This window comes from Streptomyces sp. Edi4, assembly GCF_040253615.1.
GTDB lineage: Bacteria > Actinomycetota > Actinomycetes > Streptomycetales > Streptomycetaceae > Streptomyces.
This window is the reverse complement of record NZ_JBEJGY010000004.1, coordinates 6,342,918-6,573,603: the sequence shown is the minus strand read 5'-3', so window position 1 is coordinate 6,573,603 and position 230,686 is coordinate 6,342,918. Positions and strand designations below refer to the sequence as shown.

181 protein-coding genes, 3 rRNA genes and 5 pseudogenes (2 of these 189 only partly in view) are annotated in these 230,686 nt (G+C 71.4%); 85 read left to right on the top strand and 104 right to left on the bottom strand.

Annotation, left to right across the window (positions count from 1 at the left end; all coding sequences use genetic code 11):
- The 4 genes from ABR738_RS31545 to ABR738_RS31530 all read left to right on the top strand — a co-directional run.
- On the top strand, positions 1-1,049 hold the 3' portion of the coding sequence (locus ABR738_RS31545; protein ID WP_350233336.1) for a phosphatase PAP2 family protein. 247 nt of this gene lie to the left of the window's left edge; 1,049 of the gene's 1,296 nt are visible here — the last part of the coding sequence; its start codon lies beyond the left edge, outside the window; it ends in the stop codon at positions 1,047-1,049.
- A 508-nt stretch (positions 1,050-1,557) separates the two neighbouring features.
- Positions 1,558-2,169: a hypothetical protein gene (locus ABR738_RS31540; RefSeq protein WP_350234822.1), complete on the top strand. Its 612-nt coding sequence runs from the start codon at positions 1,558-1,560 to the stop codon at positions 2,167-2,169.
- Positions 2,170-2,250: 81 nt separating this feature from the next.
- Positions 2,251-4,356, top strand: a complete 2,106-nt coding sequence (locus tag ABR738_RS31535; RefSeq protein WP_350233335.1) for a flotillin family protein — start codon at positions 2,251-2,253, stop codon at positions 4,354-4,356.
- Between the two features lie 75 nt (positions 4,357-4,431).
- Positions 4,432-9,333 carry a DNA repair ATPase gene (locus ABR738_RS31530; protein WP_350233334.1) on the top strand — a complete coding sequence of 1,634 codons (4,902 nt, stop codon included), beginning with the start codon at positions 4,432-4,434 and terminating at the stop codon, positions 9,331-9,333.
- A 3-nt stretch (positions 9,334-9,336) separates the two neighbouring features.
- Here ABR738_RS31530 and lgt read toward each other — a convergent pair whose 3' ends face one another.
- The 3 genes from lgt to ABR738_RS31515 all read right to left on the bottom strand — a co-directional run bounded on the left by lgt (position 9,337) and on the right by ABR738_RS31515 (position 12,573).
- Positions 9,337-10,215, bottom strand: a complete 879-nt coding sequence (gene lgt / locus ABR738_RS31525) for a prolipoprotein diacylglyceryl transferase (protein ID WP_350233333.1) — start codon at positions 10,213-10,215, stop codon at positions 9,337-9,339.
- A 258-nt stretch (positions 10,216-10,473) separates the two neighbouring features.
- A complete protein-coding gene (locus ABR738_RS31520; RefSeq protein WP_350233332.1) occupies positions 10,474-11,985 on the bottom strand; it encodes a DEAD/DEAH box helicase in 1,512 nt (503 codons plus the stop codon).
- Positions 11,986-12,369: 384 nt separating this feature from the next.
- The gene (locus ABR738_RS31515; RefSeq protein WP_100580096.1) at positions 12,370-12,573 is read right to left on the bottom strand and encodes a cold-shock protein; all 204 of its coding nucleotides are present in this window, start codon (positions 12,571-12,573) and stop codon (positions 12,370-12,372) included.
- A gap of 335 nt (positions 12,574-12,908) precedes the next feature.
- Here ABR738_RS31515 and ABR738_RS31510 point away from each other — a divergent pair, with 335 nt between their 5' ends.
- From ABR738_RS31510 to ABR738_RS31495, 4 genes are all read left to right on the top strand, one after another.
- Entirely contained in the window at positions 12,909-14,072 is a 1,164-nt protein-coding gene (locus tag ABR738_RS31510) for a sensor histidine kinase (RefSeq protein WP_350233331.1), read from the top strand.
- Positions 14,069-14,725, top strand: a complete 657-nt coding sequence (locus ABR738_RS31505; RefSeq protein WP_350233330.1) for a response regulator — start codon at positions 14,069-14,071, stop codon at positions 14,723-14,725. The genes ABR738_RS31510 and ABR738_RS31505 overlap by 4 nt, the downstream gene beginning before the upstream one ends.
- A 112-nt stretch (positions 14,726-14,837) precedes the next feature.
- On the top strand, positions 14,838-15,485 hold the full coding sequence (locus ABR738_RS31500; RefSeq protein ID WP_350233329.1) for a GOLPH3/VPS74 family protein: 648 nt from the start codon (positions 14,838-14,840) through the stop codon (positions 15,483-15,485).
- On the top strand, positions 15,478-17,025 hold the full coding sequence (locus ABR738_RS31495) for a carboxylesterase/lipase family protein (protein WP_350233328.1): 1,548 nt from the start codon (positions 15,478-15,480) through the stop codon (positions 17,023-17,025). The genes ABR738_RS31500 and ABR738_RS31495 overlap by 8 nt, the downstream gene beginning before the upstream one ends.
- A 13-nt stretch (positions 17,026-17,038) precedes the next feature.
- On the opposite strand, the gene ABR738_RS31490 is transcribed toward ABR738_RS31495, so the two are convergent.
- The 3 genes from ABR738_RS31490 to ABR738_RS31480 all read right to left on the bottom strand — a co-directional run bounded on the left by ABR738_RS31490 (position 17,039) and on the right by ABR738_RS31480 (position 21,132).
- Entirely contained in the window at positions 17,039-17,920 is an 882-nt protein-coding gene (locus tag ABR738_RS31490; RefSeq protein ID WP_350233327.1) for a polysaccharide deacetylase family protein, read from the bottom strand.
- Between the two features lie 417 nt (positions 17,921-18,337).
- Positions 18,338-19,570: a GNAT family N-acetyltransferase gene (locus ABR738_RS31485; protein ID WP_350233326.1), complete on the bottom strand. Its 1,233-nt coding sequence runs from the start codon at positions 19,568-19,570 to the stop codon at positions 18,338-18,340.
- A gap of 269 nt (positions 19,571-19,839) precedes the next feature.
- Positions 19,840-21,132: an MFS transporter gene (locus tag ABR738_RS31480; protein WP_350233325.1), complete on the bottom strand. Its 1,293-nt coding sequence runs from the start codon at positions 21,130-21,132 to the stop codon at positions 19,840-19,842.
- A 21-nt stretch (positions 21,133-21,153) separates the two neighbouring features.
- On the opposite strand from ABR738_RS31480, the gene ABR738_RS31475 reads away from it, so the two are divergent.
- Positions 21,154-22,137, top strand: a complete 984-nt coding sequence (locus tag ABR738_RS31475) for an ArsR/SmtB family transcription factor (protein ID WP_350233324.1) — start codon at positions 21,154-21,156, stop codon at positions 22,135-22,137.
- A gap of 33 nt (positions 22,138-22,170) precedes the next feature.
- Here ABR738_RS31475 and ABR738_RS31470 read toward each other — a convergent pair whose 3' ends face one another.
- The 5 genes from ABR738_RS31470 to ABR738_RS31450 form a co-directional block, all read right to left on the bottom strand.
- A complete protein-coding gene (locus ABR738_RS31470; protein WP_350233323.1) occupies positions 22,171-23,322 on the bottom strand; it encodes an XdhC family protein in 1,152 nt (383 codons plus the stop codon).
- Between the two features lie 47 nt (positions 23,323-23,369).
- Positions 23,370-24,833: an NCS2 family permease gene (locus ABR738_RS31465; protein WP_350233322.1), complete on the bottom strand. Its 1,464-nt coding sequence runs from the start codon at positions 24,831-24,833 to the stop codon at positions 23,370-23,372.
- A 325-nt stretch (positions 24,834-25,158) separates the two neighbouring features.
- Positions 25,159-27,549 (bottom strand): xanthine dehydrogenase family protein molybdopterin-binding subunit, encoded by a 2,391-nt coding sequence (locus ABR738_RS31460; protein ID WP_350233321.1) that lies wholly within the window; start codon positions 27,547-27,549, stop codon positions 25,159-25,161.
- Positions 27,550-27,551: 2 nt separating this feature from the next.
- Positions 27,552-28,145, bottom strand: a complete 594-nt coding sequence (locus ABR738_RS31455) for a (2Fe-2S)-binding protein (RefSeq protein WP_350233320.1) — start codon at positions 28,143-28,145, stop codon at positions 27,552-27,554.
- Positions 28,146-28,147: 2 nt separating this feature from the next.
- Positions 28,148-29,041 (bottom strand): FAD binding domain-containing protein, encoded by an 894-nt coding sequence (locus ABR738_RS31450; RefSeq protein WP_350233319.1) that lies wholly within the window; start codon positions 29,039-29,041, stop codon positions 28,148-28,150.
- 260 nt (positions 29,042-29,301) lie between these two features.
- On the opposite strand from ABR738_RS31450, the gene ABR738_RS31445 reads away from it, so the two are divergent.
- A complete protein-coding gene (locus ABR738_RS31445; RefSeq protein ID WP_350233318.1) occupies positions 29,302-30,972 on the top strand; it encodes a PucR family transcriptional regulator in 1,671 nt (556 codons plus the stop codon).
- A 142-nt stretch (positions 30,973-31,114) separates the two neighbouring features.
- Positions 31,115-31,888, top strand: coding sequence for a hypothetical protein (locus ABR738_RS31440; protein ID WP_350234821.1), 774 nt, complete (start codon positions 31,115-31,117; stop codon positions 31,886-31,888).
- Positions 31,889-31,964: 76 nt separating this feature from the next.
- Here ABR738_RS31440 and ABR738_RS31435 read toward each other — a convergent pair whose 3' ends face one another.
- Positions 31,965-32,726, bottom strand: a complete 762-nt coding sequence (locus ABR738_RS31435) for a GntR family transcriptional regulator (protein ID WP_350234820.1) — start codon at positions 32,724-32,726, stop codon at positions 31,965-31,967.
- 123 nt (positions 32,727-32,849) lie between these two features.
- Here ABR738_RS31435 and ABR738_RS31430 point away from each other — a divergent pair, with 123 nt between their 5' ends.
- Together ABR738_RS31430 and ABR738_RS31425 are read left to right on the top strand one after the other, a co-directional pair.
- A complete protein-coding gene (locus tag ABR738_RS31430) occupies positions 32,850-33,698 on the top strand; it encodes a (2Fe-2S)-binding protein (protein ID WP_350233317.1) in 849 nt (282 codons plus the stop codon).
- A gap of 193 nt (positions 33,699-33,891) precedes the next feature.
- Complete coding sequence (locus tag ABR738_RS31425) at positions 33,892-34,950, top strand: DUF2637 domain-containing protein (protein ID WP_350233316.1); 1,059 nt, start codon at positions 33,892-33,894, stop codon at positions 34,948-34,950.
- Positions 34,951-35,064: 114 nt separating this feature from the next.
- Here the strand turns inward: ABR738_RS31425 and ABR738_RS31420 are convergent, their stop codons facing one another.
- From ABR738_RS31420 to ABR738_RS31405, 4 genes are all read right to left on the bottom strand, one after another.
- On the bottom strand, positions 35,065-35,412 hold the full coding sequence (locus tag ABR738_RS31420) for an ATP-binding protein (RefSeq protein ID WP_502964173.1): 348 nt from the start codon (positions 35,410-35,412) through the stop codon (positions 35,065-35,067).
- A gap of 1,053 nt (positions 35,413-36,465) precedes the next feature.
- Positions 36,466-38,412 carry a serine/threonine protein kinase gene (locus ABR738_RS31415; protein WP_350233314.1) on the bottom strand — a complete coding sequence of 649 codons (1,947 nt, stop codon included), beginning with the start codon at positions 38,410-38,412 and terminating at the stop codon, positions 36,466-36,468.
- A 131-nt stretch (positions 38,413-38,543) separates the two neighbouring features.
- Complete coding sequence (locus tag ABR738_RS31410) at positions 38,544-40,286, bottom strand: pyruvate dehydrogenase (protein WP_350233313.1); 1,743 nt, start codon at positions 40,284-40,286, stop codon at positions 38,544-38,546.
- A gap of 27 nt (positions 40,287-40,313) precedes the next feature.
- Complete coding sequence (locus ABR738_RS31405; RefSeq protein WP_350233312.1) at positions 40,314-41,768, bottom strand: protein phosphatase 2C domain-containing protein; 1,455 nt, start codon at positions 41,766-41,768, stop codon at positions 40,314-40,316.
- Positions 41,769-42,026: 258 nt separating this feature from the next.
- On the opposite strand from ABR738_RS31405, the gene ABR738_RS31400 reads away from it, so the two are divergent.
- Together ABR738_RS31400 and ABR738_RS31395 are read left to right on the top strand one after the other, a co-directional pair.
- The gene (locus ABR738_RS31400; protein ID WP_350233311.1) at positions 42,027-43,007 is read left to right on the top strand and encodes a helix-turn-helix domain-containing protein; all 981 of its coding nucleotides are present in this window, start codon (positions 42,027-42,029) and stop codon (positions 43,005-43,007) included.
- Between the two features lie 87 nt (positions 43,008-43,094).
- A complete protein-coding gene (locus ABR738_RS31395) occupies positions 43,095-43,577 on the top strand; it encodes a DUF456 domain-containing protein (protein ID WP_350233310.1) in 483 nt (160 codons plus the stop codon).
- Between the two features lie 83 nt (positions 43,578-43,660).
- On the opposite strand, the gene asnB is transcribed toward ABR738_RS31395, so the two are convergent.
- The 5 genes from asnB to ABR738_RS31370 form a co-directional block, all read right to left on the bottom strand.
- Positions 43,661-45,502: an asparagine synthase (glutamine-hydrolyzing) gene (gene asnB / locus ABR738_RS31390; RefSeq protein ID WP_350233309.1), complete on the bottom strand. Its 1,842-nt coding sequence runs from the start codon at positions 45,500-45,502 to the stop codon at positions 43,661-43,663.
- A gap of 186 nt (positions 45,503-45,688) precedes the next feature.
- Entirely contained in the window at positions 45,689-46,789 is a 1,101-nt protein-coding gene (locus ABR738_RS31385) for a calcium:cation antiporter (protein WP_350233308.1), read from the bottom strand.
- Between the two features lie 41 nt (positions 46,790-46,830).
- Complete coding sequence (locus tag ABR738_RS31380) at positions 46,831-48,207, bottom strand: bifunctional transcriptional activator/DNA repair enzyme AdaA (RefSeq protein WP_350234819.1); 1,377 nt, start codon at positions 48,205-48,207, stop codon at positions 46,831-46,833.
- 465 nt (positions 48,208-48,672) lie between these two features.
- Positions 48,673-49,815 (bottom strand): ribosome small subunit-dependent GTPase A, encoded by a 1,143-nt coding sequence (rsgA, locus tag ABR738_RS31375; protein WP_350233307.1) that lies wholly within the window; start codon positions 49,813-49,815, stop codon positions 48,673-48,675.
- 316 nt (positions 49,816-50,131) lie between these two features.
- Positions 50,132-51,304 carry a YihY/virulence factor BrkB family protein gene (locus ABR738_RS31370; RefSeq protein WP_350233306.1) on the bottom strand — a complete coding sequence of 391 codons (1,173 nt, stop codon included), beginning with the start codon at positions 51,302-51,304 and terminating at the stop codon, positions 50,132-50,134.
- Positions 51,305-51,321: 17 nt separating this feature from the next.
- Between ABR738_RS31370 and ABR738_RS31365 the strand changes: the two genes are divergently transcribed.
- The 13 genes from ABR738_RS31365 to ABR738_RS31305 all read left to right on the top strand — a co-directional run bounded on the left by ABR738_RS31365 (position 51,322) and on the right by ABR738_RS31305 (position 63,308).
- A complete protein-coding gene (locus ABR738_RS31365; RefSeq protein WP_350233305.1) occupies positions 51,322-52,968 on the top strand; it encodes an acyl-CoA dehydrogenase family protein in 1,647 nt (548 codons plus the stop codon).
- 83 nt (positions 52,969-53,051) lie between these two features.
- Positions 53,052-53,615: a GNAT family N-acetyltransferase gene (locus ABR738_RS31360; RefSeq protein ID WP_350233304.1), complete on the top strand. Its 564-nt coding sequence runs from the start codon at positions 53,052-53,054 to the stop codon at positions 53,613-53,615.
- 153 nt (positions 53,616-53,768) lie between these two features.
- Complete coding sequence (locus ABR738_RS31355) at positions 53,769-53,852, top strand: putative leader peptide (RefSeq protein ID WP_310591794.1); 84 nt, start codon at positions 53,769-53,771, stop codon at positions 53,850-53,852.
- Positions 53,853-53,966: 114 nt separating this feature from the next.
- A complete protein-coding gene (locus ABR738_RS31350; protein WP_350233303.1) occupies positions 53,967-55,664 on the top strand; it encodes a nitrite/sulfite reductase in 1,698 nt (565 codons plus the stop codon).
- Positions 55,661-55,840, top strand: a complete 180-nt coding sequence (locus tag ABR738_RS31345) for a hypothetical protein (protein WP_350233302.1) — start codon at positions 55,661-55,663, stop codon at positions 55,838-55,840. Before ABR738_RS31350 ends, ABR738_RS31345 begins: the two co-directional genes overlap by 4 nt.
- The gene (locus ABR738_RS31340) at positions 55,837-56,550 is read left to right on the top strand and encodes a phosphoadenylyl-sulfate reductase (RefSeq protein WP_350233301.1); all 714 of its coding nucleotides are present in this window, start codon (positions 55,837-55,839) and stop codon (positions 56,548-56,550) included. The genes ABR738_RS31345 and ABR738_RS31340 overlap by 4 nt, the downstream gene beginning before the upstream one ends.
- 41 nt (positions 56,551-56,591) lie before the next feature.
- Positions 56,592-57,137, top strand: a complete 546-nt coding sequence (gene cysC / locus ABR738_RS31335) for an adenylyl-sulfate kinase (protein WP_350233300.1) — start codon at positions 56,592-56,594, stop codon at positions 57,135-57,137.
- The gene (gene cysD / locus ABR738_RS31330; protein WP_350233299.1) at positions 57,134-58,069 is read left to right on the top strand and encodes a sulfate adenylyltransferase subunit CysD; all 936 of its coding nucleotides are present in this window, start codon (positions 57,134-57,136) and stop codon (positions 58,067-58,069) included. The genes cysC and cysD overlap by 4 nt, the downstream gene beginning before the upstream one ends.
- 1 nt (position 58,070) lies before the next feature.
- Complete coding sequence (locus tag ABR738_RS31325; protein WP_350233298.1) at positions 58,071-59,438, top strand: sulfate adenylyltransferase subunit 1; 1,368 nt, start codon at positions 58,071-58,073, stop codon at positions 59,436-59,438.
- A 239-nt stretch (positions 59,439-59,677) separates the two neighbouring features.
- Complete coding sequence (locus ABR738_RS31320) at positions 59,678-60,787, top strand: aliphatic sulfonate ABC transporter substrate-binding protein (RefSeq protein ID WP_350233297.1); 1,110 nt, start codon at positions 59,678-59,680, stop codon at positions 60,785-60,787.
- A 45-nt stretch (positions 60,788-60,832) separates the two neighbouring features.
- Positions 60,833-61,651 (top strand): ABC transporter ATP-binding protein, encoded by an 819-nt coding sequence (locus ABR738_RS31315; RefSeq protein ID WP_350233296.1) that lies wholly within the window; start codon positions 60,833-60,835, stop codon positions 61,649-61,651.
- Positions 61,638-62,528, top strand: coding sequence for an ABC transporter permease (locus tag ABR738_RS31310; RefSeq protein ID WP_350233295.1), 891 nt, complete (start codon positions 61,638-61,640; stop codon positions 62,526-62,528). The genes ABR738_RS31315 and ABR738_RS31310 overlap by 14 nt, the downstream gene beginning before the upstream one ends.
- A 6-nt stretch (positions 62,529-62,534) precedes the next feature.
- A complete protein-coding gene (locus ABR738_RS31305) occupies positions 62,535-63,308 on the top strand; it encodes a sirohydrochlorin chelatase (protein ID WP_350233294.1) in 774 nt (257 codons plus the stop codon).
- Here the strand turns inward: ABR738_RS31305 and ABR738_RS31300 are convergent.
- Complete coding sequence (locus tag ABR738_RS31300) at positions 63,271-63,903, bottom strand: mycothiol-dependent nitroreductase Rv2466c family protein (RefSeq protein ID WP_350233293.1); 633 nt, start codon at positions 63,901-63,903, stop codon at positions 63,271-63,273. The genes ABR738_RS31305 and ABR738_RS31300 overlap by 38 nt on opposite strands.
- Before the next feature lie 183 nt (positions 63,904-64,086).
- Between ABR738_RS31300 and ABR738_RS31295 the strand changes: the two genes are divergently transcribed.
- The gene (locus ABR738_RS31295) at positions 64,087-64,938 is read left to right on the top strand and encodes an aldo/keto reductase (RefSeq protein WP_350233292.1); all 852 of its coding nucleotides are present in this window, start codon (positions 64,087-64,089) and stop codon (positions 64,936-64,938) included.
- Between the two features lie 25 nt (positions 64,939-64,963).
- Here the strand turns inward: ABR738_RS31295 and ABR738_RS31290 are convergent, their stop codons facing one another.
- A complete protein-coding gene (locus ABR738_RS31290; RefSeq protein ID WP_350233291.1) occupies positions 64,964-65,521 on the bottom strand; it encodes a DUF1697 domain-containing protein in 558 nt (185 codons plus the stop codon).
- Between the two features lie 78 nt (positions 65,522-65,599).
- Positions 65,600-66,805, bottom strand: coding sequence for a S8 family peptidase (locus ABR738_RS31285; RefSeq protein WP_350233290.1), 1,206 nt, complete (start codon positions 66,803-66,805; stop codon positions 65,600-65,602).
- Positions 66,806-67,293: 488 nt separating this feature from the next.
- Here ABR738_RS31285 and ABR738_RS31280 point away from each other — a divergent pair, with 488 nt between their 5' ends.
- Positions 67,294-68,202 carry a phosphotransferase enzyme family protein gene (locus tag ABR738_RS31280; RefSeq protein WP_350233289.1) on the top strand — a complete coding sequence of 303 codons (909 nt, stop codon included), beginning with the start codon at positions 67,294-67,296 and terminating at the stop codon, positions 68,200-68,202.
- 146 nt (positions 68,203-68,348) lie between these two features.
- Here the strand turns inward: ABR738_RS31280 and ABR738_RS31275 are convergent, their stop codons facing one another.
- Both ABR738_RS31275 and ABR738_RS31270 read right to left on the bottom strand, forming a co-directional pair.
- Positions 68,349-69,077, bottom strand: coding sequence for an exonuclease domain-containing protein (locus tag ABR738_RS31275; RefSeq protein WP_350233288.1), 729 nt, complete (start codon positions 69,075-69,077; stop codon positions 68,349-68,351).
- A gap of 235 nt (positions 69,078-69,312) precedes the next feature.
- Positions 69,313-70,548: a DUF5919 domain-containing protein gene (locus ABR738_RS31270; protein ID WP_350233287.1), complete on the bottom strand. Its 1,236-nt coding sequence runs from the start codon at positions 70,546-70,548 to the stop codon at positions 69,313-69,315.
- A gap of 344 nt (positions 70,549-70,892) precedes the next feature.
- Here ABR738_RS31270 and glgX point away from each other — a divergent pair, with 344 nt between their 5' ends.
- Positions 70,893-73,022 (top strand): glycogen debranching protein GlgX, encoded by a 2,130-nt coding sequence (glgX, locus tag ABR738_RS31265; protein ID WP_350233286.1) that lies wholly within the window; start codon positions 70,893-70,895, stop codon positions 73,020-73,022.
- 97 nt (positions 73,023-73,119) lie between these two features.
- Positions 73,120-74,343, top strand: a complete 1,224-nt coding sequence (locus tag ABR738_RS31260; RefSeq protein ID WP_350228404.1) for an IS4 family transposase — start codon at positions 73,120-73,122, stop codon at positions 74,341-74,343.
- Positions 74,344-74,516: 173 nt separating this feature from the next.
- Here ABR738_RS31260 and ABR738_RS31255 read toward each other — a convergent pair whose 3' ends face one another.
- On the bottom strand, positions 74,517-75,785 hold the full coding sequence (locus ABR738_RS31255; protein ID WP_350233285.1) for an MFS transporter: 1,269 nt from the start codon (positions 75,783-75,785) through the stop codon (positions 74,517-74,519).
- 81 nt (positions 75,786-75,866) lie between these two features.
- Between ABR738_RS31255 and treY the strand changes: the two genes are divergently transcribed.
- Positions 75,867-78,194: a malto-oligosyltrehalose synthase gene (gene treY / locus ABR738_RS31250; RefSeq protein WP_350233284.1), complete on the top strand. Its 2,328-nt coding sequence runs from the start codon at positions 75,867-75,869 to the stop codon at positions 78,192-78,194.
- A 31-nt stretch (positions 78,195-78,225) separates the two neighbouring features.
- Here treY and ABR738_RS31245 read toward each other — a convergent pair whose 3' ends face one another.
- On the bottom strand, positions 78,226-79,158 hold the full coding sequence (locus tag ABR738_RS31245) for a LysR family transcriptional regulator (RefSeq protein WP_350234818.1): 933 nt from the start codon (positions 79,156-79,158) through the stop codon (positions 78,226-78,228).
- 223 nt (positions 79,159-79,381) lie between these two features.
- On the opposite strand from ABR738_RS31245, the gene lpdA reads away from it, so the two are divergent.
- Complete coding sequence (gene lpdA / locus ABR738_RS31240; RefSeq protein WP_350233283.1) at positions 79,382-80,791, top strand: dihydrolipoyl dehydrogenase; 1,410 nt, start codon at positions 79,382-79,384, stop codon at positions 80,789-80,791.
- 19 nt (positions 80,792-80,810) lie between these two features.
- On the opposite strand, the gene ABR738_RS31235 is transcribed toward lpdA, so the two are convergent.
- A complete protein-coding gene (locus ABR738_RS31235) occupies positions 80,811-81,365 on the bottom strand; it encodes a DUF1707 and FHA domain-containing protein (protein WP_350233282.1) in 555 nt (184 codons plus the stop codon).
- 254 nt (positions 81,366-81,619) lie between these two features.
- Here ABR738_RS31235 and ABR738_RS31230 point away from each other — a divergent pair.
- Positions 81,620-82,572: pseudogene (locus ABR738_RS31230) on the top strand (GNAT family N-acetyltransferase).
- A 73-nt stretch (positions 82,573-82,645) separates the two neighbouring features.
- Positions 82,646-84,388: a malto-oligosyltrehalose trehalohydrolase gene (gene treZ / locus ABR738_RS31225; RefSeq protein ID WP_502964172.1), complete on the top strand. Its 1,743-nt coding sequence runs from the start codon at positions 82,646-82,648 to the stop codon at positions 84,386-84,388.
- 58 nt (positions 84,389-84,446) lie between these two features.
- Here the strand turns inward: treZ and ABR738_RS31220 are convergent, their stop codons facing one another.
- The 3 genes from ABR738_RS31220 to ABR738_RS31210 form a co-directional block, all read right to left on the bottom strand.
- Positions 84,447-85,577 carry a M24 family metallopeptidase gene (locus ABR738_RS31220; protein ID WP_350233281.1) on the bottom strand — a complete coding sequence of 377 codons (1,131 nt, stop codon included), beginning with the start codon at positions 85,575-85,577 and terminating at the stop codon, positions 84,447-84,449.
- Positions 85,578-85,693: 116 nt separating this feature from the next.
- On the bottom strand, positions 85,694-86,647 hold the full coding sequence (locus ABR738_RS31215; protein ID WP_350233280.1) for a DUF1444 domain-containing protein: 954 nt from the start codon (positions 86,645-86,647) through the stop codon (positions 85,694-85,696).
- Positions 86,648-86,697: 50 nt separating this feature from the next.
- Positions 86,698-87,330 carry a nucleoside/nucleotide kinase family protein gene (locus tag ABR738_RS31210; protein WP_350233279.1) on the bottom strand — a complete coding sequence of 211 codons (633 nt, stop codon included), beginning with the start codon at positions 87,328-87,330 and terminating at the stop codon, positions 86,698-86,700.
- Positions 87,331-87,380: 50 nt separating this feature from the next.
- On the opposite strand from ABR738_RS31210, the gene ABR738_RS31205 reads away from it, so the two are divergent.
- The gene (locus tag ABR738_RS31205; RefSeq protein WP_350233278.1) at positions 87,381-87,773 is read left to right on the top strand and encodes a VOC family protein; all 393 of its coding nucleotides are present in this window, start codon (positions 87,381-87,383) and stop codon (positions 87,771-87,773) included.
- 126 nt (positions 87,774-87,899) lie between these two features.
- Here the strand turns inward: ABR738_RS31205 and rrf are convergent.
- From rrf to ABR738_RS31190, 3 genes are all read right to left on the bottom strand, one after another.
- Positions 87,900-88,016, bottom strand: a 5S ribosomal RNA gene (gene rrf, locus ABR738_RS31200).
- Between the two features lie 90 nt (positions 88,017-88,106).
- Positions 88,107-91,230 (bottom strand): 23S ribosomal RNA (locus tag ABR738_RS31195).
- A 274-nt stretch (positions 91,231-91,504) separates the two neighbouring features.
- Positions 91,505-93,030: ribosomal RNA gene (locus tag ABR738_RS31190) — 16S ribosomal RNA — on the bottom strand.
- The 16S, 23S and 5S rRNA genes sit together here, the layout of an rRNA operon.
- A gap of 606 nt (positions 93,031-93,636) precedes the next feature.
- Here ABR738_RS31190 and ABR738_RS31185 point away from each other — a divergent pair.
- The 9 genes from ABR738_RS31185 (at position 93,637) to ABR738_RS31145 (ending at position 103,861) form a co-directional block, all read left to right on the top strand.
- Positions 93,637-94,371 (top strand): 4'-phosphopantetheinyl transferase family protein, encoded by a 735-nt coding sequence (locus ABR738_RS31185; RefSeq protein ID WP_350233277.1) that lies wholly within the window; start codon positions 93,637-93,639, stop codon positions 94,369-94,371.
- A gap of 274 nt (positions 94,372-94,645) precedes the next feature.
- Positions 94,646-95,044: a hypothetical protein gene (locus ABR738_RS31180; RefSeq protein ID WP_350233276.1), complete on the top strand. Its 399-nt coding sequence runs from the start codon at positions 94,646-94,648 to the stop codon at positions 95,042-95,044.
- A gap of 592 nt (positions 95,045-95,636) precedes the next feature.
- Positions 95,637-97,856, top strand: a complete 2,220-nt coding sequence (locus tag ABR738_RS31175; RefSeq protein ID WP_350233275.1) for a hypothetical protein — start codon at positions 95,637-95,639, stop codon at positions 97,854-97,856.
- 35 nt (positions 97,857-97,891) lie between these two features.
- Positions 97,892-99,223, top strand: a complete 1,332-nt coding sequence (locus tag ABR738_RS31170; RefSeq protein WP_350233274.1) for a hypothetical protein — start codon at positions 97,892-97,894, stop codon at positions 99,221-99,223.
- Complete coding sequence (locus tag ABR738_RS31165; protein WP_350233273.1) at positions 99,223-100,470, top strand: serine/threonine protein phosphatase; 1,248 nt, start codon at positions 99,223-99,225, stop codon at positions 100,468-100,470. Before ABR738_RS31170 ends, ABR738_RS31165 begins: the two co-directional genes overlap by 1 nt.
- Positions 100,467-101,615 carry a protein kinase domain-containing protein gene (locus ABR738_RS31160; RefSeq protein ID WP_350233272.1) on the top strand — a complete coding sequence of 383 codons (1,149 nt, stop codon included), beginning with the start codon at positions 100,467-100,469 and terminating at the stop codon, positions 101,613-101,615. The genes ABR738_RS31165 and ABR738_RS31160 overlap by 4 nt, the downstream gene beginning before the upstream one ends.
- A gap of 57 nt (positions 101,616-101,672) precedes the next feature.
- On the top strand, positions 101,673-102,383 hold the full coding sequence (locus ABR738_RS31155) for a vWA domain-containing protein (RefSeq protein WP_350233271.1): 711 nt from the start codon (positions 101,673-101,675) through the stop codon (positions 102,381-102,383).
- The gene (locus ABR738_RS31150; RefSeq protein WP_350233270.1) at positions 102,380-102,805 is read left to right on the top strand and encodes a hypothetical protein; all 426 of its coding nucleotides are present in this window, start codon (positions 102,380-102,382) and stop codon (positions 102,803-102,805) included. Before ABR738_RS31155 ends, ABR738_RS31150 begins: the two co-directional genes overlap by 4 nt.
- Before the next feature lie 102 nt (positions 102,806-102,907).
- Positions 102,908-103,861: a zinc finger Ran-binding domain-containing protein gene (locus ABR738_RS31145; RefSeq protein WP_350233269.1), complete on the top strand. Its 954-nt coding sequence runs from the start codon at positions 102,908-102,910 to the stop codon at positions 103,859-103,861.
- A gap of 55 nt (positions 103,862-103,916) precedes the next feature.
- Here the strand turns inward: ABR738_RS31145 and msrB are convergent, their stop codons facing one another.
- The 4 genes from msrB to ABR738_RS31125 all read right to left on the bottom strand — a co-directional run bounded on the left by msrB (position 103,917) and on the right by ABR738_RS31125 (position 107,278).
- Positions 103,917-104,324: a peptide-methionine (R)-S-oxide reductase MsrB gene (gene msrB, locus ABR738_RS31140; protein ID WP_350233268.1), complete on the bottom strand. Its 408-nt coding sequence runs from the start codon at positions 104,322-104,324 to the stop codon at positions 103,917-103,919.
- A 19-nt stretch (positions 104,325-104,343) separates the two neighbouring features.
- On the bottom strand, positions 104,344-105,738 hold the full coding sequence (gene murC, locus ABR738_RS31135; RefSeq protein ID WP_350233267.1) for a UDP-N-acetylmuramate--L-alanine ligase: 1,395 nt from the start codon (positions 105,736-105,738) through the stop codon (positions 104,344-104,346).
- Positions 105,739-105,873: 135 nt separating this feature from the next.
- Positions 105,874-106,341, bottom strand: a complete 468-nt coding sequence (locus ABR738_RS31130; protein ID WP_350234816.1) for an indole-3-glycerol phosphate synthase — start codon at positions 106,339-106,341, stop codon at positions 105,874-105,876.
- A gap of 154 nt (positions 106,342-106,495) precedes the next feature.
- On the bottom strand, positions 106,496-107,278 hold the full coding sequence (locus tag ABR738_RS31125; protein ID WP_350233266.1) for a pyrimidine reductase family protein: 783 nt from the start codon (positions 107,276-107,278) through the stop codon (positions 106,496-106,498).
- Here ABR738_RS31125 and zapE point away from each other — a divergent pair.
- Positions 107,277-108,383 carry a cell division protein ZapE gene (gene zapE / locus ABR738_RS31120; RefSeq protein ID WP_350233265.1) on the top strand — a complete coding sequence of 369 codons (1,107 nt, stop codon included), beginning with the start codon at positions 107,277-107,279 and terminating at the stop codon, positions 108,381-108,383. The two genes, ABR738_RS31125 and zapE, sit on opposite strands and share 2 nt — an antisense overlap.
- 66 nt (positions 108,384-108,449) lie before the next feature.
- Positions 108,450-108,875, top strand: coding sequence for an OsmC family protein (locus ABR738_RS31115; RefSeq protein ID WP_350233264.1), 426 nt, complete (start codon positions 108,450-108,452; stop codon positions 108,873-108,875).
- A gap of 66 nt (positions 108,876-108,941) precedes the next feature.
- Here ABR738_RS31115 and ABR738_RS31110 read toward each other — a convergent pair whose 3' ends face one another.
- Entirely contained in the window at positions 108,942-109,727 is a 786-nt protein-coding gene (locus ABR738_RS31110) for a hypothetical protein (RefSeq protein WP_350233263.1), read from the bottom strand.
- A 319-nt stretch (positions 109,728-110,046) separates the two neighbouring features.
- Between ABR738_RS31110 and ABR738_RS31105 the strand changes: the two genes are divergently transcribed.
- On the top strand, positions 110,047-110,901 hold the full coding sequence (locus ABR738_RS31105; protein WP_350233262.1) for a polysaccharide deacetylase family protein: 855 nt from the start codon (positions 110,047-110,049) through the stop codon (positions 110,899-110,901).
- Positions 110,902-110,925: 24 nt separating this feature from the next.
- On the opposite strand, the gene ABR738_RS31100 is transcribed toward ABR738_RS31105, so the two are convergent.
- The 3 genes from ABR738_RS31100 to ABR738_RS31090 are packed head-to-tail and all read right to left on the bottom strand — an operon-like array spanning position 110,926 to position 113,110.
- Positions 110,926-111,594 carry an ABC transporter gene (locus ABR738_RS31100; protein WP_350234815.1) on the bottom strand — a complete coding sequence of 223 codons (669 nt, stop codon included), beginning with the start codon at positions 111,592-111,594 and terminating at the stop codon, positions 110,926-110,928.
- Between the two features lie 5 nt (positions 111,595-111,599).
- On the bottom strand, positions 111,600-112,436 hold the full coding sequence (locus ABR738_RS31095; RefSeq protein ID WP_502964256.1) for an ATP-binding cassette domain-containing protein: 837 nt from the start codon (positions 112,434-112,436) through the stop codon (positions 111,600-111,602).
- Positions 112,433-113,110, bottom strand: coding sequence for an AIM24 family protein (locus ABR738_RS31090; RefSeq protein ID WP_350233260.1), 678 nt, complete (start codon positions 113,108-113,110; stop codon positions 112,433-112,435). Before ABR738_RS31090 ends, ABR738_RS31095 begins: the two co-directional genes overlap by 4 nt.
- Before the next feature lie 70 nt (positions 113,111-113,180).
- Here ABR738_RS31090 and ABR738_RS31085 point away from each other — a divergent pair, with 70 nt between their 5' ends.
- Positions 113,181-113,930, top strand: coding sequence for an aminoacyl-tRNA hydrolase (locus ABR738_RS31085; protein WP_350233259.1), 750 nt, complete (start codon positions 113,181-113,183; stop codon positions 113,928-113,930).
- Positions 113,931-114,495: 565 nt separating this feature from the next.
- Here the strand turns inward: ABR738_RS31085 and ABR738_RS31080 are convergent.
- Complete coding sequence (locus ABR738_RS31080) at positions 114,496-114,780, bottom strand: hypothetical protein (protein WP_350233258.1); 285 nt, start codon at positions 114,778-114,780, stop codon at positions 114,496-114,498.
- A gap of 146 nt (positions 114,781-114,926) precedes the next feature.
- On the opposite strand from ABR738_RS31080, the gene ABR738_RS31075 reads away from it, so the two are divergent.
- Positions 114,927-115,178, top strand: coding sequence for a hypothetical protein (locus ABR738_RS31075; protein ID WP_350233257.1), 252 nt, complete (start codon positions 114,927-114,929; stop codon positions 115,176-115,178).
- Between the two features lie 3 nt (positions 115,179-115,181).
- Positions 115,182-116,360 (top strand): MFS transporter, encoded by a 1,179-nt coding sequence (locus ABR738_RS31070; protein WP_350233256.1) that lies wholly within the window; start codon positions 115,182-115,184, stop codon positions 116,358-116,360.
- 502 nt (positions 116,361-116,862) lie between these two features.
- Here the strand turns inward: ABR738_RS31070 and ABR738_RS31065 are convergent.
- Positions 116,863-117,561, bottom strand: coding sequence for a TetR/AcrR family transcriptional regulator (locus ABR738_RS31065; protein WP_350233255.1), 699 nt, complete (start codon positions 117,559-117,561; stop codon positions 116,863-116,865).
- 706 nt (positions 117,562-118,267) lie between these two features.
- Between ABR738_RS31065 and ABR738_RS31060 the strand changes: the two are divergent.
- The 4 genes and pseudogenes from ABR738_RS31060 to ABR738_RS31045 all read left to right on the top strand — a co-directional run.
- Positions 118,268-118,861, top strand: a pseudogene (locus ABR738_RS31060) (DUF4142 domain-containing protein); the annotation flags it as partial.
- A gap of 95 nt (positions 118,862-118,956) precedes the next feature.
- Positions 118,957-120,321, top strand: a complete 1,365-nt coding sequence (locus tag ABR738_RS31055; protein ID WP_350233254.1) for an MbnB/TglH/ChrH family RiPP precursor modification enzyme — start codon at positions 118,957-118,959, stop codon at positions 120,319-120,321.
- Between the two features lie 133 nt (positions 120,322-120,454).
- A complete protein-coding gene (locus ABR738_RS31050; protein ID WP_350233253.1) occupies positions 120,455-121,213 on the top strand; it encodes a TIGR04222 domain-containing membrane protein in 759 nt (252 codons plus the stop codon).
- Between the two features lie 106 nt (positions 121,214-121,319).
- Positions 121,320-122,918 carry an alpha/beta hydrolase gene (locus ABR738_RS31045; RefSeq protein WP_350233252.1) on the top strand — a complete coding sequence of 533 codons (1,599 nt, stop codon included), beginning with the start codon at positions 121,320-121,322 and terminating at the stop codon, positions 122,916-122,918.
- A 65-nt stretch (positions 122,919-122,983) separates the two neighbouring features.
- Here the strand turns inward: ABR738_RS31045 and hemQ are convergent, their stop codons facing one another.
- Together hemQ and hemG are read right to left on the bottom strand one after the other, a co-directional pair.
- Positions 122,984-123,700: a hydrogen peroxide-dependent heme synthase gene (gene hemQ, locus ABR738_RS31040; RefSeq protein ID WP_350233251.1), complete on the bottom strand. Its 717-nt coding sequence runs from the start codon at positions 123,698-123,700 to the stop codon at positions 122,984-122,986.
- Between the two features lie 4 nt (positions 123,701-123,704).
- Positions 123,705-125,135 carry a protoporphyrinogen oxidase gene (gene hemG, locus ABR738_RS31035; RefSeq protein ID WP_350233250.1) on the bottom strand — a complete coding sequence of 477 codons (1,431 nt, stop codon included), beginning with the start codon at positions 125,133-125,135 and terminating at the stop codon, positions 123,705-123,707.
- Between the two features lie 206 nt (positions 125,136-125,341).
- Here hemG and ABR738_RS31030 point away from each other — a divergent pair, with 206 nt between their 5' ends.
- Complete coding sequence (locus tag ABR738_RS31030; RefSeq protein ID WP_350233249.1) at positions 125,342-126,721, top strand: FAD-dependent oxidoreductase; 1,380 nt, start codon at positions 125,342-125,344, stop codon at positions 126,719-126,721.
- Between the two features lie 3 nt (positions 126,722-126,724).
- Here ABR738_RS31030 and hemE read toward each other — a convergent pair whose 3' ends face one another.
- A complete protein-coding gene (gene hemE, locus ABR738_RS31025) occupies positions 126,725-127,792 on the bottom strand; it encodes a uroporphyrinogen decarboxylase (RefSeq protein ID WP_350233248.1) in 1,068 nt (355 codons plus the stop codon).
- 91 nt (positions 127,793-127,883) lie between these two features.
- Between hemE and ABR738_RS31020 the strand changes: the two genes are divergently transcribed.
- The 5 genes from ABR738_RS31020 (at position 127,884) to ABR738_RS31000 (ending at position 135,141) form a co-directional block, all read left to right on the top strand.
- On the top strand, positions 127,884-128,537 hold the full coding sequence (locus ABR738_RS31020) for a DUF3000 domain-containing protein (protein ID WP_350233247.1): 654 nt from the start codon (positions 127,884-127,886) through the stop codon (positions 128,535-128,537).
- Positions 128,538-128,952: 415 nt separating this feature from the next.
- Positions 128,953-129,615 (top strand): helix-turn-helix transcriptional regulator, encoded by a 663-nt coding sequence (locus ABR738_RS31015; protein WP_114039865.1) that lies wholly within the window; start codon positions 128,953-128,955, stop codon positions 129,613-129,615.
- A gap of 99 nt (positions 129,616-129,714) precedes the next feature.
- Complete coding sequence (locus ABR738_RS31010; RefSeq protein ID WP_350233246.1) at positions 129,715-130,998, top strand: HRDC domain-containing protein; 1,284 nt, start codon at positions 129,715-129,717, stop codon at positions 130,996-130,998.
- Between the two features lie 787 nt (positions 130,999-131,785).
- Positions 131,786-133,012 carry a thiolase family protein gene (locus tag ABR738_RS31005; RefSeq protein ID WP_350233245.1) on the top strand — a complete coding sequence of 409 codons (1,227 nt, stop codon included), beginning with the start codon at positions 131,786-131,788 and terminating at the stop codon, positions 133,010-133,012.
- Entirely contained in the window at positions 133,009-135,141 is a 2,133-nt protein-coding gene (locus ABR738_RS31000) for a 3-hydroxyacyl-CoA dehydrogenase NAD-binding domain-containing protein (protein ID WP_350233244.1), read from the top strand. The genes ABR738_RS31005 and ABR738_RS31000 overlap by 4 nt, the downstream gene beginning before the upstream one ends.
- Positions 135,142-135,293: 152 nt before the next feature.
- Here the strand turns inward: ABR738_RS31000 and ABR738_RS30995 are convergent, their stop codons facing one another.
- The 11 genes from ABR738_RS30995 to ngcE all read right to left on the bottom strand — a co-directional run bounded on the left by ABR738_RS30995 (position 135,294) and on the right by ngcE (position 150,407).
- The gene (locus ABR738_RS30995) at positions 135,294-136,448 is read right to left on the bottom strand and encodes a PLL family lectin (RefSeq protein WP_350233243.1); all 1,155 of its coding nucleotides are present in this window, start codon (positions 136,446-136,448) and stop codon (positions 135,294-135,296) included.
- 293 nt (positions 136,449-136,741) lie between these two features.
- Entirely contained in the window at positions 136,742-138,238 is a 1,497-nt protein-coding gene (locus ABR738_RS30990; protein ID WP_350233242.1) for a glycosyltransferase family 39 protein, read from the bottom strand.
- A gap of 71 nt (positions 138,239-138,309) precedes the next feature.
- Complete coding sequence (locus ABR738_RS30985; RefSeq protein ID WP_350233241.1) at positions 138,310-139,803, bottom strand: amino acid permease; 1,494 nt, start codon at positions 139,801-139,803, stop codon at positions 138,310-138,312.
- Between the two features lie 147 nt (positions 139,804-139,950).
- Positions 139,951-141,876, bottom strand: coding sequence for a 1-deoxy-D-xylulose-5-phosphate synthase (dxs, locus tag ABR738_RS30980; protein WP_350233240.1), 1,926 nt, complete (start codon positions 141,874-141,876; stop codon positions 139,951-139,953).
- Between the two features lie 178 nt (positions 141,877-142,054).
- The gene (locus ABR738_RS30975; protein ID WP_350233239.1) at positions 142,055-143,359 is read right to left on the bottom strand and encodes a sugar ABC transporter permease; all 1,305 of its coding nucleotides are present in this window, start codon (positions 143,357-143,359) and stop codon (positions 142,055-142,057) included.
- Positions 143,356-144,144, bottom strand: a complete 789-nt coding sequence (locus ABR738_RS30970; protein ID WP_350233238.1) for an ATP-binding cassette domain-containing protein — start codon at positions 144,142-144,144, stop codon at positions 143,356-143,358. The genes ABR738_RS30975 and ABR738_RS30970 overlap by 4 nt, the downstream gene beginning before the upstream one ends.
- 251 nt (positions 144,145-144,395) lie before the next feature.
- On the bottom strand, positions 144,396-145,499 hold the full coding sequence (locus ABR738_RS30965) for an ABC transporter substrate-binding protein (RefSeq protein ID WP_350234814.1): 1,104 nt from the start codon (positions 145,497-145,499) through the stop codon (positions 144,396-144,398).
- 133 nt (positions 145,500-145,632) lie between these two features.
- Positions 145,633-146,832: an ROK family transcriptional regulator gene (locus ABR738_RS30960; protein WP_350233237.1), complete on the bottom strand. Its 1,200-nt coding sequence runs from the start codon at positions 146,830-146,832 to the stop codon at positions 145,633-145,635.
- Between the two features lie 249 nt (positions 146,833-147,081).
- Positions 147,082-147,993: a carbohydrate ABC transporter permease gene (locus ABR738_RS30955; RefSeq protein WP_350233236.1), complete on the bottom strand. Its 912-nt coding sequence runs from the start codon at positions 147,991-147,993 to the stop codon at positions 147,082-147,084.
- Between the two features lie 10 nt (positions 147,994-148,003).
- A complete protein-coding gene (locus ABR738_RS30950) occupies positions 148,004-148,930 on the bottom strand; it encodes a carbohydrate ABC transporter permease (RefSeq protein ID WP_350233235.1) in 927 nt (308 codons plus the stop codon).
- Between the two features lie 52 nt (positions 148,931-148,982).
- The gene (gene ngcE / locus ABR738_RS30945) at positions 148,983-150,407 is read right to left on the bottom strand and encodes an N-acetylglucosamine/diacetylchitobiose ABC transporter substrate-binding protein (RefSeq protein ID WP_350233234.1); all 1,425 of its coding nucleotides are present in this window, start codon (positions 150,405-150,407) and stop codon (positions 148,983-148,985) included.
- A gap of 483 nt (positions 150,408-150,890) precedes the next feature.
- Between ngcE and ABR738_RS30940 the strand changes: the two genes are divergently transcribed.
- Entirely contained in the window at positions 150,891-154,715 is a 3,825-nt protein-coding gene (locus ABR738_RS30940) for a GH92 family glycosyl hydrolase (protein ID WP_350233233.1), read from the top strand.
- A 151-nt stretch (positions 154,716-154,866) separates the two neighbouring features.
- Entirely contained in the window at positions 154,867-155,829 is a 963-nt protein-coding gene (locus tag ABR738_RS30935; RefSeq protein ID WP_350233232.1) for an FG-GAP repeat domain-containing protein, read from the top strand.
- A gap of 140 nt (positions 155,830-155,969) precedes the next feature.
- Here the strand turns inward: ABR738_RS30935 and ABR738_RS30930 are convergent, their stop codons facing one another.
- Positions 155,970-156,623: a TetR/AcrR family transcriptional regulator gene (locus ABR738_RS30930; protein ID WP_350233231.1), complete on the bottom strand. Its 654-nt coding sequence runs from the start codon at positions 156,621-156,623 to the stop codon at positions 155,970-155,972.
- Positions 156,624-156,753: 130 nt separating this feature from the next.
- Here ABR738_RS30930 and ABR738_RS30925 point away from each other — a divergent pair, with 130 nt between their 5' ends.
- From ABR738_RS30925 to ABR738_RS30915, 3 genes are all read left to right on the top strand, one after another.
- A complete protein-coding gene (locus tag ABR738_RS30925; protein WP_350233230.1) occupies positions 156,754-157,725 on the top strand; it encodes an alpha/beta hydrolase in 972 nt (323 codons plus the stop codon).
- A gap of 10 nt (positions 157,726-157,735) precedes the next feature.
- Positions 157,736-158,725: an aldo/keto reductase gene (locus ABR738_RS30920; RefSeq protein WP_350233229.1), complete on the top strand. Its 990-nt coding sequence runs from the start codon at positions 157,736-157,738 to the stop codon at positions 158,723-158,725.
- Between the two features lie 65 nt (positions 158,726-158,790).
- Positions 158,791-159,012: a hypothetical protein gene (locus ABR738_RS30915; RefSeq protein ID WP_350233228.1), complete on the top strand. Its 222-nt coding sequence runs from the start codon at positions 158,791-158,793 to the stop codon at positions 159,010-159,012.
- 206 nt (positions 159,013-159,218) lie between these two features.
- On the opposite strand, the gene ABR738_RS30910 is transcribed toward ABR738_RS30915, so the two are convergent.
- The gene (locus tag ABR738_RS30910; RefSeq protein WP_350233227.1) at positions 159,219-159,557 is read right to left on the bottom strand and encodes a helix-turn-helix domain-containing protein; all 339 of its coding nucleotides are present in this window, start codon (positions 159,555-159,557) and stop codon (positions 159,219-159,221) included.
- A 910-nt stretch (positions 159,558-160,467) separates the two neighbouring features.
- Complete coding sequence (acnA, locus tag ABR738_RS30905) at positions 160,468-163,197, bottom strand: aconitate hydratase AcnA (protein ID WP_350233226.1); 2,730 nt, start codon at positions 163,195-163,197, stop codon at positions 160,468-160,470.
- 439 nt (positions 163,198-163,636) lie between these two features.
- Between acnA and ABR738_RS30900 the strand changes: the two genes are divergently transcribed.
- The 3 genes from ABR738_RS30900 to ABR738_RS30890 all read left to right on the top strand — a co-directional run bounded on the left by ABR738_RS30900 (position 163,637) and on the right by ABR738_RS30890 (position 167,257).
- Complete coding sequence (locus ABR738_RS30900; RefSeq protein ID WP_350233225.1) at positions 163,637-164,287, top strand: hypothetical protein; 651 nt, start codon at positions 163,637-163,639, stop codon at positions 164,285-164,287.
- Positions 164,288-164,973: 686 nt separating this feature from the next.
- Positions 164,974-165,510 (top strand): HAD family hydrolase, encoded by a 537-nt coding sequence (locus ABR738_RS30895; RefSeq protein WP_350234813.1) that lies wholly within the window; start codon positions 164,974-164,976, stop codon positions 165,508-165,510.
- A gap of 220 nt (positions 165,511-165,730) precedes the next feature.
- The gene (locus ABR738_RS30890) at positions 165,731-167,257 is read left to right on the top strand and encodes a helix-turn-helix domain-containing protein (protein WP_350233224.1); all 1,527 of its coding nucleotides are present in this window, start codon (positions 165,731-165,733) and stop codon (positions 167,255-167,257) included.
- Between the two features lie 336 nt (positions 167,258-167,593).
- Here ABR738_RS30890 and ABR738_RS30885 read toward each other — a convergent pair whose 3' ends face one another.
- On the bottom strand, positions 167,594-168,772 hold the full coding sequence (locus ABR738_RS30885; RefSeq protein ID WP_502964171.1) for a serine hydrolase domain-containing protein: 1,179 nt from the start codon (positions 168,770-168,772) through the stop codon (positions 167,594-167,596).
- A gap of 1,136 nt (positions 168,773-169,908) precedes the next feature.
- Between ABR738_RS30885 and ABR738_RS30880 the strand changes: the two genes are divergently transcribed.
- Together ABR738_RS30880 and ABR738_RS30875 are read left to right on the top strand one after the other, a co-directional pair.
- A complete protein-coding gene (locus tag ABR738_RS30880) occupies positions 169,909-170,976 on the top strand; it encodes a lytic polysaccharide monooxygenase auxiliary activity family 9 protein (protein ID WP_350233223.1) in 1,068 nt (355 codons plus the stop codon).
- Positions 170,977-171,216: 240 nt separating this feature from the next.
- Positions 171,217-171,528, top strand: coding sequence for a hypothetical protein (locus ABR738_RS30875; protein WP_350233222.1), 312 nt, complete (start codon positions 171,217-171,219; stop codon positions 171,526-171,528).
- Positions 171,529-171,668: 140 nt separating this feature from the next.
- On the opposite strand, the gene ABR738_RS30870 is transcribed toward ABR738_RS30875, so the two are convergent.
- A complete protein-coding gene (locus tag ABR738_RS30870; protein WP_350233221.1) occupies positions 171,669-172,058 on the bottom strand; it encodes a hypothetical protein in 390 nt (129 codons plus the stop codon).
- A 412-nt stretch (positions 172,059-172,470) separates the two neighbouring features.
- A complete protein-coding gene (locus ABR738_RS30865; protein WP_350233220.1) occupies positions 172,471-173,610 on the bottom strand; it encodes a PucR family transcriptional regulator in 1,140 nt (379 codons plus the stop codon).
- An 86-nt stretch (positions 173,611-173,696) separates the two neighbouring features.
- Between ABR738_RS30865 and ABR738_RS30860 the strand changes: the two genes are divergently transcribed.
- Both ABR738_RS30860 and ABR738_RS30855 read left to right on the top strand, forming a co-directional pair.
- Positions 173,697-174,755, top strand: coding sequence for a ferredoxin reductase (locus ABR738_RS30860; RefSeq protein WP_350233219.1), 1,059 nt, complete (start codon positions 173,697-173,699; stop codon positions 174,753-174,755).
- A gap of 7 nt (positions 174,756-174,762) precedes the next feature.
- Positions 174,763-175,917: a fatty acid desaturase family protein gene (locus tag ABR738_RS30855; RefSeq protein WP_350233218.1), complete on the top strand. Its 1,155-nt coding sequence runs from the start codon at positions 174,763-174,765 to the stop codon at positions 175,915-175,917.
- Between the two features lie 604 nt (positions 175,918-176,521).
- Here ABR738_RS30855 and ABR738_RS30850 read toward each other — a convergent pair.
- Positions 176,522-177,082 carry a phenolic acid decarboxylase gene (locus tag ABR738_RS30850; RefSeq protein ID WP_350233217.1) on the bottom strand — a complete coding sequence of 187 codons (561 nt, stop codon included), beginning with the start codon at positions 177,080-177,082 and terminating at the stop codon, positions 176,522-176,524.
- Between the two features lie 88 nt (positions 177,083-177,170).
- Here ABR738_RS30850 and ABR738_RS30845 point away from each other — a divergent pair, with 88 nt between their 5' ends.
- Positions 177,171-177,605: a MarR family winged helix-turn-helix transcriptional regulator gene (locus ABR738_RS30845; RefSeq protein ID WP_350233216.1), complete on the top strand. Its 435-nt coding sequence runs from the start codon at positions 177,171-177,173 to the stop codon at positions 177,603-177,605.
- Between the two features lie 268 nt (positions 177,606-177,873).
- Here the strand turns inward: ABR738_RS30845 and ABR738_RS30840 are convergent, their stop codons facing one another.
- From ABR738_RS30840 to ABR738_RS30820, 5 genes and pseudogenes are all read right to left on the bottom strand, one after another.
- Complete coding sequence (locus ABR738_RS30840) at positions 177,874-179,088, bottom strand: PP2C family protein-serine/threonine phosphatase (protein ID WP_350234811.1); 1,215 nt, start codon at positions 179,086-179,088, stop codon at positions 177,874-177,876.
- Between the two features lie 324 nt (positions 179,089-179,412).
- Positions 179,413-179,739: pseudogene (locus ABR738_RS30835) on the bottom strand (CBS domain-containing protein); the annotation flags it as partial.
- A gap of 45 nt (positions 179,740-179,784) precedes the next feature.
- The gene (locus ABR738_RS30830; protein WP_350233215.1) at positions 179,785-181,317 is read right to left on the bottom strand and encodes a DEAD/DEAH box helicase; all 1,533 of its coding nucleotides are present in this window, start codon (positions 181,315-181,317) and stop codon (positions 179,785-179,787) included.
- Positions 181,318-181,653: 336 nt separating this feature from the next.
- Positions 181,654-181,857, bottom strand: coding sequence for a cold-shock protein (locus ABR738_RS30825; protein WP_350233214.1), 204 nt, complete (start codon positions 181,855-181,857; stop codon positions 181,654-181,656).
- A gap of 487 nt (positions 181,858-182,344) precedes the next feature.
- A pseudogene (locus ABR738_RS30820) lies at positions 182,345-182,771 on the bottom strand (transposase); the annotation flags it as partial.
- Between the two features lie 129 nt (positions 182,772-182,900).
- Between ABR738_RS30820 and ABR738_RS30815 the strand changes: the two are divergent.
- The gene (locus ABR738_RS30815; RefSeq protein ID WP_350233213.1) at positions 182,901-183,887 is read left to right on the top strand and encodes an L-threonylcarbamoyladenylate synthase; all 987 of its coding nucleotides are present in this window, start codon (positions 182,901-182,903) and stop codon (positions 183,885-183,887) included.
- A 34-nt stretch (positions 183,888-183,921) separates the two neighbouring features.
- On the opposite strand, the gene ABR738_RS30810 is transcribed toward ABR738_RS30815, so the two are convergent.
- Genes ABR738_RS30810 through ABR738_RS30800 form a run of 3 tightly spaced genes read right to left on the bottom strand, consistent with a single transcriptional unit; the run spans position 183,922 to position 186,608 of the window.
- Positions 183,922-184,953, bottom strand: coding sequence for an NAD(P)/FAD-dependent oxidoreductase (locus tag ABR738_RS30810; protein ID WP_350233212.1), 1,032 nt, complete (start codon positions 184,951-184,953; stop codon positions 183,922-183,924).
- Positions 184,950-185,465 carry an isoprenylcysteine carboxyl methyltransferase family protein gene (locus ABR738_RS30805; protein WP_350233211.1) on the bottom strand — a complete coding sequence of 172 codons (516 nt, stop codon included), beginning with the start codon at positions 185,463-185,465 and terminating at the stop codon, positions 184,950-184,952. Before ABR738_RS30805 ends, ABR738_RS30810 begins: the two co-directional genes overlap by 4 nt.
- A 9-nt stretch (positions 185,466-185,474) precedes the next feature.
- The gene (locus ABR738_RS30800; RefSeq protein WP_350233210.1) at positions 185,475-186,608 is read right to left on the bottom strand and encodes a type III polyketide synthase; all 1,134 of its coding nucleotides are present in this window, start codon (positions 186,606-186,608) and stop codon (positions 185,475-185,477) included.
- Between the two features lie 46 nt (positions 186,609-186,654).
- Between ABR738_RS30800 and ABR738_RS30795 the strand changes: the two genes are divergently transcribed.
- A complete protein-coding gene (locus tag ABR738_RS30795) occupies positions 186,655-187,515 on the top strand; it encodes a UbiA family prenyltransferase (protein ID WP_350233209.1) in 861 nt (286 codons plus the stop codon).
- Positions 187,516-187,588: 73 nt separating this feature from the next.
- Here the strand turns inward: ABR738_RS30795 and ABR738_RS30790 are convergent, their stop codons facing one another.
- The 4 genes from ABR738_RS30790 to ABR738_RS30775 form a co-directional block, all read right to left on the bottom strand.
- Positions 187,589-187,870: a hypothetical protein gene (locus ABR738_RS30790; protein ID WP_350233208.1), complete on the bottom strand. Its 282-nt coding sequence runs from the start codon at positions 187,868-187,870 to the stop codon at positions 187,589-187,591.
- A gap of 70 nt (positions 187,871-187,940) precedes the next feature.
- Positions 187,941-189,680 carry an aa3-type cytochrome oxidase subunit I gene (ctaD, locus tag ABR738_RS30785; protein WP_350233207.1) on the bottom strand — a complete coding sequence of 580 codons (1,740 nt, stop codon included), beginning with the start codon at positions 189,678-189,680 and terminating at the stop codon, positions 187,941-187,943.
- A gap of 262 nt (positions 189,681-189,942) precedes the next feature.
- On the bottom strand, positions 189,943-190,413 hold the full coding sequence (locus ABR738_RS30780; RefSeq protein WP_350233206.1) for a DUF1360 domain-containing protein: 471 nt from the start codon (positions 190,411-190,413) through the stop codon (positions 189,943-189,945).
- A gap of 533 nt (positions 190,414-190,946) precedes the next feature.
- On the bottom strand, positions 190,947-191,537 hold the full coding sequence (locus tag ABR738_RS30775; protein WP_350233205.1) for a universal stress protein: 591 nt from the start codon (positions 191,535-191,537) through the stop codon (positions 190,947-190,949).
- 227 nt (positions 191,538-191,764) lie between these two features.
- Between ABR738_RS30775 and ABR738_RS30770 the strand changes: the two genes are divergently transcribed.
- The gene (locus ABR738_RS30770; protein WP_350233204.1) at positions 191,765-192,142 is read left to right on the top strand and encodes a hypothetical protein; all 378 of its coding nucleotides are present in this window, start codon (positions 191,765-191,767) and stop codon (positions 192,140-192,142) included.
- A gap of 9 nt (positions 192,143-192,151) precedes the next feature.
- Complete coding sequence (gene lysA / locus ABR738_RS30765) at positions 192,152-193,486, top strand: diaminopimelate decarboxylase (RefSeq protein ID WP_350233203.1); 1,335 nt, start codon at positions 192,152-192,154, stop codon at positions 193,484-193,486.
- An 81-nt stretch (positions 193,487-193,567) separates the two neighbouring features.
- Here lysA and ABR738_RS30760 read toward each other — a convergent pair whose 3' ends face one another.
- A complete protein-coding gene (locus ABR738_RS30760; RefSeq protein WP_350233202.1) occupies positions 193,568-195,499 on the bottom strand; it encodes an APC family permease in 1,932 nt (643 codons plus the stop codon).
- 492 nt (positions 195,500-195,991) lie between these two features.
- Here ABR738_RS30760 and kdpF point away from each other — a divergent pair, with 492 nt between their 5' ends.
- The 4 genes from kdpF to ABR738_RS30740 are packed head-to-tail and all read left to right on the top strand — an operon-like array spanning position 195,992 to position 200,543.
- The gene (kdpF, locus tag ABR738_RS30755; protein ID WP_350233201.1) at positions 195,992-196,081 is read left to right on the top strand and encodes a K(+)-transporting ATPase subunit F; all 90 of its coding nucleotides are present in this window, start codon (positions 195,992-195,994) and stop codon (positions 196,079-196,081) included.
- A gap of 8 nt (positions 196,082-196,089) precedes the next feature.
- A complete protein-coding gene (gene kdpA, locus ABR738_RS30750) occupies positions 196,090-197,760 on the top strand; it encodes a potassium-transporting ATPase subunit KdpA (protein WP_350233200.1) in 1,671 nt (556 codons plus the stop codon).
- Positions 197,757-199,859 (top strand): potassium-transporting ATPase subunit KdpB, encoded by a 2,103-nt coding sequence (gene kdpB, locus ABR738_RS30745; RefSeq protein ID WP_350233199.1) that lies wholly within the window; start codon positions 197,757-197,759, stop codon positions 199,857-199,859. Before kdpA ends, kdpB begins: the two co-directional genes overlap by 4 nt.
- A gap of 6 nt (positions 199,860-199,865) precedes the next feature.
- A complete protein-coding gene (locus ABR738_RS30740) occupies positions 199,866-200,543 on the top strand; it encodes a potassium-transporting ATPase subunit C (protein WP_350233198.1) in 678 nt (225 codons plus the stop codon).
- An 81-nt stretch (positions 200,544-200,624) separates the two neighbouring features.
- On the opposite strand, the gene ABR738_RS30735 is transcribed toward ABR738_RS30740, so the two are convergent.
- The 17 genes and pseudogenes from ABR738_RS30735 to ABR738_RS30655 form a co-directional block, all read right to left on the bottom strand.
- Positions 200,625-200,951, bottom strand: a complete 327-nt coding sequence (locus tag ABR738_RS30735; RefSeq protein ID WP_350233197.1) for a hypothetical protein — start codon at positions 200,949-200,951, stop codon at positions 200,625-200,627.
- A 101-nt stretch (positions 200,952-201,052) separates the two neighbouring features.
- Positions 201,053-201,679, bottom strand: a complete 627-nt coding sequence (locus ABR738_RS30730) for an HhH-GDP family DNA glycosylase (RefSeq protein ID WP_350234810.1) — start codon at positions 201,677-201,679, stop codon at positions 201,053-201,055.
- A 273-nt stretch (positions 201,680-201,952) separates the two neighbouring features.
- Positions 201,953-202,693, bottom strand: coding sequence for an aggregation-promoting factor C-terminal-like domain-containing protein (locus ABR738_RS30725; protein ID WP_350233196.1), 741 nt, complete (start codon positions 202,691-202,693; stop codon positions 201,953-201,955).
- A gap of 212 nt (positions 202,694-202,905) precedes the next feature.
- Positions 202,906-204,186, bottom strand: coding sequence for an MFS transporter (locus tag ABR738_RS30720; protein WP_350233195.1), 1,281 nt, complete (start codon positions 204,184-204,186; stop codon positions 202,906-202,908).
- Positions 204,183-204,746: an NADPH-dependent FMN reductase gene (locus ABR738_RS30715; protein WP_350233194.1), complete on the bottom strand. Its 564-nt coding sequence runs from the start codon at positions 204,744-204,746 to the stop codon at positions 204,183-204,185. Before ABR738_RS30715 ends, ABR738_RS30720 begins: the two co-directional genes overlap by 4 nt.
- Positions 204,747-204,756: 10 nt before the next feature.
- The gene (locus ABR738_RS30710; RefSeq protein ID WP_350233193.1) at positions 204,757-206,052 is read right to left on the bottom strand and encodes an ATP-grasp domain-containing protein; all 1,296 of its coding nucleotides are present in this window, start codon (positions 206,050-206,052) and stop codon (positions 204,757-204,759) included.
- On the bottom strand, positions 206,043-206,612 hold the full coding sequence (epsC, locus tag ABR738_RS30705; protein ID WP_350233192.1) for a serine O-acetyltransferase EpsC: 570 nt from the start codon (positions 206,610-206,612) through the stop codon (positions 206,043-206,045). The genes ABR738_RS30710 and epsC overlap by 10 nt, the downstream gene beginning before the upstream one ends.
- Position 206,613: 1 nt before the next feature.
- Positions 206,614-207,273, bottom strand: coding sequence for a class I SAM-dependent methyltransferase (locus tag ABR738_RS30700; RefSeq protein WP_350233191.1), 660 nt, complete (start codon positions 207,271-207,273; stop codon positions 206,614-206,616).
- Positions 207,255-208,268 carry a PLP-dependent cysteine synthase family protein gene (locus ABR738_RS30695; protein WP_350233190.1) on the bottom strand — a complete coding sequence of 338 codons (1,014 nt, stop codon included), beginning with the start codon at positions 208,266-208,268 and terminating at the stop codon, positions 207,255-207,257. The genes ABR738_RS30700 and ABR738_RS30695 overlap by 19 nt, the downstream gene beginning before the upstream one ends.
- Positions 208,265-209,236, bottom strand: a complete 972-nt coding sequence (locus ABR738_RS30690) for a formylglycine-generating enzyme family protein (RefSeq protein ID WP_350233189.1) — start codon at positions 209,234-209,236, stop codon at positions 208,265-208,267. The genes ABR738_RS30695 and ABR738_RS30690 overlap by 4 nt, the downstream gene beginning before the upstream one ends.
- Positions 209,233-210,936 (bottom strand): WD40 repeat domain-containing protein, encoded by a 1,704-nt coding sequence (locus ABR738_RS30685; RefSeq protein ID WP_350233188.1) that lies wholly within the window; start codon positions 210,934-210,936, stop codon positions 209,233-209,235. The genes ABR738_RS30690 and ABR738_RS30685 overlap by 4 nt, the downstream gene beginning before the upstream one ends.
- Before the next feature lies 1 nt (position 210,937).
- Positions 210,938-211,588 carry a GTP cyclohydrolase II gene (locus tag ABR738_RS30680; protein ID WP_350233187.1) on the bottom strand — a complete coding sequence of 217 codons (651 nt, stop codon included), beginning with the start codon at positions 211,586-211,588 and terminating at the stop codon, positions 210,938-210,940.
- A gap of 600 nt (positions 211,589-212,188) precedes the next feature.
- Positions 212,189-212,368 (bottom strand): annotated as a pseudogene (locus ABR738_RS30675) (NF041680 family putative transposase); the annotation flags it as partial.
- 139 nt (positions 212,369-212,507) lie between these two features.
- The gene (locus tag ABR738_RS30670; protein ID WP_350233186.1) at positions 212,508-213,509 is read right to left on the bottom strand and encodes a proline racemase family protein; all 1,002 of its coding nucleotides are present in this window, start codon (positions 213,507-213,509) and stop codon (positions 212,508-212,510) included.
- Positions 213,510-213,528: 19 nt separating this feature from the next.
- Complete coding sequence (locus ABR738_RS30665; RefSeq protein ID WP_350233185.1) at positions 213,529-214,437, bottom strand: dihydrodipicolinate synthase family protein; 909 nt, start codon at positions 214,435-214,437, stop codon at positions 213,529-213,531.
- A 112-nt stretch (positions 214,438-214,549) separates the two neighbouring features.
- Complete coding sequence (locus tag ABR738_RS30660) at positions 214,550-214,948, bottom strand: RidA family protein (protein WP_350233184.1); 399 nt, start codon at positions 214,946-214,948, stop codon at positions 214,550-214,552.
- Positions 214,945-216,054, bottom strand: coding sequence for an acyl-CoA dehydrogenase family protein (locus tag ABR738_RS30655; protein ID WP_350233183.1), 1,110 nt, complete (start codon positions 216,052-216,054; stop codon positions 214,945-214,947). Before ABR738_RS30655 ends, ABR738_RS30660 begins: the two co-directional genes overlap by 4 nt.
- A gap of 166 nt (positions 216,055-216,220) precedes the next feature.
- On the opposite strand from ABR738_RS30655, the gene ABR738_RS30650 reads away from it, so the two are divergent.
- Complete coding sequence (locus tag ABR738_RS30650; RefSeq protein ID WP_350233182.1) at positions 216,221-217,837, top strand: AMP-binding protein; 1,617 nt, start codon at positions 216,221-216,223, stop codon at positions 217,835-217,837.
- A gap of 4 nt (positions 217,838-217,841) precedes the next feature.
- Positions 217,842-218,684, top strand: a complete 843-nt coding sequence (locus ABR738_RS30645) for a PaaX family transcriptional regulator (protein WP_350233181.1) — start codon at positions 217,842-217,844, stop codon at positions 218,682-218,684.
- Between the two features lie 9 nt (positions 218,685-218,693).
- Here ABR738_RS30645 and ABR738_RS30640 read toward each other — a convergent pair whose 3' ends face one another.
- From ABR738_RS30640 to ABR738_RS30605, 8 genes are all read right to left on the bottom strand, one after another.
- Complete coding sequence (locus ABR738_RS30640; RefSeq protein ID WP_350233180.1) at positions 218,694-219,533, bottom strand: ATP-grasp domain-containing protein; 840 nt, start codon at positions 219,531-219,533, stop codon at positions 218,694-218,696.
- A 31-nt stretch (positions 219,534-219,564) separates the two neighbouring features.
- Positions 219,565-221,880, bottom strand: coding sequence for a bifunctional salicylyl-CoA 5-hydroxylase/oxidoreductase (locus ABR738_RS30635; protein WP_350233179.1), 2,316 nt, complete (start codon positions 221,878-221,880; stop codon positions 219,565-219,567).
- Positions 221,865-222,692: an enoyl-CoA hydratase family protein gene (locus ABR738_RS30630; RefSeq protein WP_350233178.1), complete on the bottom strand. Its 828-nt coding sequence runs from the start codon at positions 222,690-222,692 to the stop codon at positions 221,865-221,867. Before ABR738_RS30630 ends, ABR738_RS30635 begins: the two co-directional genes overlap by 16 nt.
- Positions 222,693-222,923: 231 nt before the next feature.
- Positions 222,924-224,366 (bottom strand): amino acid permease, encoded by a 1,443-nt coding sequence (locus ABR738_RS30625; protein WP_350233177.1) that lies wholly within the window; start codon positions 224,364-224,366, stop codon positions 222,924-222,926.
- Positions 224,367-224,510: 144 nt separating this feature from the next.
- Complete coding sequence (argF, locus tag ABR738_RS30620) at positions 224,511-225,545, bottom strand: ornithine carbamoyltransferase (RefSeq protein WP_350233176.1); 1,035 nt, start codon at positions 225,543-225,545, stop codon at positions 224,511-224,513.
- 80 nt (positions 225,546-225,625) lie between these two features.
- A complete protein-coding gene (locus ABR738_RS30615) occupies positions 225,626-226,858 on the bottom strand; it encodes an arginine deiminase (protein ID WP_350233175.1) in 1,233 nt (410 codons plus the stop codon).
- Positions 226,859-226,951: 93 nt separating this feature from the next.
- A complete protein-coding gene (locus ABR738_RS30610; protein WP_350233174.1) occupies positions 226,952-229,519 on the bottom strand; it encodes a polynucleotide kinase-phosphatase in 2,568 nt (855 codons plus the stop codon).
- Positions 229,516-230,686: the 3' portion of a 3' terminal RNA ribose 2'-O-methyltransferase Hen1 gene (locus tag ABR738_RS30605; protein WP_350233173.1), read on the bottom strand. 362 nt of this gene lie beyond the right edge of the window; only the last 1,171 of its 1,533 coding nucleotides appear in the window; its start codon lies beyond the right edge, outside the window; the stop codon is at positions 229,516-229,518. Before ABR738_RS30605 ends, ABR738_RS30610 begins: the two co-directional genes overlap by 4 nt.

Here is a 230,686-nt window from a genome sequence, read left to right as displayed (position 1 = left end):
TCGACGTCAAGGTGCCCGAGGGGCAGTTCTTCGGCAACGGCGCGCTGTGGGCGATGGTGGGCTGCGCGGTCTTCGCGATGGCGCGGCGCAGCGGGCAGGAGCGGGCGCTGCTGCTCAAAGGCGTAGGTCTCGGGCTGCTCCTGGTGACGGGCCGCAAGACCGGTGACACCTGGCTGCTCATCACCTCCAAGACCCGCCCCACCGTGCTCGACCCCTATGTGGCGACCGCCGATCACGCCCTGGGCAATCCGTCGTGGATCGCGGGCCGACTGCTCAAGGCGGCGGGCCCCATGAGCGGCCATGTGCTGCACGTGGTCTACGCCCAGCTCGCGGTGGCCGCGGTCGTCGTCGCGCTGTATCAGCTGCGCAATGTGGCCGCCGAACGCCGCTTCCCACGCCACCACCTGGTGCGCACCTTCCTGGTGATCGGCCTCCTCGGGCCCGCCGTCTACATGATCTTCCCCGTGGTGGGCCCGATCTTCGCGTACGGGCCCGGCACCTCCGGAACCGGCGGCGTCGAGTGGGCGGTGGCCAACCTGTGGCCGCACACACCGCCACCCGTCGGTGTCCCGCACCCGGTTCCGTACGACGGGATCACCCCGCGCAACTGCATGCCGAGCCTGCACACGGCGTGGGCCACCGCGATCTTCATCCACTCCCGCAGAGGCCCGCGCCTGCTGCGGTACGCCGGGGCGTTCTGGCTGGTCGCCACGCTCAGCGCGACCCTGGCCTTCGGCTACCACTACGGCGTCGATCTCGTGGCCGGTGTGGTGTTCGCGCTCACCGTCGAGACGGCGCTGCGGGCCTTCGACCGGGGCTGGGACCGCCCGGGAATGCGGATGGTCGCCTACGGCACGGCGGTCTTCGCCGCGCTCCTCACCTCCTACCGCTATCTGCCGGTGACGATGGCGGAGCATCCGTGGGTGTGCGGCCCGCTGGTCGTGCTGGCGCTCCTGTCGGTCGTCCTCGGCTATCTGCGCACCACCGCCGCGTGGGAGCCGAAGGACGTACCGGCGCCACGGCGGGAGCCGCAGCCCGAGCTGGTGTAGCGGGTCGGAGCCGACGGGCACGCGGGCCCCGTGCCCGCGTGTGCGCCGCGCCCCCGCTCAGTTACCCCTCGCACGGTTGGCCCCCACACAGTTGGTGCGCCCGCGCGTTCAGGACGCGGCACGGCCCCGGTTCGACGCGGGTGAGCACGCGCCCCTGGCACCGGTTTCGGCCAGTGTCCGGGCGCGGCCGTCGAGATGGTGCCCGGGCAGGTCCTGCCCCGCCACCGGTTCTGCCGCACATTGACGTGCCGCCCGCGCTTTTTGACGCACTTCGTGCGCTTTCTTGACGCGGGGCGCCCCCGGCCCGTGGCGGCCGGGACGGTATCCGGCAGCGTCGAGCCGTAAAGGCTGCCGGGATCCGGCAGTGCGCGCCGGCGCGGCCCTGGCCAAGATGTGCGCGGGGGAACACGGGGGAACGACTCCGGTGCCGAACGCGCGGTACGCGCCCGGCGCCGGAGCACCCCGGTGGCCCGCCATCACCGTGGCCGGGTACGAAGGGGGCGCCGCGATGGGGGAGTTCTGGGGCGCCGCGTTCGGGTTTCCCGCCGCGCTGTTCAGCGCCGCGCTGGTCGTGATCGTGGTGTTCTGGCTGCTCGTGCTGGTCGGCGCCGCCGAGCACAGCGCGTTCGACGGGGACGTGCGCGGGGGCGCGTTCGGCGCGGGCGGGGTCCCGGTGACGGTCTCGGTGTCGCTCCTGACCGCGATCGCCTGGTTCACCAGTCTCGCCGGCTGCGTGCTCGTACGCCGCTCGGGGGCGTCCGGTTCGCTGCGGGCCGCGCTGGGCGGCGGGGTGCTGGCGGCGGCGCTGGTGACGGGCTGGGTCGCCGCCCGCCTCCTGGTCCGCTGTCTGCGCCGTCTCCTGCCCGACCACCCACCGCCGTCCCGGCTCGACTTCATCGGTCTGACCTGCACGATCCGTACCGGTTCCGTGTCCGCCGTGTTCGGTCAGGCGGAGGTCGCGGCGCCCGACGGGTCGACCGCCCTGGTACAGGTCCGCCAGAGCGGCACCGATCCCCTGCGCCTGGGCAGCACGGGCCTGTTGTACGCGTTCGACGACGACGGCGAGTTCTTCTGGGTCGCTCCCTACGATCACGCGCTCGACCCGCGCACCCGCGCCTGACGCGTTCGCCAGGGCCGCCGCCGGGCCCGCCGGACCCGGACACCGTCTCGCTTTCACTCCACCCTGTCCCAAGGACGTCTCATGGATGCCATTTCCCTGGGCATCGGCGTACTCGTCGCCGTTGTCCTGCTCATCGCGGTCACCTTGCTCCTGGTGGTCGGCAAGCTGTTCCGGAAGGTGGAGCAGGGCCGGGCGCTGATCATCTCCAAGACCAAGAAGGTCGATGTCACCTTCACCGGCGCCGTGGTCCTCCCGGTGCTGCACAAGGCCGAGTACATGGACATCTCGGTGAAGACCATCGAGATCCGCCGCACCGGGCGCGAGGGCCTGATCTGCCAGGACAACATCCGCGCCGACATCCACATCTCGTTCTTCGTCCGGGTCAACAAGACCGTCGAGGACGTCATCAAGGTCGCGCAGTCGATCGGCACCCAGCGGGCCAGCGACCGGGTCGCCATCCAGGACTTCTTCGCCGCGAAGTTCTCCGAGGCGCTGAAGACCGTCGGCAAGCAGCTCGACTTCGTGGACCTGTACACCCAGCGCGAGGAGTTCCGCGACCGGATCATCCGCGTCATCGGCACCGACCTGAACGGCTACCACCTCGACGACGCCGCGATCGACCACCTGGAGCAGACCCCGATGTCGCAGCTGGACGCGGCGAACATCCTCGACGCCCAGGGCATCCGCAAGATCACCGAGCTGACGACCGTCGAGCACGTACGCACCAATGAGTTCCAGCGCACCGAGGAGAAGGAGATCACCCGGCAGAACGTGGACGCCCGCGAGACGATCCTGGAGCTCCAGCGCCGCCAGGCGGAGGCCGAGATCAAGCAGCACCGGGAGGTCGAGACGCTGCGCGCGCGGGAGGAGGCCGCCACGTCCAAGGTGCAGGAGGAGGAACGCCTGGGCGCGCAGACCGCGTTCCTGCGGACCGAGGAGCTGCTTGGGGTGCAGCGCGAGAACCAGGCGCGGGAGATCGCGGTCGCGCAGAAGAACCGCGAGCGGGTCATTGCGGTGGAGAACGAGCGCATCGAGAAGGACCGGATGCTCGAAGTCATCGGCCGGGAGCGGGAGACGGCGCTGTCCGCGATCGCGAAGGACAAGGAGGTCGAGGCCGAGCGGCGCGAGGTGGCCGATGTGGTGCGCGAGCGGATCGCGGTGGACCGTACGGTCGCCGAGCAGGAGGAGTCGATCAAGAAGCTCCGCATGGTGGAGGAGGCCGAGCGGACCCGGCAGGCCGTGATCATCGGCGCCGAGGCCGAGGCGCAGGAGAAGCTGGTCAAGGACATCAAGGCGGCGGAGGCCGCCGAGGCCGCGGCCAAGCACCGCGCGGCCGAACAACTGACTCTGGCCGAGGCCCGGTTGAAGTCCGCCGACCTCGACGCGCGGGCCAAGCTCCGGCTCGCCGAGGGCTTGCAGGCGGAGGCGGCCGCCGAGGGGCTCGCGCAGGTCCAGGTCCGCGACAAGGAGGCCGAGGTCACCGAGAAGGCCGGCCGCGCCGAGGCGGAGGCGACCGGGGCGCGTCTGAAGGCGGAGGCGGAGGGCGCGCGTCTGAAGGCGCTCGCGCTCGCCGAGGGCACCCAGGCGCAGGCCGCGGCGGACGCCGCGATGATCGGCGAGAAACTGAAGGCCGAGGCCGAGGGCCTGACCAAGAAGGCGGCGGCGATGGCCGCCCTCGACGACGCCTCGCGCGGACACGAGGAGTACCGGCTGCGCCTCGCGGCCGAGAAGGAGATCCGGCTGGCCGGACTCGACGCGCAGCGCCAGGTCGCCGAGGCACAGGCCTCGGTCCTCGCGACGGGTCTGGAGAACGCCGACATCAACATCGTGGGCGGCGAGTCCGTCTTCTTCGACCGGCTCATCTCCTCGATCGCCCTCGGCCAGAGCGTCGACGGCTTCGTGCGGCACTCCGAGACGGCGCGGACGCTCGCGGAGCCCTGGCTCGACGGGAGCGCCAGCTTCCCCGAGGACCTGACCCGCGTCCTGAGCTCGGTGTCGAGCGGTGACGTACAGAACCTGACGGTGTCGGCGCTGCTGATGAAGCTGATGAACTCCGGGGACGCCCAGGCCGGTCAGCTCAGCCGCCTCCTCAACAAAGCTGACGCAGCAGGGCAGTTGGGGGTCGAGGACACACCCGTCCCGGCGCCGGCCGCCGCCGGCGCCGTCAACGGGTCGGCCACGGCCTGACGCACGGTCCGGGGCCCGCCGCGCGCCGCGACGAGCCCCGGATCCCCTCCGTACGCACCCGCAGGGAGCCCCACCATGAACAGCACGTCCCCCTCGTCCGCCCTGGACGCGGGCACCTATGAGGTGCTGCGGGACCGCCTGGCCGCGCAGGCCGCCGAGCTGGCCCGCAGGGCCGAAGCGCTCAATGAGCGCCGCACCGAGGAGTTCGGCTCCGCCGAGCTGGCTCTCGCCGGCACCGAGCGGCTGCGCACCGAGGACAGCGCCGTGGCCCGCGACGTGGTGGCGGTCGGCGGCCGCCTGCTGTTCGGCCGCTCCGTCGTCGCGGGCCTGAAGGAGGAGACGGCGGTCGGTGACGTCTTCACGCTGTACGACCACCACCTCCAGCCGCTTCCCGACGACGCGGTCCCCGGCCTGCTCGACGATCCCGCGTTCGTCCGCGCGTTCACCGCGCTGCACCGCTACTACCGCGAGGCCCGGCTCCTGCGGCTGCGCCTGGTCGAGGGCAGGCTGCTTGCCGTCTTCAGGACGGGTGAGAGCGGTGAGGACGTCCGCGTCCTGCGCTGGGCCCTGGACGGTGACGGCGCCGCCTTCCTCGACGACCGGGGCGAGCGCGATCACGTCTTCCCGCCCGCCCAGGACGTCGAGTGGACCGCCACCACCCGCGAGGACCACGTCCTTGGCCGCCACCCCCACGTCTCCATCGGCGGAGAGGTGTTCGTCTCGACAGTCGGCGGGACCCTCACGGTCAAGACCGAGGACGACACCGAGACGGGCGCGGGCATCCACACCGAGTCGGTCGCGGAGCCCCTTCAGTCCCTCGCCGACGCGGACGTCGAGTACGCCCGCGCGGGGCAGCTGATCCTGCTGCGGGTACGCCCCTACAAGGAGGAAGCGCCGCGCCATCTCGTCTTCAACCGTGCCACCAGGACCGTGGTGCGCCTGGACGGCATCGGGCAGGCGTGCCGACTGCTCCCCGACGACCAGGGCATCGTCTTCCCCGGCGGCTACTGCCTGGCGGACGGCACTGCCAAGACCTTCGAGACCGCCACCGACGGCCTGGAGTTCGAGCGGACGCTGCGCTCGCCCGGCGGTCAGGACGTGCTGTACGTCTTCCACGCCCGCGCCGATGGCCGCAGCCTGCTCCTGCCCTACGACGTCATCGCCAAGTCCATCACCGCACCGCTGTCCTGCCACGGTTACGCGCTCTTCGAGGACGGCACCCTTTGGGTGCTGCGTGCGGACGGCGCGCGGGGCGACGCCGAACCGGCCCGCGTCCACCCCCTCCAGCGCTGGCGCTCCCCCTACGTCAGCGACACCTACGCCGCCGCCCGGCCCGCCGGCTCAGGGCCGCTGGCCCGCTTCGGCGACGCGGATCTCGTGCGCGGCATCTCCGACTGCCTCTCGCTGGCGCGCGCGGTCACCGCGACCGGCGCCCCCACGACCGGTGTCTACGAGGCGCTGCTCGCCTCCTGTGTACGCGCCGCCGACACCCACCACTGGCTCGGCGATCCCGACGTGGGCGACCTGCTGGGCCCGTTGAGCGAGGTCAGGGCCACCGCCGAGCAGGTGCTCGCCGAGTTCGAGACCGTCCAGACGCTCACCCGGCGGGCCCGCGACGCGGTGGACGTGGCCGCCGAGGCGATCGCCTCCCTCGTACGCCGGGTCCGCGGCGAGGTGCCGCGCGACGCGGCCGACTGGCTGGACCGGCTCACCGAACTGCGCACCGCACAGGGCCACTTGATCACCTTGAAGGAGTTGCGGTACGCCGACACCGCACGCGTGGACGAGCTCGCCAAGGAGGTCACGGCCGACATCGCCGCCTTCGCCCAGCGCGCGGTCGCCTTCCTTGCGCGCGAGGACGCCTTCGCCGGCTACCACGAGGACATCGAGCGGATCACGGCGCGGGCCGAGACGGTCGCCACGGTCGCCGACGCGGCCCCCGTGGCCGCCCGGCTCGACGAACAGACCGAGGGGCTGCGGACGGTCACCGAGGTGGTGGCTTCGCTCGACACGGGCGACGCGACCGTCCGCACCTCGATCCTGGAGCGGATCGCGGACGTCCTGGGCGGCGTCAACCGGGCCCGTGCCATCCTCGACGCGCGCCGCCGTGAGCTGAGCGAGCACGAGAGCGCCGCCGAATTCGCGGCGGAAATGGGCCTGTTGGGGCAGTCCGTCACCGGCGCGCTGGCGGCCGCCACCACCCCGGGGGCCTGCGAGGAACAACTCGCGGGAATTCTGCTGCGGTTGGAGAACCTGGAGTCGCGGTTCGCGGAATCCGACGCCGCCCTGACCGCGCTCGGCGCCCGACGCGCCGAGGTGTACGAGGCGTTCTCGGCTCGCGAACAGACACTGCGCGACGCCCTGGCCGGCCGCGCGGAACGCCTGGCGCACTCGGCCACCCGGGTCCTGGACACGATCGCCCGCCGTCTGACGGCGCTCGCCGACCTGGACGCGGTCAACACCTGTTTCGCGTCCGACCCCATGGTCGCGAAGGTGCGCCGGGTCGCGGAGGAACTGCGCGAACTGGGCGAGCCGGTGCGGGCGGAGGAACTTCAGGGGCGCCTCAAGGCGGTCCGCGAGGAGGCCGGGCGCGCCCTTCGCGACCGTACCGAGCTGTACAGCGACGGCGGCAGGACCGTGCGCCTCGGGCGGCACGCGTTCGCGGTCAACTCCCAGCCCCTCGAACTCACCCTGGTCCCCGACGGCGAAGGGCTGGCCTTCGCGCTGACCGGCACGGACTACCGCTCCCCCGTCGAGGACCCGGCGTTCTTGGCCACCCGGCCCTACTGGGAGCAGACGCTGCCCTCGGAGAACGCCGACGTCTACCGCGCCGAGTATCTGGCGGTGCGCCTGTTCACCGAGCACGGCGCCGCCGCCCTGGCCGGCGCGGACCTGCTCCAACTGGCGCGGCGGGCGGCCGAGACGGCGTACGACGAGGGGTATGAGCGGGGCGTCCACGACCACGACGCCGCTCTCCTTCTCGAAGCTCTGCTGCGGTTGCACGACGGCGCGGGGCTGCTGCGCCACACCCCGTCGGCGCGCGCCGAGGCCCAGCTGTTCTGGGCTCATCGCACGACCGGGCCCGAGCGGGAGACGTGGACGCGGCGCGCGGTGTCGCTGGCCCGCGCACGCGCGGCGTTCGGCCCATCCCCTGCCATCGCCGACTTCCTGGCCGAACTGGCCGGCGCCCTGGGCGGGTCCGCTCCGGCCGCCGCCTACCTCTTCGAGGAGCTGGCCTGCTCGCCCGAGGGGTTCGTCACCCGCAGTACCACCCGCGACCTGCTGGACAAGTTCCGTCGCGCGGCGGGGACTTCGGCCTACGAGGAGGACTTGGCCGCTCTCGACTCCCTTGCCGACCGGCGCCAGCTCGTCGAGGCGTGGCTGTCCTCCTACGCCTCGGCGGCGGGCGAGAGCGCCGACGCCGGGGACCTCGCCGAGGCGGTCGCCGTCGAACTCTGCCCGGACCTCGCGCGCCATGACTGCGACGCGCCGCTCTCCGTCACCGTCGAGGGCCTGCTCGGCACGCACCCGCGCATCGGCGCGAACCGCACCCTCACCGTCCGTATCGACGAACTCCTCGCCAGGACAGCGGAGTTCACCGACCGCACCGCCGTGGGTTTCCGCGACTACCAACGCCGGCGCACGGCGCTCGTCGCGGCCGAACGTGAGCGGCTGCGCCTGGAGGAGTACCGGCCGCGGGTCATGTCCTCCTTCGTCCGCAACCGTCTGCTCGACGAGGTCTTCCTGCCGCTCATCGGGGACAGCCTGGCCAGGCAGCTCGGCGCGAGCGGCGCCACCAGACGCACCGACAACAACGGGCTGCTTCTGCTCATCTCCCCGCCGGGCTACGGCAAGACGACCCTGATGGAGTACGTCGCGAGCCGGCTCGGTCTGGTCCTGGTCAAGGTCGACGGACCGGCTCTCGGCCACGCGGTCACCTCGCTCGACCCGGCCGAGGCGCCCAACGCCACCGCCCGCCGGGAGGTCGAGAAGATCAACTTCGCGCTGGAGACGGGCAACAACACCCTGCTCCACCTCGACGACATCCAGCACACCTCACCGGAGCTGCTACAGAAGTTCATCTCGCTGTGCGACGCCACGCGCCGCGCGGAAGGCGTGTGGGACGGGCGGACCCGCAGCCACGACTTGCGCGGCAAGCGCTTCGCCGTCTGCATGGCGGGCAACCCCTACACCGAGTCCGGGCAGCGCTTCCGCATCCCCGACATGCTGGCCAATCGGGCCGATGTGTGGAACCTGGGCGACGTGCTCACCGGCAAGGAGAGCGTGTTCGCGCTGAGCTTCGTGGAGAACGCGTTGACCTCCAACCCGGTGCTCGCCCCGCTCGCGGGGCGTGAGCGCGCCGATCTCGACCTGCTCCTGCGCCTCGCCGATGGCGACCCGGCGGCCCGCGCCGACCGGCTCAACCACCCTTACCCACCCGCCGAGTTGGAGCGGATCGTCGCCGTGCTGCGGCATCTGCTCACGGCCCGGGCCACCGTCCTCGCCGTCAACGCCGCCTACATCGCCTCGGCCGCCCAAAGCGACAGCAGCCGCACCGAGCCGCCCTTCCGGCTCCAGGGCTCGTACCGCGACATGAACAAGATCGTCGCACGGATCGACCCGGTCATGAACGACGCCGAGCTCGCCGCCGTCATCGACGACCACTACGCGGGCGAGGCCCAGACGCTCACCACCGGCGCCGAGTCCAACCTGCTCAAGCTGGCCGCGCTGCGGGGCGGCCACACCGCCGAACAGTCCGCCCGCTGGGCGGAGATCACCTCCGCGTACGTACGCACCCAGGCGCTCGGCGGCCCCGAGGACGATCCGCTCACCCGGGCCGTGGCGGCGCTCGGGCTGCTCGCTGAGCGCGTCGCGGCCGTCGAATCCGCCATCACCAGGGCGGGCGATCCCCGTTTCCCACTGGTCACCCCGGGCGTACGGCACGCGGGGCGCCCGAGGACAACGCCCGGGCCCTGACGGTTACGGGGCCGGCGCCTTCTCGTCCTTGTTCAGCTCGCCTGGATCGTCCGGCGTCACGGTCGCGGCGCCGTCGGCCGGCGCGGGACGGCGGGAGAGGATCAGGAAGGCGGCGGCGCCGAGGAACAGGGCAAGGGATACCCAGTCGTTGAGACGCAGGCCCAGGAAGTGGTTGGCGTGGTCGACGCGCAGCGCCTCGATCCAGGCCCGCCCCGCGGTGTAGGCGAGGACGTAGCACGCGAAGAGGCGCCCGCGCCGCATGGCGTACCGCCGGTCGAGCCACAGGAGCAGCGCCACGACGCCCAGGTCCCATACGCACTCGTACAGGAAGGTCGGGTGGTAGAAGGCGACGGTGGGTGTGTCGTCGGGCCGGTGGGCCGGGTCGATCAGCAGCTTCCACGGCAGGGAGGTGGGGGTGCCGAACAGTTCCTGGTTGAAGTAATTGCCCCAGCGCCCCATCGCCTGGGCCAGGACGAGGCCGGGCGCGGCCGCGTCGGCGAAGTCGGCCAGGGTGATGCCCCGGCGGCGGCAGCCCAGCCAGGCTCCCAGCGCGCCGAGCGCCACGGCCCCGGGAATGCCGAGGCCGCCGTCCCAGATGTACAGCGCCCTGATGGGCTGGCGGCCCGCCGTGAAGTACAGCTCCGGGTCGGTGATCACGTGGTAGAGCCGGCCGCCGAGAAGTCCGAACGGCACCGCCCACACCGCGATGTCGGAGATGGCAGAAATGTCGGCGGGGGTGCCTCCACGCGCCGCCCACCGTCGCCGGGTGAGCCACACGCCCGCGAAGACACCGGCGATGATGCACAGCGCGTACGCCCTGATCGGTATCGGCCCCAGGTGCCACACCCCCTGGGAAGGGCTCGGCAGATACGCCAGAACCATGAACGCGCCCCCTTGGAATCCCCGACGGCCCGGGCGGCCCCGGGTGGACTCGCACCGACAGTACCTGGGGGTCCGCCGTCCCCGACGTGTGGCCGTCCGGCCGCTTCGGGGCGCCGGACATCGCGATGGCCGGCGCCCGGAATGTCCTCGGCCGGGGCCGTCGCGTGCGGTGTCACGACGCGGGCCCTCACCTCCGCGCGCGATGCGCGGGGGCAAGGGCCCGTGGTGGCCGACTGCCGTGCGGCAGGGGTGAGTTGGTCAGGCGGCGCGGCGGACGCGGGCCGCCTTGCGGGCCTCGGCCAGCTCGCGGGACTCGCCGGTGCGGCGCGAGGTGGCGGGGCGGCCGGACTGGCCACGGGCGGTGCCACGGCCACGGAAGGGGGCCTGGCCGCGCTTGGGCTGGTCCGCGGGGGGCGCCACGGGGCCGACGGGGATGCCTGAGGGTGCCTGGGCGCCGGTGATGCGGCTCAGCTCGGCCTCGCCGGAGCGGACCTGGGTGATGGTCGGGGTGATCCCGGCGGTCATCATCAGGCGGGTCATGTCGCGGCGCTGGTTGGGCAGGACCAGGGTGACGACGCTGCCGGACTCGCCGGCGCGTGCGGTGCGGCCGCCCCGGTGCAGATAGTCCTTGTGGTCGGTCGGCGGGTCGACGTTGACGACGAGGTCGAGGTTGTCGACGTGGATGCCGCGCGCGGCGACGTTGGTGGCGACCAGGACCGAGACTGCGCCGGTCTTGAACTGGGCCAGGGTGCGGGTGCGCTGCGGCTGGGACTTGCCACCGTGCAGGGCCGCTGCCCGCACCCCGCTCTGGAGCAGGTGCTTGGTGAGCTGGTCCACGGCGTGCTTGGTGTCGAGGAACATGATCACCCGGCCGTCGCGGGCCGCGATCTCGGTGGTCGTGGCGTACTTGTCGGCGCTCTGCACGTGCAGCACGTGGTGCTCCATCGTGGTGACCGCGCCGGCGGAGGGGTCGACGGAGTGGACGACCGGGTCGTGCAGGTAGCGCCGGACCAGCAGGTCCACGTTGCGGTCGAGGGTCGCCGAGAACAGCATCCGCTGACCCTCGGGGCGCACCTGGTCGAGGAGTTCGGTGACCTGCGGCATGAAGCCCATGTCGGCCATCTGGTCGGCCTCGTCGAGCACGGTGATGGCGACCTCGTCCAGACGGCAGTCACGGCGTTCGATGAGGTCCTTGAGGCGGCCGGGGGTGGCCACCACGACCTCGGCGCCGGAGCGCAGCGCGCCGGCCTGCCGCCCGATCGACATGCCGCCGACGACGGTGGCCATGCGCAGCCTCAGCGCCTTGGCGTACGGGGTGAGGGCGTCGGTGACCTGCTGGGCCAGCTCACGCGTGGGGACCAGGACCAGGGCGAGCGGCTTCTTGGAGTCGGCGCGGCGGCCCGCGGTGCGCGCCAGGAGGGCGAGGCCGAAGGCGAGGGTCTTGCCGGAGCCGGTGCGGCCACGGCCCAGGACGTCACGGCCGGCCAGCGAGTTGGGCAGCGTGGCCGCCTGGATCGGGAACGGCTCGTTCATGCCCAGGCTGCTCAGCAGCTCGAGGACCGGGGCCGGCAGGGCGAGGTCACCGAAGTGCTCGACGGCCGGCAGCGGCGGGGTGACGGTGACAGGGAGGGCGAACTCGCCCTGCGGGGCCGAGGGCCTGCGGGCGCCGCCGGAGCGGCCGGCGCCCTGGGGGCGGAAGCGGGCCCCCCGGTCGGCGCCGCCCCTGCGGGCGGCGGTGGAGCGGTCGTTCGTGCGAGCTGAACGGTTCAAGGAGAACCTTCCTCGATATGGCACGTATCGAGGGATATCCGGCGCGATCGGGGCGCCGGAACATCGCAAGAACGAGCCGGAAACAGAAGTCGAATTCCGATCCGGCCGTACAGAGGGCGCGGGAATTCCTCGCCCGTTGTCGGAGTGCCGGGCATCCGCCGCGCGGTGGCGGTCGGTCCGGATCAGGACAGCGGGCCGGTCCCCGCCGGGCCGTGGCCGTGGCGGTGGGTCCGCTGGGTGACGGGACGCCCGGGACGGTTCCCGGCGTCCCGAGGGCCGCGAGAGTGCCGTCACGGTGTGACGGCGGGCCCGATGGAACAGCAACGGGCTGGGGCCCGCACCCCAAGGTGCGGGCCCCAGCCGCGTGCGAAAAACGCCTCAGCGTCAGGCAGGCGTGATGTTCTCGGCCTGCGGGCCCTTCTGGCCCTGCGTGACGTCGAAGTTCACCTTCTGGCCTTCCTGAAGCTCACGGAAGCCCTGGGCGGCGATGTTGGAGTAGTGGGCGAACACGTCCGGGCCGCCACCCTCCTGCTCGATGAAGCCGAAGCCCTTTTCCGCGTTGAACCACTTCACGGTGCCAGTAGCCATGTCATATCTCCTTCGGGGCAATGCCCGGGGGCCCGCACTGTGCTGACCCCGCCCGTTACTGAGATGATTGCCCCGTCCGGAAAACGCACCGGAAATACAAAAGCGCCCGACGGCATAAAACCATCGAGGCACTTGAAGTCTTTGGGAACCACAACTGCAACTGGGATCAACAGTAGCACGGATCCGAGATGCCGGCGCGGCAAATAGTACATTTCTGGGCGTGGCGCGGGACAGCGCTGGGCATGCGCGCCGTACTCCCCGTGAATTCCCGGGGTCCGGACAAGAAATATTTTGCCTTCGACTGCCTCCCGGGCCCGGGTTGATAGCGTCGCGGCGTGGGTCTCGAACGCGCTGCGAGCAGCAGGAACACCCCTCCACCGGCCCGGACGGTCCGGGCGCTGCGGCTGGGTTCGGCGGCGCTGGTCCTCGCCGTGGCGCTGCCCACCTGTCTGGCGGCCGGCACCGGGCCGGGGGCCATCGTCGCGCTCCTGCTCGCCCTCGCCCAGGCCGCCCTGCTGTGGTGGGTGGCGGCCCGGCCCGGCGCCGTACTGGCCGCGAGCGCGCCGCTGGGGGCCGCGATGTGGCTGCTCCTGCCCGCGCTGAGCGTGACCGGCGCGTTCATCGGGGCACAGATCGCGCTGTGCGCGCTCTCGGCGCTGCGGCCGGCGCGTCTGTCGCGGTGGGGGCTTCTCGGCCTGCTCGCGCTCGCGCCGCTCGCCTACGCGGGCGCGGGCACGGTGGCGCTCGTGACCCATGTCCTGGCCGTGACGCTGGCGTGGACGGCGGGACAGTGGCGCCGGGCCCACCAGGACCGGCTGGCCGCCGAGACGCGGCGCGCGGTGGCCGAGGAGCGGGCCAGGATCGCCCGCGAGGTACACGACGTGGTGGCGCACACCGTCTCGGTGATGGTCATCCAGGCGAGCGCGGCGCAGGACGTGTTCGCCACCCACCCCGAGCAGGCCAGGAACGCGCTGCGCGCCATCGACAGCGCGGGCCGCTCGGCGCTCGGGGAGCTACGGGTCCTGCTGCGCGCGGAGGCGGGCGACGGCGGTGCCGTCGACGGGGGCGGCGGCGCGGACGGCGGCGGTGACGGGCGGCGGCCGCCGCGTGGGCTCGGGGACCTGGCCGAGCTGGCCGAGAACGCGCGGGCCGCCGGGCTCGGCGTGGAGGTGTCCGAGGAGGGCGCGTCCCTGACGCCGCCGACCGCCGTGGACCTCGCGGCGTACCGGATCGTGCAGGAGGCCCTGACCAACACCATGCGGCACTCGGGGGCGAGCCGGGTGCGGGTGGCGGTGCGCCGGGACCAGGACGCGGTACGCATCGAGGTGAGCGACAACGGCCGTGCGGGGAGCGGGAGTTGGCGCTCGGGCGGCTCGGGGCGCGGGCTCGCGGGGATGCGTGAGCGGGCCGCTCTGCTCGGCGGCACCCTGGAGGCGGGACCGGGGCCCGAGGGAGGTTTCGAGGTGCGTGCCGTGCTGCCGATAAGGTACGCGTCGTGACGATCCGGGTGGTGGTGGCCGACGACCAGGCGCTGGTGCGCGGCGGGTTCCGCCTGATCATCGACGCCCGGGACGATCTGGAGGTGGTCGGCGAGGCGGTTGACGGGCAGCACGCGGTGCGCCTGGTCGGCGAGTTGAGGCCGGACGTCGTCCTGATGGACGTGCGGATGCCGGTGATGGACGGCATCGAGGCGACGCGCGCGATCGTCGCGTCCGGCAGCGCGACCCGGGTCCTGGTGGTCACCACCTTCGACCTCGACGAACACGTACTGACCGCGCTGCGGGCCGGGGCCAGCGGGTTCCTGCTCAAGGACATCAGGCCCGCCGAGCTCGCCGAGGCCGTGCGCGTCGTGGCGCGCGGGGACGCGCTGCTTGCGCCCACCGTGACCCGGCGCATGCTCGACCGCTTCGCCCACACCACCGCGCCGGCGGCCCCGGCCGCGCTCGACGGTCTCTCCCCGCGCGAGCGGGAAGTGCTCACCCTCGTCGGGCAGGCGCTGTCCAACTCCGAGATCGCGCGCCTGCTCCATCTGTCGGAGGCGACGGTCAAGACCCACGTGTCGGCGGTGCTGCGCAAGCTGGCGCTGCGCGACCGGGTCCAGGCGGTGGTCGCGGCCTACGATCTCGGTCTGGTCGAGCCGCGCCGGGGCTGAGCCGCCGCCTCATCCCGCAGTCTGAGCCGGCCGCGTACTCATCCCGTGGGCCCGGCGCGGACCGGGCCCACGGGTGGATCTCCTCCGGGCCCGCGCCGCCTAGCGTCGAGGCATGACGTCTCTCCCGCTCTCCCTGTACGGCCGGATGTATCTCGCGGCCTACGACACCGACGCCGGCGCCGTGTACGACCGCACCCGGACCGGTTTCCTGCTGCGCGTGGCGGTCCTGACGGAACTGGCCCGCACGGGCCGCGTCGCCGACGCGGCGGGCGAGGTGACCGTCCCCGGTCCCGGCGCGACGGGCGATCCTGTCCTCGATCACGTGCTGGGCGCCCTTCGGCGGCGCCGCCGCACCTGGAAGGCGTGGGTGCGCGCCGACCGCGAGGAGACGCTGGGCGCGGTGGAGGACCGGCTCGCGGAGCTCGGCGCGCTCACCGTCCGTGAGCGGGCCGCTTTCGCGCGCACCGCACGGCGCGAGGTGGGCGTGCGGGACGCGGCTGGGGTGCGCGCGTTCCAGGACGGCCTCAGGGCTCGGCTGCGGGACGGCGCAGCGGTCGGGTCCGACGAGGCGGTGCTCCTCGCGCTCGCTGTCGCGGGCAGGGTGCGCCACCTCGTGCCGCGCGCGGACGCCCGGGCCCACAAGGACCGCGTCGAGGCGCTGACCGGCACGTTCGACGCCGTCGCTCCCTCGCTCGGCGCCGCCGTGCGGGGCCTTGGGACCACGCTGGTCGCCGCCCAGGGCGGCATGGGCGGTGGCTGACGTGCGCGCCGTCACGGCGGCGCTCGCGGGCGCTCTCGCCCTGCTGCTGTCCGCGCCGGTCCCGGCGACACCTGCGGCAGCGGCTCCCGTGGCGCACACCCGCGCGGGAGCCCTGCGCGGCTCGGCGCACGAGGGCTACCGGGTCTTCGAGGGCGTCCCGTACGCCGCCGCGCCCGTCGGCGCGCTGCGCTGGGCCGCGCCCCGGCCGCCCGCCGCGTGGCCGGGGATCCGCGACGCGCGCCGGCCCGCGTCCGCCTGTCCCCAGCCGGCCGGCGAGGTGCCCGGCGGCAGCACGGACGAGGACTGTCTGTATCTGAACGTCACCACTCCCTCGAACGCCGCGCCCGGCCGCCCGAAGCCCGTGATCGTGTGGCTGCACGGCGGCGGTTTCACCAGCGGCGCCGGCAGCTCCTACGACGCGCACCGCCTGGCGGTCGGCGGCGACGTGGTCGTCGTGAGCGTCAACTACCGCCTGGGCGCGCTCGGTTTCCTCGCGCGCGCGAAACTGCCCGGCTCCGGCACCTTCGGCCTCGCCGACCAGCAGGCGGCGCTGCGGTACGTGCGGGACGACATCGGGGCGTTCGGCGGCGATCCGACCCGGGTGACGCTGGCCGGTGAGTCCGCCGGAGGGTACGGCGTCTGCGCGCAGCTGTCCTCCCCCTCGGCGACGGGTCTGTTCCGGCGGGCGATCATCGAGAGCGGCCCCTGCGCGGGCGGCCCCGCGCGCCCCTTCGCCCCGTTCGCGCTGGCCCCTTCGGCGGCGGAGGCGTCCGGGTCGGAGCTGACGGCCGCGGTGGGCTGCGGGAAGGCGGCCGATGTGCTCGGCTGCCTGCGGCGCGTTCCGGTGCCCAAGCTGCTCGCGGCGCAGGGCGCCGACCAGGAGCCCGAGTACGGCACCGCTCTGCTGCCGCGCGACCCGGCGGACGCGGTCGCCTTTGGGCGGGCGGCGCGGGTGGACGTCCTGATCGGCGCCAACCACGACGAGGGCACGGCCTGGGCGGCCGGGATCATGGCGGCCGGTGTCTCGGTGACGCCGGCGACCTGGCCGGATGTCGTACGGGACTTCGGGCCCGACCCGGCGCGCGCGCCCGAGGTGGTGCGCGCCTATCCGCTGCGCGGCGCGGAGGGCGGCCCGGTGTTCGGCGCGCTCATCGGTGACGCCGACTACGCCTGTCCCACGCTGCGCACCGGGGCTCTCCTTGCCGCCCATCAGCGGGTCTGGCGCTACGAGTTCGCCGACCCCGACGCGCCCCGGCCCACCCCCGCTCCCCCGCCGTTCCCGCTGGGGGCCACCCACACCACGGAGCTGCCGTATCTGTTCGATCTGGGCGGCAGGCCACGGGAGATGGCGGAGCGTCAGCACCGGCTCGCCGCGACCATGATCGGGTACTGGACGCGGTTCGCCCGCTCCGGCGACCCCAACGGGGACGGCGCGCCGCACTGGTCGCGCTCGGCCGTGCAGAGCCTGGCTCCCGGCCGTACGGGGCCGGTGCGGCCGGAGCCCGGACACCACTGCGCGCTGTGGGCGACGATGCCCTGAGGGGCCGGCCGGCTCAGACGGCGGGGAAGCTGAACGTGTAGCCCTGCTGCGCCAGCCAGGGCAGGACGTCCTTGAGGGCGTCCACCGTCTGGGCGCGGGCGCCGCCGCCGTCGTGGAAGAGCACGATCGGACCGTTCTTGAGCTCCTGCTTGACCGTGTTGACGATGGTCGCGGTGCCGGGCTGCTTCCAGTCCTTGGTGTCGACGTTCCAGCCGAGCGGACGCATCCCGTGGCTCGCGGCGATGTGGCGGTTGTCCGGCGTGAAGGCGCCGCCCGGCGCGCGGAAGTACCGCACCTTGGCACCGCCGGCGGCCTCCTCGATCATCTTCTGGGCGTCAAGGACCTCGGAGCTCTGGTAGGCGAGGGGCTTCTTGTTCATGGCCTCGTCGTGGCTGACTGTGTGGTCGCACAGCCGGTGGCCGGCCGCGACGATCTGCTTGACGAGGGCGGGGTTGGCCTTGGCCTGCGGGCCGATCATGCAGAACGTGGCCTTCACGTCGTACTGCTTGAGCACCGCGAGGATCTTGGGCGTCCAGACCGGGCTCGGCCCGTCGTCGATGGTGATCGAGACGGACTTGCCTCCGCTCTCGGTGGCGTGGTCGATCGTCTCCGATATGCCGTCGGCGCCGGGCGGCGCGGCGGGGCCGGTCGCGTCACCCGAACCGTCCGAGCCGTCCGGGGCGCTGTCGCTGCCGCCGGGTCCCGAGGGCGCCGGGCGGGCGGCGGGCTTGTCGTCCGAGGCGTGGGTGGCCGAGGCGTGCGCGAGGACGGGGCCGGGGCCGCTGGCGGATGTGTCGCTGCCGAGGAACACCGCGGCGGCCACGCCGCCCGTCGTGACCAGGGCCGCCGCTGCGGCCATCACGATGCGGCGTGTGTGGGCGGTCAGTCGCGCCATGGATTCCCCATCCCCTCGGTACGTGCCGGTACGGCAGCGGAGCTTCACCAGTCGGCCACGATCGCACGATCGCGCCCGAATCCCGAAATGTGTATTCTCCGACCGGGCAGGGACGGAAAATACCCCATTCTCCGCAACCACCTGGGCGACCGGAGAGGTTGACGCGTCCTCAGTGACCCGAGGGGCGTGGTGCGCGCGCCGCGCGCCGGGACCTTGGTCCCCAACGCGCAGGCAAAGACCCCGCCAAAGGCGCTTCCGGTTCCCTCGGCGAGCAGGCGGTTCGCGGCGGGACCTCCGCCTTGGCCCTCGCGCGGCAGGACACGAGAGGCATGTCACGCCGGGCGGCGGGGCCCCGGGCGGGCCGGGCCCGTCACGCGCCGGATGCCGGCGTGCGGCGGCCTCGGGACGGGCCGGCGGTCAGAACTCGTCGACGGTGTGCGGCAGTTCACCCGTACGCAGCGCCGCGTCCAGGGCCTCGGCCGCGCCCGGGGTGTACTCGGCGACCAGGCCCGCCATCACCAGACGGCGGACCTCGGTGCCGCCGAGGTAACAGGCGGCCAGGTCGCGTACGTCGAAGGCGAGGTCAGGCGCGGCCGGGGTCGGCTCGTAGGCGCAGCCGTGCGGGGAGGCGGCCAGGCGGAAGCGGCCGGAGTTGGCCGGGATCCGGTCGTCGCGCACGTCGATCGTGAGGAAGACCTCGGCGGCCCAGGACCGCGCGGTGAGCGCGGCCCGGACATCCACCAGGCGGATCCACAGCGCCGGAAACTGGGCGACGGCCCTGACCTGGTCCCGGTCGGTGGCGAACAGGAGCAGCGGGTCGTCGGGCGCGAGACCCCAGGCGCGGACGGTGCCGGTGAGGTCGATGCCGGCCAGATAGTTCCACAGCGCGGCCTCGCCCGCCGGGGTGTCGGCCACCAGCTCGGCGACCTGGACGGTGCCGGGCTTGGCGGGGTCGTCCTCGCGCCGGGTGCGGTAGACGGCGTACCCGGCCAGTGGTTCGCCGGTGGCGCCCAGGCCGACGACGCGCGGCGGGCCGAGCTCGTCGTCGTCCTCGTCGGTCTCGGGCAGCCACTCGCCGCGCCAGCGCTCGGTGTCCCGCGCGACGCGCCCGGCGCGGCGGGCGCGGGTCGCCTCGTAGCAGGGACCGAGTTCGGCGGGCGCGTCCTCGGGGTCGATCAGGCGCAGGGCGCGTGGGTCGGGGTCGACGCGCAGGGCGAGGGGGCGGGTCGAGTCGATCTCGACGGAGGTGCCGTAGGTGCCCGCGCCGAAGCCGAAGCGGCCGTAGATCGCGGCCTCGGTCGCCCACAGGGCGGCGATGGGGCGGCCGTGTTCCGCGCAGCGCCGGAACACCTCGGCGATCATCCCGGAGAGCACGCCGCGCCGGCGGTGGGTGGGCGCGACGGACACGAACGTGAGCCCCGGGCACGGGAGTTCACCGCCCGGCACGGACAGGGTGAATCGGTGCGCGACGAGAAACCCCACGAGCGCGTCGCCGTCGTAGGCGCCGACGCGGTCGCAGCGCAGCACCATCGCGCGGTGGTAGGCGCGCTTGGCCGGCTCGGCGGGACGGTCGTGATAGACGAGCCACCAGAGCTCCAGGGCACGTTCGACGTCGGACTCGGGCACGTCGCGGAACTCCAGCTCACTCATGCCGCGACCCTAACCCGCACATAACGGGGCGTCACTCCCATACCGGCCGGGTTGGGGTGGGGCGGGACGAGGCGGGACGAGGTGAGGTGGGACGGCCTCCGCGTGGTGGGTGGGGTGCGGGGGCCCGGGCGGCTCGGGGGGGGCGCTGGTAGGTGGCGGGCCGCCGGGAAGCGCGGCCGCTCGAAAGTGCGGGCCGCTCGAAGGTCGCCAGGTCGCCGCGGGCGGGGTGGGCCGCCGCACGGGGCGCGCCGCGGGCCCGGCCCCGCGGCTCAGCGGGCCATCTTCCGCGTCACAGCCGGGCGCGGCGCCCGGGGCTTCCGGGTCGCCACCGGCACCGTGACCGTGCCCGCCGTCAGGAACAGGGCGCCCAGCGCCAGCCAGCCCGCGCGGCCGCCGTGCGTGACCAGAACCGCGACGAGCAGCGGCCCGCCCGCACGGGCCAGGTCGGAGGCGAGGCCCCAGGCACCCAGGTACTCGCCCTGACGCTCCACCGCGGCGAGCCCGTACGAGATGCCCCAGCCGGAGGCCGACGCCAGCAGTTCACCCGCCGTGAGCAGAGCCACGCCGACGGCGAGCACCGCGACGCCCCACGCCCCAGGGAGCCCGGCCGTCGTCGCCGTCACGGCGCAGGCGGCGAGCAGCACCACCCCCGCGCGCCGGCCGGCCACCGCGGCCCCGGGCACGGTGTCGCTGCCGCGCGCCGCCCGCACCTGAAGCAGGATCGCGAGCGCGGTGTTGAGAAGCATGAGCGCGGCGATCGACCAGCGGGGCGCCTCGGTGCGCTGCGAAATCCACAGCGGCAGACCGATGGTGACGACTTCGGCGTTGACGTAGAGGAGCCCGGAGAGCGCGGCCAGCAGCAGGAAACGCCCGTCGCGCAGGGCGCCGCGCCGCTTGGGTCCCGCTACGGTCGCGGCTGCCCCGGTCCTGTTCCCCTCGGGCATGCGCAGCACGATCCCCGCGACGAGCACGTAGGAGAGGCAGTCGCCGATGACCAGCGCCGCGTATCCGGCACGGGAGTCGAGGGCGAGCGCCGCGCCCGCACCGAGGCTGCCGAGCGAGAAGCCGATATTGAGCATGACCCTGCTGTACGCGCTGGCCGCGACCAGCGCCGTGGGATCGGCCAGCTGGGCGAGGTAGGCGTTCTTCACCGGTCTGGAAGCGCTCTCGGCCAGGGAGATCAGGCACACCACCGCGAGGAAGCCGGCGAAGGAGCCGACCGCGAGATATCCGGCGAAGGCCACCGCGCGGACGAGGATCGTCGCCAGGTATATCCGGCGGTGGCCGAGCCGGTCGCCGAGCCGGCCGGCCGGCCGGGACGGACATGGCGGGGCCGAGCAGCGCGGCCACCGTGAGCCCGAGTCCGACCTGGGCCGCGCCGAGCCCGACGACCCGGGTGAAGTAGATGATGGCGCCGGTGTGGAAGAGGCCGTTGCCGATCCAGTCGATGAGGGTAGTGACGGCGTAGGCGCGCAGCGGACCGCGAGACGGCAGCAGTGCTGCCGCCCGCGTGGGGGTGGAGGACATGGCCTCCACCCAACTGCGTTGTAGGGGCGGGGCACAGAGATTTAGGCTCTGCCTCAATGCTCAGCTACATCCTCGGCGTCGACGATCTCGCCGACATGCGTTTCGCCTGCTCACCGCTGCTGGAGACCGCGACAAGCCTGTGGGCGCTGCGCCGGCCGGACAAGTACGCGCTGCACCTTCCGTGGATCCGGCGTACCCGTGAGGCGCTGGCGCGCGAAGGCGCCCCGGACACGGGACTGCTCGGCGAACTCACCGTCGACGGCAGCGGCTGGATCCCCGACTTCATCACGCCGCGCCCCGACTCGCCGCTGCCGGACGTCGCGGACGAGCTGCGCCGCCTGCGCGCCACCGCGCCGGACAAGGCGCTCGCCGATGTACGGGCCGCGTACGCGAACCGTCCGCTGCCGCCCCGGCTGTCCCAACTGGCAACCGATCCAAGGAAGTTGACGGCGGCCGTCGCGGATGCGGTGGAGGCGTACTGGGAGCTGGCGATCGCGCCGCACTGGTCGCGGATGCGAGCGGTCCTGGAGGCGGACATGGTGCACCGGGCGCAACTGCTCGCCCGGGACGGCGCGGCGGCCCTGCTCACCTCGCTCGACCCGTCGGCCACGTGGGACAACGGGCGGCTGACCCTGTTCGTGCACCGGGACCTGCACATGGCGACGGGCGTCGACGGGCGCGGGTTCTGGCTCGTACCGACGCTGTTCGCGCAGCACACGATCAGCCCGGTCGGCGCGGACGAGCGGCCCACGATCGCCTACCCGGCGCGAGGGGTGGCCACGTTGTGGGAGACCCGGCCGCCCCGGCCGGCGGGCGCGCTGGCCGCGCTGGTGGGCGGCCCGAAATCCGCGCTGCTGACCGCGCTCCGGGGCCCCGCGTCGACGACGGGGCTCGCGCGGCGCCTGGGGGTCACGGCGAGCGCGGTCTCCCACCATCTCGCGGTCCTGCACCGCACGGGCCTCGTCAGTCGCGCGCGGGCGGGGCGGGTGGTGCTGTATGCCCGTACGGAACTGGGCGACGAACTGACCCGCGACGGCTGACCCCGTCACCCCGGGGTGCGTGCGGGCCCCGGTTCAGGCGACCGATCCGATGTGGCGGTCCGGGGTGTTCGAGGCGTCGTGGTGGATCGGGGTGTGGGCGCCGGTCAGTGCGGCTCCGGTGCCGCCGCGCCGGTTCGCGACGATCTCCGCGGCGATGGAGAGGGCCGTCTCCTCGGGCGTACGGGCGCCGAGGTCGAGGCCGATCGGGGAGCGCAGCCGGTTGAGTTCGAGCTCGGTGACGCCCACCTCGCGCAGCCTCTTGTTGCGGTCCAGGTGGGTGCGGCGCGAGCCCATCGCGCCGACGTAGGCGACCGGCATCCTCAGAGCGCTCTCAAGCAGCGGGATGTCGAACTTGGCGTCGTGCGTGAGGACGCACAGCACGGTGCGCGCGTCGGTGTCCGTGCGCTGGAGGTATTCGTGCGGCCACTCCACGACGATCTCGTCCGCCTCGGGGAAGCGGGCCTTCGTCGCGAAGACGGGCCGGGCGTCGCAGACGGTGACGTGGTAGTTGAGGAATTTGCCCACCCTGACCAGGGCGGCGGCGAAGTCGATGGCGCCGAAGACGATCATCCGGGGGGCCGGGACGCTCGATTCGACCAAGACGGTGAGCGGCTGTCCGCACAGGCGGCCGTCCGCGCCGAGCGAGAGCGTGGCGGTGCGGCCGGCGTCCAGGAGGGCGGCGGCCTCGTCGGCGACGGCGCGGTCCAGTTCGGGGTGTCCGCCGAGCGCGCCCTCGCAGCGTCCGTCCGGGCGGACGAGCAGGGCGCGGCCCATGAGCTCGGCGGGCCCGTCGGTGACGCGAGCGACGGCGGCGGACTCGCCCCGCGCGGCGGCGGCGAGCGCGGCCGCGAACACCGGGCGCCCTGGCGCGTCCGTGCGGACCGGGGTGATGAGGATGTCGATGACGCCGCCGCAGGTCAGGCCGACCGCGAAGGCGTCCTCGTCGCTGTATCCGAAGCGTTCGAGCACGGTCTCGCCGTCTTCGAGCGCCTGTTGGCAGAGTTCGTAGACGGCGCCCTCCACACATCCGCCGGAGACCGAGCCGATCGCCGTGCCCTCGCTGTCGACGGCGAGGGCCGCGCCCGGCTGCCGGGGCGCGCTGCCGCCGACGGCCACCACGGTGGCCACGGCGAACTCGCGTCCCTGCTCGACCCACCGGTTGAGCTCTTCGGCGATGTCCAGCATGTTCGGTCTCCTTAAGCGACGTATGGAGGGCGTCAGCTGCGCGGGGGCTACTTGACGCCGAGCCAGTTCTCGATGGGATGGAGGGCGAAGTAGATGGTGAAGACGGCCGTCAGGGCCCACATGAACCCGCCGATCTCCCGCCACTTGCCCTGCGCCGCCTTGATCACGGTGTAGGCGATGACACCCGCGCCGACGCCGGCGGTGATGTTGTACGTGAAGGGCATCAGGACCACGGTGAGGAACACCGGGATGGAGACCGAGCGGTCGCTCCAGTCCACGTGCTTGGCGGCGCTCATCATCATCGAGCCGATGACCACGAGGGCCGCGGAGGCGACCTGGGCGGGAACGAGCTGGGTGACCGGGGTGAAGAAGAGGCAGGCCGCGAAGAAGAGGCCGGTGACGACCGAGGAGAGGCCGGTACGGGCTCCCTCACCGGCGCCGGAGGCGGACTCGATGAACACGGTCTGGCCGGAGGCGCCGGCGACGCCGCCGATCGCACCGCCCGCGCCGTCGATGAACAGCGCCTTGGACAGGCCAGGCATGCGGCCCTGCTCGTCGGCGAGCTTGGCCTCCTGGCCGACGCCGATGATGGTGGCCATCGCGTCGAAGAAGCCGGCGAGCACCAGGGTGAAGACGATCATCGTGACGCTGATGGCGCCGATGGAGCCCCAGCCGCCGAACTCGACGTGGCCGAAGAGTCCGAAGTCGGGCGAGGAGACCGCGCTGCCCTTGAGGTCGGGGGCGGTGCCGCCCCAGTCCGCGTCGGTAAGGCCACCGACCTTGGTGACCACGAAGGACAGGACGCTGCCCGTGACGATGCCGATCAGGATCGCGCCGGGCACCTTGCGGGCCTGGAGCGCGAAGATCAGGAGCAGGGTGATCGCGAAGAAGAAGACGGGCCAGCCCACGAGCTGACCGGTCACGCCGAGGGTGACCGGCGGACCGTGTTCGGGGCCCTTGCCGACGAATCCGGCCTTCACCAGGCCCAGCAGGGCGACGAACATGCCGATGCCCATGGTGATCGCGTGCTTGAGCGCCAGCGGAATGGCGTTCATGATCATCTCACGGAGGCCGGTGACGACCAGGAGCATGATGACGGCGCCGTACAGGACGCACATGCCCATGGCCTGCGGCCAGGTCATGTTCGGGACCACCTGGGTGGTCAGGGCGGCGGAGACGTTCAGACCCGCGGCGAGCGCGAGCGGGACCTTGCCGATGAAGCCCATCAGCAGCGTGCTGACCGCGGCCGCGAGCGCGGTGGCGGTCACCAGGCCCGCGTGGCCCAGCGTGTGCTTGTCGACATCGGGCGTCGAGAGGATCAGCGGGTTGAGCAGGAGGATGTAACACATCGCCATGAAGGTGGTGATGCCGCCGCGCACTTCCTGCGCGAGCGTCGATCCTCTGTCGGATATGTGGAAGTACCGGTCGAGCCAGGACCTGCCGGCGGGCGGACGGGAGCCGGAGCCCGCGTCCTCGGCGGTGGTCTTCGGCTCCAGGGACTGCTGGGTCATGGTGCCTACTCCCAAGGTTCACAGGGGCACCCGCATAAGACTTGAATCCTCAGGTCAGACAAGCTGCGGGATTTGGGATGGTGCGTGGGCTGCACGACCCGGGGGACGGCCCGAGACGAACGGTGACTGCTCCTGCCGGGGTACCGCGTCGGTACCGCAGGGCAGCTGACTACGGGTGTTGCTGGTGTGACTCCGGGCGGTGCGGGCGTCGGAAGTGTGACGTTCCTGGGAGGCACGCACCGCCCGGAGGGCTTGTGCGGAGGAGCGGGCCGGGGGATGTGAGGCCCCCGGGGAGGACATCTCTTCCACCCGCTCCCCCAGGGGGTCAGGCTCCGGTGCCCGTCAGGTGCTCGGGGCGGACCGGGGTCTTGGTGAGCTCAAGGCCCGTCGCGTTCCGGATCGCCGCGAGGACGGCCGGGGTGGACGAGAGGGTCGGCGCCTCACCGATGCCGCGCACGCCGTACGGCGCGTTCGGGTCGGCGAGTTCGAGGTAGTCGACCGGGATGGTCGGCGTGTCGAGGATGGTGGGGAGCAGGTAGTCCGTGAAGGAGGGGTTGCGCACCTTCGCGGTCTTCGGGTCGACGATGATCTCTTCCATCACCGCGACGCCCAGGCCCTGGGTGGTGCCGCCCTGGATCTGGCCGACCACGGAGAGCGGGTTGACCGCCTTGCCGACGTCCTGGGCGCAGGCCAGCTCGACCACCTTGACCAGACCGAGCTCCGTGTCGACCTCCACCACCGCGCGGTGCGCGGCGAAGGCGTACTGCACATGGCCGTTGCCCTGGCCGGTGACGAGGTCGAAGGCCTCGGTGGGGCGGTGGCGCCACTCCTCCTCCACCTCCACGACCTCGTCCTCGAGGACCTCCACGAGGGTGGTGAGGACTTCGCCGCCGTCGGTGACAACCTTGCCGCCCTCCAGCAGGAGTTCGGCGTTGGCCCACGCCGGGTGGTAGGAGCCGAACTTGCGCCGGCCGATCTCCAGGACCTTCTCGCGGACGATCTCGCAGGAGTTCTTGATGGCGCCGCCGGTCATGTACGTCTGGCGGCCCGCGGAGGTCGAACCGGCCGATCCCACCTGGGTGTTGGCGGGGTGGATGGTGACCTGCGTGACGCCGAGCTCGGTCCGGGCGATCTGGGCGTGGATGGTGACGCCGCCCTGGCCGACCTCCGCCATGGCGGTGTGGACGGTCGCGACGGCCTCGCCGTTGATGACCTCCATGCGGATCCTGGCGGTCGAGTAGTCGTCGAAGCCCTCGGAGAAGCCGACGTTCTTGATGCCGACCGCGTAGCCGACGCCGCGTACGACACCCTCGCCGTGCGTGGTGTTGGACAGACCGCCGGGCAGCGCGCGGACGTCGGCCTGCTCGCCGGCCGCGAGCCACTGCTGCTCGGGCGGCATCGGACGGGCCTTGACGCGGCGCAGCAGTTCGGCGACGGGGGCGGGCGAGTCGACCCGCTGGCCCGTCGGCATGATGGTGCCCTGCTCCATGGCGTTGAGCTGGCGGAACTCCACCGGGTCCATGCCCAGCTCCGCCGCGAGCTTGTCCATCTGGGCCTCGTAGGCGAAACAGGCCTGGACCGCGCCGAAGCCGCGCATGGCGCCGCAGGGCGGGTTGTTGCTGTAGAGGCCGATCGCCTCGATGTCCACGTCATTGATGACGTAGGGGCCGACCGAGAGGGACGAGGCGTTGCCGACGACCGAGGCCGTGGACGAGGCGTAGGCGCCGCCGTCGAGCACGATCTTGCACTTCATGTGCGTGATCTTGCCGTCCTTGGTGGCCCCGTGCTCGTAGTAGAGCTTCGCGGGGTGGCGGTGGACGTGGCCGAAGAAGGACTCGTACCGGTTGTAGACCATCTTGACCGGCTTGTTGGTGCGCAGGGCGAGCACCGAGGCGAGGATCTGCATCGAGATGTCCTCGCGGCCGCCGAACGCGCCGCCGACGCCGGCCATCGTCATGCGCACCTTCTCCTCGGGCAGGCCGAGGCAGGGGGCGATCTGCTTGAGGTCGGAGTGCAGCCACTGGGTGGCGACGTACAGGTCGATGCCGCCGTCCTCTGCGGGCACCGCGAGGCCGGACTCGGGGCCGAGGAACGCCTGGTCCTGCATGCCGAAGGTGTACTCGCCCTTGACGATGACGTCGGCGCGCCTGGCCGCCTCGGCGGCGTTGCCGCGGATGATCGGCTGGCGGTGGACGATGTTGGGGTGCGGGACGTGGCCCGCGTGGTGGTCGTTGCGGTTCTCGTGGACCAGGATCGCGTCCGGGGCGGTCGCCGAGGCCTCGTCGGTGATGAGCGGCAGCTCGCGGTACTCGATTTTGATCTTGGCGGCGGCGCGGCGCGCGGTCTCCGGGTGGTCGGCGGCCACGAGGGCCACCGGCTCGCCGTGGTGGCGCACCTTGCCGTAGGCGAGGACGGGGGTGTCCTGGAACTCCATGCCGTAGTTCTTGGCGGCCGGCAGGTCCTCGTGGGTCAGGACGGCGTACACGCCGTCCATCGCCAGCGCCTCGGAGGTGTCGATGGACACGATCTCGGCGTGCGCGACGGTGGACCGCAGGGCCTGCCCCCACAGCATGTCCTCGTGCCACATGTCCGAGGAGTAGGCGAACTCGCCGGTGACCTTCAGCGTGCCGTCGGGGCGCAGCGTGGATTCGCCGATGCCGCCCTTGGTCGCGCCCTGGGTGACGTTCCTCGGGATGCCCGTGGTGGTACCAGCCATGATCAGACCGCCTCTCCCTGACGGACCGCGGCCAGACGGACCGCGTCCAGGATCTTCTCGTAACCGGTGCAGCGGCACAGGTTGCCCGAGAGCGCTTCGCGGATGTCCGCGTCGGACGGCTCGGCGTTGCGCTCCAGGAGCTCGTCGGCGGCCACCAGGAGACCGGGGGTGCAGAAACCGCACTGCACGGCGCCGGCGTCGATGAAGGCCTGCTGGATCGGGGAGAGCGTGCCCGCCTCTCCGGTCCGGCCGTCCTGGGGCCTGGCCTGCCACTGCTTGGCGGCGTCGATGGAGGTGCCGCAGGCGCCGGAGGCGCAGCCGCCGCCGGGGTGGGCGTCGGTGCGGTGGGCGGCGTAGTCGGCCAGGCCCTCCACGGTGACGACCTCGCGGCCCTCGACCTGACCGGCCGCGACCAGACAGGAACACACCGGCACGCCGTCGAGGCGCACCGTGCAGGAGCCGCACTCGCCCTGCTCGCAGGCGTTCTTCGAACCGGGAAGCCCCATGCGCTCGCGCAGGACGTACAGAAGGCTCTCGCCCTCCCACACGTCGTCGGCCTCCTGCTTACGGCCATTGACCGTGAAATTGACGCGCATGGTTATGCAGCTCCTTCAAGGGTGCGGCCGTTGCCGCGGTACGACTCCCAGGTCCACGTCAGCGTGCGACGGGCCATGACGCCGACGGCGTGACGGCGGTAGTTCGCCGTCCCCCGGACGTCGTCGATCGGGTTGCAGGCGCCCGAGGCGAGCTGGGCGAACTGCTTGGCGATCGAGGGGGTGATGATCTTTCCGCTCTCCCAGAACCCGCCCTCTTCGAGCGCCGCGTTCAGGAATTCCTCGGCCGCCTTCGCCCGAATGGGGGTCGGGGCGGCCGAGCCGATGCCGGTGCGGACCGTGCGCGTCTCGGGGTGCAGCGCGAGCCCGAAGGCGCAGACGGCGATGACCATGGCGTTGCGGGTGCCGACCTTGGAGAACTGCTGGGGGCCGTCCGCCCTGGGGATGTGGACGGCCTTGATCAGCTCGTCCGCCTCCAGCGCGTTGCGCTTGACGCCCTTGTAGAACTCGTCGATGGGGATGAGCCGGACGCCGCGCGCCTGCGACTCGACCTCGACGTCGGCGCCGGAGGACAGCAGCGCGGGGTGGGCGTCACCGGCCGGCGAGGCGCAGCCGAGGTTGCCGCCGACGCCGCCCCGGTTGCGGATCTGCGGGGAGGCGACCGTGTGCGAGGCGAGCGCGAGGCCCGGCAGCTCCGCCCGCAGGTTCTCCATGATCTTCGTGTACGGGACGGAGGGGCCGAGCCGGACACTCTCCTCACCGGTCTCCCACTGGGCCAGCTCACCGATGCGGTTCAGGTCCAGGAGGTACTCGGGCCGGCGGTGGTCAAAGTTGATCTCGACCATCACGTCGGTGCCACCCGCAATGGGCACAGCGGTGGGGTGCTCTGCCTTGGCGGCGAGCGCCTCCTCCCAGCTGGCGGGGCGAAGGAAGTCCATGAGTGGCTCTCTTCTTCTCAAATCGGGGTCATTCGCGCGGGTCCCGGTGACGGCAGGCCCTCGACATCTCAGTCGTTCATGTGCTGTTAACGCGGTGTGGCCTCAGTACACAAGCCGTGCGGCGCCGGGGTGCAGTCACTGAAACCATGAAGGAGTTGGCTGGTCTCCACCCACGTCTTGTAGATTCGTATGAAAGGCGGTGTTCCGTTACCTCACCGCTTTCCAACGGCAACATCAAGACAGATCGGCGGCGACACGCGATGCGGCTGCGCGCACTTCTGGAAACCGACGCGCTGGGGCTGCGGCTGCTCGGCGGCGAGGACGAGCTGGACCGCACGGTGCGGGGGGTCATGACCACGGACCTGCGGGATCCCAGTCGCTACCTGACGGGCGGTGAGCTGGTTCTGACCGGTCTCGCCTGGCGACGCGACGCCGAAGATTCCGAGCCATTCGTACGCATCCTCGCGGGCGCGGGCGTGGCGGGCCTCGCGGCCGGCGAGGCCGAACTCGGAGCCATTCCCGATGATCTTGTGTTGGCTTGTTCTCGCCATCGGCTGCCGCTCTTCGCGGTCCATGAGTCGGTCGCGTTCGCAACCATCACCGAGCACGTCGTACGCCAGGTCTCCGGCGAGCGCGCCGGCGACCTGGCGGCTGTGGTGGACCGCCACCGCAGGCTGATGACCTCGGGTCCGGCAGGCGGCGGCCCCGAGGTGGTCCTCGATCTGCTCGGCTCCGACCTCGATCTGCGGGCCTGGGTGCTTTCTCCCACCGGCCGCCAGATCGCGGGCGTCGGCGACCCGCTGGCCCCCGCGCTCGGCGCCGCGCTGGCCGCGGAGCACCTGGGCGCCACCCGTACCGGCCGCCGGGGCCCGCACCGGGCCGCCATCGACGGGGTGACCTACTCGCTCTTCCCGATCCGCAACAACGCCCGGGGACCCGCCCCCGCCTCCCGGGACGTGCGCGAGAGCGTGCTTTCGGACTGGCTGCTCGCCGTCGAGGCCGACGCGAGCGACTGGCCGGCCGCCCGGCTCGACCTCCTCCAGGGCGTCACCCAGCTGATCGCCGTCGAGCGCGACCGGCGCGACGCGGCGCGCGCGGTCCGCCGCCGCCTGGCCCAGGAGGTCCTTGAGCTGGTGCAGACCGGCGCCGCGCCGGCCGAGATCGCCGCCCGGCTGCGGGTCGCGGCCCCCGTGCTGCTGCCCGGCCTCGGCTCGGCCCCGCACTGGCAGGTCGTGGTGGCCCGGGTGGACTGGGAGCGCGAAGCAGGCGCGGAGATCGCCGGCGGCCCGGTCGCCCAGTCGCTCCTCGAGGAGATCCTGGTCGACCCCGCCGTCGTGGGACCCGAGTCCCTTGACCGGATCGCCGTGGCCCACGCGGGTGACGAGGCGATCGCGCTCGTCCCGCTGCCGCCGGTCACCGGCGAGAGCGCCGAGGGCGGCCTGCACGCCGACGCGCTGCTGAACGCGGTGCGCGCGCCGCTCGCCGCGGGCCTCGCCGACGACGGCCGCCTGACCCTGGGCGTCAGCGCCGCCGTGCACTCCGCCGAGGGGCTGCGCGGCGCCCTGGAGGAGGCCCGGCACGCGCGCCGGGTCGCCGCGGCCCGCCCGGGCCGGGTGTGCGCGGCCGGCCACCACGAGCTGGCCTCGCACGTGCTGCTGCTGCCGTTCGTGCCGGACGACGTGCGGCGCGCCTTCACCGCGCGCCTGCTCGACCCGCTGCGCGACTACGACCGGCGCCACCGCGCCGAGCTGATCCCGACCCTGGAGGCCTTCCTGGACTGCGACGGGTCGTGGACGCGGTGTGCGACGCGGCTGCATCTGCACGTCAACACGTTGCGCTACCGGGTGGGCAGGATCGAGCAGTTGACGGCCCGTGACCTGTCGCGTCTGGAGGACAAGCTGGACTTCTTCCTGGCGTTGCGGATGAGCTGACGGTCGGCTCCGGCCACTCCCGGAAGTTTGTGAACTCATTCACGCACCCCCCTTGGCCCGGCGCGCCATTCCATGCTGAGATGCGGCATCGACTCATCGGCTCGATGGCGCGCTCGGGGAGGGCAACGTGGCGCACACCGCCATGTCTGGTTCCGGAACGACTGCTCATGACGGGGATCCGCTCCAGACCGCGGTGTGGCGGCTGCGCTCGCGCGGCTGCTGGACGGACGCGGCCGCGCTGCTCGAACCCCACGCCACGGCCCCGGCGGGCGCGCTCCAGCGCACCGCCCTGCTGACCGAGCGGTGTGTGTACACCGAGTCGGGCTGGGCGGAGGCCGACGAGGCGCTGCGCGGCGCCGAGGCCGTCGCCCGCAGCGACGAGGAGCGCGGCGCCGCCGCCTGCGAACGCGGCTATCTCGCGTACGCCTCAACCCTGTTCGGGGTGCGCGACCGGGCAGACGAGGCGCGCTCGGCGTTCGGCCGGGCGGCGGCGCTGACCGCGCCCGAGGGCTCCGGCCGGCCCCTGCTCGACTTCCGGCGCGGGCTGTTCGCGGAGAACGTGGCCGACGCGCCGCAGGCCGCCCGCGCCGCCTACCGCCGCGCCCACGAGGGCGCCGCCGCCCACGGCGACTTGCTGCTGCTCTCCTTCACCTGGCGCCATCTGGCCGGACTCGCCCTGCGCGAGGGGGAGTTGGCGCAGGCCCGGCAGGGTTTCACCGAGTCCCTGCGGATCCGCGAGGAGCTGGGATACCTCATCGGCACGGCGCCCGCGCTCGCCTCCCTCGCCGACACCGAGGAGGAGCCGGTCTCCACCCGGCTGCGCACGGAAGCCGCCCGTCTCGTACGCCTCCTGGGCGTGCCCACCTGGTTAGTGACCCACCTGGGCGCGGTACCTCCCCCGTCGCCGGCGACCTGACACCAGGTCGGACGGCAAGGTGACGAAGCGTCAGGCCGCACATTGACGCTGTGTCAGACGCGCACGTCGGCGGGGCTCAGAGGGTTGAGCCGGTGAAGTGCTCGCGCACCAGCGCCTGGACGACCGGCAGGTTCTGGGCGCACAGGGCGTCCAGGAGTGCCTGGTGTTCGGCCGCGTCGGCCACCAGGTCGCCGCGGCGCGCCACCGGCGCGGCGGTCAGCGGCCACTGGGCGCGCCGGTGCAGATCGTCGGCCACCTGCACCAGCTGCTCGTTGCCCGCGAGCGCGAGGACGGCCCGGTGGAAGGCGCGGTCGCGTTCGGCGTAGCCCGCGCGGTCGCCGGTGGCCGCCGCCTCGATGGTGGCCTCGGCCAGGGGGCGCAGCTCGGCCCAGCGCCGCGCCGGGACCGTGCGGGCCAGCCGCAGCATGACGGGCACCTCGATCATGGCCCGCACCTCGGCGAGCTCCGCCAGCTCGCGCGCGCTGCGCTCGGTGACCCGAAAGCCCCGGTTCGGCACGACCTCGACGGCGCCCTCGATGCTGAGCTGCTGCATCGCCTCGCGCACGGGGGTGGCGGAGACCCCGAACCGTTCGCCGAGCGCCGGCGCCGAGTACACCTCGCCGGGGGCGAGCTCGCCGTCGACCAGGGCGGTGCGCAGGGCGGCCAGGATCTGGCCGCGTACCGAATGGCGGTGGACGGAGCGGGACGCGGGCGGTCCACCGTGGAGGTGCTCGCCGCGCGGGTCGCCGGCGCGCGCGCCCGGGGCCTTCGCCTGCCCGGGGACGCGGGGTGACCCGGACGGCGGCACGGCCGCCTCGCGCGCTCTGCCCTGCTCCACCCCGGCCTCCCACGGCTCCGTCTGCCCCCACAGACCATAGGCGGACAAAGCGCGAGTTCAAACATCGCACACATCCGCTAAGGTAAGGCTTACCTGCCAACGATCGTGATTCGGTGGTCCCGTATGACCGTCTCCACCTTGCTGCCCCGCCCGCTGCCGAGCCCCGTCGCGGACGCCTACGCCCGCCTCGCCGAGGTGTTCCCCTCACTGAGGATCAGGGAGCTGGCGCGATCGGAGCAGGCGCCGCGAGGCGCGGGCTGGGTCGGCGCGGCGCAGCTCGCGGAGGGCGGCGCGGCCCTGGACACTTTCTTGGCCTGGGACAACGCCCAGGTCCTGCGGGACTACGGACACCAGGCCCGCCCCGATGTCATCGCCTCCTTCGGCTTCCACCGCTACGCCTGGCCGGCCTGCCTGCTTGTGACCGTGCCCTGGTTCCTGAGCCGCCGGGTGCCCCGGATCCCGGTCGCCGACGTGGCCCACCACCGGGCCCTTGGCCGGATGACGGTGCGGGTGCGGGAGTTCGCCTGCCTCCCCGACGACCCGGCGGCCGCCCTTCCCGGCGCCCGGGTCGTCGCGGACGAGGAGGCACTGCGAGGCGCGGTGCGGACCTCGGTGGCCGAGCATCTGGGCCCGGTGCTCGACGGGTTCGGGCCGCGCATGCGGCGGGGCAGGCGGGCCCTGTGGGGCATGGCGACGGACGAGATCGTCGAAGGGCTCTGGTACGTCGGCTCGCTGCTCGGCGAGGAGACGCGCGCGATGGCGGCGCTCGACGCGCTGCTGCCCGGCACCGAGAAGCCGTATGTGGGCACCCCGGGCTTTCGCGACCTGACCGGGCCCGACGGGCGCCGGCTGCCGACCCGCGACCGGGCGAGCTGCTGCCTCTTCTACACCGTGCGCCCCGAGGACACCTGCGTCACGTGCCCGCGCACCTGCGACGCCGACCGCGTGGCGAAGCTCAGCGCCGCTTCCTGACTCCATGCCACCCGTACGGGTGAGCAACGGTCGAACGCAACTCGCCTCCCCCGCACGGTAGTTCGGGCTCATGGCCCCTATTAGGCTGCCCTCGCACTCCGTTGGCGTCCTCTTGCCCCGAAAACCCCTGCCGCCCCGCGCGGCTGGAGCAGTATGGCGGCCGATACGCCCTACGCGATGCAAGGGACACCGCATGCGACTGACCGACATATCGCTTGACTGGCTGCTTCCGGGCGGCGTGATGATCGTGGGGGTCGTCGTGGCTCTGGTAGTGCTCGCTCGCGGCAAGCGCGCCGGTGACAACGCCACCGGCGACGACTCGTGGGAGCGCAGTGAGGAGCGCCGCAGAAGGAAGGAGGCGGTGTACGGCACCGCCTCCTATGTGCTCCTGTTCTGCTGCGCGGCGGTGGCGGCCGCGCTCTCCTTCCACGGTCTGGTCGGCTTCGGCCGGCAGAACCTCAATCTGACGGACGGCTGGGAGTACCTGGTCCCCTTCGGCCTCGACGGCGCGGCCATGTTCTGTTCCGTGCTCGCGGTGCGCGAGGCGAGCCACGGTGACGCGGCGCTCGGCTCACGCCTGCTCGTGTGGACGTTCGCGGGCGCGGCGGCCTGGTTCAACTGGGTGCACGCCCCGCGCGGCATGGCCCACGCGGGCGCCCCGCAGTTCTTCGCCGGGATGTCGCTCTCGGCCGCCGTGCTCTTCGACCGCGCCCTGAAACAGACGCGCCGGGCGGCACTGCGCGAACAGGGCCTGGTGCCAAGGCCGTTGCCGCAGATCCGGATCGTGCGGTGGCTGCGCGCCCCGAGGGAGACCTTCGGCGCCTGGTCGCTGATGCTCCTCGAAGGCGTACGCACCCTGGACGAGGCGGTCGACGAGGTACGCGAGGACAAGCGCGCCAAGGAGGAGAACAAGCTCCGCAGGCGTGATCAGGAGAAGCTGGACCGGGCGCACCTCAAGGCGCTCAGCCGGCAGAACCGGGCCTGGGGGCGCGGCAGGGGCGGCCGTCAGATCGGTGTCCAGGGGCTCGGTCCGGGGCCCGGCTCCGCGCAGCCCAAGGCTGCCGCGGAGCCGGCCGAGGCGGAGCCGGGACAACTGCCGCAGCGCACCCGGCCCTCCCTCCAGGCCGTCGGGAGCCCTGATGCCCCGGCCGCGAGGACCGTGGACCTCACCGCCGAGGACGACACCCAGGCGTTGCCCCGGCTCGACTCCCTGGAGCGCAAACTGAAGGACCTTGAGCAGCAGTTCGGCTGACCGCGTCGCCCCGTCGTCGACACGCCGTCGACCTGTCGTCGCCCCCCCATCGCCCCGTCGGCGGCGCGCCATCGCCCCGGCCGCTCGCCTGGGCGGGGCGCCGGGGCGAGGCGGCTAGTACCTCGGCGGCGCGCCGTCGCCCAGTTCGAACCAGACGATCTTTCCCCGTTCGTGTTCGTCCACGCCCCACGCGTCCGCCAGCGCCTCGACAAGGACCAGGCCCCTGCCGTGCGTCCCGTCGTCGGACGTCGGCCGGCGCGGGGTCGGCAGGTCGGTCGCGAAGTCCCGTACCTCCACGCGCAGCCCCGTCTCCCCGACCGTCACCGTCACCACGGCGCCCCGGTCCGTGTGCACGAGGGCGTTGGTGACCAGCTCACTGGTCAGCAGCTCCGCCACGTCCGCCGCTCGCGAATGCCGCGAGGAGCGCAGAAGTTCCCTGAGTGCGCGGCGTATTTCCGCCACCGCCGTTAGATCCGCGTGCCCCACTCTCCTGCACAGCAGGCGCTGGTCCCCCTGCTGCGCATCAGGTGTCCGGGCGGGCCCGGCCCCCGCGGACCCGAACCCTGCCTGATGCCCTGTCATAGCCCCCACCTGCACGGTGTGACGACCTTCCTCCCTCGAACACGCACACGGGATGCATGCCCCGCCTCGGCCTGGTCACTCATGGTGATTCCGCGGCAACCCAAAGAGAATGCCGAGGGCCGGCCCCCAACGGAGGCGCGCCACCGGGTGGTCGGGCTCCGGCGCGCGGCCCGCGCGAGCGGGCCGTGCGCCCGTTCATGCGCCCCGCGCGACCCCGCCGCCCAGTCGGCTCACTCCTGCCGTTCGGCATGCGCCGGACAAGGCGACGGGCCCGGGCGCGCCGGACGACGGGCCGCGCCCAGCCCGTTGACGGCGCCATTCGAGCCGCTGGAGGGCGGTACGCGTCCGGGCCGGTGAGCCGGCTGCGGATCCAGCGGGCCGACCCGCGGTGCCCGGCCGTGGCGGAGGGCCGATGCGTCGGTCGGCCCCGGTTTCGCCGGATCGGTGCCGCGCTCGCCCACGCGCGGTCCGCTCGACGACCGCGCGGGTGTCGGCCCGAGGGCGACCCCTCCCCCGCGTCCGGCATATCCCCTTGGCAGCGGCGGCGGGGCGCGGACCGGGGCCGCCCCGCATGATCCGCCGCCAACTCCCTTGACTTCCCCACCACTTGGGGTCGCTCCGCACGCAGACGCACCGACCGGTCGGCCTGCGCCGATCCGTCCCTCGCGGCTACGTCTTGTGGCGTACCCGGCACCGAGCGGTGCGGGCGCCACGGGACGCCGGGGCTCGCAGACGGGGGCCGCCGTGCCGCACCGGGCGCGTACAGCCTTCCGTAGGCCGTTCGTCGCCGTCCGCGAAGGCGGCCCCCCGCATCGGTCCCACGACATCCCGCCCGGAGCGCCACCCCCCGGGTACGCACGGGACACGCGAGACGTACTGGCGAGTACGTGAGCGGACGGACCGGCCCGTCGCCCCCCGAACGGCCGGGCCGGCTCAGTAGGGCACCGTGCCGCACCACGTCTCCGCCCAGGCGGAAGCGCCGAATTTGTTGGCCGCGCGCACCGAGACGCAGATCTCGTCGCCGGAGTAGGGGCCGTTGACGACGTAGCTGCTGCCGCCCGTGGAGTAGATGGTGTCGACGTTCTTCTTGGTGAAGTTGCTGCCCTTGTTGGTGAAGTGGATGTCGTACCTGGTCGCCTCGGACAGCGGCGTCCAGCTCGCGGTGAACGGCATCGAACACGCGCCGACGCAGGAGTTGTTGTACTTGAGCTGGTACGCCTTCAGGTCCGGCGGCGGGGAGCCCGATGGCGGCTTGCTGTCGCCGGAGGACCCCGAACCACCGGGCCCCGACCCGCCGGACCCTGAACCACCGGACGAAGCGGACCCGCCGGACGAAGCCGACCCGCCGGACGAACTGGATGATCCCGAGGACCCCGATCCCCCGCCGGCGCCCGCGCCACCGCTTTTCGCCGGACCGCCGCCTCCGCCTCCGGCGCCGCCGGCCGGGGGCGCCGAGACCCCGCCGTTCGCCGGGGCGTTCACCCCGCCGTCGCCCGCCCTGCCGTCCTGACCCTTCGCGTCACCCTTGTCCTTGTCGGACGCCGAAGGCGAGGGCGAACCCCCGGGCGCACTGGGCGAGTTGCTGCCCGACGGGCCCGCTCCGGCACTGGCGCTCGGGCCCGCGCTCCCACCGGTGCTGGCGCTCGCGGCCGGGGCGTCGGCGTGCGCCCCGCTCCCGCTGTCGCTCGCGAAGGGCGCGATCACCGCGATCGTGCCGCCGCCCACCGCAAGCACGGCGATGACCGGCAGCACGATCAGCCGGCGCCGGCGACGAGGCCGCTGTTCCCGTTCCCCTTCCCGTCCCCGCTCGCGCTCGCGCAAGGTGACGGCTTCCCCCTCGATGACGCCCGCGCCGGGACCGGCTCCGGGCCGCAGACCGATGGTCGCCCGGTCCACGGGCCGCTCCCGCAGCGGCTTCGCCTCGGCGTCGAGCAGCCGCGCGGACTGCTGCGCCAGCCGCGCGACGACCGCAGCGGGCAGCCAGGCACCCCGCGCCGAACGCGGACGCGTGCGCTCGGGGTCCGCCAACAGCTCGTCCACGCCGGGTCGTTGGTCGATGTCCTTGGCCAGGCACCGGGCGATGAGCGCCCGCAGCGCCTCGTCCTGGACGCCCGCAAGGTCGGGCTCGCCCTCGACGATCTGGAACATCACGGCGTGCTGATTGCTGGCCCCGTGCCCGAACGGCAGCTGCCCGGTCGCGGCGTAGGTCAGCACGCACCCGAGGGTGAACACATCGCTCTTGGCTCCGGCGCTCTGGCCGCGCACCTGCTCGGGCGACATGAAGCCGGGCGAGCCGACCGCCATCCCCGTACTGGTCAGCAGGGACTCCACGGACGTCTCAAGCGCCCGCGCGATCCCGAAGTCGATGACCTTGGTGCCGTCCACGGTGAGCATGACGTTGGACGGCTTGAGGTCGCGGTGCACGATCCCCACGCCGTGGATGTCCTTGAGCGCCTTCAACAGCCCCTCGGCGAGGGCGTGCAGGGACGCGGCCGGCAGCGGCCCGTGCCGTCGCACGATCTGTTCGAGCGAGAGCCCGGGGACGTACCCCGTGGCGACCCATGGCGGCTCGTCGTCGGGACCCGCGTCGAGCACCGGCGCCGTGTACCGCTCGCCGACCTTGCGCGCCGCCTCGATCTCCCGCCGGAAGCGCGCCCGGAAGTGCTCGTCCGACACGTGCTCTTCGTGTACGACCTTGACGGCGACGGTGCGCCCGCTGTCCGAACGCGCCAAAAACACCCGCCCCATGCCGCCGGCGCCGAGCCGGCCCAGCAGCAGATACGGCCCGATGCGCGCCGGATCGCTCACCGCGAGGGGCTTGATGCCCCCCTCGACATAGTCGTCCGTCCCGCCGTTCTTCTCCCCGTCGGTACCACTCATGATGGTGTGAATCCCCCGGCCCTTCTCGCCTGGTCATCGGCGTAACCCGGTTGAGCGTAAACGGTGTTGGGGCACCGGGTGAAGGTGAGGACGCGCGGGGCGGGCGCGTGGTTCGCCGAGGGACCCCGCTTCTAAGGCCTGGGTACGTTGCGCAGGTTGGAGCGGGCCATCTGGAGCATGCGCCCCACCCCGCCATCCAGGACGATCTTGCTGGCCGACAGGGCGAAGCCCGAGACCATCTCGGCGCTGATCTTCGGCGGGATGGAGAGCGCGTTCGGGTCGGTGACGATGTCGATCAGCGCGGGCCCCTTGTGCCGGAACGCGTCCTTGAGAGCGCTCCCGAGCTGCTTGGGCTTCTCCACCCGCACCCCGTACGCCCCGGCCGCGCGGGCGATGGCCGCGAAGTCCGGGTTGTGGTTGGTCGTCCCGTACGAGGGAAGGCCCGCGACCAGCATCTCCAGCTCGACCATGCCGAGCGAGGAGTTGTTGAAGAGCACGATCTTCACGGGCAGGTCGTACTGGACGAGTGTCAGGAAGTCGCCCATCAGCATCGAGAAGCCGCCGTCGCCCGACATCGAGATCACCTGGCGGCCACGGTCGGTGAACTGGGCGCCGATGGCCTGCGGCAGGGCGTTGGCCATCGAGCCGTGGCTGAACGAACCGATGATCCGGCGCCTGCCGTTGGGCGAGATGTAGCGGGCCGCCCAGACGTTGCACATACCGGTGTCGACGGTGAACACGGCGTCTTCGGCGGCGAGTTCGTCCAGGACGGAGGCGACGTACTCGGGATGGATCGGGACGTGCTTGTCCACCTTGCGGGTGTACGCCTTGACGACGCCCTCCAGCGCGTCGGCGTGTTTCTTGAGCATCCTGTCGAGGAACTTGCGGTCCGTCTTGACCTTGACCCGGGGCGTCAGACAGCGCAGCGTCTCCTTCACGTCCCCCCACACCGCGAGCTCCAGCTTCGAGCGCCGGCCGAGGTGTTCGGGGCGTACGTCGACCTGGACGATCTTGACGTCGTCGGGCAGGAAGGCGTTGTACGGGAAGTCGGTGCCGAGCAGGATGAGCAGGTCGCACGCGTGGGTCGCCTCGTAGGCGGCGCCGTACCCGAGCAGGCCGCTCATGCCGACGTCGTAGGGGTTGTCGTACTGGATCCACTCCTTGCCGCGCAGCGCGTGCCCGACGGGCGCCTTGATCCGCTCGGCGAACTCCATGACCTCCGCGTGCGCGCCGGCGGTGCCGCTGCCGCAGAACAGGGTGACGCGCTTGGCCTTGTCGATGAGGGCGGCGAGTCTGTCGATCTCGCCGTCCCCGGGCCGGACCGTGGGCCGGGACGTCATCAGGGCGTGGTCGATGGCCTTGTCGGGGGCGGGGGCGGAGGCGATGTCGCCGGGCAGCGCGAGGACGCTCACGCCGCCCCGGCCGATCGCGTGCTGGATCGCCGTCTGGAGTACGCGTGGCATCTGCTGCGGGCTTGAGATCAACTCGCTGTAGTGGGAGCACTCCCGGAACAGCTGGTCGGGGTGGGTCTCCTGGAAGTAGCCGAGGCCGATCTCCGACGACGGGATCTGCGAGGCGAGGGCGAGGACCGGGGCCATCGAGCGGTGCGCGTCGTAGAGGCCGTTGATGAGGTGCAGGTTGCCCGGGCCGCACGACCCCGCGCACGCGGCCGGCCCCCCGGTGAGCTGGGCCTCGGCGCCGGCCGCGAACGCGGCGGTCTCCTCGTGCCTGACCTGGATCCAGTCGATGCCGGGGGTGCGGCGGATGGCGTCGACGACGGGGTTGAGACTGTCACCGACGACTCCGTACAGCCGCTTGACGCCCGCGCGCGCGAGGATGTCGACGAACTGCTCTGCGACGTTCTGCTTGGCCATGGGTCCATCAACCCATGGCCTTCGCCATCACGCCTCCCAGACCGCGGCGGCCGTACGGTCGTCGGCGTAACCCTTCACCCTGAGCTGAAGGTCGGCGAGGAAGGCGGCGAGGCCCGGCGGCTCGGGGCCCGCCCAGCGTTCGGCCAGTTCCCCGGCGAGAGCGCTCTCGCCGCGCAGGGGTTCGGCGAGGCCGGTACTGCACAGCAGGAGCGTGTCACCCGGGCGGGCCACGGAGGCCCGGAAGCGGAACGGTTCGCCTGGGGGCGCGGGCGGTTCGATGTAGGGGCGGGCCGGCTCGACGGTGCCGAGGTCCATGGTCAGGCTCTGCTCCGCCGGGGACTCGGCGGGCGCCGACCCGAACCCCACCACCGGCGCCCCGACGACGGCGCCCGGCTCGGGCACGGCGGGCTCGATGTCCTGCCAGACTCCCCCGCGCAACCGGAACAGACCGCCGTGCCCGATGCCGAAGAAGACCCGGGTGCGGCAGGCGGGGTCGGCGGAGAGCAGCAGACACCGCAGGCTCGCCGTGTACTCCCCCGGTGGCAGGCCCAGCTCTCCCGCGCGGGCCCGCAGCATCCCGTAGCTGCGGTCGATGAGCCGGTGCAGTCCCGACTTGAGGTCGCCGCGCCGGCCCGCGCGGATGTCCTCGGCGAGGCGGAGGTGGCTGCGGCCGATGGCGCCGCCGATCCAGTGGCAGGCGTCGGCGGCCGCCAGGTGGGCCCGCTCGCTGGTGCGCGCGCCGCTGCCCACCGCGACCAGGACCAGGGCGTTCTCGCCGGTGCCGAAGCGGGCGGTGAGCAGGGCGTCGCGGCGCGGCTCGCCCCGGTAGCGCGCGGAGTCGCCCCGCGAGGAGCCGGCCCGCAGGACGTAGGCGCCGTAGCGGGCGCCGTCGAGCACGGTGTCCGCGACGAGCTCGTCGAGGCCGTCGGGGCGGGCGCCGGGCAGCGCGGTGGGCTCGGCCTCATAGGTGGGCGGCCCGTCCCCCACATACCCGGCACGGGGCCCTGGCACCGTCGTGAACGGCGCGGGCACGGCGGCGCGAGGAGGGTCGAACTGCTCGTCGGGGGCGGTCCGGGGCGGGGCGGGGGTTTCGCCGGGCGTCCCTTCGGGAGTCTTGACGGGGCGCTCTTCCTCTGGGGTCAGGGGCTGAACATCCACCCCGGGAGCCGGGGCCTGGACTGGCGTCGTCCCCGGGCCCTGGGCCTGCGCTGCCCCCGTGCCCGGGGTCGCGTTCCGCTCGGCTCGCGTGCCCGGGACGGGGGTCGGCGCGGCCTCCCTCTTCGGGGTCCGGGTCTGCGCGGCCTCTCCCTTCGGGGGCCCGGGCGGCGCCGGGGGCGGCCAACTCACCGCTTGCGACGCCGAGTCGAACCGGTCGTCCAGGCTTTCGTCCGAGCCGGTGGCACCGATGTCCTGGGGCGGCTCGTCGTACAGCCGGCTCCACCAGTCGTCGTCCCGGGTCGGCCTCTCCCCCTGCTGGCTCATGCCCTTATTGTCCACCGGAGGAGGCAGCCGAAACCGGGGCATCGGGAAAATGTGCTCAACGGACAAGTGCCGTGACGCCCCAGAAATGACCCCCGTGCGCCTCCGCCTCGGGGGGAGCGGGGCCCGGCGCCGCACACGGGCTGGCCGGCCCCGGCGTACGCGCGTTGGCAGCGCGGCGCGCGATACGGCGATGATGTGCGCGGCGGGTTCGCGCCGGGGCGGTTTCCCGCTGTCGCGCAGGTGAGAGAGGCGGTCCGGGTGCTGGGAGCGATAGGTCTCGACGAGACGCAGGAGTCGGCGTACCGCGCGTTGGTCGCGGTGGGAGCGGCCGAGGTGAGTGACCTCGCGCACCGGCTGACGCTGCCCGAGAGCGAGACGGAGCGCGCGCTGCGCCGCCTGGAGCGCCAGGGCCTCGCCGCCCGGTCCTCCGCCCGGACCGGTCGGTGGGTCGCGGCCCCGCCCGGGGTCGCCCTCAGCGCCCTTCTCACCCGGCAGCGCCACGAGTTGGACCGGGCCGAGCTGGCGGCGGCGCTGCTGGCCACGGAGTACCGGGCGGACGCGGCCGAGCCGGCCGTGCACGATCTGGTGGAGGTGGTGACCGGCGCGAGCGCGGTCGCCCACCGCTTCCACCAGGTGCGGCTGGGTGCGACCCACGAGGTGTGCGCGCTGGTGGCGGGCGGGCCGTTCGCGGCCGACGGGCTGGACGGCGGGTCCAAGGACGCGGCCTCGAACCCAGGGGTCCGCCACCGGGTGGTGGCCGAGCGCCAGGTGCTCGCGCTGCCCGCCAGCGTCGCCGAACTGTCCGCCGCGCTGGGCCGCGACGAGCAGGTGCGTACCGTGGAGCGGGTGCCGTCGGAGCTCGTGGTCGCGGACCGCGCTCTGGCCATGGTGCCGTTGACCGGCGGGGACGCGGAGCCGGCGGCGCTGGTGGTGCACGCGAGCGGGCTGCTCGCAGCGCTGATGGGCCTGTTCGACGCGGTGTGGCGGGACGCGGTGCCGCTGCGGCTCGGCGCCGGAGGGCGCGGCGTCGTCGAGTCGGTTCCGGGTCCCGACGCGACCGACCTGGAGATCCTGTCGCTGCTGCTCGCCGGGATGACGGACGCGAGCGCCGCCAAGCAGCTGGACCTCGGCCTGCGGACCGTGCAGCGCCGGGTCAAGGGCCTGATGGAACTCACCGGTGTGACGACGAGGCTCCAGCTCGGCTGGCACGCCTACGAGCGGGGCTGGGTGGCCCGCTGATCACGCTGGGCCAGAGGGCGGTCACGGCACGTCGAGGGCGGGACGGCCCGCACTGCGCGGGCGTGCCGGTTCCGGCACCCTGGGCAGATGGGCGTGTGGCAGCTCCTCGCGGTCGGCACGGTGATCCTGCTGGGCCTGGGCGGCGTGCTGGTCCCCGGCGTCCCCGGGCAGGCGATCGTGTGGGCCGCCGTGGCGTGGTGGGCGCTGGACGACGCGACCGGACTCGCCTGGACCGTACTGGCGTGCGCCACCGGCGTCCTCCTCCTGAACCAGGCGCTGCGCCCCTTCCTGCCGCCCCGCCGCTTCAAGGCGGCCGGCGTGTCCAGACGGTCGGTCCTCGTGGCGGGCGCGGCATGCGTCGCGGGCTTCTTCGTGCTGCCGGTGGTGGGCGGGATCGCCGGGTTCCTCGGCGGACTGTACGGCGCGGAGCGGGTGCGGCTGGGCAGTCGCGGGGACGGCTGGGCCTCGGCCCGTACGATCCTGCGCGCCGGCGGCTACTCGGTGATGGCCGAGCTCTACGCCTGTCTGCTCGTCGTCGGGGCGTGGCTGGGAGCGGTGGTCCGGGGCTGAGGGTGGGGTGCCGCTTCGGGGCCGGGCGGCGCGGCGGCCGGGACCGGAGGGTGACGTGCGGACCGCCCGGCCCCGGCCGGGCGCTAAGCCGTCTTGATCTCCGGCTTGTACAGATCGAGCCAGATCGCGAGGTCGAGGGCGCGCTCCAGGCCCCGGCGCGAGGCCTGGTGGATCTGCGGGGCGCTCACGTCGGCGGCGCGGCGCAGTCCGTCCCGGTCGATGAGGTCGAAGACGGGATGGGAGGGCCGGGCGAGCAGGTCCTTGGCGTGGGCCTGGAGCGCGGTGGCGTACTTGGGATCCTGGGTGGAGGGGTAGGGGCTCTTGACCCGGTCGTACACCGACTTCGGCAGGACGTCCCTGGCCGCCTCGCGCAGCAGGCTCTTCTCGCGGCCGTCGAAGGACTTCACCGACCAGGGCGCGTTGTAGACGTACTCCACGAGCCGGTGGTCGCAGAACGGCACCCGCACTTCGAGCCCGACGGCCATGCTCGCGCGGTCCTTGCGGTCGAGCAGGACGCGCACGAAACGGGTCAGGTGCAGATGGCAGATCCGGCGCATCCGGTACTCGAAGTCGCTCTCCCCGTCCAGGCGTTGGACGGCCGCGACGGCGGTGTCGTAGGAGTCCTTGATGTAGGCGGGGACGTTCAGGGTGGCGGCGAGGTCCGGGCGCAGCAGGCCCGCGTCGTCGCCGAACTGCTCGGCGAACTTGACGAGCCAGGGGAAGGTGTCGGCGGCGCGGGCCTCCTCGTCGAAGAACTGCTTGTAGCCGCCGAAGACCTCGTCGGCGGACTCGCCGGACAGGGCGACCGTGGAGTGCTCGCGGATCGCCTTGAACAGCAGGTACAGCGAGGCGTCCATGTCACCGAAGCCCATGGGGATGTCCCGGGCGCGGATGACTTTGGCGCGCACCTCGGGGTCGGCGAGCGCCTGGGCGTCCAGAACGATGTCCTGGTGGATGGTGCCCGAGCCCCGGGCCACGTCGTGGACGAAGGGGGTGTCGGGGGTGGCCCGCAGCTCGTCGGCGACGAAGTTCTCGGTCTGGCCGACGAAGTCGACCGCGAAGCTGCGCACCCGCTGGCCCACTTCGCCGAGCTGACGGGCGGCGATGGCGGTGAGCGAGGAGGAGTCGAGGCCGCCGGAGAGCAGCATGCAGCGCGGTACGTCGGCGACGAGCTGGCGCCGGACGATGTCGTCGAGGAGTTCGCGGACGTGGGCGATGCTGGTGTCGCGGTCGTCGTCGTGCGCGCGGGTGTCGAGCGACCAGTAGGTGCGGGTGCGCAGGCCCGTGCGGTCGACGGTGACGACGGTGCCGGGCACGACCTCCCGCATGCCGTCCCACACGGCGTGGCCGGGCGTCTTGACCATGGTGAACAGCTCGCGCAGGCCGTCGAGCGACACGGAGCGGCGGACCAGCGGGTTGGCGAGGATCGCCTTGGGCTCGGAGCCGAAGAGCACGCCGTCGGGGGTCTCGTAGTAGTAGAAGGGCTTGATGCCCATCCGGTCGCGGATCATGACCAGGCGCTGGACGCGCTCGTCCCAGAGGGCGAAGGCGTACATGCCGTTGAGGCGTTCCGCGACGGCCTCGCCCCATTCGAGGTAGCCGTGCAGGACGACCTCGGTGTCGGATTCGGTGGTGAACCGGTGTCCGCGCGCGGCAAGTTCGGCCCGCAGTTCGGTGAAGTTGTACGCCTCGCCCGAGTAGACGAGGGCAACGGCCTTGCCGCCGGCTTCGACGGTCATGGGCTGGCGTCCGCCCGGAAGGTCGATGATCGCGAGCCTGCGGTGGCCGAGGGCGGCCGGTCCCGAGGCCCAGACGCCGCGGTCGTCGGGCCCGCGGCAGTCCATCGTCTCGGTCATCGCGTCCAGGGTGTCCCGCTCGGCGCGTAGGTCACGGTCGAAGGAGATCCAGCCGGTGATGCCACACATGGGGTGCCTCCCGCTTCGCCGCCAGGACCGGAGGGGGGACGTACCGCCCGCCCAAGCGGATGTATTGAGCAACTACCTACCTTTCGATCGTGGGACGGCACGACGGGTCCGTCAACAGGCCCTGTTCTCAGGTGACTTGAAAGCGTCGCTCGCGCGGCCGGGATCGTGCACCCGCGGCGTGGCGGGCTAGGGGCTGACCGCGAGGACGATGTACGCGGCGAACAGCGACAGGTGCACGCCGCCCTGCATCAGCGTGGCGCGCCCCGGCACGACGGTCAGGATGCCGACCGCGACGGTCAGCGCGAGCAGCACCATGTGGCTCGCGCCGAGACCGAGCAGGAGTGGTCCGGCGAGCCAGACCGTGGCGAGCGCGACCGCCGGAATGGTGAGGCCGATGCTGGCCATGGCCGAGCCAAGTGCCAGGTTGAGGCTGGTCTGGAGGCGGTCGCGGCGGGCCGCGCGGACGGCGGCGATGGTCTCCGGCAGCAGGACGAGCAGCGCGATGACGACGCCCACCACGGAGGCCGGGAGCCCGGCCGCCGCGACCCCGCGCTCGATGGTCGGCGACACCCCCTTGGCCAGGCCCACGACGGCGACCAGCGCCACCCCGAGCAGGGCGACACTGGCCCAGGCAGTGCGGGCCGGGGGCGCCTCGGCGTGGTCGTCGTCGCGCATCACGTCGCCCTGCTGGGTCACTGGCAGGAAATAGTCGCGGTGGCGCACGGTCTGGGTGGCCACGAAGAGCCCGTACAGGAAGACCGAGGCGATCGCGGCGAAGATCAACTGGGCCGGCGTGAACTGGGGGCCCGGCTTGCTGGTGGTGAACGTGGGCAAAGCCAGACTGAGGCCCGCGAGCGTGGTGACCGTCGCGAAGGCGGTGACGGTGCCCTCGGCGTTGAAGACGGCGACTCTGCGGCGCAGGGCGCCGACCAGGAGACACACCCCCACGATGCCGTTGCAGGTGATCATCACGGCGGCGAAGACGGTGTCGCGGGCCAGGGAGGCGCTTTTGTCGCCGCCGTCCGACATCAGGGTGACGATCAGGGCGACCTCGATGACCGTCACGGCGACCGCGAGCACGAGGGAGCCGAACGGCTCGCCCACCCGGTGCGCGACCACTTCGGCGTGGTGCACCGCGGCGAGCACCGCCCCGGCCAGGAAGCACGCGACCAGCGCGACGAGCCAGGCGGGCAGGGAGCGCCCCCAGGTCAGCGCCAGCAGCACGAGGGCGAGCGGCGGCAGCACCGCCGACCAGCGTTCGAGAGGCAGTCGCGCGAGACGGATCATGCCTCGACGTTCCCAGAAGTGGCCGGTGGCCGCCCGTCGGGTTACTGCTCCCCGGCCGCCGCCGCGAGCGCCAGATGGCGTCGGGCGTAGGAGCGCCAGGGCCGCCAGGCGTCCTCCCCCGGCGCCGCCCCCACGTCCGGGTCGCCGAGCGCCCGGGTCCGGATCAGCGCGACGGTCTCCTCGTCCATGCCGGGCAGCGTCCGCAGCATCCGTGCGGCCTCGTCGCGGTCGGCCCCCGCGTCCAGGCGCAGGGTGGCGTCGGCGAGCGCGGTCGCGAGCGCCGCGAGGTGGGGGTCACCGTGGGCGGCGAGCGTCGCGGGTTCGGGGAAGAGGTGGGTGAGCGTCCCGTCGGGTATGTCCAGGCGTTTGCCGTACGTCTCCACGAGCGCGGCCGCGCCCCGCGTGCCGGTCAGCGCGCGCACCGCGCACTCGTCGGGGTCGGCGGCGCCCGGTGAGCGCAGGCCCGGGGTGCGCGCGACCAGCGGGGCCAGGCGCGCGTCGGCGCCGAGCCGTTCGTCGACGGCGTACGGGTCGGCGTCCAGGTCGAACAGGCGGCGCAGGCGCTGGACGGCAGTGGTCAGGTCGCGCGGGTCGGTGAGGTGGATCCGCGCGTCCAGCCAGCCCTGGCGGGCGGTGGTGTGTGCGGGGGCGGCCTCGGCGACGGCCACGACGGCGGTGCCGTGCGGCAGCCGCAGGGTGCGGCGGTAGGTCCGCCGGCCCGGGTCGCCGACGACCTCCTCGACGTGCTCGACGGCCTCGGCGGCCAACAGGTCGAACGTCTCCTTCACCGCGTACGCGCCTCGGTACGCGAGCCGCAGCGGAACGCCTGCGGCGGTCGCGGCGCCGGGGCCCGTGGCGCGGGCGCCGGCCTCTTCGCGCAGGGCGCTCGGGGTGCGGGCGTAGATCTGGCGGACGGTGTCGTTGAACTGGCGCACGCTGGCGAATCCGGCGGCGAAGGCGATCTCGGTGACGGGCAGCGTGGTGGTCTGGAGCAACACCCGGGCGCTGTGGGCGCGTTGGGCTCTGGCCAGGGCGACCGGGCCCGCGCCCACCTCGGCGGTGAGCTGGCGCTGCACCTGACGGGTGCTGTAGCCGAGCCGGGTCGCGAGGCCCGGCACGCCCTCGCGGTCCACCACGCCGTCCCCGATCATGCGCATGGCGCGGGCCACGACGTCGGCCCGCGCGTTCCACGCGGCGGAGCCGGGCACGGCGTCCGGGCGGCAGCGGCGGCACGCGCGGAAACCGTGGCCCTGGGCGGCGGCGGCGGTGGGGAAGAACCGGACGTTCTCGCGGCGCGGGGTGATCGCGGGGCAGCTCGGGCGGCAGTAGATGCCCGTGGTCGCCACGGCGAAGAAGAACTCGCCGTCGAACCGGGCGTCCCTGCTGCTTACGGCCTCGTACTGGGCTTCTGCGTCCATCACGCAGTCCAGTGTGCGGGGTCCCCCGCGGGGCCGCTGGCGGCTTTCAGACATCGACCCGGGCCGCGCCGCCCTCGTGGGTCCCCGCCGGACGGGCTGGGGGCGCCCATGCGGGCCGGCACCAACCCTGCCAGGGGCGCGGGGAACTGCGCGCCCGGCCACGCACGGCCCGCACCCGCAGCCCCGGGGCCCCGCCCGCAAACGCCAGGCGGGCCGAGGCTGCCGGTGCGGGCCAGCACGAACCCTGCCAGGGGCGCGGGAAACTGCGCAAACACCCCGTGCGGGCCCGCACCACGCAGTCAAGGGGCGCGGGGAACTGCGCGCCCAGCCACCCACGACCCGCACCCGCAACCCCGGGGCCCCGCCCGCAAACGCCAGGCGGGCCGAGGCTGCCGGTGCGGGCCAGCACGAACCCTGTCAGGGGCGCGGGGAACTGCGCGCCCAGCCACCCACGACCCGCATCCGTCAGCGCAACCCGCCCCGCTTGGCCGCGCCATTCGCGCGGCCCTCCGCCCCCTTCGCCTTCCACTCGCGCCGGATGCCCGCCCGCAACCTCGCATCCGTCTTGGCCACGATGCGCCGGTTCTCGCGCAACAGCTTGCGGTAGCTCTCCAGACGCCGCTGCGGCAGCGACCCGTCCTCCACCGCCTCCAGCACCGCGCACCCCGGCTCCGCGAGGTGCGCGCAGTCGTGGAAGCGGCAGTCGGCGGCCAGTTCCTCGATCTCGGAGAAGGCCTGCCCGACCCCGGACTCCGCGTCGTACAGGCCCACCCCCCGAAGCCCCGGGGTGTCGATGAGGACGCCGCCGCCAGGCAGCACGAGGAGATTGCGCGTGGTCGTGGTGTGGCGGCCCTTGCCGTCCACCTCACGCGCGGCCTGCACCGCCATCACCTCCTCGCCCAGCAGCGCGTTGGCGAGCGTGGACTTGCCCGCGCCGGACTGCCCGAGCAGCACACTGGTGCCGCCCGCGACGAGCTCACCCAGCATCTCGACGCCCTCACCCGTGGCCGCGCTGACCGCGAGCACCCGTACGCCCGGCGCGGTGGTCTCGACGTCCTGGAGCAAGTAGGAGAGCCCGACGGGGTCGGGGACCAGGTCGCACTTGGTGAGGACGACCACCGGCTGCGCGCCCGACTCCCAGGCCAGGGCCAGGAACCGCTCGATGCGGCCGAGGTCGAGTTCCACGGCGAGCGACACCGCGATGATCGCCATGTCGACGTTGGCCGCGAGGATCTGCGCCTCGGACCGGTTGGAGGAGGTGCCGCGCACGAAGGCGGTGCGGCGCGGCAGATACGCCCGCACGAACCGGGGGTCGCCGGCCGGCTCGACGGCGGCCCAGTCGCCGGTGCAGATGACCCGCATCGGATCGTGCGGGGTGACGAACGCGGTGTCCGCGCGCAGGGTGCCGGACGCGGTCACCACATCGCACTGGCCGCGGTCGACGCGTACGACCCGGCCGGGCACCAGGCCCTGCTCGGCGTACGGGGCGAACTCCGCCGCCCAGACGTCGTCCCAGCCGTACGCGGCGAGCGGACGCCCGGGGGCGGAGTCGTTCGACGCGGTGAAGTACGAGGAGAGCGACGAAGACGAAAAAGACGAAGAAGACAAGGGGGGACCCTTCGAAGGGCGGCCCCGGCGCCACGCGCGCAGGCGTGGAGGAAGCAGAAGGTCAGCCGGAGGCCACGGGGGTGTGAGAGATCAGCTTCGGAATGCGGGCAGCGCCCTTCGCGACGACAGCCATCGTTCACACCTCCTCGTACAGGTCTCACCACCGGCGACGACTCGTGTCGCCCCGCTCGAACAGCCCCGACTTTAGAGCCGTCGGCGAGCCGGCGCCAGCCAATTGTCCGGGGCTGACGCGACCCCGCCCACACGGACACCCCGCACCGCGCCCGGTCGGCGCGGCCCGCGCGTACGGCCGAGGTCACTCGGGGTCGCGCGGGTGGCGTTCCTCGTGTTTTTCGTGCTTCTTCACGTGGTGCAGGCGGGACTTCACGTCGTCCGGGGGCAGGAACTTCGACCAGCGTTCGGGGAACTCCGAGGGCATCCCGGGATCGAAGGCGTCCTCCGGGTCGTCGTCCTCGGGGTCGAAGAGCGAGGGCTGGGTGGGCTGGGCGCGGGCCAGCAGCTGGGCGGCCTGCGCGGTGCGCACCCGGTCGCTCGCGGCGCGCGCGGCGGCCGTGGCCACCGAGGGCCACACCCGGTCGATGGCCGCGTTGACGGCCGCGCCGACCAGGACCGCGAAAGCCGAGATGCCGATCCAGAGCAGCACCGCGATGGGCGCGGCGAGCGAGCCGTAGATGGTGGGGCCCTCGACCGTGCTGGTCAGATAGATCCGCAGCAGGAACGAGCCGAGCACCCACATCGCCAGGGCCACCAGCGCGCCCGGCACGTCCTCGATCCACGGCGAGCGGACCGGCACGGAGACGTGGAAGAGGGTGGTGAGGAAGGCGATGGACAGCAGGATCATCGTGGGCCAGTACAGGAAGCTGATCACGTCCGTGCCCCACGGGACGAGCTCCACCACCCGGTCGGGTCCCACCACCGCGAGCGGCAGCACGACCGCGCCGATGAGCAGCGCGACGACGTAGAGCAGGAGCGAGAGCAGCCGGGTCTTGACGATGCCCCGGTGTCCGTCGAGTCCGTACATGACGGTGATGGTGTCGATGAAGACGTTCACCGCGCGCGAGCCCGACCACAGGGCGATGGCGAAGCCGATGGAGACGATGTCGGGACGCTTGCCCTTGGTGACGTCTTCGAGGAGCGGCTGCGCGAACTCGTGCACGCCCCGTTCGGACAGGACCGTTCCGGCCGCGTTGAGGATGTTCTGCTCGATGCTGGCGACGGTGTGGGTATTGGTCCAGCCGTCCACGTAACCGAGCAGCGCGATCACACTGAGCAGCAGCGGGGGCAGCGAGAGCAGCGTGAAGAACGCGGCCTCGGCTGCCAGGCCCAGGATGCGGTACTCCACGCAGGAGTTGACGGTGTCCTTGAGGAGCAGCCAGCCCAATTTCCGCTTGGAGACGTTGCGGTAGACGACACGGGCCCGATGAAGGCGGCCGGAAGTCCGCTCGGGTGTTTCATTTGCTGGCTGCACGTCCTTACCGTATCGGCATGGCAGCCACGACCCACACAGTGACCAACCAGCCTCCGCCCCTGGTGGGGTACGACGTCTTCACCGCCGACCGGGCCCTTGTCGAGGCCGTCGAGCGGCACACCGCGCCAGACCTCGTGGAGGAGGTGAAGGAGGAGCTTTCGGGGCTCGGGACGTCCGCGGGATCCGCGCAGGCACAGGAGTGGGGTGTGCTGGCGAACGAGAACCCGCCGAAGCTGCGCACCCATGACCGCTACGGCAACCGGATCGACGAGGTGGAGTTCCATCCCAGCTGGCACCGGCTGCTCGGCAAGGCGGTGACGTCGGGGCTCACGGACGCCTGGGGCCGCCCGGCGGGCCATGTGCGGCGCGCGGCCGGGTTCTTGGTGTGGACCCAGGCCGAGGGCGGGCACGGCTGCCCGGTCTCGATGACGCACGCGGCGGTGCCCGCGCTGCGCACCGATGCGGCACTGGCCGCCGAGTGGGAGCCGAGGCTCACCTCGCATGTGTACGAGGAGGGGCTGCGGCCGGCCGCCGAGAAGGGCGGCGTGCTCTTCGGCATGGGCATGACGGAGAAGCAGGGCGGCAGCGACGTACGCGCCAACACCACCACCGCGACCGCGCTCGGCGCCGACGGCGAGTACGTCCTGACCGGACACAAGTGGTTCTGTTCGGCGCCGATGAGCGACGGCTTCCTGGTGCTCGCGCAGGCATCCGCCGCCCACAAGGACAGCCTCACCTGTTTCCTGGTGCCCCGCGTCCTCGCGGACGGCAGCCGCAACACGTTCGCCATCCAGCGCCTCAAGGACAAGCTGGGCAACAAGTCGAACGCCTCGAGCGAGGTCGAGTTCGACGGGACGTGGGCGCGCCGGGTCGGCGAGGAGGGGCGCGGGGTGCGCACCATCATCGAGATGGTGGCGGCGACCCGGCTCGACTGTGTGATCGGCTCGGCGGCGATCATGCGCCAGGCGGTGGCGCAGGCGATTCACCACGCCTCCCACCGCAGCGCGTTCGGCGGTCTGCTCGTGGACAAGCCCCTGATGCGCAATGTGCTGGCCGACCTGGCCCTGGAGTCGGAGGCCGCCAGCACGCTGGCGCTGCGGCTCGCGGCCGCCTACGACGCGGACACCGAGCAGGAGCGGGCGTTTTTGCGGCTCGCGGTGCCGGCCGCCAAGTACTGGGTCACCAAGCGGTGTACGCCGGTGGCGGGCGAGGCGCTGGAATGCCTGGGCGGCAATGGGTACGTGGAGGAGTCGGGCATGCCCCGGCTGCTGCGCGAGGCCCCGCTGAACTCGATCTGGGAGGGCTCGGGCAACGTCCAGGCACTCGATGTGCTGCGGGCACTCCAGCGCGAACCGGCTGCGATCAACGCCTTTCTCCAGGAGGTCGGCGCGGCGCGCGGCGCGGACCACCGGCTGGACGGGGCGATCAAGGGCCTGCTGACCGAACTCGCCGATCTGAACGGCATCGAGGGGCGGGCGCGGCGCCTGGTGGAGCGGATGGCGCTGGTGCTCCAGGGCTCGCTCCTGGTGCGCTGGGCGCCGCCGGAGGTCGCGGACGCGTTCTGCGCCTCGCGGCTCGGCGGCGACTGGGGGGCGGCCTTCGGGACGCTGCCGCACTCCCTCGACCTGGCGTCGGTGGTGGAGCGGGCCCGCGCCGAGGTGTGAGGGCGGGCCCCCGGCGCCGGCCGGGGGCCCACACTCCCTGACCTGCGTTGGAGGCCGTCGCGGCCGCATGATTGCCTGGCCCCATGAGTATCACCGTCACCACGTGGTCCCTGGAGCAGACCTCCGCCGCCGATCTGCGCCCGGCCGCCGAGCCCGCCGGCGACGTCACGGTCGTACGCGCCGAGGTTCCCTCGCCGGAGTTCAGCCGCTTCCTCTATACGGCGGTCGGCGGCGACATCCGGTGGACCGACCGACTGGGCCTGACGTACGCGCAGTGGGAGCGGCTGCTCGCCGAGCCGGGCACGGAGACGTGGGTGGCCTACGAGCGGGGCACGCCCGCGGGTTACGTCGAGCTGGAGGCGCAGCCCGGCGGCGTGGTGGAGATCGTCTACTTCGGGCTGCTGCCCGCTTTCCGCGGCCGGCGCATCGGCGGCCACCTCCTGACGCAGGGGGTCCGGCGGGCCTGGGACCTGGCCGGGCGCTGGCCGGGGCTGCCCGCCACGGAGCGGGTGTGGCTGCACACGTGCTCGCTCGACGGGGAGCACGCGATGGACAACTACGTGCGGCGCGGCTTCAAGCTCTTCGACACCCGGCAGGAGCAGGCCGACGAGGTGGCCGCCCCGGGCCCCTGGCCGGGGGCGTTCTGACGGTCGCCCCCGGCACGTGGAACGGGCCGGGGCCCACGGAACCAGCGCCTCCGGTCCGTGACCCGGAACACAGCGTCTCATGATGCGGGACATCTACGTCCACATCCTGGATAGTGGTGGACTGGGTCCAAAGTCCCGTGACACGCTTCCGTCATGTCTGGAACTGGAATTGCCTTGGTGAGTCGGCGGCACGTCGACCTCGGCCGCATGTCCAGCGCCATCTGTCCGGCACGCTGACGCCTCCGGCAGCGCCGCGAATCCTCCTCCCTCTTTCCTGACTGCGCACCGTCGCGCCCACGCGCGAGTGTGCAGGTCAGAGCCGCCCTCCTGCAGTCTTGAAGGACATACGCCATGGCCGTCAGCCCAGAAACCCCTGCCCCCACGCCGCCCCGTCGCAAGACGGGCCGCCACCGTGGTGAAGGCCAGTGGGCCGCCGGGCACTTCACGCCCCTCAACGGCAACGAGCAAGTGAAGAAGGACGACGACGGTCTCAATGTGCGGACACGCATTGAGACGATCTACTCCAAGCGTGGTTTCGACTCCATCGACCCGAGCGACCTGCGCGGCCGGATGCGCTGGTGGGGTCTCTACACCCAGCGCCGCCAGGGCATCGACGGCGGCAAGACGGCCATCCTCGAGCCGGAGGAGCTGGACGACGAGTACTTCATGCTGCGCGTCCGCATCGACGGCGGGCGCCTGACCACCGAGCAGCTGCGCGTGATCGGCGAGATCTCGCAGGAGTTCGCGCGCGGTACCGCCGACCTCACCGACCGGCAGAACGTCCAGTACCACTGGATCCGCATCGAGGACGTCCCCGAGATCTGGAACCGGCTCGAAGCCGTCGGCCTGTCCACCACCGAGGCCTGCGGTGACACTCCGCGCACCATCCTCGGCTCGCCGGTCGCCGGCATCGCCGCGGACGAGATCGTCGACGGCACCCCGGCCGTCGAGGAGATCCACCGGCGCTTCATCGGCAATCCGGCCTTCTCCAACCTGCCCCGCAAGTTCAAGACGGCCATCTCCGGCTCCCCGCAGCTGGACGTCGCGCACGAGATCAACGACGTGGCGTTCGTCGGCGTCGAGCACCCCGAGCACGGCCCCGGCTTCGACGTGTGGGTCGGCGGCGGGCTCTCCACCAACCCCAAGCTCGGCGTGCGGCTCGGCGCGTGGGTGCCGGTGGAGGAGGTGCCCGATGTCTTCGAGGGCGTCATCTCCATCTTCCGTGACTACGGCTACCGTCGGCTGCGCAACCGCGCCCGCCTGAAGTTCCTCGTCGCCGACTGGGGACCGCAGAAGTTCCGCCAGGTCCTCCAGGACGAGTACCTGAAGCGCGACCTGCTGGACGGGCCCGCGCCCGAACTGCCCAAGGACGTCTGGCGCGATCACCTCGGCGTGCACCGCCAGAACGACGGCCGCTTCTACATCGGCTTCGCCCCGCGCGTGGGACGCGTCGACGGCGCCACCCTGAGCAAGATCGCCGAGCTCGCCGAGACGCACGGCTCGGGGCGGCTGCGTACCACCACCGAGCAGAAGCTGATCGTGCTCGACGTCGAGGAGGACCGCGTCGAGTCGCTGGTGTCGGGCCTGGAGTCCCTGGGCTTGAAGGTCAACGCCTCGCCGTTCCGGCGCGGCACCATGGCCTGCACCGGCATCGAGTTCTGCAAGCTCGCCATCGTCGAGACCAAGGCGCGCGGCGCCTCGCTCATCGACGAACTGGAGCGCCGCATCCCGGAGTTCGACGAGCCCATCACCATCAACATCAACGGCTGCCCCAACTCCTGCGCCCGCATCCAGGTCGCCGACATCGGCCTCAAGGGCCAGCTGGTCCTGGACGACGCGGGCAACCAGGTCGAGGGCTTCCAGGTGCACCTGGGCGGCGCGCTCGGCCTGGAGGCCGGCTTCGGCCGCAAGGTGCGGGGCCTGAAAGTCACCTCGGCCGAGCTGCCCGACTACGTCGAGCGGGTCCTCAGGCGCTTCCAGGCGGAGCGCGCCGAGGGCGAGCGGTTCGCGGCCTGGGCCGGACGCGCCGGCGAGGAGGCCCTGTCATGAGCGAGCGCGCGGCCCCCTACCACTGCCCCTACTGCGGGGACGAGGACCTGCGTCCCCACGAGGCCGGACACGGCGCGTGGGAATGCGCGGCGTGCAACCGGGCCTTCCAGCTGAAGTTCCTCGGGCTCCTGGCCCGCGGGCTGCGGCGCGACACCACTGGAGGGGAAGCGATATGACGGCCACTCGGACCAGCGACGGCCGCACGGCACAAGACCTCAAGGCGCTCGCCGAACAGGCGGGCCGTGACCTCGAAGACGCCTCGCCGCTGGAGATCCTGCGGTGGGCCGCCGACACCTTCGGCAAGCGCTTCTGCGTCACCTCCTCCATGGAGGACGCCGTCGTCGCCCACCTCGCCTCGCGGGCCATGCCCGGCGTGGACGTGGTGTTCCTCGACACCGGCTACCACTTCCCCGAGACCATCGGGACCCGGGACGCGGTGGCCGAGGTGATGGACGTCAACGTCATCACCCTGACCCCGCGTCAGAGCGTCGCCGAGCAGGACGCCGAGTACGGCCCACGGCTCCACGACCGCGACCCCGACCTGTGCTGCGCCCTGCGCAAGGTCAAGCCCCTTGAGCAGGGCCTGAGTTCGTACGCCGCGTGGGCCACGGGGCTGCGCCGCGACGAGTCCCCGACCCGGGCGAACACCCCGGTGGTCGGCTGGGACGAGAAGCGGCAGAAGGTCAAGGTGTCGCCCATCGCCCGCTGGACGCAGGACGACGTGGACGCGTACATCGCGGAGCACGGTGTGATCACCAACCTCCTGCTCATGGACGGCTACCCCTCGATCGGCTGCGCCCCGTGCACCCGCCGGGTCGCCGAGGGCGAGGACGCGCGCGCCGGCCGCTGGGCCGGACGCAACAAGACCGAGTGCGGGCTGCACTGATGACAGTCCAGCACAGGCCCAGAGACGACCAGGAGACTTCGATGAGCGTGACGGAGGCGGGAGCCACCATCTGGCTGACCGGTCTGCCGAGCGCCGGCAAGACGACCATCGCCCTCGAACTCGCGGGCAGGCTGCGCGCGGACGGGCACCGGGTGGAGGTGCTGGACGGCGACGAGATCCGCACGTTCCTTTCCGCGGGGCTCGGCTTCAGCCGTGAGGACCGGCACACCAATGTGCAGCGGATCGGTTTCGTCGCCGAACTCCTCGCCGCCAACGGCGTCAAGGCGCTGGTCCCGGTGATCGCGCCGTACGCCGACAGCCGCGAGGCCGTCCGCAAGCGTCACCAGAGCGAGGGCACCGCCTATCTGGAGGTGCATGTCGCCACTCCGGTCGAGGTGTGCTCCGTACGCGATGTGAAGGGTCTGTACGCCCAGCAGGCGGCGGGCGAGATCAGCGGCCTGACCGGCGTCGACGACCCGTACGAGGCGCCCGAGGCGCCGGATTTGGTGATCGAGTCACATACCCAGACCGTGCAGGAGTCCGCGGCGGCACTTTTTGCGCTGCTCACCGAGAGGGGGCTGGCATGACGTCGGCCGCGACCGTGACCGAGGGTGTGGACAGCCCGTACGCGCTGAGCCATCTGGACGCGTTGGAGTCCGAGGCGGTGCACATCTTCCGTGAGGTGGCGGGTGAGTTCGAGCGGCCGGTGATCCTGTTCTCCGGCGGCAAGGACTCCATCCTCATGCTGCACCTCGCGCTGAAGGCGTTCGCCCCGGCGCCCGTCCCCTTCTGCCTGCTGCATGTCGACACCGGGCACAACTTCCCCGAGGTCCTGGCCTACCGCGACCGCGTGGTGGCCGAGCACGGTCTGCGGCTGCACGTCGCCTCGGTGCAGGAGTACATCGACGCGGGCAAGCTGCGCGAGCGCCCCGACGGGGTGCGCAACCCGCTCCAGACGGTGCCGCTGACCGAGGCCATCCAGGAGCACCGCTTCGACGCGGTGTTCGGGGGCGGGCGGCGCGACGAGGAGAAGGCCCGCGCCAAGGAGCGGGTGTTCTCGCTGCGGGACGAGTTCTCGCAGTGGGACCCGCGCCGTCAGCGGCCCGAGCTGTGGCAGCTCTACAACGGCCGGCACGCGCCGGGCGAGCACGTGCGCGTCTTCCCGCTGTCCAACTGGACCGAGCTGGACGTGTGGCAGTACATCGCCCGTGAGGACATCGCCCTGCCGGGCATCTACTTCGCGCATGAGCGTGAGGTGTTCAAGCGGTCGGGCATGTGGCTGACCGCGGGTGAGTGGGGCGGCCCCAAGGAGGGCGAGAGCGTCGAGACCCGCCTGGTGCGTTATCGCACGGTGGGCGACATGTCCTGCACGGGCGCCGTCGACTCCGACGCGACGACGCTGGACGCGGTCATCACCGAGATCGCGGCGTCGAGGCTGACCGAACGGGGCGCCACCCGTGCCGACGACAAACTGTCCGAGGCCGCGATGGAAGACCGCAAGCGCGAGGGGTACTTCTAAAGTGAGCACTACCGCCGAGACCGCCCAGCAGCTGGCCGACCCGTCGGCCACCACCCTGCTGCGTTTCGCCACCGCCGGATCCGTCGACGATGGCAAGTCCACGCTGGTGGGCCGCCTGCTGCACGACTCCAAGTCGGTCCTGAGCGACCAGCTGGAGGCCGTGGAGGCCGCCTCCCTCAAGCGTGGTCAGGAGGCGCCGGACCTGGCGCTGCTGACCGACGGCCTGCGGGCCGAGCGCGAGCAGGGCATCACCATCGACGTGGCCTACCGCTACTTCGCCACCGCGCGGCGCCGGTTCATCCTGGCGGATACGCCCGGACATGTGCAGTACACCCGCAACATGGTGACGGGCGCCTCGACCGCCGATCTCGCCGTGGTCCTGGTGGACGCCCGCAACGGCGTCATCGAGCAGACCCGCAGGCACGCGGCGGTCGCCGCCCTGCTGCGCGTGCCGCACGTGGTCCTGGCCGTCAACAAGATGGACCTGGTGGGCTACGACGAGAAGGTCTTCGCGGCGATCGCCGAGGAATTCACCGCGTACGCCAGCGAGTTGGGCGTACCGGAGATCACGGGGATCCCGATCTCGGCGCTCGTCGGCGACAACGTGGTGGAGCCCAGCGCCCACATGGACTGGTACGGCGGCCCCACCGTGCTCGAACACCTGGAGACGGTCCCGGTCAGCCACGACCTGACCTCCTGCCACGCCCGCCTCCCGGTGCAGTACGTGATCCGCCCCCAGACCGCCGAGCTCCCCGACTACCGGGGATACGCGGGCCAGATCGCCGCCGGTACGTTCCGGGTCGGCGAGCCGGTGACCGTGCTCCCCTCGGGGCGTACGACCAAGGTGGCCGGGATCGACCTGCTCGGCGAGTCCGTCGACGTCGCCTGGACGCCGCAGTCCGTCACGCTCCTGCTCGAAGACGACATCGACATCTCGCGCGGGGACCTGATCGTGCCGAGCGGGGACGCCCCGACACCCAGCCAGGACGTCGAGGCGACCGTGTGCCACGTGGCCGACCAGCCCCTGACGGTGGGCCAGCGCGTCCTGCTCAAGCACACCACGCGCACCGTCAAGGCGATCGTCAAGGAGATCGAGTCCCGGCTCACCCTGGACGACCTCTCCCAGCACCCGCACCCGGGCCGGCTCGTCGCCAACGACATCGGCCGCGTGAAGGTGCGCACCGCCGAACCGCTGGCACTCGACTCCTACGCCGACTCCCGCCGCACCGGATCATTCCTCCTGATCGACCCCGCCGACGGCACGACGCTCACGGCCGGCATGGCGGGTGAGTCGTTCGCGACCCACAAGAGCGTGACGGTCGCGACCGAAGCGGCCGGTGTGCCCGACGAGGACGGCTGGGACTTCTGATGAACCTCGACATCTATGCGACCTTCGCGAAGGAGGGCGGCCGCGTCGGCAGCGGCGCCCTCGGCAGCGGCCAGGGCGGGGTTGCCCGATGTGCGCGATGACGTACGCGCACCGCTCGCGCGCCCAAACGCACCTCACGCACCCCCCGCCCCATCGAAGACCCGCCGACTTCCCGGCCGTGTCCCGGAGTTGAGACTCCGCCGGACGCGCGATCCGGGCCCGTGAGAGGACCACCTCCCATGCCTGCCAGCTCCGCCCGAAGGCGCTTTGTCGCCGCCGCCGCCCTGCCCCTGCTGTTCGGCGCGCTCGCCGCGTGCGGCTACGGCTCCGCCGCCGACAAGGGCGACGCCGCGAAGGCCGCGCCCGCCGCTGACGCCAAGAAGCTCTCCGCCGACTCCGTCACCATCGGCTACTTCCCGAACCTGACGCACGCCACCGCGCTGGTCGGCGTCCAGGAAGGGCTCTTCCAGAAGGAGCTCGGCGGCACGAAGGTCAAGACGTCCACCTTCAACGCCGGGCCCTCGGAGATCGAGGCGCTGAACGCGGGCTCGATCGACATCGGCTGGATCGGCCCCTCGCCCTCGATCAACGGCTACACCAAGTCCAAGGGGCAGAGCCTGCGCATCATCGGCGGCTCCGCGTCCGGCGGGGTCAAGCTGGTGGTCGACCCCGCCAAGGTCACCTCGCTCGACGACCTCAAGGCCAAAAACATCGCGACCCCCCAGCTCGGCAACACCCAGGACGTGGCGTTCCTCAACTGGCTGGCGGGCAAGGGCTGGAAGGTCGACCCCCAGAGCGGCAAGGGCGACGTGAACGTGGTCCGCACCGACAACAAGATCACCCCGGACGCCTTCAAGTCCGGTTCGATCGACGGCGCCTGGGTGCCCGAGCCGACCGCGTCCAAGCTGGTCTCCGAGGGCGGCAAGGTGCTCCTGGATGAGTCCGACCTGTGGCCGGACAAGCAGTTCGTGATCACCAACATCATCGTGTCGCAGAAGTTCCTCAAGGCGCACCCCGACGTCGTCGAAGCGGTACTGCGCGGCTCGGTGAAGACCAACGAGTGGATCGGGACCCACCCCGACCAGGCGAAGGCCTCCGCGAACGCCGCGCTCAAGCAGCTCTCCGGCAAGGCGCTTCCGGCGAACATCATCGACCCGGCGTGGACGTCCATCAAGACCCTCGACGACCCGCTGGCGGCGACCCTCCAGGCGCAGGCCGACCACGCCGTGAAGGCCGGTCTCCTCAAGGCGCCCGACCTCAAGGGCATCTACGACCTGGCTCCGCTCAACAAGGTCCTCAAGTCCCTGGGCAAGCCCGAGGTCGGCGACGCCGGTCTCGGCGTCAAGTAATCCCCCACCCAGCCGGTTCCACAGGTTTCCCAGGAGGTGACGACCATGGCCACCGCACTCGTCAAGGCCACGGACCGCACGGAGGCATCGCACGAGTACGCCGCCCGGATCGGGCACGTCTCGAAGTCGTTCGGCTCTCCCGCGGGGCCCCAGCTCGTCCTGGACGACATCACTCTCGATGTCGCGCCGGGCGAGTTCGTCACCCTCCTGGGCGCCTCGGGCTGCGGCAAGTCGACGCTGCTCAACCTGGTCGCGGGCCTCGACGCGCCGACCTCGGGCACCATCGAGACGCCGGGCGGGCGCCCCGCCCTGATGTTCCAGGAGCACGCCCTCTTCCCGTGGCTGACCGCGGGTAAGAACATCGAGCTCGCCCTGCGGCTGCGCGGCGTGCCCAAGAACGAGCGGCGCGAGCGGGCCGAGGAACTGCTCGCCCTGGTGCGCCTCCAGGGCGCGCACGGCAAGCGGGTGCACGAGCTGTCCGGCGGCATGCGCCAACGCGTGGCGATGGCCCGCGCCATCGCGCAGGAGTCCCAACTCCTGCTGATGGACGAGCCGTTCGCGGCGCTGGACGCGATCACACGCGACGTACTGCACGACGAGCTGACCCGCATCTGGCGCACGGCGAACACCAGCGACTCCGTCGCGGGGAATCTGTCGGTGCTGTTCGTGACGCACAACGTGCGCGAGGCGGTCCGGCTCGCGCAGCGTGTGGTGCTGCTGTCCTCGCGGCCCGGCCGGGTCGCCCACGAGTGGACGGTGGACATCGACCAGCCGCGCCGCATCGAGGACGCCGAAGTGGCGGCGCTCTCCGTCGAGATCACTGAACAACTGCGTGGGGAGATCCGCCGCCATGGCCAGCACTGAGACCACCGACGTCAAGGACGCCCCGGACCTCGGCAGCCTCGAAGCGGGGCTCGACGCGCTCGAAACCGTCCAGACCCATCGCGCCCCGGTGCGCGAGGTGCTGGTCAAGAAGGTCCTGCCCCCGCTGACCGCGGTCGCCCTCGTCCTGGTGGTGTGGCAGGTCCTGGTGTCGGCGAAGGTCACCGACGCCTACAAGCTGCCCGCGCCGGGCGCGGTGTGGTCGAGCCTGCGCGACATGTGGCTCCAGGGCACCTTGCTGGACGTCGTGTGGACCAGCGTCTCGCGCGGCCTGCTCGGCTTCCTGCTCGCGCTCGCCATCGGCACGCCGCTCGGCCTGATCGTCGCCCGGGTCAAGTTCGTGCGGGCGGCCATCGGCCCGATCCTGTCCGGGCTCCAGTCGCTGCCGTCGGTGGCGTGGGTCCCGCCGGCCGTGCTGTGGCTCGGCCTGAACGACTCCATGATGTACGCGGTGATCCTGCTCGGCGCGGTCCCCTCGATCGCCAACGGGCTCGTCTCCGGCGTCGACCAGGTGCCGCCGCTGTATCTGCGGGCGGGCCGCACACTGGGCGCGACCGGGATGCGCGGGGCCTGGCACATCCTGATGCCGGCTGCCCTGCCCGGCTACCTCGCCGGCCTCAAGCAGGGCTGGGCGTTCTCGTGGCGCTCGCTGATGGCCGCCGAGATCATCGCCTCCTCGCCCGATCTTGGCCTGGGACTTGGCCAGTTGCTGGAGAACGGCCGCAACAACTCCGACATGCCCGGCATCTTCCTGGCGATCCTCCTGATCCTGATCGTGGGCATCGCCATCGACCTGCTGATCTTCAGTCCGCTGGAGCGTCGCGTGCTGCGCGGCCGCGGTCTGCTCGTGAGGGGCTGAACCACCGTGCGCCGCCCCGTCCTTCTCGTCATCGCCCACGGCAGCCGCGACCCGCGGCACGCCGCGACCGTCGACGCCCTGGTGCGCCAGGCGCGGACGCTGCGGCCCGGGGTGCGCGTGGAGACCGGGTTCCTGGACTTCAACGCGCCGTCCGTCCCCCAGGTCCTGCGACGGCTCGCCGACGACGGCATCCGGGACGTGGTGGCCCTCCCCCTCCTGCTGAACCGCGCCTTCCACGCCAAGGCCGACATCCCGGCGGTGCTCGGCCGGGCCCCGGCCCACCTCGACATCCGCCTCGCGGACGTCCTTGGACCTTCTCCCCTGCTGCTCGCCACCCTTGAGCGGCGGCTCCACGAGGCGGGCCTTGGCCCCGCCGACAAAAGCTCGACCGGGCTCGTCCTGGCCTCGGCGGGCTCCACCGACCCGGAGGCGATCGCAGTGATCGCTGAAATCGCGCGGGAGCTGCGGCACACCGGTTGGTGCGCCGTGCGGCCTGCGTTCGCCTCCGCGGCTCTGCCCCGTACGGAGGACGCCGTACGGGAACTGCGGGCCATGGGCGTCCGGCGGGTGGCCGTCGCCCCGTACGTCATAGCCCCCGGCTTCCTGCCCGACCGGATCGCCCGGGGCGCGGCCGAGGCCGACGTCCTGGCCCAAGTCCTCGGCGCGGCGCCGGAGTTGGCGCACCTGCTGCTGCTCCGCTACGACGAGGCGCGGGCCCGGGACCGGGTGGCCCGGTCCCGGCTCAGTCGAAGCTCAGCGATCCCGTGCGGGCCCGCTTGAGCTCGAAGAAGTCGGGGAACGACGCCAGGGTGCGCACGCTGTCGAAGAGCTGCGCCGCCTGCTCGCCGCGCGGGATCGAGTTGAGCACCGGGCCGAAGTAGACCTTGCCGTCGAGGTGCATGGTCGGGGTGCCGACGTAGGCGTCCTCCGCCGGGTCCTTGCCCGCGTTGTGGCTGCGCAGCACCGCCTCGTCGTACGCCGGGTCGTGGGCGGCGTCGGCCAGCGCAGCGGGAAGGCCGAGCTCGGCGAGCGACTGGGCGATCACCTCGTCGAAGTCCTGGTTCTTGCCCTCGTGGATCCGGGTGCCGAACGCGGTGTACAGGTCGCGCAGCACGTCCTCGCCGTGCGCCTCGGCGGCCGCGACGGCGACCCGGACGGGGCCGATCGACCGGTCCACCAAGTCCCGGTACCAGTCGGGCAGTTCATTGCCCACATTGTGGAAGTACAGGCTCATGGGCCGGAACCGCAGATCGATGTCGCGCAGGCGCTCGACCTCCAGCATCCAGCGCGAGGTGATCCAGACGAAGGGGCAGGCGGGGTCGAAGTAGAAGTCGATGGTGGTGCGCTGCGCGGGGCTGTTCGTCGTAACCGTCATGGGACGAGCCTAGCCCCGGAGTGGCCCTCGCTCCTGGGCCAATTCGACGGGCGATCACTGGGCCACTTCCGCCCGCCCCCGCGCCGTCACCGGCCACCTCAGCGACGACCCGCCGCGCCCTGCTCGCCCGCCCCTGCGGCCTCTCGGCCCACCTCGCGAAGGGGCTCAGGCTACGGTCCCGCCATGACAGTTGAGACCTTTTTGCTCGGCGGGCTCCGGAGCGTGCGGCGCCTGGGCCTTGGCACCGCACAGCTCACCGGCCCCGGCTACTGGGGCCCGCGCGGCGACCCCTCGGAGGCACGGGCCGTGTTGCGGCGGGCCGTGGAGCGCGGCGTCACGCTCATCGACACGGCGGACAATTACGGCCCCGGCCTGGCCGAGGAGCTGATCGCCGAGGCCCTGCACCCCTACCCGGACGATCTCGTGATCGCGACCAAGGGCGGTGTCGTGCGCACCAGCGACAGCGCCTGGCACATCGAGGGGCGGCCCGAGCGGCTGCGCGAGATGTGCGAGGCCAGTCTGCGCAAGCTGCGGACGGAGACCATCGGCCTGTACCAGCTGCACCGCCTCGATCCGGAGGTGCCCATGGCCGAACAGCTGGGCGCGCTCGATGAGTTGAGGCAGGCCGGCAAGATCGAGCACATCGGCCTGGACAGCGTCGGCGCCGGCCAGGTCGAGCAGGCGCTGGGGCTGACCACCATCGCCTCGGTGCAGAACCGCTTCAACCTCCTGGACCGGGAATCGCAGGCGGTGCTCGCCCTGTGCGAGGCGCACTCTCTCGCGTTCCTGCCGTGGTTCCCGCTGGCCAACGGCGCCCTGACCGGGGACGCGGCGGCGGCCATCGGCCGGATCGCGGACCGGCACGGCGCGACCCGGGGGCAGATCGCCCTGGCCTGGCTCCTGCACCGCTCCCCCGCCCTGTGCCCCACTCCAGGCACCGGCTCCCTGCGGCATCTGGACGAAAACCTCGATGCCGTGCGTGTCCGCCTGTCCGAGGAGGAGTTGACGGAGCTGGAGGAGCTGGAGACGTCCTGAGCGCGCGGCGCCGGGCGGGCGCGGGTCAGGCGGCGGCTTCCGTCATCTTCACCAGCGCCTGGACGGTGTTCCAGTTGCGTGAGGTCGCCTGGACCCCCTTGAGGGGGCCCCGCCGCGACAGGGCGGCCGCGAGCTGCGAGGTGCCGAGGCCCCCGGGCGCGTACAGATAGAGCACCTGGTCGCCGAGGCGGAACTCCTCGGGCAGGTAGGCGGCCGGGTCGATGGCGGCGAAGCGTTCGGCGGTGACGGGCGGCCCCGAGAAGAACGTGGCGTGCAGCTGCTTGCCGGTCAGTTTCTCCGCGGGGAAGGGGCAGGCGTCCAGGACGGAGCGCAGATAGGCCCCGCCGCGCACCATGCAGGCGACCGGGAAGCCGAAGTGCTGCTCGATGGCGGCCTCCAGCTCGGCGGCGAGCGCGTCCTGGTCGCGCGAGGCGCTGGTGAAGACGGCGTTGCCGCTGTTGAGATACGTCTTCACAGCACCGTGGCCCAGATCCTGGAGGATCTTCCGCAGCTCGGCCATGGGAACTTTTTTGGTGCCGCCCACATTGATGCCGCGCAGCAGAGCGGCGTACGTCGTCGTCATGGGCCACACCCTAGGACGGCCTCCGTGCCCCGTGGGGGACGGGCGCGGAGGCCGTCGTTCAGCGCTGCCGGACGACGTCTATCCGACGACCTTCAGCAGCCTGTTCGGGGTGCCCTGGGACGCGTTGGAGATCTTGTCCGGCGTCGCGCCCTTGGTCAGGGCGTCGGACACCTGGGCGGGGGTGGCGTCCTTGTGTCCGGCCAGGTAGACGGCGGCGGCGCCCACCACGTGCGGGGTGGCCATGGACGTGCCGGAGATGGTGTTGGTGGCCGTATCGCTGGTGTTCCAGTCGGACGTGATGTCCGAGCCGGGGGCGTAGAGGTCCACGACGGAGCCGAAGTTGGAGAAGCTGGACTGCTGGTCGTCCTTGGTGGAGGAGGCGACGGTGATCGCTTCCTTCACCCGGGAGGGCGAGCTGTTGCCCGCGTCGGCCGACTCGTTGCCCGCCGCCACGCCGAAGGTGACACCGGAGGCGATCGCCTTCTGGACGGCCTCGTCGAGCGCGGGGTCGGCGGTGCCGCCCAGGCTCAGATTGGCGACGGAGGGGCCCTGGTGGTTCTTGGTGACCCAGTCGATGCCGGCGACGACCTGGTCGGTGCTGCCGGAGCCGTTGTCGTCCAGCACCCGCACCGCGACGATCTTCGCCTTCTTCGCCACGCCGTGCGCGGTGCCCGCGATGGTGCCCGCGACATGCGTGCCGTGGCCGTTGCCGTCGTCGGCCTTGTCATTGTTGTCGACGGCGTTGAATCCGTAGGAGGCCCGGCCGCCGAAGTCCTGGTGGGATATGCGGACTCCGGTGTCGATCACGTACGCCGTGACGCCCTGTCCGGCGGCCGCCGGGTAGGTGTACGCGCCGTCGCCCGCCGTGCCGGTCTGATCGATCCGGTCCAGGCCCCAGGACGGCGGGTTCGTCTGGGTCTCGTCGATGTGGAACTTCTTGTTCTGTACGACCTTGCCGACGGCGGGGTCGGCGGCCAGACGCTTGGCCTCGGTCTCGGAGAGCCCGGCGGCGGAGAAGCCGTTGAGCGAGGAGGAGTAGTCGCGCTTGAGCTCGCCGCCGTACTCCTTGGCCAGCTTGCGCTTGGCGTCCGCCGACGCGGACTTGTCGAGCAGGACGATGTAGCTTCCGTCGACCGCGTCCTTGGCGTTCAGGCCGTAGACCGTGCCCTCGGCCGGAGTGGCGCCCGCGAAGGGCGAGTTGAGCGCGGTCACTCCGGCCGCCGTCACGGCCGCCGTGGTCACCACGACGAGCTTGATCCTGCTCGCCCGTTTGTGAGTTGCCATGAAGAGGGGTCTCCTCGTCACTGAGTGTGGGGGGATTCGCCGACCGGAGGGAGGCCCTCCGGGGCTGGTTCGAAACCCTGCTCGATGGGCGCGCGCAGATCAAGGACTTCATCCAGCTGTGACTTACCCAACAAGCTTTCGTAATGCGATACCGCCCGCCAAGGGGGCAACTCGGGCTTTATGGAGGGCCGGTGGACATCTGGCGCGGACCGCCGGTTTCTTGGCCCCATCAATTCCCTTTGTGAGCACGGCGATTACGGAAACGGGCACGCCTCGGCGCCGATAGCGAGCGAGAACCACATTTCCGTCCCGGGCCTGCCGCTTTTCGAGTTCATCCGTGCTGTTCGCCGTCGCGGTACTCCTGGAAAGCGGGGTGGCGGTAACGCACAGCGGGCCGCGTCACCGTGTTGACGGGGCCGCCCTTTCGTCAGGCGACCCGCGCCGGTGCGAGACTTGGCCGGCATCCGAACGACCACCGGGAGACGACCATGGACGAGGCACGGGCGCGGGCGCTGCTGGGCGCGGCGGCACTGGAGGGCCCCGGAGCGCTGCCGGGAGCGGCGGACGCCGAACTGCTCGCCCTGGGCGAGAACGCGGTCTTCGCGCTGCCCGGCACGCACGCCAGGCCGGACGGCCTCGTCGTCAAGGTCGGCCGGGATGCCACGCACCACCCGGAGCTGGTGGAGCGGGCGGAGCGCGAAGTGGCCGTCGCCGCCTGGCTCGCCGAGGCCTCGGTGCCCGCGGTGCGCGCCGCCGAGCCGAAGCCGAGGCTGGTCGAGGGCCACCCGGTCACCGTGTGGCACAAACTGCCACCCGCCGAACGCCCGGCCGCGCCCGCGGACCTGGCCGCACTGCTGCGCCGCGTCCACGCCTTGGAGGCGCCGAGCTTCCCGCTGCCGCGCCGCGAACTGCTCGGCGGCGTCGAGCGCTGGCTGAGCCTGGCGGGCGACGCGATCGACCCCGACGACGCGTCCTATCTGCGCGCGCGCCGGGACGGTTTCGCGGCCGCCGCCGGGGCGCTCGTCCCGCAACTGCCGCTCGGCCCCATCCATGGCGACGCCCTCCCCCGCAATGTGCACATCGGGCCCGAGGGGCCGGTCCTGGTCGACCTGGAGACGTTCTCCTTCGACTTCCGCGAGCACGACCTGGTCGTCATGGCCCTGTCCCGCGACCGCTACGGGCTGCCCGCCGAGCAGTACGACGCGTTCGTCGCCGCCTATGGCTGGGACGTCCGCGCCTGGGAGGGCTGCGCGGTCCTGCGCGGCGCACGCGAGACGGCCAGCTGCGCCTGGGTGGCCCAGCACGCCCCGGCCAACCCGAAGGCCCGCGAGGAATTCCGCCGCCGCGTCACCTCCCTGCGCGAGGAGGACCCCGAGGTGCGCTGGTATCCGTTCTAGCACCGCGACCACGATGACTGCGGCCCGGCCGGAGGGACGGGGTCAAACGGGGTCGAAGGGACGACGTGCAAGCGGTGGCGGGGCAGCGCGATTCCATGATCAATCAGGCGCCGAGCCTACCCAGGCCCGCCGGGGCAGGACCCGTGTCAGCGGCCGATCCGCTCGCCGGCGAACGGGACGACCGGCCAGGCGGGTTCGACGTGGGCCGTCGCGTCCGACGTGCGGCGCAGGTAGCGCTGGAGCGAGGCGGCCTGCTCCGCCGCCGCGCGGACTTGCAGGGCGTGCAGATCCGCGAGCGGCAGCGATCCTATGGAGGCGTACGTCTCCCCCAGGCGGCGGGCCGTCCGGGCCGCGGCCGCCGCGTCCGCCGCCGCGTCGTGCGCCTCCTCCAGGGCCACCCCGTAGTGGGCGCAGAGCGCCTGAAGGGTGCGCCGGCCCTTGCGGTAGGGGTCCGCGTGCTTGTCGAGCACCAGCGGATCGATGACGGGAGACGGCGTGGCCCTCAGCCGCTCGGTGAGCGGGGCCACGCCGATGCGCCGGCACTCGCGGTCCAGAAGGGACAGGTCGTACCGCGCGTTCATGACCACCAACGCCGTCCCGGCGTCCAGGACTTCGCAGATGGCCCGCGTGATCTCCGTGATCACGGCGGCCTTCGGAGCTCCGTGGGCGCGGGCGTGCTCGGTGGTGATGCCGTGGATCGCTATGGCCTGGGCGGGGATCCGTATGCCCGGGTCCACAAGCCAGGTGCGCTCCCGCTCCGTCCTTCCGTCCGCGTCGAGACCGATGAGCGCCGCGGTGACGATGCGGTCCGTCTCGATGTCGGTGCCCGTGGTCTCCAGATCGAACGCCACCATCGGCGCGCCGGCCCAGCTCATCACAGCACTCCTTGTGCGCGGCGGCCGGACGCGGCCCTCTCGCGCGCCTCACGCCGTCCGGCGCCGGTGGTCCTCCATGCGTGTCCGATCAGCGGTTCAAGGTGCCGGCTCATGGTGCTGCCCCTCCTTCGTGGTGCTTTCCCCCAGTTGACGACCAGCCTCGCACGCGCCACTGACAATCGGCCGCACGGCCGAAAAGGGCCGGGCCGATCACGAGGACAAGCATCACGCCAATTCAGGACACAGGGCGCGAATCCACCCAGAAGGACTCGAACTCCTCGCGGTACGTCTCGAAGAGCCCGTGCTCCACGTCCTGGCCCGGCCGCACCACACCCCGCCTGCCACCCCCGCGCAGTACCAGCACCGGCGCCTCCATCCCCCGGGCACGGCGCAGATACGACTGCACGATCGCGAGGCCGTCCGGCCCGTCCCCGTCCACCAGGTACGCGGTGAACCGGGGCGTCTCGTCGAAGACCTGGATCTCGAAGGCGCCCGGGTCGCGCAGTTGGGCCCGCACCCGCCGCATGTGCAGGATGTTCATCTCCACCGACCGGCTCAACTCGCCCTTTCTCACGCCGAGTTCACGCTCGCGGCGCTTGACCGCGCTGCTCGCCGGATTCAGGAAGAGCAGCCGCACGCGGCAGCCCGACTCGGCCAGGCGCACCAGGCGCCGGCCCGAGTAGTTCTGCACCAGCAGGTTCAGGCCGATGCCTATCGCGTCCAGCCGCCGGGCACCCCCGAACAGGTCCTCGGCGGGCAGCTGGCGTTGCAGGCGCACCCGGTCGGAGTGGACGGAGACGACATCGGCGTACCGGTCGCCGACCAAGTCCTCCACGGCGTCGATGGGCAGCCGGTGCGCGGCCGGCGCGCCGCCGGCGCCGCCCAGCACGTCCAGGAGCCGGGCCGACGCGCGCTCCGCCTGGGCCAGCACCGCCTCGTTCAGCGCCCGGTTGCGCGAGACGACGTTGCGCGCCACTTCCAGCTCGTCCAGGGCCAGCTCGACATCGCGCCGGTCGTCCACGTACGGCTCGAAACAGGGCCAGTGCTGCACCATCAGCTCCCGCAGCTGCGGAAGCGTCAGGAAGCTGAGCACGTTGTCGTCGGCGGGGTCGAGCAGATAGCCCTTGCGGCGCGAGACCTCGCGCACCGCGACGGCCCGCTGCACCCACTCCTGGCCGGCCGGGCCCGCGGCCGCGACCACCCAGTCGTCACCGTGGACCGGCTCGTAGATCGGCCGGAGCACGGCCGCCACCACGGCGCGCAGCCGCTGCTCCACCAGGTTCAGCCAGATGTAGGCGCGCCCGGCCCGCTGCGCGCGCGTACGCACCTCGTTCCAGGCCTCGGCGCCCCAGTCCAGCTCGGCCCCGATCTCCATCGGACGGGCCAGGGAGACCGCTCCGGGCGGAATGTCGCCCGACTCCCCCTCATGACCCGTGTCACCAGGGGGCAGCTCAAGACCTCCCGAGCTCACCCGCGCACCGCCTTCCGCCCCCCGGCAAACCCGAGCGGGCCGAGCCCGCCCCGCACACCCTGCAACGATCAAGGAAGGGTACTCCGGGAGCGGGAGGCGGTGCAGCCCGATGGCGAGTCGAGTTTGCCAACTCGGCGGGGGGTACGGCCTGTTCTGGTGGGCACTATCAGTCGGGGTGAGCGGATTCACGGACGCTCGCTCCGCGTCGCCCGGCACCGGGTCACCCATTGGCGCACGCGGACGTCCTGGGTGGCCGTCGTCTTTTCAGGGAGGATCTGGCTTTCAGGGAGGATCTGGCCGAACAGCCCCCCAGTACCCCGAGTGGAAGTGGAAGAGTCTTGCCCATGCAGGTGTGGCCGGGACAGGCTTACCCACTCGGCGCCACGTACGACGGCGCCGGGACGAATTTCGCGGTCTTCTCCGAGGCCGCCCGTCGGATCGAGTTGTGTCTCCTGCACGACGACGGCTCGGAGACAGCCGTCGAACTGCGCGAGTCCGACGCGTTCGTACGCCATGCCTATCTGCCCGGCGTCCTGCCGGGCCAGCGGTACGGCTTTCGGGTGCACGGACCGTACGAGCCGCAGGGGGGCCATCGCTGCAACTCGGCGAAACTGCTGCTCGATCCCTACGCGCGCGCCATAAGCGGTCAGATCGAGTGGAACGAGGCGGTCTACGGCTACCATTTCGGGCGCCCCGACAGCCGCAACGACATGGATTCGGCGCCGCACACCATGGCCTCCGTGGTGGTCAACCCCTTCTTCGACTGGGGCGACGACCGGCCGCCCCGCACCGACTACCACCACACCGTCTTCTACGAGGCCCACGTCAAGGGCCTCACCATGCTCCACCCCGAACTCCCGCCGGACCAGCGCGGCACCTACGCCGCGCTCGGACACCCGGCCATCATCGACCACCTCACTCAACTGGGCGTCACCGCGCTGGAGTTGATGCCGGTGCACCAGTTCGTCAACGACCACCGCCTGGTGGACGCCGGCATGTCCAACTACTGGGGCTACAACACCATCGGCTTCTTCGCCCCGCACAATGCCTACGCCTCCTGGGGCGACCGGGGCCAGCAGGTCCTGGAGTTCAAGCAGGCCGTGCGGGCGCTGCACGAGGCGGGCATCGAGGTCATCCTCGACGTCGTCTACAACCACACGGCCGAGGGCAACCACCTGGGGCCCACGCTCTCCTTCCGGGGCCTGGACAACGCGCAGTACTACAGGCTCGCCGAGGACGCGCGCTATTACGAGGACACCACCGGCACCGGCAACAGCCTCCTGATGAGGTCGCCGCACGTCCTGCAACTGATCATGGACTCCCTGCGGTACTGGGTGACCGAGATGCATGTGGACGGCTTCCGCTTCGACCTGGCGGCGACACTGGCCCGCCAGTTCCACGAGGTGGACCGGCTCTCCTCGTTCTTCGACCTGGTCCAGCAGGACCCGGTGGTCAGCCAGGTCAAGCTGATCGCGGAGCCGTGGGACGTGGGCGAGGGCGGCTACCAGGTGGGCAACTTCCCGCCGTTGTGGACCGAGTGGAACGGCAAGTACCGCGACACAGTACGGGACTTGTGGCGCGGTGAGCCGCGTACGCTCGCCGAGTTCGCGGGCCGCCTGACCGGCTCGTCCGACCTGTACCAGGACGACGGCAGGCGACCGCTGGCGTCCATCAACTTCCACACCTGCCACGACGGCTTCACCCTGAACGACCTGGTCTCCTACAACGACAAGCACAACGACGCCAACGGCGAGGGCAACCGGGACGGCGAGAGCCACAACCGGTCCTGGAACTGCGGCGTGGAGGGCCCGAGCGACGACGCGGACGTGACCGAGCTGCGCGCCCGGCAGATGCGGAACTTCGTGGCCACCCTGATGCTGTCGCAGGGCGTGCCGATGATCAGCCACGGCGACGAGTTCGCCCGTGGCCAGGGCGGCAACAACAACGCGTACTGCCAGGACAACGAGCTGTCCTGGGTGCACTGGCCGGATCCGGACGACGACGGCGACGGCCCCGCGGGCACGCTCCTGGAGTTCACCCGCGCGATGGTGGGGCTGCGCAGGGACCATCCGGTCTTCCGGCGCAGGCGCTTCTTCCACGGCCGCCCCGTGCAGGGCACGCACGACGAGCTCTCCGACATCGCCTGGTTCACGCCCGAGGGCCAGGAGATGGCGGACCGGGACTGGCAGTCGGCCAATGCCAAGGCGCTGTCGGTGTTCCTGAACGGCAACGCGATCTCCGAGCCGGGGCCGCGCGGCGAGCGGATCAGCGACGATTCGTTCCTGCTGATGTTCAACGCGAGCGCCGAGACGCTGAGCTTCGTGGTGCCGGTCAACCACGGCCTCCAGTGGCAGGTCGTGGTGGACACCGCGCTGCCGGCGGGGAGGCCGGCGGACGAGGGCGCGAAGATCGAGGCCGGGGGGCGCATCACGCTGATCGGCCGCAGCATGACCGTGCTGCGCCGGCCGGCCTAGGGAGTGTCTTCAAGTGGCGCCGGGCAGACAGGACTTTGCAGACACGGCCTAGCCCCAATGCCGGTGACTTAGATGCCGAGGGCTCGTTGGTTGTGGTGTGGCGAGGGTGGGGCAGGTCAAGTCGTCTGCGGGCGGGCGTGTGTCGGACCGGATTGCGATCGGGGTGCTGACGCGGGCGTTTCCGCGGCAACTGGTCGACGAGGTGATCGCGGAGACCGGGCGGGGCGAGCAGCGCAGTCGGCTGCTGCCCGCACGTGTGGTTGTGTACTTCGTGCTGGCGATGTGTCTGTTCTTCGGGCAGCCGTATGAAGAGGTCGCGCGGCTGCTGGGCGAGGGGCTGGGGAACCGGGAGCGGTCCTGGCGGGTGCCGACGACTGCCGCGATCGGGCGGGCGCGTCGGCGCCTGGGTTGTGAGCCGTTGAGGATGCTGTTCGCGCGGGTGTGCCGTCCGGTGGCGGTGCCGGATACGGCGGGTGCCTGGTATCGGCGGTGGCGTCTGGTGGCGGTGGACGGCACGACCTTGGACCTTGCGGACACAGCGGAAAACGACAGCTTCTTCGGCCGCCCGGGCTCGGGCCGGGGGACGGGTGCTTTCCCGCAGGCCAGGCTTGTGGCACTGGCGGAGTGCGGGACTCACGGGGTGTTCGGGGCGGCGGTCGGTCCGTTGTCGGTGAGTGAGCCGGTGCTGTCCCGGCAGCTGTTGCCCCGCCTGCGGGCGGGGATGCTGCTGCTGGCCGACCGGGGCTTTTACGGGTTCGAGTTGTGGCAGGCCGCCCGGGCAACGGGCGCGGACCTTTTGTGGAGGATGCGTAAGAGCGCGGCTCTGCCCGTGGTGCAGGTCCTGGCCGATGGCTCTTACCTCAGCGCGGTCCATGCCGAGCCGGACCGCAGGAGTCGCCGCAGCCCGGTGGTGGTCCGGGTGATCGAGTACACCCTTGCCGGCACCGGCGAGGCCACCGTCTACCGACTGTTGACCACCCTGCTCGACCCTGAGCAGGCACCGGCGATGGAGCTGGCCGTGCTCTATGCCCAGCGGTGGGAGATCGAGACCACCCTGGACGAGATCAAGACCCATCAGCGCGGCCCGAAGCTCGTCCTGCGCTCGAGATACCCGTGGGGCGTGGAGCAGGAGATTTACGGCTTCCTCCTGGTGCATCACGCCGTCCGGCAGCTGATGCACCAGGCCGCCACCGGCCAGGGCCTTGATCCCGACCGGCTCTCCTTCACACGGTCCCTGCGGATCGTGCGCCGCCAGGTCCCGGCCCAGGCGGCGTTTTCCCCCCGGCAGACTCACCCGGGCACTGACCCGCACCCTGGCTGAGATCACCGAACGCCTGCTGCCTCCACGCCGCCACCGGACCTGCCCCCGAGTCATCAAACGCAAGATGTCCAACTGGCCGCTCAAACGGACCGAGCACCGCAACGGGACACCACCCGCACCAGACACCGTCACCATCACCCGGCACGACAGAACCTAAGTCACCGGCATTGGGCCTAGCCCCGCCGGGGCTCGTGCACCGGCTGAGGTGGGGCCGGCGCGACTCCGGCGGCGGCGGTGCCCGTCGGGAACCGCCGCGCGCCAAGGCCGCGTACCGACCAGGAGAGCGCCGCGCACAGCGCCCCCGCCACCACCATGACGGCGAACGCGGCGGCGGCGCCGTGGTCCTGGGCCAGGCGCCCCGACAGGGCGAGCGCGAGGGCCTGGCCGCCCACGACGCCACTCGTCAAGAACGCCATCGACTCGGCGAGCCGGTCCGCCGGCACAAGGCGCTCCGTCAGCCCGAACACGGTGATCAGATGCGGCGCATAGGCCACACCCAGCACGATCACCGCGGCGTACAGACCACCCAGGGTGGTGACGAACAGGAGCGGCACGGACAGCGCGGTCAGCGCCGCGGTGGCGATCCGCCAGCGCGCCGGCGGCGCGAGGCGGTGGGGCACGGCGACCATGGCGAGCCCGGCGGCGGCGCTCATCACGCCCATGGCCGCGTACACGAGCCCGGTCTGTGAGGGGCGGCCGAGCTCTTCGGTCAGGGCCGTGATGCCGGCCTGCGAGGCGCCGAACATGGCGCCCTGGAGGGCCATGGTGGCGCGCAGGGCGTGCACGGCGCCCGGCAGCCGGGTGCGCGCGGCCCTGGTGCGCCGGGCGGCGGACACCTGGCGCGCCGTCGGGTGGAGAGCGAAGGCCGTGCCGCAGACGGCGAGCAGCGCGGCGGCCAGCAGCAGGGCGGCGGCAGGCCGGGCGAGCGCGGCGGCGAGCCCCACGAGGGCGGGACCGAGCACGAACGACACCTCGTCCAGGGTGCCCTCGAAGGAGAGCGCGCCGGCCACGGTCCGCTCGTCGGCGCGGGAGCGGTGGGCCAGGGCGACGGTCCTGCTGCGGGCGAGCGGGCCGACCTGAGGCACGCTCGCGCCGCCCAGGGCGCCGAGCAGGGCCAGGGGGCCGGTCGCCAGGTGGGCGAGCGCGGCCAGGACGAGGCCGGTCACGGCGGCGGCGTTGGCCAGGGCCGCGGTGAGCACCACGGGGCGCTGTCCGTAGCGGTCGGCGGCGCGTCCGAGCAGGGGGCCCGCCACGGTCTGCCCGGCGGCGAGCGCCCCGCCCGCGAGCCCTGCGGTCGCCAGGCTCCCGCTGGTCTCGGCGACCAGGAGCACACTGCCGAGCTGGCACATGGCGGTCGGCAGCCGCCCGAGGAAGGAGAGGACGGGCAGCACCGGCCCCGTCAGGGCGAGCACCTTGCGGTAGGTCTCGAGCGATCCGGCCATCAGGCGAAGCTAGCGCCGCCGACCGGGGCACACGCAGGGACCGAAGGCACTAAAGGCGCTGAACGGGGTACGTACGATCGCATGACCCTGCCCACTGCGACTTACCGGCTCCAGCTCCAGCCCGCGTTCCCGTTCGCCGCCGCGCAGGCCGCGCTGCCCTACCTCGCGGGCCTCGGCGTCTCCCACCTTCATCTGTCCCCCGTCCTTGAGGCCGTGCCCGGCTCCACGCACGGATACGACGTGACCGACCACTCCGCGGTGCGGCGCGAGCTCGGCGGCGAGGCGGGCTTGCGCCAACTCGCCGACGCGGCGCGTCAATTGGGGATCGGCCTCATCCTCGACATCGTCCCGAACCACATGTCCGCCTCCGTGCGCCACAACCGCCGGCTGTGGGACGTGCTGCGCGCCGGCCCCGCCTCGCCGTACGCCCGGTGGTTCGACATCGACTGGGCGGCGGGCGACGGGCGCGTCCTGCTGCCCGTCCTCGGCGGGCCACTGGGCGCGGAACTGGACCGCCTGACGGTGGACGGCGACGTACTGCGCTACGGGGAGGCGAGCTTCCCCCTGCGGGAGGGCACGGCGGAGCTGCCTCTGGCCGACCTGCTCGACGCCCAGTGGTACCGGCTCGCCTGGTGGCGGCTGGCCAGGACCGAGCTCAACTACCGTCGCTTCTTCACCATTTCGGAGCTGATCGGCCTGCGGGTGGAGGACGAGAGCGTCTTCGCGGCGACCCACGCCAAGATCCTTGAGCTGGTACGGGACGGAGTGGTGGACGGGCTGCGGGTGGACCACCCGGACGGCCTCGCGGACCCCGAGGCCTATCTGCGCCGCCTGCACGAGGCGACGCGGGGGCGCTGGACGGTGATCGAGAAGATCCTCACCGGTGACGAGCGGCTTCCGTCGGGGTGGCAGGTCGCGGGGACGACCGGCTACGACGCCCTGCGGCACATCGACGGCCTCTTCGCCGACCCGGAGGGCGTCGATCAACTCCGTTCGCTGTACCGGCAGTTCACCGGTGTGGAGGACGATCTGGGCGGCCGGTGGGAACCGACGGCGCGGCGCGCCGCGTACCGCGTGCTGACCCACGAACTGGCCGCCGAGACCGAACACCTGGTGCGGGTGGCCACGCGGATCTGCGCGGCTGGTGGCCCGTCGACGCGCGATCACGCTCCTTGGGCGCTGCGGCTCGCCCTGCGCGAACTCCTGGTCCGCGTCCCGGTCTACCGGCCCTACCGGACCGGGGCGGAAGTGGTGCTGAGCGAGTCGGCCGCCGAGGAGGCCAAAGCGGTGTTCTCGGTGGCCGAGGAGTCGGCGGCGGTGGACGTGGTGCGGGACCTGGCGCTCGGCCTGCTGGGCGAGGGCCCCGAGCACGAGCACTTCCGCGCCCGCTTCGCGCAGACCTCATCGGCGCTCCACGCCAAGTCCGTCGAGGACAAGGCCTTCTACCGGTACACGCCCCTGCTGTCGGTCAACGAGGTGGGCGGCGACCCGGCGCGGCCCTCGGTGACCCCGGACGAGTTCCACGCCTTCTGCTCCCATCTGGCCCGAGACTGGCCCGGCACCGCCACCGTGCTGTCCACGCACGACACCAAGCGCAGCGCGGAGGTGCGGGCCAGGATCGCGGTGCTGTCCGAGCACCCCCGGCGGTGGGCGGCGCTCCTGGAGCGGGTCGCGGGAGCGCCGGCGCCCGACGCGCACCTCGCCTGGATCGCGTGGCAGACGTCGGTCGGGCTCGGCGGGGCGCCCGAGAGGGAACGGATCGGCGCGGCGCTGCTGAAGTCGGCGCGCGAGGCCGCCCTGCGCACGACGTGGACGGAGCAGGACGCCGCTTACGAGGACGCCGTGAACGCCTTCGTGGAGTCGGGGCCGGGGGGCGAACTCAGCGAGGCGGTGCGGGAGTTCGCGAAGACGACGGCCGAAGCGGCGCGGGCCAACAGCCTGGGCGCGGCGCTGCTTCATCTGACGATGCCGGGCGTGCCGGACCTCTACCAGGGCACCGAGGCCGAGTACGCGGCGCTGGTGGACCCGGACAACCGGCGTCCGGTGCCCTTCGATCCGGCGGCCCTGGCCGAGCCGGGCGACAAGCTCGCGGTGACCCTGGCCGCGCTGCGGCTGCGCCGCGAACTGCCCGGGGCGTTCGGCGCGTCGTCGACCTACGCGGCGCTGCGCGCACGCGGCCCGCGTGCCGAGCACTGTGTGGCGTTCTGCCGCTCGGGCGAGGTGGTGACGGCCGTGACCCGGCTCTCGCTGCGCCTGGCCGACGCGGGCGGCTGGACCGGCACCCGCCTGCCCCTGCCCGACGGCACCTGGGCGGACGTGCTGGCCTCGGACCGCCACTTCACCGGCGAGGCCGACCTCGCCGCCCTGTTCGCGCGACGCCCGGTGGCCCTGCTCAGGCGGGTGGCCTGAGCGGCCGGCCCGGGAGCCGGCCGGCCTGACGTCAGCGGACGGCCTCGGCGTCACAGGGGCGGTCGGTGTTCGGTCCGGCCGGTGAGAGTCCGCCCGCGCAGCGGGAGGTCGACGCGCGCAGCAGATCGGTGAAGGCGGCTGCGGCGCCCGCCAGTTCGACCCGGGAGAACACCGTCAGGGCCCGCCTCCAGCCGGGTTCGACGGCGAGCAGCACGCAGTCCTCGCCGATTCCGCCGCGTACGACATGGGTGGGCACGGCGACCACACCGACGCCCGCGGCCGCCATCCGTACCGCCGTCGAGGTGTGCTCGGTGCGCACGACGGTGCGCGGGGTGAAGCCGGCCCGCCCGCAGACCAGGTCGAGAAAGGGCCGGCCCTCGATCACGGGCTCCATCGCGCACCGCACCCAGGCGTGGTCGGCGAGCTCTTCGAGACGTACCGAGGTGCGGTCGGCCAGGGGGTCGTCGAGGGCGACGACGAGCGCGATCTCCTCCTCGCCGACGGGCACGACGGGCCCCTCCCAGTGGCTCGGCGGGGGACCCACCGCGAGATCGGCGGCGCCGCGTGCGACGGCCTCCTCCAGCGCGTCGGTGCCGGCGTACTCGTGCAGCAGCAGCTGGACGCCGGGGTGGGCACGCCGCCAACGGGCGAAGGTCTCGGGCAGCACACCGACGGCCACCGAGTGCACGCACGCGATGTGCAGTTCGCCGCCCTCGGCGCCGGCCGCCGCACGGGCGGCGTGCTGGGCCTGGACGGCGCTGCGCACCGCGAGCCGCGCGTGCGGCAGGAAGGCGCGCCCCATGGGGGTGAGCCGCACACCGCGCGGCAGCCGCTCAAGGAGCTCACCACCGACGGACTTCTCCAACGCCTTGACCTGGTGCGACAGCGCGGGCTGGGTGACGTGCAGCAGTTCCGCCGCGCGCGTGAACGACGTCTCCTCGACGACCGTGACGAAGTACTCCATCTGCCGCAGGCTCACGCCGTGCCCCCTCGTGCCGTCGGCCACGCGCGCCGTGCCCGCCCTGCCATAAGCATGATGCATCGCTCGGACAGAAACTTTTCCTTGGACTCATGGCGGCTCGGGGGCACACGCTTGACCGGTGGCTGAGCCCGCATGGGGCCCAGCTTCTGGTTGGGCCCCTGACCGGCCCCTGACGGAGAACCGGACCCCTGTGATGACCGAACCCATGACCGCAGCCCGTGTCGCCGATGTGATCGTGATCGGTGGCGGCACCGGCGGATACTCCACCGCTCTGCGGGCCGCCGCCCTCGGCCTGGAGGTCGTACTGGCCGAGCGCGACAAGGTCGGCGGCACCTGTCTGCACCGGGGCTGCGTCCCCAGCAAGGCGATGCTGCACGCGGCGGAGCTCGTCGACGCGATAGCCGAGGCGCGCGAGCGCTGGGGGGTCAAGGCGCACGTGGACTCCATCGACTGGCAGGCGCTCGTGGCGACCCGGGACGACATCGTCAGCCGCAACCACAAGGGCGTGGAGGGTCACCTCGCGCACGCCGGAGTCGAAGTCCTGCGGGGCAGGGCCCAGTTGACGGGACGCCGCAGCGTGCGCGTCGAGGGCTACGGCGACGTCGTCGCCCGGCGCGGCATCGTGCTCGCCACCGGCTCGCGCCCCCGGATGCTGCCGGGTCTCGCGGCGGACGGGCGGCACGTGGTCACCAGTGACGACGCGCTGTTCGCCCCCGGTCTCCCCGAGTCCGTGCTGGTCCTGGGCGGCGGCGCGATCGGGGTCGAGTACGCCTCCTTCCACCGGTCGATGGGGGCCGAGGTGACCCTGGTCGAGGCCGCCGACCGTCTGGTCCCGCTCGAAGACGCCGACGTCAGCCGCCACTTGACCCGGGGCCTGAAGAAGCGCGGCATCGACGTGCGGTGCGGGGCGCGCTTCACGGGCGCGGACCTCCTGGCGGACGGCGTACGCGCGTCGGTGCGCACGGCGTCCGGTGAGATCCGCCGCGTCGAGGCGGACCGGCTCCTGGTCGCGGTGGGCCGCGTACCCGTGACCGACGGGCTCGGCCTGGCCTCGGCCGGACTGGCCGCCGACGAGCGGGGGTTCGTCGTACCGGCCGACTGGTCCCGGCTCGAAACCTCGGTCCCCGGCATCCATGTGGTGGGCGATCTGCTGCCGCCGCCCTCGCTCGGCCTTGCCCACGCCTCCTTCGCGGAGGGTCTGTTGGTAGCCGAGACCCTGGCGGGCGTGGCCTGCGCGCCCGTCGACTACGCGGCGGTTCCCCGGGTCACCTACTCCTCGCCCCAGACCGCGTCGGTGGGCCTGACCGAGGCCGACGCCCGCCACCAGGGACACGACGTCGTGATCAACACCATGCCTTTGACGGCCGTGGCGAAGGGCATGGTGCACGGCCAGGGCGGCGTGGTGAAGGTGGTCGCCGAGCGCGAAGGGCGGGTCCTGGGCGTCCATCTCGTCGGCCCGAACGTGTCCGAGATGATCGCGGAGAGCCAGCTGATCGTGGGCTGGGACGCCGAACCCTCGGACGTGGCCCGCCACATCCACCCCCACCCGACGCTCTCGGAGGCCGTCGGCGAGTCCTTCCTCAGCCTGGCCGGGCGGGGTCTGCACCAGCGGTGATCCGCCGGCGCCGCGCGGCTCAGTGGGTGGCGAGACGGAAGGCCACCTGTCCGAAGCTCACCTGGTCCCCGTGGTCCACGGCCACCGCTCCGGTCACCCGGCGCCCGTTGACGCAGGTCCCGTTGGTCGAGCCGAGATCGCGCAGGTGCCACCCGCCGGCCTGGAAGACGAGTTCCGCGTGCAGCCGCGAGACCGATTCGTGGTTCAGGCGCAGCCCGTTGGCCGGGTCGCGGCCTATCCGCAGCGGCCCGGGGCCCGGCGCGGGGAAGAGCAGTTTGGGCAGCCGCTCCCACTGCCAGGCCCTGCGCAGGGAGAGGGAGAACCCCGACACCCGGCCGACCGCGCCGAACACCGCCTTCGACCACCGGCCCCGGCGCTCCAAGTCGGCGGTGAGGGCGCCCAGTTCGTCCGGGGTGCGGGCGACGAGGGCGATCTCCATGCGCCGCAGGAAGGTGTCGTGCGACAGCTTGCCCTCGGCGGCGCCCTCGCGCAGCACGTCCAGCACCCGGTCGCGTTCGGCGTCGGAGAGCCGCGCGGGCGCCGAAGAGGTCCGGAATTCGAAGGAGGGCGTCACGCCACCGATTGTCCGTCGGCGGGGCCGGACGTGTCCAGCAGCGATCCACCCGCCCCGGCTCCCCCGCAAGAGCCACCACCAGCGCCTCGCCCCGTCCCGCCGCGCGCCGACGTCACCACCACCACGCCCCCGCCCCGCCGCACGCGCGCGGACGCGACGATCACCCGGGCGCCGGGCCGCGCCAATTGCGTTGCGCAAGCGCCCCGGTGCGCTGTTAGGGTGCGCCGACCCCACGCCACGATCAAGGGACCTTCTTGACGACCTCCTCGTCGGACATCACCATCCGCCCGCTCGCATCAGCCGCCGAACTCGGGCTCTTCCAGCAGCTTTCCTACGTCCTCGACCACGAGTTGGCGGACGACCTGGCCACCGGCCGCCGCCGCCCGGGCTGGATGTGGGTGGCCATGCGCGACGGCCGCGTGCGGGCGCGCGCCGCGTGGTGGACGGCCAGGCGCGGCGACGCACCGCGCTGCCTCGACGTCCTCGACGTGGACGACTCCCTGCCACCGGCCGAGCGCCACGAGATCGGCCTGCGCCTCATGGAGACGGCGACCCGTGCCGTGGGCGCGGCGGGCGCCCCGCGCCCCGAATACGGCCGCTTCGTGCCCGGGGACTGGCGCGAGGACCCCGCCGCCCGCGAGGTCGTCGAAACGCGCCTGAACATCCTGGCCGCGTCCGGCGCGACCCCCCTGGTCGAACGGCTGCGCCTGGAGTGGCGCCCGGGCACCCCGATTCCGGACCCGTCCGGCCGCCTGACGTTCCGCCCCGCCACCGACCGCGCCGAACTCGTCTCCCTGATGGAACGCGTCGCGCGGGCTCCTTGGACGAGCACACCCGCGAGGACCTGCTCACCATGACCCCGCGCCAGTCCGCGGAGCTCATGTACGAGGAGGAGTTCGAGACGTTCACGACGCCACGCGAGTGGTGGCGGATCGCCGAGCTCAAGGACGGCGGCGACCCCGTCGGGTTCGTGATCCCGGCCCGCAACAACTACCACCCGATCATCGCCTACATCGGGGTGCTGCCGGCCCATCGGGGCCACGGCCACATCGACGACATCCTGGCCGAGGGCACCCGGATCCTCGCCGGACAGAGCGTGCCCCGGATCCGCGCCGCGACGGACCTGCCGAACGTCCCCATGGCGCACGCGTTCGCCCGTGCGGGCTACGTCGTCTTCGAGCGCTCGATCAACATGATCTGGAAGTAGTCCCGAAGTGCGGGCGTGTCCCCCTCGTCTGTCGCACCATGGTCGCAACCGGTTACGACAGGGGGACACGCCAGTGCTGTTCGAAGTGTGGGCACCGCACGCCGACCGCGCCGCCCTGCGCCTGGAGGGCGCCACCCATCCCATGCGCCGCCATCCCGTTCGCGCGGGCTGGTGGCTGTCCGAGGCCGAGGCCCGCCCCGGCGACCGCTACGGGTACGTACTGGACGACGGGCCCGTCCTTCCCGACCCGCGCTCGCGCCGCCAGCCCGAGGGGCCCGACGGCCCGAGCGCCGTCGTCGCCCACGACACCTTCGCCTGGCAGCACCCCTGGCCGGGCGGCCGCCCGCTCCAGGACGCCGTCCTGTACGAACTGCACATCGGCACCTTCACCACCGACGGCACCCTGGACGCCGCTGCCCAACAGCTGCGCCACCTCGTCGAGTTGGGCATCACCCACATCGAGCTGATGCCGGTGTGCCCCTTCCCCGGCCGGCACGGCTGGGGGTACGAGGGCGTCTCGCTGTGGGCGGTGCACGAGCCCTACGGCGGCCCCGAGGCGCTGAAGAGGTTCGTCGACGCGGCACACGCACACGGCCTCGGCGTGGTCCTGGACGTCGTGCACAACCACCTGGGCCCGTCCGGCAACTATCTCCCCGCCTTCGGGCCGTACTTCACGGACACCCATCACACCCCCTGGGGCGCGGCCGTCAATCTGGACGCCCCCGGCTCCGACGAGGTCCGCGCCTACTTCCTGGAGAGCGCGCTGGCCTGGCTGCGCGACTACCACCTCGACGGGCTGCGCCTCGACGCGGTGCACGCCCTGGCCGACACCCGCGCGTACACCTACCTCGAGGAGCTCTCGACCGCCGTCGACGCGCTCGCGGCCGAACTCGGCCGGCCGCTCTTCCTCATCGCCGAGTCCGACACCTGCGATCCGCGCACCACCACCCCGCGCGAGGAGGGCGGCCTCGGCCTGCGCGCCCAGTGGAACGACGACTTCCACCATGCGCTGCACAGCGCGCTCACGGGCGAATCCCAGGGCTACTACGCCGACTTCGCCCGCGCCCCGCTCGGCGCGCTCGCCAAGACGCTGACCCGCGTCTTCTTCCACGACGGTACGTATTCGAGTTTCCGCGGCCGCACCCACGGGCGCCCCGTCGACCGCGCCCACACCCCCGCCCACCGCTTCCTCGGCTACTCCGGGACCCACGACCAGATCGGCAACCGCGCCCAGGGCGACCGCCTCTCCGCGAGCCTGACACCGGGCCTGCTGGCCTGCGCGGCGACGCTGACCCTGACGAGCCCGTTCCCGCCGATGATCTTCATGGGCGAGGAGTGGGGCGCCCGCACTCCCTGGCAGTTCTTCACCGACCACACCGACCCCGAGCTCGCCCGCGCGGTACGCGAGGGCCGGCGAAGGGAGTTCACCTCGCACGGCTGGTCGGCCGAGGACATTCCCGACCCGCAGGACCCGGCCACTCGCCTTCGTTCCTGCCTGGACTGGGCGGAGCCGGCGGCCGAACCCCACGCGCGGCTGCTCGCCTGGTACCGCGAGCTCATCGCCCTGCGCCGCGAGCGTCCCGACCTCACCGACCCCGACCTCGCGTCCGTCAAGGTGGCGTACGACGAGGAGGCGCGCTGGCTCACCTACCGGCGCGGCGACCTGCGCGTCGTGGTCAACCTGTCCAAGGAGCCGGTCAGGATCAAACTCGGGGACGGCTGCCGCGTCCTCGCCGCCTGGGAGCCCGCCGAGGCGCCGGGACCGGACGGTCTGCTGCTGATGCCCCCGGAGTCCAGCGCCGTCCTCGGGCACTGAGCCGCGCGGCGCGAAGCCTGCGCCGCGGCGGCTCACCACCCGTACTACTGACGTTGTTTCACTCGACGATGGCCATGGCGCGGTCGGTGTTGTTCAAACGCCGGCCGCCGTCACTCGTCACGGTGACGATGTCCTCGATGCGCACCCCGAACCGGCCGGGCAGGTAGATGCCGGGCTCGATGGAGAAGCACATCCCGGGCACCAGGGGGCGCTCCTCGCCCTCGATCATGTACGGCGGTTCGTGGGTGGTCACGCCGATGCCGTGGCCGGTGCGGTGGATGAAGTACTCGCCGAACCCGGCCTCCGTGATCACCGCGCGCGCCGCCCGGTCCACGTCCTGGCAGGTGGCACCGGGCCGCACCGCGGCGAAGCCCGCCTCCTGCGCCTCACGCACCACGTCGTGGACGCGCTGCTCCTCGGCGCTGGGCTCGCCGACATGGACGGTACGAGTGGTGTCCGACCCGTACCCGTGCTTGAGCCCGCCGAAGTCGAGCACCACCATGTCGCCCTGTCCGATCGTGCGCTCGCCCGCCTCGTGGTGCGGATTGGCCCCGTTGGGGCCGGAACCCACCACCGTGAAGTCCACTTGTTCGTGGCCGTACTTGAGCAGCAGCCCGGCCAGATCGGCGGCGACGTCGAGCTCCCTGCGGCCCGCGAACGGTACCTTCACGATCTCCCGGAACGTCTCGTCGGCCGCGTCGCCCGCCGCCTCGAGACGGGCCAGTTCGTGCTCGTCCTTGACCGCGCGCAGCATGGGCAGCGCCTCGGTGAGGGAGACGTAGGAGGTACCGGGCAACTCCCGCTGGAAACCGAGCAGATGCATCGCCCAGGCGTTGTCGCTGACGCCGAACCTGCCGACGTCGGCGAGGAGCGGCGCCGTCACGGTGTACGGGTCCTTGCCGTCGGTCCAGTCCCGCAGGCTCAGCGCGGCGGCGCCGGCGGCGTGCGCGGCGTCCGGCGCTTCGAGCTTCGGCACGACCAGGACCGGGTCCTGCCCCGGCGCCAGCACGAGGACGGTCAGCCGCTCGGTGAGAGCGGTCGGCTGGTAGCCGGTGAGATAGACGAGGTCGGGACCAGGGGCGACGAGGAGACCGGCCAGGCCGGCGTCGGCGGCGGCCTGGGCGGCGCGGGCCATCCGGGCCCGGTAGTCGTCGGCGGTGAAGGGCGCGGGAACAGGTGCTGTGGACATGCCCTCATCCTGCCCGGGCGCACCTCAGGACGCGAGGGGCCTGGCCCGATCGCGCGCCTCCCGGTCAAGTCTTCCGGCGTGTCCCCGCTCGGCACTCCCTCGGGCCCGCCCGTGCCTCAGAGCCCGTCCATCTCCTGATCGACAAGCCGCTCGAGCAGCTCGCCGAATTCGTCGCCCACGACAATGCGCAGTCCATCACCGTCGCGGTCGCTGAGCTGCGTGAGCACGCCGCCCCGCCACCAGTAGACATACGGGCTGATGGACCCGGGGGTGTCCTCGAAACCGGAGGCGGCGAAGGACGCCATGGCGTTGAGGGCGAGAACCATGCCGGAGTCCCGGATGACGTGGAAGGCGAGCTGATGGCGGAAAGGCATCGCCACCAGAGCGCCGTCCGGCGGGAGTTCCTGCCCGGTCACCTGACGGACCACGGTCTCCAGGGCGAGCACACGGCTCGCCGTGTAGAAGGAGTCACCCACGACGAGCTCGAAGCGCGTCCCGTCGTCGCCCTTGACCCTCTCATGCCCCTCGACGGGCAGCTCCCGCAGATTACGCAAGGCCATTTCCCGCAGGTCAGGCACCTTGCCGAGGGGTTCAAGCGCCTCGTCGGTGAGCATCATGACGCTCTCGGGGAGATCGAGGGCAAGGATCTCGTAGAGGCCGGGGGCCACACTGCGCGCATACCCGAAGCTCTGCGGATCGAGCCCGTCCCCGCTGATCACCCGGGGGTAGAGCTGGGCCCGGATCTGGTCGGGCGGCATGGTGTCGAGCGCGGAGGGCGCGTCCATCGTGCGCAGGACCATACCGACATGTCTGCGGATCAATTCCGGCCAGACGCGCGGCCCCCGGGGTTCGTTGTGGCAGACGGCGGCGAGGTTGCCGAGGCCGAACCGCCGGCCGCCGCTGTCCTTCACCGAGTCCGCGTAGACGGTGACCTCGAGGCCCAGCTCGGCGAACGCCTCCCTGACCAGGGCGCGGAAGCGGGCGCCCTCGTCGGTCGAGAAGAAGCCGAACTCGGAATCCCGTGGAACGTCGCTCGCGTCCCGCCTCGGCCCTCGTCGGAATATCCCCACGTCTGCTGCCTTCCCCTCACACGGTCCGCCCCGTCGCCAGAGCTGCGAGCCTACCCAGTGAGGCCCCGGGTGATGACAAGATCCGCCCGGGTCCGTCCCGCCGCCACGAGCCTCGCGTTGGCCTCGTCGGACTCCTCGACCCACCGCTCGGCGTCCGGCCGCCGCCTGCCGTGCCGCACATGCCGCTCGGCCAGGCCTCGGACCCGCTCCTCTTCATCGGCCTTGAGGTACCAGACCTCGTCGATCAGATCCGCGATCCGCGCCCACGTCCCCTCGTCGTGCAGCAGATAGTTGCCCTCGGTCACGACGAGCGGCACCCGGGGATCGACGGCGATGCTCCCGGCGATCGGCTCCTCCAACGACCGGTCGAAATCCGGCGCGTAGACGACGGTGCCGGGATCGGGTGTACGCAGCCGGGCCAGCAGCGCCGCGTATCCGGCGGCGTCGAAGGTGTCGGGGGCGCCTTTGCGTTGCGCGCGCCCGAGGCGACGCAGCTCGGCGCCCGCGAGATGAAAACCGTCCATGGGCACGAGCACGGCGTCCCCGCCGAGGCGGCTCACCAACTCCCCTGCCAGCGTGGACTTTCCGGCGCCCGGCGGCCCGGCGATGCCGAGGATACGGCGCCGGCCGGGGACGATGAGGCCGCGAGCACGAACTACGAGCCGGTCCAGGTCGAGATCCATGCCCGCATTGTGCCCAGCGACGGTACGAGTAGTACGTATAACCTGCGTGCATGCCACACATCGCGCTGATCACTCTTGTCGTACGCGACTACGACGAGGCCATCGACTTCTACACCCGCGCCCTCAACTTCGAACTCGTCGAGGACACCGACCGCGGGGACGGTTCCCGCTGGGTGGTCGTCCGCCCCGCAGGCGCGCCGGGCGACACCACTTCGCTGCTGCTGGCCCGTGCCAAGGGTGAACGGCAGTCGTCGAGCGTGGGCGCGCAGACCGGCGGCCGGGTCGGATTCTTCCTCCACACCGAGGACTTCACCCGCGACCACGCCAGGATGCTGGCCGCCGGGGTCCGTTTCCTGGAGGAGCCGCGCCATGAGTCGTACGGCTCGGTTGCGGTGTTCGAGGACCTGTACGGAAACCGCTGGGACTTGCTCCAGCCGGCTTGAGGGCGGCTGCGGTCCCTTCGCGGGGCGCGCTGAACCCGGACGGCCACCTGGACGTCGCAAACGCGAGAAAGCCCCGCACCGTCGACCGTATTCCTACGATCAGGTGCGGGGCTTTCCCCACAATTTGTTCGGCGGCGTCCTACTCTCCCACAGGGTCCCCCCTGCAGTACCATCGGCGCTGAAAGGCTTAGCTTCCGGGTTCGGAATGTAACCGGGCGTTTCCCTAACGCTATGACCACCGAAACACTATGAAGTTGAACTCGACCAGCACACACCCCAAAGGGCATGCGGGAGTTCATTGCTTCAGAACAAACACAGTGGACGCGAGCAACTGAGGACAAGCCCTCGGCCTATTAGTACCAGTCAGCTCCACCCGTTACCGGGCTTCCACATCTGGCCTATCAACCCAGTCGTCTACTGGGAGCCTTACCCTCTCAAGGAGGTGGGAACACTCATCTCGAAGCAGGCTTCCCGCTTAGATGCTTTCAGCGGTTATCCTTTCCGAACGTAGCCAACCAGCCATGCCCTTGGCAGGACAACTGGCACACCAGAGGTTCGTCCGTCCCGGTCCTCTCGTACTAGGGACAGCCCTTCTCAATGTTCCTGCGCGCGCAGCGGATAGGGACCGAACTGTCTCACGACGTTCTAAACCCAGCTCGCGTACCGCTTTAATGGGCGAACAGCCCAACCCTTGGGACCGACTCCAGCCCCAGGATGCGACGAGCCGACATCGAGGTGCCAAACCATCCCGTCGATATGGACTCTTGGGGAAGATCAGCCTGTTATCCCCGGGGTACCTTTTATCCGTTGAGCGACGGCGCTTCCACAAGCCACCGCCGGATCACTAGTCCCGACTTTCGTCCCTGCTCGACCCGTCGGTCTCACAGTCAAGCTCCCTTGTGCACTTACACTCAACACCTGATTGCCAACCAGGCTGAGGGAACCTTTGGGCGCCTCCGTTACTCTTTAGGAGGCAACCGCCCCAGTTAAACTACCCATCAGACACTGTCCCTGATCCGGATCACGGACCGAGGTTAGACATCCAGCACGACCAGAGTGGTATTTCAACGACGACTCCACAACCACTGGCGTGGCCGCTTCAAAGTCTCCCACCTATCCTACACAAGCCGAACCGAACACCAATATCAAACTGTAGTAAAGGTCCCGGGGTCTTTCCGTCCTGCTGCGCGAAACGAGCATCTTTACTCGTAGTGCAATTTCACCGGGCCTATGGTTGAGACAGTCGAGAAGTCGTTACGCCATTCGTGCAGGTCGGAACTTACCCGACAAGGAATTTCGCTACCTTAGGATGGTTATAGTTACCACCGCCGTTTACTGGCGCTTAAGTTCTCAGCTTCGCAACCCCGAAAGGTCACTAACCGGTCCCCTTAACGTTCCAGCACCGGGCAGGCGTCAGTCCGTATACATCGCCTTACGGCTTCGCACGGACCTGTGTTTTTAGTAAACAGTCGCTTCTCGCTGGTCTCTGCGGCCACCCCCAGCTCAGAGAGTAAATCTCATCACCGGTGATGGCCCCCCTTCTCCCGAAGTTACGGGGGCATTTTGCCGAGTTCCTTAACCATAGTTCACCCGAACGCCTCGGTATTCTCTACCTGACCACCTGAGTCGGTTTAGGGTACGGGCCGCCATGAAACTCGCTAGAGGCTTTTCTCGACAGCATAGGATCATCCACTTCACCACAATCGGCTCGGCATCAGGTCTCAGACTATGTGTGCGACGGATTTGCCTACCGCACGTCCTACACCCTTACCCCGGGACAACCACCGCCCGGGCTGGACTACCTTCCTGCGTCACCCCATCGCTTACCTACTACAAGTCTGGGTCACCGGCTCCACCACTTTCCTTTCCCCGAAGGGTCCGGAACGGCTTCACGGGCTTAGCATCGCCTGATTCGATATTGGGCGTTTCAAAGCGGGTACCGGAATATCAACCGGTTGTCCATCGACTACGCCTGTCGGCCTCGCCTTAGGTCCCGACTTACCCTGGGCAGATCAGCTTGACCCAGGAACCCTTAGTCAATCGGCGCACACGTTTCTCACGTGTGTATCGCTACTCATGCCTGCATTCTCACTCGTGAACCGTCCACCACTAGCTTCCGCTGCGGCTTCACCCGGCACACGACGCTCCCCTACCCATCCCAGCAGGCGTTGGCCCTATATGCTGGAATGACACGACTTCGGCGGTACGCTTGAGCCCCGCTACATTGTCGGCGCGGAATCACTTGACCAGTGAGCTATTACGCACTCTTTCAAGGGTGGCTGCTTCTAAGCCAACCTCCTGGTTGTCTCTGCGACTCCACATCCTTTCCCACTTAGCGTACGCTTAGGGGCCTTAGTCGATGCTCTGGGCTGTTTCCCTCTCGACCATGGAGCTTATCCCCCACAGTCTCACTGCCGCGCTCTCACTTACCGGCATTCGGAGTTTGGCTAAGGTCAGTAACCCGGTAGGGCCCATCGCCTATCCAGTGCTCTACCTCCGGCAAGAAACACACGACGCTGCACCTAAATGCATTTCGGGGAGAACCAGCTATCACGGAGTTTGATTGGCCTTTCACCCCTAACCACAGGTCATCCCCCAGGTTTTCAACCCTGGTGGGTTCGGTCCTCCACGACCTCTTACAGCCGCTTCAACCTGCCCATGGCTAGATCACTCCGCTTCGGGTCTAGAGCGTGCAACTCAATCGCCCTATTCGGACTCGCTTTCGCTACGGCTTCCCCACACGGGTTAACCTCGCTACACACCGCTAACTCGCAGGCTCATTCTTCAAAAGGCACGCAGTCACGACGCACTGAGTAAACTCAGCGCGCGACGCTCCCACGGCTTGTAGGCACACGGTTTCAGGTACTATTTCACTCCGCTCCCGCGGTACTTTTCACCATTCCCTCACGGTACTATCCGCTATCGGTCACCAGGGAATATTTAGGCTTAGCGGGTGGTCCCGCCAGATTCACACGGGATTTCTCGGGCCCCGTGCTACTTGGGTGTCTCTCAAACGAGCCGTTGATGTTTCAGCTACGGGGGTCTTACCCTCTACGCCGGACCTTTCGCATGTCCTTCGCCTACACCAACGGTTTCTGACTCGCCTCACAGCCGGCAGACTGTGAAAGAGAGATCCCACAACCCCGCATGCGCAACCCCTGCCGGGTATCACACGCATACGGTTTGGCCTCATCCGGTTTCGCTCGCCACTACTCCCGGAATCACGGTTGTTTTCTCTTCCTGAGGGTACTGAGATGTTTCACTTCCCCTCGTTCCCTCCACATACCCTATGTGTTCAGGTATGGGTGACAGCCCATGACGACTGCCGGGTTTCCCCATTCGGAAACCCCCGGATCAAAGCCTGGTTGACGGCTCCCCGGGGACTATCGTGGCCTCCCACGTCCTTCATCGGTTCCTGGTGCCAAGGCATCCACCGTGCGCCCTTAAAAACTTGGCCACAGATGCTCGCGTCCACTGTGCAGTTCTCAAACAACGACCAACCACCCATCACCCCACCAGAACCTGGTGAGTGCACTGGGGCCGGCACTTGAAGGCAGCCTTTCGGCCGTACCTTCAGATACCCAACAGCGTGCCCGGCCCGACCAGTCGACTTTCACGTTCCACGCCGAAGCAGTACTAGTGAGGACAACCAATCGTGCCGAATAGTCAACGTTCCACCCATGAGCTGACCGTGCAGAACATGTGTCTGCAATCGGTACTGTGCTCCTTAGAAAGGAGGTGATCCAGCCGCACCTTCCGGTACGGCTACCTTGTTACGACTTCGTCCCAATCGCCAGTCCCACCTTCGACAGCTCCCTCCCACAAGGGGTTGGGCCACCGGCTTCGGGTGTTACCGACTTTCGTGACGTGACGGGCGGTGTGTACAAGGCCCGGGAACGTATTCACCGCAGCAATGCTGATCTGCGATTACTAGCAACTCCGACTTCATGGGGTCGAGTTGCAGACCCCAATCCGAACTGAGACCGGCTTTTTGAGATTCGCTCCGCCTCACGGCATCGCAGCTCTTTGTACCGGCCATTGTAGCACGTGTGCAGCCCAAGACATAAGGGGCATGATGACTTGACGTCGTCCCCACCTTCCTCCGAGTTGACCCCGGCAGTCTCCTGTGAGTCCCCATCACCCCGAAGGGCATGCTGGCAACACAGAACAAGGGTTGCGCTCGTTGCGGGACTTAACCCAACATCTCACGACACGAGCTGACGACAGCCATGCACCACCTGTATACCGACCACAAGGGGGCGACTATCTCTAGCCGTTTCCGGTATATGTCAAGCCTTGGTAAGGTTCTTCGCGTTGCGTCGAATTAAGCCACATGCTCCGCTGCTTGTGCGGGCCCCCGTCAATTCCTTTGAGTTTTAGCCTTGCGGCCGTACTCCCCAGGCGGGGAACTTAATGCGTTAGCTGCGGCACCGACGACGTGGAATGTCGCCAACACCTAGTTCCCAACGTTTACGGCGTGGACTACCAGGGTATCTAATCCTGTTCGCTCCCCACGCTTTCGCTCCTCAGCGTCAGTAATGGCCCAGAGATCCGCCTTCGCCACCGGTGTTCCTCCTGATATCTGCGCATTTCACCGCTACACCAGGAATTCCGATCTCCCCTACCACACTCTAGCTAGCCCGTATCGAATGCAGACCCGGGGTTAAGCCCCGGGCTTTCACATCCGACGTGACAAGCCGCCTACGAGCTCTTTACGCCCAATAATTCCGGACAACGCTTGCGCCCTACGTATTACCGCGGCTGCTGGCACGTAGTTAGCCGGCGCTTCTTCTGCAGGTACCGTCACTTTCGCTTCTTCCCTGCTGAAAGAGGTTTACAACCCGAAGGCCGTCATCCCTCACGCGGCGTCGCTGCATCAGGCTTTCGCCCATTGTGCAATATTCCCCACTGCTGCCTCCCGTAGGAGTCTGGGCCGTGTCTCAGTCCCAGTGTGGCCGGTCGCCCTCTCAGGCCGGCTACCCGTCGTCGCCTTGGTAGGCCATCACCCCACCAACAAGCTGATAGGCCGCGGGCTCATCCTTCACCGCCGGAGCTTTTAACCCCTCAAGATGCCCTGAGGAGTGTTATCCGGTATTAGACCCCGTTTCCAGGGCTTGTCCCAGAGTGAAGGGCAGATTGCCCACGTGTTACTCACCCGTTCGCCACTAATCCACCCCGAAGGGCTTCATCGTTCGACTTGCATGTGTTAAGCACGCCGCCAGCGTTCGTCCTGAGCCAGGATCAAACTCTCCATGAATGTTTACCCGTAATCGGGTGCACACATCACGTAAGAGCGGGACGGAACCACCGGAATAAGGCGGCCCGTCCACAGCGTCCTCGCTGTGTAATTGCCTGACGACCACGAGGGCCGGCAGGACTTTTCAAAGGAACCTCGTCCCACCGAAGTGGAGACGGGGTTGTCAATCTGGCGTTGACTTTTGGCACGCTGTTGAGTTCTCAAGGAACGGACGCTTCCTTTGTACTCACCCTCTCGGGCTTTCCTCCGGGCGCTTCCCTTCGGTATTTCGTGTCTCCGACTCTATCAGACTCTTTCGTGTCCGATTCCCCGTCGAATTGGGGTTTGTCTTCCCGGCTGTTGGGCCGTTCCGACGTCCCGAACTCTAGCTGATTTTCCCGGCCGATTCCTAATCGAGTCGTCCGGTCCGACGAGAAGTGAATTCGGCATGCCGAACAACCCCCGTCGAGGGATCATGCTGAGTTGTGGGTGGCCGCAGAACCTGCGGCGGACGGTTGCCGCAGAACCGTTCCGGCTCCCTGGCAACCCGAAAAACCTTACGCCGCTGCCCACCTCGCGTCAACTCGGGCGTCAACCCCGCGTCATCGCGCGTTGTAGCGTGCTGCCGTGACCACGATCTTCGACTCCGGCACCGCAGTCGCACACGCCTGGTGGTGGCGTACCGGCGACGACTCCCCTACCTCCGCCGACCTGGCCCTTCTCAGCACGGAGGAGCGCGCCCGGGCCGACCGGATCGTGCATCCGGCCACCAAGGTGGGGTTCGTCGCGGGGCGCGCCGCCAGCCGGCGCATCCTCTCGGAACTCCTCGGCGTACCGCCCACGGACATAGGCCTCGGGCGCAGGCCCTGCCCCGGGTGCGGCGACCCGCATCACGGCCCGCCCGCAGTGCTGCGCCCGCAGTCGCCCCTGTGGATCAGCATTTCGCACACCAACGGCTGCGGCATGCTCGCGGTGGCCCACGTTCCGGTGGGGGTGGACGTCGAGGGCGTACGGGACTTTCCGGTCGAGGAGCTGGCCGAGTCCACCCTGACCGAGTCCGAGAGCCGGGTCGTTCTCGGCTCCCCCGAGGGACCGGCCCGCACCAGCGCCTTCCTGCGCGCCTGGACCCGTAAGGAAGCCGTGCTCAAGGCGGTGGGCATAGGGATCACGACCGACCTCCGCACGGTCGAGACGCGGCCGGAGAGTCCGGGGCCGGTCGTCGTGGCCGCCGGGGTGCCGGGCACGCCCGCGTCCTGGGCCGTGGCCGACCTCGCCGTGCCTGACGGCTGGGGCGCCGCCATCTCCGTACCCGCGAACTCCGACGGCAGTCACCCCGAGATCCAGCTGCGAGAACACGCGTAGGGGACGTCGCGTTCGGTGCGGCGCTTTCGTTGCCAGGGAGGGGAGGCGGTCGGCGGGATCCGGGGGCGTCGGGCGGGGGCTGGGCATGGATCCGGCCAATCGTTGCTTTTCCTCCGCCCGGTCGGGTTTTGGCCTCCGCTTGCCGTGTCGACCAAGGAAAGGTTTTTGCTGTCCGACAGGTTTCGGCCAACGTTCGGCAAGGCGACCTTTCCAAGAGCGACGGAGGGCAAACTTGGCCGATCTCACGTACTTGTGAGGGAAATCGGGGGAGCACATGGATCCGGTGACAGCTGTCGCGGCCGCGAGTGTCGCGCTCGTGGTCAAGGGAGCCCTTGAGGCCGCCGCCCAAGAGGCCGGGCGGTCCGGTTGGAGCGGCGGGGCCAGACTCATGGCGCGGCTGCGGGCCCGGTTCGGTGGGGACCGCGACGCGGAACTCGCTCTCGACCGGGTGGCGCGGGCGCCGGAGGACGAGGAGTCGCGGCAGGAGCTGGAGCGGATCCTCGCCGCCCACATGCTGCGCGATCCGGCCTTCGAGGCCGATGTCCGGCGGCTGGTCGAAGAGGCGGCCGCCACGATGGGGCGCGGCGGGCCGCAGGTCACCGCGGCTCTGATCAAGAACGCGCACGTCTTCAACGAGAAGGTCGAAGTGCACGGGGACTGGAACGTGTCCTGACAGTGGCGGCGCCGTGCTCCCCTGTGCCCGTTCGGTCCGGGTCGACTCGGCACCCGGTTCAGCCCGGGCCGGATCTGTTCCGGACCGCTTCGCTCGGGGTCGATCCTGCGCCCGGTCCGGGTCGGGTCTGGTGCCCGGGTTGCTCCGGGCCGGTCTGGTGCCTGGCCCGGGGGGGTGCTGCACACGGTCCAGCCCGAGTCAGATGTGTGCCCGATCGCCTCGCTCGGGGTCGATCCCGCGCCCGGGCCGGTCCCGGGCCGGGTCTGGTCCCGGGGGTTACTCCGGGTCGGTCCTGCACTCGGCCCAGTCCAGGTCGGGCCTGGTGCCCGGGTTACTCCGGGCCGTTCTGCACCCGGCCCAGCCCGGGAGGGTCCAGCCCGGGCCCGTCCTGCGTCCGGTTGGTACGGGGCGGGGTCCGAGGGTCGGCGGCGCGGTGATTGCCCGGGCGGTCCCGTCGGGCGCCCTGCTCCTGCCCGGGCGGGCGTGTTGGCGCTTGAGGGCGGTCGAGGCCGTCTTCTGATCCCCCTGTTCGTCGACCGGCACCCGCCGGTGCCGTTCCCCCTGTCTGTTCTGCTCCGGAAGACCGAGTGCCATGAGCAAGGAACCCCTGACCGAGACGCCGGACACCGGGCCGCAGAGCCCGGACGCCGACTCGACGGCTCCTGAGGCCAAACCCGCGCCGGAAGGCGAGCACCGTACGGACGGGGCCGAGCAGGACGGCCCGGTCAGCGAGTCCGATGCTCTGCGCAACCTGACCGAGAGCACGTCGGACGCCGACGCGGAACGGTCCGACGCGCTGCGGGCCGGCGCGATCGCCGACCTCATCGCGCAGCGTCTCAACGACGACGCCTCGGGGACCCGGATCGGCACGCTCGCGCTGTTCAACGAGACGGTCAGCTTCGGCGGCGGGTTCAACACCACGGGTGGCGGACGCCGGGCGGCCCCGCGCGGTCTGCCCACGCTCGCGCTGGATCCGTCCGAGGTCGCCGGACACACCGACCTGTTCGTCCAGCCCTCGGGGTACGGCGACGCGCTCGGCGTCCTGTGCGAGGAACGCCTGCTGGTGCTGACCGGCGCTCCCGGCAGCGGGCGCGAGGCCACCGCCGTGAATCTGCTCGGGGAAGCCCTCGCGCTGAGCGGCGGCGGGGCCTGCCACCGGCTCCTCGACCCGGCGGTGCTGCTGGAGTCCGACTGGACGCCCCAGGCGGAGAACACCGGGTACCTGGCGAGCCTGGAGGACGGGCCCGCGGGCGTGACGGGTTTCGCCGAGGCCCTGCGCCGACTGCCGTCCGTGGTGGCCGCGTTGCGGGCCGGCGGCGGCCTGTTGGTGCTCACCGGCGGACACGACCTGACCCTGCTGCTCCGAGGGCCCGGCGGCGCGGCGATCGCCACCCACGCCCTGCGGCCGGTCGACCCGCTGGCCGTCCTCGAGCGGCGCGTCCTTGGCCACGCCGAGGATCCGGAGTCCCGGACGGCGTTGCGCGCGCTCGTCGAAACCACCGGAGCGGCACGCGCGTTGCGGGAGCAGCCCGCGGCCCGGCACGCCGCACGGCTCGCCTCCGTGATCCGCGCCGGAGGTGACGTGGCGGCCGAGGCGGCGGCGCTGCGCGACCCGAGCGATCAGGTACGGGACTGGTTCGACCGCTACCGCGAGCCGGAGGCCCTGGCCTTCGCGCTGGCCGCCGCCACCCTGGAGGGCAGTGGCTACCTCACCGTCTCGGAGGCGGCGGTCAAGTTGTGCAGGGCCCTCACGCCGCCCGAACCCGCCGCCGTCGACCTGCGGTTCAGGGACCGCGTCGGCTACGAACAGCAGTGGATCCAGCTCGTTCCCGACGGCTCCGGGCCGCCACGGGTACGTTTTCGCAGCGCCCTGCTCGGTCAGGTAATCCTGCGCTACGCGTGGACCAGTCTCGACGGATGGCGCGAAGCCGTCCTCGCCTGGTTGCGCCAGTTGCTGAGCCACAGCGATCTGGAAGTGCGCGCGCGGGCCGCGGTCGCCGCCGGTGTGCTCGCCTCGGCGGATCACCATTACGCCGTCCATCGCTTCCTCACCTCTTGGGCGGGCGCCGCCTCCTGGCCGCTGCGGCAGGCCGCGGCCACCGCTCTCGGGGTGGCCGGGAGCCGCCCCGAGACCTCCGAGGCCGTCTGGGAGCTGCTGGACGGCTGGGCGCGCGGCGGCAGTTCGGCCCAGCAGCGCAGACTCGCCGGGACGGCGGCGAACGCCGTGGGCGGGATCCTCGGCCGCGAGGCCCCCGAGCGGGCCGTCGCCGTGCTGCGCGCCGCCCTGGACCGGGGCGACGACTGGGGCACCCTGCCGTCGGTCGCCTGGGGCGGCGTCCACCTCATCCACCAGGGGCAGGCCGGCACGCTGCTGGATGCCTTGCTGGAGTGGTCCGAGCCGCAGGACCTCTCCCCCATGGTCGTCAAGTCCCTGTCCGCCTTCGTCTTCGCGGCGAGCAGGCCCTACGAGCGGACGGCGGACGGTCCGGTCGCCGCTGTGCCCGGGGTGCCGCTGCTCCTGAGCGGGCTGCCTCGGCACGGCGACCGGCTCGCGGAGCTGTGGGCGCGCGCGCTGGCGCGGCGCCCGCTCCAGGAGACGGCGCTCGAGGCCCTGCGCGCGTGGATCGACACCTACTGCGACAAGTGCCCGGGCTCCCTCGACCCCTTGGGGACGCTCCTCCTCGACATCGCGAGCCGGCCCGGCTCGCACCGCCGACGGCTGCTTTGGTGGCTGGAGAAGTGGGAGGGCGACCGGGAGCGGCCATCGAAGAACGCGGCGGTGCTGCGCCGGCGGCTCGAGCGCGGCGCATGAGCGGACCCCACACACGACGAGCCGGGAGGAGCACGGTGGAGGCACAGACATACGATCCGGTGCTGCACAGCGAGGATCTGCCCAAGTGGCGCCTGACAAGTCCGGTGCGGCCGCCCGACCCCGGCCGCGCCCTGGTCCTGGTGCGGGACAGCGGGCCCTCCCTGACGGTCCGCAGTGGTGAGGAGATCCCTTCCTCCCGCTTCGGCGCGTACAGCGGCATGTACACGATCGACATGGCCGAGCACCGGCTCCTGCTGGACATCCCCCTCCTGAGCCGGGACCCCACGTTCTCCTTCCGCAGCCGGGTCGATCTGGTGTGCCGGGTCGCGGACCCGGCGAAGGTCGTCTCGCGCGGCATCCGGGACATGAGCGGCGCCCTGTACGGCTATCTGCGCAAGACGCTGCGCTCGGTGGCCCGCGAGTACGACATCGCCGAGTTCCACCAGGCCGAGCAGGCCTTGAACGCCGCGCTCGCCGGCTTCACGGGTGACGACGCGATCCGGCTGCGCAACCTCCAGGTGGAACTGCTCGTCGACGAGGACGAAATCGTCGGCAGCGGGCGGGAGTTCCGCGATGTGGAGCGGGAGACCCGGCTCGCCGGCATGCGGCGCAGACGGCATCTCGACATGATCCGCGAGGAAGGCGTCGACGGTCTGATCGCAGAGATCATGGAGCGGGAAGGGCCACGGGCGGCGCTCGCCTGGATCGAGAAGGGCGAGGCCGAGAAGCGCGAGGTGCGGCGCGAGGTCATGCGCATGGTCCTGGAACGCGGCGACGCCGACCGGGAGCCGTTCGAGCAGGCCGAGCTCGAACGTGCCGTCCTGGACGAAGTCCTGCGCGAGGGCGACGGCCTCTTCGAGAAGGCCACCCGCCCCGGCCGGCTGCGCGGCACACTGGCGCGCGCCCTGGAAGCGGATGCGTCGGCGCCCGAGGAGCGGGCGCCGCTGCGGGGTGAGGTCCTTGGGGAGGAGCGCGCTTCGGGGCGGGGCCGCGCGGAGCGGGGGCCCGGGGGCGGCGGGGCGGCGGGTCCGGCCGGGCCGAGGACGCCGCGCGGAGCGGGCCGTGCCGGTTTTCCGCCGACTGCCGACGATCCCTCGGCGCCGCCCGAGGACGAGCCCCTGCCGGGGGCCGGGGACCGCAGGGCGCGGGTCGTCGATGAGCACTGGCCCCCGGCCTCCGGCCCACGCGCGGGCGCGGGACGGCGCTCGGGCGGCGAGTCCGCCTCGCCGCGCGCGGCCTCGGGCGCCGAGCCGGCGCCGCCCGTCCGCCGGCCCGACGGGGATCCCCCCTCCGCCTCGGCGCCCCGGGTCAGCCGCGTGCGCGGCACGGCCAAGCGCGGTAGCCCCGGGAAGGACGGGCAGCGGTGATGAGCGAGCACGAGCCGGGGCACACCGTGCCCGCCCTGCGGCACGATCCGCGGCCGCCCTCGGCGCCGCCCGGCCCTCAAGTCCCGCTGGGAAAGCACCGGTTGGCGCCGCAGCCAACGCCTTTCGCCGTCGCGGGCGGCGTGCTGCCCCCGGCTGCGGAGGACTCCCTGCCGCGCCCGGCGGCGCCGGGGACCTGGGCGGCTCCCGGTGGCGAGGGCGGGGTGCGCGCGTTCACCGTGTGGAGCGAACGGGTGCCGGAGCACGGCGAGGACGCCGAGCCGTTCGTCGCCCACCACTGGGAGAGCCGCCAGGGACTGCTCGCGGTGTTCGACGGGTCGGGCGGCGCGGGCTCCGCGCCCGCCTGGCAGAGCCCCGCCGGCGCCCGGCGCACCGGGGCCTGGGTCGGCGCACGGGTGGCCCGCCTCGCCACGGACTGCTGGTTCCGCGAGCTGACCCTGGATGCCGAGCAGGCCGGCCCCGAGAGCCTGCACGGCTACCTGGAGTGGTTCCTGTCCAAGGCGCCGCAGCGGCGCAGCAAGATCGGCGGCACCATGCGCCGCCAGCTGCCGACCACGGTCGCCGGGGTGCACTACCAGCTGAACGCCGACGGATTCGTCGAGCTCCAGGCGCTGTGGGCGGGGGACTCGCGGGCCTACGCCCTGCATCCCCGCGACGGTCTCCAGGTACTCACCCGCGACCACACGCGCGAGAGCGACGCGCTGGAACTGCTGCGCAGCGACCCGCCGATGACCAACCTGGTGAGCGCGGACCGGGCGTTCGTGATCGACTCCCAGAGGCTCGCTCCGTTCGCCCTCCCCCTCGTCCTGGTGGCCGCCACGGACGGCTTCTTCGGTTACGTCCACACACCCGGCGACTTCGAGGCGGTGCTGCTCGAAACCCTTCTGCGGGCCGAGGACGAGCAGGAGTGGGCCGACCTGGTCTGCCGCGAGGTGCGGCGCTACACGGCGGACGACGCCTCGCTGGCCCTGGTGGCCCTCGGGCACCAGAGCTTCGCCGCGCTGCGGGACCTGTACGCGCCCCGGCTCGTGGAGCTGAGGGAGCGCCTGGGGCGCGACCGGCCCCGGGCCCTGGACCGCTCGCCGCGCGCCGTCGAGGGCAGCGCGCACCCGCCGGAGGACCCGGCGCAGCTGGGCAGCCGCGTCCGCGTCTGGCAGGACCAGAGCTGGCACGCCTATCGCGGCGCCTATGAGACCTATCTGCCGGCGGCATCCGAGGAGCACGCGTGAAACAGGGCGACACGATCGGCGGCTACCGCATCGTCACGGACCCCACCAACGCCAACGGCGGGAAATGCATCTGGGCCTTCGCGGAGAAGGACGGCGCGCCGTACTTCATCAAGCAGTTCCTTGAGCCCAAACGGCCTCGTGACGACGCCCGGGAGTCCCCGAGTCTTCAGATCAGGCGCCGGGTGGCCCAGGAGTTCGAGGAGCGCCATCACACGATCATGAAGCGGCTGCGCCCGGACGCGCGTGGCGGCGGCAACATCGTCCTGGCCAAGGACTTCTTCCACGAGGGCAGTACGTACTACAAGGTCACCGAGCGCATCGACACCTCCAGTCTGGAGAAGCCGCAGGCGCTCGAACCGCGGCAGAAGATGGTGCTGCTCAAGACGCTGGGCAACAGCCTCAAGCAGCTCCACGACATCGACGTCGTGCATGGCGACCTCAAACCGCTGAACGTGCTGGTGCAAAAGCGCGACGGCGCCGCCTTCCACGCGGCGAAGCTGATCGACTTCGACGACTCCTATGTGTCGGGGAGTCCGCCGGAGCCCGAGGACATCTCCGGCGACACCCTCTACGGCTCCCCCGAGTGGCGCCGCTACCTCCAGCGCGACGCGGCGCCCGGTGAACTCACGTGCGCGGTCGACATCTTCGCTCTCGGCCTCATGACCCATCTCTATCTCGTGGGTGAACTGCCGTACTACAACAGCAGGTTCGGGTCTCCCGCCGATGCCGTGAACGGGGGCGACGAGCTGGCCCTCAGCACCCGGCTCTCGGACCAGATGATCGGCCTGCTGCGCCGGATGACGGCCCGCGACGCCGCCGGACGGCCACGGATCTCCGCGTTCCTCGCGGCGCTCTCGGATCCGAAGGTGTGCGCGTTGCAGCACCGCCGCCCCGGAACGTCCAAGCCGGAGCGGACGACCACCGGGGGGCCCGGGCCGGCGGCCCCCGCGGCCGAAGGGCGCACGAGCCGCATCCGCGCCAACCTCACCCCGAGGACCCCGCCCGCACCCGAGCCGGCGCCCCCGGTGGACGCGGTGGACGCGGCGGCCCCCGAGCCCGGTCCCGCGCCGTCGCCCGAGGTGCCCGCACCTCGGCTCTCCCGCGTCCGCATCAACCTGGGCGACCGCGCCCGCCGCTCGCCGTGACCGCGCCGCGCAGGACCGCCCGCCCCTGAAACCCGCACCGCAAGGAGACGTATCCCCGTGAACAACCCTGTCGAGCAGTACCAGGGGAATCTTCAGTACGCCGTCGACATCGTGCTCTGTATCGACGCCACCGGCAGCATGTTTCCCGTCCTGGACACCGTGAAGGCGAGCGCGCTCCAGTTCCACGAGCGGCTTGACGGCGTGATGGGCAAGAAGGGCAAGGCCATCAGCCAGTTGCGGCTGAAGGTGATCGTCTTCCGTGACTTCGGTGACGACCCGTCGAACGCCATCGAGCAGACCGGCTTCCTCCATCTGCCGTCCCAGGCACGGGATTTCGAGCAGTTCCTCAGCGGCATCGACGCGACCGGCGGCGGCGACATCCCCGAGTCCGGCCTCGAAGCGCTGGCACTGGCGATCAATTCCCCGTGGGAGACCGGACTCGACCGCAGGCGCCATGTGATCGTGATGTTCACGGACGCCCCCGCCCATCCGCTCGGTACGGCCGGTGCGAACGCCCAGTCGTATCCGGCGGGCATCCCGCGCAGCATCGACGACCTCTTCGAGCAGTGGGGCTACGCCCGCAGCCAGACGTCGGTCATGGAGCAGTCGGCCAAGCGGCTCGTCCTGTTCGCGCCGGACGAGGCGCCCTGGTCCGACCCGATCGCCGAGGAGTGGGACCTGACGCTCCACTTCGCCTCCAAGGCGGGCCAGGGCCTTGAGGAGTTCGAGATGGACGAGATCATCGAGACGATCGCGAACAGCCTGTGAGGCTGGCCCTGCCGGGGTTCGTGCTGACGTGCGGCGGCCCCGAGGGGCAGTTGGAGTTCGCCTGGGCCGGGGCCGGGGTGTTCGACGTACGGGTGGCGTGCTGCGTCGCCGCCACTTTGCACGCCGGGGGCCCGGACGGCGGCTGCCAGCTGGTGTTCCGTTTCCGGATGGGACCGGAGCACGGGTCGGCGCCGGTGGTGATACGCGTGGACGTGGCCCCCGAGTGGAGCAGGAGCGCCGAGGAGTTCATGAGGGCGGTGTGGGAGAAGTGCGCGATTCCCGACCGGCCCGAGGCCGACAGCCCGGCCGTCGACTTCGAGCGCACTCCGCACGGGGCGGGGTGGCTCCGCAGCCCCGCCGCTCCCGCGTCCGAGGAGCTGTTCCAGCTGGTCATGGCCCATGTGAACGCAGACGACATCTAGCGGACGACATCCAGTCGTCATCCCATCGACGACGGCATCCGACGGAGAGGCAGGACGAGGGTGGCGGCTTCGGCCAACTGGCAGTGCAGGGACTGCGACAACGTGAACGGACCCGGCGACCGGTCCTGCGACGGCTGCGGCACCGCACGCCCGGCCCCCGCGCCCCGCTCCCCCGCCAAGCGCCCGGCTCCGGCGCGCCCGGCCGGGGACTGGAAGTGCTCCAAGTGCGATACGAACAACGTCACTTCGGATCTGTCCTGCATCGGGTGCGGCACCGGCTGGAAGGCGGCCACGAAGAAGCCGGCGCCCCGTAGGGCCCCCGGTGCGGGCGGCGCGGCCACCGGCGCCAAGGCTGCGGGCCCGGGAACACCGGCGCCCAAGCGGCCCACGCCGAAGCGGAGCGCCCCTTCGGCGCCCCGCACACCCCGCGCCTCGGCGCCGCCGCCACCGACCGCGCCCACACCGCCGCGTGCCCGACCCGAGGGAGTCTTCTACCCGCCGCCCGGCACCGGTGGGTACACCCCCACCGCGCCCGGGCCGTCCGTCCCCCACCCGCCGCCCGCCGCGGCGCCGCCTCCGTATGTCGCCCCGCGCGCCTCGTACGCGCCGTCCAAGAAGCGGTCCAACGGATGTGTGGGCTGTCTCTCCGCGATCGGGCTCGTCTTCGTCCTCGGCGTCTTCGCCGACGGCTGCAAGAGCCTCTTCCAGGACGGCGCCACGGCGAAGCCGTCCGCGAGCGCGAGCGGCAGCCCCTGCCCCTCGCGCGTCGCCGACGCGCTGCCCAGCGGCGAGGGAGCCGGCCTCGTCGAGGCGTTCCGTACGCAGAACAAGCAGATCACCCTGTGCCGTACGACGGCGGGGGATCTGTACTACTACGGCGAGTTCAGTGACCACCGTGAGCCGGGCATCGCCATGGCGGCCAAGAAGACCGACAGCGGGTACGAAGCGACGAACTCTCCGTACCGCTACGTCATCCACGACGGGGTCGTGACCATCTACGAGTCCGGCAGCAGGATCGGCCAGGAGAAGGTGACTCCCGAGCCGTCGCCGTCCTGAAGCCTGCCCGTGCTCAGCCGAGTCCGGCCCGTGCTCAGCTCAAGCCTGCCCGTGCTCAGCCCTCGGTCCCCGTCAGCTTCAGCGAGATGCTGTTGATGCAGTAGCGCTGGTCCGTCGGGGTCGCGTATCCCTCGCCCTCGAAGACGTGGCCCAGGTGCGAGCCGCAGCGGGCGCAGCGGACCTCGGTGCGGAGCATGCCGTGCGAGCGGTCCTCGATGAGTTCGACCGCGTCGCTGTCCTTCGGGTCGAAGAAGCTCGGCCAGCCGCAGTGCGACTCGAACTTCTCGCGGGAGGTGAAGAGTTCGGCCCCGCAGGCGCGGCAGGAGTAGACGCCCTCGGTCCTGGTGTCGGTGTACTCGCCGACGAAGGCGGGCTCCGTGCCGGCCTGGCGCAGCACCTGGTACTCGGCGGGCGTCAGCTCCGCGCGCCACTGCTCGTCCGGCTTCTCGACGTCGTACGCCATGGGATGCTCCTCGCTCGGATCAGTTCGACAGGCGGGCCAGGATGGCCGGGCCGAGGTCCGTCACGTCGCCCGCGCCCATGGTGAGAACGAGATCGCCGGGGGCCGCCATTCCCGCGACGACGTCCGGGACGGTCTCCATGTCGTGGACGGCGGTGACGGTGGCGCCCGCCGCCTTGGCCGCGTCGATGATGAGCTCGCTGGTGACGCCGGGGACCGGGTCCTCACGGGCCGGGTAGATGTCGAGGACGACGGAGAGGTCGGCGAGCGCCAGGGCCTGGCCCATCTCCTTGCCGAGCTCCTGGGTGCGGGAGTAGAGGTGGGGCTGGAAGACCACAAGGAGTCGGGAGTCGGCGGCCGCGCCCCGCATCGCCTCCAGGTCGGCGCTCATCTCGGTGGGGTGGTGCGCGTAGGAGTCGATGACCTGGACGCCCTTGGCCTCGCCCTTGAGCTGGAGGCGGCGCTTGACGCCGGTGTACTTGCCGAGCGCGGAGGCCAGGTTGTGCGCCGGGATACCGAGGGCGACGCCGGCGGCGAGCGCGGCGACCGCGTTGAGGGCGTAGTGGCGGCCGGGGACGGAGACCGTGAAGGTCAGGAACTTACCGTTCAGGAGCACGGTTACCTCAGAGGTGAGGCCGCGCGGGGTGATCTTGTGGACCCGTACGTCCGCGCTCTCGGACTCCCCGTAGGTGACGACGGTGAGCCCGGACTGGTCGCGCACGCGCCGCGTCAGCTCGACCGCGCCCCGCTGGTCGGCGGAGACCACCAGGGTCCCGCCGGGGTTGACCTTGCCGACGAAGGTCTCGAAGGACTCGTAGATCTCGTCCATCGAGGCGTAGTTGGCGTGATGGTCGAGTTCGACGTTGAGGACGATGGCGACCTCGGGGTCGTACTTCTGGAAGCTGCGGTCGCTCTCGTCGGCCTCGGCCACGAAGATGTCGCCCTCGCCGTGCCGGGCGTTGGTGCCGGGGCCCTCGAGGTCGCCGCCGATCGCGTACGAGGGGTCCAGGCCCAGCTCGGTCAGGGCGACGGCGAGCATCGAGGTGGTGGTGGTCTTGCCGTGGGTGCCGGCGACGGCGATCGCGCGCAGGCCGCCCATGAGCGAGGCCAGCGCGTCCGAGCGGTGCACGACGGGCACGGAGAGCTCGGCGGCGCGGGCCAGCTCGGGGTTGTCGGCGCGGATCGCGCTGGAGACGACGACGCAGGTGGCGTCGGCGGCGAGGTGGCCGGCGGCGTGGCCGATGTGCACGGTGGCGCCGAGCGCGCGCAGCGCCTCGGCGGTGGCGGACTCCTTCGCGTCGCTGCCCGCGACCCGGGCCCCGCGCTGGGCCAGGATCTTCGCGATGCCCGACATGCCGGCACCGCCGATGCCGATGAAGTGCGGCCGTTCCATGGCGGTGGGAATGGCGGATGCCATGCGGTTCTCTCCCGGGGTGCGACGTACAGAAGGAGCCCCCAGCCTAGTTCCCCCGAAGGCTCCTTCCCGTACCCGGCTCCGTGCGGGGCCGGGTACGGGAATCCGTGCGGGGCCGGGTACGGGAAGGAGCGGGGTCTACTCGCTGTGCGCGAACAGCTTGAGCACGGGTACGCCCACCTTGTGGCGGGCCCGCGAGGCCCAGTCTCGGTGGAAGAACTCCTCCACGTAGTGCGGGGCGGTCAGGACGATGACCTCGTCGGCGCGCGCGTCGTCGACCACCGTCTTGAGGTGGTCGAGGGGGTGGTTCTCGATCACCTGTCCGACGGCTTCGCTGCCCGCGTCGCGCAGCGACTTCAGCGAGTGCTGGAGCGCGAGCTCGGCGGGGCCGTGCGCGGCGGAGCCCTCCGGCTCCTCGTTCTCATGGACGGCTTCGTCCAGTTCGCCGAGCGCCACGTCGTCGATCGCGCGAAGGAGCCGGTCCTGATCGCCCCTGGGCTGCATGAGCACGACGAAGGACACCGGCTCGTCGCCGTGCAGAGTGGTGACGAATTCCACGTCGACGGAGGTCAGGGGCTTCTCGATCATCAATACGCTCGTGAACACCACAGGCGCCCTTCTGTTCTCTCCATGGCCGCCGCCACCACGACGTGGCGGGTCCGGCCCCTGCGGAAACCATCCTTCCCCGTGCCCGCACGGGGTCTGCGTGAGGTTAGTGTGCCCAGCGAGAGCTAACCGGAACGATAAATTCCGGTGATCGTCAATTCCGACGGTAACGCGTGAAGAGGAACCCGGCGTCCTCCAGGACCGAGGTGGGCGTGAACCGCTGCGGTACGCCCACGGCGGGGCCGCCCGCGATGCGCTGCGCGTCGCCGGCCGTGAGCATCGGGGACACCGTCAGGCACAGCTCGTCCAGGACGCCCGCCGCCACGAACTGGCCAAGGAGGCGGGGCCCGCCCTCGGTGAGGAGGCGCAGGTGGCCCCGGTCGGCCAGGGCTCCGACCGCCCGGCCCGGCTCGACGCCCGGCCCGTCGCCCGCGACCAGCACCTCCGCGCCGGCCCGCTCCGCCTCGCGTACCCGGTCGGGGTCGGCGGCCGCGCCGGTCAGGATCAGGGTCGGCACGAGCGGCGAGGTGAACAGCGGCAGGGAGAAGTCGAGGTCGAGACTGGCCGTGACGACGGCGATCGCGGGCGCGGGCCCCTGCCCGGCCGCCTTGCGGCGCTCGGCGAACTCCGCCCGCGCCTTCGCCGGCCGGTACCCCTCGAGGCGTACCGTTTCCGCACCCACCACGACGACGTCGGCGAGCGCCCGCAGGGTGCCGAAGATACGCATGTCCGTGTCGGAGGAGAGCGGGTGCGAGCGGCCGTCGTGCTGGCCGGCCCCGTCGAGCGAGGACACCATGTTGGCCCGCAGCCAGGGGCCGTCGGTGTCGGGGTACGCGTACACCTCGGCCAGTTCGTCGAGCGACCACCGCCCGCTCTCGCCGGGCTCCGCGCCCTCGGCGTGCGGTGTCTGGTCGGTCACAGGGAACAGTTGTCGCATGCCGTGCAGTCTGACACGACCCTTACAGTGGGGAACTGTGTCGACCAGCCCCATAACCCAAGCGGCCCCGGTGTCGCTCTGCGCCCGCGCGCCGCACGTTCCCGCCGACCGTCTGGTCGCCGAGATGGTGCCGCCGCCGCGGTTCGATTCGGTCCGTTTCGAGACGTATGTACCGGACCCGAACCAGCCGAGCCAGACCGAGGCGGTCACCGTCCTGTCCTCCTTCGCGGCGGGGCTCGGCGGGGCGCACGCCTCCGGCGCCAAGCGCCGGTGGTTCGCGAAGAAGCCGGCCGCCGCGACCGGACCGCGGGGGGTGTACCTGGACGGCGGGTACGGCGTCGGCAAGACGCACCTGCTCGCCTCGCTCTGGCACGCCACCCCGGCCGAGCCCGCGCTCAAGGCGTTCGGCACCTTCGTGGAGCTGACGAATCTGGTCGGCGCGCTCGGCTTCCAGCAGACGGTGCGCACGCTCAGCGGGCACCGGCTGCTGTGCATCGACGAGTTCGAGCTCGACGACCCCGGCGACACCGTGCTCGTCTCCTCGCTGCTGAGCAAGCTCGTCGAGCAGGGGGTCGCGCTTGCCGCCACCTCCAACACGCTGCCCGGCAAGCTCGGTGAGGGCCGGTTCGCGGCCGCCGACTTCCTGCGCGAGATCCAGGGCCTGTCCGCGCACTTCCGGCCGCTGCGGATCGACGGCGAGGACTACCGCCACCGGGGCCTGCCGGAGGCTCCCGCCCCGTTCTCCACCGAGCAGGTCACCAAGGCCGCGTACGCCACCGAGGGCGCCGCACTCGACGACTTCCCGCAGCTGCTCGACCACCTCTCGCGCGTCCACCCCAGCCGGTACGGGGCGCTGACCGACGGGGTGCGCGCGGTGTGCCTGACCGATGTGCGTCCGGTGCCCGACCAGTCGACCGCGCTGCGGCTCGTGGTGCTGGCCGACCGGCTCTACGACCGCGAGGTGCCGGTGCTCGCCTCCGGTGTCCCCTTCGACCAGCTGTTCAGTGACGAGATGCTGAACGGCGGATACCGCAAGAAGTACTTCCGGGCGATCTCCCGCCTGACCGCGCTCGCCCGCGACGCGAAGGGCCTTGTGGGGCAGTAGCTTTGGGGCCGAGGGGGCCCATGCCGCATCCGTCCACCGCCCCCTCGGCCACAGAAGGGAAACATCATGGCGACCACGCGTACGGCGCACACGGTCTGGGAGGGCGAGCTCCTCTCGGGCTCGGGCACCGTCACCTTCGACTCATCGGGCATCGCGTCGCAGGCGGTCTCCTGGCCGTCCCGCGCCGAGCAGGCCAATGGCAGGACCAGCCCCGAGGAGCTGATCGCGGGCGCCCACTCCAGCTGCTTCTCGATGGCTCTCTCGCACGGTCTGACCGGCGCGGGCACCCCGCCCACCCGGCTCGAGACGAAGGCCGACGTGAGCTTCCAGCCCGGCGAGGGCATCACCGGCATCCACCTCACCGTCCGCGGCGAGGTTCCCGGCCTCGACGAGGACGGCTTCCGGGCGGCCGCCGAGGACGCCAAGAAGAACTGCCCGGTGAGCCAGGCTCTCGCGGGAACCACGATCACGCTGAGCGCCGAGCTCGTCTGAGCCGCCCCGGCGTGACCGGGCCGCGTTCCCTCCCGTGCCGCACGAGGGGGGAACGCGCCGCCCGGATCAGGAGGCCTGGCTCGTGCCCGCAAGGCCCGAGATGTCGAGCGACTGGGCGGCCGAGGGGGTCGCGGCCGGCACCGGCTTGTCGAAGCCGTCGAACCGCAGGGTGGCCTCCGGGTTCTTGGCGCCCCGCTCGGCGATGCTGATCCGCACCGGGTAGGGCTTGCCGGTCGCGGCCACGTCGAGCGTGACGGTGCGGCCCTGCTGGGTACCGGTTATGGGGATGACTTCGGCGCCGTCCACCTTGGCCGGCTTCCCCTTGGTCAGTCCCGTGGCCGGCTGCTGGGTGGCGCCGCTGATGGACTGCCGGAAGGTGTCGAGGTCGCACACGTCGGTGGTGTCGCGCAGGACCGGGTCGTCGGTGGTGCCCTTGAGGTAGCGGTTGCCGACGAGTGAGGCCAGGGCGGCGCCGCGGCCGGGCACCTGGCTCTTCCAGAACGCCGCGTCCGGTTTCAGCCAGACGTCATGGCCCCGCTTCACGATCCGGACCGAGCCGCGCGGGCCGAGGTCCACCGAACCCCGGCAGTTGCCCGCCCGGTCCAGGGTGAGATCGAACGAGGTCGGAGCGTTCGAGGTGGTCGGGGCGCCGCCCTGGGACCCGCCGAACGCGCCCGTGGCCCGCATGTGCAGCGAGGTGGCGCCGAGCAGGGCGTCGCGCGAGCGCTGGGAAATCTGCTGGGCGGTGAGCGAGCCGGTGTCGTCGGCGCGCGCGGTGGCCGCGCCGGCGAGGGTGGCCACGACGGCGGCCGCGCAGACCGTCGCGCACGCCGCTGTACGGGATCCGGACACATCGCCTCCCTGGGGGCGTGAACGCGCCTCGCCCGCGCGTGGGGGTGTTCGGGCGCGCGTTCCGTTATGGAACGAGCCTAGTCCGCGCGGGTGGATCGAGCGCGTCGTCGCGCGGCTGCGGGGGCCTGGGCAGGGCTCAGGGACCGGCGCGCGGCTGGGGGCCGACGCGCCCGGCCGGGACCCGGCGCGGGGACTGCCCGCCGCCCCCCAGCGGGGGGGGGCGAGCCCGAGACCGTACCTGTGCGGCATTGGCCGGAATCTCCGGCATGGCGCGGACGACGTCAACAAATAGCGCTATACGACCGGATACGTTCCGAATGTGACTATTCCTGTGCGAAAGCTGCTCGCGGTTGCCCTGCTCGGCGCGTCGCTCGCGGGGTGCGGGACCGACCCCGCCTCGGTCCCGTCCAGGAGCGCGAACACGGCGCCCTCCGGCGCGGCCGCGCCGGCGGCGGGCGTCCCGACCATGGCCCCCGACCCCGGCGGCCTCACCCCGGTCTTCGAACGGCGCCCCGAGGGTCCGGGGGGCGAGAAGGTCGTCGCGCTCACCTTCGACGCCGACATGACCGCCGACCAGGGCCCGCGCGCGGCGGCGGGCGAGCACTTCGACAACCCCGCGCTCATCGCCGACCTGCGGCGCCTGAAGGTGCCGGCCACGGTGTTCATGACCGGGCGCTGGGCCCAGGAGTACCCGGCCGAGGCGCGTGCGATCGGGGCGGACCCGAACTTCGAGGTCGGCAACCACTCCTACAGCCACTACGCGTTCAAGTCCGACTGCTACGGGCTGCCCGTGGTCGACAAGGGCCGGATGCGCGAGGACGTGGAGAAGGCGACGGCCCAGTTCAAGAAGGCCGGGGTCCGCAACACCGTGCCGTACTTCCGCTTTCCCGGCGGCTGCTACAACGACGAGGTGCTGCGCACCCTGGCCCCGCTGCGGATGACCGCCGTCCAGTGGGACGTGGTGAGCGGGGACGCCTTCGCCAAGGACGCCGACGCGGTGGCCGACCAGGTTCTGTCGGGGGTCAAGCCCGGGTCGCTCGTGGTCATGCACTGCACGCGCAGCGCGGCCCCGGTCACCGACACGGCGCTCCAGCGCATCGTGCCCGAACTGCGCAAGCGCGGCTACCGCTTCGTGAAGGTCTCCGACCTGATCCGGGGCGCCGCCCACCGCTGAGGCGCGCGCCGCCGCCCGGATCGCTCAGCGGCGCCGCGAGCTGAGCGCGCACACCCCGGCCGCCACCACCCCGGCGAGCACGAGCGCTGCGGCGAACGGCAGCAGCGCCGGGTGCACTGCGCCGGTCCTCGCGCCGGTGACCAGGCCCGACACCGCGTACTTGGCGGGCGACGGCGTGAGGACCAGGGCGAGCAGCGCGGCCGGCGCGGTGACCGCGAGCGACCAGCCCCGCGCGCGCACCACCGGCCGGCTGCCGAGCGCGCCGACCGCGGCGCCGGTCAGCACACAGACCGCGGCCGCGAGCAGCCCCGCCACGAGCGCGGAACCCAGCGGCACCGCCGTCGCGTGATCCCCTGTGGCGAAATCGCAGACGGCGGCGACGTACGCCGTGCCCGCCAGGCCGAGCAGCGCGGCCGATGCCGTCGCGGAGAGCAGCGAGGCGAGGTGGACGCGGCCGGGGCCGGCGGCAGCGGCGGCCAAGGCCCGGGCGGCCTCGGGTTCCTGGGTGACACAGACGCGGACGAGCCACGCCGCCACCGGGAGCAGTCCGGCGTCGGCGTACCCCATCGAGTCGAGGACCGGCTCGCCGGCCCGGACGCCGACACCGAGGAAGGCCGCGTACAGGAGGGCCGGGGCGAGCCAGCGCTGGGAGCGCATGAGCAGCGCGCTCTGGTAGCGGACGAGCGGGACCAGCGGGTTCACGTGCGGCGCACTCCTTGGATGTGCCAGGGCGGACGCGCGGCGAGCAGGGCGCGCAGTACGTCGTCGGAGCGGTCGGCCGGCACGCGCAGGGTGCTCGCACCGTCGCCCGAGCCCAACTCCTCAGCCGCGTACGGGAGTTGTGGCAGCGGCCCGGTTCCGACGATGTCGATCAGGACGGAAGCCGCCGGAGCGCGGGGACCGGTACGGGCCACGGGGAGGGGGCGCAGGCTGGTGCCTTCGAGCGCGTACCGCGCGTCCTCGCGGTCCGCGAGCCGCCTCGGGTCGTGGTCGACGAGGACGACCGTCGCACCCGCCGCCACGCGCTCGCGCACCGCGTGCTCCAGCTCGGCGCGGGCGGCGGTGTCCAGGCCGGTCCACGCCTCGTCCAGGACGAGGAGGGCGGGCTCGGCGAGCAGCGCCTGGGCCACGGCGACCTTCTGGCTCGTGCCCTTGGACAGCTGCGCCAGCGGGGTCGTGGCGTACGGTGCGGCGCCGAACCGTTCGAGCCAGCGGCCGGCCCGTTCCTTCGCCGTGCGGCGGTCGAGGCCGTGGACGCGGCCCAGGTGCGCGAGGTAGCCGGCGGCCGTGAAGGGCAGGGCGCCGGGGAAGCGTTCGGGGACGTAGGCGGTGCGCGGGCGTCCGGTGACGCGACCCTCGGTGGGTGCGTCGATGCCCGCGACGAGCCTCAACAGGGTTGATTTTCCCGTGCCGTTGGCTCCTTCGATCCGGACCAGGGCGCCCTCGGGCAGATCGAGGTCCACGCCGCGCAGGACCCAGGGGCCGCCGAGAGAGTAGCGGCGGCCCACGTCCCGCAGCGCGCGTGTGGTGTTCAGTGCTGCTGCGCCTTCTGCGGTGTCGCCTCGCTCGGCCGGACGATGACGTAGCCCTCGCCCTGGAGCATCAGCTGGACGGCCTCGCCGGAACCGCCGCGCAGCATCGAGCCGATGGACTGCGAGCGGTGCAGGGAGGTCTGGAGGTTCGCGGTCCAGCCGACCACCGCGTCGGTGTCGACGTAGACCGGCATCTGCGGCGAGACCGGGATGACCAGCGGGTTGCCCTCGCACATCAGGCCGAGGCGGCCCTGGCCGGTGAAGACGCTGTTGAAGAGGCCTCCGCCGGCGATGCCCGAGCCCTTGACCGTCTTGATCTCGTAGCCGAGCGAGGAGTCGAAGCACAGTACGTTGCGGCCGTTGATCGTCAGCGCGTCACCCGGCTCGATGTCGACGATGAAGCAGTTCTGCGCCTCGTGCGCGAACCAGGCCTCGCCCTGGCCGCTGACCGCCATCAGAGGCAGGCCCTCGCCGGTCACGGCCCGCTTGAGCATGCCGCCTATGCCCTGGCCGCGCCGCTCGAACTGCAAGTTGCCCCGGTAGGCGATCATCGCGCCCTGGCGCGCCAGCATCTCGCCATTGACGGCGTACTTGATCGATTTGGCGTTCTCCAGGGTCATACCGGCGGCGCTGGCGGGCTGCGCCATGTTCTCCATGGCAAAAAGGTCGCTCTTCATGGGCGCATCCTGTCCCGGAACTATTCATTCCGCCAAGAATCACCGGTTCGGCGGCTGGCAGACTGGTGGCGTGAGCACCCAGAACACCCAGAACACGCCTTCCGAGGGCCCCTTTCAGGACCTTTCCCCGCGCGACGAGGCGCCGCAGTTCGTGCTGCCGATCGTCGTCCGCATCGAGAAGGCCGAGCCTCCGGCGCGCACCGACGCGTTGGAGACGGCGGCCCGCGCGGTGCTCATGATGCTCGCGGACGAGCGGTCGCTGGGCGAGGGGCCCGACGAGGGCGAGTGGGCACGGGTCATGCGGGACTGGCAGGACGCGCGGATCCGCAAGGTGGTGCGCCGGGCCCGCGGCGCCGAGTGGCGCAAGGCCTCGGCGCTGCCGGGGATCGCGGTGACGGGCAAGGCGGCGGAGGTACGCGTCTTCCCGCCGGTGCCGTTGGACGGCTGGCCCAAGGAGCTGGTCAAACTCCAGGTGTCGGGTACGGACCTGGACGACCCGGCCCCGCCGGAGGTACCCGGTCCGCTCACGCCGGTGCTCTGGCTCAACCCCGAACTCGGCATGTCCGCGGGCAAGGCGATGGCGCAGGCGGGGCACGGGGCGCAGCTGGCGTGGTGGGAGCTCAGCGAGGGCGACCGCGCGGCCTGGCGTGACGCCGGGTTCGCCCTCGCGGTGCGCGTCGCCGATGCGGAGGCGTGGTCCGCGCTGGTCGGCAGCGGGTTGCCGGTGGTCCGGGACGCGGGCTTCACGGAGATCGCGCCGGGTTCCTGCACGGTGGTATCGGACCACCCAGCCCTACGCACCCGCCTTCCCCGGCCCTGACCCCGCCTGCGTTGATCGCCCGGTAGGGGCCGGTGCTTCTCGGCGCGGGCCGGGCGTGGTCGCTCGCGCCCCTGATCGCCCGGTACGGGCCGGTGACTTCATCGCCCGGTACGGGCCCGGTGACTTCTCCGTGCGGGCCGTGCGTGGTTGCTCGCGCAGTTCCCCGCGCCCCTGGCAGGGCTGGTGCTGGCCCGCATGGGCATACCCAGCCCGTCATGGGGGTCCCCCCTGGCCCTCAAGGCCTTGGGGGAGATTGAGGACGAGGCCGTTCAGGCCGAACGGGGTCTGGGGCGGAGCCCCAGGGACTCCGGCTGCGGACCGTGGTCGCTCCTCGCGCAGTTCCCCGCGCCCCTGACAGGGCTCGCGCTGGCCCGCATGGGCAACCCCAGCCTGTCCGGCGTTTGAGGACGAGGCCGTTCAGGCCGAACGGGGTCTGGGGCGGAGCCCCAGGGACTCCGGCTGCGGACCGTGGTCGCTCCTCGCGCAGTTCCCCGCGCCCCTGACAGGGCTCGCGCTGGCCCGCATGGGCAACCCCAGCCTGTCCGGCGCTTGAGGACGAGGCCGTTCAGGCCGAACGGGGTCTGGGGCGGAGCCCCAGGGAGCTCGGCTGCGGGCCGTGGTCGCTTCTCGCGCAGTTCCCCGCGCCCCTGGCGGGGTCCGTGCTGGCCCGCATGCGTTCGCCCGGCATCCGCATGATCGCGAGGCCGAGCGTGGCGGCCGGACTGGCTGCGGCGAGCCCTGCGCCGGTGCCGACGAACAGTCCGGAGCCCGCCACGCCGCCGAGGGCGAGCATCGCCAAGTGGCGGGGGCGGAGCGCTGCTTGGGCGGCGTGGGCGGGCGGTGGCGTCACGGATTTCCCTTGTGCGAGCGGTGGGTCGGCGGGTGCTCGGTTGACCAGGGTGGCGCGATCTGTGTTAGAAAACCTATCAGCGTTTACAAAGCACGCCGGCGTTTAGGCGGCAGCGAGATTCGCATCACCGTGCGAAGGGGGAGTCAATGCCTGCACTGTCCATCAGCCGTGCCCGCGGCACGACCGGAGGCCGCGCATCCGGGGAACCGCGGGGCGCCCGCCCCGGCGAGCCGATCCCTGCCTTCGACCCGGCCGACAACCCGCGGGCCGAGGAGATCGACCGGCACGACACCGCGTCGGCCGCCGCCGACCGGGGCGCCGGGTCCTGTGACCAGGGCGATGCCGGGTCGCCCAGGGTCCCGCGGCCCGGTCCGGCCCGCAGCACGAACGGAGTGTGAGTCGTGCCCTTCGCCATCTACGTCCTGGGCCTGGGCATCTTCACGATGGTCACCAGCGAGTTCCTGGTAGCCGGCCTCATGCCCCAGCTCTCCGACGAGCTGAGCGCCGGCATCCCGCAGATCGGCTACCTGGTCTCCGTCTACGCCGCCGCCATGGCCCTGGGCGGACCCCTGTTGACCGCCTTCCTGCTGAGGCTGCGTCAGAAGACCGCCCTGGTCTTCCTGTACGTCGTCTTCCTCGCCGGCCAGGCGCTGGGCGCCCTTGCCACCGGCTACTCCCTGATGGTCGCCGCCCGGCTGGTCACCGGAGCCGCCTCCGGCGCGTTCTTCGGCGTCGCGCTCGCCGTGTGCGTCCGCATCACCGGGCCCGAGGTGCGCGGCCGGGCCACCTCCATCGTGCTCGGCGGCCTGATGGTCGGCACCGTGCTCGGCCTGCCGCTGTCGCAGCTGGCCGGGGAGCACTACGGCTGGCGGTTCGCGTTCTGGGCGGTAGCGGTCCTGGCCGCACTGTCCCTCGCCGTCACCTGCGGCGCGGTTCCGGCCCTGCCGAAGGAGGAGCCCGACGGCGCGGGAGGTTCCGTGCGGGCCGAGCTGGGCGCGTTCCGCAACGCCCGGCTGTGGGCGGCGTTCGCCACCAGCATGCTGATCATCGGCGCCACTTTCGCCGCCTTCTCGTACTTCGTGCCAATCCTTACCGACGTCACCGGCTTCGCCGCGGACACCGTCCCGCTGCTGCTGGTGCTCTACGGCGCTGCCACCGTCGTCGGCAATGCCGTGGTGGGACGGCTCGCCGACCGTCACACCATGGTGGTGCTCGGCACCGGTCTGGCGCTGAACACCGTGTTCCTGACACTGTTCGCGCTCGGCGCGGGCAATACGGCGACGGCGTCGGCCGCGATGACGGGCATCGGGCTGGTCGGCGTAACCATGAACCCGGCGATGGTGACGCGCGTGATGCGCACCGCCAACGACCGCCCGCTGGTCAACACCGTCCACACCTCCTTCATTACCCTCGGCGTGGTCGTCGGTTCCTGGGTCGGTGGCATCGGCATCGCGCGCTGGGGCTTGCGCGCACCGCTGTGGACGGGTGCGGCCATGGCCGTCCTCGGGCTGCTGACGCTGCTGCCCGAAGTCCTGCGCCGCACCACCCCGTCCGCGCGCAGGACCGAGTCGCCCTGGTGACCGGCGCCAGCCGCGGCAACGGCGCGGGCATCGCGCGGCGGCACGGCGCCGAGGGGACCCGGGTGGCGCACGTGCACTCGAGGCGTCGCCGCCGCCGCCGAAGTGGTCGCCGCGATCGAGCGGGCGGCACGGCGTCCGCGATCCGGGTCGACGCCGCCCGGGGCACGAGGGTCCGGCCGCCGCCGTGGGGGGCGCCGTCGCGCACTTCGCCCGTCTCGACATCCTGGGAACAACGCCGGGTACATGGACCTCAGCGGGGCCGAACCGACCGACGTCACCCCCGAGGTGGCCGACCGCATGCGTGTGCCCGCGCTGTTTCGGCAGCGGCCCGGCCCCGGCGCCCGCGTCGGGGCCGCGTGTCAGCGTCCGCGAGCGTCGTGGCGTGGGAAGCCCGGTCGTGATGGCGTCAGATGGTGTGCGTCAAACGCAGAGCGCTTTCGATACCGACCGGCCATTGTGAGGACTTGGAGCCGAGTATGGCCACGGCCACAATTCGCAGGAATTACTCGCCAAGACCCAACATTTCTATGATCGCTTCCACTTCACGGCGATACACCTGGGACGGATCGACGATCTGCTGGCCGAGATGGCCGAACACCTCCAGCATCACCGGCCCGTACATCCGCCCCCAGATTCGCAGGGTCAGGCCGAGGGCCTGCGGTGGCAGGTGCGGGAACTGCTCGCGGGCCGGAGCGACCAGGGATTCCTGGAAGTCGGACCACTCGGCCTTGTCCTCGCGGATCGCCGCCGGTGCGCGGTCCCAGGCGCCGGCGACCACGTCCAGCAGCGCCATACAGCATCGTCGCGCCGCCTCCGTGACGTCCTCCGGCGGGCTGAAGCCGGGCAGGCCGTCGCCGTAGATCAACCGGAACGCCGCCGGGTTCGCGACGGACCAGGTGCGGAACGTGTCGCATACCGCGCGCACCCGGGCGGCCGCCTCCTCGGGTGGGAGGGCGGCCAGAGCGGCCTCGTGGGAGTCGGCGAGCTCGTTGTAGGCGTCCGCCGCGAGCGTGGAAATCAGCTGGTCGCGGGTGTCGAAGTAGCCGTACAGCGCCGCTGCCGTCATGCCCAGTTCGCGGGCGATCCCTCGCAGCGTGATGCCTGCTGGGCCCGACTCCGCCAGCGCCTTCAACGCCGCCTCCTTGATCTCCGCGATCGTCTGTTGGCGGAGCCGCGCGCGGCGGGTGGGCTTCGGTTCCATGCGGGTGTCCTCCTGGTAGGGGGCAGAACTGTACGGCGCTTGGTTCGCAGCGTATCCCCGGTAAGGTAAACGCCGTTAATTAACTGATTGCCGATCGGCCCTGGCCTTTTCCGTGCCCGCGTTATTCCTCCCGCTTTCGCCCGGCTCTTGCCTTTCCGACTGCGGACCGTGCGGGGCCGAGCGCGCAGTTCCCCGCGCCCCTGGCCACGTCACACCGGCCCGCATGGGCACGCCCAGCCCGTCATGGGGGTCCCTGGCCCTCAAGGCCTGTCCGGCGATTGAGGACGAGCGCCCTTCAGGCGCGAACGGGGTCTGGGGCGGAGCCCCGGGAGCCTCGGCTGCGGACCCCGGTCGCTCCTCGCGCAGTTCCCCGCGCCCCTGGCAGGGCTCGTGCCGGCCCGCATGGGCATACCCAGCCCGTCATGGGGGTCCCCCTGGCCCTCAAGGCCTTGGGGGAGATTGAGGACGAGCGCCCTTCAGGCGCGAACGGGGTCTGGGGCGGAGCCCCGGGAGCCTCGGCTGCGGACCCCGGTCGCTCCGCGCGCAGTTCCCCGCGCCCCTGGCGGGGCTCGTGCCGGGCCCGCACTGGCAACCTCGGCCCTCCGGGTGAACGCCGTGGGCTTCGCGTGCGTATGTCGGGGGGACCCAGTCGGCCACCCCGGGAGGCACCTTGTCGCGTGCAATCACCCGCCCCCGTCGCTTCGCCCTGCGCCGCTTCAACGGCACAGGCCTCCTCATCGCGGTACTCGTCGCCACGATCGCCGCGCTCGCCTTCCCCGTCTGGTCCTACGCCGACCGCTCCGGAACCCCGCAGGCCGACCTCAACTCCGCCTCCACGCCCACCGCCTGGGGCCCGCTGTCCGCGATGGACCGGGACTTCTTGAACAAGGTGCGCCTGGCCGGGCTGTGGGAGGGCCCGGCCGGGCAGCAGGCGCAGCAGCGCGCGCCGAGCGCCGCGATCAAGGCGGCCGGCGACCACCTGGTCATGGGCCACGCCGCCCTCGACCAGCACGCCCGAGACGTCGCGTCCAAGCTCGGCATCGTGCTGCCGACCCAGCCCACCGCCCAGCAGCAGGGCTGGCTGCGGGAGCTGACGGCGGCCTCGGGGCGTGACTACGAGGTCAAGTTCGCCAACCTGATCCGGGCCTCGCACGGCAAGGTGTTCGCTCTGGTCGCCCTCGTCCGGGCCAACACCCGCAACTCGCTCATCCGCGACCTCGCCACCGACGCCAACAACACCGTGCTCGACCACATGACGATGCTGGAGGCGACGGGCCTGGTGGACTTCGACGCGCTGGCCACCTCCCCCTGAGCCGGGCCGGCGCCAACCTCAAATCGAGCTCTGAACGTGCCCGCCCAGGGTTCACCGCCCCGCCCCTGGGCCATGACCTGTCCATGAAGCACTTGGGCATCGGCATCGGCTGGCGGCCCGACATCGCCGAGGCGGTGGAGGGCCTGGCCGGCATCGAGTGGGTCGAGGCGGTCGCGGAGAACATCTGCCCCGGTCACCTTCCCGACTCGCTGGTACGGCTGCGCGAGCGCGGCGTCACCGTCGTGCCGCACGGGGTCTCCCTCGGCCTCGGCGGCGCCGACCGGCCCGACCCGCGGCGCCTGGCCGAGCTCGCGGCCCAAGCCGACGCGCTCGGCGCCCCGCTCGTCACCGAGCACATCGCGTTCGTACGGGCGGGCGGTGAACTGACCGCGTCGCCGCGCCTGGAGGCGGGCCACCTCCTTCCGGTTCCGCGCACGCGGGACGCCCTGCGCGTGCTGTGCGAGAACGTCCGCATCGCGCAGGACTCGCTGCCCGTGCCGCTGGCCCTGGAGAACATAGCCGCGCTCATCGGCTGGCCCGACGAGGAGTTGACGGAGGGTCAGTTCCTGGCCGAGCTCGTCGAACGTACGGGGGTCGGCCTCCTCATCGACGTGGCCAACCTCCACACCAACCACGTCAACCGGGGCGAGGACCCGGTGAAGACCCTGGACGCGCTGCCCCTGGAGGCGATCGCGTACGTGCATGTCGCGGGCGGCGTCGAGCGGGACGGGGTGTGGCACGACACGCACGCCCACCCCGTGACCCGGCCGGTCCTGGACGTCCTGGCCGAACTCGCCGCGCGTGTCGCGCCGCCCGGCGTACTCCTGGAGCGGGACGAGGCGTTCCCGCCCGCCGAGGAGCTGGCAGGCGAACTCGGCGCGATCCGGGCCACGTTGAGGGCAGCGGTGTCCGCAGCCCCGGCCCCGGCCCCGGCCCCGGGCGAGCCGGCCCGATGGAGCCCTCCCCCGACCCACCAAAACACCCCGGCTCACCCGGACACCCCGGGCCGCCCCCACTCCCCAGGCACCCCGGACCCGTCACAGACAGACCGTGCGCGCGAGCGCGTCGCCCTCGCCGAAACCGCCCTGCTCTCCTCGCTCACCGCCGGCACCCCCGCGCCCGCCGGGTTCGACGGACGGCGCCTACGGGTGCAGGCCCGCGCGCTCGTGGCCAAGCGCGCCGACGTGGCGGCCAAGGTGGCGCCCGAGCTCGCGGAACTCATCGGTGACGGCTACCGGGAAGCGTTCTGCTCGTACGCCGCCTCCCGTCCGATGCGGGGCGGGTACCGCCAGGACGCCCTGGACTTCACCCGGTTCCTGCTGGACACGGCGCCGCCCGCCGATCCGGGCTCGCGCCGGGCACTGGAGCGCTGGTACAAGGACCGGGCCGGGCCGCGCCCGCCGGGCCGTACGGCGCGCCTCCTGCGCACCTTGACCCGCGCCGCCTGAAAGCGCCGAGCCGAGCCGGGGTGGGCGCGGGCGCCAACTCCCGTACCCACTCCCCGTAACGAAGCGATAACCGGACGTCCAGATTGTGGACAGCCTGTGGCGGCGGGACGGCGACTTCGCATAGAACTCGGCCATGTTCTGGGTTCTCTTCCTTCTGCCGGCGATCGTCGCGGCCGGGTTGTCCTGTGGCCGGCTCTGCCTCGCCGCCGCGGCCGCCGCGCGCCCGCAGCCGCGCCCGGAGCAGGACCAGGACCTGTCCTGCTACGAGGCGGCGTTCCTGGCGGGCGGTCCCTACCGGGTCGCCGATCTCACCCTCGTCTCCATGCACCGCGCCCGCAGACTGCTGCTCGCGCACACCGGCTGGGCCACCGTCGTCGACCCCGAGGGCCGCGACGACCTGGAGCGTTCCGTGCTGACCGCGATCGGGCCCGGCGGCCAGGAACGGATCGCGGCCATCCGGTCGGGCACGGCGGCGGCCGACGCGGTGCGCGCGCTCGCCGACCGGCTGGCCGGCGCGGGCCTCGCCGTACCCGACGCCGTGCGGTCGGGGGTCAGCTCCTCGGTGCGGGCGGTGCGCGGCGCGGCGCTGCTCATCGCGGCGATGGCCCTGGCCGCGCTGCTCACGCCGGGCGAAGGGGACACCGGGCGGGCCGAGATCGCCGCGTGGTTCGCACTCCCCCTCGTCCTCACGCTGGGCTGTCTGGCCATCGCCCGCCTGGAGGTCCGCCCCTACACCCGCTGGGCATCGCCCGACGGCCAGCGGCTCCTCGGCGGTCTCGACCCGGCGGGTGATCCCCTCACCGCGCTTGCCGTGCGCGGCCTGAGGGCGGTGGACGATCCCCAGCTGCGCAGCGCCTTGTCGAGCGGCCGCTTCACGCATCGGAGTCAATGACCGCGTCCGGCGCGGCCCGGCTGCTTTACTTCCACTCGTCCGCAGTATCCCCTTTTGATCTGTATGTACTTCCGTAGTACGGCAGCACGAAAGGGATGTACCGGCGATGAGAGCTGTAGCGCTGTACGGAACCCTGGGTTCCCTCGTCCTTTCCGCCCTCGTCGCCGCCCCCGCGGGCAGCGCCGACCCGGCGACCGCCGAGGCGCGGGGCGTCGAGGCGGCCGCTCAGCGCGCGGCCGCCGCCCCGGTCTCCTTCGGCCGCTGCCCCGAGGCGGAGTCGCTGCCCCCGAGCGTCCAGTGCGCCACAGTCGACGTCCCGCTCGACTACGCGCGTCCGACGGGCCCTCAGATCGCCCTGACCGTCAGCAGGTCCAAAGCCACCGGCAAGCCCGCCGAGCGCCAGGGCGCGCTCGTCTACAACCCGGGCGGACCCGGCGCATCCAGCATGTTCTTCCCCATGGTGGCGGCCATGCCCGAGTGGAAGCGGCTCGCCGGGGCCTACGACCTCGTCGGCTACTCCCCGCGCGGCGTGGCCCGTTCGGCGCCCCTGTCCTGCCAGGACCCGGCCGAGTTCGCCAAGGCCCCCACCCAGTCGCCCCCCGACCCCTCCGCGTCGTTCAAGAGGGAACGGATCGCGCAGGCCAAGGCGTACGCCGAGGGCTGTGCGCGCAACGCCAAGGACGCGCTGCGCTTCTACACCAGCATCAACAACGCCCGTGACCTGGACGTGCTGCGGGCCGCGCTCGGCGAGCGGAAACTGACGTTCATGGGCGCCTCGTACGGCACCTACTTCGGGGCGGTGTACGCGACGCTCTTCCCCTCCCACATCCGCCGGATGGTCTTCGACTCGGCCGTCGATCCCGACCCGGACCAGATCTGGTACCGCAGCAACCTCGAACAGTCGCTGGCTTTCGAGCGGCGCTGGGAGGACTTCCGCATCTGGGTCGCCAAACACGACGACGTCTACCACCTGGGCAGGAGCGCCGACGACGTCCTGGAGAGCTACGAGAAGGTGCGGGACCGGGTGACCCGGGAACCGGCCGGCGGCACGGTGGGGCCCGCCCAGTTGCAGGCCTCGTTCCTCAAGGCCGGTTACTACGACGACTACTGGGCGAGCCGGGCCACCGCCCTGTCGCAGTACCTCAAGGGCAATCCGAAGCCGCTGGTCCAACAGGCCTCGCCACGGCCTCAGTCGGCGCGCGAGGACGAGAACGGCAACGCCGTCTACACGGCCGTGGAGTGCAACGACGCGGCGTGGCCGAGGGACTTCGCGACCTGGGACCGCGACAACACCGCGCTCGCGAGGGTCGCGCCGTTCGAGACGTGGGACAACGTGTGGATGAACCTGCCGTGCGCCTACTGGCCAATCCCCCAGCAGCGGCCGGTGGACGTGCGGGCCGCGAAGGGGGCGCTGCCGCCGACGCTGATCCTGGCGGCCGAGCGGGACGCGGCGACACCGTATCCGGGGGCCCTGGAGCTCCAGCGGCGTCTGCCCGGCTCGGTGCTCATCACGGAGAAGAAGGCCGGCACGCACGGTCTGGCGGGTGGCGCGAACGCCTGCGTGAACGGCTATCTGGAGGACTACTTGCTGAACGGTCGGACGCCGGTGCGGCGCGCTGCGTGCGCGCCGCACCCGGAGCCGAACCCGGTGTCGCTGGACGAGCGGGCGGCCGGCAGGCCGCGGCATGTGCCGTACGCTCTCTGATCTTCCGGGTCAGGGGTGAGCCGGGGTCCGCTCGCGTGGCGCGGACCCCCTCTCACCTGGTCTTGCTAGGCGAGGCCCGCGACGAGGTCGGCGACGCTCTTGCGGCGTCCCGTGTAGAACGGGACTTCCTCGCGGACGTGCATACGGGCCTCGGAGGCACGCAGGTGACGCATCAGGTCGACGATGCGGTGCAGTTCGTCGGCCTCGAAGGCGAGCAGCCACTCGTAGTCGCCGAGCGAGAACGAGGCGACCGTGTTGGCCCGCACATCGGGGTAGCCACGGGCCATCTTGCCGTGGTCGGCGAGCATGCGGCGGCGGTCCTCGTCCGGCAGCAGGTACCAGTCGTAGGAGCGCACGAACGGGTACACCGAGACGTAGTCGCGGGCGTGCTCGTCGGCGAGGAACGCCGGGATGTGCGCCTTGTTGAACTCCGCGGGCCGGTGCAGCGCCATGTTCGACCACACCGGTTCGAGCGCGCGGCCCAGCTTGGTGCGGCGGAACAGGTTGTAGGCGCCCTGGAGCTCGTCGGAGGTCTCCGCGTGCCACCAGATCATGATGTCGGCGTCCGCGCGCAGACCCGACAGGTCGTAGGTGCCTCGGACGGTGACGTCCTTGGCGGCGAGCTGGTCGAACAGCTCCTGGACCTCGTCGGCGTAGCCGGCGCGGTCTTCGGGCAGGACGTCGCGCAGCTTGAAGACAGACCACAGGGTGTAGCGGATGACCTCGTTGAGGTCCTTCGCCTTCTTCCCCGCGTTGGGAATCTTTTCCGGAGCAGCACTCATGTGGCTATTGTCCCGCGTCCCACTGGGTGTTCCGCGCCGGGGTCGACGTGGCGATGATCTCGTTGGCCGCGCGCCAGGCGCTGGCGACGCACGCGGGGATGCCCACGCCGTCGTAGACGGCGCCGCACACGCGCAGTCCTGGCAGCTCGGCGACGGCCGCGCGGATGCGCGCGACCTTGGCGAGATGGCCCACCGGGTACTGCGGAAGGCCGCCGATCCAGCGGTTGACGGTGGTGGCGACGGGCTTCGCGGCGAGGCCCACGGCGTCGCCGAGGTCACCGAGCGAGACGTCCACGAGGTCGGCGTCGTCCCAGTCCAGGTGGCGTTCGTCGCCGTAGCGTCCGATCGAGGTGCGCAGCACGAACAGGTCCTGGCCGCGCTCCTTGACCCAACTCCACTTGTGCGTGGAGAAGGTGGAGGCCTTGATGGTGCGCCCGTCCACCGGCGGCACGAGGAACCCGGAGCGCTCTTCGAGGCCCGCGAGGTCGGCGCGGCGGAAGGCGAGGGTGACCAGGGCCATCGAGGCGTACTCGACCTCGGCGAGTTCGGCGGCGGCGGCCGGCGACGCGTCGGCGAGCAGGGTCGCGGCGGACCAGGCGGGGATGGAGAGGATCACGCCGTCGGCGTCGATGAGCGCGCTGTCGGTCCGGATGCGCCAGCCGTCGGCGGTCCTGGTCAGGCCGAGCACCGGGGTCTCGGTGCGGATCTCGCCGCCCTGGGCGCGTACGGCGTCGGCGACCGCGAGCGGCAGGGTGCCCATGCCGCCGTCCAGGCCCGCGAAGACCGGGCCGCCGCGCTGCCGGGCGGCGGCCTTCGCCCGGATGTCCCGCACGCCGTCGAGGAGCGAGCCGTGGGTGCGGGCCGCCTCGAAGAGCTGGGGCACGGCGGCCCGCATCGAGATCCGGTAGGCGTCGCCCGCGTACACACCGCCGAGCAGCGGCTCCACCAGCCGGTCGACGACCTCGCGGCCGACCCGCCGGGCGACGAACTCGCCGACGCCGATGTCCTCGCCGACCTCGGTGGGCGCGAGGTCGCGGTCCCGCGCGACGCGGGCCAAACCCTCGGCGGACAGGACGTCGTGCAGGGTGTCGGGCCGCGCGGGTACGCCCATGACATGTCCGGTGGGCATCGGCCGCAGGGCGCCCCGGGTCCACAGCGCGGCGTTCGCCGCGGCGGGTGCCTGGATCCGGTCGCCGAGGCCGACCGCGCGGGCGAGCTCCAGGCCCTCGGGGCGCCGGGCCAGCATCGACTCGGCCCCCAGGTCGACGGGCGCGCCCTCGATCTCACCGGAGAGCAGCTTGCCGCCGAGCACCGCGCTGCCTTCGAGCACGGTCACCCGGACGCCGGCGGCGAGCAGCCGGTGGGCGGCGGCGAGTCCGGAGATGCCGCCGCCGACGACGACGATGTGCGGGGTGCGGTCGGGGGCGTTGTCCATGCCTCCACTGTCTCATTGTGGCGCCCACCGGCCGGAACGAGCCCCGACGCGTGCCCGAGCTTCGATCAACTCACCTGTTCCCGAGGTCAGTTGGGCACGACCGTCGGCCAACGCCCGGCCGGCTCCCGAGCGGCCGGGAATCCCGCGCCCCCGCGATACGTATCGTGATCAGGACAAGCGGACCCTCACGAGCGGAGGCAGCACCCATGGCGGCGGAGCGACTGGTGGTCATCGGCGGTGACGCGGCGGGCATGTCCGCGGCCTCGCAGGCCCGCAGGCTCAGGACATCCGACGAGCTGGAGATCGTCGCCTTCGAGCGCTCGGGCTTCACGTCGTACTCGGCGTGCGGGATCCCGTACTGGGTCGGGGGCGCGGTGCCGCGCCACGAGGACCTGATCGCCCGCACGCCGAAGGAGCACCGCGAGCGCGGGATCGATCTGCGGATGGGCACGGAGGTGACGGAGCTCGACGTGGCGGGGCGCCGGGTCAGGGCCCGCGATCTCGCCTCGGGCGCCGAGGAGTGGACCGCGTACGACAAGCTCGTCATCGCGACCGGCGCGCGCCCGGTCCGGCCGGACCTGCCCGGCATCGACGCTCCCGGCGTGCACGGGGCGCAGACCATCGACGACGGGCGGGCGCTCCTGGAGAGCCTGGAGACGGCGGCCGGGGAGCGGCGCGCGGTGGTGGTGGGCGGCGGCTACATCGGCGTGGAGATGGCCGAGGCGCTGCTCGGGCGCGGTTTCGAGGTCACGCTCGTGACGCGCGGGGAGCAGCCCATGAACTCGCTCGACCCGGACCTGGGGCGTCTGGTGACCGAGGCGATGGAGCGCTCCGGGATCCGCGTGGTGACGGGCGCCGAGGTCACCGAGGTGCTGACCCATGAGTCGGGCCGGGTGCGGGCGGTGGCGACGGCTTCGGCCACCTACCCGGCGGACGTGGTGGTGCTCGGCCTGGGTGTCGCTCCGCGTACGGAACTCGCGCGCACGGCCGGTCTGCCGCTCGGCCCTTCGGGCGCTCTGCGCACAGACGCCGCGATGCGGGTGCGCGGGCACGAGAACATCTGGGCGGGCGGCGACTGCGTGGAAGTGCTCGACCTGGTCTCGGGCCGCCACCGTCACATCGCGCTCGGCACGCACGCCAACAAGCAGGGCCAGGTCATCGGCTCCAACGTGGGCGGCGGCTACGGCACGTTCCCGGGCGTGGTGGGCACGGCCGTCACCAAGGTCTGCGACACGGAGATCGCCCGCACGGGACTCACCGAGGCCCAGGCCCGCGAGGAGGGACTGCGGTTCGTCACGGCGAGCATCGAGTCCACCAATGTCGCGGGCTACTACCCGGGCGCGACCTTGATGACGGTGAAGATGCTGGCCGAGCTGCGCACCGGACGGCTGCTCGGCACGCAGATCGTGGGCGGCGCGGGGGCGGCGAAGCGGATCGACATCGCGGCCGTCGCCCTGACCGCCCGCATGACGGTGGAGCAGATGACCGCGCTCGACCTCGGGTACGCCCCGCCGTTCTCCTCGGTGTGGGACCCGGTCCTGGTGGCGGCGCGCAAGGCGGTGTCGGCCGTGCGCGCCACCGGGTAGCGCCTAGCGGGCGGTCTGCTCGTGGACGTACGCGACGAGGCGGGTCAGCGCGTCCGGGTCCATCGAGGGCAGCACCCCGTGGCCGAGATTGAAGATGTGGCCCTCAAGGCCCGCTGCCGCGTCGAGGACTTCGCGGGCCTTGGCCTCGACGGCCCCGGTCGGCGCGTACAGGACGGCGGGGTCGAGGTTGCCCTGGAGCGCCTTGCCGGGGCCGACGCGGCGGGCCGCCTCGTCCAGCGGGACGCGCCAGTCGACGCCGACGACGTCCGCGCCGGCCTCGCCCATGAGACCGAGCAGTTCGCCGGTGCCGACGCCGAAGTGGATGCGCGGCACGTTGTACGGGGCGACCGCGTCGAAGACCTTGGCCGATGCGGGCAGGATGGAGCGCCGGTAGTCGGCGGGGGCGAGCGCGCCCACCCAGGAGTCGAAGAGCTGCACGGCCGAGGCGCCGGCCTCGATCTGCACCTTGAGGAAGGCGGCGGTGATCTCGGCGAGGCGGTCGAGCAGGTCGGCCCAGAGCTCGGGATCGCCGTACATCATGGCCTTGGTGTTCTCGTGGTTGCGCGAGGGGCCGCCCTCCACGAGGTAGCTGGCGAGCGTGAACGGGGCGCCCGCGAAGCCGATGAGCGGCGTGGCGCCGAGCTCACCGGTGAGCATGCCGATCGCCTCGGTGACGTAGTGGACGTCCTCGGGGGTCAGGTCGCGCAGCTTGGCGAGGTCGGCGCGGGTGCGGATCGGGTCGGCGACGACCGGGCCGACGCCCGGCTTGATGTCGAGGTCGATCCCGATGGCCTTGAGCGGGACCACGATGTCGCTGAAGTAGATGGCCGCGTCGACCTTGTGGCGGCGCACGGGCTGGAGCGTGATCTCGGTGACCAGCTCCGGCCGCATGCACGACTCCAGCATGGGGACGCCCTCGCGCACCTTCAGGTACTCCGGCAGCGAGCGCCCCGCCTGGCGCATGAACCAGACCGGCGTGTGCGGGACGGCTTCCCGCCTGCATGCCTTGAGGAACGCGGAGTCGTGCGTCTTGCTGTTCGGCTGGCCCACAGGGCGGTCGTTGGCGCTCACGTCCAGAATCTTCGCATGTGGCCGCAAGCGGCCACCCCGGCCCGGGTGTCCCTACCGGCGCCGGGCCCGCGTTCCGCCTAGTCTTCCCCGCATGGCTGCCGCTCAGGGACGAACTTCGGATGGCGCCGACGGCAGGGAAGCGGCGGACGGTACCACCGTTCCGATCCCCTTCCGTCAGGCCGTCGACGCACTGCGCGCGGCGCGACCGCGCCCCGAGATCGAGGTGGACGAGACGCGGCCGCCCCAGCGTCTCGCGCCGCACGCCTACGCGCTTGAGGCGGCCGTCGTCGAGGGCGAGGACGATCTGGCCGACGGCCGTCTGATCCTGCTGCACGACCCGTCCGGCCACGACGCCTGGCAGGGCACCTTCCGTCTGGTCACCCTCGTACGGGCCGAGCTGGAGCCGGAGATGGCGGCCAACCCGCTGCTTCCCGAGGTCTGCTGGTCGTGGCTGACGGGCGCGCTCGAGGCGCGCGGCCTGTCGTACAAGGAGGCGAGCGGCACGGTCACGCGGGCCGGTTCGTACTACTTCGGCGGGCTCTCCGAGCGGCTTCCGGCCACCCAGATCGAGATCCGCGCGTCCTGGACGCCCCACGAGGGCCGCGGCGGGGTGCCGGACACCGCGGGGCATCTGGCGGCCTGGTGCGACCTGCTGTGCCAGATCGCGGGCCTGCCGCCGGCCTCGGGCGCCGACGACGGGGGCGGCGGCGTAGTCACCCTCCCCCAGCGCCGCGACCCACGCTGAGGCCCCCGGGAGGTCTGCCGCCGAGGGTGGTGGCCTTCGATGGCGGAGGCCTTCGAGGCGGGAGGGGCGCTCTGGCGGGCCCGAGCGACGGCGGCCTTCGAGGCGGGAGGGCGCTGCGGTTGGGCTCGGGGGCGCCCGCTTTTCCCCCTCCACGCCCCCTCCGTTTACCCGCCCCGCGCCTCGCCTCTGGCGGGGTGCGGGGCGTTTTCGTGGGCCCCCGCGCGCGGCCGCGCGCCCCGGAGCGCACTCGACGATCGAGTACGTGTCCGAATTGCCCTAAATGTTTCTCACCAAATCGTGATCATTCTCTAAAGGCCGAAGGCTTTGGTGCCGAAGAGGTTTGTGACCCTAACTGCACGGTTCCCCCCGGCTTCATCCCCGAGCCGGCCCCGTCCGCACCTTTCCAGGAGGCCTGGTGTCCGTTCTTCTTGAGCAGCCCGCAAGCCTGGTCGCCTACCGCCCGAACAAGCCGACGGCCATGGTCGTCGTTGCCGACCCCCGAGTCCGCTCCACCGTCACCCGGCACCTGTGGGCGCTCGGAGTACGTGACGTCATCGAGGCGTCGTCCATCGCGGAGGCCCGTCCCCGCGTCGGCAACCCGCGCGACATCTGCGTTGCCGACGTCCACCTGCCCGACGGTTCCGGGCTGACCCTGCTGTCCGAGACCCGAGCCGCGGGCTGGCCCAACGGCCTGGCCCTGTCCGCCGCCGACGACATCGGCGCCGTGCGCAACGCCCTCGCGGGCGGTGTGAAGGGCTACGTCGTCACCGGCACCCGCACCAACATCGGCCACCCCGGCCGTCCCGGCGCCGCCCCCATCGGCGCCGCGGCCGCCCGTATGCACCGCCGCCCCCCGGGTGCCCCGAGCCACCCGGGCGGCTACCGCGAGCTCTCCGGCCGTGAGGTCGAAGTGCTGCGGCTCGTGGCCGAGGGCCAGTCCAACAAGGCGATCGGCGTCTCGATGGGCCTGTCCGCTCTGACCGTCAAGTCCCACCTCGCCCGGATCGCACGCAAGCTCGGCACGGGGGACCGGGCCGGGATGGTCGCTGTCGCGCTGCGCACCGGAATCATCCACTGACCGAATACTGACCGAATTACGACCCTCACGCGCCCCACCGCGCCCGTCGACGGAACGTTCCGTCGACGGGCGCCGCGCATACACAGATACCCTTGACAGGTGACCGACGCCCATAAGACCGCAGCAGAGACAGCACTGCGAACCACCGGGGGCGCTCCCCCGGACGACGTCGAGAAGGCGCCGATTCCCTTGCTGGAGCCCCGAGAGGGCATTCCGCCCGTCGTAGCCACCGACGACGCGCTGGCCGAAGTCGTCGCCGCGTTCGCGGCCGGCACCGGCCCCGTCGCCGTGGACGCCGAGCGCGCGTCCGGCTACCGCTACGGCCAGCGGGCCTACCTGGTGCAGATGCGCCGCGAGGGCGCGGGCACCGCACTCATCGATCCCGTCGGATGTCCGGATCTCTCCGCTTTGGGGGAGGCACTTTCGGACACCGAGTGGATCTTGCACGCCGCCACCCAGGATCTTCCCTGTCTGCGCGAAATAGGCATGGTCCCTTCCCGGATCTTCGACACCGAGCTCGCCGGACGCCTCGCGGGCTTCCCGCGCGTGGGCCTGGGCGCGATGGTCGAGAGCGTGCTCGGGTACGCCCTGGAGAAGGGCCACTCCGCCGTCGACTGGTCGACCCGGCCGCTCCCCGAGCCCTGGCTGCGCTACGCGGCGCTCGACGTGGAGCTCCTGGTCGACCTGCGGGACGCGCTGGAGAAGGAGCTGGAGCGGCAGGGCAAGCTGGAATGGGCCCACGAGGAGTTCGACGCGATCGCCTCGGCCCCGCCGGCCCCGCCGCGCAAGGACCCCTGGCGCCGCACCTCCGGCATGCACAAGGTGCGCAGGCGCCGTCAGATGGCCGCCGTACGCGAACTGTGGACGGCCCGGGACGCGGTGGCGCAGCGGCGTGACGTCTCGCCCGGCAAGGTCCTCAGCGACTCCGCGATCATCGAGGCCTCGCTCGCGCTGCCCGCCACGGTGACGGCGCTGACCGCGCTCACCGGGTTCGGGCACCGGATGGGGCGGCGCCAGCTCGAGCAGTGGCAGGCGGCGGTCGACCGGGCGAAGGCCCTGTCGGAGGCGGAGCTGCCGCAGCCGGGGCAACCCTTGCAGGGGCCGCCGCCGCCGCGCGCGTGGGCGGACAAGGACCCGGCGGCCGCGGCCCGGCTCTCGGCGGCCCGCGCGGCGGTCTCCGCGCTCGCCGAGCGGCTGAACATGCCGCAGGAGAACCTGATCACGCCGGACACGGTGCGGCGGGTGTGCTGGGAGCCACCGGGGGATCATTCCGAGGCGGCGGTGGCGCAGGCGCTCTCGTCCTACGGCGCGAGGCCCTGGCAGGTCACCCAGGTGACGCCCCTCCTCTCCGCGGCCCTGAGGGACACCCCGGCGACGCCCTGACCCCGGGGTGACCACCCACGACTTTCAGCCGAATTCCCCCACGCTGGCGCTGCCGCGCGGGAGCGCGAACACAACCCGGCCCAGTGGCGGGGCCCCGGGACCCCGGCTGCGGGCCGCGCGGGGCTGGTCGCGCAATTCCCCGCGCCCCTGGCAGCACCGGTACTGGCCCGCGCCGGGCACCCCCAGCCCGTCCGGCGCTTGAGGACGAGGCCGTTCAGGCCGAACGGGGTCTGGGGCGGAGCCCCAGGGAGCCCGGCTGCGGGCCGTGGTCGCTCCTCGCGCAGTTCCCCGCGCCCCTGGCAGGGGTGGTGCCGGCCCACACCGCATATCTCAGCCCGTCCGGCGTTTGAGGACGAGCGCCCTTCAGGCGCGAACGGGGTCTGGGGCGGAGCCCCAGGGAGCTCGGCTGCGGGCCGTGGTCGCTCCTCGCGCAGTTCCCCGCGCCCCTGGCAGGGGTGGTGCCGGCCCACACCGCATATCTCAGCCCGTCCGGCGTTTGAGGACGAGCGCCCTTCAGGCGCGAACGGGGTCTGGGGCGGAGCCCCAGGGAGCTCGGGTGCGGGCCGTGCGGGGCTGGGCGCGCAGTTCCCCGCGCCCCTGGCGGGGTCGGGGCGGGCCCGGGCGGGCACAGGTGGCCGGGGTGGGCCCCGGGAGTGTGACCTTCGCCGCTCCGGGCCAGGGGACTGGGCAGTTTGGTTACCCGTAAGTAGCATGGGTGAGGTGAGCGCACGCTCAGTCGCGTGTGCCAAGCGCAGCAGTGCCATCCCGCACCTGGAGGAGAGCCATCGTGCCTCGTACCGTCAGGGACGTCGTCTTCGTCGACGGCGTCCGCACCCCGTTCGGCAAGGCGGGCCCGAAGGGCATCTACCACGAGACCCGGGCCGACGATCTCGTCGTCAAGGCCATCCGTGAGCTGCTGCGCCGCAACCCGGCCCTGGACCCCGCGAAGATCGACGAGGTCGCCATCGCCGCGACCACGCAGATCGGCGACCAGGGTCTGACCCTGGGCCGCACCGCCGGCATCCTCGCGGGTCTCCCGCAGTCCGTGCCGGGCTACTCCATCGACCGCATGTGCGCCGGCGCCCTGACCGCCGTGACCTCCGTCGCCGGCTCGATCGCGTTCGGCGCGTACGACGCCGTGATCGCCGGTGGCGTCGAGCACATGGGCCGCCACCCCATGGGTGAGGGCGTCGACCCCAACCCGCGGTTCGTCAGCGAGAAGCTGGTCGACGAGTCCGCCCTGTTCATGGGCATGACCGCCGAGAACCTGCACGACCGCTACCCGAACATCACCAAGCGCCGCGCCGACGAGTACGCCGTGCGCTCGCAGGAGAAGGCCGCCAAGGCGTACGCCGACGGCAAGATCCAGCAGGACCTGGTCCCGATCTCGGTGCGCAACACCAACGCCGAGGTGGGCGAGACCGGTTGGGGCCTGGTCACCGCCGACGAGCCGATGCGTCCGGGCACCACCCTGGAGAGCCTGGCGAACCTGAAGACGCCGTTCCGCGTCCACGGCAACGTCACCGCGGGCAACGCGGCCGGCCTCAACGACGGCGCCACCGCGTCGATCATCGCGTCCGAGGAGTTCGCGCGGGAGAACAACCTCCCCGTGAAGATGCGCCTGGTCTCCTACGCCTTCGCCGGCGTGGAGCCCGAGGTCATGGGCTACGGCCCGATCCCGGCCACGGAGAAGGCGCTCGCCAAGGCGGGCCTGTCCATCGAGGACATCAACCTCTTCGAGATCAACGAGGCGTTCGCCGTCCAGGTCCTCGCGTTCCTGGAGCACTACGGCATCGCCGACGACGACGCGCGCGTCAACCAGTACGGCGGCGCCATCGCCTACGGCCACCCGCTCGCCTCCTCGGGCGTACGCCTGATGACGCAGCTGGCCCGGCAGTTCGAGGAGCAGCCCGAGGTCCGCTACGGCCTCACCACCATGTGCGTCGGCTTCGGCATGGGCGCCACGGTCATCTGGGAGAACCCGCACCACAAGGACGCCGGAGGCAGCAAGTGAGCACCACCACCGCTGAGCTTCTCAAGGGCGCGGCCGAGCTGTTCCCGGACGAGGTCGTGACGTCCGCGCACGTACGCCACCTCGAACTGCCCTACGGCGCCGGGCGCTTCGCGCTCATCACGCTCGACAACGGCTTCGACCACACCAAGCCGACCACCTTCGGCCCCGGCTCGCTGGCGAACCTGAACGCCGCCATCGACCAGGTCGAGAAGGAGGCCGCCGAGGGCTCCATCGTCGGCGTCGGTGTCACCGGCAAGCCGTTCATCTTCGCGGTCGGCGCCGACCTCAAGGGCGTCGAGCTCCTGAAGAAGCACGAGGACGCGCTCGCCATCGGCAAGGGCGGCCACGAGGTCTTCAAGCGCCTCGCGGGCCTCGCGGTCCCCACCTTCGCGTACTACAACGGCGCGGCCATGGGCGGCGGTGTCGAGGTCGGTCTGCACTGCACCTACCGCACCGTCTCCAAGGCGCTGCCCGCGTTCTCGCTGCCCGAGGTCTTCCTCGGCCTGGTCCCGGGCTGGGGCGGCTGCACGCTGCTCCCCAACCTGATCGGCGCCGAGAAGGCCGTCTCGGTCATCATCGAGAACTCGCTGAACCAGAACCGTCAGCTCAAGGGCGCGCAGGTCTTCGAACTCGGCATCGCGGACGCGCTGTTCGAGGGCGCCGACTTCCTGGAGCAGTCGCTCATCTGGACGGCGAACGTCCTCAAGGGCGACGTCACCGTGGAGCGCCCCGAGATCGACCGCGGCGAGGCCTGGGACCAGGCCGTCGCCAAGGGCCGCTTCATCGCGGACTCGAAGGTGCACGGCGCGGCCCCGGCCGCCTACCGCGCCCTCGACATCATCGCGGCGTCCAAGGACGGCGACCTCCAGGCCGGCTTCGACGCCGAGGACAGCGCGCTCGCCGACCTCATCATGGGCGGCGAACTGCGCTCCGGCATCTACGCGTTCAACCTGGTCCAGAAGCGCGCCAAGCGCCCGGCCGGCGCCCCGGACAAGAACCTGGCGCGCCCGGTCACCAAGGTCGGCGTGGTCGGCGCGGGCCTCATGGCCTCGCAGCTCGCCCTGCTCTTCCTGCGCCGCCTGGAGGTGCCGGTCGTCCTGACCGACATCGACCAGGAGCGCGTCGACAAGGGCGTGGGCTACGTCCACACCGAGATCGACAAGCTGCTCGCCAAGTCGCGGATCAACCAGGACAAGGCCAACCGTCTCAAGGGCCTGGTCTCCGGTGTCCTGGACAAGGCCGAGGGCTTCTCCGACGCCGACTTCATCATCGAGGCCGTCTTCGAGGAGATCGGCGTCAAGCAGCAGGTGTTCGCGGAGGTCGAGGCGGTCGCCCCGGCGCACGCGATCCTCGCCACCAACACCTCCTCGCTGTCGGTCACCGAGATGGCCTCGAAGCTGAAGCACCCCGAGCGGGTCGTCGGCTTCCACTTCTTCAACCCGGTCGCGATCCTGCCGCTCCTGGAGATCGTCCGCGGTGAGCAGACCGACGACGTCTCGCTGGCCACGGCCTTCGGGGTGGCGCGCAAGCTGAAGAAGACCGCGGTCCTGGTGAAGGACGCCCCGGCGTTCGTCGTCAACCGCATCCTGACCCGCTTCATGGGCGAGATCCAGAACGTCATCGACGAGGGCACCCCGGTCGCCGTCGCCGAGAAGGCCGTCGAGCCGCTCGGCCTGCCGATGTCGCCGCTGGTGCTCCTGGAGCTGGTCGGCCCGGCCATCGGCCTGCACGTCTCCGAAACCCTCAATCGCGCCTTCCCGGACCGCTTCACGGTCTCGGAGAACCTGGCGGCGGTCGTGAAGGCGGGCAAGCGCGGCTTCTACGTCTACGACTCCGGGAAGCCGGAGCTGGACCCGGAGGTCGCCGCCCTCCTCAAGCAGGGCGACATCGCCCTGACCGAGGAGCAGACCCGTGACCGCGTCCTGGACGCGGTGGCGCAGGAGATCGGTCTGATGCTGGACGAGGGCGTCGTCGCCGAGGCCCAGGACATCGACCTCTGCCTGATCACGGGCGCCGGCTGGCCCTTCCACCTGGGCGGCATCACGCCGTACCTGGACCGCGAAGGCGTCTCGGAGCGCGTGAACGGAAAGAAGTTCCTGGCGCAGGGCGTCGCGAGCGTCCCCGCGTAACCCGCCCGTACGACGAAGGCCCCCGCATCTCGGTGCGGGGGCCTTCGTCGTACTCCGACTTCCTTGCTCAGCACCTGTGCTGACGGTGCGTCATGGGCCCGGCACCGTGAAAAGGTGCCGGGCCCATGTCGTACGCGGTGCGGTGAGCGCGCTCAGATCTGCTGCCAGGCCGCGAAGGCGAGGCCCGCCGTGTCGGTGCGCTGGCGGGCGATCCGCAGGCGGCCCTCGGGGGTGAACACGCCGAGCACCACACGGCCCTCGCCGTCCACCGCGAGCGCCGGGGCACCCGCGCACGCCTCGCCGACCGGCGTCCAGGTGACCCCGGCCGCCTCCTGCTCCGTGGGGTAGACCGCTATCGCCGGGCGTCCTTCGGCGTCGCGCTGGGCCAGCACCATGCAGTCGACGCCGTCGATCTCGTGGCGCAGCAGCGCCACCGGGCCCGAGCCCTTGCCGCCGATGGAGACGGCTGGCTCCTCGTCGCGCCAGGCCCGCAGCTCGCCCGACGCGGCGTCCCGCAGGAAGAACGTGACACGGCCGTCCTCGCCGGTCTCGACGCCGTTGACCGTGCCCGTCGCGGGCGTGCCCTCGATCGGCTCGTCGCGCCAGGCAAACTCGGCGTCGCCCTTGGGGCGTTCGTAGACGTGGATGCCGCTGTCGCACGGGGCGTGGATGACCATCCGGCCGCCCTGTGCCGCCACGATCGATATGGAGCGGTCGGCGCCGTTGCCGTTGAGGTCGTCCCAGCCCCGCCACTTGCCGGACGGGTCCTGGCCGCGCGCGGACACGCCGCCGAAGGCGTTGCGCACCACGATCTGCACGTTGTCCGACGAGTCCACGCCGACCGAGGGGTGCCCCATCCGCAGGCCGTCCTCCCAGGCCTTGCGCGAGTAGGGCGAACCGATCACGGCCCAGCTCTTGACCGGGCGTCCGGACTGGTACTGGATGGCGTGCACCAGCTCCGTCCAGGTGCCGCCGTCCTGCATGGGGGTGTGGCGCAGGGCCGCCAGGTGCACATAGCCATCGCTGCCCTGGGCGACCGAGAGGTGCGACTGTAGGCCGGTGCCAGGGGCGACCAGCTCGGGGCCCGTCCAGGCGCCGCCCGGCGCGTTCTCCGTCCAGCGGGCCACGCCGCCCTCGGCGGGCGCGTACGCGGAGAGCCGGCCGTCCTTGCCGAGCCGCAGCCAGGCGGTGACGGTGGGGCTGCCGTCCTCGGCCGCGACGACCGGGGCGGCGGGCGAGGGAGCGGTCCGGATGCCGCCGGACCTGACCGGCCCCTGCTGCGATGTCCCTCGAGACCTCAGTGCCATGGTCCGCGACCACCTTTCCCCACCGGTTCCGCGCGAGGCGTCCGGGTCCAGCAACAAAGCGACTTTCTGCGACCCTAACACTGGTCGCCGCCCCCCGATTTCCCCTGGTATTTCCGTCCCGACGTGCGGCTTTTCGTCACCTGGGAAAGCCCGTCGGCGACCGTTCCGGCGGTTCGCCCGGTCGGGTGAGCACCCCGGGACCCGACAGGCGCGTACGGGTCACAGGGCCCGTACGGGTCAAGAGGGCCCGTACGGGTCAAGAGGGCGCGTACGGGTCACGGAGCCCGTACGCGTCACTGAGCCCGTACGTAGAAGACCGCCCCGTCCACCACGTCGCTCCTGTCGTATCCGCGGGCGAGGAAGCGGCGCAGGGTGGGCAGGCGGCCGGGGGCGAAGGGCTTGCCTCGTGAGTCGTCCACGACCAGCGCGGGCGGTTGGTCGGCGAGCTCGGCGCGGAAGTCCCGCCAGGCCCCGTCGACGCCGTACTTCTCCCCCACCCGGGGCCCGTCGCGGCCGCCGCTGTAGTTGGTGAGCAGCCCCGCGGTCAGGAACCGGCTCGCGGGCGTGCGGTGGGCCAGCCAGTACGTCTCGGGGTGTATGCCCCAGATGAGGACCCGGTCCCCCGCGCCGGTGCGGGCCTCGACCTCGGCGGCGATCCGCACGGCGTGGGCGAGTTCGGGGCGCGGGGCGAGCAGGCCCCACAGCACGAAGAGGGCGCAGGCACAGGCCGAGGTGAGCAGCGCGCCGGTGAGCCGGTACGCCGGCAGGATCTGTAGGGCGCCGGTGGCGAGCAGCACCAGGGGCGGGATGAGCTGGAGGTAGTAGTGGCCGAAGAAGTGGAATCCGAGCAGGACCGCGCCGGCGGACGCGGCCAGCCAGAGCCACAGGTCGGCCGCGCCGGTCCGGGCGATCCGCAGCACCCGCGCGATGGGCGGCAGCAGTCCGGCGCAGCCGGCGCCGAGGAGAGCGGTGTTGGCCAAACCCCGGGCCAGGACGTGGAGTTCGGATCCGGCGAAGGAGGCATACGCCGATGAGCCGGTCACCGTCCAGAACAGGAAGTGGGCGGGCCCCGTGAGCCAGGCCGCCGCCGCGATCGGCGCCGCCACCCCAACCACCGTACACAGCAGGGGAGTTCGGCGTGGCCCGGGATGCTGCCACAGGAGCCACAGGACGGGGACGAGGACGGCGCCGCCGGTCTGTTTGGTCAGACCGGCACCGGCGACCGCGAGCCCGGCTCGCAGCCAGCCGCCCCGGTCCGCACAGCGCACGGCCGCCGCGGTGAAGGGCAGCATGAACACTTCGAAGGTGGCGGCCTGGGCGTCCTCGGGGTTGAGCCCCACGGAGGCCAGCAGATAGAGGACGCCCGCGGTGCGGCCCGCGCTGTCGCCCCAGCGGCGGCGCGCGGTGGAGGCGAGCGCGAGCGCGGTGAGCAACTGGGCGGTGGCCGCGGCCAGGCGCAGCGGGGTGAGCGAGGTGTCGCCGCACAGGGCGAAGGCCGCTTCGTACAGCCAGGGCAGCAGGGGCGGTTTGCGGTCGACGACGGTGGCGTACAGCGTGCCGCCGCTCGCCAGGAGCCGTGCCTGGACGGCGAGATAGCCCTCATCGGGGTTCCACAGCGGGTGCCGGAAGGAGGGCAGGCGGGTGAGGAGCGCGAGGGCGGCGAGGAGGGGGAGCAGCCGCCGCCAGTAGCGGCCCCGCGCGCGGGCGGCCCGCGGGGGCCGGCGGCGGCGCTGGCTCGACGGCGCGCTCGTGGTGACGGATCGTAGCGAGGGCGGCGGCTCGGCGAGCATGCGAGCCACCCTATGCGGCCCCGTATGTCCGGTGAGGACGGACATACGGGGCCTGCGGGAATCAGGGACGATTACCGGGAGTCGCGTCCGGCGCGGGTTTCGAGGCGGCTGTGCCTGCGGCCGTAACCGAAGTAGAAGACCACGCCGATCACCATCCACACGCCGAACCGGATCCAGGTCTCGGCGGGCAGGTTGATCATCAGCCACAGCGACGCGGCCACCGCGAGCGCGGGCACCCAGGGCACCAGCGGGGTGCGGAAGGCGCGGGGCAGGTCGGGGCGGGTGTGGCGCAGGATGACGACGCCCACCGAGACGACGACGAACGCGAACAGGGTGCCGATGTTGACCAGGTCGGCCAGTTCGCTCAGGCTCGTGAACCCGGCGACGATCGCGATGATGACGCCGAGCAGGATGGTCGGGCGGTGCGGGGTGCGAAAGCGCGGGTGCACGTGGGAGAAGAACCGGGGCAGCAGCCCGTCCCGGCTCATCGCGAAGAACACTCGGGTCTGGCCGAGCAGCAGGATCATGCACACGGTGGTCAGGCCCACGGCGGCGCCGAAGCTGATGACGCCGGCGAAGAAGGGGTGCCCGGTGGATTTGAAGGCGTCGGCGAGCGGGGCGTCCACCGACAGCTTGGTGTAGTGCTCCATGCCCGTCACCACGATGGAGACGAGGACGTACAGGACGGTGCACACCAGGAGCGAGCCGAGGATGCCGCGCGGCATGTCCCGCTGGGGGTTCTTGGTCTCCTCGGCGGCGGTGGCCACGATGTCGAAGCCGATGAAGGCGAAGAAGACGACCGAGGCGGCGGTGAAGATGCCCATGACGCCGAAGTTGGTGGGGGCGTAGCCGGACATCAGCTGGATGAGGGGGGCCTTGAGGTCGCTGCCCGCCGTCTGCGGCTGGGCCGGGGGGATGAACGGCGAGTAGTTGGAGGAGGTGATGAAGAACGCGCCCGCGATGATCACGATCAGGACGACGGTCACCTTGATGGCGACGACGACGGTGGTGACCCGGGCGGAGAGCTTCATGCCGAGGACGAGGATGCCGGTGAGCACCAGGACCAGGGCGGCCGCCAGGATGTCGAAGCCGAAGCCGTGCGCGCCGTCACGGCCGCCGAGCGCCGCGGGCAGGTGCCAGCCCGCGTTGTCGAGCAGCGAGCGCACATAGCCCGACCAGCCGACGGCCACCACGGCGGTGCCGAGGGCGAATTCGAGCACCAGGTCCCAGCCGATGATCCAGGCGGGCAGCTCGCCGAGCGAGGCGTAGGAGAAGGTGTACGCCGAGCCCGCGACCGGCACGGTCGAAGCGAACTCGGCGTAGCACAGCGCGGCGAGCGCGCAGACGATGCCGGCGGCCACGAACGCGAGCGAGACGCCCGGCCCCGCGTTCTCCTTGGCGACCTTGCCCGTGAGGACGAAGATGCCGGTGCCGATGATGACGCCGACCCCGAAAACGGTGAGGTCGAGAGCGGACAGGGACTTTTTGAGCGCGTGTTCTGGCTCCTCTGTGTCCTGGATTGACTGCTCGATCGATTTGGTCCGGAACAGACCGGTACTGGCCACCCGTGCACCTCCGCTAGCTCATCGTCCTCGCCATGATCGGGAGGAGGGAGGTACGAGTACCGGGCTGAGCGCGTTTTTCACGCGAACGGGCCGGACCCATCACCCATAAGGGAGACCGGTCCGGCCCATTGGCCGCGTGTCACATGATCAGTCGCGGGCGGGCTCCACCGCCGTGCTGTTCTCCTCGAAGCGTCCGTCCAGCTTGGAGACCAGGCCGGTGACCTGACGGGCGATGTCGGGGGCGGTCAGACCGATCTCCGCCAGCACCTCGCCGCGCGAGGCGTGGTCGAGGAAGCGCGGCGGAATGCCGAAGTCGCGCAGCGGCACGTCCACGCCCGCGTCCCGCAGCGCCTGGCTGATGGCCGAACCGACGCCGCCCGCGCGGCTGTTGTCCTCGACGGTGACCACGACGCGGTGCTTCTCGGCGAGCGGCGCCATGGCCTCGTCGACCGGCTTGACCCAGCGCGGGTCGACCACGGTGGTCGAGATGCCCTGGGCGTCGAGCAGATCGGCGACCTCTAGGCACATCGGCGCGAGCGCACCGACGGAGACCAGGAGCACGTCGGGGCGGACCGCGGCCGACGAGGGCTCGCGCAGCACGTCCATGCCGCCGACGCGGCCGACGGCCTGGACGGCGGGCCCGACCGCGCCCTTGGAGAAGCGCACCACGGTCGGCGCGTCCTCCACCTGGACGGCCTCGCGCAGCTGGGCGCGGACCTGCTCGGCGTCGCGCGGCGCGGCGATCCTGAGGCCCGGCACGACCTGGAGGAGCGACATGTCCCACATGCCGTTGTGCGAGGCGCCGTCGGTGCCGGTGACACCGGCCCGGTCCAGCACGAACGTCACACCGCACTGGTGCAGGGCGACATCCATGAGGACCTGGTCGAAGGCGCGGTTGAGGAAGGTGGCGTACACCGCGAAGACGGGGTGCAGACCGCCGGTGGCCAGGCCGGCCGCGGAGACCGCCGCGTGCTGCTCGGCGATGCCGACGTCGTAGACCCGCTCGGGGAACGCCTTGGCGAACTTGTCGAGGCCCACCGGCTGGAGCATGGCCGCGGTGATCGCGACGATGTCCGCGCGCTCCTTGCCGAGCTTGACCATCTCCTCACCGAACACCGAGGTCCAGTCGAGACCGGAGGTCGACACGGGAAGGCCGGTGTCCGGGTGGATCTTGCCGACGGCGTGGAAGCGGTCGGCCTCGTCGGCGAGGGCCGGCTGGTAGCCGCGGCCCTTCTCGGTGAGGCAGTGCACGATGACCGGGCCGCCGAAGCGCTTGGCGCGCTGGAGCGCCGACTCCAGGGCCTCGATGTCGTGGCCGTCGATCGGGCCGACGTACTTCAGGCCCAGGTCCTCGAACATGCCCTGCGGGGCGATGAAGTCCTTCAGGCCCTTCTTGGCGCCGTGCAGCGTCTCGTACAGCGGCCTGCCGACGACCGGAGTGCGCTCCAGGAGGTCCTTGCCCTTGGCCAGGAAGCGCTCGTAGCCGTCGGTGGTGCGCAGGGTGGCGAGGTGGTTGGCGAGGCCGCCGATGGTCGGCGCGTACGAACGCTCGTTGTCGTTGACCACGATCACCAGGGGGCGGTCCTTGGCGGCGGCGATGTTGTTCAGCGCTTCCCAGGCCATGCCGCCGGTCAGCGCGCCGTCGCCGATGACGGCCACGACGTGGTCGTCCTTCTTCAGGACCTCGTTCGCCTTGGCGAGGCCGTCGGCCCAGCCGAGGACCGTGGAGGCGTGGCTGTTCTCGATGACGTCGTGCTCCGACTCGGCGCGCGCCGGGTAGCCCGAGAGGCCGCCCTTCATCTTCAGCCGCGAGAAGTCCTGGCGCCCCGTCAGGAGCTTGTGGACGTAACTCTGGTGTCCGGTGTCCCACAGGACCCGGTCCTTGGGGGACTCGAAGACGCGGTGCAGTGCGATGGTCAGTTCCACCACACCGAGGTTCGGACCGAGGTGTCCGCCGGTCTTGGAGACCGCGTCCACCAGGAAGGTCCGGATCTCTGCCGCCAGCTGGTCGAGCTGCTCCGGGTTGAGCCGGTCAAGATCGCGCGGTCCCCTGATGCGGGTAAGCAGCGGCACCCGTGCCTCCTCTTGCGTCCGTGCTGGTCGAGCATGCCGATCCGATGAGTCTAATGTTCCGCCCGCGTCGGCGTTCGCAGGGCGGTGCGTTCTACGTCACTCGTATGGCTGACACTCGCCCTGGAAACGGCCGTGCCCGGCGCCACAGGGGCACCGGGCACGACGGAAGCGGGGCAGGTCAGGCGCGGCCCGCGGACTTCTGGGTCTTCCGGGTGACGGCGTCGATGATCACGGTGAGCAGCAGCACACCGCCGGTGATCATCTGCTGAATGGCCGCCGCGACGCCTTCGAGCGCCAGGCCGTACTGGATCGAGACGATGACCAGCACACCCAGGAGCGCGTTCCAGGTGCGGCCGCGGCCGCCGAAGAGGCTGGTGCCGCCGATGACGGCCGCCGCGATCGCGTTCATCAGGAGCTCGCCGCTGCCGGCGCCCTGGTTGGCGGCGCTGATCTTGGAGGCGAGGAAGAGGCCGCCGATGGCCGCGAAGGTGCCGGAGATCGCGAAGACCGAGGTGCGCACCCACACGATGTTGATACCGGCGCGGCGCGAGGCCTCGACGCTGCCGCCGAGCGCGAAGATCATGCGGCCGTAGGAGGTGCGGCGCAGCACGAAGTCGGTGAGGACCAGCACCAGCAGGAAGATGACCACCGCGAGCGGCAGGCCCTTGTTCTGGTTGAACATGTACGCGGCGGCGAAGGCCACCACCGCCAGCAGCGCGGTGCGCAGCGCGATCTCGCCCAGCGGGCGGGAGGGGACGTTCGCGGCCTCACGGCGGCGGCTGTCGAAGAAGGCGGACGCGAAGTACACGGCGACCGCGACGGCGGCGGCGCCGTAGGCGACCGCGACATCGCTGAAGAAGTAGTTCGACAGGTCGTAGAAGACGCCCGTCTCGCTCGTGTTGATCGTGCCGTTGTCGCCGAGGATCTTCAGCATGAATCCGCTCCAGAAGAGCAGACCGGCCAGGGTGACGGCGAAGGCGGGGACGCCGATCCTGGCGAAGATGTAGCCGTGGACGGCGCCCGCCACCGCACCCGTGAGGATGGACAGGACCAGGGCGAGCCACTGGGACATGCCGTGGGTGACGCTGAGGACCGCGAAGGCGCCGCCCGCGAGGCCGCTCACCGAGCCGACGGACAGGTCGATCTCGCCGAGCAGCAGCACGAAGACGATGCCCACCGCGATCATGCCCGTGCCCACCATGGCGACGGAGATGTCGGAGAGGTTGCCCGCGGTGAGGAAGTTGGAGTTCAGGCTCTGGAAGACGACGCAGATGATGACCAGGCCGATGATGACGGGCAGGGCGCCCAGGTCACCGGCGCGGACCTTGCGCTTCAGCTCGCCGACGTAGCCGCCGAAGCCCTGCTCGCGCACGAGCAGACGGGGGTCGACGGCCGTGACGGCGGCGTCGGCCGCGGGCGGCGCGTCGACCGGGGCGGCGTGCGCCTTGCCGAGGCCGGCCGGGGAGGTCTTGTCGGTGCTCACTTCTGAACCTCCGCGTTGCGCGCCGCACGACGGGTCACGGCGTTGTCCGTGGCTCCGGTGATGGCGGAGATGATCTCTTCCTGCGAGGTGGCCTTCACATCGAAGACACCGTTGTTGCGGCCGAGCCTGAGCACCGCGACCTTGTCGGCGACGGCCTTCACATCGGCCATGTTGTGGCTGATGAGGACGACCGCGTGGCCGCGCTCGCGCAGCCGCTCCACCAGGTCGAGGACCTGCGCGGTCTGCTCGACGCCGAGGGCGGCGGTCGGCTCGTCGAGGATGACGAGCTTGGGCTCGCCGAGCATCGAGCGGGCGATGGCCACGGTCTGGCGCTGGCCGCCGGAGAGCGAGGCGATCGGGATGCGCACGCTCGGGATGCGGATCGACAGCGTGGTCAGGAGCTCGCGCGAGCGGCGCTCCATCTCGACCTCGTCGAGGATGCCGCGCTTCTTCAGCTCCCGGCCGAGGTAGAGGTTGCCGACGACGTCGATGTTGTCGCACAGCGCGAGGTCTTGGTAGACGGTCGCGATGCCCAGGTTCTGGGCGTCGTTCGGCTTGCCGATCTGGACGGCCTTGCCTTCCCACTCGATGACGCCGTCATCGATGGGGTGCACGCCGGCGATCGTCTTGACCAGCGTGGACTTTCCGGCGCCGTTGTCGCCCACCAGGGCGAGCACTTCACCGGCGTGGACTTCAAGCTCTACGTCGGTGAGCGCCTGAACGGCACCGAACCGCTTGGAGACCCCGCGCAACGCCAACACGGGCGTAGCGGACACGTGAACCATCTCCTTCGCCGCCTGACCGGCGGGGATGCCGCGCCCGAAGGGGTGGGGGCGCGGAGGTCGAGCAGAAGAGAACAGCAGAGAAACAGCGGGACCGCAGGGCCGGCCGGGACCGGCGGGGCCTGGCTGAGGGAAACGTTTTTCTCCGGCACCCCCGCCGCGGCGGGGTACAAGGCGGGCGCGGGGCGCCGGAGGGTTCGTGGGCGCTCAAGTCCCTTGGTGACCGAGGGACTTGACGCGGCGGGGCGAGGGAACTACTTGACGCCGGCCGCGTCGCAGGCGGCCTTGTAGGTCGGCGTGCAGATCTCGGCGACCGTGTAGATCTTGTCCTTGATCACGGTGTCGTTGACGTTGGCCTTGGTCAGCGAGACGACCGGGACGATGTTGGACGGCACGCCCTTGGTGGTCGGCGAGTCCAGCTTCTTCGGGGCGATCGAGCCGAGGTCCTGGCCCTTGGCGAGCTTGACCGCCATCTCGGCGGCGATCGCGTCCTCCTGCGGGTAGGACTTGTAGACGCTCATGTACTGCTCGCCGGAGAGAATCCGCTGCACACCCGCGAGCTCGGCGTCCTGGCCGGTGACCGGCGGGAGCTTGGAGAGACCGGCCGCCTTGAGGGCGGTGATGATGCCGCCCGCCATGCCGTCGTTGGCGGAGTAGACGCCGATGACCTTGTCCTTGCCCAGGGCGGAGAGCGCGCCCTCCATGTTGGCGTTGGCGTTCTCGGGCTTCCACTCCTTGGTGTCGTACTCCTTCCCGATGTTCACCTTGCCGTCGAGCTCGGCGTGGGCGCCCTTCTTGAAGAGCGCGGCGTTCGGGTCGGTGACGGCGCCGTTCATCATGACGATGTCGCCGGACTTGGCCTTGTCGCCCAGGGCCTCCAGGAGGGCCTTGCCCTGCACGTGTCCGACTTCCTCGTTGTCGAAGGACACGTAGGAGTCGATGGGACCCTCGGCGAGACGGTCGAAGGCGACGACCGGGATGCCGGCCTGCTTGGCCTTCTTGACCGAGCCGGCGATGGCCTTGGAGTCGACCGAGTCCACGATGAGCGCGTCCACCTTGTTGGTGATCATCGTGTCGGCCTGCTGGTTCTGGGTCGTCGCGTCCTGCTTGGCGTTCGCGTAGACGATCTGGCCCTTGCCGCCGGTCAGCTCCTTGACCTTGGCCTCGATCAGCGGCTTGTCGAACTTCTCGTACCGCGCGGTCTGGTTCTCGGGGAGCAGCAGACCGATCTTGAGGTCGTCGCCCTTCTTGGACCCGCCGGACGACTTGGTGCCGCCGCCCGACTCCTTGGCGCTGCCACAGGCGGCGAGTGAGACGGCCATCGCGGTGGCGGCAACGGCTACAGCGGCACGACGCATGTTCGTGTTCACTTCAGAAACCTCCCTGACGAGGCCGCGACGTTGCGGCCGAGGTGGCTGGAAGTCAACTCGGCGTTAAGCCCACCGTCAAGGAGTAAATCCTTAACGAGATGACAACGGTGCCATCCGTTATCTAAGTGAAGGCAGGCGCGGAGGCGGGGGCAGTGCTGTCCAAGAGGGTCGAATCCCCCATTTCACTCAGCGCGAGCGCGAGCGCGCCGAGTACTTCGGCACGGCCGCCCAGCGCCCCGGGAAGCACCGACAACTGCCGTGCGGCGCTGGGGATCGCGTACCGCGACACGGAGTCCCTGATGGGCCCGAGGACCAGCTCGCCGGCCTCCGCGAGGTCGCCGCCGAGCACCACCCGGCTCGGGTTCAGGAGGTTGCACAGGTTGGCGACCCCGCTGCCGATGTGGCGTCCCACGTCCGCGATGACGCGGCGGCACCCCGGGTCGCCCTCGCGGGCCATCCGCACCACGCGCTCCATGGTCAGGTCCGCGCCGTGGCTGGATTGCAGCAGGGGCAGCACATAGCGCGCGGCGGTGAAGGTCTCCAGGCAGCCGCGGTTGCCGCACCGGCACACCGGGCCCGACTCGTCCAGGGTGATGTGCCCGATCTCGCCCGCGGTGCCGCCGGGCCCCCGGTAGATCTGCCCGCCCATCACCAGACCCGCGCCCACACCGCTGGCGACCTTGATGTACGCCAGGTCGCGCACCCCGCGCCCGCCGCCCCACACCAGCTCGCCGAGCGCGCCGAGGTTGGCGTCGTTGTCGACGTACACCGGGACGCCGAGGCGGCCGGACAGCTCCTGACGCGGGTTGATGCCGGTCCAGCCCGGCAGGATCGCGGTGGAGCCGAGCGTGCCGGACTCCACGTCGATGGGACCCGGCACGCCGAGGCCCACGCCGATGACCTTGTCCTGGCCGATGCCGGTGGTCGCGATCAGCCGCTTGACCAGCTCTTCCGCCCGGTCGAAGCCCTGGGCGGACGAGGCGTCGACATCGAGCGGCTCGGCCTCCTCCGCGAGCACCTGGTGGGCCAGGTTGCCGACGGCCACCCTCAGGTGCGTATGGCCGAAATCGACGCCGATGACGATGCCGGCCGAGCCGCTGAGCGAGACGCTGCGGGCCCGGCGCCCGCCCGCCGAGGTGGGGGTGACCTCGACGGTGCCGCCGTCCTTCAGTTCCCGCACGATGTTGGAGACCGTGGCCGCGGACAGGCCGGTCGTCCGGGCGATCTCGGCCTGGGTGAGCGAGCCCGCCATCCGCACGGCGCGTACGACCCGCTCAAGGTTGGCCCGGTGCAATGACGTCTGCGACCCCGGAGTCTCCATCGACTCATCCACTCCCGCCGTAGGCGGACGGCACGACGGCCGCCCCCGCACGGAGCCGCAGCATTGAGGCCCCGTCTTTTCTCCAACATGTGAACCCTAAGCTCAGCCTTCTGGGTGGTCTCCCGTCAAGACCTGAGCGGACCTGAGGAGGCGCGGAGCGGATCGGGAACGCGCGACCGCCCGTGGGCGCGGGGCCCACGGGCGGTCGGGGGAAGAACGGGTCCGCGCCGCGGCGCGGTGCCGGCGGCGCTACTTGAGCGCCCCCGCGGTCAGGCCCGCCTGGACCTGCTTCTGGAAGACGACGTACACGGCGAGCACGGGCAGCATCGCGATCGAAAGACCGGCGAAGAGCGCGCCCCAGTCGCCCTGGTAGCCCTGCTGCACGGCGAGATCGGCGAGGCCCTGGGTGAGCACCCAGTTCTTGGTGTCGCCCTGGTTGAGCACCAGGGGCAGCAGGTACTGGTTCCACTGGCCGAGCACGTTGAAGATGCCGATGCTGATGATGCCGGGCTTGGCCATCGGCAGCATGATCTGGAAGAACGTGCGGGTGTGCGAGGCCCCGTCGATCAGGGCGGCCTCGGCGACCGTGGTCGGCAGCGTCCGGAAGAACGCCGTCATGAAGAAGACCGTGAACGGCAGCGAGTAGGCGATGTAGATCAGGACGAGGCCGGGCAGCGTGTTGAGGATGCCCAGGTTCTTGGTGACGAAGAAGAGCGGGACGAGCACCATGACCACGGGGAAGGCCATGCCGCCGACGAAGAGGAAGTAGATGAACCGGTTGCCGGGGAACTCGAACCGCGCCAGCACATAGGCCGCCATCGAGCCCAGCAGCATGGTGCCGACCGTCGAGAAGCCCACCACGAAAGCGGTGTTGAGGAAGTACCGCCCGATGTTGGCCTTGCTCCAGGCCCGCGCCCAGTTCTCGAAGTGCAGCTCGGAGGGGAGCGACCAGGGGTGGGTCAGGATGTCGCCGGAGGTCTTGAACGAGCTCCACAGCGCCCACAGCAGGGGCACGCCCACCATGAGCGCCCAGACCAGCAGGAACACGTGCGAGAAGGCGTTGAGCACGCCGCCCTCGCTGCTGCGCCACTTCCAGCGGGCGGCACTGGTGGCGGGGGCGGTGGACTGCTCGCCGTCCACCGGCATGGTTTCGGTCGTCATCGCGCCATCCCTAGAATTCGATGCGCTCACGGCGCGAGAGCCGCATGCTGAGAACGGCGAACACCAGAGTCACGATCAGCATCGCGACACCCATGGCGGCGGCCATTCCGTACTGGCTGTTGTCCCGGAACGCCGTCTTGTAGAGCAGCAGCGGGACCACGTCGGTGGACTCGTCGGGGCCGCCGACGTTGACCGACATCAACTGCACATAGATGAAGGCGTCCATGGCGATGATGCCCATGTAGACCCAGGCGGTGGCCACGGTGTCGCGCAGCAGCGGCAGGGTGATCCGGAAGAACGTCTTGACGCGGGAGGCGCCGTCCAGGAGGGCCGCCTCGTAGATCTCGCCGGGGATGGAGGCCATGCCGGCGGAGAACAGGACGACGTAGAACCCGACGTTCGCCCACACCATCACGACCATGATGCAGATCAGCGCGATGCTGGAGTCGCCGAGCCAGGACTGCTGGAGCGAGCCGAGGCCCACGCTCGACAGGAGCGAGTTGAGCATCCCGTTCTGGGGATCGGGGTTGTAGATCTGCTGCCACAGGATCGCGATGATCGTGATGGACAGGACCTGGGGGAAGAAGAAGATGACTTTGTACAGGCCAGAGCCCCGCACGCCGGCGACCCCCGCGGAACCTTTGCGGCGGCCGCCGACATTCAGCATGAAGGCGAAGAAGAGACCGAAGGCCAGCGTGACGACCGGCACGAAGAGGAGCAGAAGGACGTTGTGCCACAACGCCTTCCAGAACAGGTCGTTGTGGATCAGTTTCTGATAGTTGTCAAGACCGATGAAGTTCTTCTCGGGTGTCAGTCCGCTCCAGCTCGTCATCGAAATCTGGAAGTCCTGGAGGAACGGCGAGATCACGAGGACCCCGTAGAGCGCCAGGGGAATTGCCAGGAATCCGATGATGAACCGGTACTTGCCGTGTCGCATGTCGCCGGTCGCTCTCGTCTCAGCCAGTGGGGTCAGGGCCTGAGCGCCTTGGTCACAGGTGCTTGAACTTCGGGACGGAGGAATCCTTCTTGGTGTCGTCCGACGCCTTCTGCGCCTTTTCCATCCACTCGGCCGCCTTGATCTTGCCGGAAAGCAGGTCGAGGGTCAGGTTTCCGATGGTCTCGTTGTTCAGTTTCTTGTACCAGTCCTGGAGCCGGGAGTTGAGGACATTGGGCCCGGCGGCCTTCAGGGCGGCGTTCGCGGAGGTCAGACCCGGGGTGAGGGTGAGCCCGTCGGCGGCGCCCTGGACACAGGTCAGGGACTTGATGGCGTTGATGAAGTTGGTGCTCTGCTTCTTGCTGAGCATGATGCGCAGCAGTTCCATGCCGCCAGTGGGGTTCTTGCCGTCCTTGGCGACGATGAAGGGCTCGCCCGCCGCCGCGTACAGCGCGCCGAAGGGCAGCTTGTCGCTGGGGCCCGAGCCGATGAGGGAGCCGACCGCGAGGTCGAAGTCCTTCGGCATGGTGGGAGAGGCCTCGTTCTCCACCCAGGAGCCGTCGGCCACCATCGCGGCGCGGCCCTGCGTCCAGGCGGTCTGCATCTGAATGTGCGTCATGCCTTCGGAACCCTGAAGGAAGTAGCCCTGTCCTGCGAGCTCTTCGTAGTACGAGACGACTTCCTTGACGGCGTCGGTCTTGAAGGCGCCGTCGTCGAGGTTGTCGATCGCGTTGAGGGCTTCCTTGCCGCCGACCTTGCCGATCTGGTGCAGCAGGTCGAAGTGGATGTAGTACGGGTACTTGCCCGGGTACGTGAACGGGGCGATGCCCTCGGCCTTGATCTTCTTGCACAGCGCCAGCATGTCCGAGAAGGTCTGGGGATACGTCCAGCCCTTCTCCTTGAACAGCTTGTTGGAGTAGAAGGTGCCGTAGACGGTGAACGCGTAGTTGAGCGCGTACATCTCCTTGGTGCCGAACTGGCCCTGTTCGATGGTGCCGGCGATCAGGACGTCGCGGACCTTCTTCGACGGGTCGTCGATGGTCGGCGCGTCCAGGAGCGGGGTGAGGTCCTGGAGCTTGCCGGTCTTGGCGAGGGCTGCGGTGTCGAGGTTGTCGGCGCCGGAGTTGTCCATGAAGTCCGGCGGGGTGCTGCCGGCGAAGCGCGGCTGGAGCTTGGGGCCGATGGCCTGGGTGCCGGTGTGCTTGACCGTGATGCCGTACTTGGCGTTGTAGTCGGCCTCGGCCGACTTGATGTAGTCGTCGCCGAGGCCGCCCTTGAAGACGAACGCCTCAAGGGCGGTGCCCTTGTTGACGCCGAGCGGATTGTCCGCCGACTTGGCGCCCTGGGAGTTCGGCTTTGTGGTGCTGTCTCCGCCGCCTGAACTCGCGCACGCGCTCAGCAGTGAAGTCGCCGGTACAGCCAGCAGGCCGATCGCCATGGCCCGCTTGAGTGCGTCACGGCGGTTGATCTCGGATCCCATGCTCAAGTCCTCGCCTTCTCCAGGACTCATGCGGTGCAGCGGAATCCGCCGGCGCCCGCGAACAGTTGAAGCGTGAGTGATGCCGTACATCCATCGCGGAGGCTGCCCGGTCCCGGGCCGACCGGCCCGCACGCGGTTCCCCCCGCCCGCGTTCAGCGGGTTGCCCGGACGCCGACAGGTATAGTCCACTTCCCGTCAACTGAGCAAGATCGAAAGCAGGGTTGGCCGTCAGTCTTTCCCGAGTTGAGACCTCGCGGATATATCTGTTGGTACGTACCAATGCGGATGAGGGTGCTCCTTTTGACGCGCATTACACACCTTGACACCCGCATTGCCCCTGGATTTCGGCCATCCATTCCTTCCCAACACCCTTGACATCATGAGGCACTTGCCGCGCTACTGGATCCTGCGTCTTCACCCTGACAACGTTGTCCACTACGCCTCCGCGGGCCCCCGTGGCCTGCGCGGAAGGAAAGGGCCCGCATGCTGCCCAGATCCCGGTACCGACGAGGACCGGCGGCCGCCCTCGTGGCCGCCTCGTTCCTGCTCGTCGTGACGGCGCAGTCGGCCGTCGGCGCGCCGTCCGCGACCGCCCGGCCGCCCGAGGACGGCCGCTTCAGCACCTCGTTCGAAACCGGCCAGCCCCAGCCGGACTGGACCAGCACCGTCGAGCGCGACCGCGCGGGCGCCAAGCGGTCCTCGGGCGTCGACGGCGGCTTCGCCACCGGCATACCGGGCAACGTGACCGACAAGGTCACCGCCGTCCGGGCCAGCGCCGAGAACACCGACGGCGGGGAGGTGAAGGAGAACCTGATCGACGGTCAGGCCGGTACGAAATGGCTGGCCTTCCAGCCGACAGCTTGGCTCGAATTCGATCTGTCCGAACGGGTGAAGACGGTCACCTACGCGTTGACCTCGGCGAACGACGCCCCCGAGCGCGACCCCAAGGACTGGACCCTGAAGGGCTCGCTGGACGGCAAGGACTGGAAGACCCTGGACAGCCGCGCCGGTGAGAGCTTCAAGGACCGGGGCCAGACCAAGACGTACGACTTCACCAACACCACCGCCTACGCGCATTACCGCCTGGAGATCACCGCCAATGGCGGCGCGGGCCTCACCCAGCTCGCCGATGTCCAGTTCTCCGACGGCGACACCACCGCCCCCGTCCCGCCGGACATGCTCACCGTCGCGGACGGGGGGCCCGGCGGCTCCCCCACCGCCAAGGCGCACGCGGGCTTCACCGGAGTGCGGGCGCTGCGTTACGCGGGCACGCACAAGCCCGGCGGGCGCGCCTATTCGTACAACAAGGTCTTCGACGTGAACACCCGCGTCGGCCGGGACACCGAACTCGACTACAAGGTCTTCCCCTCGATGACGGAGACCGACCTCACCTACCCGGCCACCAACGTGTCCGTGGACCTCGCCTTCACCGACGGCACCTATCTGAGTGACCTGGGGGCCCTCGACGCGCACGGCGGGGTGCTCAGCCCGCAGGGCCAGGGCGCCGCCAAGACGCTGTACGTCAACCAGTGGAACCAGGTCTCCTCGGTGATCGGCACGGTCGCCGCCGGCAAGACGGTGGACCGGATCCTGGTGGCGTACGACTCCCCCAGGGGCCCGGCGAAGTTCCAGGGCTGGATCGACGACCTCTCCATCGCGCCGAAGAAGCCCGAGAAGCCGCTCGCCCACCTCTCGGACTACGCGCTCACCACGCGCGGCACCAATTCCAGCGGCTCCTTCTCGCGCGGCAACAACTTTCCCGCGACGGCGGTCCCCAATGGCTTCAACTTCTGGACCCCGGTGACCAACGCCGGCTCGCAGGACTGGCTGTACGACTACGCGCGGCGCAACAACGCCGACAACCTGCCCACCCTCCAGGCGTTCAGCGCGAGCCACGAGCCGAGCCCGTGGATGGGTGACCGCCAGACCTTCCAGGTCATGCCGTCGGCGGCGGCCGGCACGCCCGACGCCTCCCGGACCGCCCGGGCGCTGCCCTTCCGGCACGAGAACGAGACGGCGAAGCCGTACTACTACGGCGTCACCTTCGAGAACGGCCTCAAGACGGAGATCGCGCCGACCGACCACGCGGCGATGATGCGGTTCACCTATCCCGGTGACGACGCGAGCGTCGTCCTCGACAACGTCACCAACCAGGGCGGCCTCACCCTGGACCCGGCGACGTCCTCCTTCACCGGCTACTCGGACGTGCGGAGCGGCCTGTCGGCGGGGGCCGGACGGCTCTTCGTGTACGGGGTCTTCGACGCGCCGGTGACCGCGAGCGGCAAGCTGCCCGGCGGCGGGGGCGCGGACGTCACCGGTTACGCGCGCCTGAAGCCCGGCAAGGACCGCACCGTCACACTGCGGCTCGCGACCTCGCTCATCAGCGTGGACCAGGCGAAGGCGAACCTGGCGGCCGAGGTGCCCGCGAAATCCCGCTTCGACACGGTCAGGGACCGGGCGCGGGCGGCCTGGGACAAGATCCTGGGACGCATCGAGGTCGAGGGTGCCTCCCACGACCAGCTGACCACGCTCTACTCCTCCCTCTACCGGCTCTACCTCTACCCCAACTCCGGCTACGAGAAGGTCGGTTCCAAGAACCAGTACGCCAGTCCGTTCTCGCCGAAGAGCGGCGAGGACACCCCCACGCACACCGGGTCGAAGGTCGTCGACGGCACGGTCTACGTCAACAACGGGTTCTGGGACACCTACCGCACCACGTGGCCCGCCTACTCGCTGTTCACCCCCAAGAAGGCCGGCGAGATGGTCGACGGCTTCGTCCAGCAGTACAAGGACGGCGGCTGGATCTCCCGCTGGTCATCGCCCGGCTACGCGGACCTGATGACCGGCACCAGCTCGGACGTGGCCTTCGCCGACGCCTACGTGAAGGGCGTGAAGTTCGACGCGGAAGCCGCCTACGAGGCGGCTCTGAAGAACGCCACGGTCGCCCCGCCGGCCTCGGGTGTGGGCCGCAAGGGCATGGATACCTCCCCCTTCCTCGGCTATACCCCGACCTCGACGCCCGAGGGCCTGTCCTGGTCGATGGAGGGCTACGTCAACGACTATGGCCTCGCGAAGATGGGCCAGGCCCTGTACGAGAAGACCAAGAAGCCCCGCTACAAGGAGGAGTCCGCGTACTTCATGGGCCGCGCCCAGAACTACGTCAAGCTCTTCGACTCCAGCATCGGTTTCTTCCAGGGCAAGGACGCGGGCGGCAAGTGGCGCCTGGACAGCGCCAGTTACGACCCACGCGTCTGGGGCTACGACTACACCGAGACCGACGGCTGGGGCTACGCCTTCACCGCCCCGCAGGACTCCCGGGGCCTGGCCAACCTCTACGGCGGCCGGGCGGGCCTGGCCAAGAAGCTCGACACGTACTTCTCGACGCCGGAGACGGCATCTCCGGAGCTGGCCGGTTCCTACGGCGGCGTGATCCACGAGATGACCGAGGCGCGTGACGTGCGGATGGGGCAGTACGGCCACTCCAACCAGGTCGCGCACCACGTCACGTACATGTACGACGCCGCCGGCCAGCCCTTCAAGGCGCAGGAGAAGATCCGCGAGGTCCTGCGCCGGCTCTACAACGGCAGCGAGATCGGGCAGGGCTACCACGGCGACGAGGACAACGGGGAGCAGTCGGCCTGGTATGTGTTCTCGGCGCTCGGCTTCTACCCGCTGGTGATGGGCAGCGGTGAGTACGCGATCGGCTCGCCCCTGTTCACCAAGGCGACCGTCCATCTGGAGAACGGCCGCGACCTGGTGGTGAAGGCGCCGAAGAACAGTGCCGCCAACGTGTACGTGCAGTCCCTGAAGGTCAACGGGAAGGCCTGGAACTCCACGGCGCTCCCGCACGACCTGCTCGCGCGCGGCGGCACGCTCGACTTCGCCATGGGATCCAGGCCCTCGTCGTGGGGCACGGGCAAGGACGCGGCGCCGGTCTCCCTGACCAAGGACGACAAGGTGCCGACGCCGCCGAGCGACGCGATCACCGGCTCCGGCCCGCTGTTCGACAACTCCTCGGCCACGTCGGCCGCGTTCGCCTCGGTGGAGCTGCCGTTGTCCGCGCCGGCGCGGTGCGTCCAGTACACGCTCACCTCGGCGGAGCGCGCCAAGGCTCCGGCGTCCTGGACGTTGCAGGCCTCGGCGGACGGCACGACGTGGAAGGACATCGACCGGCGGGCCGGTGAGACGTTCAGCTGGGACCGCCAGACCCGGGTCTTCACGGTCCACTCCCCCGGGTCCTACCCGCACTACCGGCTGGTGAGCGGGGGCGGCACGGCGACACTCGCGGAGGTCGAACTGCTGTCCTGACGTACTCGCACGGTGTTCGCACGGCTCATCTCCCTTCTGTTTCAACCCGGTTGAATGATGAAAGACGCCGTGCGGCGGTCGCGGTGATGCGGTACGACTCATGGGTCGTACCGCGTGTCACCCGTGACGCGCTTCACCGAAGGAGCACTACGTGGCCCACCTCTTGGTCCGTACGAGTGGCAGGACCCTCTCCCGCTTCGCCGTGGCCGCGATAGCCGCCGCGCTGGTCGCCACGGGCGCCGGCGCGGCCTCGGCCTCAGCCTCGGCCCCGGTCCCGGTCTCGGCCGGCGGTATCGGCCCGGCCCATCCACTGCCGAAGATGCCGGCGCGCACCCCGCACGTCCGCGGCCTCACGGCCACGTCAGCGGCGGACATCGCCGCCGACCCGGTCTTCCCGCTGCTCGGCATCGACAACGCCGGCGACGCCTGGGCGTACGGACCCGACGGCATGGGCGGCCTGACGCCGCGTGAGGCAGCGGGCAGCCTCCCGTCCGTGACCAACAGCGCGTTCGTCGACAACAACGCCGACGGCTACCTCGACGGCCAATGGGAGTGGGCGAACGACGGGACGCTGCACTACTTCGTCGACGCCAACACCCCGGACAAGGTGATCGGCGGCGGCTGGAACATCTACGACACGGAGCTCTCCCCCGGCAACCTCGGCGGCGCCCAGGGTTACGACGTGATCGCGCGGGACAGCGCGGGCGTGCTGTGGCTCTACCTCGGCTACGGTGACGGCACCGTGACCAGCCGCATCAAGGTCGGGGGCGGCTGGGAGGTCTACACCCAACTCGCCGGAAAGGGCGACCTGGACGGCGACGGCAAGGCCGACATCGTGGCCCGCGACACGGCCGGCGTGCTCTGGTTCTACAAGGGCACGGGCAACTACAACGCCCCGTTCGCGCCCCGCGCCAGGATCGGCGCCGGCTGGAACATGTTCAACCGCATCGTCTCGACCGGAGACGTGGACCTCGACGGCAGGACCGACCTGCTCGCCCGGGACACCAACGGCGGCCTGTGGCTGTACAAGGGCAGCGGCCTGGCGGCCGACCCCTACGAGACACGCGTACAGATCGGCAGCAACTACAACATCTACCGCCTGATGACGTCCTGACCTTCCGGCGCCCGGCGCATCCGCACACACGGCAGGGCCGCACTCCCCGCGCGGGGGGGGTGCGGCCCTGCCGTCGTCGCCGGTCGCCTGGGCGCACTTGCGGACGACAGACCGTGTCACGTCGGCGATCGGCGGCCCTGTCAGGGGATCTGCGCCTCGATGTGGGCGAGTTGAGCGGCGAGGATGTTTTCGAACGCGGCGGGGCGGTCCGCTCCGAGGGGGCGTACGTCGCGGGCGAAGTGGGCCAGGGCGGGGAAGCGTTCGGGGTCGGCGCCGAGCACCGCGACGCGGAACTGCTCCATGCCCTGTTCGTACTCCATGGGGCTAATGGCGCTGATGCCGGCCTCGGAGGCGATCAGCGCGGCGAGGAGGATCACGATGCGGTGGTATCGCACCGGGACCTCCTCGTCGGGCAGGCCGGACGCGCGCAGAGCCTGTAGCAGCTCCTCCATGACCAAGCGGGAACCGGTGCCGCCGGACGCGTAGCGGCCCCACACCGTGGCGAGTTGAGGCTGCTCGCCGAAGGCCTCGCGCAGGCGCAGGGCCAGGGCGGTGACGCGCTGCTTCCAGTCGCCCTCGGGGTGGTAGCCGTCCATGGCGGCCAGCAGGACCCGGTCGGCGACCGCGCGCAGCAGCTCGGTCTTGTTGCGGAAGTGCCGGTAGAGGCTGGAGGAGTCGGTCCCGAGCGCCACGGCGAGTTTGCGCACGCTGAACGACTCGGCGTCGCCCGTGCGCAGGAGTTCCGCCGCCGTGTCGAGGATTTCCTCGGTCGACCATCGCCTTCGGCCAGTCATCTCGCCCCTCTTGTCCAACTCATCCTAACGTATGCACCCACCGATGCACGCACCGCGTGCATAATGAGGGCAACGCACTGTCCGACCGCGATGGCACACCCGGCATCCAGCCGGGAAGGGAGAAGGAGACATGAGCGAGACCACTGGGACCACCACCGCGACGCGGCCGCCGGAGCCGGACTTCTCGGTGATGACGCCCGAGGAACTGCGCGCCTACCGCGATGCGGAGAACCGCTTCCGGGCCTCCCGCGCGGCGCGGTCGATCCTCGGGGAGCCGGACCCCGGCGCCGCGATCGACTGGCAGCGGATCGCGCTGCCCGGCCGCGACCTGCCGGTCCGGGTGTACCGGCCGGCGCCGACGGGAGACGACGAAGCCGCCGCCCGAACCGGTCTGCCACTGGTCATCCACGTCCACGGCGGCGGCTTCGTGGGCACGGCGGCGCAGTGCGACTGGACCAACAGCCGCCTCGCCGCCCGACTCCCCGCGCTCGTCGTCTCGGTCGAGCACCGTCTCCTCGCCCCGGACAGCCCGCTCGCGAACGCCGTCGACGACGGCTGGGACGTGCTCGACCACGTGCTGCGGCACGCCGCGCAGTGGGGCGCCGACCCGGCACGCGCGGCCGTATTCGGCGAGAGCTGCGGCGCACTGATCAGCGCCCTGACGGCCGTCCGGGCCCGGGAGGCCGGCCTGGAGCTCCAGGCGCAGGTGCTGGTCAACCCCGCGGTCGATGTGACCGAGGCGATGTTCGACTACGCCTCGATGGCCGAGTACGCGTACAGCCCGACCCGGGCCCTGCCACAACTGCGGCTCGTCCAGCGGCTCGCCGTCCCGCCGGGAACCGACGCCCGCGTACTTTCGCCGCTGTACGCGGACGACCTGAGCGGGCTCGCTCCCGCGCTCGTGGTGGTGCCCACCCGGGACGCGCTCGCCGACCACGGCCGCCGCTACGCCGAGCGGCTGCGCGCGGCAGGGACCCCCGTGCGGCTTTCCGAATACCCAGGAGCACAGCACGCGTTCCTCGCCATACCCGGCGTGGAACCACAGGCCGAGGCCGCCCGGGCGGAAATCTTCCAGTTCCTCCGCGCGGCCCTGGCAAAGTGACGGAGGAGCAATGCACCCCACCCCCGCCCCCACCCTCGGCCCCGATGGCCCGGCCGTCTCGCGACTCGGCCTCGGCTGCATGAGCATGACCGGCATCTACGGTGCCGCTGACCCGGACGAGGCCGCAGCCACCCTGCTGGAGGCCCTTGACTCGGGTGTCACCCTGTTCGACACCGGCGACTTCTACGGCGACGGAGCAAACGAGGAACTGCTCGGCCGGACCCTCGCACCGCACCGCGCCCGCGCCGTGCTGGCCACCAAGGCCGGAGTCCGCCGCACCGCCGAGGGCCTGGTCCCCGCCGGTTCACCCAACGATCTGCGGCGTGCCTGCGAAGCCTCGTTGCGCCGGCTGCGCACCGATCACATCGACCTGTACTACCTCGCCCGCATCGACCCCGCTGTCCCGGTCGAGGAGTCCGTCGGCGCCCTGGCCGACCTGGTCACCCAGGGCAAGGTGGGCCACGTCGGCCTGTCCGAAGTCTCGGCCGCCACTCTGCGCCGCGCCCACGCCGTCCACCCGATCAGTGTCGTCCAGACCGAGTTCTCGCTGTGGGAACGCCATGTCGAGAACGACATCCTGCCCACGCTCCGCGGTCTCGGCGGCACCCTGATCGCCTACAGCCCTCTCGGCCGCGGCCTGCTCACCGGAGCCGTCCGCGCCACCACACGCTACGAACCCGGCGACTTCCGTGCCACCGCTCCCCGATACAACGGCGACGACCTCAAGGCCAACCTGGCCACGGTGGACGCCATCACCCGCCTCGCCGCCGCCAAGAGCGCCACCCCCGCGCAGATCGCCCTCGCCTGGCTGCTCACCCGCGGCAACGACATCGTCCCCATCCCCGGCAGCTCCCGCCGCCCGCACCTGCGCGACAACCTGGCGGCCCTCGACCTGCACTTGACCTCGGCCGACCTCGCCGCCATCGACGCCGCTGTCCCCGACACCGGGGCCCAGGGCGCCCGATACAGCGATCACGGCATCGCCCTGATCGACCAATGACCTGACCGACCGATGACCTGATCGACCGATGGGGAGAGAAACACCATGATGACGAAATTCCGGCGATGTTCGGGTGGTTCGTGGTCGTGGAGTTGTCCGCGTGGACCGCGATCACCTCGGGGCACATGGCTCGCCGAAGGGCCAAGCGCCAACGACTGCCCGGCCGTTGCTGGGCGCTCGCCTGCATCATGACGGGGTGGGTGTGCTCGCTGTACGCGGGTCTGGTGATGCTGATGGCCGTCGGCGTGGTCGCGGGATTCGCTCTGCTCTTCGAAGCCCTCCACTGAACGCTCCATCGCGGGCGGCTTGGTGCTCGGCGAGGTGGTGCGCCCGGCCGCGTTCCGGCAGAAGGCGCCGATCGGGCGGCGCGCGGTTGCGCATGACGGTGACGCGCATCGCGGGTCACTCGTCTCGGTGCGGGCCGGGGCCGGGCGTGGGCCCTCGGGAAAGAGGTGGCCGGGGGCCCGTCGGGAAACAGGGGGCGGGCCTCAGTTCACGCCGCGGCGGATGCCTTGACCGTTCCGGGAGCGGGGCGGTGTTCGGCGTTGATGCGCTGGGCTTCTTCGAGCTGGTCTTCGAGGATGATGATGCGACAGGCCGCCTCGATCGGGGTGCCCTGGTCGACGAGTTCGCGGGCGCGGGCGGCGACGCGCAGCTGGTGCCGGGAGTAGCGGCGGTGTCCGCCCGGTGAGCGGAGCGGGGTGATCAGGTGGTGTTCACCGATCGCCCGGAGGAAGTTCTGGGTGGTGCCGAGCAGGTCGGCGGCGCGGCCCATGGTGTAGGCGGGGTAGTCGTCGTCATCGAGACGGCCCAAGGAGTCGTCTGCTGTCATCGCACCTCTCTGTGGAACGCGTTGAGGGGCCCGGGTGCCGTACTGCCGGCACCCGGGCCCCGAAGGAACTGCTACACCATCTGCCGGCCCTGATCCTGCGCCGGCCTGTGTGTCCGCATCGCCACCGGGGGGATGCGTGGCGGTTGCGGGGATCGCGGATGCGTGACCTCAGACCACCTCACTATCGATGTCCTGCGGTACCCGGACTCGCGTGGCGTCCGGGCGATCCCGACGGTGCTCGATTCCTCCGTTCTTTCCCTCTTGGGTGAACCACTTATCTGTGAACTGTGTACTGCTGTTACCGCGTACCGCGTGTACCGCATGCACTGCGTGTACTGCTGGTGGCCTCTCCCAGCACCACCGTCGGCAGCCAGCCCCGTCGCCCGTCCTGCGTCTGCTCCGGCTTGGAACCCCACTGCCGAACCTCCCGGTGCGCGCGCCCGCAGCCGACGCCTTCACCGAGGTACTTCTCACTCCACTGCGGTACTACGTGCGGCGGCCCCTGATCACTGCGGGCCCCCCGGTCCGGTCACCAGTCCCGTCGCCGTCCAGCAACCACCCTGGCTTCGAAACTCCGTCACCGCACCGTCCTGCAACTGCACTTGCGGGTACTGCTGCCCGGCAGTTCGTCTCTGCCGGGCCTTGCTCGATCTCGGCTACGAGAGAAACCATATCCACACCACCTCCCAATGTCTACTCCAGCCGGCATAGATTTCTGCGCGTCCGCCGATCAGGTAATCGTCCTCGAACAACGACTCGGCCAGGCAACGACGAAGAACCCCGCACCTGGTGCCAGGTGCGGGGTTCTTCGTCGTCGCAGGAGCGCGGCTCCGCTTTGGGGAACGTTTCGCGCGCGAGCGCCCTGCCCCCGCGCGCGAGGCGCGGGGGCAGGGCGCTCGTTCACATCAGGTCAGGAGCTGGCAAGGTGGCGCAGCACGTACTGCATGATGCCGCCGTTGCGGTAGTAGTCCGCCTCGCCGGGGGTGTCGATGCGTACGACCGCGTCGAACTCGACGCCCGTGTCGGTGGTGACCTTCACCGTGCGCGGGGTGGTGCCGTTGTTCAGCTCCTCGACGCCGGTGAAGGAGAAGGTCTCCTCGCCGGTCAGGCCGAGCGAGGAGGCGGTCGCACCCTCGGGGAACTGGAGCGGCAGGACACCCATGCCGATCAGGTTCGAGCGGTGGATGCGCTCGTAGGACTCGGCGATGACGGCCTTGACGCCGAGCAGCGCGGTGCCCTTGGCGGCCCAGTCGCGGGACGAGCCCGAGCCGTACTCCTTGCCCGCCAGGATGACCAGCGGGATGCCGGCGGCCTGGTAGTTCTGCGAGGCGTCGTAGATGAAGGAGACCGGGCCGCCCTCGACGGTGAAGTCGCGGGTGAAGCCGCCCTCGGTGCCCGGCGCGATCTGGTTGCGCAGGCGGATGTTGGCGAACGTGCCGCGGATCATGACTTCGTGGTTGCCACGGCGCGAGCCGTAGGAGTTGAAGTCACGACGCTCGACGCCGTGCTCGGTGAGGTACTTGCCGGCCGGGGTGTCGGCCTTGATCGCGCCGGCCGGGGAGATGTGGTCGGTGGTGACCGAGTCGCCCAGCTTCGCCAGGACGCGGGCCCCCTGGATGTCGGAGACCGGGGTGGTCTCCATCGTCATGCCCTCGAAGTAAGGGGGCTTGCGGACGTAGGTGGACTCGGAGTCCCACTCGAAGGTGTCGCCGGTCGGGATCGGCAGCGACTGCCACTGCGCGTCACCCGCGAAGACGTCCTGGTAGGACTTGTTGAACATGTCCTCGCCGATGGCGTTGGCCACGACGTCGTTGACCTCGGCCTCGGTGGGCCAGATGTCCTTGAGGAAGACCGGGTTGCCCTCGGTGTCGGTGCCGATGGCCTCGGTGGTGATGTCGACCTTCATCGAACCGGCGATGGCGTACGCGACGACCAGCGGCGGGGACGCCAGGTAGTTCATCTTGACGTCGGGGTTGATCCGGCCCTCGAAGTTGCGGTTGCCGGAGAGCACCGAGGTGACCGCGAGGTCGTGCTCGTTGATCGCCTTCGAGATCTCCTCGTCCAGCGGACCGGAGTTGCCGATGCAGGTGGTGCAGCCGTACCCGACGAGGTTGAAGCCCATCTTGTCGAGGTAGGGCGTGAGGCCGGCCTTGTCGAAGTAGTCGGTGACGACCTTCGAGCCCGGCGCGAGGGTGGTCTTGACCCACGGCTTGCGGGTCAGGCCCTTGTCGACGGCCTTCTTCGCGACGAGCGCCGCGGCGACCATGACGTACGGGTTGGAGGTGTTGGTGCACGACGTGATGGCCGCGACCGTGACCGCGCCGTGGTCGATCTCGAAGGTGGTGCCGTCGGCCAGGGTGACCTGGGTGGGCCGGCTCGGCACACCGTTGGTGGTGGCCGGGGCGTCGGAGGCCGGGAAGGACTCCTTGCCCGCCTCGTCGTCGTCCTCGACGTAGTTGCGCACGTCCTGGCCGAACCGCTCGGCGGCGTTGGCGAGGACGATGCGGTCCTGCGGCCGCTTGGGGCCGGCGATGGAGGGGACGACCGTGGAGAGGTCGAGCTCCAGCTTCTCGGAGAAGTCGGGCTCGGCGGCCGGGTCGAGCCAGAGGCCCTGCTCCTTGGCGTACGCCTCGACGAGCGCGACCTGCTGGGCGTCACGGCCGGTCAGGCGCAGGTACTTCAGGGTCTCGTCGTCGATCGGGAAGATCGCGGCGGTGGAGCCGAACTCCGGCGACATGTTGCCGATGGTGGCGCGGTTGGCGAGGCTGGTGGCCGCCACACCCTCGCCGTAGAACTCGACGAACTTGCCGACGACGCCGTGCTTGCGCAGCATCTCGGTGATCGTGAGGACGAGGTCGGTGGCGGTGGTGCCCGGGTTCAGCTCGCCGGTCAGCTTGAAGCCGACGACGCGCGGGATGAGCATCGAGACCGGCTGGCCCAGCATCGCGGCCTCGGCCTCGATGCCGCCCACACCCCAGCCGAGCACGCCGAGGCCGTTGACCATGGTGGTGTGCGAGTCGGTGCCGACGAGGGTGTCCGGGTAGGCCTGGCCACCCCGGACCATGACCGTACGCGCAAGGTGCTCGATGTTGACCTGGTGGACGATGCCGGTGCCCGGCGGGACGACCTTGAAGTCGTCGAACGCGGTCTGGCCCCAGCGCAGGAACTGGTAGCGCTCCTTGTTGCGGCCGTACTCCAGCTCCACGTTCTGCTTGAAGGCGTCCTTGGTGCCGAACTTGTCGGCGATGACGGAGTGGTCGATGACCAGCTCGGCCGGGGAGAGCGGGTTGACCTTCGCGGGGTCGCCGCCGAGCTCCTTGACGGCCTCACGCATGGTGGCGAGGTCCACGACACAGGGCACACCGGTGAAGTCCTGCATGATCACGCGGGCCGGCGTGAACTGGATCTCCTCGCTGGGCTGGGCCTGGGAGTCCCAGTTGCCGAGCGACCGGATGTGGTCGGCGGTGATGTTCGCGCCGTCCTCGGTGCGGAGCAGGTTCTCCAGGAGAACCTTCAGGCTGTAAGGGAGGCGCGCGGAGCCCTCGACCTTGTCCAGCTTGAAGATCTCGTACGACTCGTCGCCCACGCGCAGCGTGCTGCGGGCGTCGAAGCTGTTCGCCGACACGACAGTCTCCTTCATTGATGTGCGCGTTCCACCACAATCCTGCCGCCACGACGGGTTTGTCGATCCGCTGAGGTAAGGCTAAGTTAGGTAACCCTTACCGGCGTCGGCTGCGGTGCGCCTCGGTAGATATCTCGATGTCGAGATAACTCTAGTACATGGCCGCGGGTAGGTCATGCGCGGGCGAGCCTGTCCCTCGACGGTGACGTCAGTCGCACTGTCATCCAATCGAGGCGTTTGACACCGAACCCGGTCGCTTCCGCTCCCCTGCCGGTGAACTGCCGTACGCGCGAGTGCCGCTCCGCTGGCCCGTCATCCCCGAGGCGGAGCATCCGGATTCACGCTCGCCCGACCGGCGGAGGGGCTGTTCGGTCCGTGGAGCGATCCTGACTGGCCTCTCCGGCTGCGAGTCTCGAATGGCACGGGCCTCTCCGGCCCCTGGACGTGAGGAGTGCAGATGTTCCGGGCCAGGCCGACCACGACAACAGACGAACCCACACACGCGTTACGCCATGAAGGCCGCCTGCGGCGGGCGTGGCGCACGGCGCACGAGCCCGCCGCAGGGGTGCCGCGCTGGGCCCGCCGGGTCGCCTACACAGTGCCGCTGGTGGTGCTCCCGTCCGGGATCTGGCGCCTGGGCCTGCTGTTCGCCCCGGACAAACGTGGCGGGTCGATCCCGGCCTGGGCGATGAACGGTTACGTCGTCCTCCTCACCCTCGCCTCCGAGGTTCTCGCCTTCACGGCGGTCGGGCTGGTCGCCCGCTGGGGCGAGGTGTTCCCGCGCTGGATGCCGCGGCTGCGCGGGCGGCGGGTGCCGACGGCCGCCGCCGTCATCCCGGCCACGATCGGGGCGACGGTCCTGACCCTGGTCTTCACGATCATCGCGATCGTCAGCACGGTCACCCAGTCCAAGGCCGACGGCGATCCACTGCCGGCCGATTATCCGAGCAAGGCCGGAGGCTGGGAGACCGTCTACTTCTACGCCTCCTACGCCCCCCTGGTCCTATGGGGCCCGATGCTCGGCGTCCTGACCTACGGGTACTGGCGCCGGCGCAGGTCGGCGACGAACGGGCCGCTGCCACAGCCGGCAGCCGGCGGCACGCGGTAGGTGGCCATCCCAAGGCCCCGGTGTTGACGGACAAGGTCGTCAACAAGTGATTTCTTGGCAACCAAGCCAGTCGCGGCAGACCAGCGCCCGGGGGACGACCGACTTCGCTGTCCAAGAACAGAGCCCTGCGGCGCCGGCGGCGGACGGGCCGCCGCGCTCGATGAGGCTGCGCCCGAGCGCGCGGGTTGCCTTGCGTCACTCGGGGGCCCTGAATGGGTGCACCCGAACGGGGAGGGCCGGCGATCGGGACCGGAATGAAGCCCCGGCTGGCCGGAATGCCCGGGATGCGGGAGCCACGCCCCTGGCCGAGCACCACCCGGAGCCGTGGCCACGACCCTGGCCAGGCACCGCCCGGAGCGGCAGCCCCCACAACCCCGGCCAAGCACCGCCTGGAACCGTAGCCCCCGCCACCCTGGCCCGTAACCGCCGGACCGGAAGCCCCAGCCCCACTACCCCGGCCAAGCACCCCCGGACCGGAAACCCCCACCACCCTGACCGGGCACCGCCCGCAGCGGAAGCAACCCTCACGGCAGGCGGCCGCTGCCCGGGATGGCCTCATGCTCTACTGCCGGTCACGCCCCTGCTCCTGCTCGACCTCGGCAACACGCTGATCGACGCGACGCGCCCTTCCGGTCCGCCGTCGCCGATCTCCTCGCCGAGCACGGGCTGCCCGCCGCCGATCTCCCCTGGGTGATGGACGTGGACGCGGGCGGCTACACCGCGCGCCACGACGTGGCCGCCGCCCTGACCGGCCGCTATGGCGCGGCGGGCGCCCCGCCGCCGTCGACGCCCTGCTCGACGACGGCGGAGCCGACCGCGTCCGGCTCACGCGTTCCGCGCGCGAGGCTCTGGGCGCGGCGCGCGCGAAGGGGTGGATCTGCGCCATCGTCACCAACGGCCGCGTCGCGCAGCAGGAGGCGAAGTTCCGCCGCACCGGGCTCGACCAACTCGTCCACGACTGGGCCGTCTCGGAGGGCGTAGGCCACCAGAATCCGGACCCGCGGATCTTCCGGGCGGCCGCCGACGACATCGAAGCCCACCTCGCCGGCGCGTGGGTCATCGGTGATTCGCCGCACGCCGACATCGCCGGGGCCCACGCGCTGGGACTGCGCAGCGCCTGGGTGACCGACGGGCGCGTCTGGGCCCAGGACGCCTACCGGTCCACCCATGTCGCACGCGATGTGGCTGCCGCGATCCGCCACGCCATCACCGCGTCGGAGTAACGGAGCTCCGGATTGCCGCCCCTGACTGAGGGTCTGGAAACCACACCAATCACTCCAATCTCGCACGACACGCCGGAACTTCGCAAAACAATGCACCCCGGACGGACCACCCCATTTGCCGCCCCCGCAAGGAAAGCGCAGGATCAGAAGGTGACGGGCCCTCACCCCGATGGCCCAGCCCAGCGCGAGCGCCATCTCATATCTGAGATAACCTGCCCCTATGGCAGACGACTACCTCGTACGCATCGGCAAGCTCATCCGTGACGCCCGGCAGCACCGGGGCTGGACACAGACGCAGTTGGCCGAGGCTCTGGGCACCAGCCAGAGCGCCGTGAACCGCATCGAACGCGGGAACCAGAACATCAGCCTTGAGATGATCGCGCGCATCGGCGAAGCGCTCGACAGCGAAATCGTCTCGCTCGGCTACTCCGGCCCCATGCACCTGCGCGTCGTGGGCGGCCGTCGTCTCTCGGGCGCGATCGACGTCAAGACGAGCAAGAACGCCTGCGTCGCGCTCCTTTGCGGCTCCCTGCTCAACAAGGGCCGCACCGTGCTGCGCCGCGTGGCCCGGATCGAAGAGGTCTACCGGCTCCTGGAAGTCCTCAACTCCATTGGCGTACGCACCCGTTGGATCAACGAGGGCACCGACCTGGAGATCGTGCCGCCGGCCCGGCTCGACCTCGACGCCATGGACGCGGACGCCGCCCGCAGGACCCGCTCCATCATCATGTTCCTCGGCCCGCTGCTGCACCGCATGGACCGCTTCCGGCTGCCCTACGCCGGCGGCTGCGACCTCGGCACCCGCACCATCGAGCCGCACATGATCGCGCTGCGCCGGTTCGGCCTGGACATCACGGCCACCGAGGGGATCTACCACGCCGAGGTGGACCGCACCGCGCCCGACCGCCCGATCGTGCTGACCGAGCGCGGCGACACCGTGACCGAGAACGCGCTGCTGGCCGCCGCCCGCAACGACGGCGTCACCGTCATCCGCAACGCGTCCTCCAACTACATGGTCCAGGACCTGTGCTTCTTCCTGGAAGCGCTCGGGGTACGGGTCGACGGCATCGGCACCACCACGCTGACCGTGCACGGCATGGCGGACATCGACGTGGACGTCGACTACTCGCCATCCGAGGACCCGGTCGAGGCGATGAGCCTGCTGGCCGCCGCCGTGGTGACCGAGTCCGAGCTGACGATCCGCCGGGTCCCGGTGGAGTTCCTGGAGATCGAGCTCGCGGTCCTGGAGGAGATGGGACTCGACCACGACCGTACCGAGGAGTACGCCGCCGACAACGGGCGCACCCGGCTCATCGACCTCACCGTGCGCCCCTCCAAACTGGAGGCGCCCATCGACAAGATCCACCCGATGCCGTTCCCCGGCCTCAACATCGACAACGTGCCGTTCTTCGCGGCGATCGCGGCGGCGGCCCAGGGCCAGACGCTCATCCACGACTGGGTCTACGACAACCGCGCGATCTACCTCACCGACCTCAACCGTCTCGGCGGCCGTCTCCAACTCCTCGACCCCCACCGGGTGTTGGTGGAGGGCCCTACCCGCTGGCGTGCCGCCGAAATGATGTGCCCCCCGGCCCTGCGCCCCGCGGTGGTGGTCCTGCTCGCCATGATGGCCGCCGAGGGCACGTCGGTCCTGCGCAACGTGTACGTCATCAACCGCGGTTACGAGGACCTGGCGGAACGCCTCAACTCGGTGGGCGCGCAGATCGAGATCTTCCGCGATATTTGATACGCCACTGCCGCCGCGCCCCGTCTGACCTACGGCTTAGCGGGTCAGGGAGGGGCGCTGCGGCATCTCTGGGACTCTCGCTCGCGCAGGAGTTGAAACAGTTCCGGTCCGAGGCCTTCCGTTCGCGTCCTGTCACCAAGAGGCTGTAGGTCCTCGGCCGCCGGTGACTTCGCCGGATCTGCCTGATGAGGAACCCGCGGAAGCTGACGCGGCTGGACGAGACGACGGAACTCGCGAGGCGAGTCGCAGGTGCGGGGGGCTTCGCGTTCCTGGCGCTCGCAGCCGCCCGGAACAACCACCGCCCGGTGCCTCGGTGGGCCCCTGTGCCGGTGTTCTTCAGCGGCGGCACAGGGCCGCGTCCACGACTCGGTCGACACGTCCTCTGGTCGCTTCGTCGGACAGCTGCAGGCTCACCGCGACGTTGGCGGCGCGGCCGCCGACGGTGGCCCCGCCCCGCGTCTCGTATCCCGGATAGCTGCCGCCGTGGCCCCAGTAGAGACCGCCGCACGACAGCGGCTTGCTGACGAGCCCCAGACCGTAGCGGGCGCCGGGGCCGAAGGTCTCCTCCGCGGGAACGGTACCGGTGCGCATCTCGGCGCGCTGGGCCGGCTTGAGCAGGTCACCGGTCAGCAGCTCCGAGAAGAACCGGTCGAGGTCGGAGTTGGTGGAGATCATCGCTCCCGCGGCCCAGGCCCAGGAGGGGTCCAGCTCCGTCACGTCCCGCGGCGGCGCATCGGGCGAATCCCGGTAGTAGCCGGTGGGATGGGGTTCGCGGATGGTCGCGTCACCGGGGGCGGGGAAGTAGGTGTGGCGCAGACCGATCTTCTGGATGATCCGCTGGTCGATCTGCTGGGCCAGCGACCGGTGCGTGACCTTCTCGACCATCAAGCCGGCCAGGACGTAGTTCGTGTTGCTGTACTTCCAGCGCGTACCGGGGTCGAACTCGGCCTTGTGCTGGAGCGCGATGTCGAGGAGTTGCCGGGGTTCGAAGTGCTGGACGTCCTCACCGAGGTAGTTGCTGTAGTTGGGAAGACCGCTGGTCTGCTGCAGGAGATGGCGGACCTTGATGCGGCGTCCGTCGATGCCGTCCCCGCGGACGACGCCGGGCAGGTAGGTGTCGATCGGAGCGTCAAGACTGATCTTCCCCTCTCCGACCAGTTGCAGGACGACCACGGCGGTGAACGTCTTGGTGTTGCTGCCGACGCGCACCTGACCATCACGGGGCACCGCCGCACCGGTGGCGAGGTCGCCGACCCCCGCGGTGTAGGTACGGTTCCGGCCGTCGCGGCTCTGGACGCTCGCCAGCGCGGCAGGGATGCCTTCCTCCGCCACCAGCGCGTTCAGTCCCTGCTGGGCGGTGTCGTGCCGGATTGCGGCGGACGCCGCGGACGGGGTCATAGCACTCGTCGTCAGCACGCCCACGGCCACGGCGGCCACGGCCGGCACGACTCTGCGCCAACCCGTCCGGCGCTGCTGGGAGGGACGGGAAAACGGCCGTGACTGCTGCTCGTGCACGAAGTGACTCCTACGGGATCGGCGGACAACGCAGCGATATGTGGTCGGTCCAGCATGTCCGGGCACCGCCTTCCGCCACGATCCCGCTACCCGCACAACCCCAGGTGGGGATACCCCCCCCGGAGACGTCCGGCCGGCCCCGTCCCCCGGCGGTCAGGGCTGGGGTACGGGGGGCGGCGGCCCCGGGCGGAGGGTCAGTCCACTGTGGCGTTTCCCTGCTCCGGGATGCGGCCGCAGACCAGGCTGCCCGGCTCGGCGGGGTCGTCGCTTATCCAGAACCGGGACCGGAGGCCCGCGAACCGACAGACCGGTGATCCCGGCCCGGCGCTCCAGCATGTGCCGTTGCTGCGGGCGCTCGATCCGCCCACGGTTGCGGTCGGTGCGCAGCAGCCGGAACTCACGCGCGGCAGCGGGCGTACCAGGCGACCGGACCACGGGTACCACTCCCAGACCACGTACCGGCGCACCTCACGTCCGGCCCCGGGCGACGACGTGCGCGACGCCGCCCGGCGAACCGCGCAGGCCCGGCTCCCGGCAGGTGACAAGCTCCTTCAGTTACGCCTCGGTGGCGTCCGACCGGCGGAGGCTTCTCGCCGGTCTCCTTACAGCACGCAATGCGCTCGTCGCTCCAGACGAGTGTGACGGTGCGGGTCAGGTGGCAAGCGACGGCAGCGAGCCGCCCCGGTCAGCAGGGCGTGACGCCGCGTAGTTGGCAAGGAAGACGCAGGCTGGTTGGCAAACTGTCGTCACCGTGGGTGACCTTCTCGGCCGGGATTCCGCCGGTGGAGCGGGGAGCGTGCGGTAGGGGCGGGTGGTGGTGTTCCACCGGTGGGCGCCAAGTAGAGCGATCGGTGAGGCGGTGAAGACGGGTCCGCTGAGCGGCTTGCGGGTCGGCCACATGCCGGGCGGCCAGCACTTGCCGGCGATGGGCTGGAACAGGGGAGCTTGAGCGCGCCGCTGGCGACCCGTCGGCGTCGACCGCGGTGCCACATGGCGTCCTGATGTGTTCGCTCAGTCACTCGATGTTGATGCCGGATGGATGGACCGCGCTGAAGATGGGCAGGCCCCGCCGAGTCAGCATGCTGAGGGGCCCGCCTGTCGGCCTCTACCGACGTGCTGGTCGACGAAGGGACTCCATGAGCACATTCATCAGCGCGGCTCCTTCTGGACTGCGTGCCCAGATCAAGCGGCGCAGCGACGGCGATCACCAGATGTTCGGCATCGATCTGCGCTGGCAGATCGGGGCCAACTCGCCGGATCAGGGGGAATGGCCCCCACCATCGGACTGGAACGAAGGCAAGGCCCCTTACCCGCACATGTACGAAGTGTGGATCAATGGTCAAGCCCGGCAGACCGTCTTTCTGTACTGGCCGGCCTGGGACTGGATCCCGTCCAACTCCCACTGGGTGGACCTGGGCGATGCGCCCGACGCCCAGTACAGGGTGAAGATCCGCGCCATGGACGGGGACGGCGAGTTCACGGAGTTCACCAATGAGGTCACCGTCGCCTCCGAGGGGGCGGGCCCTTGGTCCCCTCGCACCCCCCGTTCCGGCTCGGGTCCGGCCAGGCACGACGGCGCCCCCCGGCACGGCACCGTCAACTTTCCACGCAGCCGGGCCGCCACCGCCATCCGCGACAACGACCCCTCCCCGATCTGTGCCGAGGCGCGGCGGCTGAACACCAGCACCACCTGGCAGGAGGTTCTCCCGGGCGCTGAACGCATGCTCGCCAGCTACCCCTGGAACCATTCGGGGCGCTACCTGGAGTACCGCAAGTTCTTCGAGGGCAACACGGTCGCCTCCACCGGCAACCCGGCATTCCGCGGCCTTGACCTGGCCGGCGACTGGCCCGTGACCGAACTACCGCCTGATGCCGACGGCCACACCTTCAGCTACGACTACACGGCGTACCACACCAACGAGACCTGGTCACATCGGTGGTTCATCACCTGTGACGGGTGGGATCCGGCCGACGGTCTGGCCTGGGAAAATCTCGACCCCACCCCCTTCCTGGTCGAGAACCAGGGCGCCGACCGGCAGGAAGACTCCACTGATTGGCACTTCGCGACCTTCCCCCAGCGGCGGGGAAGGGCGGCGATCGTGCAGATCTGGGGCGGCCATGGCGGCCCCGACACCCCGGACGGCGGCAACGGCGGCAAGAGCGGCGAGTTCTTCCTGTCCGTGTGCGACGTGAACATCGCCTGACAGCAGCGGCACGAAGCCAGAGACCGGCACTGCCGCCAGGCGACCACCGCTTACAAGCCCGCCTCGGCACCAGACCCTCCGAGGCGGGCTTCTCCACGGGCAGGATCCACGCGCGCCCCCGCAAACCGGTCTCATCGATGCCGGAGGCAACGACAGGCAGCGCTCAGCGCTCCTCGTGTCGCCAGCCGCTGACGTGCGGTACGCCGGTTCATCGACCTGGTCGTCCAGCGGCCCACGATCGTGGCCGGTAATTCCTCTGGCGGCATCGTGGCCGCCTACGTGGCCGCGTACGGCAAGCCGGGCGACCACGCCACGATGCTCGCGCAGGTGAAGAGGCCGGTGCTCCTCACCCACCACTTCCACACGACCGACCCCGGCACCGGCCGGCCCATGGGCGCGATGACCCACACCCAGGCCACAGGCCCGCCGCCTCATGGAACCCACCGGCCGGCCTGTGGCCTTCAAACAGCTCGACGCCCCGCAACCATGCACGAGCCGATGGCACAGCAGTACGCCGACGTCATCACAGGGTGGATCAAGACCCTTGCCTGACCAGGTCCTGTGGGCCGGCCACAGTGAGTCACTGATCGGCGCGTGGGGCGCGGCTCCAGTGAGAGCTCGGCGGTGAGCTGGAGCTCTCAGCTGCCCATGACGGGCGCTTCAGGTGCGGGTCATCCCAGGAGGCCGCGCGGTCAGCGCCGGCCGCCGCCGATGCGGCGGTCGTCGGCCAGTGCGGTAAGCGGGCCGAACTCGCAGGCGAGCTGGTTCCACGTCAGAACCTCGCCACAGCGGGCCGGGAACTCCTTCGGATTGAACTCGGGCATGGTCCAGGTGCCAGTGCCCCGGTCCCGTAGCCACAGATCCCCGTCACCGTCGACCACGGTCGGCGGGACCGGTACGGGCTCGGCCTGATCGATGGGCTCCCAGGTGATCCGGCCCGGGTGGGAAACGCGGCGCAGCTCGGTGGTGGCCAGCCGCGCGGCCAAGTCACGGGTGGACTCTTCGGCGTTCTTGACCGACTCGAGCCGGAATGCGTCGTCGAGTACGGGCAGGGCTGGATTCTTGCTGCGCTTTGAACTCATACGCTGACTACCTCCGGTGGGGGGCGTCACATCCGTTATGGCACCCCGTAGAGGAACACGGTATCCGAGGCGGGAGCCGGGCCGGCCACGACCGCTGTCCAGACGGAGGCGCTGGCACACCGGGCGGTGGGGCCAGCTGGCGAGTTGGTCCTGGACGTGGCGCAACGCGTGGTGGCAGCGCTCAGATAGGGCGTCCGGGTCTGAGGAGGTGAGTGAGGCCGCCGGGGCGAGCGGACGTCGGGCCGGGGCGGGTGCGGGCTCGGTCTCGCCGGGCTGCTGGCGGAAGTCGGCGCCAAGCACTCGAATCGCCATACCGGCACTGCGCCCTGGAACGTGCTGCGGCACGGCGCACCGCATCGAAATGGAGACTCCTACGCCGCGCCGGACATGGTCGTGGACGTCGTGGCATGCGTCAGCTGACCCGGAGACCGAGCGCAAGCGTCAACTCAAGGACGCGGTGTGGCGATGCGAGTTCCGGAAACAGCTCTCGCAGCTGTGACATCCGGTACCGGACGGTCTGTGGATGGACGAACAACGCCGTTGCCACCTCCTCCCGCCTGCCCTGGTGCAGCAGCCACGCCCGCAACGTCTCCTCCAGCCGCCGCGCGGTCGCGGCGGGCAGCGTCCGCAAGGGTGCGAGGGCTCGGGCACGCAGGTCCGCGAACGCGTCCGCGTCGGCGCTCAGTACCAGCTCGGGCAGGTGGTCCTCCGTGTCGCGGATGTCACAGGAGAGGGAGCGCGCGCGTACGGCTCGTGCGTACGAGGCGGACGCACGAGTCCATGGCCGGGCCGGGCCGACCACGGCGGCGCGGTGGTTCAGCTGCCTCAGCAGATATGCCCGGTCGGCGTCGGGGACCAGCAGCACGCCCCAGGCGTCCGGCAGATCGTCGAGGACGAGCGTGTTGGGGTTGACCGTGCGGTAGGCAGGCCGAGCCTGGGCGGCGGGCAGCAGCACCGCGGTCAGCGACACCGGAGGCTGCCACCCGGCCCGTTGCGCGGAGGCCCGCAGCACGTCCGGGCTCGCGTCGGCGAGGAGGTCGCGGGCCAGGTGTTCCAGGTGACGCTCGTGGGCCCGGCCCTGGGCGGCCAGTTCGTCGGCGTGGCCCGCGGCGCTCGCGGCGGAGAGCTCGTCGATGTAGGCGAAGGTCAGCTCGGCGAACTTGGCGACCTCGGCGGCGGGCAGCCCTGCGGGTACGGCACCCGTGGCCAGGCATCGCCAGGCCACGCGGGCGCCGACGCGGTAGGCGCTGAGCAGGGCGTCCATCGAACGGCCCTCGCGGACCTCGCCGCGGCCCAGCTCGTAGGCCGCGTCACCGGCGTCGCCGCCTGTGGCGTGGCCGCTCGCGAGGTCCAGGTAGTGCCCAAGGGCGGTGCGTACGGCGCGGCGGATGATGCCGCCCATGCGGCCCGAAAGGGCGTTGGCGTAGGAAGGAACCTCGTCGATGATCGCCTGGACGATCTCGTCGGCGGTGGTCTTCAGCGCGGCCCGCAGTGCGGTGACCGTCGTCTCATCCAGGGTCAGTTCGCTGGCTCTCCGAATGGCATGGTTCATGTTTTGTTTCCTGCGAACAATTCAGCCGAACAGATTCACGTTCTGCGGACAGGACTTTACGCCCTGAGGCGCATCAAGGTGGAGTCATGACGAGTGCGGCCCTCCGCGGCAGGGCGTGGAAACTGCTGGAGATGGTCACGACGCCGCTGTTGCCGTCGGACTACCTCGACCTGGTCAGTCCGCTGCGTGCGGGCGCTGACCTGCGCGGGCGCATCGAGGGCGTGCGCCCCGAGACGGATGACGCCGCGACCCTCGTGATCAGACCGGGGCGGGGGTGGCGCGGCCACACGGCCGGTCAGTACGTGCGAATTGGGGTCGACGTCGACGGGGTACGCCTGTGGCGTGCCTACTCGCTCACCTCGCCGACGGACCGCCGGGACGGCCGCGTCACGATCACCGTGAAGGCGATCCCGGGCGGCAAGGTCAGCAACCACCTGGTCCGCAGGGCGAAACCGGGCACGCTGATCCAGCTCGACCAGGCGACCGGTGACTTCGTGCTGCCGGAGGCCAAACCCGCCAAAGTGCTCTATCTGACGGCCGGCAGCGGCATCACGCCGGTGATGGGCATGCTGCGCGACACCGAGTTCGACGACGTCGTCATGGTCCACTCCGCACCGCGGCCACAAGACGTGATCTTCCGCGACGATCTGCACGACCTGGTCGCGGACAAGAAGCTCCGCCTCACCGAGATGCACACCGACACAGACGGCATGCTCGACATCGCCCGCCTCGACGAGCTCGTGCCCGACTGGGCCGAGCGGGAGACCTGGGCCTGCGGACCGGCGGGCCTGCTCGACGCCGCCGAGGCCCGCTGGATCGAGCACGGCGTCCAAGACCGCCTGCACACCGAACGCTTCCGCCCCAGCATCGTCGTCTGCGGGGACGGCGGCGGCGAGGTCACATTCCGCACCTCTGGCAAGACAGTCGTCGCGGACGGCGCCACGCCGTTGCTGGACGTCGGCGAGGAGGCCGGCGTGCTCATGCCTTCCGGGTGCCGCATGGGCATCTGCTACGGCTGCGTCACACCGCTCAGGGCGGGGGCCGTCCGCGACCTGCGCACCGGCGAGATCACCGAGGCAGAGCCGGGCGTCCTCATCCAGACCTGCGTGTCCGCCGCGGCGGGCCCCTGCGACATCGAACGGTAGGAGAACCTTGACCGCCATCGACCCCACCGCCCACCTGAGCGGGGAGCAGATCGAGGAGCTTGGCCGAGAGCTGGACGCGATCCGCGACGGGGTGATCGCCGTCCGCGGCGAGAAGGACGCCGCCTACATCCGCAAGGTCATCTCTGCCCAGCGCAAACTCGAACTGGCCAGCAGGGGCGTGCTGCTGTTCTCGGGCTTCCCGCCCGCGTGGCTGATCGGCACCGCCGGTCTGTCCGTGGCGAAGATCCTGGAGAACATGGAGATCGGCCACAACGTCCTGCACGGCCAGTGGGACTGGATGCGGGACCCGAAGATCCACTCCACTACCTGGGACTGGGATCACGTCTCGCCGGCCGAGCAGTGGAAGCACTCGCACAACGAGCTGCACCACACGTACACGAACGTGATCGGCAAGGACAACGACCTCGGTTACGGCATCATGCGCGTCGACGAGGACCAGAAGTGGCACCCGCTCCACCTCGGCCAGCCGCTGTGGAACTTCCTCAACGCCTGCTTCTTCGAGTACGGCATCGCCGCCTACGACCTGGAGCTCGGCAACAACCTGGACAAGCACCGCCGCAAGGACCCGGAGTTCCGTGCGCGGGCCAAAGCCGTCGGCCGTAAGATCCGCAAGCAGGTGCTCAAGGACTACGTGGTCCACCCACTGCTGTCGGGCCCGTCGTTCCTCAGCACGCTCGCCGCCACGTTTACCGCGAACCTGGTCCGCAACCTCTGGTCCCACTCGGTGATCATGTGCGGGCACTTCCCCGAGGGCGTGCAGGTCTTCGAGCGCCGGTCGATTGAGCGCGAGACACGCGGCGAGTGGTACCTGCGCCAGATGATGGGTTCGGCGAACATCAGCGGCAGCAAGGCCATGCACTTCATGACCGGCAACCTGTCACACCAGATCGAGCACCACCTGTTCCCGGACCTGCCGAGCAATCGGTACGCCGAGGTCGCGGTGAAAGTGCGCGCCTTGTTCGAGAAGTACGAGCTGGATTACGTCACAGGGCCGCTGCCCAAGCAGGTGTTCTCCGCGTGGCGCAAGGTCTTCCGGCTCTCGCTGCCGAACAAGAAGTCCAAGGTCAAGATGGCAGGCCCCAAGCGAAAGCCCGTCGCCACCTCCATCCCTGCCGGGGCGGTTCAGATGGCAGAGCGCTGACTCGACCCCCTTCGGCTCTCGCGCCCACTCACCTCACGAGACGGCGAAGGAAAGCCGTCGCCGACATCGCATGTGCCTCTGTCCGTGCGCGGCTGTCGGCAGGGCGGGACCAGGGACGGAGCGGAGTAACCCGGGCGGCGCATCGGCGTTGTACCCGGCATGCTCAACACGATGAGCCGGCCGGCCCCGGGCGTCAGCGGCCGGCGCGGCGACGGAACGATTCTCCGCTCCGGTCCGGAACCGATCTTTGCCGATCTCGTCCGCCAGTGGGAGAGCGCCAGCCGACTCGTTCCCGGCCGCCAGGACGCGCAGTGGATGTACCTCGTGCGCACGTCTCCGTGGCCGACCCACTGAGTGCTTCGCACTCCTCCAGGCTGCCGGGCCGGCACCGTGGTTGGGCCCCCGGCCCGGCAGTCACTCTCCCCCGTCCACAGGCGTCGACAGGCGTCGACAGTCCCAGACTGCGCGAGCAGGTACGCGCCTGCCGTCCAGTGCCGCACCGCGGAAGTCCCGTTGCTGGGGGCCACGCGCACCTCCAAGACCGGACGGATCCTTGCCGCGCTCCAGGTAGATCCGCACAGGTTCGCGGCCGGCAGACCCGGCCCTAGTTGGTCTCGTCCGCCCAGCCCGTGGGGAGATCGGCCGGGGCGATGGCGATGACGTCCTCGTTGTCCGCGCCGACGAACTCGTAACGAGTGATCTTCGCGAACTCCGGGACGACGTAGATCGGATACGTCGGGCCCGCGTCACGGAAGGCGCGCATCTGCTCCAGGTGGTCGTTCTGGAAGAGGACCGTACGCTCGCCGTGCTCCTCGACCCAGTGCGGGAAGAAGATCACGCCGTGCAGGACACGCTCGCCGGGGACGACGTTGACGGCGACGGAGGTGCCGGTCGGCTCGTTCCAGGAAACCTTGTAGACGCCCGCGGTGAGCATGACCAGGTCCACCTCCTGGTCCTTGACCCAGCGGCCGCCGACCATCCCGGTGTGGATGCGGTAGTCGATGGTGTGGTCGTTCTTGACGTACATCTCGTACTGCCAGCCGTTGGCGTAGGTGTAGATGAAGCGGTGGCCGACGATGCCGGAGAGGTCCTGTGGGGGGATCGGAGACGCGACCGTGGTGGGGTAGGCGGTCGCTTCGAGTGCGGCTTCGGCGATGGTGGTCATGGGAGCTCTCCTTGCTGCGTCACTGACTCCTTAAGTTTGTCACAAAACTATTTTGTGTCAAAACGAAATCTTCGGCAGAATGTCCGCCATGGACACCGCCTCCGACTTCAGCCGGCTGCTCGGCCCCCTGCGCCGCGCCGTACTCCGCTCCACACGGGGCGCGGCCGGCCTCCCCGACCTGCCCGAGGCCCAGATCGAGCTGTTGCGGGCCCTGGCCGCAGAGGGCTCCCTCGGCGCCAGGGTGGTGGCGGACCGGCTGCGTGTCGCGCCCTCGACCGTAAGCAACCTGGTCAAGACGATGGTGGCGTCCGGACTCGTCGAGCGGGCCGCCGACCGCGCGGACCAGCGGGCCGTGGTCCTCACCCCGACCCCCGCGGCGCTCGACCTGCTCGACCGCTATGACCGTGCCAGCACCGCAGCCCTGGAAGGCGCGCTTGCCGCGCTGCCGGCCGCGGACAAGGACACGCTGCGGGACGCGCTGCCCGTGCTGCGGCGTCTCGTGCGGGAATTGGACAACAGGTAGCTCCCAGCCGAGCACCCCCTCATCCTGAGGAATCCCGGGCTTCACCGAACCGGCCTCGCCCCACCGCGTTCAGCCGAACCCCCTCTCCCCCGCGCGAGGGCGTCCACACATCCGCGGACGGGGCCGCGCGGCGATGGCTCCGCACATGCTGCGATCACTGGAAGCGAGCACTTGCCCCGGTGCAGGCCGCAACCGGGCTCAGGCGGGACGCCCAAGGCGAGCAGGGCCGGCTGCCTGGGCCGCTCTCACCATCATGCGGGCCGGCGCGTCACTGTCTGGGCGTTGCCGGGAGTGAGGCGTCGGTGAGGTCGGCGCCGGTGGCGGCGTCGCGCTGAGAGTGGTGCACTCCGTGCCAGTCCAGGCACATCACGGTCGCGTCGTCAGCCAGATGCCCGGCACTGGCGTCGACGATCGCCCCGATGAGGGTGCGGGCGGCTTCTCGTGGATGCAGCGCCCGGGTGCGGAGGATCAGGTCGGGGAGGTCGACGCTGTCGGCGTTGCGTTCCAGCATGCCGTCGGTCAGCATCACCAGCCGGTCGCCGGGCCGGAGGTCGAGTGACTGCACGCGGTAGGTGCGCGGGTTCAGGACGCCGAAGGGCAGATCGATTTCCGGGACGATCTGCGTCACCTTGCCGTCTCGCAGTCTCAGCGGCCAGGGATGTCCGGCGTTGATGAACTCGGTGGTGCCGTCGAGCAGGCTGATCCGCAGCAGCTGACCGGTGACATAGCCCGCGCGGCCATGCTCACGCATGGCCTCGTCGGCGTGCCGGGCTTGCTCTTGGAGGTCTGCGCCGGCCCGCCGCGCGCGGCGCAGGGCGCCCATCACCAAGGTCGCCAGCAGCGCGGCACCGACGTCGTGCCCCATGGCGTCGGTGACCGACAATTGCATGGTGTCCCGGTCGATCACGTAGTCGAAAGTGTCTCCTCCGACATGGTCGGCGGGCTCCAGCGCCCCGGCGACCGCGAACTGCGCGGCCTCGCACGCCAGCGACGCCGGCAGCAGGCGGTGCTGGATCTCCGCGGCCAGGCTGAGCGGGCGGGTGCGCCTGCCCCACTGGTAGACGTCGGTGAACGACCGGTTGGCGATGACGATGTAGGCCAGCGCGTGAGCGGTCTCGCCGATCTCCCGCATCGTCTCGGCGTCCGGCGTCGAGGGCAGGAACAACTCCAGGAGTCCGATGGCATCACCGCGATTGGTCACCGGAGCCACCACCCGCACCATGCCTGTATCTGTGTCCCGCACGCCCGGCTGCTGGCTGCGGATCACGTCGTCGTACAAAGTGCCCCGCAGGGCGATGCGCCGGGCCGTCTCGCCCCTGTCAATGGTGCCGGCCGCGCCGAGGCGCACGACCGAACCGCCGCTGAAGTCGGTGATCAGGAAGGACACCGACGCCGCGCCGAGGCGCTCCTTGAGCAGGCGCGCGACCACGTCGAGTGACTCCACGGGCGATGCGGCCTCTGCCGCCTCCAGCGTCCCCGCCAGTGTCGACGCGCTGCCCGGACGGCTCCCGTCTGTCTGCCCTGCGGTCACAGCGCCTCCTCGGCTCCTCGGCTCGACGCCGCTCAGGACTCGCGTCCCGGACAAACGGGTTGCCGGCGGTGGTTCGGTACCGAACAGGTCCATTCGACCATGTGTCCCGGCCTGCATCCGGGCACCCGGCCGTCGTCGCCCGTCCCGCACCCGGACCCTGCGCGGGCAGGCTCCGCGTTCCAACACTGCCCCGATGGTCGCGGCAGATGAAGCCGGGCTGGGTGGCCCGCTGGACCTCGCAGGCGGTTCGGTCGGCTGCGGCGCGGCCGTTCAGCGGGTCAGGGCGGCAGGGCGCGGAGTGTCACCGGCGAGGATGTCCCGCAGCTGGACGCGATCGGTGTACCCGGTCCTGTCGCGGACCGCGGTGAGCTGGGCCAGGGTGAGGAGCCCCGTGCACACGCTGTCGTTGTCACAGACAAGCAGGTGACCGGTGTGGGCGCTCGCCATGACGGACAGGGCCACCTCGACGGTCATGTCGTCGAAGACCCGCGGACCGGTCATGTCGGTGGCGTCGGCCACCGACCGCAGTACGGGGGTGGCGGCCACCGAGCGGAGTACGGGGGTCGCGGCCATCGCGCGGGGCTGCACCTGAACCATCGTCAAAGAAAGCTCCTGCGGAGGTAGATCGGTTTCCGGACACGGGGGTTGTCAGACCGCGGTGCCGAACGCGGACTGCTGTGCGGTCCTGCGCCGGGCAGCCGAGGCGGGGCTGCGCCGGCCGCGGGACGACGACGTGCTGCGCCGGCTCCGCTCGACGACCGGCGCGGCGATCGTCACGGCGATGCCGGAGGGGGCCTGCGCGCCGGTGATCCGGGTGAGCTCCACGTCGCCGGAGCGGACCTGGGTGGTCTGGGGCACGATCCCGGCGGCGGTCATGAGGCGGGTCATGTCGCGGCGCTGCTGCGGGGTCACCAGGGTGACGACACTGCCGGTCTCCCCGGCGCGGGCGGTGCGGCCACCGCGGTGCAGATAGTCCTTGTGGTCGGTCGGCGGGTCGACGTTGACCACGAGGTCCAGGTTGTCGACATGGATGCCGCGAGCCGCGACATTGGTGGCCACCAGCACGGTGACATGCCCGGTCTTGAACTGAGCCAGAGTCCGGGTTCGCTGCGGCTGCGACTTGCCGCCGTGCAGGGCCGCGGCCCGCACCCCGCTGTCCAGCAGGTCCTGGGTCAGCCGGTCGACCGCGTGCTTGGTGTCCAGGAACATGATGACCCTGCCCTCGCGTGCCGCGATGTGCGTGGTCGTACGGTGCTTGTCCGCGCCGTGGACGTGCAGTACGTGGTGCTCCATCGTGGTGACCGCCCCTGCGGACGGGTCGACGGAGTGGACGACCGGATCGACGAGGTAGCGGCGGACCAGAAGGTCGACGTTGCGGTCGAGGGTGGCCGAGAACAGCATCCGCTGGCCGTCGGGGCGCACCTGGTCCAGGAGCGCGGTGACCTGGGGCATGAAGCCCATGTCAGCCATCTGGTCGGCCTCATCGAGCACGGTGATCGCCACCTGGTCGAGCCGGCAGTCACCACGGTCGATGAGGTCCTTGAGCCGGCCCGGCGTCGCCACGACGACCTCCGCTCCACCCCGCAGCGCGTTGGCCTGCCGGCCGATCGGCATGCCGCCGACCACGGTGGCCAGGCGCAGCTTCACCGCGCGGGCACAAGGGGTGAGCGCCTCGGTCACCTGCTGGGCCAGCTCCCGCGTCGGCACGAGGACCAGGGCCAGCGGCTGACGGGGCTCGGCGCGCTGCCCGGCGGTGCGAGCCAGGAGAGCCAGACCGAAGGCCAGAGTCTTGCCGGAACCAGTGCGCCCGCGTCCCAGGACGTCCCGGCCGGCCAGCGTGTTGGGCAGGGTCGCGGCCTGGATGGGGAAGGGGGCGCTCACACCCTGCGTGGTCAGCGCGGCGAGCAGCCCGGCCGGCATGTCGAGGTCGCTGAACGCCTCGGCCGCGGGCAGCGCTGGAGTGATCGTCTTCGGCGCGGCGAACTCGCCCTGAACCGCGGCGGGCCGCCGACCGTGACCGCCCGAACGGCTCGGGCCGCCCGAACGGCTGGGGGCTCCCGAACGGCTCGGAGCGGACGAGCCGAAACGGCTTTCCCGCCTCGAGCCCGCGCCGGACCCGAAAGCGGGGCCGTCACTGCGGTCGCGGCGGGAAGAACGGTCGTTCGTACGTGCGGGGTTCATGGAGAACCTTCCTTGATACGGCCATACGGCGCGCGTCAAGGAATTCCCGCAGCAGAAGAACAGCGCGAAGAATCACAAGAACGAACCGAATGAGATGCGAAAAATAATCTGGAACACGACAGGACTGACGCGGGCTGCATCGACAGAATTTCCGTCGTCATGTGGACGCGAAATTCCGGACGCCTACCGATTGCCACTTCGGACGCCGCGCGCGTCACTGGATGCGGGGACCGCGAACGATTGCCGTCCGCAGATCACACCCGCTGCGGGAAATGCTCGTAGCTGGGGCCCGCACCCCGAGGGATGCGGGCCCCAGCTACGAAGTATGCGCAGGCGTCAGGCGAGAACGATATTCTCGGCCGTCATGCCCTTCTGGCCCGACAGGATGTCGAAGCTGACCCTCTGGCCCTCGACCAGCTCGCGGAAACCCTGGGCGGCGATGTTCGAGAAGTGGGCAAACACGTCGGCACCCCCACCGTCCTGCTCGATGAAGCCGAAGCCCTTGGCCGCGTTGAACCACTTCACTGTGCCTGATGCCATGTCATATCTCCTTCGGGGCAGTACGCCGTTACCCGCGATGGCGGATACCGGGTCGCCGTGATGATGCCCCGTCCGGGAATACCGGCAATACGAAAAAGCGTCCATTGGCCGAAAAATCCCGGCGGAGACGCTTGAAGTTTTGGGAACCACAACTGCAACTGGGATCGACAGTAGCACGGGGCGGTGGCCCGAGTCCGGTAAATTACTCCACCCCTTCGATTGCAGCAAGAACACTCGTCGAGCGACGTGTCAAAAACTTGCGTCGCGGCCATAGATATTGACTCAGCCGAAGGGCAGCGTTTCAGCATAGGGCGGTCGGCGCCAAGAGCTCCGAGAAAGAGCTCGGCGATCCGGCGGACGCTCCTTGCCCGGCGTGGGGCAGGCCCCCCCACGCCGGTCTCGCCACGGCCCAGTACTCGAGCCGGAGATGTGATCTTCATGGCTGGAGGACGGCTCGGCGGTGGTAGTGGCTGCGGCAGGCTCGGACAGCGCGCAGGTGGGGGTTGCCGCCGTAGACCTCGTCGCCGGCCGGACCCCGACGCGGCCGGAACCGCGGCGTCCAGTGCCCGCTCGGATCATCTGTGCGGCGAGCTGCTGCTTGGTCGCGATGCCGACGTTCTCGGGAACGCCGGGCCGGCGGCACCGCGCGGGGTCGCATGTCCGGACTGCGGCAGGTACGGCGCGCGGTCGATGCCCGCGTGTCCGTGCCGGGAGGTGTGGTCATCGCGCGCCCCGTCGGCGTCCCACTTCGCCCGGCCGAGCGGGTGGCGCAGCCCATCCGGGCTGGTGTCGCCGGCGTGCTCGGCTATTGTCCAGCAGTTCTTCCGCGGCAGGTCCGCCGGCGGTCTCAGCACCAACTGCCGCACCCGCGGCCGGGGTTCCAGCCGCGTGAAACGGCCCGCGATCCGGCCCATGAGACCGTCGGACATCGCCAGCCGGCGACGGCCAGGCACTACGCCCGAATACCCGCGCCCCCAACCGGAATCGTAGGCCGGCTGCGCGACCTTCGCCGTCCGTCATCTCGGTCAGCGCGCCCGCCTAAAATGGCGAGGGTGACGGCAAACACCATTGACATCGAGAAGGCGGCCGGTGTGCTGCGCGCCGGCGGGCTGGTGGCGCTCCCGACGGAAACCGTTTACGGGCTGGGCGCCAACGCCGAGGATCCCGCTGCCGTGGCGCGGATCTTCCAGGTCAAGGGGCGTCCGCCCTCCCACCCGCTGATCGTCCACATCGGCGGCGCGGAGCAGCTGGACGGCTGGGTCCAGGACGTGCCACGGGCGGCGCGCCTGCTGGCCGAGCACTTCTGGCCGGGGCCCTTGACGCTGGTCCTGCGGCGCGGTCCCCGGGTGCCCCTCGAAGCGACCGGCGGTCTGGAGACGGTGGCCGTGCGCGTGCCCGGCCACCCCGTCGCGCTCGCGCTGCTGGCGGCCTTCGGCGGCGGCGTCACGGCTCCGTCCGCCAACCGCTTCGGCCAGGTCAGTCCCACCACCGCCGAGGACGTGCGTGCCGAGCTGGGTGACGCCGTCGACTTCGTGCTGGACGGCGGGCCCTGCGAGGTGGGCGTCGAGTCGACCATCGTCGACGTCACGGGCGAGGTCCCGAGCATCCTGCGGCCCGGCGGAGTGACGCGTGAGGACCTGGAAGCGGTGCTGGGAGCCCCGCTCGCCGTCCCCGCGACGAGCCCTGTCCGGGTGCCGGGCCAGCATCCCTCGCACTACGCGCCGCGTGCGCGGGTCGTCCTCGTCGAACCCGACCAGGTGGTCGCCGAAGCGGAGCTGGCACGAGAGCGGGGGCACCACGTGGGCGTCTTCCTTCCCCCCGCCTTCCCCGGTGCCACGGTGGAGGCGCACGCCGTGGTGCGGGTCCCCGCCTCGATGCCCGCCTACGCGCGTGGGCTGTACGGGTTCCTGCGCCGGCTCGACGAGCAGGGGTGCGACCTCATCGTCGCCTCCTTGCCGGTGGAGGAGGGGCTGGGTCTCGCGATCGCCAACAGGCTCCGGCGCGCCGCAGGGCCCCGGCCCACCGTGTGACCAGTGGCGAGCGCCGTCGCGTCCGCGTCGGGGCTCAGGCCAACGCGTTCACGGCGGCCGCGAAAAGGCGGGGCCAACGGGTGGCGGCCGGCACGATGAGCGGTGCGAGCGCGGGACGCTGCCGGGTTCGTACCAGCAGTTCTGTCAGGAGGCGGTGGCGCCGGGTCACCCGTCTCCAGTCGCCCTCGTAACGCTGTGGGGTGCCGCGCCGGATGTTACGGATCAGGGCGTCGGCGCCCGCGAGGGCGAGGGAGACCCCTTCACCGGTCAGCGCGTCGACGTACCCAGCCGCGTCACCGACGAACAACACCCGTCCGTGGCAGCGGTTTCGGGGCCGCTGGCGCAGCGGTCCCGCGCCCCGTACCGAGGTGACGGCCGCCGTCTCGGGAAGTCGGGACGCCAGCTCGGAAAAGGTCGCGAGCTGGTCGTCGTAGGGCGCCCGCCGGGCCGTCAGAAGCGCCACTCCCACCAGCGCCGGGCCGAGCGGAGTGACGTACGCCTCCCCGAACGGTCCCCAGTGCACCTCCACGTACGACGACCACGGCGCGACAGCGTAATGGCGGCGCAGCCCGTAGCGGGGTGCCGTTGTGCTCGTCACCTCCAGGCCCAAATGACGGCGCACCGGTGAGTGAAGCCCGTCCGCCGCCGCCAGCCACCTGGCGCGCAAGCCGGTGCCGGGGACGGTGACACTCGCGCTGTCCTGTCGCACCTCGCTGACGCGCAGGGGCAGTACGGGGACACCCTCGTCGAGCACGGCCCGGTGCAGAGCCGCGTGCAGTTCGGTGCGGCGGGCGCCGAGGCCAGAGCCCTGCCAAAAGCCCGCCTCGGCCCGCAAAGGCCCCTGCACATAACGGATTCCACCGATCGTCCGGCCGGGGACCTCCAGACCGAGCGCACGCAGAGCTCGTACGGCACCGGGCATCAGACCTTCCCCGCACGCCTTGTCGACCGGCGCCCGGCGGGGCTCGGCCACGACCACGTCGAGGCCCCCGCGTGCGGCGTACAACGCGGTCGCGAGCCCCGCGGGACCACCTCCGGCCACGATGAGGTCGTGGGGGGCCTTCATGCGCGCACGGCCGTGGCGAGAGCGGTGTTCTCGCAGCGGATGCGCACCCGGAGCAGCATCGCGTTGGCCGCGGTGAACACCGCGGCGGTCAGCCAGGCGCTGTGCACAAGGGGCAGGGCGATGATCTCCACGACGACGGCCACGTAGTTGGGGTGGTGGAGGAATCTGTACGGTCCCGCGCCCACCAGGCGCGTTCCGGGGGCGACGATGACCCGCGTGTTCCAGTACGGCCCGAGTGTGGTGACGCACCACCATCGCAGCGCTTGCGCCAGCAGGACCAGGACCAGCATGGGACCGCCAAGCGCGGGCCGGAACGGCCGGTCGGCGAGCGCGGTTTCGGCCAGACAGGAAACAAGCAGACCGGTGTGCAGGACGACCATCACCGGATAGTGACCGCGCCCGTGTTCCACGCCGGCGCGGGCGAAGGCCCGGGCCGCGTTGCGCCGCGCGACGGCGAGTTCGGCCAACCGCTCGGCGGCGACGGCGAGAACGAGAAGTGCGTACCAGTGCATGAAACCCACTCACCATCGGATCAGGACTAGTTCGGAGCAGAACCCGGGGCCCATCGCCGCGACCAGGCCCCAGGTGCCGGGCTCTGGCCTCCGGCACGCGTGGATGGTCTCCAGGATGTGCAGGACGGACGCGGACGACATGTTGCCCACCGTCGCCAGGCAGTGCCGGGACACCTCAAGGGCGTCCCCGGGCAGTCCGAGCGAGTCGGCCACGGCTGAGAGCACCGCGGGGCCGCCCGGATGGCACACCCACGCGCCGATGTCGGCGACGGCGAGGCCGTGTTCGGCGAGGAAGGCGCGCACGTGGGTGCCGAAGTGGCCGCGCACGATGTCCGGGACGCCCGCGTCGATGACGACCCGGAAGCCGTCCGCGCCGATGTCCCATCCGAGGAGGTGTTCGGTGCCCGGGTACAGGTGGCTGCGGGTGGCGATCACCGAGGGCCCGGCTCCGGCCGGCGCGGCGGCGGAGCCCGCCTGTGCGATCAGCGCGGCGACGCCGTCCCCGAACAGGGCGCCCGCCACGAGGTTCGCGCCGGAGTCGTCGTGGCGCTGGAGCGTCAAGGAGCACAGTTCGACGCTGAGCAGCACGGCGGTGCCTCCGGGATGCCCGCGCAGGTAGTCGTGCACCCGGGCGAGTCCGGCGGCCCCGGCCACGCATCCCAGGCCGAATACGGGAACGCGCTTGACGTCGGGGCGAAGTCCGAGCCTGCCTGCCAGCCGGGCGTCCAGCGAGGGCGCGGCGATCCCGGTGATGGACGTGCACACCAGCAGGTCGATGTCGGCCGGTTCGATTCCGGCGTCTCCCAGTGCGGCGGTGAGCGCTTCCTCGCCGAGCGCGAGTCCGGCCGTCATCCACGCGTCGTTGCTCCGTCCGAAGTCGCTCAGGCCGGCGTACCGCTCGATGGGCAGGGCGAGGTGACGCGTGCGTACGCCTGCCGACGCGTGCAGACGGCGCAGCAGGGCACGGTCGGCCTCGGGGGCCAGGCAGAGGTCGCCGATCGCCTCGGTGAGGTCGTCCTGGGCGTACCGGTGGGCAGGCAGGGCCGTGCGGACCGCGACGATCGTCGTCGTGACGGGCGGGGAGGGACGGTACGGCTCGGGGGACGGAGCGGGGACGTCCTGGACAACGACAGGGACACGCATGTCGGGTATGCCTTCCTCGCGGCGCACACTCGCATAACTTCCCCCTGTGACTCTCCACCCGCTCGGTGCCCTCGCCCCCGCGGCGCGTCATGTCCCCGTACTGCTGCGTGCCTGCCACCTGGAACCGACGATCGCCGTGACGGTGTTCGGGACCGCGCTCGCCGCGGTGGCGGGCCGAGGGACGACGGGTTCTGCGGCCGTGGCCGCCGCCGTACTCACCGGACAGCTGTCGGTGGGCTGGTGCAACGACGCGCTCGACGCACGCCGGGACACGGCCTGCGGGCGCCGTGACAAACCCGTGGCCACGGGCGAGGTCCCGCCCCGGACGGTGGCCGTGGCGGCCGGGACCGCTCTCGCCCTGTGCGTGCCGCTGTCCCTGCTGAGCGGCGGCGCGGCGGGGGCGGCGCACCTGACGGGCGTGGCCGCGGGCTGGTCCTACAACCTGGTGCTGAAACGCACCGTGCTCTCGCCGCTGACCTACGCCGTCGGCTTCGCCTCCCTGCCGGCGTTCGTCACCCTCGGCCTGCGCCCGTCGCTGTGGCCCGCGTGGTGGGCCGTGACGGCGGGGGCGCTTCTGGGCGTCGCGGCGCACGTGGTCAATGTGCTGCCCGACATCGAGGACGACCTCGCGGCGGGGGTGCGCGGGCTGCCCCAACGACTGGGCCGCCGGGCCTGCCGGTGGCTCGCCCCGGCGACGATGATGGTGGCCATCGGCGTACTGATCGCCGGGCCGCCGGGCGCGCCGCGATGCCGGGACTGGTCCCTGGGGGCGGCATCGGCGGCCGTGACGCTGGCCGGCGCCGCCCTGCCGTTGGGGCGCCGGAGCCGATGGCCGTTCCGGGCGGCGATCGTCGGCAGCGGCATGGCTGTCGCTCTGCTGCTCCTGCGCGGCGCGGACATGGCCTGATCCGTCCCGGGCCGGTGGGGCGGCGCGGGGGCCTCGTGGTCGCCGCCCACGCGTGACCCGCGCGCGGCCCGGCTCAGCGTAGACAGCGCAGATACGAGATGCCGGCGCACAGGGCGAAGGCGAGCAGGGTCAGGCAGATGAGGCGGCGGCGCAGCTGGGCGTACCGGTGGGCGTATTCGGCCCGGAGCCTGTCGGCGCGGACCACGGTCGCCGCCAGCATGTCCCGGTGCAGCCGCAGATGGTGCCGGGCGAAGCGGGCGGAGACTTCCCGCTGTTCGGCGGGACCGAGCCAGGTCAGGGCGCGGGCGAAGTCCTGCCCCTGCTCGTGTGCGTCCCGCCGCACGGCCTCGCTCATCAGGAATCCTTCGAGCCGGACAAGCCCCTCCGCGGCTTCTTTCGAGGATTTGGACATCGGTGGCCGCCGCCTACTTGTCCTGGTCCTGGCCGGGCCCGGAGTTGAGTCCCCGGGAGGTGACCGCCTCGTCGTCGTCGACGATGTCGCGCCTGTGGTTGTTCGCCGCGTCCAGTGCCGCGATCGCCGGGTGGTGGAGGTCGAAGGCGGGTGATTCGGAGCGTACGCGGGGCAGTGTCACGAAGTTGTGCCGGGGAGGCGGGCAGGAGGTGGCCCATTCCAGGGAGCGCCCGAAGCCCCAGGGATCGTCGAGCGTGACGCGGGGCGCGTACTTGGCCGTCTTCCATACGTTGTAGAAGAACGGCAGGGTGGAAGCGCCGAGGAGGAAGGCGCCGATGGAGGAGATGGTGTTGAGGGCGGTGAATCCGTCGGCGGCGAGGTAGTCGGCGTACCGGCGCGGCATGCCTTCGGCGCCCAGCCAGTGCTGGACGAGGAACGTGGCGTGGAACCCGACGAACAGCGTCCAGAAGTGGATCTTCCCGAGGCGTTCGTCGAGCAGCTTGCCGGTGAACTTCGGCCACCAGAAGTAGAACCCCGCGAACGTGGCGAACACGACCGTTCCGAAGACCACGTAGTGGAAGTGCGCGACGACGAAGTAGGAGTCGGTGACATGGAAGTCCAAGGGCGGTGAGGCCAGGATGACTCCGGTGAGGCCGCCGAACAGGAAGGTGACGAGGAAGCCGATCGACCAGAGCATCGGGGTCTCGAAGGACAGCGAACCGCTCCACATCGTGCCGATCCAGTTGAAGAACTTCACCCCGGTCGGCACCGCGATCAGGAACGTCATGAAGGAGAAGAACGGCAGCAGCACCGCCCCGGTGGCGAACATGTGGTGGGCCCATACGGTCACGGAGAGGCCGGCGATGGAGATCGTGGCGCCGATCAGACCGGCATAGCCGAAGATCGGCTTGCGCGCGAACACCGGGATGATCTCCGTGATGATCCCGAAGAACGGCAAGGCGATGATGTAGACCTCGGGGTGCCCGAAGAACCAGAACAGGTGCTGCCACAGGATGGCCCCGCCGTTCTCCGGGTTGAACACCTGGGCGCCGAAGCGCCGGTCGGCTTCCAGGACCAGCAGCGCCGCCGCGAGGACCGGGAAGGCGAACAGCACCAGTACCGATGTCAGCAGGATGTTCCAGGTGAAGATCGGCATCCGGAACATGGTCAGGCCGGGCATGCGCATGCAGACGATCGTGGTCACGAAGTTGACCGAGCCGAGGATCGTTCCGAACCCGGACAGCGCCAACCCCATGATCCACATATCGCCGCCGACATACGGCGTGCGGGTGCCGCCGCTGAGCGGCGTGTAGGCCGTCCAGCCGAAATCGGCCGTTCCCTCGGTCGTGAACAGGCTGCCCAGCACGATCAGTCCGCCGAAGAGGAACAGCCAGAACGCGAGCATGTTCAGTCGCGGAAACGCCACATCGGGTGCGCCGATCTGCAACGGCATGATCGCGTTGGCGAAGCCGGCGAACGTCGGGGTCGCGAAGAACAGCAGCATGATCGTGCCGTGCAGCGTGAAGACCTGGTTGTACTGCTCGGTGGACATGATCTGCAAGCCGGGCCTGGCCAGTTCCGCCCGCAGCAACAGGGCCAATACGCCACCGATGACGAAGAACCCGAACGACGCGATCAGATACAGATGACCGATCTTCTTGTGATCCGTCGTGGTCAGCCAGGAGACCACGACTTGTCCCCGCGACCGCTTCGACGCGGGGACAGGCGCGACAGGTTCCGCGGACAACACCATGAATGCTTCCCTCCGCCGAAGACAAGGATCGGTCGCGCTCAGTACCCATGGCGGGCGTCCTTACGCGCGTCTCACAGATCTACTACGGAAGGTGGCGGAACACGAGGCGCCAATCGGCTCATGTCCGTTCGGCGCGACAGGGCCGCATTTCTTCGGCTCGGCTGCATTTCTCCGGGACCGCACCAGCCGGTGCGGCGACCCGGGCCGCCAATCGGGCGACTGAGCGATTGACCGACTGAGCGACCGGCGTGAGCCGAACCGGTCAGTGTTCGGCGTGCTCGGTCAGCGCCGTGTAGCCGAGCTGGAGAACGTCCGACACGGCCAGCGCGGTCAGCGCACCTGTCGCCGTGCGGGTGGCCTCGGGCCAGACCGTCCTGGCGCCGGTGAACGTGGCGACGATCCATACGCTCAGGCAGAACGGACAGCTGAGCAATTCCCCCACGGTGTGGCGACCGGACTCCTCACGCGGGGTCTCGTTGAGCTCGGCGGGCGCGCCGTCACCGTCCACACGGGTGAACGGGGCGCGCAGCGGGCGGGTCACCGTGGCCTTGCCGATGAGGCGACTGAGCCGGAACGTGGCGGCGGCCGTCAGCAGAAGATCCCAAGGGTCCGGCTCGGGCAGGGGGCGGCCGCTGCGGCGATGCAAGGCGGTCCATCCGGCCGCGTACCCCGCGAAACCCATCACCGCGCCCAGGTGACCGCCGTGGGACCGCAAAACCTTTAGTGGCCTCATCGCAATGCCTCATTCTGCCGCTTGGGCTCGCGTCGGAATTCGCCGGGACGAATTCGCCGGAACATGTACAGCACCAGCTGCCCGGGGCAGGTACCCCGTACCGACCTTGACACGCACGGCTGAAATGCGCGGCCTCGGAAGCCGGAGCGGGGACGCCGGGGTGATTCGCCCGACCGGAGGCTTCACCCGATCCGTCCACCGCTGACGTACGCCCCCGAACCGCCCGGGGCTCACCCGCCGGACCCGTGCGACACCCGGTCACCGAGGTGAGGCGGTCCGCGCGGACGTGGCGGCGGTGGAGCGGGCCCCGGTCTGGAGGAGGCCGGAGGTGGCGCGCGAACCCGGGTCGGCCACAGGGCGGCCAGGAGCACCAGGCCGGGCGCCGTCCACAGCAAGGCGCGCCCCCGTGGGCGTGGCCGGCCGTCGCGTCGACGCCGAGGAGCAGGGCCTCGAACACGGCGGCGAGCCGGCCGCCGTCCGGGCGGTCGGCCCCCAGGCCGGGTTCGCGGCAGGACGCCGCGCGGGCACGTCGCTCACCGGGTCAGGTCCCCGGCGTCCAGCGGCCGCCGCCACGCGATGCGGCGGTGCATCGCGTCCAGGTCGGCCTGGAGCGGGCTCGGCGGGACGGCGAGGACCGGGCAGGGGGCGTGGGCCAGGCAGTAGCGCGACACCGAGGGGCGCAACGCGCGCGTCAGGGGCGCGCGGGAACCCGTGCCGACGACGAGAAGATCGTCGGGGCCGCGCACGGTGTCCACGAGGGCCGCGCCCGGTGTGGCCCGGACCGCGAGCCCCGCAAGGGTCACGTCCGGCGGCCCTTCGCCGAAGGCGGTGCCAAGGACCTCCCGCAGCCGTTCGACCGCCGCGTCACGGCAGCCCACCAGCAGGGGCAGGCCGCCGCCGCACGCCCTCGACTCCGGGCCGAGCGGCGCCCGCCAGGCCAGGACGACCCACAGTTCCGCGTCCCGCACCCGTGCCTCGGCGGCCGCCCGGTGCAGCGCCGTCAGACTTCCGAGGGAGCCGCACGTACCCGTCACCACTCGTCTTCGCACCCATTCCTCCGCCCTCGCGCCTTCGTGGTCCCACAGGCCCATGTAACGGCGCGCGCACGGCACTTGGCGGTTCACTGACGCTCCTCTGACGCCGCGACGGCCCGCCCATACGTCTCTCGTACGCCCCGGGGCGCGGGCCGTCAGTGGCGTGTATGGACTCCTCCGCTTTTCGTCAAGGCACCGTCAGGGAGCCACCCGAACCGTGCGCGGACGGGGATAGCTTCGGTGCCACGCCCCGGACCGCCTCCCCGCGTCCGGGGCTCACCATCGCCCCCGATCCACGATTTCCAGGGAGAACCCCCGTGTGTCTGTTCCCGTACGACGATGATCCGGAGCGCGATGATCCGGAGCCCGGCGAACGGGCCCCGGCCGGACTCCTGTTCGCACCCGTCCGGCTGCCGGGCGGCACGGAAGCGGTGACCGGGCCGTCGCGTACGGCGCTCGGCACGCGGGCGGCCGTCGGGCCCACCGGGACCGCGCGGACGGCCCCGGACCCCGGCGACGACCAGGCCTTGGCCCGGTTGCCCGCGTACCTGTCGCCCGCGTACCCGCGTAAGCAGCCGTGCCCGCCGCTCGGCTCCGGCCCTGTGACCGTGGGTCCCGCGCTGTCGGCCTCCTGGGCCGCGCCCGCCCCGGGCGCCCCCGCGACTGTCCGCCCCGCGTTCCGCGTCGTCGTCTGAAGGGACACCATGACCATCGCCGTTCTTCCCGCGGCCCCCGCCGCCGCGGACGATCTGTCCATCTGGCCGGCCTCCACGGCCCCGTTGCCGCACGGCGCCCTCTCGGTCGGTGGCGTGGCGCTGACCGCGATCGCGGAGCGTTTCGACACCCCGGTCTACGTCCTGGACGAGGGCGAGGTACGCGGCCGCTGCCGCGCCTACCGGGACGCCTTCCCCGACGCCGACGTCCTGTACGCCGCGAAGGCGTTCCTGTCCCGGGCCATGGTCCGCTGGGTGAGGGAGGAGGGCCTGGGGCTCGACGTGTGCTCGGCGGGCGAGCTCGAACTCGCCGTCGCCGAGGGCTTCCCCGCGGACCGCGTCGTCCTGCACGGCAACGCGAAGTCACCGCACGACATGGCGGCCGCGCTGCGGCTCGGGGTGGGCCGGATCGTCATCGACAGCCCCGGCGAGATCGCCCGGATCGCGGCCGCCGTGGGGCCAAGCGGCTCCCAGAAGGTGCTGGTGCGGGTGGTGCCGGGTGTCGCGGCCGGCGGTCACGAGAAGATCCGTACGGGTACGGAGGACCAGAAGTTCGGCCTGTCCCTCACCGACGGCTCCGCCTCGCGCGCCATCGCCCGGATCCTCGGCAGGCCCGAGCTCGCACTCGTCGGTCTGCACTGCCACATCGGCTCCCAGATCACGGAGGTGAAGCCGTATCTGACGGCGGTGCGCCGCATGGTGGGCCTGATGGCCCGGGTCCGCGACGCCCACGGCGTGGTCCTGCCCGAACTGGACATGGGCGGCGGCCACGGCATCGCCTACCGGCCGGGAGAGCCCGCGCTCGACCTCGCGGAGCTGGCTCGCGCGCTGCGCGCCGAGCTCGTGGAGAGCTGCGCGGCGGCGGGCCTGACCGTGCCCCGGCTCGCCATCGAGCCGGGCCGCGCGGTCGCCGGTCCCGCGGGGGTCGCGCTCTACCGGGTCCTCGCCCTGAAGCGCACGGCGGGCCGGGTGTTCGTCGCCGTCGACGGCGGCATGAGCGACAACCCGAGGCCCGCCCTGTACGGGGCGCGCTACGCGCCGCGCCTGGTCGGCCGGCGCTCCACCGCCGGGCCCGCTGTGGCCACGGTGGTCGGCCGCCACTGCGAGGCGGGGGACATCCTCGCCGCCGACGTCCCTCTCCCCGGCGACCTGCGCCCGGGCGACCTGCTCGCCGTACCGGTGGCGGGGGCCTACCAGTTCGCGATGGCCTCCGGTTACAACCTGGTCGGCCGTCCGCCCGTCGTCGCGGTCGGCGGCGGGGCGGCGCGGCTGCTCGTCCGCCGGGAGACGCCGGCCGACTTCCGCGCCCGCGACGTCGGCGCTTAGGCCTTAAGTCTTGGGCCTTAGGCGGCGATCACGACGCGCCACGGGCGGGCGCTGCCCGCGCGGCTGCCGCCGGGAGGCGGGTCAGCCGGCGTGGACGTGCGGGCGGCGGGCGCGGTCGGGTTCGGCCTCGCGGATGACCTCGCGGGTGACGGGTGCGACCTCGCCCTGGCCGAAGAGGAAGAAGCGCAGGAAGTTGGCCATCGGGTTGCCCTCGGTCCACTCGAAGTAGATGTGGGGCCGCTGGCCCGTCTCGTCCCGTACGTGCAGCAGGAGGGCGGCGAGCGCGTTGGGGATGCTGGAGCTCTCCAGGGTCAGGACGCGGTAGCGGCCGTGCAGCACCTCGCCGCGCACCCGCAGGCCGGATTCGAACTCCGACGCGTCCAGGACGGTGACCTCGACGAACAGGACGTCGTCGCCGGGCGGGATGTCGTTGTCGGCGCGGATCTGCTCGACCTTGTCCCGGTACTCGGCTTCGTCCCGGCTGTCGGGCTCGTTGGCGATGAAACGGATCGTGCCCTGCGAGGCGTCATGGACCAGGCGCCGGGCCTCCTCGTCCAACTCCACGTCGGTGACGCGCAGTTCGAAGACGCGGGCCAGGCGCGACAGGAGGGAAAGGGCCATGATCCCGGCGATGAAGCAGGCACCGATCTTCACACCGTCCGGCCGCTCCGCCACGTTGACAGCGGTGGTGTAGACGAGCACGGCCGCGATGACGCCGAAGCCGATGGTCCAGCCGCGCTGGCCGGCCCGGCGCGCCGCGATGGTCACGGCGACGGCCGCCGAGGTGATCAGGACGAGCACACCCGTGGCGTACGCGCCGCCCTGCTTGTCCACGTCGGCGTCGAACAGCCAGGTCACCAGGAACGCGATCAGAGTGAACACGATGACCATCGGGCGCAGGGCGCGCGCCCAGTGCGGGGCCATGCCGTACCGGGGCAGATAGCGCGGCATCAGGTTCAGCAGCCCTGCCATGGCCGAGGAGCCCGCGAACCACAGGATCAGGATCGTGGAGATGTCGTAGACCGTGCCGAAGGCGGTGCCGAGGTGTTGGTGGGCGAGGTAGGCCAGGGCGCGCCCGTTGGCCGCGCCGCCCGGCTTGAACTCGTCGGCCGGGATCAGCAGGGTCGTGATGAAGCTGCTGGTGATCAGGAAGACGCTCATGATCACGGCGGCGGTCGTCAGGAGCTTCTTCGTGCCCCGGATCCGTCCGGCCGGCCGGTCCGGCGCGTCGCCCTCCTCGCCCTGGACGTGCGGCATGACCGCGACGCCCGTCTCGAAACCGGACATGCCGAGCGCGAGCTTGGGGAAGACGACGAGCGCGATGGCGAGCATCATGAACGGGTTGCTGTGCTCGGCGGTCAGCGCGTGCGACCAGTCGGTGACGACGTGGGGCTGCGACACCACCTCGACGATGCCGTCCGCGATGACGACGACATTGAGCGCGAGGTAGGAGAAGACGAGGACGACGGCGACCCCGATGGCCTCGCTGAACCCCTTGAGGAAGACCGCTCCGAGCAGCGCGATGAGGATGAGCGTGATCAGGACCTGGTGGCCGCTGAGGACACCGGTGAGGTGCGGGTTCTCCACCAGGTGCGCGGTGGCGTCGGCGGCCGAGAGGGTGATGGTGATGAGGAAGTCGGTCGCCGCGAACCCGAGCAGGGTCAGCACGAACAGCTTGCCCTTCCAGAACGACAGAAGCCGCTCCAGCATCGCGATCGAACCCTCGCCGTGCGGGCTCTCCTCGGCCACCCGCCGGTACACCGGCAGCGCGCCGAACAGCGTGAGGAGCACCAGGACGATCGTCGCCAGCGGCGAGAGCAGTCCGGCGGCGAGCGCCGCGATGCCCGGCTGGTAGCCCAGGGTGGAGAAGTAGTCGAGACCGGTCAGGCACATGACGCGCCACCAGGGCCGCCCCGGGTGCTCGGTGTCCGGCGCGGACTGCTGCCTGGGGAGGTCGGTCAAGCCTTCCAGCATCCACGCGCGCAGGCGCGAGGCGGGGGCCGGAGTGGCCATCGGGGGGCTCCTGTCGTACGGGATGGTTTTCGGCCATCGACACGACGGCCGAGCCAGCGTACGCATTCTGATCGCCCGGGCCGGGACGCGGGCCGATGACGGGGGCCGATCCTGACGTGTCCTTAACACGGACCGCTCCAGCGGCGTAACGAGCCGCACGCCGGCCCGCGCCGGGCCGCCGGACACCCGCGTGCCCATGACGGTCCACGCGAGCGGCCCGACCTCCCCCGGCATCCCCAGGTGGCACTCCACGCTCCCCGTGCGGGGCCCCTTCACGTCAGGGCGGCATCAAGAGTGCCCACGGGTCCGTATGGAGGGCATCAACGGGACTTAACGCCCGGCTGTCCTCGCGGTTTGCTCGGCTTCGGCCACACGGCCGATTCCATCTCATCACTTCATCCAGGAGCTCACGATGGCCGATCTGGCCTTCGTCGCCACCACGATCGCGGTCTTCGCACTGGTGGCCCTCATCGCGCGGGGGGTGACCAAGCTGTGAGCGTCGAGAACATCGTCGGTCTCGTGGTGGCCGTCGCGCTGCTCGGTTACCTCGTCCTCGCCCTCGTGTACCCGGAGAGGTTCTGAGCACCGACATGAGCCCCGAACTCGCTGGTGTGCTCCAGCTCCTCGCGCTGATCGCCGCGCTCGCACTGGCCTATCGCCCGCTCGGCGACTACATGGCCCGGGTCTACTCCTCCCAGAAGCACTACCGGGCGGAGAGGTGGCTCTACCGGGCCATCGGCGCCAACCCGGCGGCCGAGATGCGCTGGTCCGCCTATCTGCGCTCGGTCCTCGCCTTCTCGGCGGTGAGCGTTCTGTTCCTCTATCTGCTCCAGCGGGTGCAGGGCAGCCTGCCGGGCTCGCTCGGCTTCGTGTCGATCGACCCCGACCAGGCGTTCAACACGGCCGCCTCCTTCGTGTCCAACACGAACTGGCAGTCCTACTACGGCGAGCAGGCCATGGGCCACGTCGTACAGACCGGCGGCCTCGCGGTGCAGAACTTCGTCTCGGCGGCCGTGGGCATGGCCGTGGCCGTGGCGCTCGTACGGGGCTTCGCCCGCTCGCGGACCGGCGAGCTCGGCAACTTCTGGGCGGACCTGGTGCGCGGCACCGTCCGCGTTCTGCTGCCGATGTCCGTGATCGGCGCGCTGGTCCTGGTGGCGTGCGGCGTCATCCAGAACTTCGCCGGCATCCACGCGGTGGGCCAGTTCATGACCGGGCACGGACCCCAGCAGTGGAACGGCGGGGCGGTGGCCTCGCAGGAGGTCATCAAGGAGCTGGGCACCAACGGCGGCGGCTACTTCAACGCCAACGCCGCCCATCCCTTCGAGAACCCCACCCCGTTCACGAACCTCTTCGAGATCTTCCTGATCCTCGTCATCCCCTTCTCCCTCACCCGCACCTTCGGCCGCATGGTGGACAGCGTCCGCCAGGGCTACGCGATCCTGGCGACGATGGCCGCGATCTGGGTCGTCTTCGTCGGCCTGATGATGTGGACGGAGTTCGCCCACCACGGCCCGGCCCCGCAGGCGGCGGGCGGCGCGATGGAGGGCAAGGAGACCCGCTTCGGCATCGGCGCCTCCTCCTTGTTCGCCGTGTCCACCACGCTGACCTCCACCGGCGCGGTCGACTCCTTCCACTCCTCCTTCACGGGGTTCGGCGGCGGCATCACCATGCTGGGCATGCAGCTCGGCGAGATCGCGCCGGGCGGTGTCGGCTCCGGGCTCTACGGCATGCTGATCATGGCGATCATCGCGGTGTTCATCGCGGGTCTCATGGTCGGCCGCACCCCCGAGTACCTGGGCAAGAAGATCGGTACGCGGCAGATCAAGCTGGCCGCCTGCTACATCCTGGTGACCCCGGCCCTCGTGCTGTGCTTCACGGCGGCCGCGATGGCGCTGCCCACGCCGGGCCATTCCATGGCGAACTCCGGCGCGCACGGCTTCTCCGAGATCCTCTACGCGTACTCGTCGGGCGCCAACAACAACGGGTCCGCCTTCGCCGGTCTGAACGCGGACACGCAGTGGTTCAACACCACCATCGGCCTCGCGATGCTGCTCGGCCGGTTCCTGCCGATGGTCTTCGTCCTCGCCCTGGCCGGCTCGCTCGGCGAACAGCAGCCGGTCCCCGCCACGGTGGGCACGCTGCGCACCGACAAGCCGCTCTACACCGGCCTGTTGGCCGGCACGATCGTCATCATCACCGGTCTCACCTACTTCCCCGCCCTCGCGCTGGGGCCGCTTGCTGAAGGGCTCGCCTCATGAGCACCATCACCCCCACCCCCACCCGCGCCCCGCACGAGGAGACTCCGGCCGGTCAGGGCCCGGCCGGGCGCGTCGGCGGGGGGCAGTTCGACGCCCGCGCCCTCTGGACCTCCCTGCCCGACGCGGTGCGCAAGCTCGATCCCCGCGTCATGGTCAAGTCGCCTGTCATGTTCGTGGTCCTCATCGGGTCCCTCGTCACGACGGCGCTGGCCCTCAAGGACCCCACGGACTGGTTCGGCTGGGCGATCACCGTCTGGCTGTGGCTGACGACGGTCTTCGCCAACCTCGCCGAGGCGGTGGCCGAGGGGCGCGGCAAGGCGCAGGCCGACACCCTGCGCAGGGCCAAGACCGACACCGTCGCCCGCCGTCTGACCGGTGCCGACGAGGAGCGCGTCCCCGGTACGGAGCTGCGCGTCGGGGACCTGGTGGTCTGCGAGGCCGGGGACGTCATCCCCGGGGACGGAGACGTGGTCGAAGGCGTCGCCTCGGTCGACGAATCGGCCATCACCGGTGAATCGGCGCCCGTCATACGGGAGTCGGGCGGCGACCGCAGCGCGGTGACGGGCGGCACGAAGGTCCTCTCGGACCGCGTCGTCATCAAGATCACGACGAAGCCGGGCGAGACCTTCATCGACCGCATGATCGCGCTCGTGGAGGGCGCCGCGCGGCAGAAGACCCCCAACGAGATCGCCCTCAACATCCTGCTCGCGTCCCTGACCATCGTCTTCCTGCTGGCCGTGGTCACGCTTCAGCCGTTCGCCGTCTACGCGGGCGCCGAGCAGTCGATGATCGTGCTGGCCGCGCTCCTGGTCTGTCTGATCCCGACCACGATCGGCGCGCTCCTTTCGGCGATCGGCATCGCGGGCATGGACCGGCTTGTGCAGCGCAACGTCCTTGCCATGTCCGGCCGCGCGGTCGAAGCGGCGGGCGACGTGTCGACGCTGCTGCTCGACAAGACCGGCACCATCACCCTCGGCAATCGCCAGGCCGCGCGGTTCGTGCCCGTCGAGGGCGCGACCGAAGCCGAACTCGCGGACGCCGCCCAGCTGTCCTCGCTCGCGGACGAGACCCCCGAGGGACGCTCGGTCGTGGTCCTGGCGAAGGAGAGGTACGGTCTGCGCGAACGCCACCAGGGCGAGCTCCAGCACGCCGAGTGGATCGCCTTCACCGCGCAGACGCGCATGTCGGGCGTCGACGTGGACGGCAGGAAGACCCGCAAGGGCGCGGCCGGTTCGGTCATGGCGTGGGTCAAGGAGCGGGGCGGCCACGTCGCCGAGGACGCCGGCCTTCTCGCGGACGCCATCTCCGAGGCGGGCGGCACTCCGCTGCTCGTGGCCGTGGAGGACGCCCGGGGCGCGCGCGTTCTCGGGGTCATCCACCTCAAGGACGTGGTCAAGGAGGGCATGCGCGAACGCTTCGACGAACTGCGCCGCATGGGCATCAGAACCGTCATGATCACCGGCGACAACCCGCTCACCGCCCGCGCCATCGCCGAGGAGGCCGGCGTCGACGACTTCCTCGCCGAGGCCACCCCCGAGGACAAGATGGCCCTCATCAAGCGGGAGCAGGCCGGCGGCAGACTCGTCGCGATGACGGGCGACGGCACCAACGACGCCCCGGCCCTGGCCCAGGCGGACGTCGGCGTGGCGATGAACACCGGCACCTCGGCCGCCAAGGAGGCCGGGAACATGGTGGACCTGGATTCCAACCCCACCAAGCTCATCGAAATCGTGGAGATCGGCAAGCAGTTGCTGATCACCCGGGGCGCGCTCACCACGTTCTCGATCGCCAACGACGTGGCGAAGTACTTCGCGATCATCCCGGCCATGTTCGCCGTGGTCTACCCGGGCCTGGACAAGCTCAACATCATGGGCCTGCACTCCCCCGAGTCGGCGATCCTGTCCGCGGTCATCTTCAACGCGCTGATCATCATCGCCCTCGTACCGCTGGCCCTGCGGGGCGTCCGGTACCAACCGACCAGCGCCGACAGGATGCTCCGCCGCAACCTCTCGATCTATGGAATCGGCGGCCTCGTCGCCCCGTTCGTCGGCATCAAGCTCATCGACATGATCATCACCCTCATCCCCGGAATCGGCTGATCGGCTATGAACAGTTCTGTCGCAAACACCGCACGGCTGATCGGCGCGGGCCTGCGGGCCCTCGTGGTCCTGACGGTCCTGTGCGGGGTGCTCTATCCGCTCGCCGTCACCGGCATCGCGCAGGCCGCGTTCAGCGACCGCGCCAACGGCTCCGAGATCAAGGACACCAGCGGCCGGGTGGTGGGCTCGTCCCTCATCGGGCAGAGCTACGACCTGCCCAGGAAGAACCCCGAGGACCCGGGCGAGGCGGCCAGGCCGGACCTCAGGTGGTTCCAGCCGCGTCCGTCGGGCGGGCTCGGCGCCAACACCGTCAACCAGCGGTACTCGCTGCTCGTCTCCGGCGCCACCAACAAGGCCGCCGACAGCCCCGAGCTCGTCCAGCAGATCAAGGACGCCAAGGTGGCCGTCGTCAAGGACAACACCACGGCCACCTTCACCGTCAGGCCCCAGGACGTGCCGGCCGACGCCGTCACGTCATCCGCCTCGGGCCTCGACCCGGACATCTCCCCCGCGTACGCCGAGCTTCAGATCCACCGCGTCGCCGAGCGCAACCGGCTCGATGTGGGGCGGGTCGCGCGGCTGGTCGCGGAGCACACCGAGGGCCGCACGCTCGGCTTCCTGGGCGAGCCCCGCGTCAACGTGCTCGAACTCAACATCGCGCTCAGGGCGCTGACGAAGGGCTGAGCGAGGCGGCGGAGCCGACGCACGCGAAACCGACGCAGGCGAAGCAGGCGCAGGCGAAGTCGACGCAGGGCGGCGCGGCGCTCAGTGCGCCGCGCGTTCGCCCTGGACGTACGGATCGGACTCGGCGTCGTAGGTCCCCGCGTGCACGGACAGCTGCGCCACGATGCGTTCCCACTCCTCCAGTTCCGCCAGACGGCGGCCGCCGCCGTCCGCGCCGGCCTCGCCGCCTTCCGCCTCGTCCTCCGAGGGGCTGTCCTTGGCCGCGGCGAGCCGGCGGAACGCCGCGACCGCCTCGTGGTGCCCCATCCCCTGGGCCTGCTCGCGCACCGCCTCCCGCCCGGCCTTCTCCGCCGGTGTGGGCCCTTGCACGTCGGGTCCCGGCTCGGCCAGTGGTCGCTCGTAGGTCATCTCGTCCCGCTTCCCCGTGTAGGTGTACTGGCTCTCCCCACAACGCGCGAAGCCCGGCCGGGAGTTCCGGCCGGGCGCCTCGGAAAAGTCGGGGCCTCGCTTCAGGCGGCCTTCGCCAGGCAGTCCTCCACCACCTTGCGGTCGAGTGCGGCGCGGACCAGAGCGGCGGCGAGTTCGGCGCGCGGGGTGTCGCCGGCGAGGCGGAGCAGGGCGGCCGGGTCCTTCGGCAGCCCGAGCCGTTCGGCTCCTTGCAGGGTCTTCGTGTCGAGGAAGGGGGCGAATTCGGACCAGATGTCCTGGACTTCGCGCAGGAAGATGTCGGCGCCGGTCGGACCGAGCCCCGGGGTCTCGCGCAGCAGCGCGCGCAGCGCGTCCGCGTCGCCGTCGGCCCGCTCACGCAGGCGCCGCAGGTCGCCGCCCCACTGGCCGAGCAACAGCTCTGCGCCGTCGCCGAGTTGGGTGGCGGTGCGTTCGTCGTAGCGCCGGTAGCCACCCGCCCCCAGCGCGTCCACGCGCTGCTGCCAGGTCGCCCGGGCCATGCGCCGAGGATCGCGCAGGCCCGCGTCGTACAGGGCCCGGGCGGTCGCCACGGCGACGGAGGCCCGGATCCGCGCGCTCAGGAGACTGGCCAGGACCAGCGTGCGGTACAGGGGCTGCGGGGCGTCCTTCAGGCGGATGCCCGCCTCGGCCGCGTACGTGCGGCCGTGGCCGCTCAGCAGGGTCCGCATCAGTTGGTCGTCGCCCACCGTGGCCTCCTTCTCCCCGGTCGCCGGGCCCGCGCGAGGACGTACCCCCGCACGCGCCGGACATGCGCGCCCCCTTCTCATCATGACCGCCCACGTCGGCCCGCGCATGCGCTCGGGCGTGCGGTGACGGGGGGGAGGGGTGTGAGGAGGCGGGAGCGGGGCTCCCGAGGGAGCCCGAGGGCGCCTGCGTGCGTCCGGCGACGCCCTCCGGGCGGGCCGGGGCCCGTCGACGACGGGCCCCCGCGGGTGCCGGCGCTAGTACGACTGGTGGGACTGCCAGTACGTCCAGGCGCCGCACGGGCTGCCGTAGCGCTGGTTCATGTAGTTGAGGCCCCACTTGATCTGGGTGGCCGGGTTGGTCTGCCAGTCGGAGCCCGCCGAGCTCATCTTGGAACCCGGCAGCGCCTGGACCAGGCCGTAGGCCGAGCCGTTGGTGGCGGTGTAGTTCCAGCTCGACTCGTTGTTCACGATGGAGCTGAAGCACTGGAACTGGCCCGCGGGGACGATCTGGCGGGCGATCGCCTGGACGTCGGAGACCGAGTAGGAGCTCTTGACCTGGAAGGTGGTGCGGCTCGACGCGCGGCTGGCGGCCTGGGTCTCCAGGTCGCGGTCCTTGGCGTCCTGGGCGTCCTTGTCCGCCTTGTCCGCCTTCTCCTTGTCGGCCTTCTCCTTGTCGGCCTTGGCCTTGTCGGCGGCGTCCTTCTTGGCCTTGGCGTCCTGGGCGGCCTTGAGGCGGGCGGCCTCCTGGGCCGACTTCTTCGCCGCGGCGTCGGCCTGCGCCGACTGGACCTCCGCCTGGCGGGCCAGGGACACCGACCCCACCTGGGCCTGCTGGCCGGCGGGGAGGTCGGCCAGCAGCGTCGTGCCGGCGGCAGTCGCCTCCGCGTCGCTCGAAGCGGCCGCGGGGCCGCCCGCGGCGACACCCACGACCGCGCCAACGGTGGTGACGGCGGTGGCGGACGCCACCGCGAATCCTCGGGCCGATATCCGGCTCACGCGCTTTCCTTCCAGCAGCATCCGCACGGCTGACCTCGCGGACGCGATCGTCGCCCTGGCTCGCCCCTCCCGACCACTGCGTCGTGGGAGGAACGACCCGCTGGGCAACTCCCCTGCGGGGAGCGTCACTTGTGGCACGGGCGGCATACGGCTCAGCTATGGGGTTGAGTGCACCGAGAGTACCTGGTCACGCCGGCAACACCAGAGGTACCTCAACTCCCCCGCCCCTTCCGTCCCCGCGCGAGCCCGGCCAGCACCCCGGCCGCCGTCAGGGTCGCGGCCGCGCCGATCAGGAGGCCGCCCGGGGCGCCCCAGCGGGAGGGATCGGACAGGGCGCCGGTCAACGGGCCCCCGATGAGGGACGAACCCTGCATGATCAGGCCGTACACCGCCATCACCCGGCCCCGCACCTCGGGCTCGCAACGCCGCTGGAGCAGGGTGTTGATCGTGGCCGTGGTCGCCGCGATCGAGGCGCCGAGCGGCAGCATCACCGCGCAGGCCAGCCAGGGGGAACGGGAGAAGGCGAGCGCGGTCATCGTCACGGCCAGCGTCACGGTGGAGCCGATCACCAGGCGGTCGCCGGGCCGGGAGGAGCCCGCGATGCCAAGGGCGGCCACCACGGCGCCGATCGAGCTGACCATGTACAGCGAGCCGACCAGGCCGAGCCCGCCGCCGATGGAGTCGGTGGCCAGGAACGGCAGCGTCACATTGAAGTTGAGGGCGAAGACGGCGACCAGGGTCAGCGCCGCTATGGGCGCGAGCAGGCCCCGGTCGGCAGCGATCGCGGCCAGGCCCTCGCGCACCCGGGGGCGGCCCTTGCTCTTGCGGACGACCGGCCGCATGCGGTCGCGGTCCAGGGTGGCGAGCGCGAGCACCACGCAGCCGAAGGAGGCGGCGTTGAAGAGGAACGGCGCCGAAAGCCCCCACCAGGCGACGCTCAAGGGGGCCAGCGCGACGCCCACCGCGCGCATCGCCTGGTAGCTGGCGCTGTTGAGGGCGATCGCGTTCGCCACGTCGTCCTCGTCGACCAGTTCGGGCACGATCGCCTGCCGGGCCGGCGCGTCCGCCGCGTTGACAAGGCCGAGCCCGGCCGCGCAGCACCACACGAGCGGCAGGCCGACGTGCCCGGTCAGGGTGGCGAGGCCAAGGACGAGGGCGAGCAGCCCGGAGGACGCCTGGGTCACCATGAGCAGCTTGCGCTTGTCGCGGCCGTCGGCGAGCGAGCCGCCGAACAGGGTGAGCACGATCGGCGCGGACTGAAGGGCCGCGGTGATGCCGAGCATGGTTCCGTCGCCGGGCGCCAACACCTTGACCACCAGCCAGATCTGGCCGGTGAACTGCATCCAGGTGCCGATCAGGGAGGCCGTCTGGCCCAGCCAGTAGCGCCGGAAGTTGGGCGAGACCCGCAGCACCCGCACGGTCCGCGCCAGCCGGCCCGGGGGCCCGGGCGGGCCTGGTTCGGTCCGCTCGCCGGGTCCGGCGGACTGGGTCATGCGTCGGTCCGCGGCGTGCGCATGGCGCGCGTGAACTGGGTCAGTTCGTCGCAGAGCGCGCCGCATCTGCGGATCAGGGCCCGGTTGCTGAGCGTGCGTGTCTCGGCGTCGAAGTCCTGGGCGCAGGTGGCGACCTGGGTGGGCACGGGCCAGCCGCCGAGCGCCTTCACCACCGACCTGAGGTGTTCGCAGCCGAGCGTGGCGCCCCGGGCAGCCCCGCCGTTGGAGAGCAGCCCGACCGCCCGGCCCGCGAAGGCGTCGGCCACCAGGAAATCGAGGGCGCATTTGAGCAGGCCGGAGTAGCTGGCGTGGTGGACGGGGGTCGAAAGGACGACCGCGTCGGCCGCCGCGACGCGGGTGCGCCAGTCCTGGACCACCGGGTCGGGGTAGGGGTCCAGGGACTGGTAGCTCTGTACGTCGAGCAGCGGCAGTTTGAGGTCGCGCAGGTCGAGCACGTCGGTGTCCCAGCCCCGCTCGGCCAGCCCGTCCGTCACCTCCCTCAGCAGCCGGCGGCTCCACGCCATGTGGTTGGGGCTGCCGGCGACGCAGATCGCCTTCACGCTCAACTCCTCAGTTCCGTACGGTGGATGACGTCGTTGACCGGTCGGCCGAGGGGGTCTGGCCGGGGGCCGCCGGGGTGATGACGAGGCGGGTGGTGGCGGCCACCTCGTGGGCCAGGGCCCTGGCCTCCCGCGCGGTGGGCGCCAGGGTGATCACCGATCCGCACCGGTCGCGGTTGTTGCGCGGCGGGTGGACGTGGTCGCCGACCTTGCGCCGGATCTCGTAGTCGACCACGCCGGGCCGCTCGCGCAGCGGGCTCGGCTCGATGGCCGCCAGGCGCCCGCCCCGCTCGGCCACCAGGGAACGGATGCCCGCGACCAGGCCGGTCGGCGCGAGGCGCGGCAGGGTCCGGGTGGTGATCACGTCCACGAGGTCGGCGTAGAGGGAGCGGCCGAGCGCGGCGCCGAAGACGAACGGCATGAGGCCGCCCGCCAGACGGCCGTTGATCTCCACGATGCGGGGGCCGTCGGGGGTCAGGACGAGTTCCGTGTGGGCCGCGCCCAGGTCGAATCCGATGGCGTCGAGCGCCGCCCGGCACACGGCGGCGACCTGCTCGGCCTCGGCGACCGGCGCCGGGAAGCAGCCGCCGAGCTCCACCTGGTGGGGCAGAGCGGTCAGTTCGCGGTCGGTGATGCCGAGGACGAGGTGGTGTCCGTCGGCGCTCAGGGTCTCGCAGCTGACCACGGGACCGCTCATGTACTCCTCGATCAGGACGCGCCGGGCGGCGGGCGCGGAGCGGCCGTATCCGTCGACCGCGAGGATCTTCTCGGCGTACTCGGCGGCCTGGGCCAGGTCCTCGGCGACGCCGACGTTCACCGACGCCGAGCCGTCGACGGGTTTGACGACGACCGGACAGCGCAGGTCCCGCGCAGCGGCGACGGCCTCCTGGACGGTGGCGGCCAGCCGGTATCCGGGCTGGGGAATGCCGGCCTGCGCGAGCCGGCGCCGGGCGCCGAACTTGTCCCGGGTGAGCCGGACCGCATCGAGCGCCGTGTGCGGCAGGCCGAGCCGGGCGCCCGCCTCCGCGACGGCGAGGGTGTGCTGCTCGCTGACCGTGATCACCGCGTCGAGACCGGACGCGGCTGCCACCGGCGCAAGGGCCTCGACCAGCCGGGCGGGGTCCGCCGTGGACGACGGGGTCACCACCCGCGCCGCGAGCCGCAGATCGGTGTCGGCCACCGCGCTGCCCTTGAGGTAGAGGTCGAGGTCGCAGGTGACGAAGGTGACCTCGTGCCCGGCCGCCACGGCCTGGCGGACCAGTTCGAACGGCCGGACGGTCTGGTGCTCGACGACGGCTACGCGCATCCGGAACTCCTCTCCCAGGGCAGTGCGGGTTCGCGTGCGCTCACCCGCGAACCGGGCGCCTTGACGCGGCTCTTGGGCGGGACGTCGCTCAGGACGAGGGCGTGGGCGCCGATCACACAGTCGTCACCCACCTCCACCGGGCCGAGCACGGAGGCGCTGACACCGATGACCACGCGGTCACCGATGACGGGATGGCGCCGCTCGCCCGGCGCCCTGCGCTTGTCCCGCCGCCAGCCGACGGCGCCGATGGTGACCTGCTGATAGAGCGTCACATCGTCCCCGATCACGGCCTGTTCACCGATGACGACGGCGAAGCCGTGATCGATGAACAGGCGCCGTCCGATCCGGGCGCCGGGGTGGATGTCCACGCCGCCGGAGACGACCCGGCCCGCCAGGGTCAGCAGCCGGGCCGTGAAGCGGTGCCCGCGCCGATGGATCCGGTGCGCGACGCGGTGCAGCCAGAGGGCGGGCAGGTGGGGCGCGAGCAGCGCCTCGCCCCACGACCGGACGGCCGCGTCCCGCTCCCTGACCACGCGCAGGTCCTCCACGAGCGACCTCATCTCAGCCGCTCTCGCGGGCCCGGGCGATCAGCAGGAGATACGCCCAGTCGGACCGGCTGCTGCGGGGCACCCGGCGCTCGGCGAGCACGGCGAATCCGGCGCCGGCCAGGAGCTCCACGGCCTCCGCCCGGGTGAACTCGCGGGCCAGGCGCCCGTTGGGGCTCTCGCGCAGCAGCCCCTGGGGTTCCTCCGGCGGGCGCACGAAGAGGCTGATGGCGAGGACACCGCCGGGCCGCAGGGCCTGGCGCAGCCGCTCCAGGTACTTCTGGTAGTCCGCAGGGTGCTGGTGGTGCAGGGCGCCGTTGTCCATGACGGCGTCGAAGCCCTCGGGGTCAGTGACGGCGGTGACGTCACCGAGCACGAACGAGACCCGCTCCCCCCACTGTCCGGCGAGTTCCTTCCACTCGGGCAGGTCGATGAGGTCGACGCCGACCACTCGGTGGCCGAGGGCGAGCAGGCGCCGGGTGTCGAGGCCGCGTCCGGCCCCCACGTCCAGGACGCGGCTGCCGGGCTCGATCCACTGGTGCAGCAGTTCGGTCAGCTGCCGCATCTCGGGCTCGGCGGTCCAGGAGTCCCGGCCGTCGTCGTAGATGACCTGGAAGGCGTGGCGCAGCACCGCCCCGTAGTCGTCGCGGTCGGCCATCAGGAGATCCGCCTCCATTCCTCCGGGGTGCCGGCGTCCGGGAAGACCGTGACGACCGTCTCGGCCGGGGTGAGGCCGGCCGCGATCCGGCAGCTGATGAGCCAGTTGGCGGCGGCGGAGCTGCCGATGCGCAGGCCGGTGCGCTCGTGGAAGTCGGCCATCGCGGTCAGGCACTGGGGGTAGGAGACGGTGTGGTGTTCCACCTCGTGCTCGTGCAGGGTGACGAACGGCTGACGGATGCCGTCCCCGAATCCCCCGGAACCAGCGTATTTGGGCAGGCCGTTGGGCGGCTCGGGGCTGCCGTAGGGCAGCTCGTCGGGGGTGACGCCGATGGCCCGCACGTCCGGGTGGCGCTCGCGCAGCGCGCGAAGCGTGCCGATCAGGGTGCCGCCCGTGCCGATCGAGGCGACCCAGGCGGCCGGGGCGCGCCCGGCGAGCTGATCGAGCAGTTCGGCGCCCGTGGTGCGCTGGTGCATCGCCAGGTTGGCGGGGTTGCGGTGCTGGTAGAGCAGCCGGACGCCGGGATCGCGCGCGGCGAGGTCGAGGGCGGTACGGATCACCGCGATGAAGCCGGCGTCCTTGTCGACCAGGACCACGCTCGCGCCGTCGGCGGCCAGGTCGTCCAGGAGGCTGCGCGGGCTCGCGGAGGACAGCACGAACCGCGCGCGGACGCCGAGCCCGGCGCACAGCCGGGCCAGGGAGCGGGCGAGCGTCCCGCCGGAGTACTCAAGGACGCTCAACCGCGTCAGGGGCAGGTCGCCGTGTTCGTGGACGGCGCGCGCGAGCATCGCGTAGGCGACGCGGTCCTTGACGGATCCGGACGGGTTCTCCCACTCGCACTTGGCGAGCACCTGCGCGCCGCCCGGCGGCCCCGGCACGGCGATGAGGGAGGTGTTGCCGAGCTTGGCCGCGAAGTCCGCGAACGCGGGGTGGGCGGCTTGGAGCGCGGCGTGGTCCACCGGGTCGTCGGGGGTGAACTCATAGGGAGCGTCCAGGGCTTCGATGTGTTTCATGGCGTCTCCGCGAGTCGAAATCCCATGGCGTAGATCGCCTTGCCGTACCGGCCGTGCCGGCGGCGGCAGCGGGCCAGGTCCCCGAACCGGGTGAAGCTGCCGCCGCGCGCGATCCGGTAGCCGCCCCGCTCGCGCAAAAGGTCGTCGGCGATGTGCGGTCCGCCGGGGTAGGGCCGGTAGTCGTCGGCCACGTACTCCTCGACGTTGCCCGCGAGGTCGTCGGCGCCGAAGGGGCTTCGGCCCGGTCCGTGGACGCCGACGGGTGTGGTGCCCAGCGGCCCGGCCTCGGCGGTGTTGGCCAGGTGCGGATCCCAGTGCTCTCCCCAGGGGTACTCCCGTCCGTCCCCGCCGCCGGCCGCGTACTCCCACTCGGCCTCCGTGGGCAGCCTGAAACGGCGCCCGGTCCGCTGCCCGAGCCACTGGGCGTAGGCGTCGGCGGCCTCGGGCGGCACGGTCCACACGGGATGGTTGGCGAGGTGGGCCGGGTAGATCCCGAACTGCCAACTGGTGGGCAGCCAGCGGGTGTTGGTCTCCTCGGCGAAGTGGCGGTACTCCAGGTTGGTCACCGGGTACCGGGCCAGCCAAAAGCCCGCGATCTCCACCTCGTGCGCGGGGGTCTCCTTCGCGATCCACTCCGCCAGCACCCCGACGTGGCTCCACGCGGCGGCCACCTCCTCGACCCGCCCGGCCGGCAGGCCGAGCGTCACCCGGGCGCCGGGCACCTCGACCATGGCGGGCGCCAGGGGGTCGATCCTCGGGTCGCCAAGGAGGGCGAGCAGAGCGCCGGCCGCGCAGCGCTCCGCCAGGGGCAGTGCCGCGTCCTCCAGGGCGGCGACCAGCTCGTCGGGCGCCTTGCCGTACAGGTGGCGGCAGGCGGCGGGCGAGAGCCAGGGGCGGTGCACGAAGGTCTCGGGCAGACCCATGGCCTCGCGGTCGCCGAGCGTGTTGGGGTTGGCCCGGGCGCTCATCCGGTCGCCACGGGTATCTCGTAGACCGATCCGTCGTAGGAGCCGGCCAGCCAGCGCCGACGGTCCGCGTCGAAGTGCAGACAGGAGATGCCCGCGGTGGTCGGGCGCACCACGACGGGCCAGCGGTCACTGTCGCGGTCGTAGACGGCCACCAGACCGTTGTAGGCGGCGGTGGCGATCAGACGGCCGTCGCTGGACGCCGCGACGCACTTCACCGAGTGGTCGTGCGGCGTCGTCAGGGTCCGGGCCGAGGTCCCGGTCCAGATCCGCAGTCTCAGATCGCGGCTGATGCTGGCGAAGCAGCCGGGGCCGAGCGCCGCGCAGCCGTTGGCGATGCGGTCGTGCGCGGCATCCAGGCGCGCCGTCTCGGTGAAGTCGGCGGTGGAGAACCAGGCGGCGCCGGTGTCGGCGCACACGGAGAAGATGACGTCGTCGAAGACCGCGACGTCCTTGACGGCGTTGGCGTGCAGCGGGAGTGTCCGCTCGAAGACGAGCTTGCCGTCGTCGTCCAGCGAGAACACGAGGCCTTCGCCGGTGTACGCCCCGATCACCACGTGCGGGCGGCCCTCGCGGGTGAACGCGGCGCCACAGTTGAGCGGCGAGCGGTGCTGGTGGAGGGCTTCCCCGGTGAGCGCGTCGAACAGGACGCCCATCTGGCCGCCGGTCAGCACCCGCTCCCCCACCTGCACGAGGAAGTTGCACAGACTGCCAAGACGCGTGCGCTCCTGGCCGTCCTCGCGCAGGATGCCCGCGTCACCGATGGCCAAGGTGGCCCCGCCCCGCTGGATGACGGCGTTGACGCCGCCGGTGGGCTCGACCCCTTGGAGGTCCCAGCTCTCCTGGTCGATGCGGTAGGTGGCATAGCTCGATCCGAAGGTCGCGAAGACCAGCGTCGAGTCGCCCAGAAACGCGCACGACCTCGGCCACACCTCGCTGGGCAGCGCGGCGGAGGCGATGGGCCGCAGCCCGTCGGCGGTGTCCCACACCCGCATCGTACGGTCGTAACTCAGGCTCACCAGAAGGCCGTTGGCGCTCTGAAGGACCAGCCGTTTGATGCCCGCCTCGTGCGCCGGGTGGAGGTGGGTGCCGTGTTCGTCGATGACGATGATCTGGCCCTCGTCGTTTCCGGCGTAGGTGGTGCCGTCGGCGGCCAGGGCCACGGTGTCCGTCTCCACGCCGCCCAGGTCGATCTCGCCGACCGGGCCGCCGGTGGCCGGGGACCACCTGCGGATGGTGCCGTCGTCGCTGGAGGAGACCAGCTCCGCCTCGCTCCCGCCGGGACCGGGGTGGGACCAGGCCACCGAGATGACGTCGGCGGTGTGTCCCGCGAACACGTGGCGCAGCCGTCCGTCGAAGCCGTACACCCGGACGCGGTGGTCGCGCGACGCGGTGGCCACGAGGGGTTCGGTGGGGTGGAAGACGGCCATCTCCACGTCGTCGTCGTGGTCGGAGAAGACCGCGAGGAGCTTGAGGTCCGGCACGGACCACAGGCGCGCGGTGTAGTCGCTCGACGAGGTGAGCAGGTGCCGGCCGTCCGGGCTGAACACCACTTGGTTGGCCAGATGGTCGTGGGTGGCCCGGGCCAGCGGGGTCTTGTCGTCCGCCCGCCACAGAATGACCTGGTTGTCGTAGCCGGCGGTCGCCACGAAGGTGTCCTTGTGGGCGGCGACGCCACTGATCGGTCCTCGGTGCTGGATCATCTCAGTACGTACTCCCGAGCTCGATGGCGTGCTGCGCCACGTTGACCTTGGCTTCGAGATAGCGGGCGTTACTGGGATTGGAATGCACATCGGTGGATTCCACGGCGCGCAACAGCACGCCGTTGCGGCGCAGTTGCTCGACCTTGTCGGGGTTGTTGGTGAGCAGGTCGATCTTCTCGACGCCGAGGCAGCGCAGGATCTGGGCGGCCACGGTGTAGTCGCGTTCGTCGCCGCTGCGGCCCAGCATGCGGTTGGCCGCGTAGGTGTCGTACCCCTGGTCCTGGAGCCGGTAGGCGTCCAGCTTGTTGTACAGGCCGATGCCCCGGCCCTCCTGGCGCAGATAGAGCAGATAGCCGCCCCGGCTCGCGATCTTGGTCAGGGCCTCGTGCAGCTGGGGCCCGCAGTCGCAGCGCACCGAACCGAACACGTCTCCGGTCAGGCACTCCGAGTGCAGACGCACGAGCGGCACCCCGCCGCCGGGCTCTCCCAGCCTGATGGCCAAGTGCTCGCCGTCGTCGGCGAGCCCTTGAAAACTGATCATCTCCGCGTTCAGGGGGGCACGCGGGCCGATGTTCAGGGCGATCTCGACCCGCTCCCGGATTCTGGGGGAGGATCCCGCCCGTGGGCCGGCGTCCAAGCGCTCTTCCATCATCACCTCTCATCGAACCGCGACGACCACGCGTGATCTATGGATGGGAGACCGGGACCGGGCCTTCGGGACCGCCGTCACTTCGCGGCGCCCGCCGCGAGAGGTGCCCCATGTCCAGCCGGTCGGCCGGACAGCAAAGAAGCGAGGCGTCCCGGCCGCGTCGCGCCTCCCGGGTCCTTCCGAGAAGACGCGGTGCCCGACAGGCCGGAGGGTTTCAGCTCCCTGACATCGGGGTGTCTTTGTCTTGCCGTTCCTTGCGCAGGATGTACCTTCTCCGCTCACTCTTGACCGAGCTGGGGCATACGACTGCGCGAACCTAACAACTATCGACGCAATCGAAAAGGTCTCCAGACGCCGATCACCACGTCTGGCCAAAACTCAACGTGCCGCGCGAACAAGGAAGTTGACGGCATTGATGCTGCGTGACGCGGGGGCGCGGACGGCTCCGCGAGGCGTACGCGGTCGTGTCGATCACCCGTGATACGACCGAAACACCTCCCTTTCGCCGACGCGCGACAAGGCCGGCGTCGCGGCCACCCGCCCGCCCGGGCGGTGGTGTCGCGACGCCGGCCTCGCCGGGCTCCTTGCCGCCGGCCGGACTGGGTGTTCACCCACCAGGGACAGCTCGGCCAGCGACTTCACCGGCCCGTCACCGCACAGAACAGCATCGGTCAGCTCGAACAACGCGTCCGAACGCGCGGTGAGGCAGGAGCAGAACTCGCCCCGGAAGCATGACAGTTCAGCCAACGACTCTCGCCGGACATCGTGGTGCAGCAGACTCATCCTCACGGCCTTCGTGCTGGACGTGTGTGTTCCTTGGTCGGAGCACATGTTCAGCCGAAGGCCGCTCTGACGTATGCCGATTACCGAACCGAGGGGTCAAGTTCGAGGCAGCATTCGCCGCCGGTCGTTAAAGATCAAGCTAGAGGAGGAAGCCCGCGGGGAAGGGGTCGGCCGGGTCCAGGAAGTACTGCGCGGTCCCGGTGATCCAGGCCCGGCCGGTGACCTGGGGCACGACGGCGGGGTAGGGGCCGACCGAGGCCCGGTCCACCAGCCGCCCGGTGAACTCCGTACCGATGAAGGACTCATTGGTGAAGTCGCGGTGGAGCGGGAGGGCGCCCCGGGCGTGCAGCTGGGCCATCCGGGCAGAGGTTCCGGTGCCGCACGGGGAGCGGTCGAACCAGCCCGGGTGGATGGCCATGGCGTGCCGCGAGCGCGTCGCGTCCGACCCGGGCGCCGCCAGGTAGACGTGCTTGACCCCGGTGATCTCCGGGTTCTCGGGATGGACGGGCGCGTAGGCGGCGTTGATGGCGGCCATGATGTCGAGTCCGGCGGCGAGCAGTTCGCCCTTGTGGGAGCGGTCGAAGGGCAGACCGAGCGCGTCGAGTTCGACGAAGGCGTAGAAGTTGCCCCCGTAGGCGAGGTCGTAGGTGACCGTGCCGAGCCCGGGGACCTCCACCTTGCGGTCCAGGGCCGCGCAGAACGCGGGGACGTTGGTCAGCGTGACGGACTTCGCCGCGCCGTCCTCCACCCGCACGTCCACGCTCACCAGGCCGGCCGGGGTGTCGAGCCGGACGGTGGTGACGGGCTCGGTGACCGCGACCATGCCGGTCTCCACCAGCACGGTGGCCACGCCGATGGTGCCGTGGCCGCACATCGGCAGCAGTCCTGACACCTCGATGTACAGAACGCCGAAGTCCGCGTCGGGGCGGGTGGGCGGCTGGAGGATCGCCCCGCTCATCGCCGCGTGGCCGCGCGGCTCGTACATCAGGAGCGTACGGATGTGGTCCATGTGCTCCATGAAGTACCGCCGCCGCTCGGCCATGGTGGCGCCCGGCACGACGCCGAGCCCGCCGGTGATGACGCGGGTCGGCATGCCCTCGGTGTGCGAGTCGACCGCGTGGTAGACGTGTCGGGTCCGCATGGTTGGCCTCCCTTTGGCTCTAGTGGTGGCCCTCGGCGAGGGCCTTCTCGGTGGCGGCGCGCACCAGCGCGTCCTGCTCCGCCGTCAGCGGCTGCCTCGGCGGCCTGGTGGGCCCGCCGGGGCGGCCCGCCAGGTCCATGGACACCTTGATGGCCTGGACGAACTCGGTCTTGGAGTCCCAGCGCAGCAGCGGGTGCAGCGCGCGGTAGAGGGGCAGCGCGCTGCCCAGGTCGCCCTTGACCGCCGCGTGGTAGAGCTCGGCGCAGGAAGCGGGCAGCGCGTTGGGGTAGCCGGCGATCCAGCCCACGGCCCCGGCCGTGGCCAGTTCCAGCAGGACGTCGTCGGCGCCCGCCAACAGGTCGAGCCCCGGGGCGAGTTCTGCGATCTCGTAGGCCCTGCGCACATCGCCGCTGAACTCCTTGACGGCGACGATGCTGCCGTCGGCGTGCAGTTGGGCCAGCAGGGCGGGCGTCAGGTCGACCTTGGTGTCGAAGGGGTTGTTGTAGGCGACCACGGGCAGGCCCGCCTTGGCGACCTCGGCGTAGTGGGCCCGCACCGAACGCTCGTCGGCGCGGTAGGCGTTGGGCGGCAGCAGCAGGACGGAGCCCGCGCCCTCGGCGGCCGCGTGCTCGGCCCAGCGGCGCGATGCGGCGCTGCCGTAGGCGGCGACGCCCACCATGACGCGGTCGCCGTCACCGGCCGCCTCGATGGCCGTGCGCACGACGCGTTCGCGCTCCTCGTCGGTGAGGGTCTGGTACTCGCCGAGCGACCCGTTCGGCACGACGCCGTCGCTGCCGTTGGCGATCAGCCAGCGGACGTGCTCGGCATAGGCGGTGTAGTCGATGGAGAGGTCGGGGCGCAGGGGCAGCGCGGTGGCGACGAGGATGCCGTGCCAGGGACGCGGGCGCGGGGGTGCTGAAGCTGTCATGAACGGACTCCCTAGTGTGGTGTGTGACATTTTACTGGCCCGCACAGGGGAGCCACAAGAGGTCCGCCGCGCGAGCCTGGTGCGCCGCCCCGCACCGGCCATCCGGTCCCGCTCAGCCGAGGACGGCGAATCCGTCCAGTTCGACCAGGGCCTCGCTGTCCCAGAGCCGGACCGCGCCGATCACGGCCATCGCCGGATAGTCGCGGCCCGCCAACTCCCGCCAGATCGCGCCCAGTTCGCGCGCGCGGGAGCGGTAGTCGGCGACGTCCGTCGCGTACACGGTGACCCGCGCGAGGTCGCCCGGGGTGCCTCCCGCCGCCGCCAGCGCCGCGAGCAGGTTGGTCAGCGCGGTGCGGAACTGCTCGGGCAGGGTGGCGCCCATCACCGTGCCGTCCGCGGCGAGCGCGGTCTGCCCGGCGAGGAAGACCAGGCGCGACCCGGTGGCGACGACGGCGTGGCTGAAACCGGTCGCCGGGGACAGAGCGGCGGGATTGACCCGCTCCAGGCTCACCGGTACAGCTCCTTCGCGATGATCGTGCGCTGCACTTCACTGGCTCCTTCGTAGATGCGGGGCGCGCGCACGTCACGGTAGAGGTGTTCGAGCAGATGCCCGCGTCGCAGCGCGCGGGCGCCGTGCAACTGCACCGCCGCGTCCACGACGTACTGCGCGGTCTCGGTGGCGAACAGCTTCGCCATGGCCGAGCCGCGCGCGATGCCCTGCTCGCCCCGGTCGTGGGCGGCGGCCGCCGCGTACACCAACAGCCGCGCGGCCTCGGTGCGGGTGGCCATCTCGGCGACCTGGTGGGCGACGGCCTGGAGGTCTTTCAGCGGACCGCCGAACGCGGTGCGGGCGGCGGTGTGCGCGAGCGTGGCGTCCAGCGCCGCCTGCGCCATGCCGACGGCGAACGCGCCGACGCTCGGCCGGAACAGATTGAGCGTGTTCATCGCGACGCGGAAGCCGCCGTCCCGCTCGCCCAGGATGTCGCCCGTGTCCACGGGCACGCCGTCGAAGGTGAGGGTGCCGATGGCGTGCGGAGAGAGCAGGTCCAGCGGTGCGCCGCTCAGTCCTGGCCGGTCGGCCGGGACCAGGAACGCGGTCACACCCCGGGCTCCCGCGCCCGGCGTCGTACGGGCGAAGACGGTGTAGAAGTCGGCTTCGGGGGCGTTGGAGATCCAGCACTTCTCCCCCGTCAGGCGCCAACCCCCTTGCTGGGGCTCGGCTTTGAGGCTGAGCGCGGCGGCGTCCGAGCCCGCGTCCGGCTCGCTGAGCGCGAAGGCGGCCACGGTGCGGCCCGCGCTCACCTGGGGCAGCCAGCGCTCGCGCTGGGCCGGCGTCCCGTGGGCGGCGACCGGGTGCGCGCCGAGGCCCTGGAGGGCGAGCGCGGTCTCCGCCTCGGTGCACGCGTACGCCAGCGACTCACGCATCAGGCACAGGTCCAGGGCGCCGGAATCGAAGAGACGGGCCAGCAGGCCGAGCTCCCCGAGCGCTTCGACGAGTGGCCGGTTGACCCGGCCGGGCTCACCCTTGTCGGCAAGGGGGCGCAGCCGCGCCCCGGCGAGCTCCCGCAGTTCCCCGCACCATTCCACCTGGTCCGGCTCCAGCGCGAAGGCGGGCATGACCACCCCTCTCCTACTCGGACTCCGACTGTCCCACGCGGTGCGGACAACGGCGCCGACGAACACCGGTCGCGCCGCACCCCCGCCCGGCGGCCGCTCTATCGCGAACTGTTGACTGCCGTCACCCAAACGATACGCTCCAGAGGCGACAAGGGGGCGATCCCGTATGGAGCCGAAGACCTCAGCGCACGCCGACACCTTTCCCCGCGACCACCTGCCGCCCGCCGATCAGTGGCCCCGTCTGCTGCTCGGACCGCCGGGCCCCGGCCGCCCCGAGCGGGTCAACTGCGGCGCGGAGCTCCTGGACGCGACGATCGCGCGCTTCGGTCCCGGCCGGCCCGTCTTTCGCACCGGCGCGGGCGACGTCTGGACCTACGGTGAGCTGCGCGACCGGGTCGACGGGATCGCCCACGTCCTGGCCGCCGAGCTCGGCGTGGTGCCGGGCAACCGGGTGCTGCTGCGCGGGCCGACCACACCGTGGCTCGCCGCCTGCTGGCTCGCGGTGATGAAGGCGGGCGCGGTCGCCGTCACGGTCCTGGCCCAGCAGCGCGCCCACGAGCTGGGTGTCATGTGCTCCATCGCGCGGATCAGCCACGCGCTGTGCGACGCCCGCTGTCTTGCCGACCTGGAGCGGGCCGACGCGCCGGGCCTGCGCATCACGGCGTACGGCGGCGATGAGCCGCACGACCTGCTGAACCTGGTCAAGCACGCGCCCACCGGACGGTTCACCGCCGTGGACACCTCGGCGGACGACGTGGCCCTGATCGCCTTCACCTCCGGCACGACCGGGCGCCCCAAGGGCTGTATGCACCTGCACCGCGATGTGCTCGCCATCGCCGACACCTTCGCGCGGCACATCCTCAAGCCGAGGCCCGACGACGTCTTCGCCGGCAGCCCACCGCTCGGCTTCACCTTCGGTCTCGGCGGTCTCCTCGTCTTCCCGCTGCGGGCCGGCGCATCGGCGCTGCTGCTCGAACAGGCGGGCCCCAAGCAGCTGTTGCCCGCGCTCGCCGAACACCGCGTCTCCGTCCTGTTCACCGCGCCGACCGCCTACCGCGTGATGCTCGACGAACTGGACGGGTACGACATCAGCGCCCTGCGCCGCTGCGTATCGGCGGGTGAGAACCTGCCGGCGGCGACCTGGCGGGCCTGGCACGAGCGCACCGGTCTACGCGTCATCAACGGGATCGGCGCGACGGAACTGCTGCACATCTTCCTCTCGGCGGCCGACGACGACATCAGACCCGGAACCATCGGCAGACCCGTGCCGGGCTGGCAGGCGTGCGTCATCGACGCGGAGGGGAACCCGGTCCCCGACGGCGAACCCGGCCTCCTCGCGGTGCGCGGCCCCATCGGCTGCCGCTACCTCGCCGATGAACGCCAGCGCGTCTATGTGCGGCACGGCTGGAACATCACGGGCGACACCTGCGTACGCGACAGCGACGGCTACTTCCGGTACGTGGCCCGCGCCGACGACATGATCATCTCCGCCGGGTTCAACATCGCGGGCCCCGAGGTCGAGGACGCGCTGCTGCGCCACCACGATGTCACCGAGGCCGCGGTGGTGGGACGGCCCGACGAGCGCCGCGGTCACGTCGTCGTCGCCTACTGCGTGCTCAGGCCCGGTGTCGCGCGCGGCGAGGAGACGGCCGCCCGCCTGCGCGAGCACGTGAAGAGCGAACTGTTCCCCTACAAGTGCCCGCGCGAGATCGTCTTCCTGGACGCCCTGCCGCGCACCCCCACGGGCAAGCTCCAGCGCTTCCGGCTGCGGGAACTAGAGTGATCACGTGGCCGAGCAGCACACCCCCCGATCCCTGATCGTGACCCTGTACGGCGCCTACGGGCGCGAGATCTCCGGCTCCCTCGCGGTCGCCGAACTCATCCGGCTGCTCGCGGCGGTCGGCGTCGACGCGCCGTCCGTGCGCTCCTCGGTGTCCCGGCTGAAGAGGCGCGGACTGCTGATGGCGCGGCCCACCCCCCTCGGCGCGGCCGGCTACGCCCTGTCCGAGGACGCGCGCCAGCTCCTGGACGACGGCGACCGGCGCATCTACGCCCACCCCGCGCCCCGCGAGGACGAGGGCTGGGTCCTGGCGGTGTTCTCCGTGCCCGAGGCGGAGCGCAGCAGGCGCCACCTCCTGCGCTCCCGTCTGGCCGCGCTCGGCTTCGGCACGGCCGCGCCCGGCGTGTGGCTGGCCCCGGGCCGCCTGTACGACGAGGCGCGGCACACTTTGGAACGCCTCGGCCTCACTCCGTACGTGGACCTCTTCAAGGGCGACCACCTGGGCTTCGCCCCCACCGCCGAGGCCGTCGCCCGCTGGTGGGACCTGCCCGCCATCGCCCGGCAGCACGAGGAGTTCCTTGACCGGCACGAGCCGGTGCTGCGCGCCTGGCAGGCCCGGTCCCCCGCCGGTCCCCCGGGCCCCGAGCCGGAAGCCGCCTACCGCGACTACCTGCTCGCCCTGGACTCCTGGCGCCGCCTGCCCTACGCCGACCCGGGCCTGCCCGCCGGCCTGCTGCCCCCGGCCTGGCCCGGCGCCCGCTCCGCCGACGTCTTCACCGGCCTGCACGCGCTGCTGCGGGATGCCGGGGCCGCTTTCGTGCGCGGGGCGCTGCCGAGTCCGCGCGGCTGAGGCGGGCCCTCAGACACGGCCCGGGCCCAGGCCCCGACCCCGGTCCCGGCAGAACGGGAGGTCCCGCCCGGCCACCCGGTCCCGGGGGCCGGCCGCCCGCAGGACGACGTCCAGGGCGCGGTCGGGATCGGCGGCGTAACAGTTGCTGAACCAGGCCATGTTCGCCTCGACCACCGCCCAGCAGGGATCGGCGTCGTGCCCGGGCGCGGCCAGGAGTCCGATGTCCACCACCACCGCGCTGGGCAGCGTGTGCCCGCGGGCGGCCAGGAGGGCGCCGGCGAATTCCAGCACGGCGCCCCGGCGCCGGTGTCCTTCCAGGGGAGCGGCGTCGAGCCGGCCGAAGGTGGCGTACTGCGCACCCGTGTGGACCGCGCCGTCCAGCACGAAGAGGCGGAACTCCATCGCCCAGGTCACCACGTCACTGACCTGGACCGGCAGATCCGGCGGCAGGTCGGGGAAGTCGGGGGTGCTCGGGAGCCGCCCGCCGTCGGCGTAGACGGCGGCCGGGAAGCTCTTGTCGCTGGGCGGTTTGACGAACGCCGGCCCGGTCAGGCCGCGCGCCTGTTCGAGGGTGGTCGTGGTGACGCGCCGCCGGGTGAAGTCGCGGGGCAGGGCGGTGAGCCAGTCGTCCGTCGGCTCCAGGAGCGCCACGCCGAGGTCGTCGGCGGTGCCCGCGGCGTAGGCGGGCCCGCCGTAGTAGTGGCCGCCCCGCCTGCCGCGCAGAAGGCTCGCGCCGTCGCCCGCCGCCAGCACCTCCACCTCCATGCCCCGCCGCCGCGCCGAGGCCGCGAGAAGTTCGCGTGTCGTGGTGTACTGCGGCGCCACTGCCAGGAAGTCGCTGTTCGTCATGATCACCGACGATGTCACAGACGCATGGGAGTCAGTTCAGTCCGAGGCGGGCGCGGGGTGCGTCGGTGCGGCCCGTCGGTGGGGTGCGGCTGCCCGCCCGGTAGGGAGCCGGCCAGGACGCGCCGGGGCCCGTGTAGGACTGTTCGGCGGCGGCGTGCAGGGTCCAGTGGGGGTCGTACAGGTGGGGGCGGGCCAGAGCGCACAGGTCGGCCCGGCCCGCCAGGAGCAGGGAGTTGACGTCGTCCCAGGAGGAGATGGCGCCGACCGCGATGACGGGGACGCCGAGTTCGGCGCGGATCCGGTCGGCGTAGGGGGTCTGGTAGGAGCGGCCGAATTCGGGGCGCTCGTCGGGGACGACCTGGCCGGTGGAGACGTCGATGGCGTCGGCGCCGTGCTCGGTGAAGGCGCGGGCGATCTCGACGGCGTCCTCGGCGGTGGTGCCGCCCTCGGCCCAGTCGGTGGCGGAGATCCGTACCGTCATCGGCCGCTCGGCGGGCCAGACGGCGCGGACCGCGTCGAAGACTTCAAGGGGGAAGCGGAGCCGGGCGGCCGGGGAACCACCGTAGGCGTCGGTGCGTTGATTGGTAAGAGGGGAGAGGAATCCGGAGAGCAAGTAGCCGTGGGCGCAGTGCAGTTCGAGGAGGTCGAATCCGCAGTCGGCGGCGCGGCGGGCCGCTGCCGTGAACTGGTCGCGTACGGCGGTGAGTCCGGCGCGGTCGAGGGCGTGCGGGATCTGGTTGACACCGGGGCGGTAGGGGATGGGCGAGGCGGCGGCCAGGGGCCAGTTGCCGCTGTCGAGGGGCTGGTCCATGCCGTCCCACATCAGCTTGGTCGATCCCTTGCGCCCGGAGTGGCCGAGCTGAGCGCCGAGGGCGATGCCCGGCGCCTGGGCGTGGACGAAGTCGACGATCCGTCGCCAGGCCGCGGCCTGTTCGGGGGTGTAGAGGCCGCCGCAGCCGGGGGTGATGCGGCCCTCGGGGCTGACGCACACCATCTCGGTCATGACCAGGCCCGCGCCGCCGAGCGCGCGGGCACCCAGGTGCACCAGGTGGAAGTCGCCGGGGACGCCGTCCACGGCCGAGTACATGTCCATGGGCGAGACGACCACGCGGTTCTTCAGCTCCAGGCCGCGCAGCCGGAAGGGGGTGAACATGGGCGGGGTGCCCGGCGGGCAGCCGAAGTCCCGCTCCACGGCGTCGGTGAAGCCGCTGTCGCGCAGGCGCAGGTTGCCGTGGGTGACGCGGCGGCTGCGGGTGAGGAGGTTGAAGGCGAACTGCCGTGCGGGTTGGCCGACATGGAGGGCCAGGTCCTCGAACCAGCGCAGGCTGGCCGCGGCCGCGCGCTGCGTCGACTCCACGACGGGCCGGCGCTCGCTCTCGTACGCCGCGAGGGCCGCGGGCAGATCGGGCTGTTCCTGTACGCACGCGGCAAGCGCCAGCGCGTCCTCGACGGCGAGCTTGGTGCCGGAGCCGATGGAGAAGTGGGCGGTGTGCGCGGCGTCGCCGAGCAGCACCGTGTTGCCGTACGCCCAGCGCTCGTTGACCACGGTGCGAAACGCGGTCCAGGAGGAGTTGTTGCCGCGCAGGGGCCGCCCGCCGAGGGCGTCGGAGAAGATCTTGGCGCAGAGGTCGGCGGAGGCCTTCTCGTCGAGGGCGTCGAGCCCGGCGGCCGCCCATACCTCTTCGCGCATCTCGACGATGACCGTGGAGGCGGCGGCGGAGTAGGGATAGGCGTGCAGTTGCATCACGCCGTGCGGGGTCTCGGCGATCTCGAAGCGGAAGGCGTCGAAGGCGAAGTCGGCGGCGAGCCAGATGTAGCGGCAGCGGTGGCGGGTGACGCGGGGCGCGAAGTGGTCCGCGTGCGCCGCGCGGGTCGGGCTGTGCACCCCGTCGGCGGCGATCACCAGGTCGTGGGTGGCGGCGAGTTCCGCAGCCGGCGGCGCCTCGGCGCGAAAGCGCAGGTCGACGCCGAGTCCGCGGCAGCGCTCGTGCAGGATCTCCAGGAGCCTGCGCCGCCCGAGGGCCGCGAAGCCGTGGCCGCCGGAGGTGAGCCTCCTGCCCCGGTGCACGATGTCGATGTCGTCCCACCGGACGAACTCGGCGCGCAGTGCCCGGTGGACGGCCGGGTCGGCGTGTTCGATACCGCCCAGGGTCTCGTCCGACAGGACGACGCCGAAGCCGAAGGTGTCGTCGGGCGCGTTGCGCTCCCACAGGGTGATCTCGCGGGACGCGTCGAGCCGCTTGAGCAGGGCGGCGGCGTACAGACCGCCCGGTCCGCCCCCGATGACGGCGATCCGCGGCGGGGCGCCCCCGCCCCCGGCGCCGGCCATCGCTAGCGGCCCTGCCATTTCGGGGGCCGCTTCTCGGTGAAGGCGGCGTGGAACTCGGCGTAGTCCTCGCCGTTCATCAAGAGGGCCTGGGTGGCGGCGTCCAGTTCGACGGAGGCCGCGAGCGGCATGTCGAGTTCGGCGGTCAGCAGCGCCTTGGTCTGGGCGTGGGCGAGGGCGGGGCCGTTCGCGAGGTGGCGCGCGAGCTCACCGGCGCGTTCGTCGGCGCGGCCCTCCTCGGTCAACTCGCTGAGCAGGCCGATGCGTTCGGCCTCGGCTGCGCGCACCGGCTCGCCGAGCATGAGCAGCCGCGTGGCGTGGCCGAGGCCGACGACGCGGGGCAGCAGATAGGCGGCGCCCATGTCGCCGCCCGAGAGGCCCACCCTGGTGAAGAGGAACGCGAAGCGCGCGGTGGGGTCGGCGACGCGGAAGTCGGCGGCGAGGGCGAGCACCGCGCCCGCGCCCGCGGCGACGCCGTGCAGGGCGGCGATCACGGGGAAGGGGCACTCGCGGATCGCGCGGACGACCTGGCCGGTCATGCGGTTGAAGTCGAGGAGTTCGGCGGTGTTCATGGACAGGGTGGCGCCGATGATGTCGTCCACGTCGCCGCCCGAGCAGAAGCCGCGCCCCTGGCCGGCCAGGACCATGGCGCGCACCGAACGCTCCCTCGACAGCTCGGCCAGCAGGTCGCGCAGGTCGGCGTAGGCGCCGAAGGTCAGCGCGTTGAGCTTGTCGGGCCGGGCGAGGGTGACGGTCGCGACCCCGTCGTCCACCGAGAGCCGCAGGTGGCGCCAGTCCTCGGTAGCGGAAGCGGAGCTGAGAAAGGGGCTCATCGGGGGCTGCGGCCTCCTTCGGCGGGACGGCCGTGGCCGCCACTGCGTCTGCTGCCTGCTCCCCCCGAAGGTATCACTCGTATGTGACTGTCGTCACGAGCACGCGATAGACCCGTGACCCGTGCGGCGGCGGGCGCGGAGGCCGCGCGACCGCTCACCGCGGCTCCGGGCGGCCTCCGCGCGTCACCGTCCTGCGGCCACCGCCCCACCACGCACGCAGGGCGGGCCAGGTCACACCGCCGACCCGCCCCCGCCGGCCAGGCGCGACCTGGCTCGCCCGTAGCAGGCGTACACCAGCGCGCCGGCCGCGAGGAACAGCGCGAACTGCAACCAGGTCACCCAGCCCGTGCCGTACATCAGATAGAGGCAGAAGCCGACGCCCAGGATCGGGCTCACCGGATACAGCGGCACCCGGAACGAGCGCTTCAGGTCCGGGTCGCTCCGGCGCAGCGCGACCACCGCCACATTCACGACGGCCATCACGGCGAGCGTGCCGATGGTGGTCAGGTTCACCACCGCGTCGAGCGAGGCGAACGCGGCCGGTACGGCGAAGACCAGCGCGACGATCCAGGTGTTGGCGGCCGGGGTCGCGGTTTTCGGTGAGACCCGTTCGAAGACCCTGGGGACGAGCCCGTCGCGGGACATCGACATCAGGATGCGGGTCTGGCCGTACATCACGGCCAGTACGACGGAGGCGATGGCCACGACCGCGCCGAACGCGATGACGTCGCCGCCGAACGTCGACCCGGTGACCTGGTTGACGATCAGCGACAGCGCGGCGGGCTTGTCGCCGACCGCGTCCGCGCCGAGCCCGCCGATGGCGGCCAGGGCGACCGCGCAGTACAACAGGGTCGCCACACCGATGCAGATCATGATCGCGACGGGGATGTTCCTGCGCGGATTTCTCACTTCCTCACCGGCCGTGGTGATCGCGTCGAAGCCGATGTACGAGAAGAAGGCGAGCGAGGCTCCGGCGGTGACCCCGGCGGCGCCGTGGGTCGCGAACGGCGTGAGGTGGCCCGCCTTGAACGCCGTGAACGCGATCGCCAGGAACAGCAGCAGGATCCCGATCTTGAGGACGGCCATCGCGGCGGTCGCCCGCGCGCTCTCGCGGACACCGCGCACCAGGAGGGTCGCGGCGAGCAGGATGACGACGACGGCCGGAAGGTTGATCACCCCGCCGTCGCCGGGCCCCGCCGACAGAGCGGCGGGCAGCTGCCGGCCGATGAGGCCGTTCAGGAGTTCATTGAGGTACTGGCTCCAGCCGACCGCGACCGCGGACACCGAGACGCCGTACTCCAGGAGCAGGCACCAGCCGACCAGGAAGGCGGTGCGCTCGCCGAGCGTGGCGTACGCGAAGGAGTACGAGGAGCCCGAGACCGGGATCGCGCCGCCGAGCTCGGCGAAGGCGAACGCCGTGAACACGCAGGTGATCGCGGCCAGCACGAAGGAGAGGAGCACGGCGGGACCGGCCTTGGCGACGCTGTCGGAGAGTCCGACGAAGATGCCGGTGCCCACGATCGCGCCGACGCCGAAACACACGAGCTGGAAGAGCCCCATCGTCCGGCGCAGTCCGTGCCCTTCGAGGTCCGCGCCGGATTCGGCGATGAGCAGGCGTGGGGATTTGATCCGGGGGCCGGTGGCGGGAGGGGAAGCGGGGTGGGGGCGCCGCATGGGGGTCTCATTCCTGGTCGTACACCGCGGCCGGGCAGGGGGCCGCGCACACAAGAAAGCGGGGCCCGAGCGTGCGAGCTCGGACCCCACCAAGAAGCGACATGATAACCACTGTGCCGCATGTGCACCCAATCGGGCGCATTTCTATTCGGCGCCGTCGGCATCCCGGGCCGTGGGCCGGTCCCCGAGCGTGGCGACCATGATGGCCTTGATGGTGTGCAGCCGGTTCTCCGCCTCGTCGAAGACGACCGAGTGCGCGGACTCGAAGACCTCGTCGCTCACTTCGAGCTCGGTCAGTCCGTACCGCTCGAAGATGTCCCGGCCGACCTGGGTGGCGAGGTCGTGGAAGGCGGGCAGGCAGTGCAGGAACTTGACGCCCGGGTTGCCGGTGGCGCGCAGCACGTCCATGGTCACCGCGTAGGGCACGAGCGCCTTGATCCGCTCGGCCCAGACCTCCTGCGGCTCTCCCATCGAGACCCAGACGTCGGTGGCGACGAAGTCCGCGCCGGCCACGCCCTCCTCGACGGACTCGGTGAGGGTGACGCGGGCGCCGCTGACGGCGGCCGCCTCGCGCGCCTGGGCGACGATCTCCTCGGCCGGCCAGTACGCCCGGGGCGCCACGATCCGGATGTCCATGCCGAGCAGGGCGCCGGTGACCAGGTAGGAGTTGCCCATGTTGAAGCGGGCGTCACCCAGATAGGCGAAGACGACCTCGCTCAGCGGCTTGTCGGTGTGCTCGGTGACGGTGAGCACGTCGGCGAGCATCTGGGTGGGGTGCCAGTCGTCGGTCAGGCCGTTGTAGACCGGCACACCCGCGTTCGCGGCCAGGATCTCGACGGTCTCCTGCGCGTCGCCCCGGAACTCGATCGCGTCGAACATCCGCCCGAGCACCCGGGCGGTGTCGCGCGGGGACTCCTTCTTGCCGATGTGCGAGCCGGCCGGGTCGATGTAGGTGGTGGACGCCCCCTGGTCGGCCGCGGCCACCTCGAAGGAGCAGCGGGTGCGGGTCGAGGACTTCTCGAAGATCAGGGCGATGTTGCGCCCGCGCAGGCGCTGGACCTCGGTGCCCGCCTTCTTGGCGGCCTTCAGTTCGGCGGCGAGCGCGACCAGTCCGAGGAACTCCTCGGCCGTGAAGTCCAGCTCCTTGAGGACGTGGCGGCCTGCGAGGTCTATCGCCATGGTGGCTGCTCCCGGGGGCGGGTAGGTGGGCGGCGTCCGGATGCGGACCCCGTTGGAATTCTATACGTTCGAGCGCATCACTATACGGCATCACGTTCGACCGGGCAGCTCATGCAGCGCGGGCCTCCCCTCCCCCGGCCGAGCTCGTTGCCCCGGATCTCGATCACCTCGATGCCCTCCTTGCGCAGATGCGTGTTGGTGGTGACGTTGCGCTCGTACGCGACGACCACCCCGGGCTCGACCGCGAGGACGTTGCAGCCGTCGTCCCACTGCTCACGCTCGGCGGAGTGCACGTCCTGGGTGGCGGTGAGCACCCGGATCCGGTCGAGGCCGAGCGCCGCCGCGATCGCCCGGTGCATGTGCTCCGGGGGGTGGTCGGTGACCTTCAGCTCCTGCTCGCCGGCGCCCGGCTCGATGGTGTAGGAGCGGAGCATGCCAAGTCCCGCGTACTGAGTAAAGGTTTCTCCGTCGACCATCGTCATCACCGTGTCCAGGTGCATGAACGCCCGCCGCTTGGGCATGTCGAGGGCCACGATGGTGCGCGCCGAGCCCGCCGCGAACAGGCCGCGGGCCAGCATCTCGACGGCCTGCGGTGTGGTCCGCTCGCTCATCCCGATCAGCACGGCGCCGTTCCCGATCACCAGGACGTCGCCGCCCTCGATGGTCGAGGGATAGTCGCGCTGGCCCTGCGACCAGATGTTGAACGGACCGGCCTGCGCGCCCTTGAACAGCGGGTGATGTCCGTAGATCGCCTCGAAGTGCACGGTCTCGCGCTGGCGGGCCGGCCAGCGCATGGCGTTGATCGATACGCCGTCGTAGATCCACGCGGAGGTGTCGCGGGTGAAGAGGTGGTTGGGCAGCGGGCCGAGCAGGAAGTCGTCCAGGTCCATCGCGTGGAAGCGCACCGACGTCGGCTCCGGGTGCCCCGCAAGGAACTCACGCTTGGTCATCCCGCCGACCAGCGCCTCCGCGAGGTCCGCGTCCGGCAGGTCGTCGAAGACCGCTCGCAGATGACCCGTCGCGAGCGGCCCGTACTCCTTCTCGTCGAAGACCCGGTCAAGCACGAGCGTGCGGGCCGCCTCGATCGCCAGCGTCTCGCGCAGCAGGTCTCCGAAGAGGTGCACCTCCACGCCCCGGTCGCGGAGCACGTCCGCGAATCCGTCGTGCTCCTGTCTGGCCCGGCGCACCCAGAGCACGTCGTCGAACAGCAGCGCGTCCTTGTTGCTGGGCGTGAGCCGCTTCAGCTCCAGATCTGGCCGGTGGAGTATGACGCGGCGCAGCCGCCCGGTCTCGGAATCGACTTGGAATCCCATGCCCCCATCCTGTCCCGCGAGGGCGCCGCTCACCCGGCGAACTCGCCCGCGGCGCGGCCCGGCGGGCGAGGCGAGCGCTCGCCGGGCCGTGCGTCACAGGCGGGGGTCGACCGGTTCCGACTCCAGGGCGAGGACGGCGAAGACCGCCTCGTGGACCCGCCACAGCGGCTCACCGCCCGCGAGCCGTTCCAGCGCCTCGACGCCGAGCGCGTACTCGCGCAGCGCGAGGGACCGCTTGTGTCCCAGGGAGCGCTGCCGCAGCCGCTCCAGGTGGTCCGGGCGCGTGTACTCGGGACCGTAGATGATCCGCAGGTACTCGCGGCCGCGCACCTTGATCCCGGGCTGGACGAGCCGTCCCCTGCCGTCCCTGGCCAGGGTCTGGAGCGGCTTGACGACCATGCCCTCGCCGCCCGCGCCGGTCAGGTCGAGCCACCACTCGACACCGGCGCGCACCTCGGCCTCGTCGCCGGTGTCGACGATCAGCCGCCGGGTGCGCTGGAGCAGCCCGGTCGTGTCGTGCTCGACGAGCCGGTCGAGCCAGGCCAACTGCTCGTCGTGCGGCATGCCGGCCAGGCTGCGGCCCTGCCCGGCCAGGATCTGGAACGGCGCGAGTCGCACCCCGTCCAGGCCCTCGGTGCTCCAGCAGTAGCGCCGGTAGGCGTCGGTGAACGCGGCGGCGTCGACGGCCCGCTCGCGCTGGCGGCCGAGCAGGTCCGCCACCTCCACGCCCCGCTCCGACGCGGCCGTGAGCGCCTGGAGGGCGGGCGGGAACACCGCTCCCGACGCCGCGCCCACCGCGGCGTACTGGGAGCGCAGCAGGCCCGACGCCTTCAGCGACCACGGCATCAGTTCGGCGTCCAACAGGAGCCAGTCCGTGGCGAGTTCGTCCCACAGACCCGCTTCGGTCACGGCCGAACGCAGCCGCCGCAGGATCTCCTCGGTGACGGCCGCGTCGTCGAAGAAGGGCCGCCCGGTACGGGTGTGCAGCGCGCCGCTCACGCCCCGCGCCCCGAACCGCGCGTGGGCCGCCTCCTCGTCGCGGCACACCAGCGCCACCGCCCGCGAGCCCATGTGCTTCTCCTCGCACACGACCCGCCCGACGCCGTCCTTGCGGTACTGCTCGAACGCCTCGGCCGGGTGCTCCAGGAAGCCGTCCTGCCGCGAGGTCGCGGTCGGGGACATGGTCGGGGGCAGATAGGTGAGCAGCCTCGGGTCGACGGCGAACCGGCTCATGACCTCCAGCGCCGCCGCCGCGTTCTCCTCGCGCACCGCGACGTTGCCCATGAGCCGGGTGTCCAGGATCCGGCGCCCGCGCACATCGGCGAGGTCGAGCGGGCGGCCCTCGTGGCCGCCGGGCGCCTCGGTGGCCAGCGGCTTGGCCGGCTGGTACCAGACCCGCTCCGCCGGCACGTCGACCAGCTCGCGCTCGGGCCAGCGCAGGGCGGTCATCCTGCCCCCGAACACGGCGCCCGTGTCCAGGCAGATGGTGTTGTTGATCCAGGAGGTGTTCGGCACGGGGGTGTGTCCGTAGACGACCGCGGCCCGGCCCCGGTAGTCCTCGGCCCACGGGTAGCGCACCGGCAGGCCGAACTCGTCGGTCTCGCCGGTCGTGTCCCCGTACAGCGCGTGCGAGCGCACGCGGCCCGAGGTGCGGCCGTGGTACTTCTCCGGCAGGCCGGCGTGACACACGACGAGGTTGCCGCCGTCGAGCACATAGTGGCTGACCAGGCCGTCGATGAACTCCCGCACCCGCTCCTTGAAGCTGTCGTCCTCCTTCTCCAGCTGCTCGATGGTCTCGGCCAGGCCGTGGGTGTGCTGGACGTTGCGTCCCTTCAGGTAACGCCCGAGCTTGTTCTCGTGGTTCCCCGGCACGCACAGCGCGTTGCCGTCGGCGACCATGCCCATGACGCGGCGCAGCACGCCGGGGCTGTCGGGGCCCCGGTCGACGAGGTCCCCGACGAAGACGGCGGTGCGGCCCTCGGGGTGGACGCCGTCCACATAGCCGAGCTTGCCGAGCAGCGTCTCCAGTTCGGAACGGCAGCCGTGGATGTCACCGATGATGTCGAAGGGGCCGGTGAGGTGGGTGAGGTCGTTGTAGCGCCGTTCGATGGTGATCACGGCGTTCTCCACCTCCTCCACCGAGCGCAGCACATGCACCTTGCGGAAGCCCTCACGCTCCAGGCCGCGCAGGGAGCGCCGCAGTTCACGCCGGTGGCGCGCGATCACATGGCGGGGCATCGAGGCACGGTCGGGCCGCTGGGCGTTGCGCTCGGCGCACACCTCCTCCGGCAGGTCCAGGACGATCGCGATGGGGAGCACGTCGTGCTCGCGGGCCAGGCGGATGAGTTGGCGTCGGCTCTCGGTCTGCACGTTGGTGGCGTCGATGACGGTCAGCCGTCCCGCCGCGAGCCGCTTGCCCGCGATGTGGTGGAGCACGTCGAAAGCGTCGGCGCTCGCGCTCTGGTCGTTCTCGTCGTCGGCGACCAGGCCGCGACAGAAGTCGGAGGACAGGACCTCGGTCGCCTTGAAGTGCCGCCGGGCGAACGTGGACTTGCCCGAACCGGTGGCGCCGACCAGGACGACGAGCGAGAGGTCGGTGACGGCCAGCGTCCTGGTGCCGTCCGGGGTGTGCGCAGTGGGTTCGGTGATGTCGGTACTCATGCCGCCGTCGCCTCCTTCGGCGTGTGGTGGGGGGTGGATTCCAGGGCGCCCGAGGCGGACCGCTCCTCGCGCGAGGTGGATCCGTCGGCTCCCGTCAGGGTGAACAGCGCCAACTGGGTGGGCGGGCCCACCTCGGGGTCCTCGGGTCCGACGGGCCCGAACTCGACGCCGTAGCCATGGCGTTCGGCCACCGCGCGCGCCCAATCCTGGAATTGCGCCCGGCTCCATTCGAAGCGGTGGTCCCCGTGGCGCACGTGTCCGGCCGGCAGGGTCTCCCAGCGGACGTTGTACTCCACGTTCGGCGTCGTCACGATCACCGTGCGCGGCCGCGCCGAGCCGAACACCGCGTACTCCAGCGCCGGCAGCCTCGGCAGGTCCACATGCTCGATGACCTCGCTGAGCACCGCCGCGTCGTATCCGCCCAGCCGCTTGTCGGTGTACGCGAGGGAGCCTTGCGTCAGCTTCACCCGCGCCGCCTGCCGCTCGGTCATCCGGTCGAGCCCGAGGCGCCGCGCCGCGACGGCGAGGGCCCGCATGGACACGTCCACGCCGACGACCTCGGTGAAGCGGGGGTCCGCGAGGAGGGCCCCCACCAACTGCCCCTGCCCGCAGCCGAGATCGAGCACCCGGGCCGCGCCCGCCGACACGAGCGCGGCGACGATCGCGCTCCGGCGCTGCGCGGCCAGCGGCACGGGCCCCTGGGGCGTGTCACTGTTCTCGTCGACGGAATTGTCGACCTCTTCCACGTCCAGGCCGTCGGCCTCGGCCAGGCGCACCAGTTCGAGGCGCTCCATCGCCTGGCGCGCCAGGCTCCGGCGCCGCGCCAGATACCGGCTGGTGATCAGCTCCTGTTCGGGGTGGCCCGCGAGCCAGCCGTCACCGGCCCGCAGCAGCTTGTCCACCTCGTCGGGCGCGACCCAGTAGTGCTTGGCGTCGTCGAGCACGGGCAGCAGGACATACAGCTGCCGCAGCGCGTCGGCCAGCCGCAGCTCCCCTTCGAGCACGAGGCTCACATAGCGCGAGTCGCCCCACTGCGGGAACTGCTCGTCCAGCGCGACGGGTCGCGCGCTCACCGTGTCCCAGCCGAGCGGCCCGAACAGCTTGTGTACGAGATCGGCGCCGCCGCGCGCGGGCAGCGCGGGCACCTCCACGCGCAGGGGCAGCGCG

Bases quoted from the DNA above. Each gene is read 5' to 3' on its own strand.
- ABR738_RS31540 (WP_350234822.1), top strand. From the start codon at position 1,558: ATGGGGGAGTTCTGGGGCGCCGCGTTCGGGTTTCCCGCCGCGCTGTTC.
- ABR738_RS31535 (WP_350233335.1), top strand. From the start codon at position 2,251: ATGGATGCCATTTCCCTGGGCATCGGCGTACTCGTCGCCGTTGTCCTG.
- ABR738_RS31530 (WP_350233334.1), top strand. From the start codon at position 4,432: ATGAACAGCACGTCCCCCTCGTCCGCCCTGGACGCGGGCACCTATGAG.
- lgt (WP_350233333.1), bottom strand. From the start codon at position 10,215: ATGGTTCTGGCGTATCTGCCGAGCCCTTCCCAGGGGGTGTGGCACCTG.
- ABR738_RS31515 (WP_100580096.1), bottom strand. From the start codon at position 12,573: ATGGCTACTGGCACCGTGAAGTGGTTCAACGCGGAAAAGGGCTTCGGC.
- ABR738_RS31500 (WP_350233329.1), top strand. From the start codon at position 14,838: ATGACGTCTCTCCCGCTCTCCCTGTACGGCCGGATGTATCTCGCGGCC.
- ABR738_RS31490 (WP_350233327.1), bottom strand. From the start codon at position 17,920: ATGGCGCGACTGACCGCCCACACACGCCGCATCGTGATGGCCGCAGCG.
- ABR738_RS31485 (WP_350233326.1), bottom strand. From the start codon at position 19,570: ATGAGTGAGCTGGAGTTCCGCGACGTGCCCGAGTCCGACGTCGAACGT.
- ABR738_RS31475 (WP_350233324.1), top strand. From the start codon at position 21,154: ATGCTCAGCTACATCCTCGGCGTCGACGATCTCGCCGACATGCGTTTC.
- ABR738_RS31470 (WP_350233323.1), bottom strand. From the start codon at position 23,322: ATGCTGGACATCGCCGAAGAGCTCAACCGGTGGGTCGAGCAGGGACGC.
- ABR738_RS31465 (WP_350233322.1), bottom strand. From the start codon at position 24,833: ATGACCCAGCAGTCCCTGGAGCCGAAGACCACCGCCGAGGACGCGGGC.
- ABR738_RS31460 (WP_350233321.1), bottom strand. From the start codon at position 27,549: ATGGCTGGTACCACCACGGGCATCCCGAGGAACGTCACCCAGGGCGCG.
- ABR738_RS31455 (WP_350233320.1), bottom strand. From the start codon at position 28,145: ATGCGCGTCAATTTCACGGTCAATGGCCGTAAGCAGGAGGCCGACGAC.
- ABR738_RS31450 (WP_350233319.1), bottom strand. From the start codon at position 29,041: ATGGACTTCCTTCGCCCCGCCAGCTGGGAGGAGGCGCTCGCCGCCAAG.
- ABR738_RS31445 (WP_350233318.1), top strand. From the start codon at position 29,302: ATGCGGCTGCGCGCACTTCTGGAAACCGACGCGCTGGGGCTGCGGCTG.
- ABR738_RS31440 (WP_350234821.1), top strand. From the start codon at position 31,115: ATGTCTGGTTCCGGAACGACTGCTCATGACGGGGATCCGCTCCAGACC.
- ABR738_RS31430 (WP_350233317.1), top strand. From the start codon at position 32,850: ATGACCGTCTCCACCTTGCTGCCCCGCCCGCTGCCGAGCCCCGTCGCG.
- ABR738_RS31425 (WP_350233316.1), top strand. From the start codon at position 33,892: ATGCGACTGACCGACATATCGCTTGACTGGCTGCTTCCGGGCGGCGTG.
- ABR738_RS31415 (WP_350233314.1), bottom strand. From the start codon at position 38,412: ATGAGTGGTACCGACGGGGAGAAGAACGGCGGGACGGACGACTATGTC.
- ABR738_RS31410 (WP_350233313.1), bottom strand. From the start codon at position 40,286: ATGGCCAAGCAGAACGTCGCAGAGCAGTTCGTCGACATCCTCGCGCGC.
- ABR738_RS31405 (WP_350233312.1), bottom strand. From the start codon at position 41,768: ATGAGCCAGCAGGGGGAGAGGCCGACCCGGGACGACGACTGGTGGAGC.
- ABR738_RS31395 (WP_350233310.1), top strand. From the start codon at position 43,095: ATGGGCGTGTGGCAGCTCCTCGCGGTCGGCACGGTGATCCTGCTGGGC.
- asnB (WP_350233309.1), bottom strand. From the start codon at position 45,502: ATGTGTGGCATCACCGGCTGGATCTCCTTCGACCGTGACCTACGCGCC.
- ABR738_RS31385 (WP_350233308.1), bottom strand. From the start codon at position 46,789: ATGATCCGTCTCGCGCGACTGCCTCTCGAACGCTGGTCGGCGGTGCTG.
- ABR738_RS31380 (WP_350234819.1), bottom strand. From the start codon at position 48,207: ATGGACGCAGAAGCCCAGTACGAGGCCGTAAGCAGCAGGGACGCCCGG.
- ABR738_RS31365 (WP_350233305.1), top strand. From the start codon at position 51,322: ATGGCAGCCACGACCCACACAGTGACCAACCAGCCTCCGCCCCTGGTG.
- ABR738_RS31360 (WP_350233304.1), top strand. From the start codon at position 53,052: ATGAGTATCACCGTCACCACGTGGTCCCTGGAGCAGACCTCCGCCGCC.
- ABR738_RS31355 (WP_310591794.1), top strand. From the start codon at position 53,769: ATGTCTGGAACTGGAATTGCCTTGGTGAGTCGGCGGCACGTCGACCTC.
- ABR738_RS31350 (WP_350233303.1), top strand. From the start codon at position 53,967: ATGGCCGTCAGCCCAGAAACCCCTGCCCCCACGCCGCCCCGTCGCAAG.
- ABR738_RS31345 (WP_350233302.1), top strand. From the start codon at position 55,661: ATGAGCGAGCGCGCGGCCCCCTACCACTGCCCCTACTGCGGGGACGAG.
- ABR738_RS31340 (WP_350233301.1), top strand. From the start codon at position 55,837: ATGACGGCCACTCGGACCAGCGACGGCCGCACGGCACAAGACCTCAAG.
- cysC (WP_350233300.1), top strand. From the start codon at position 56,592: ATGAGCGTGACGGAGGCGGGAGCCACCATCTGGCTGACCGGTCTGCCG.
- cysD (WP_350233299.1), top strand. From the start codon at position 57,134: ATGACGTCGGCCGCGACCGTGACCGAGGGTGTGGACAGCCCGTACGCG.
- ABR738_RS31320 (WP_350233297.1), top strand. From the start codon at position 59,678: ATGCCTGCCAGCTCCGCCCGAAGGCGCTTTGTCGCCGCCGCCGCCCTG.
- ABR738_RS31315 (WP_350233296.1), top strand. From the start codon at position 60,833: ATGGCCACCGCACTCGTCAAGGCCACGGACCGCACGGAGGCATCGCAC.
- ABR738_RS31310 (WP_350233295.1), top strand. From the start codon at position 61,638: ATGGCCAGCACTGAGACCACCGACGTCAAGGACGCCCCGGACCTCGGC.
- ABR738_RS31300 (WP_350233293.1), bottom strand. From the start codon at position 63,903: ATGACGGTTACGACGAACAGCCCCGCGCAGCGCACCACCATCGACTTC.
- ABR738_RS31295 (WP_350233292.1), top strand. From the start codon at position 64,087: ATGACAGTTGAGACCTTTTTGCTCGGCGGGCTCCGGAGCGTGCGGCGC.
- ABR738_RS31290 (WP_350233291.1), bottom strand. From the start codon at position 65,521: ATGACGACGACGTACGCCGCTCTGCTGCGCGGCATCAATGTGGGCGGC.
- ABR738_RS31285 (WP_350233290.1), bottom strand. From the start codon at position 66,805: ATGGCAACTCACAAACGGGCGAGCAGGATCAAGCTCGTCGTGGTGACC.
- ABR738_RS31280 (WP_350233289.1), top strand. From the start codon at position 67,294: ATGGACGAGGCACGGGCGCGGGCGCTGCTGGGCGCGGCGGCACTGGAG.
- ABR738_RS31275 (WP_350233288.1), bottom strand. From the start codon at position 69,077: ATGAGCTGGGCCGGCGCGCCGATGGTGGCGTTCGATCTGGAGACCACG.
- glgX (WP_350233286.1), top strand. From the start codon at position 70,893: ATGCAGGTGTGGCCGGGACAGGCTTACCCACTCGGCGCCACGTACGAC.
- ABR738_RS31255 (WP_350233285.1), bottom strand. From the start codon at position 75,785: ATGGCCGGATCGCTCGAGACCTACCGCAAGGTGCTCGCCCTGACGGGG.
- treY (WP_350233284.1), top strand. From the start codon at position 75,867: ATGACCCTGCCCACTGCGACTTACCGGCTCCAGCTCCAGCCCGCGTTC.
- ABR738_RS31245 (WP_350234818.1), bottom strand. From the start codon at position 79,158: ATGGAGTACTTCGTCACGGTCGTCGAGGAGACGTCGTTCACGCGCGCG.
- lpdA (WP_350233283.1), top strand. From the start codon at position 79,382: ATGACCGCAGCCCGTGTCGCCGATGTGATCGTGATCGGTGGCGGCACC.
- ABR738_RS31220 (WP_350233281.1), bottom strand. From the start codon at position 85,577: ATGTCCACAGCACCTGTTCCCGCGCCCTTCACCGCCGACGACTACCGG.
- ABR738_RS31210 (WP_350233279.1), bottom strand. From the start codon at position 87,330: ATGGATCTCGACCTGGACCGGCTCGTAGTTCGTGCTCGCGGCCTCATC.
- ABR738_RS31205 (WP_350233278.1), top strand. From the start codon at position 87,381: ATGCCACACATCGCGCTGATCACTCTTGTCGTACGCGACTACGACGAG.
- ABR738_RS31180 (WP_350233276.1), top strand. From the start codon at position 94,646: ATGGATCCGGTGACAGCTGTCGCGGCCGCGAGTGTCGCGCTCGTGGTC.
- ABR738_RS31175 (WP_350233275.1), top strand. From the start codon at position 95,637: ATGAGCAAGGAACCCCTGACCGAGACGCCGGACACCGGGCCGCAGAGC.
- ABR738_RS31165 (WP_350233273.1), top strand. From the start codon at position 99,223: ATGAGCGAGCACGAGCCGGGGCACACCGTGCCCGCCCTGCGGCACGAT.
- msrB (WP_350233268.1), bottom strand. From the start codon at position 104,324: ATGGCGTACGACGTCGAGAAGCCGGACGAGCAGTGGCGCGCGGAGCTG.
- murC (WP_350233267.1), bottom strand. From the start codon at position 105,738: ATGGCATCCGCCATTCCCACCGCCATGGAACGGCCGCACTTCATCGGC.
- zapE (WP_350233265.1), top strand. From the start codon at position 107,277: ATGCCGTGCAGTCTGACACGACCCTTACAGTGGGGAACTGTGTCGACC.
- ABR738_RS31125 (WP_350233266.1), bottom strand. From the start codon at position 107,278: ATGCGACAACTGTTCCCTGTGACCGACCAGACACCGCACGCCGAGGGC.
- ABR738_RS31115 (WP_350233264.1), top strand. From the start codon at position 108,450: ATGGCGACCACGCGTACGGCGCACACGGTCTGGGAGGGCGAGCTCCTC.
- ABR738_RS31090 (WP_350233260.1), bottom strand. From the start codon at position 113,110: ATGAAGAGCGACCTTTTTGCCATGGAGAACATGGCGCAGCCCGCCAGC.
- ABR738_RS31075 (WP_350233257.1), top strand. From the start codon at position 114,927: ATGCCTGCACTGTCCATCAGCCGTGCCCGCGGCACGACCGGAGGCCGC.
- ABR738_RS31065 (WP_350233255.1), bottom strand. From the start codon at position 117,561: ATGGAACCGAAGCCCACCCGCCGCGCGCGGCTCCGCCAACAGACGATC.
- ABR738_RS31055 (WP_350233254.1), top strand. From the start codon at position 118,957: ATGAAGCACTTGGGCATCGGCATCGGCTGGCGGCCCGACATCGCCGAG.
- ABR738_RS31050 (WP_350233253.1), top strand. From the start codon at position 120,455: ATGTTCTGGGTTCTCTTCCTTCTGCCGGCGATCGTCGCGGCCGGGTTG.
- ABR738_RS31045 (WP_350233252.1), top strand. From the start codon at position 121,320: ATGAGAGCTGTAGCGCTGTACGGAACCCTGGGTTCCCTCGTCCTTTCC.
- hemQ (WP_350233251.1), bottom strand. From the start codon at position 123,700: ATGAGTGCTGCTCCGGAAAAGATTCCCAACGCGGGGAAGAAGGCGAAG.
- hemG (WP_350233250.1), bottom strand. From the start codon at position 125,135: ATGGACAACGCCCCCGACCGCACCCCGCACATCGTCGTCGTCGGCGGC.
- ABR738_RS31030 (WP_350233249.1), top strand. From the start codon at position 125,342: ATGGCGGCGGAGCGACTGGTGGTCATCGGCGGTGACGCGGCGGGCATG.
- ABR738_RS31020 (WP_350233247.1), top strand. From the start codon at position 127,884: ATGGCTGCCGCTCAGGGACGAACTTCGGATGGCGCCGACGGCAGGGAA.
- ABR738_RS30995 (WP_350233243.1), bottom strand. From the start codon at position 136,448: ATGGCACTGAGGTCTCGAGGGACATCGCAGCAGGGGCCGGTCAGGTCC.
- ABR738_RS30990 (WP_350233242.1), bottom strand. From the start codon at position 138,238: ATGCTCGCCGAGCCGCCGCCCTCGCTACGATCCGTCACCACGAGCGCG.
- ABR738_RS30970 (WP_350233238.1), bottom strand. From the start codon at position 144,144: ATGGTTCACGTGTCCGCTACGCCCGTGTTGGCGTTGCGCGGGGTCTCC.
- ABR738_RS30965 (WP_350234814.1), bottom strand. From the start codon at position 145,499: ATGCGTCGTGCCGCTGTAGCCGTTGCCGCCACCGCGATGGCCGTCTCA.
- ABR738_RS30960 (WP_350233237.1), bottom strand. From the start codon at position 146,832: ATGGAGACTCCGGGGTCGCAGACGTCATTGCACCGGGCCAACCTTGAG.
- ABR738_RS30955 (WP_350233236.1), bottom strand. From the start codon at position 147,993: ATGACGACCGAAACCATGCCGGTGGACGGCGAGCAGTCCACCGCCCCC.
- ABR738_RS30950 (WP_350233235.1), bottom strand. From the start codon at position 148,930: ATGCGACACGGCAAGTACCGGTTCATCATCGGATTCCTGGCAATTCCC.
- ngcE (WP_350233234.1), bottom strand. From the start codon at position 150,407: ATGGGATCCGAGATCAACCGCCGTGACGCACTCAAGCGGGCCATGGCG.
- ABR738_RS30940 (WP_350233233.1), top strand. From the start codon at position 150,891: ATGCTGCCCAGATCCCGGTACCGACGAGGACCGGCGGCCGCCCTCGTG.
- ABR738_RS30930 (WP_350233231.1), bottom strand. From the start codon at position 156,623: ATGACTGGCCGAAGGCGATGGTCGACCGAGGAAATCCTCGACACGGCG.
- ABR738_RS30925 (WP_350233230.1), top strand. From the start codon at position 156,754: ATGAGCGAGACCACTGGGACCACCACCGCGACGCGGCCGCCGGAGCCG.
- ABR738_RS30920 (WP_350233229.1), top strand. From the start codon at position 157,736: ATGCACCCCACCCCCGCCCCCACCCTCGGCCCCGATGGCCCGGCCGTC.
- ABR738_RS30915 (WP_350233228.1), top strand. From the start codon at position 158,791: ATGTTCGGGTGGTTCGTGGTCGTGGAGTTGTCCGCGTGGACCGCGATC.
- ABR738_RS30910 (WP_350233227.1), bottom strand. From the start codon at position 159,557: ATGACAGCAGACGACTCCTTGGGCCGTCTCGATGACGACGACTACCCC.
- acnA (WP_350233226.1), bottom strand. From the start codon at position 163,197: ATGAAGGAGACTGTCGTGTCGGCGAACAGCTTCGACGCCCGCAGCACG.
- ABR738_RS30900 (WP_350233225.1), top strand. From the start codon at position 163,637: ATGTTCCGGGCCAGGCCGACCACGACAACAGACGAACCCACACACGCG.
- ABR738_RS30890 (WP_350233224.1), top strand. From the start codon at position 165,731: ATGGCAGACGACTACCTCGTACGCATCGGCAAGCTCATCCGTGACGCC.
- ABR738_RS30880 (WP_350233223.1), top strand. From the start codon at position 169,909: ATGAGCACATTCATCAGCGCGGCTCCTTCTGGACTGCGTGCCCAGATC.
- ABR738_RS30870 (WP_350233221.1), bottom strand. From the start codon at position 172,058: ATGAGTTCAAAGCGCAGCAAGAATCCAGCCCTGCCCGTACTCGACGAC.
- ABR738_RS30865 (WP_350233220.1), bottom strand. From the start codon at position 173,610: ATGAACCATGCCATTCGGAGAGCCAGCGAACTGACCCTGGATGAGACG.
- ABR738_RS30860 (WP_350233219.1), top strand. From the start codon at position 173,697: ATGACGAGTGCGGCCCTCCGCGGCAGGGCGTGGAAACTGCTGGAGATG.
- ABR738_RS30850 (WP_350233217.1), bottom strand. From the start codon at position 177,082: ATGACCACCATCGCCGAAGCCGCACTCGAAGCGACCGCCTACCCCACC.
- ABR738_RS30845 (WP_350233216.1), top strand. From the start codon at position 177,171: ATGGACACCGCCTCCGACTTCAGCCGGCTGCTCGGCCCCCTGCGCCGC.
- ABR738_RS30830 (WP_350233215.1), bottom strand. From the start codon at position 181,317: ATGAACCCCGCACGTACGAACGACCGTTCTTCCCGCCGCGACCGCAGT.
- ABR738_RS30825 (WP_350233214.1), bottom strand. From the start codon at position 181,857: ATGGCATCAGGCACAGTGAAGTGGTTCAACGCGGCCAAGGGCTTCGGC.
- ABR738_RS30815 (WP_350233213.1), top strand. From the start codon at position 182,901: ATGGCGAGGGTGACGGCAAACACCATTGACATCGAGAAGGCGGCCGGT.
- ABR738_RS30810 (WP_350233212.1), bottom strand. From the start codon at position 184,953: ATGAAGGCCCCCCACGACCTCATCGTGGCCGGAGGTGGTCCCGCGGGG.
- ABR738_RS30805 (WP_350233211.1), bottom strand. From the start codon at position 185,465: ATGCACTGGTACGCACTTCTCGTTCTCGCCGTCGCCGCCGAGCGGTTG.
- ABR738_RS30800 (WP_350233210.1), bottom strand. From the start codon at position 186,608: ATGCGTGTCCCTGTCGTTGTCCAGGACGTCCCCGCTCCGTCCCCCGAG.
- ABR738_RS30790 (WP_350233208.1), bottom strand. From the start codon at position 187,870: ATGAGCGAGGCCGTGCGGCGGGACGCACACGAGCAGGGGCAGGACTTC.
- ctaD (WP_350233207.1), bottom strand. From the start codon at position 189,680: ATGGTGTTGTCCGCGGAACCTGTCGCGCCTGTCCCCGCGTCGAAGCGG.
- ABR738_RS30780 (WP_350233206.1), bottom strand. From the start codon at position 190,413: ATGAGGCCACTAAAGGTTTTGCGGTCCCACGGCGGTCACCTGGGCGCG.
- lysA (WP_350233203.1), top strand. From the start codon at position 192,152: ATGACCATCGCCGTTCTTCCCGCGGCCCCCGCCGCCGCGGACGATCTG.
- ABR738_RS30760 (WP_350233202.1), bottom strand. From the start codon at position 195,499: ATGGCCACTCCGGCCCCCGCCTCGCGCCTGCGCGCGTGGATGCTGGAA.
- kdpA (WP_350233200.1), top strand. From the start codon at position 196,090: ATGAGCCCCGAACTCGCTGGTGTGCTCCAGCTCCTCGCGCTGATCGCC.
- kdpB (WP_350233199.1), top strand. From the start codon at position 197,757: ATGAGCACCATCACCCCCACCCCCACCCGCGCCCCGCACGAGGAGACT.
- ABR738_RS30740 (WP_350233198.1), top strand. From the start codon at position 199,866: ATGAACAGTTCTGTCGCAAACACCGCACGGCTGATCGGCGCGGGCCTG.
- ABR738_RS30735 (WP_350233197.1), bottom strand. From the start codon at position 200,951: ATGACCTACGAGCGACCACTGGCCGAGCCGGGACCCGACGTGCAAGGG.
- ABR738_RS30730 (WP_350234810.1), bottom strand. From the start codon at position 201,679: ATGCGGACCCTGCTGAGCGGCCACGGCCGCACGTACGCGGCCGAGGCG.
- ABR738_RS30720 (WP_350233195.1), bottom strand. From the start codon at position 204,186: ATGACCCAGTCCGCCGGACCCGGCGAGCGGACCGAACCAGGCCCGCCC.
- ABR738_RS30710 (WP_350233193.1), bottom strand. From the start codon at position 206,052: ATGCGCGTAGCCGTCGTCGAGCACCAGACCGTCCGGCCGTTCGAACTG.
- epsC (WP_350233192.1), bottom strand. From the start codon at position 206,612: ATGAGGTCGCTCGTGGAGGACCTGCGCGTGGTCAGGGAGCGGGACGCG.
- ABR738_RS30700 (WP_350233191.1), bottom strand. From the start codon at position 207,273: ATGGAGGCGGATCTCCTGATGGCCGACCGCGACGACTACGGGGCGGTG.
- ABR738_RS30695 (WP_350233190.1), bottom strand. From the start codon at position 208,268: ATGAAACACATCGAAGCCCTGGACGCTCCCTATGAGTTCACCCCCGAC.
- ABR738_RS30690 (WP_350233189.1), bottom strand. From the start codon at position 209,236: ATGAGCGCCCGGGCCAACCCCAACACGCTCGGCGACCGCGAGGCCATG.
- ABR738_RS30685 (WP_350233188.1), bottom strand. From the start codon at position 210,936: ATGATCCAGCACCGAGGACCGATCAGTGGCGTCGCCGCCCACAAGGAC.
- ABR738_RS30680 (WP_350233187.1), bottom strand. From the start codon at position 211,588: ATGATGGAAGAGCGCTTGGACGCCGGCCCACGGGCGGGATCCTCCCCC.
- ABR738_RS30670 (WP_350233186.1), bottom strand. From the start codon at position 213,509: ATGCGGACCCGACACGTCTACCACGCGGTCGACTCGCACACCGAGGGC.
- ABR738_RS30665 (WP_350233185.1), bottom strand. From the start codon at position 214,437: ATGACAGCTTCAGCACCCCCGCGCCCGCGTCCCTGGCACGGCATCCTC.
- ABR738_RS30655 (WP_350233183.1), bottom strand. From the start codon at position 216,054: ATGCCCGCCTTCGCGCTGGAGCCGGACCAGGTGGAATGGTGCGGGGAA.
- ABR738_RS30650 (WP_350233182.1), top strand. From the start codon at position 216,221: ATGGAGCCGAAGACCTCAGCGCACGCCGACACCTTTCCCCGCGACCAC.
- ABR738_RS30640 (WP_350233180.1), bottom strand. From the start codon at position 219,533: ATGACGAACAGCGACTTCCTGGCAGTGGCGCCGCAGTACACCACGACA.
- ABR738_RS30635 (WP_350233179.1), bottom strand. From the start codon at position 221,880: ATGGCAGGGCCGCTAGCGATGGCCGGCGCCGGGGGCGGGGGCGCCCCG.
- ABR738_RS30630 (WP_350233178.1), bottom strand. From the start codon at position 222,692: ATGAGCCCCTTTCTCAGCTCCGCTTCCGCTACCGAGGACTGGCGCCAC.
- ABR738_RS30625 (WP_350233177.1), bottom strand. From the start codon at position 224,366: ATGCGGCGCCCCCACCCCGCTTCCCCTCCCGCCACCGGCCCCCGGATC.
- argF (WP_350233176.1), bottom strand. From the start codon at position 225,545: ATGGCGATAGACCTCGCAGGCCGCCACGTCCTCAAGGAGCTGGACTTC.
- ABR738_RS30615 (WP_350233175.1), bottom strand. From the start codon at position 226,858: ATGGGATTCCAAGTCGATTCCGAGACCGGGCGGCTGCGCCGCGTCATA.
- ABR738_RS30610 (WP_350233174.1), bottom strand. From the start codon at position 229,519: ATGAGTACCGACATCACCGAACCCACTGCGCACACCCCGGACGGCACC.